The following is a 179,338-nucleotide window of genomic DNA, read 5'->3' on the forward strand; positions in this document are numbered from 1 at the left end:
GATTGGGCGATCTCCTGGCCGCGAAAGGGGTCCCGTGTTTCGGCCCCTCCAGGGCCGCTGCGCAGCTCGAATCCTCCAAAAGCTTCATGAAAGACGTGGCGAGCGCGGCCGGCGCGCCGACAGCGGCCTATGGCCGGTTCACGGACATTGAGCCCGCCAAAGCCTTCCTGCGCGAGCAAACGGCGCCTTATGTGATCAAGGCAGACGGCCTCGCCGCGGGTAAGGGCGTCGTCATCGCTGAAAGCCTGAAAGACGCCGACGCCGCTGTCGAGGAAATGCTCAGCGGACGCTTCGGCGAGGCGAGTGAGGCGATCGTCATCGAGGAGTTCATGCGTGGCGAGGAGGCAAGCTTTTTCGCGATCACCGACGGCGAAAACATTTTGCCCTTGATCGACGCGCAAGATCACAAGCGCGCCTATGACGGTGACAAGGGCCCGAACACCGGCGGCATGGGCGCCTATTCCCCGGCGCCGGTGTTCACCGATAAAGTTCGTGAGCGGACGATGAAAGAGCTCATCGAACCGGTCATTGCGGAAATGAAAAGCCGCGGGACACCCTATGTGGGCGTTCTTTACGCCGGCCTGATGATCGAGGATGAAAAGCCCCGCCTTGTGGAATTCAATGCGCGGTTCGGCGATCCCGAATGCCAGATCCTGATGCGGCGTTTAAAAAGTGATCTCCTGCCCGCGCTTTACAAGGCGGCGACCGGCGGATTAAAGGGCGTGAGCCTTGACTGGTCCGATGACGCCGCCGCCCTCGTCGTCATGGCCGCCGATGGCTATCCCGGGGCCTATAAAAAAGGCTCCGAGATTAAAGGCGTCGAAGCGGCCAACGCGCTTCCCGGCGTTGTCGTCTTTCATGCAGGCACGAAAGAAGAAAACGGCGGGCTCCTCTCCAATGGCGGGCGCGTCCTGAACGTCACCGCCACGGGCGAGGATATTCGCGAGGCCGTTGAGAGAGCCTATGCGGGTGTTGACGCCATCGACTGGCCGGGCGGGTTTTACCGCAAGGATATTGGCTGGCGCGCCCTTGAACGTGACGATGCGGAGCGCGCCAGGTGATCGCGCTTGAAGAGTGGCGCAAGGCGGCGCGCGACTTCATCTGCGCGGGACATCGCATTGTCTATTGGGCGCCCGACCTCCCCGACCCGCAAAAACCATGGCTGCTGCTCATTCATGGATTTCCCACCTCGTCCTGGGACTGGTCGGCGACATGGCTAGCGCTCGAAAAGCATTTCAATCTCGCCGCCCTCGACATGCTTGGCTTCGGCCTATCCGACAAGCCGGCGAATATCCGCTATTCCCTGCTTGATCAGGCGGATTTGCAGGAAGCGCTTCTGGAGCGTCTCGGCGTCGGCGAGGCGCATCTTCTGGCGCATGACTATGGCGACAGCGTGGGACAGGAATTGCTGGCGCGCCATAATGACCGCACACTGAGCTTTTCGCTCAAATCGATCGTCTTCCTCAATGGCGGCCTGTTTCCGGAACAGCATCGCGCGCGGCCCATTCAAAAACTGGGCCTGTCGCCAATCGGCGGCCTGATTGGCATGATGCTGACGCGCGACAAGCTGCGCACAAACTTCGATCAGATTTTCGGACCTGACACCAAAGCCTCCGATGAGGAGATCGACGGCCACTGGTCTCTGATGAGGGAAAACAGGGGCCAGCGGGTCTTTCACAAGCTTTTGCAATATATCCCTGAACGCAAGGTGATGCGCTCACGCTGGGTCGGGGCGCTCAAAGACGCAACGATCCCGTTGCGGCTGATCGATGGCGGCGCGGACCCGGTTTCCGGCGAGCATCTTTATCATTACTACAAAGAAGAGATCCCAAACGCCGACGCGGTTCTGTTCGAGGACATCGGCCATTATCCCCAGACGGAAGCGCCGGAGCGCGTCCTCACCGCCTTCTTCGACTTCCACCGCAAGCTAAGGACCATTTCCGCATGACCGCCTTTCTGTCGATTTTCGTCACTGTTTTCCTCGCCGAGCTTGGCGACAAGACCCAGCTTGCAACGGTCCTGTTTGCGAGCGATGGCGGAAAATCGAAACCGATGGTCTTTGCGGCGGCGGCCCTTGCGCTCGTCGCCTCGACAGGACTGGCCGTGCTCGCCGGCGCGGCGGCCGACAAATGGTTCTCCACGCTGCCATTGAAGCTTATCGCAGGCGCAGGATTTGTTATCATCGGCGGGCTCATGATGCTCGATCATTTCCGGGCCGCATAAAAACTCAAGGAAACGCCCAAAGGATAAATTATGAACAGCGCCGCTGATGACTTCACCGGATTCGCCGATACGCCTGAGCATCTTAAATTCGATGAAGCTGCGCTCGACGCCTATATGCGAGATCATGTCGACGGCTATACAGGCCCGCTGACGGTCAAGAAATTCAAGGGCGGCCAGTCCAATCCCACTTATTTGCTGACGACGCCCGCGAAAAAATACGTCTTACGCCGCAAACCGCCGGGCAAGCTCCTTCCTTCCGCTCATGCGGTCGACCGCGAATACCGGGTGATGACCGCGCTCGGCACAGAAAACTTTCCCGTGCCGAAAACCTACGCGCTCTGTGAAGACGAAAGCGTCGTCGGCACCGCGTTTTTCATTATGGATTTTGTCGACGGGCGCATTTTCTGGGATGCGAGCCTGCCGGAAGTTGAAAAGGAAAAGCGCAAGCCGCTTTATCACGCGCTGATTGACACGCTCGCGGACCTGCACAACATCGATTTTCAGAAAATCGGCCTCAACGATTACGGCAAACCCGGCAATTATTTCGAGCGCCAGATCGGCCGCTGGTCGAAGCAATATGCAGCGGCGGAAACCGGAACCATTGAAGAGATGGATAATCTCATAAAGTGGCTGCCGACCGCGATCCCGTCCGATGACGCGACCTCCATCGTGCATGGCGATTACCGGTTCGATAACGCCATCATGCACCCGACCGAACCGAAAACGCTCGCCATTCTCGACTGGGAATTGTCGACCCTCGGCCATCCCCTCGCCGATTTCACTTATCTCCTGATGGTCTGGCACATGCCGGCGAGCGTACGCGGCGGATTGCTCGGCGCCGACCTTGAAGCGCTCGGCATCCCGACGGTCGATGAAGCGGTCGAGCGCTATTCGAAACGGACAGGCCGCGACGGCGTCCCGGATGTCGATTTCTGTCTCGCCTATAATATGTTCCGCCTCGCCTCGATCATTCAGGGCGTTTACGCGCGCTCGCTGCAAGGCAACGCCTCATCGCCCGCCGCAAAACAGATGGGCGAGAATGTCAAACCCCTCGCCGTGCTGGCGTGGAGCTTTGCGCAGAAGGCGGGGGCTTAGGCGTCAACTCTTTAGAGGGGGTCGAGAAGATGCTTGACAGACGGAATTTTATTCTCGGCGGGCTAGCAGTTAGCGCCTGTTCGACGATGCCGCAAAGCAACAATATCAGCGATGATGAATACGAAATCTTCAATGTAATCTGGAAAGATCTCCCCTGCCGAGCAAAGGATGAATTAGACCTGATAGAATCGATCACCTTTCCGGTAAAGCGATCAGACCGCCTATGGAAAGTCGAACCGTCTATGACGCAGTGGATGCGCCCCGACAGGGGAAAAATTATCAGCATACCGGAAGAAGCAATTGAGAACTTCTTTTCCGTAAATGAAAACTCTTTTCCGATTGAAGCTCAACGAATTAACAACAAATGCGTCACGCTTGTCAGCAAAGAACGAATAGAAGAAGTGTCCCCAACACTCGATGCGGGCGCTTACTATGACCGGCTTCGTGATGAGCGAGTGAAAGTGATAGGTGAGTATATCGAAGCGCAACGAAAAGGAAATGCTTCGGAAATTCCCCCTCCTAAATTCGAAAAGGAACTTCCGGCGCGGACGGTCCACAGCATTTCGAGATTTGGATTCAATTCCGATAGAACCCTCGCCGTCGGCGCTCGGACATATTTCTGCGGGCCGCTCTGCGCAGGTTGGCTTTGTGTTGTCGCCACAAAACAAAACACAGGGTGGCGCATAGATGACGAAATTTATCTCATGATTAGCTAGCCCCCTGAGAGGCTACGGCTTGGATAGAAAGCGAACTGCATTGATACCAATCCTTCAAACTGAACGGCTAACCCTGCGTGCGCCGGTGAATACGGATTTTCCTGTCTATCGCGATTTTTACGCCGATGCTGACGCCTCCGCCGCTTATGGCGGACCGTTGCCCGCGCATCTGGCGTTCAGAAAACTCGCCGCCGATCTCGGGCACTGGCAGTTGCGCGGCTATGGCATGTGGTCGATCGAGGAAAAAACATCTGACGAGATGGTTGGCGGCGCCGGACTTGTCTGGCCGGAGGGGTGGCCGCGTCCGGAACTCACCTGGTGGATCATCCCGTCTGCGCGCCGCAAAGGCTATGCGCTGGAAGCCTCGCGGGCCGTCATCGCCTATGCCTATGAAGACTTGCAATGGACGCAAGTTGAAACGCACATGAATGATGAAAATGAAGCCGCCAGAAACCTCGCCCGGAAGCTCGGCGGTCAAGTTATCGCCCGTCAGAAATTTCCCGATGGGGTGGAGAGAGACGTCTTCAAACTACCCGCTTCCATGTAGCCAGGCGTCGCAACACGCAAACGCAGCCCTTATCGCCGCAATAGCGCCAACAACAACACCGCAATCAACACAGCCCACCCCGTCATGATCGCCAGCGGCGCGGCGATGACGCCGATGGCGGTCAACATCAGAAATAAAAAACCGAGATGCGCGACGGCGGCCGCGACCTGCCCCGAGAGCGCCCAGCCCGCGCGCCCGCGCGCAAGCACCGCAGACTCAAGCCCAAGCGAGGCGATCTGAAAGAGCTGCGCAAAGGCCATCAACGCGATCAGCGGCGCCGCAGCAAGAAACTCTTCCCCGCCAATCCCGACTGCAAGCTGGCGGCGCAACAGGAAATAAAGAAACACAATCGGCGCCGCGATGAGGATCGCCGTGCCGATCGACTGGAACGCCACCTTCGCCATTTTGTGGCGGCCCTCTTCCGCCTCGATCTTCGACAGCTCCGGAAAGCTCGCATGGTTGAACATGGTGATCGGCTGCGCGAGCACATTGGCGAGATTGTAAGCGATGCGGAACAACGCCGCCGCCGCCGGGCCGAGGACGCCGCCCACAATCAACAACGGCACATTGTTGTGCATGAGATCGATGGAGCTCGACAGGTTCGTCTTGATCATGAAGGGCAGCCACGCCTTGTCCGCGTCGCGCGCCGCCTTTCCCAGAATTGCCGGTGTCAGCTTTTTCTTTTCAAGCTCACGCCAGCCGAGAAACCAGAGACTGCTCCCATGCACGAAGACGCTGGCGATCCAGACGATCAGAAAAGCGCCGACGCTCGCCTCTGTCAGCCATAAAATGATGGCGCCGACAAACCGGATCAACGGCATCAGAGTCAATTGCCAGCCGAGCAGCTTGAACTTGTCGTAAAGGCGCAGAACGCCGGTCGGCGTCGCAGCGATGAGAAACGGCGTCGCGAAACAATAAACAGTGATGAGCCCGCGAATGTCATCCGACCATCCAAAAACGCGCGCGGCGAGCGGCGCGAGCGCCAGGGCGATGATCACTGAAGCGACGCCACTGATGAGATCGAGGCGGATTGTGTAGCGCAGGAGATCTTTCAGCCGCGCTTCATCGCCGTCGCGAACCATAGGCGCGCCAAACCGGATCACCGCCTGCCAGGACTGAAAGCGGGCGACGCCGGCGATGACGGTGGCGTAGGCATGGGCGAGGACGAGCGCGCCCATCCCTTCCGGCCCGAGCCCGCGCGCGGCGATGGCGAGATAGGCGAGGCTCAACACGCCGCCCGCGGCCTTGCCCGAAAGCAGCTTGCCGGCGTTCGCCATGATCCGCGCCACGGGCCCAGCCTGTTTTTTCGTTCCGCTGGGCGTCATACCTCTCCCTGACTTCAAAGCCCCCTGAGATAGCGGCTGTTTGGAATGGTTTTCAATCGGCCGCCATCCGCCCCCACCCTGTCTGGCCCGAGCTTCTGACGCCGCTCATTGCTTGTGGGCGCATCATTGCCTATCCGTCTGACCGCAACCAACAAGAAAAAAGAGGCCAACCCCATGAGCGGGGACCATCAAAAACAATATCACTTCGTCATCATGGCGGCGCAACGCGCAGGCGCCGTCAACCCGCTGGCCGCCGCCGCGGGCGTCAGCCACAAATGCCTCGTTGAAATCGACGGCAAATCCCTGATCGAACGCACGCTGACCGAAATCATCGCCAGCGGTCTCGCGCGCCGCGTCAGCGTCTCCATTGAAGACGAAGCGCCCTTGAAGAGCGACAGCTATGTGCGCGGCCTGATGGACGCCGGTTTCGTACGGTTCGTGAAATCCACCGACAATCTTTTTGACAGCGTGGCGGCGGCCTTCACCGCTGACGATGACGCGCCGGCCATTATCACAACGGCGGACAATGCCCTCTTCACGGGCGAGATGTATCGATTTTTCGCACAAGGCGCGGAAAGCTTTGACGCCTCGGCGGCGTTTTGCAGAAAAGAGACTCTTCTCTCCAAATATCCCGAGGGCCAGCCGCGATTTCATCGCTTCAAAAACGGGGAATACACCAACTGCAACACCTTCGCGATTATGAACCGCAAGGCGGTCAGCGCCGCGGCGATGTTCCGTAGCGGCGGGCAGTTCCTCAAAAGCTCGCCCATGCGCGCCATCAGGACATTCGGCCTCTGGAACGCGATTGGGTACAAGAATGGATGGTTCACGCTCGAAGGCGCTTTCCGGGTGCTCAGCCGAAAGTTCGGGGTCAGTATCGGGATTGTCGACATGCCGTATGCGGAAGCGCCTATCGACGTCGACAACGCGCAATCCCTGGAGATGACAACCCGGATCATCGCGGAACGAAAGGCCGCCGCAGAGATCTGAGCAAAGCCGAACGGCAAGCAGCCGTTGTTTTACACTCAACCTTCCAGACACAAAAAAGCCGGCCACGAAGGCCGGCTTTTCCAATTCTATTTAACGCTGTTCGCGTTAGGCCGTTTTACGACGACGCGAGGCGAAGCCAAGACCGGCAAGACCGGAAAGCAGCAGCGGAAGCGCAGCCGGAACCGGAATGTCGCTGACAGTCAACTGAGCGATCGTGAAGCCGTTGCCTTCGGTCAGGGCGATAAGGAGGAAGTCCTTACCGTAGCCGAGGCCCGGGATCACGTCGACGACGCTGCCAAGAACGATGGTGCCCATGTCCACGCCGTCAATAAACAGCTGGAAGGAACCGCAATCGCCTTCATTCGCCGGCGTCGAGCAGTTAGTGTCGCCACCGCGGTTAAATTCGACGTCGTTGACAGAGTAGTAGTCGTCAAAAACGAAGCGGATTGCTTCACGCGAATCAAACTGGGTTTGATCGTCAGAAGTATCGTCTTCCGACCATGCGCCGAGGCCAGAGTCGGCCGGGTTGATGTCCTGGATCAGACGCGCAGCATTGTTCGCATTCGCATCGTCCTGGGTCGTCACGCCAGCATAGGCGTAAACATCAACGACGACTGAGTCTTTGGAGTATTCAAAGCCTTCAGCGTGATTGATGGTGCAAAGGTCGTTGCTTACGCCGCCGGTTGTCGCGCAGCTATCGTCTACGTTAGCAACATTGTCAGGCGTAACATTCAGGCCGTCGCCTTTAAACACGAAAGTAGTGGCATTCGCCGGCGCCGCCATAAAGCCCACAGCCAGTGCAGCGGCTGCAAGATAGCGAAGGGTTTTCATGGTGTAGTCCCCCACTCAAAACTAAATCCGGGAAACGCCGGAAGTCGCATCGTTAAACCTTTTTTAACGACAGGGCCAAATCTCCCAATTTTATTCGAATTGTCAATTGAATTAGAGGGTATTAACTTAAAAAAAGTGCTGCATCGCAACATAACAGAGCAATCGTGGGAGCGGATTCCCCTATAGCGTGTATATTATCGTCATTGTTAACCATAAACGTCTGCTATTGGGGCGTTTTTCACCGGTTGTATAGATTTGCGGGCGCTGCGATTCGTCGGTTGGCGATTGCCGTCTTATAGGGACATGGATAGACCTTTTATGTCGCCGACGCCCTCTCCTTCCTTCCTCGCTCAGGAGCTCTCCAATGGTACGGATTTCCAGCCTGCTTGTCGCACTCAGTGCGTCTTTTCTCGCCGCCTGCGCACGTGAAGGCGCAGCGCCGGCCGCGGACTCTCCTCAGCAGGTGACCGTCTTCACAGGCGGCCCCATCTATACGGGCGCTGACGGAAAGGGCCCGGCGGAGGCGGTCGCCATCTCCGAAGGCGTCATTCTCGCAGTCGGCTCCCATGATCTCGTCATCGCCGGCGCCGGAGACAGTCCTGAAATCGTCGACCTAAAAGGCGCGGCCATGTATCCGGGCTTCACCGACGCCCACGCCCATCTCCTCGGCATCGGAATGCGCGAGCTGACGCTCAATCTTGAAGAGGTGGGATCGATCGCAGAGCTCGTTTCGATCGTCGAGGCGAATGTTCAGCATACCGGCGAGAACGAAACCATTTTCGGCCGCGGCTGGATTGAGACCGGCTGGCCCGAAGGACGGATGCCGACCCGCGACGACCTCGATCCCGTCAGCGCGGACAATCCGGTTCTTTTGTCGCGCGCCGACGGTCATGCGCTGGTCGCCAATTCGGCCGCGCTTGACGCTGCAGGCATCGATGATGAAACGCCGGACCCGGACGGCGGCAAGATCGAACGAGACGAAACAGGCCGTGCGACCGGCATCCTCATCGACCATGCGCAAGGGCTCGTCCGCGGCCTTATCGGCGAGACCACTGACGGGAAAAAGCGCGAGGCCTACGCCAAAGCGTCCGACGTCTACACAAGCTATGGCTGGACCGGCATTCACGCCATGTCCGTCGATCCTGGCAATGTCGACATGATCGAGGCCTTGTCCGGAGACGGCGCGCTTAAATTGCGGGTTTACAATTCCATCGACCAGAGTGGGCTCGACGCGTTGATCGGAAGCGGTCCCCGCGTCACCGACAACGGCCGCGTCATCACCCGCGCCATCAAGCTTTACATGGACGGCGCGCTTGGCTCGCGCGGGGCGGCGCTGATGGAAGCCTATTCCGACCGCCCGGACACAAGCGGCCTCCTGCTCATGAAAAAAGACGAGGCGATGCCGGTTCTTGAAAAAGCCCTCGAAGCCGGGGTGCAGGTCAACACCCATGCGATCGGCGACCGCGGCAACAAGCTTCTGCTTGACTGGTACGAAGAAACCTTCGCCGCCCATCCCGATAAAACCGATATCCGGTGGCGCGACGAGCACACACAAATTCTGCGCACGGAAGATATTCCCCGCTACGCCGAACTTGGCGTCATCCCGTCGATGCAGCCAAGTCACGCCATCGGCGATCTCTTCTTTGCGGTCGACCGATTAGGAACGGACCGGCTCGACGGCGCCTATCCCTGGCGCTCGCTGATCGACGCCGGGTCGATCATCGCCGGCGGTTCTGACGCGCCGGTGGAGCGAGGCGATCCGCGCATCGAGTTTTACGCCGCCGTCGCCCGCCGCGGCGTCAACGGCTACAGCGATGAGAACTGGCGCCCCGATCAGGCGGTGACCCGTGAGGAAGCCTTAAAGATGTTTACGATCTGGCCTGCCTACGCTTCCTTTCAGGAAGAAACGCTCGGCACCATTGAACCCGGCAAGCGCGCCGACTTCACCGTCTTTTCAGAAGACATCATGACGATCCCGGAAGAAGACATCCTCACCGTCGAGCCTGTGATGACCGTCGTCGACGGGGAAATCATTTTCCGGGCGGAGTGAGTTCCGGCTTGGCGATGACAAGCCGCGTCCAGGTCACGCCCGCTTTCTGGTTAGCTTCGGACAACGCGCCATGGCGCGTGCTGAATATTGTGTTCAATCCATAAGGCTCAGCCAGCGCCGCCGTTTCTTCGCCGCTGACATTGAACATGCGCCGCCCGTCCGGGACCGGCCCGTGACGCAGCAAAAAAATGATCTTGGCGCCGGGCGCCGCCAGCCGGGCGAGCACGCCCATGCCTTCCTTGCGCTCAGCCTCATCGAGATGCATCCAGACCGCGGTCAGCATGATGAGGTCATAAACCGCGCTGCGATGTTTTAGCGTTGCGAGAGAAGGCAGGCTGTCGCCGATCCATTCAATCGCTGGGTCAGGATGAAGCGACATGGACGGCATGCGCAATTCAGCGGTCGGCTCCACCGCCGTCACTTTGTGCCCCAGCCTTGCGAAAGCGGCGGCGTCGCGCCCGGTTCCCGCTCCCAGCTCAAGCACCCGCGAAGGCTTCTCCGGCAAAAGATGCAGCACCGGCTCATGCACTTCTTCAAAAGAAAACGCCTCATAGCGCCGGAGCAAATCCTCGGCCTCTTGCGCATATCCGGCATTGCTCGCTTTGGTCTTCACAAAATCGCGCCTTCTCTCTGTCGCCAGCCGAATTCGTTTGTGTGGGGGACCCGTCACCCCCATATTGAGCATTATGACGTTCTGGCAGTTTTTGATCTTTTTCCTGCTGGTTGTCTTCGTACTCTGGAATATTTGGGTTGCGATCCGTTCGCTTGGCGATATCGGAGACGATGACTAACCCTTGGGAATGGCCGACAGGCTCGCACGCGCTTATCCTCATAAGCGCGCTGCGTCAGGCTGCGAACAGCCGGCTCATATCGTCGAAATATTTGAATTCAAGCGCATTGCCCGCCGGGTCCAGAAGGAAGAACGTCCCCTGCTCGCCCGGCTCGCCCTTGAATCTCACATAAGGCTCAATCACGAAATCGACACCTGCCGCCGTCAACCGGTCCGCCAGCACCCGCCACGCTGCGCCATCGAGGATGACGCCGAAATGCTTCACCGGCACATTCTTGCCGTCCACCTCATTCGCCGCCGCGCGCCCGCACTCTTCCGGCGCCAGATGCGTCACCAGCTGATGGCCGAAAAAGTCAAAATCGATCCACGCGTCGGAGCGCCGCCCCCGGGGACAGCCGAACATGTCGCCATAAAAAGCCTCGGCTGCGACAAGATCGTCAACCGGGATCGCAAGGTGGAATAAGGGCGCGTTCATGACTATATCACTCCAGAATTCGCAACGGCTTTTATAGCCTGACGGCACCGACTTTCACACGGGATTAAAGAGCGCTCAATGACCGAAAAATTCATTCCACTCGCCGACCGGTTCCTGGTCACGCAACAGATCGCGCCCAAAGACGCCGCGCTGGCGGCCGCAGAGGGCGTCAGCCTGATCGTTAACAACCGTCCCGACGGCGAGGCGCCGGGCCAGCCGAAAAGCGACGACATCGCGCGCGCCGCCACGGAGGCGGGGATATCTTACGTTCACATTCCCGTGGATGGGCGCGGCATCTCTCAAGGCCATATTTCCGCCCTTAAAAAAGCGTTAGAAGACAATGGCGACGGCAAGGCGCTTGCTTTCTGTCGCACCGGTACGCGCTCCACGATCCTGCAGGCCTATTTGCAGGCGTCTGAGGGACGGGCGCCGGATGAGATTATCGCTGAAGCCGCCGCGGCCGGTTACGATATTTCCGGGCATGCGCCCGCGCTCCAGGCGCTATGCGGCGCATAGATAAAGACGAATAAAGGAAGCCGCCGAAATATGATTGGGTTTGCGTTATTACTGACGATGGCTCTGCAAGGCGCTGAACTAGGCGTTGAACGGGGCGCTGACGCTTACAACGCGCCGCCGGTTTTAAAGAAGTATTCCGACTGCACCTGCCCCGCCGATGTGTCGCCTGACATCACCCTGTCCGGCTATGTCATCGACGCGAAAGTCATCCTCGGCGCCGACCGCCGTTCCGTTGAAGATCGCATGGCGACGATATTCGATGTGAAGACGTCGGATGATTCATCCGTCACCGGCCGCACCGCCGTCTGGCACACGACCAGTGAAGACAGCTGCGGCGTCAGTTTCGACTACGGCAAGAAATATACGGTCTATGCGCGCCGCGATGATGAGGGCGAGCTGGAAACCGACAGCTGCCTTATGGGCGGCTAACCCATTTCGCATTTAATAGTGAATGATGATGCGCGCGCTGGTCGCCGCGGCGGGAATGACAATCGTTTCCGTCAGCGTGACGCCGCAGCGCAACACCGCCATGTCACGGCCGTCATTGTCAGTTGCGCGACCATCTTGCCCCTCGCCGCAATCGAGAAAGCTGCCGCGTTCTTTTTCCACCACATAAAGATAGTTCGGCGGCGCCGCGACAAAGGCGCGATCCGTAACGCCGCCTGACCCGTCGCCGATGGAAACGGCGCCTGCGCTCTCACGCCCGTTTTCCGCCGCCATAGCCGGCAGGGTAAACCCAGCGGCAAAAGCTGCGGCGATGAGATTAACGGTTTGTTTACGAACGGCACACATGCGCGCCCCGTCGCAAAAGCCGCGCCGTTTATCGAAAGATCACGTTTTCCGCGCCTCACAGCCATTTTATTTCCTTGTCATCGTCTGAAAAGCCATGTTCAGTGCCGCGGTTGGGGCGGTTCGGGCGGAGCGCTATGTCCATTTTCGGCGAATTCAAAATTAACGGTAATCAACTGGTCGCCACCGAAACCGGCGCACAGATTCCGCTGAACGCCGATTTCGCCAGAGACGCCCTTCGCATCGCCAGCTTTGTCTGGTTCGTGAACGCCCTGCGCGCGACGCGGATGATGCGCGGGCGCGAGCCGCGGGCGAAAATCTCCTTCTTTCCGAAAAAGCCGCGCTCCTATTACGCGATCTGGCCGGTATGTCAGCTCGCCGACGTCAAGATCGTCGACGACCCGGCGGAGGCCGATCTTCATTTCTATTTCGAGGACAGCGAATTCCTGACCGCGCCGCGCATGACGCCGACGGCGAAGCCCGCCTTTAACGTCAACTGTTTCGACATTCGCAAAAGCGTTGTCGCGCGTATCTTCCAGGAGGTCTTCGGGTACAGTCTTGAGGTCGACCCGACAACGCATCACGGCGTCATGGTCGAAAAGTCCGAGCTTAACGGCAAGCATGACGGCCGCAAAATCGAAGGCCCCATTGCCTCGCCGAAACCGGGCCATGTCTATCAGCGCATTATCGAGAACACTTTTGACGGCAAGGAGCATGTGGACATCAGAACGCCTATCGTCGGCGGTCGCACCACGCCTTATGTGTTTTTGAAAAAGCGCACGCGGGCCCTGCGCTTCACCAATGATAATCACCGCGTCGATCTCGCCCCCATCGACGCCATGCTGTCGCGCGCCGAGCAGGAAAAGATCGCAGCCTTCGCCGCCGCCATGCATCTCGACTATGGCGGGCTCGATATTCTGCGTGACCGCCATGACGGGCGCATTTATATTGTCGACGCCAACAAGACCGATATGGGCCCGCCCGCGGCCATGCGCGGTCAGGACAAACTCACCGCTATGCGGGCGCTGGCCGAAGCCTTCGCCGCCGCCATCGACGCCAAGCTGGCGGAGTGACGAGATAATCCTTTCGCCTTTTCTGAAAGATCGATTAGACAGGCCCTATGGCCGCGATCCCTTTCGTCAAAGACATCCATTTCACGCCGGGCGTCCCCGATATGGTGGCGCCCGGCGTTCGGCGCGTCATCGCCAACAATCCGGGCCCCTACACCTTTACAGGCAGCGGGACCTATATCATCGGCGAAGGCGACGTCGCCGTCATCGATCCGGGCCCCAATGACGACGCGCATCTTGAGGCGCTCTTAAAGACGCTCGACGGCGAGCGCGTCACCCACATCCTCATCACCCACACCCATCTCGATCATTGCGGGCTCGCGCGCAAATTCGCCGACGCCACGGCTGCGCCGCTGATCGGCTTCGGCGCCCATCCGGTGCGTGAAAAAAAAGAAGACGCCCCGGCGCTCGACGAAGGCGCCGACTATTCCTACGCCCCTGACGAGATCATCGGCGACGGCGCCATCATAGAAGGGCCGGATTGGCGCCTCGAAGCCGTGCATACGCCGGGCCATTTGTCGAACCATCTCAGCTTCGCCTTGCCGGAACAGAAGGCGCTTTTCACCGGTGATCACATGATGGGCTGGGCGACCACCGTTGTGGCTCCGCCCGACGGCGATATGAGCGCCTATATTCAAAGCCTCGACAAACTCCTCACCCGAGAAGACGAGATTTATTTCCCGACCCATGGCGCGCCCATTGAAAACCCGAAACGATTCGTGCGCGCGGTGAAAACCCATCGCCTCATGCGCGATGCGCAGATCGTTGAGCAATTGAAAAAAGGCCGCGACAACATCAAGGACATCACCGCCGCCATGTATGCGGACGTAGACAAGCGCCTGCACGGCGCGGCGGCGCTCAATGTGCTCGCGCATCTGATCCGGCTTGTAAGGAACGGCGCCGTCCTCTGCGACGGCGAACCTGGGATGAAGGCGACATACCGGCTGGCGGCGCTGTCATGATCGTTGCGGGGATCGACGCCGGGGGCACAAGCTGGAAGCTGATCGCCGCAAAAAGCCCCGGCGACATTCTCGCGCGGACGACGATCCCGACAACAACGCCGACAGAGACAATTTCAGCCGCAGCCGGCTGGATCCGCAAACTGCGCAGCGAAGGCTGCCCCATTGAGGCGCTCGGGCTTGCAAGCTTCGGCCCCATCGACCGCAACCCGAAATCAAAAACCTATGGCCTGATAGGCGCGACGCCGAAACCGGGCTGGACCGGCGCCAACCCACATCAAATGCTGGAAGACGCTGCCGGTCTTCCCTGCATCCTCGACACGGATGTCAACGGCGCCCTCCTCGCCGAGACTATGTGGGGCGCCGGGAAGGATTTATCGAGCGTCGCCTATATCACCGTCGGCGCAGGGATTGGCGGGGCCGCGACCGTCGCCGGAAATCTTGTCGGCGCGCCGGAACACGCCGAATTCGGTCACATCAAACCCGCACGCACAGATGACGACCGACAGGTTTTCGCCGGAAGCTGTCCCTATCACGGCGATTGCATCGAAGGCCTTGCCTCGGCGACCGCCATCAACGCGCGCTGGGGGTTAAGCCCCGAGCAATTGCCGGATGATCACGAGGCATGGCCCATCGTCGCCGATGCGCTGGCGCAGCTTAGCGTCTCCATCTTCTATCTCATCGCGCCGCAACGGATCATTCTCGGCGGCGGCGTGATGAAACGAGCGGGCCTGATCGACAAAATCCAAGCGCGGTTTGTGGAACGCACAAACGGCTATAGGGTCCGGCCGGAAGCGGATCATGCGGACGCTTACATTGTTGCGCCCGGGCTCGGCGGCGACGCCGGCGTTCTTGGCGGGCTATATCTGGCGCTTAACGCTGCGCGCACGGGACAAACATGATCGCCATTGATCCTCAAGACCGCCTTATCTGCCTGCGCGCCGGCGAGGCGGCGGATGATCATCACGGCGCCGTGCTTCCTCAGATCTCGCAGGCCTCGCTTTATCGCAAACGGACGATGGAAGACCTGCTCGACGGTCTCTCCCGCGAGCACGCGGCGAATGTCTATTCGCGCGGAACCAACCCGACAGTGAAGGTTCTTGAAGACACGCTGGCGAACCTTGAACGCGCGGAAGCCTGTAAATGTTTCGGCTCAGGCATGGGCGCCGTTAGCGCGGTTCTTTTCGGCCTTTTAAAATCCGGCGACCATGTCTTGTTCGTCAACGATATTTACGGACCGACTCTGGAGCTCGCAGCGCGGCTGGAGAATTTCGGCGTTTCCTGGTCGCAGAGTTTCGCGCAGGATGTTGACGTGATTGCAGGTGAAATGCGCGACAACACCCGTCTCATCTATATGGAAAGCCCCGGCTCCATGCTGTTCCGGCTGCTGCCCATCGCCGAAATCCGCGCCATGGCCAAAACGCGCAACGCGCTGACAGTCATCGACAACACCGTTGCAACACCGCTTCTGCAAAAGCCGCTGGCGCTCGGCGCCGATCTCTCCCTTCATTCCTGTTCCAAATATATTGGCGGCCATAGCGACGTTATCGGCGGCGCCGTGATGGGATCGCAGGAGTTCATCGAACGCCTTTTCTATAAAAGCTATATGCTGCTTGGCTCCGTGCTGGCGCCGTTCGACGCCTTTTTGTTGTTGCGCGGATTGATGACGCTGCCCGACCGGATGGCGCGCCATCATGAAGATGCGTTGACCGTCGCGAACTATCTTGAAAATCATCCCCGCATCGGCGCGATCTATCACCCGGCTTTTTGCAAGGAAGACAGCGCGCTGTTCGAACACCAAATGCGCGGCCACTCAGGCCTTTTCTCCGTTGCGCTGAAAGACACCAGCTATTCAGAAACACTCGCGGTCGCCGACCGTCTCAAGCTCTTCGGGCGCGCCGTCAGCTGGGGCGGCGCGGAAAGTCTTGTTCTGTGCGGACATAAAAGCGATCCCGCCGGGCGCGAGACGCGGATCCCGGCGACGCTGTTGCGGTTTTCCATCGGTCTTGAAGGCGCTGACAATCTCATCGCCGATCTTGAACAGGCGCTCGCGTGACGCAATCCGGAAACGACATGCCCCGCCTGCCCCTCTGGCTCGCGCTGTTTCCGCTGCTCATTCTTTTCGGCGCGATTGTCGCCGGCGTTCTCACTATCGGTTTTTCAAGCGATCTGTTGCTGGTCTCGATCCTCATCGCCGCGGCGGCGGGCGGCGCGGTCGTCATCCGTCAGGGCCGCAACTGGACCGACATTCAAAAAGAGGCAGGACGGCGCATCGCCGACGCCCTGCCGGCCATTCTCATTCTTCTTTCCATCGGCGCCCTTCTGTCGAGCTGGATGTTTTCCGGCACGATCCCGCTCATGGTGACGCTTGGCGTCGACCTGATTCATCCAAGCTATATGGCGCTTACCGCCTTCGCCGCCACCGCGCTGATGTCGACGATCTCCGGCACCTCATGGGGATCGGCGGGAACGATCGGCGTCGCCCTGATGGGCGCAGCGGGCGCCATGGGCTTGCCCCTGGCCCCGGTCGCCGGCGCCGTTGTTTCCGGCGCCTATTTCGGCGACAAGCTGTCGCCCCTTTCGGACATGACCAATATCGCCGCCATCGGCGCGGGCGTAAAACTTTATGACCATATCCGCCATATGTTGTGGACGAGCCTGCCCCCGGCGATCATTGCGGCGCTGGTTTTTGCAGCGATTGGATTTTTTGGCGTTCACGCCGATGACACCGCGTTGACCGGCGCCGCGGAGATCAAGGCCGCCCTGCAATCGATCTTCGACCTCCATTTTGTCGCCGCCATTCCGCTCTTTGTCGCCATTGGCGGCATCGCACTGCAACGCCCGCCGGCGCTTGTCATCATGACGTCTTCCGTCATTGCGATTTTTATTGGCGTCTTCGCACAAGGTTTTCCTGTCGAAATGGCGGCGGCGACGCTGGTCAACGGCTTCGATCTGTCGCTTGTTCACCCGGAGGCAAATGGCTTCGCCACTGACAGCCTCAAAAACCTCCTTAATCGCGGCGGCGTCATGTCCATGTCCTACACGCTGATGTTCGTGATCGCGGCATTTCTTCTCGCCGCAACGATGGAGGTTTCCGGCGCCATGAAAACGCTGCTGGACGCGTTGTTGTCGTCGGTGCGGTCGGCCTTCGGCCTGATCGCGGCAACCATGACCGCCGGTTTTGTGATGATCGCGGTCACCAGTCATGGCGGCGTCACGTCACTGATCGTGGGCGGGCTTTTCAAGAAATCTTACGCCGACCGCGACCTTGCGCCGGAAAATCTTTCCCGCGCTATTGAAGACTCCGTCACTGTAACGGAGCCCCTGATGCCTTGGACCGTATCGGGGCTTTTCATGGCCGGAACGCTCGGCGTCGCGACCGTGGATTTATTGCCCTGGGCCGTCTTCTGTTATCTCGGTCCGGTCTTTTCCCTGCTCTTCGCCGCAGCCTATGTCGTCACCGGCCATGGGCTGAAAAAAGCGGCGCCATAAAAAAAGCGCCGCTGCAAAACAACGGCGCTCCTTCATTCAGAATAGTCGTAACCCGCAAGGCGCTATTTGTTCGCCTTATCGTATTTCTTGCTGAACTTCTGCCAGTCCTTGACCATGTCGGTTTCCAGTTCCACGGTCCGGTTAAATTCATCGAGCGCAGCCTGACGCGCATCGACTTCCAGCTCTTCATTGCCGGAAATGGTGTCGAGACAGGCGCGATACTCGCCAAGCGCGGCCTGATAGGCCTTGATCTCTCCAATGGCCGCTGTGCGATCTTCCGCCGTCGCCTCTTTCGGGTCCGGCATCTCCGGCGATTCGCTATACAGCGCGCAATCGCCAAGCGTCGCCACGGGTTCCGGCGGCGGCGCCGCTTCTTCAGCCATGTCGTCAGCCATGTCATCCTGCGCAAAGGCCGCGCTCATCATAAATGCAGCGCTCGCCCCCAAAGTTACAAATGATCTCAGCACGAATTGTCTCCTTCCCAGGTGAGATGTTGATGTCTTTCGTCCGCGCCAACCTAGCCAAAACCAGCAGGAGGAATCAAATTTCCGGATGGAATTTCGGATGAAAGCGCGGAAAGGTTCCGATTTCAGCCCGCAAATTGCGCCGCCGCCTCCGGAAAATCGTCTTCCGCCGGGCGCTCGATCGCGTGGCGATATAGCCGCCAGGTCGCATGGCCGATGATGGGCAGGATGACGAAAAAGCCCACAAATCCGGACAGCACCGAAAGCCCCATCAGGACACCGATGAGCGCGCACCAGATCAGCATGGTCACCGGGCTCGACAAAACGAGCTTCACGCTTGTCACCATCGCCGTCACGAAATCCACGTCCCGGTCATAGAGCATCGGAAATGAAACCACGGAAATCGAGAAGATAGAAAAAGCGATCAGCGCGCCCGACAGATTGCCAAGTACGAGAAAAACCAGTCCCGACGGCGTCGAGAAAAGCTGGTCGAGAAAGCCGGGCCCGACGCCGTGAAAGCCGGTAAAGGCGAAAAACAAAAACGCGGCGATATCCATCCAGATGACAAGCGCAAAGCCGGTGACCAGCGCCATCCACCGCAAGTCACGGCGCACTGCGTCACGCACGCCGCCAAGAACACTGCCCCATGAGAGCGGCTCGCCGCGCTCCAGATGATCGCTGACCGCATAAAACCCGGCGGCCGCGAAGGGCGCCACCAGCGCGAACCCCATGGCCAGCGGATAGGCAAGATAAGGCAGGCCCAAAACCATCAACAATGCGATCAGAAGCCAGCCGCCCGCGGCGAACAGGCCGCCAAAGACAAGCCCGTAAAGTGGCGCGCGCGCAAAGTCGCGCAGACCGGCGGCCACGGCTTCAATGAGGTCGTTGATGGAAACGGGCGTGATCGCCGTTTGTTGTTGTGCTTGCGCCATTCAATCCTCCCTGTTTCGCCGCACCGCTGTTTTTTGTTTCTGGCGCGGTGTTCGGCTTATTCGGTAAGCAACACCCTCCGCGCTTCGGCGATCAGCCGTCGCTGAATATCCGCTGGCGGGCCTTCGATCTCCGCTGTGCGCTCGAGCAACTCCACAAGCTGTTGCTTTTCCGCCGCCGTACAAACCTCGACAACCGGCCGCAGAATTTTGCGCACATTATTGCCGGCGTCATTGATCTCGCCCACCGCCATGCGGCCGAAGGCGTAAAGACCGTGCGCCGTTTCTTCATCAGCCTGAAAAACGTTTTTCATTTCTTCTATAATGCGCGCTTGCTGGCGGTCGGTGACAGCGCCGTCATAGGCCGCCATTTGATAAAGCAGCACCGCCGCCGCTTCGCGCGGATCGGAAAGGTTTTCGATAAGGCGCTGGTCGACGCGCCGGTTCCATTTCCCCCGGCGGATCACGCCTCTCACTTCGCCAACCGCCTCGCGGCCCTGATTGGCGGCGTTCATGAAGTGGGTGAACGCCCAGAAGGCCGCCGCAAGCGCGCCGAGAATGGCGATGATGATGTGCATGGGCATGCTCCCTTAGTCGCTTAGAGATTAAGGGAATTACGTTTTAGTTACAAATGCGGAAAAATGCTTAAGCCCAATGGTTGCCGGGGCTGGGATCGAACCAGCATTGACCGATTCAAAGTCGGCTGTCCTACCAATTAGACGACCCGGCATTACTGCCGAGTGTGAGTGACGGTTTTTTTGATTGGTTTAGCGATCACACACGAGTCATCGGGCACCTAAAAAGATGCCTAAATCTGTCGGAAATTGGTGTTTTCGTTTTTCATAGCGAAAGCGTTTATTTTGCGAGCAAATTAAAGTCAATCTATTTTGCTAATCCAGCGGCTTGATCCTGAAAACGCGCTCGGCGTTTTTGTGCGCCACCTTGGCCTTGGTCTCCTCATCCAGCGGCGCTGAGCGGATGAACTCCACCGCCGGTTTCATGGGCTGATAAGGGTAATCGATGGCCCACAGAACATTGTCGGCGCCGATTTTCTTGATGGAGTAATCGAGCGCCAGATGGTCCTCGACGCCGCTCGTCGTAATGACGAAATTGCGCTTGAAATATTCTTCCATGGTGAGGGACGTTTTCGGCGCACGGTCACCTTCCTGCGCGCGCGAATTCATGAAGGTGATGCGCCAGATCCAGAACGGAATCGCCTCGCCCATATGACCGATGCAGATCTTGAGCTTTGGAAACTTGTCGAACAGACCGGACGTCATCATCCGGACAGCATGCGTGCCGACCTCAACGCCATACCCCCACATGGCCGAGTCCATGCCGTAATCCTGCAACGGTCCTTTAAGGCCGTAAGACGCCGCGCGCGGGTGAATATAAATGCAAGCGTCAAGCGCTTCGGCGGCCTCCAGAAACGGCCAGTATTTCGGATCATCGAGATATTCGTCATTGGTGTGCGAATTCAGAATAAAGCCGTTGAGCTTGAGATCGTTGATCGCCCGCTCCATCTCTTTCGCGGCGCGTTTGGGCGATTGCGGCGCGAAAGCGGCGAGCCCGGAAAACCGCGTCGGATGGCGTTTGCAGATATCGGCGAGGACGTCATTGGCGAGCCCCGCGAGATCGGTCGCCGTGTCTGCGTCGAACATCTGCACGCCCGGCGCCGTCAGCGACAGAAGATGCATATCGATATCAAGATCGTCCATCTGTTTCAGACGACGGTCTTCCACATCGAGCAATCCGTCGAGAAAGTTCAAGGCGTCATAGCCCTTGCCGTCATTGGAATCGTAGATCCCCCTGACAAGGAGCTTGTCGAGGGACTGGCTGGGGCCGCGGGAGACATATTTCAGCGCCTCGGCCACCTCCGGTATGGAAAAGGCTTCTTCGGTTGCAATCGTTCTGAGCTTCCCGGCCATGGCGCATCTCCCTGTTATCTTACGTAACAGAGGCGAGATTACCCTGCGGCGGCGTCATATCGCTCCGGAAGGGGAAGCTAGAAACAGAAATAGGCGCAGTCGCGCTTCAGGCTTTTTCGACGGCGGTTGCATTCATGGTCAACAAGGCGCCGGGCTTGGGCAGCGCCTTTACTTCAACCACCGATCGCGCCGGACCGTTTTCGCCCAGCACTTGCGCATAGACTGCGTTCATTCGCTGGAACAGGGACATATCCGTCAGAAAGACATTGACGTGAAGCATATGCGCCCAGTCGGAGCCTGCCTCTTCAAGGATGGCGTTCATCGCTTTTAGAATTTGCGCTGTCTGGGTCTCAACATCATCACCCGCCATTGCGCCCGTTGCGGGATCAACGCCTGCAATGGCGCTGATGGAAATGAAATCACCCGCCTTGGTAAAGTGCGAATAAGGCCCGATGGGCTTCATCAGATCAGGCAATATGCGGCGTTCAACAGACCGGCTCATAAGACGCCCCCCTAGGGATAGAGATTTTCTTTGGTCCACGCCGACGAAATATCCGCCCGGCGATAACAGAGCCGCTCATGCAGGCGGAAAGGCCGATTAACCCAGAATTCAATCTGCGTCGGTGTTATTCTGTATCCGGACCAATGGGGCGGCCGTGGAATCTCACCGAGGCCGAATTGGGCGGTCTTTTTCGCCACCGCTTTTTCCAGCGCAAAGCGGCTCTCCATAGGCCGCGACTGATCCGACGCCCAGGCGCCGATACGCGAGGCGCGCGCGCGGCTTGCGAAATAGGCGTCAGCCTCCTCGTCGGTCACGCGCTCCACAGGCCCGCGAAACCGCACCTGACGGCGGATCGACTTCCAATGAAAGACGGCCGCCGCTTTTGGATTCTTGGCAAGCTCCTGGCCCTTGGCGCTTTCCAGATTGGTGTAGAAAGTCAGCCCGCAAGCATCGATGTCTTTCAGGAGGACCATCCGCACATCGGGCAAGCCGGTTTCATCCACCGTCGCGAGGGCCATGGCGTTGGCGTCATTGGGCTCTTTCTTGACGGCGAGCGCCAGCCAGTCTGCGAACAGGGCGATAGGATCGCCGATGGTGAAGACATCGCCCTGATCGTGATCGACGGCGTAGGCTTCTTCCGACGGGCTCGGCGGGATAAGATCGGCCATTTTCGCTCCTTTTCCCAGAACAACTCCATTTAGAACAGGGAGTTAGGAAATTCTTGCGGGATTGGCTATAAGCTCATCCCGCGCGGGAAGCGAGTAATACGGATAAGGCATGTCTTTCAACACTTTCGGCAGGATGTTGCGATTCACGACCTGGGGCGAAAGCCACGGGCCCGCACTCGGCGTCGTGATTGACGGCTGCCCGCCGGGGATCATCCTGCGCGCCGAAGACATTCAGACCGCCCTCGACAAGCGCAAGCCCGGCACCTCGAAATTCGTGACCCAGCGCAAGGAGCCGGATGAGGTCAAAATCCTCTCCGGCGTGTTCGAGGACGACCGCACGGACGGCCCGCGCACCACGGGGACGTCGATCAGCCTGATGATCGAAAATGTGGACCAGCGCTCGAAAGACTATTCAGATATTCGCGACAAGTACCGCCCCGGTCACGCCGACTTCACCTATGACGCGAAATATGGCTTTCGCGATTATCGCGGCGGCGGGCGTTCCTCCGCGCGCGAAACGGCGGCGCGGGTCGCCGCCGGCGTTGTCGCCGAAAAAATTCTCGCCCACCTTTATGACAGCGCCATCTGGATTCGCGCTTCGATGGTGCAGATGGGACCCTACAAAATCGATCGTGATAATTTCGACTGGATGAATGTCGACAAGAACCCGTTCTGGTGCGCCGACGCGAAAGCCGCCGACCTCTGGGCGGAAAAACTCGACGAAGCGCGCAAGGACGGGTCGTCGCTCGGCGCCGTCATCGAAGTTGTCGCCTCCGGCGCGCCGGCGGGGCTCGGCGCGCCTGTTTACGGCAAGCTCGACGCGGACCTTGCCTCCGCGATGATGTCCATCAATGCGGTGAAGGGCGTCGAGATCGGCGCCGGGATGGACGCCGCCGCGCTCAGCGGCGAAGAAAACGCCGACGAAATCCGCATGAAGGACGGCGCCCCGCATTTCCTGTCGAACAAGGCTGGCGGCATTCTCGGCGGCATTTCATCGGGACAGGATATTGTCGTGCGTTTCGCCGTGAAGCCGACCTCGTCCATTTTGACGCCGCGGCGGACGATTACGGCGAAAGGCGAAGAAACCACCATTCAGACCAAGGGCCGCCACGACCCTTGCGTCGGCATTCGCGCCATTCCCGTCGGCATTGCGATGATGGCGCTGACGCTCGCCGACCACGCGCTTCTTCACCGCGCGCAGAGCGGGTAAGGATCACCGGCAAGTCTGATCAAGCCAGGCCGTGATTTCATGCGCCAGTTTGATGCGGTCCCATGAGAACGAATGATCCGCATCGAGGCGCCATTCCGTCATGTGAATATCTTTGGCGTCGAGAAATGCGCGCATGTGCCGCTCATGCACGGAAATATCAACCGCCTGATCGCGCTCGCCAGCGATCAGAAAAATATTTTTGCCGGTGAGTTGCGGCGCCAGCAAACGATTGTCGAAACTCACTCCCGCCTCGGCCAGTTCGGCCACCGCCGTGTCGCCATTGAAACCATTCAGCATGATCAGCTGATCTGAATATTGCCTAAACCCTTCTAACGCTTCCGGGTCTGAATTCGCGAGCGCCGCGCGGTCGCCGAAATTCGCCGCGGCAAGTCCGACAATGCACTTAACGCCTTCATCTCGCGCGCCGCCATGCAACGCCATGAAGCCGCCCATGGAATGCCCCACAAGCGCGATGCGTTGAGGGTCGACACGCAAGTTTTCATTCGCCGGATCGCGCAGGAATGAAAGCACGGAAGCGACATCGTCAATCGCGCCGTTGAAGGTGAAGGTTCCTTCAGATCCCCAGGCGCCGCGATAATGGAAGAACAACACATTCCATCCCGCACGCCGAAAAGCCTGCGCCAGATCGAGATTTTTCTCATTCCCCGGAAAGCCATGCAGCAAGACCACCGTCGGATGCGGGCCAGCCCCGTCCGCCAGGTAGATATGACCGTTCATCCGGTCGCCGTGACTATCGATCCCAAGTTCGACAACGCCCGGCGGATAATCCTCATCAATGCTCTTTGGATCTTCAATGACGGCGGGCACGTTCGCGGCGACCGGACCGTCATCGCAAGCGGCAAGCGCCAGCAACAAAAACAACGATAAAATGCGCATCGGCGCCCCCTCCCAAACAAGGAACACCCTGCCAAATGTCGCGGATGCTGTCCACGGACAGCAACGGCGCGTGTTCCTCTCAAAAGTTAGGGAACAACCCCTTCTATTCTCCGTTTTTATATAAAAGCGCGGCGCCTATCACACTGCGCAACACTATTGGTTCGATCCGGCCCGGAAGGTAGAAAACAAGCATGAAAAAACGCTACGCTATACCGCTCATCCTGTTCGCGCTTGTCGCCGGCGCTTTTTTGTATCTGCGCACGCCTTCAACCGATCCGGCGGCGATGGAGGCGAAATATACGAACGAAGCCTCTCAATTCGTTGAGGGCCCAAACGGCCTTCGCGTGCATTATCGCGATCAGGGAAACAAGGCGGGCGTTCCAATTGTGCTGCTGCATGGCAATTCGGCGAGCCTGCACACCTGGGAGCCGCTGGTCCACCGTCTTGGCGATGAATATCGGATGATCACGCTGACGCTGCCCGGTCACGGCCTCACCGGGCCGAACGCCAATCATGACTATTCGGCCAAGGGAATGCATGAGGCGCTGGAATTGGTGCTAACGGCGACCGGCGTTGAGCGTTTCGTTCTGGGCGGCAATTCCATGGGTGGCTGGCTGTCATGGCGCTATGCGCTCGACAATCCGGACAAAGTCGACGCGCTGTTGCTGCTGGATGCATCGGGCATGCCCTTGCGCGAAGGCGAAAAAGCGCCGCCGCTCAATCTTGCTTTCCGGCTGTTGAGCCATCCCGCCGGGCGGTTCTTGCTGCGCCAATACACGCCGCGCATGGCGCTTGAAAAATCCTTGCGGGAAACCGTCTCCATTGAAGACTTTATCGACGACGCGATGGTCGACCGTTATTGGGAGCTTTACCGCCTGCCCGGCAATCGCGAAGCGGCCGGGAAACGGTTCATGGTCGACCGCGAACCGCATTTCGCCGATCGCGTGGGAGAGATTGCCGCGCCCACCCTCATCATCTGGGGCGAGGAAGACCGGCTCATCTATGTCACCGCCGCAACGACCTTTGACGAACGCATGCCAAACGCGGATGTCATCATCTATGACGGCGTCGGTCACATCCCCATGGAGGAAACGCCGGACATGACGGCGGCGGATATCAATGCGTTTCTGGACCGGGTTCTTTAACCGGCTTCTGAAACGAGGTGATCTTGGTGAGAAAAGCCAGCGTTTCCTCGCTTTTCTCCAAGCCCGCTTCGCCAAACAACGCCGGCAAATCCGCCCGGCAATAGCTGTCATAATAAGGCTCATGAAAGCCGCGCGGAAAATTCTCAAGGAGAATATCAAACCCGGGCTCGTCGCCATATTGAATGGTGTCGGTGTGAATATAGACGCCGCCGGGTTTTAAAAGCCTTGCGATTTCCGCCGCAACATCTGCGCGAACCTTCGGCGGCAATTCGTGAAAAAGATAAACGGACGTAATAATATCGAATGACGCGTCGGGAAGGCTCGTGTTCTCCGCTGGCTGTTGAATGAAGGTCACATCCCTGACGCCGCCAAGCGCCGTTCGCGCGCGCCCAAGATAGGCCGGCGACAGATCGAGCGCGGTGAGCCGCAGCATCGGCCAGTTGTCGTGAATTTCAGTGAGGAAACCGCCGCCGCCACAGCCAAGATCGAGGAGCGACGCAGCGCCGGCGTCCTTTCCCTTCAGCGCTTCGCCGACAAAAGGCAGAGCCTGACGGCGCATGGCCGCGGCCGAGCCCGTGAACAATGTCTCCACCTGCATGTCGTAACGCGCGGCGGACGCGTCGGAGAGCCAGCCATCGGTCTGATAATGGAAGTTCTGAAGATAATAACGCGGATATTTTTTGCGCATGGCGTCCGTCAACACTTCAGAATGAGCGCGGGCGTATTTGCGCTGCGCCACCTTGCGCGCATCAAGAAGATAGTCGCGGCTTTCGCGCCAGAGTTTCGAAAGAGACGGTGCGCGCCGAAGCTCGGAAGGCATTTTGTAAAGGCCTTCCTCCACATTCTTCCAGTCGCGCTGGAAAAGCTCCCGAAAAGCAGTCTTTAAACGCTCGCGGTCAAGCGGTCCGAACTCTTCGGCGTAGGGCGCCTCGCCGGGATCGGTGAGCGGGCCCATCAACCGGCGTCCATAGGCGTAATGACCGGTGTACCAGAGCACCCGCGCCGCCTGGCCGGCGCTATAGGCGGCGCGCTTTGCGCCATTGGCGATCATCGCATTGAGCGGCGCCATCTCTCACTCCTTCGTGAAAAGTCCGGCGACTTCAACATGGGCCGAGAACACAAACTGATCAACGGGCAAGACCTGCGACAGGCTGTAGCCGCCGTCGCGCAACAGCCCCGCATCACGTGCGAAACTCGCTGGATTGCAGGAAACGCCAATCACGACCGGGACAGAAGACTGCGCAAGCTGTTCGGCCTGGGCCTTTGCGCCCGCCCGGGGCGGGTCGAACACCACCGCATCGTATGGCTTCAACTCTTCAGCGCTTAAGGGACGCTCGAAAAGATTGCGCCGCTCGGCCCGTAAGGGGTGGCGCAGGCTGGCGCTCCGCGCGCCCGCGTCTAGCGCAGCGATCGCCGGCGGATCGGAATCAAAGGCGTCCACCGCCGCATTGGCTGAAAGCGCAAGCGCGAAAGTTCCGCAACCGGAGAATAGATCTGCGATGCGCTTCGCGCCTTTGGCATGCTCGGCAACGAAACCGGTAAGCGCCGCCTCCCCTTCACCGCTTGCTTGTAAAAACGCACCCGGCGGGATCGCAACCGCTACGCCGCCAAACCGCACGAAAGGCGCTTCGAACATGGCGACAGGCGCACCGTCAGCCGTGATGCGAACGACGCCGGCGTCTTGCGCGGTTTCCGTGAGCGCCATGATCTCAGGACCTGTGAGATCGTCCGACGCATCTCCGCCCAAAAACGCGATATCGAGACCATTGTCGCAAAGCGTTACGTGTAAATCGAATATACGCCAGCGCGCCGGCGCTTTTTCAGCCAGCGCACGCAAGGAAGGAAGCATCGCCGCAAGTTTCGGCGCCAGGACAAGACACTCCTTAATGGCGACGATGCGCGCCGAGGCCCGTTCATGAAACCCGAAGACCACGCCGGAACCCGTCCGGCGTACGGCAAAGCTCGCCCGGCGCCGCGGCGCATGAGCCAATCGAAGAGGCGGCGCGATGATCGTCTCGTCAAAACCTTCGCGCGCAAGCGCCTTGACGACCAATTCCCGTTTCCAGCCGCGATAATAATCTGTGTTCAACTGTTGCAGGGCGCAGCCGCCGCATTCTCCGAAATACGGGCATGGCGCTGAAACTCGCTGTTGGCTTTTTGCAATGAGCGTTTCGATAGCCCCACGTGAACCGCGATAAGCGATGCGCGCCACATCGCCCGGCGCCGAACAGGGAACGAAAATTTTCTCACCGTCGATCAAAGCAACGCCGTCGCCGCGCGCGCCGATTTCCTCGATCTTTGCTTCCGCCGTTTTTAAAGGCGCAGGCGTTTTCGCGCCTGATCTAGTTCTTCTTCGTTGCGCCAAGAAGAAACTCCCTGTTGCCGTCGCCGCCGAGAATAGGGCTGTCGATCAGGCCGCAAGGCGTCCAGCCCAGGCTTTCCACCCATTGAACCATGTCTTGCGCGCAAGGTTCCGCCAGCCCGTCTTTGACGAGACCGCCCTTGCCGACCCCCTCACGCCCGACTTCAAATTGCGGCTTGATGAGCGTCGCCAACATGCATGACGGCGCGGCAAGCGCCAAGGCGAATGGCAGCGATTTTTTCAGGCTGATAAAGCTGACATCGCAGACAATGACTTCAATCGGATCAGGCACAAGGCTGCGCGTCAGCTCTTTTGCATGGGTTTTTTCCAGATTGACGACACGGGCGTCAGCCGCGATTTTTTCGTGTAGCTGTCCCTGTCCCACATCGACGGCGTAGACTTTCGCGGCGCCGGCCCGGAGCAGGACATCGGTGAAGCCGCCGGTCGAGGCGCCAAGGTCGAGACAGGTTTTTTTCACGACATCGAAGCCGAAAGCTTCGAGCGCCGCCTCAAGCTTGATCCCGCCGCGCGACACAAAATCATGCACCGCGCCGATGACGGCGATATCCGCGCCCTCAGCGACTTTCTGCGAGGACTTCGCGGCGACCGCGCCGTTGACGGTCACGAGGCCCGCCGCAATCGCCTCCTGCGCGCGGGCGCGGCTTTCCATTAACCCTGTCTGGACGAGATATTGGTCGAGGCGCATTTTTTTCCGACGGATAAGCAGCGCTCCATCGTATAAAGACGGTCAGGTCCATCGCCAAGGAGAGACGTCATGCGCCCCGCCATTGCCGCCGCCGGTCTCGCCGCCCTCGTTACAATCTCGCCAGCCCGCGCCGACATCAAAGACGCCGCTGACTACAACGCCAGAAAAGGCGGCGTTTCCTTCGTTGTTCTGAAAAACGGCGACCTCCAATACGAGCATTACCCAAATCGCGGCGGCCGCAATAAGGCTTATGAACTCGCCAGCGGGACGAAAAGCTTTTCCGGCGTCATTGCCGCGGCCGCCGTCATGGACGGCCTTTTATCGCTGGACGAGCGCGCCGCCGACACGCTGAGCGAATGGCGTTCGGACCCGCAGAAATCGCGCATCACCATCCGCCAGCTTCTGTCGCTGACGAGCGGGATTGAATCGACCGGCGTTTTTCGCCCGCCGACCTATGAGGACGCCATAGCGCTGCCGGTCGTCACGGCGCCGGGAACGGCGTTCGAATACGGCCCCGTCAATTTCCAGATCTTCGGCGAAATCATGCGCCGCAAGCTTCAAGCGTATCAGGGCGGTGAATATGAAAACGCCGTCGACTATCTGCAGGCGCGCATTCTTGATCCGCTCGACATCCACCCGGCGCAGTGGAATGAGCGCGGCGGGTTTCCCACCCTGCCGTCCGGCGCCGATCTCACCGCGAGAGACTGGGCGCGTTTCGGTCAGTTTGTCTTGCAGGAAGGAAACTGGAAGGGCGCCCAGCTTGTCGACCCATGGGCGCTGGCGGAAAATTTTGTCGGCTCCGGCGTCAACGCCGGTTACGGCCTGACCTGGTGGCTGAATGAGCAACCGAACGAAGAAACACTTGAAGCTTCACGCACCATGACCGTTGCGTCGGATCTGTTCACCCATCCCCGCAGAGACGAAATCCCTGACGATCTGTTCATGGCCGCAGGCGCCGGCGGCCAGCGGCTTTACATCATTCCCTCAATGGACCTTGTCATTGTGCGGCAATATCCGCGGATCATCGAGCGCAAATTCGGCCAGCGCCGGCGCGGCGGGCCATATTCCGACGTCGAGTTTCTGCTCGCATTTCTCAAGCGCTAACAATCGGAAATTTTCTGGAACGGCGCGGCGGCCAACCGTGTTTTCCTCAAACAGCACACGCATAGTGCTGAAACGAAAGGAGATGCGCTATGACCAAACTCCAGAACAAGAAAATCGCCATTATCGCAACAGACGGGTTTGAGGAATCGGAACTTTTCTCACCCCTCGATGCGTTGAAAAAAGAAGGCGCCGCGGTTGATATCATTTCTTTGAAACCCGGTGAGATTCAGGGCTTCAAGCACATGGAGCGCGGCAAAGCGATTGAGGTGACGAAAGACATCACCCATGCTGACGTCAACGACTATGACGGCGTGCTCATCCCGGGCGGCCTGTTCAATCCCGATGCGCTTCGCCGTGATGAAAAAGTAATCGCCTTTATACGCGGCGCTTTTGCGAAAAAACTGCCTGTCGCCGCTATCTGTCACGGGCCTCAGGTCCTCATCACAGCCGACATTGTGAAGGGACGCAAAATGACCGGCTACGCCGCTATCCAGCCGGATTTGAAAAACGCCGGCGCGCAGGTAAGCGACGAAGAAGTCGTCGTAGACGCAGGCCTTGTGACCAGCCGCAATCCCGATGATCTGCCGGCCTTCAACCGGAAAATTGTCGAGGAATTTTGCGAAGGCAAGCATCAAGAACAGAAAAAATCGATCGCTGCGTAACCCCCGTCTGTCGTTCCCCAATACGCAGTGATCCGAAAAGCCCCGCTGGCCCGCGGGGCTTTTCATCTGTGATAGCAGCGCCTCAGGAAGAAGCGCGGCGGAATGGCTGTTCGAGGAAGCCGACGATCACATAGGCGGCGAGCGATACGACGACCGAATAGATGAAATAGCCGTCCATGGGCTCCACATCGCCGGCAAGCACGGCTGAAAGCGCCGGGCCGAACGCCATGCCTTCACTCATCGCGTCCTGCAAAGGCAAGACGAGCAATGTTGCGAGATTGAAGACGACGCAAGTGTAAATGCAGGCAAGCGCAGCCGCCGCGCCGCCAAAGCGCGTGCGCAGCCCGATCAGCGTGGCGACGACGATGGCGCCCTGCCCGAAGACCGAGGTGAGCGCGATCAGCTCATAAATATCCGAACCGCCAAGCGCTACCGCCAGCGCGCCGACGCCGGCGAAGGCGGTGCCGAACCGTGCGATCATGAGCTGACGCCGTTCGCTGGATCGCGCATGCAGCTTTTTGAGAATGTTGATGGAAATCAACGACGAGACCGCAAGCAGATTGGAGTCCACGGTCGACAGGATTGCGGAAAAGAGCGCGCCGATAAAGACAATGGCGAGCAGTGGCGGCAGAAACTCTATCGCCATGGCGGGAATGAAATTGTCGCCCGCCGCGCCCGGCACCTCCAGATGTGCGCCGGACAGCCCGATCAGCACCGGCATCATGCCAATGCCCACATAAAGAAACGCCGCCGAAAACGCGCCGGCCTTGGCGACGGTTGTGGACTTCGCAGCGAGAAAGCGCGTGATAATCTCCTGCGTGACGAGGCTTCCGATGACGGGGATCGCCCAGGCGTCGGCACGCGTGAAGAGGGATTCGCCCGGCGCAATCAGACGAAGCTGATCAGGCTCGATCACCGAGACCATCGCCGCAAAACCGCCGAACTGATGAACGACAGCGATGAACAGGATGGCGACGCCGCCCATCAAGAACAGCCCCTGCACCACATCCGTCACCACGTCGCCGATGAGGCCTGCGAACATGGAATAGAAAATAACGATGCCGGCGGCGAAAAAGAGCGTCAGCACGCCGGGCAAGCCTAGGGTCGTTTCGAGAATGGCGGCGATGGCGAGCAACTGCGCGCCCGCCCAGATGACCGAGATAACCACAAGCACGATGGCGGTCACGAACTCCGCATGCTTGCCGTAACGGTCGCGGAAAAAATCGGCGATGGTGACATAACCATGGCTGCGGATTTTACTCGCCACGAAAAGCGCTGTCGCCACAAGGCAGATTGCATAGCCGAACGGTTCCGCCCTGGCGCCGGACAGCCCGCCTTCGGCGACCGCCGCCGACGAGCCGAGGATCGTCTCCGCCCCGAACCAGGTGGCGAAGAGCGAGAGGGTGATGGGAAAATACCCAAGCCGGCCGCCGGCGATGTAATAATCCGTGTCGCTCTTTGTGCCGCGCGCGAACCACAGGCCGATGGCGATCTGAATGACCACATAGACCGCAATGAAGAGCATCAGCTCCGTGCGTGACAGATCTTCCACTTATCGCCCCTCCGGCTTCGCAACCCGCCTATTGAGCCGCAAATCGAGGCGCTTGAAAAGAGAAAACCTCTTTCCGGGGACGGACGATTGGAAAGTACCGCGACCTTTCTTCAGATCCAGCGACGAACGCGAGCCTTATAGGCGCGGTATTCGTCGCCGAACTGGCGCTCCATCTTGTCCTCTTCGTAGGGGATGGAGATAAAGTTCACGAACAGAAAGAACACGATCGGGGCGGCAAAAGCCGCAACGGTTCCGATAACCAGGGCAAGCCCTAGGGTCGCGACCAGAATGCCGAGATACATGGGATTGCGCGTGTAATGAAACGGCCCTGCGATGACCAGCGCCGAGTTCTTTTTCGACGCCGGGATCACTTCCGTCCCCGCTTTTGCAAAGGCGCGCCGCCCCGAAGCCGAAATCAGAAAGCCGACAACGAAAACAGCCCATCCGAACAGCGGAAACTGCAGCGGCGCCGCCAGCCCCGCCGCACGGCCTGCAAGCCAGGCCGCAAGCACAAAGGCGAGCGCCCAGACAGGCGGCGGAATAATCACGAGAATGGACGGCTTCGGCAGGTCTTGGCTCATTTCGGTCTCCCTTGCGTGAGACGATAGAACCCCCGCCGCCAGCGAAGACTAGCCGCGCAGATTCACGACGTTGGATTCCATGCCGAGCGCTTCGCGCGCGCGCTCAACAATATGAACCGCATTGAGACGCGCCTGATCATACATTTTCGCCGGCGAGTCCTGATCCTGGAAGACATCCGGCAAATGCATGGTGCGAATCTTGACGCCGCTGTCGAGAAGGCCGGCGTCAGACAGGAAATGCAGAACAAAGGCGCCGAAGCCGCCGCGCGATCCCTCTTCAATCGTGATCAGCACTTCATGCTCACGCACAAGGCGCATGATAAGGTCATGATCGAGCGGTTTGGCGAAGCGGGCGTCGGCGACAGTGGTGGAAACGCCTTGCGCCTCCAGCGTGTCGGCGGCCTTTAGCGCCTCCTGCAAACGTCCGCCGAGCGCCAGCAGCGCGACCTTCGTTCCCTCGCGGCAGATGCGGCCCTTGCCGATCTCGAGGATTTTGCCGTTTTCCGGCATGTCGACGCCCACGCCCTCGCCGCGCGGATAACGGAAGGCGATGGGGCCTTCGTCAAAGGCGGCGGCTGTCGCCGTCATATGGACAAGCTCGGCTTCATCGCCGGCCGCCATGATCACCATGTTGGGCAGGCAGCCAAGATAGGCGAGGTCGAACGAGCCCGCATGAGTGGCGCCGTCAGCGCCCACAAGCCCGGCGCGATCCATGGGAAAACGCACTGGCAGGTTCTGGATGGCGACGTCATGCACCACCGAGTCGTATGCGCGCTGAAGGAAGGTCGAATAGATCGCGCAAAACGGGCGCAACCCGTCGCCAGCGAGCCCCGCCGCAAAAGTGACGGCGTGTTGTTCGGCGATGCCCACATCGTAGCAGCGGTCCGGATAGGCCTCGGCGAACATGTCGAGCGACGTGCCCGACGGCATCGCCGCCGTGATGCCGATAATCCGGTCGTCTTTTTCCGCTTCCTTGATCAGGGTCTTGGCGAAGACTTTCTGATAGGCGGGCGCGTTGGGCGTTCCCTTCTGCTGTTTGCCGGAAACAACATCGAATTTGGCGACGCCGTGATATTTGTCGGCCGATTCCTCCGCAGGCGGATAACCGGCGCCTTTGCGGGTCACCACATGAACGAGCACCGGCCCGTCTTTCATGTCGCGCACATTCTCAAGCACCGGCACAAGCTGGTCGAGATTATGCCCGTCAATGGGGCCGACATAGTAAAAGCCGAGCTCTTCGAACAAGGTGCCGCCGGACACCATGCCGCGGCCATATTCCTCGGCCTTGGCGAGTTGCTTATAGATTGCTTTCGGCAGGCGCTTCGCGAGCTGTTTTCCAAAAGTGCGGAAGCCCTGATAAACGCCGGATGACGATGCGCGCGCCAGATAGGCGCTCATGGCGCCGACGGGCGGCGCGATCGACATGTCATTATCGTTGAGGATCACCACCATCTTCGAGCCCAGATGGCCGGCGTTGTTGAGCCCCTCATAGGCCATGCCGCCGGACATGGAGCCGTCGCCGATCACGGCGATTGACGTCGTGTCTTTTTTGAGATGGCGCGACGCCTCCGCAAACCCGGTCGCCGCGGAAATGGAGGTCGCCGCATGGGCGGCGCCAAACGGGTCGTATTCGCTCTCGGCGCGTTTCGTAAAACCGGAAAGCCCGCCAGCCTGCCTCAGCGTGCGGATGCGGTCGCGGCGGCCGGTGAGAATTTTATGGGGATAGCACTGATGGCCGACATCCCAGACGAGGCGATCTTCAGGCGTGTTGAAGACATAATGGATCGCCGTCGTCAGCTCGACGACGCCAAGGCCCGAGCCAAGATGACCGCCTGTCACCGAGACCGCATCGATCATCTCCGCCCGAAGCTCATCCGCAAGCTGGCGCAATTCGCTCTTGTCCAGCTTTCGAAGGTCGGCGGGAAATTTGACGGTATCGAGAAGCGGCGTTTCTACGGCCATGGGGCAACCCCTCTTATTCTTATTAAAACCAGCACCTGACGCCGGCGCTTGCGGGCCCTCCCCCGCTGCACTGCGGCAAGAAGCCTGTTCTAGCGCTTCGCATGGATTTCTCCACCCCTAATCAGGTGAAAAGGCGGCAAGCCCGCGGAGATTTGAAGCCCATTGTTGCTTAATGGGCGCGGCCAGCCTTGCGCCCTTCACCGGCGTTTGTCGAGCCTGCGCCCAGGCGCTAAGGTTTCGGGGGGCCAAGGAGGGGGCGATGGTGGGATTTTTCCTAAAATTGGCGGCGATTGCGGCTGCCGCCGTCATGCTGGCGAGCCCGGCGGCGGCGACCGAGAAGCTCTATCTCGCGGAATACAAGCTTTACACTGAGGCGCTTGGCGCCAGAGACGTCGCGGCAGCCGAAATCCATGGCCACGCCGCATGGCAGGCGGCCGAAGCCGAACTTGGTGAGAACAACCTCACCGGTATCCTCGCTTATAATTATGGAAACCTCGTCCTTTTTTCCGCGCCGGAGAAAGCCGCGTCCGCTCTGCACCGGGCCGAAGAGTTGCGGGCCGCCGGCATTGCGGACTTGTCTGCAGAGGAACTCGCTCTGCGCATCGCGTTTTCGGATTTCGCCGCGGCGGAAAACGCAAAAGACAAGCGCCGCGAGCTGCGCGCCATTCTCATGAGCGACGCTGTACAGGCGCTGCCGCCAAGTGAGGATACAGCCCGGATATGGCTGCGCCTTGCATCTGCAGATGTGGCTAGCGACAACTTTGACGACGCCGTCATCAGCGCTGCCGAAGCCGAAGCGGCTTATAGTGTGTTGGGCGCTCACGAATACCGTCAAAGAGCCCGCGCCTTGCTGCTGCTCGGCATTGCGACGATGTTTAAGGATAAAGCCATCGCCGACGACGTTTTGTTAGCGAACAAAAACTTTGCGAAAGCCGGGCGGCTTTTTCCGCCTCAGGGAAACATAGAGACGTTTGATCCCATACTAGCCACGATATTGGCTTGGAACGACGCCGCTTATGCTCTGCTTGAGTCGAAATATGACTTCCAGAAGAAAAGGCGCGACACCTATACGGGATCTCGAATTAAGCTAAACTTACCTGAAAACGATATTTCCGATCCCTCCAAATTCGCGCCCTTTGACTATGACGCGATCTTTCCCGACAGCAAATCGCCTGAAGATTGCAAAATTGTTTGGGCAAAGCGTGACCCGCCAAAATATCCACTAAACGCTAATTATCGCGGTTATGTCGGCTCGGTGCTTGTCGGCTATTCGCTGGGCTCTGATCTCATTGCGCACAACCCGGTCATTCTTGCCGAAGTTCCCGGAAAGGTATTCGGCGAGGCGACGCTTGCCTCTGTCGCGGAATGGCGACTTGCCTCGCCCCCTTCTAATGACCGCGGGTGCCGAGCAAACCGGCTTACGATTTTCACGTTCGTTCTGAGATCATAAAAGGCCCCGCCCCCGCCAATCCGTCGCAGGGGCCTACGTGAAATCCCTTATTGCAACTCATTCGCAAAAAGGCGACATAGGCGCTCCGAGGAAGCGCCTATGCAACTGAACGAAATGAAAAAAGGGGCCGTCGGCCGGGTGACGGCGATCAGCGCCTCCGATCCGCTGATCGAGGCCAAGCTGCGCGAAATCGGCTTCGCCGAAGATGACGCCGTCGAACTGACCCATATCGGACCGCTGGCGAGGACGCCGATTTGCGTGCGCCTCAACCGGACCCTGATCGCCCTTCGCACAGACGAAGCGAAAGCCATTGAGGTGGAACTCGACCGGTGACTGCGGCCGCCGCCAGTATCGCCCCCACACGTGTCGCCCTGGTAGGCGCGCCCAATTGCGGCAAGTCCACACTCTTCAACGGGCTTACCGGCGGGCGGGCCAAAGTCGCCAACTATCCGGGCGCCACGGTCGAAACCCGCCATGGCCGGTTTACAACGCCCGCAGGACGCAATGTCGACCTCATCGACCTGCCGGGCTTTTACGGCATGTCGCCGCGCTCCCTTGATGAACGGGTTGCGCTTGAGACCGTGCTTGGCAAGAGCGGCGCCGCGCCTGAACTGATCCTCGCGCTGGTCGACGCCGCAACGCTGCGCACGCATCTTCAATCGGTGTTGCAGCTCCGCGCGATCGGCGCGCCCATGATCGTCGTCCTCAACATGTTTGATCTCGCGACCCGCGACGGGCTGGAGATCGATATTGCGCGGCTTGAAAAAGAACTTGGCCTGCCCGTCGTCACCACCAACGCCACGCGCAAGGCCGGCCGGGAAGCCTTGCTCGCGAGGCTCGATGCGGCGCTGGCGCAAAAAGACGTCGCCGCGCCGCCGCCCGGACCATTTCCTGATCCGGAAGACGTTCGCGCGCATCAAATCGAGGCGCGGCGCATTTCCAGCGCCGCCATCACCTATGAGCCACCCTTCAATCGCGCCACCCGCGCCATTGACCGTGTCGTCCTTCATCCGGTTGCGGGGCCGGTCATTCTCGCCGGACTGCTCTTCACCATGTTCCAGATGGTCTACACCTGGTCGGCGGGGCCGGTGGATATGCTCGACGCCGGCGCGGGCGCCCTCGGTGAGTTTGTCGCTGCGCACTTGCCCGCAGGCTGGCTGCGCGATCTCATCGTTGATGGAATCATCGCCGGCGTCGGCAGCGTCGTTGTCTTCCTGCCGCAGATCATCATCCTCTTCACTTTCATCCTGCTGCTCGAAGCATCAGGTTACATGGCGCGCGCGGCGTTCCTGATGGACGAGATCATGCACCGCTTCGGGCTCAATGGACGCGCTTTTATTCCACTATTGTCGAGTTTCGCCTGCGCCATTCCCGGGATCATGGCGTCGCGTGTGATTGAAAATGACCGCGACCGGCTGACCACCATCCTCATCGCGCCGCTGATGACCTGTTCGGCGCGCCTGCCGGTCTATGCGCTTATTATCGGCGCTTTCATTCCAGAAGAGAAAGTTGGCCTGTTCAACTTGCAAGGTCTCGTTCTCTTTGCGCTCTATATCACCGGCATCATCAGCGCCGTTTTGATCGCCTTCATCTTTAAACGGACAATCGCCAAGGCCCGCTCGCAGCCGCTGATCATGGAGCTGCCCACATACAAGCTCCCGAACGCCAAGGATTTCTTCATCAGCTTGTGGATCCGCGCGGCCGCATTTTTGAAACGCGCCGGCACCGTGATCTTGACGACATCCATCATTCTCTGGTTCCTCGCGGCTTACCCCGCGTCGGCGACAAGCCTCAGAGAAAGCTATGCAGGCCGCCTCGGAAGCCTTATCGAACCACTGCTCGCGCCCATCGGTTTTAATCTGGAGATCGCCATTGCGCTGGTGCCGGGCATGGCCGCACGCGAAGTCGCCGTGGGCGCTCTCGGCACGGTGTACGCCATTCATGGCGGGCCGGAAAACGCGCAAGGGCTTTCCGAAACCCTGCAGTCCGCCTGGAGCCTGCCGACGGCGCTAGCGTTTCTCGCCTGGTATGTGTTCGCGCCGCAATGTTTTGCGACACTCGCCACCATTCGCCGGGAAACGGGGTCATGGAAATGGGCGGGTTTTGCGCTCGGCTATCTCTTTACGCTCGCCTATACGGGCGCCGGTCTGACTTACTGGATCAGCCGCGCCGCCGGACTCTGACAAGAGACTTTAGATTATTCGAAGCTGGCTTTTTCGGTCTTTGGCTTGCCGTCGCTTCCCACGACGATCTTTTCGATCTTTTCCTGCGCAGACTTAAGAGTCTTTTCGCAGTGGGCCTTCAACGCCGCGCCGCGTTCGTAAAGCGCAATCGATTCTTCGAGCGCCGCCCCGCCGCCTTCCAGCTTCTGGACGATGTCTTCGAGTTCGGCGAGCGCCTTTTCGAAAGAGAGCGAGGCGATGTCATTAGGTGCTTTAGCCATGGCCGCTGTTTAGCGGGCCTCGCCCACCCGGGCAATAGGGGCAAATGAGACCGGGATGGCGCAGGCCACCCAAAGCCCATAAGAACAGGCCTATGGAAAAGATAGACGTCATCATTATCGGGGCGGGCGCGGCCGGGTTGTTCTGCGCTGTAGAGGCGGGACGCCGCGGCCGGCGCGTGACGCTGCTTGACCATGCGGCAAAGCCAGCGGAGAAAATCCGCATCTCCGGCGGCGGACGATGTAACTTCACCAATGTGCATGCGGCGCCGAAGCACTTCCTCTCGAACAACCCGCATTTCTGCAAATCGGCCCTCAAGCGCTTCACGGCGGCAGACTTCATCGCCCGCGTGGAAAAGCGGGGCATCCAATATCACGAAAAGACCCTGGGCCAGCTTTTCTGCGACGGCTCGTCGAAGGAGATCATCGCCATGCTGGTTGATGATTGCCGCGAGGCCAGCGTGGATTTACGCCTGTCGACCAGCGTTGCGAAAATCGAAAAGACGGCGGACGGCTTCACGCTTGAAACCGATAAGGGGCCGCTCGCCTGTTCCTCCCTCGTCATCGCAACGGGCGGCAAGTCGATCCCGAAAATGGGCACAACGGATTTCGCCTATGGCGTTGCGCGGCAATTCGGCCTCAACATTATCGAACCGCGCCCGGCGCTGGTTCCGCTCACCTTTTCAACCGGCACGCTTGAAGAGACCGCGCCGCTTTCCGGCGTCAGCACGGAAGCAATTGTTTCCTGTAACGGCGCAGCCTTTCGCGAGGCCCTCCTCTTCACCCATCGCGGATTGTCGGGCCCGAGCATTTTGCAAATCTCTTCTTATTGGCGCGAGGGCGATGAGATCGCCGTCAATCTTGCGCCTGATGTCGATGTCTTCGCTCGCTTGCGTGACGCGCGCCAGACAAAAGGAAAACTCGCGCCGCAAACAATTCTCTCGGAATTTCTGCCGAAACGTCTCGCCGACTGGATCGCGCAAAGGGCCGGCGCGTCAGGACGCATCGGCGACTATAGTGACGCGCGCCTCAAAACCCTCGCCGCGGCGGTTTCCGACTGGCGCGTCAAACCGGCGGGTTCTGAAGGCTGGCGCACGGCGGAAGTGACGCTCGGCGGCGTCGACACCGATGCGCTATCGTCGAAAACCATGGAAGTAAAATCGGCGCCCGGTCTATATTTCATTGGCGAAGCGGTCGACGTCACCGGCTGGCTCGGCGGGTATAATTTCCAATGGGCCTGGTCGAGCGGCTGGGCGGCGGGTCAGGTTGTTTAAGCCGCCTTTTGGCGCTTGTCGGCTTGCGTGATCAGCGCGCGGTAATCGTCGAGATCGCCGGCGTAAGGTTCGGCTTTGCCGTCTTTCACCAGCCACAACTGATCGGCCGTCGCCTCGGCGAGAAATACATCGTGCGTAATCAAAAGGACCGCGCCGGAAAAATCGTTGAGCGCATAGATCAGCGCCTCGCGGCTGTCGATATCGAGATGTGAGGTTGGCTCGTCGAGAATGAGGATATGCGGCGCGTCGAGGGACATGAGCCCGAGCAGCAGGCGCACTTTCTCTCCGCCTGAAAGTTTCTCGACTTTCGTGTCGACTTTCTCATGGGAAAAGCCCATTTGCGCAGCTTTCGCGCGCTGCTTGCCCACGGGCGTGTCCTTGTCCATAGCGCGGCGCACATGATCGAGCACCGTATCGCCGAGGGTTAACTCGTCGAGCTGGTCTTGGCTAAAATAGCCGATGCGGATCGAGCGCGGCGCCGTCACCTCCCCGCCCATAAGCTTCAACCGTCCGGCGATGGATTTGACCAGCGTCGTCTTGCCCTGCCCGTTGGCGCCGACAATGGCGATGCGGTCTTCCGGATCGACGCGCAAATCGACATCGGCAAGGATCAGCGCGTCATCGCCATAACCGAGATCGGCGCCGGCGATATGCAGCATCGGCGGCGACAGCGGATCTTTCGGCGCCGGAAAATGAAACGGCGTCGTGCGCTCGGCCAGCGGGATCGACACGTCCTGCATTTTTTCCAGCTTCTTGACGCGCGACTGCGCCTGACGCGCTTTCGACGCCTTGGCGCGGAAGCGGTCCACAAAGGCCTGCAAATGCGCTTTTTCCGCTTCCTGTTTGGAGCGCTGGCTTTCCAGCTGGGCGACTTTCGCGGCGCGCAGTTTGAGCCAGGCGTCATAGCCGCCGGGACAGACGGTGAGCTGTTTGTGCTCCAGCGCCATGGTGTGCGTTACGCATCGGTTCAACAATTCGCGGTCGTGCGAAACGATTAGCACCGTATGCGGATATTTCTTGATATAGCCCTCAAGCCAGGCCGCGCCCTCAAGATCGAGATAGTTGGTCGGCTCGTCGAGGAGCAGCAAATCGGGCTCCGCGAACAACACGCCCGCGAGCGCCGCGCGCATGCGCCAGCCGCCGGAAAATTCCCGCGTCGCACGGTCCAAATCGGCATCGGAAAAGCCGAGGCCTTTCAGGACTTCGGCGGCGCGCGCTTCAGCGGACCAGGCGTCTATGTCGATAAGGCGGGTGTGGATCTCCGCGATGCGCATGGGGTCTTCAGCCGTCTCGGCCTCGGCCATGAGGGCGTGGCGCTCATGATCGGCGGCGAGCACGACTTCCAGAATGGTTTCGTCCGTCGGCGCAACCTCCTGCGCGACCCAGCCGAGCGAGGCCCGGGCCGACATGCGGATAGCGCTGTCAGCGGCGGGATTGGCGATTTCCTCGCGGATCAGGCGCAACAATGTCGACTTGCCCGTGCCGTTGCGCCCGACGAGCCCGACCTTCCAGCCGTCGGAAATCTGGGCGCTCGCGCCTTCAAACAGGGCGCGCGCCTCAACGCGGTAATCGAGATTTGAAATCGTCAACATTGGCGGGTCTTACCGCAATGCAGCAATTAGGCAAGGGCCCGGGAAATAGCCATGCGCCTACTCCGCTGCCGCGGTCGCCCCTACCGCGCGCTTTTCGCCCGCCGGTTCATAGATGCGCCATGACCAGTAGTGATTGCCGCCGTCGCGTTCGATGCGCCGCCAGCCTTCGCGGATGAGGCGCTGGTCGATCATCCAGTTGAGATAGCCATGGGCGCAGAGAAGAACATCGCCCTTCGCGGCGTGGTCGCCGAGACGCGTCGCGATTTCGGCGACGCGCGCCCAGGTCTCGCGCTGATGTTCGACGCCCGGCGGCGCGTAACCGAGACTCCACAAGATGCGCGAGACGACGCCCCACTGGCCGGGGCGCAAGCGAATGAAATCCGGCCAGGGCGGCGGCGGCAGCGGCGCCTCGACAAACATCGGATCGGCCGGCACCTCCCTTGCGCCGCCCGTCGCCTGCGCCGCCGTTTCGATGGCGCGCGGCAAAGTGGAAGAGAGGATCGTCTTCGCTCCCCGGGCGAGCGCGATCAGCCCCTCGGGCGGGCGTTCATCGGGGTGGAGACCGCTTTCGTCGTAACGCGCCCACCATTCGCCATATTCACGCGCCGTGATGGTCACGTCGCGCGACAGATTTGGACGCCCGTGGCGTACGGTGATGATGCGGCCGGTCATGGCGTTACTGCTTTGCCCCGCCATCCTTATGGCGCGGTTTTCATCGGTCCATCAAGACGTTGACATGAGCGGCGGCGCTTTCCGCCAGGGCCTTGAGGTCATAGCCGCCCTCAAGGATGGAGACCAGCCGCCCGCCCGCCTTGTCCCTGGCGACCGCGGCGATCTCGCGCGTCGCCCAGGCGAAATCCTCCTCCGTCAGCTGAAGGCCGCCCAAGGGGTCCGCCGCATGGGCGTCGAAGCCGGCGGAGATGATAATCAGCTCCGGCCCGAAATCGGACATTGCGGGCAACAATGTCTCGCCCCAGGCGCGGCGGAAAGCGAGGCTCCCTTCACCGCCCGCGAGCGGCGCATTGGCGATATTGTCGAAGGCGCCCCTGTCCGTCGCCCGGCCCGTCCCCGGATATTGCGGCCATTCATGGGACGAGGCGTAAAAGGCATCCTCGTCATGCCAGAAGGCGGCTTCCGTTCCGTTGCCGTGATGCACATCGAAATCGACGACGGCGACGCGTTTCGCGCCATGGGCTGCGCGCGCGTGAAGCGCCGCGATGGCTGCGCCGTTGAAAAGGCAAAAGCCCATGGCGCGCTCGGGCTCCGCATGGTGACCGGGCGGCCGCGCGGCGACAAAGGCGTTCGCCGCCTCACCCTTATATAAGGCGTCAATGGCGGCGCAGGCGCCGCCCGCCGCACGCAAGCTCGCATCGACCGAATGCGGCCCCGCGAAGGTGTCGGCATCGAACTGAACCAGCCCTTCGACCGGCGAATTATCTTCGATGAGTTCGCGGAAGGGCCCGGGGTGAACCCGCTCCACCTGTTCGGCGGTCGCACGCGGCGGGATGCGCCGTTCAAGCGAGGCGAAGTCTTCCGACGCCAGCCTCTTTTCAACGGCGGCGTAGCGGCCCGGATGCTCCACATGGCCGGGCGGAACCTCATGGGCGCCGAAAGAAGCGTGGGTGTAGAGGAGTGTTGTCATAAGGCGAATTCTACCGCGCGGCGGCGGCGATGAAAATGCGCCGCTTTCTGTTTTCGGCGTGGATGGTCTATAGCTTCACCAAACACACTTTCCGGAGGCCTCCATGCCGCAATTCGACATGATCGTCATTGACCCCGAACGCGCCAAGGGCGCGACTATAGAAGAACATACCGCCGGCAAGCCCCTGCGCGAGGGCGGCGGCGACGAAACCTATCGCTGCGGCGGCTGCAAGACAAAACTGTTGGTCAAGGTTGGCCATCACGACGCCCATGGCGCCGTCATCAAATGCGGCAAATGCGGCAAGATTAATATCGAACCGCATCACCATTAGGCGCGGTCAAAGGATTTCGACAGGCGCGCCCACGGAAACTTCGCCCAAGATACGCGGGACGGCGTTCATGCCAAAGATAACGCCGTTGATGCGTGGGTCGGTTGAACGGTGAATGCGCGCCAGACTGGCGAGCGGCTCCTTCCCCATGCGCGCCCCGGACTGTTGATCGGTTGTCGTGACGATGCAGCGGTCGGACGGCTTCACCAGATCAAGGACGACGTCGCCGATCTTCAATTTACGCCAATGGTCTTCGGGCCAGTCACCATCGCAGTCGACCACAATGTTCGGACGGAAGCGCGCCATAGGCACTGGCGCCCCGCCATTAGCCTCAATATCGCGATTGAGCGCCGCCAGCGATCCCGTCGTCGTCACCAACACCGGAAATGCGTCAGCGAAACTCACCGGTTCAGGCTTCGGCGTCCAAACGCTATCCTTCATGCGGATCGCATCATCGTCCATGAACACAAGATGGACCTCGCCGCCAAGACGCGCGGACAGAAAATCGGACGCGTCGGCGATGGCGGCGTCAACTTCTGAATCCCAAATGACGACGCGGCGGCGGCTTTTCCTATCCGGGCGGTCTATTGCGATAGCGTTTCCGTTTGAGGACAGTCTCAGGCCCGTTGCCGTGACCGTCGCATCAATGGTCGCAAGCTGCGGATGGCTGCGCTGGGTCAGAAACTTGCCGTCCGCATCGACAACAAGCCAGCGGCGGTCGCCCTTAAGGCCGCGCGCCTCCACTTGCGCACTGTCGACATCGACAGCGCGCATTCCCTTGACAGGATGGATATGCAAGGAGGCGACGCGCAAAAATTACCCAATCATGCTGTCCATCAAGGTTTCCGCGACACCGGGCGGCGGCGTCGAATTATCAGGCACGAAGAAATCCGGCGCCAGTTTTTTCGACGGATCGACGCGGTATTTCTCAAAATCCGTCACACCATTTTCATAGAGGAAGGTGTCGTCGATAATGAAGTTGCCGGAAAAGTTCTTCGCCGATTTGGTGAAGATAAGATGAGCGGCATCTGACAGAATATCGACGCTGCGTGAGGCTTGCATCATGGCGTCGCCGCCAAGCGCGAATTTCACCGCGGCTGTGGCGATCGCTGTACGCGGCCAGAGCGCGTTGAACGCAATACCGTCATTTTTGAATTCAGCCGCCATGCCGAGAACGCACATAGACATGCCGTATTTCGCCATTGTGTAGGCGGTGTGACCGGCGAACCATTTCGGCGACATGTCGAGCGGCGGCGACAACATCAGAACATGCGGGTTCGCCGATTTTTTGAGATGCGGAATGCAGGTTTTCGAGGTCAGAAACGTTCCGCGCGCATTGATGGAATGCATCAGATCCCAGCGCTTCATTTCGGTCGCTTCCGTCCCCGTCAGCGATATCGCCGAAGCGTTGTTCACACAAATATCGATCCCGCCGAATTTTTCGACGGTCGCCGCCACGGCCGCCTGGACCTGATCTTCATGGCGAATATCGCAAACGAGCGGTAACGCCTTGCCGCCCGCCGCTTCGATCTCTTCCGCCGCGGTGTAAATCGTGCCCGGCAGATGTTTATGGGGTTCGGCGGATTTGGCGGCGATGGCGATATTGGCGCCGTCCCTGGCCGCACGCAGCGCGATCGCAAGGCCAATGCCGCGGCTTGCACCCGTAATGAATAATGTCTTGTTTTTCAGGTCTGTCATGGGCTGTCTCCTCAAGAGGCGCAGACTAGCCTTCCGGGCGAAGCATGCAACAGAATTTGGTGCCCGTTAATGAGGCCGCATCATGCAACAGCAGCCAATGACGCAACAGGCTTCATCCAGCGACCTGACGCGCACAATCTTTTGCCCTGTCGCCCCGGGACTGTCGGCGCCGGACGTCTTGTTCGAAAACCCGATAGCAACATGATCTTTGACGATGGCGGATGCGAAACCGTGAGAATCGATGTGATCCTTGATTTCAGCCAACAGCGACATGTCGCGGGACTCTTCGAACATTTTCTTTCCTTTCAACGGAGACTTGCTGGCGGAGTGGCTGCGCCGCAGTTAAGACACTGGCGACATCGCAATGCAACAGACAAATTAGACATCTTTTTGTCAGAGCGATTGATTGTGAAGATAAACTTTTTCAGCGAAACAAAATCACATCTGTGTCACGAGTCTCAAAATGAGTTTCCCGTTTCGGCGCATGCCCGATAGTGAAGGTTCAAGACATCGATGCGCGGCGGTGCGCGAAAGCGCACAGGCAGCATTGACTGGCCAGTTCCCGACGTGACGAAAACGGCGCCGTCTTCCGTCTCCCGATAGCCGTATCTCGCGACGCTGCAAGCAAACTCGATCTGGCATGTGAGGATCGGGAGATTGACCTGCCCGCCATGCGTATGCCCTGCGATAAGGAGGTCGGGCTGGCGGTCCGCAGCAATGACGCCGATCGTTTCCGGGTTATGCGTTAAAACCAGACGCGGTTTTCGCGAGGGCTGGTTGAGGAGGCTGATATTCTGACCGCCCTTCCATAAGTCGGACAGCCCCACCAGCTCGATATTGAAATCCTCTCCTGCAATATCGACAGCGCGATCATCGATCATTGAAACGCCGAGCCGTTCAAGGCTGTCCCGCAGCGGAACCGCGACATCTGGGCCCGGCAGACCGTGATCGTGATTGCCAAGCACCGCATAGACAGGCGCCCCCATGTCGCCGAGCGCGGCGAACGCCTCGTCGAATTTATCGACCGGCAAATAAGAGACATAATCGCCGGCGATGAGAACGAAATCCGGCTTTGCCGCGTTGACGCGCGTCGCGATGCGCTCAACCGGCATTGTGTAGCGATAGGGGCTTAAATGCAGATCCGAGAACACGGCGATGCGCATAACGCCCGCCTCGGGGAAACAACCCTTCAATCTGATGTCGTGCTCTGGCGTAAAAAGCAGCCGCGGCTCAATAAACCGCCCATAAGCAATCAATGTCAGGGCGATGAACAAAAACACCGCCCCAGCGCGCAAAACGCTCCCGCCCTTAACCATAATCCACAGCAACAACGCTGCCGCCGGAAAATAGACAAAGCTTAAATAGGGAATTGTGATCCGGGCGAATTCGAAAAGCTGGTCCATACGGCGGCCTCTAACGATGCTCTAAGGCGCCGATGTGACCGTTTAGGGCGCAAAGCGCGGCGGCGTCACCATTTCCGCTTTTTGCGCGCCTTTTCGACCTCTTCCCAGACCCGGAGAGCATTCGCGCCGAGAATTTTTTCAATCGACGCCTCGTCATACTCGCGCGCAAGAAGACCATCGACGAGAACGGGGTAGGACGAAACATCCTTCAGCCCCACCGGCAGGCTGTCGCCAACGCCGTCATAATCCGTGCCGAGCCCAACGTGATCGATCCCGGCGAGCTCTACGGCCCGGTCAATGTGGTTCAGAACATCTTCAAGCGTCGCATAAGGGTAAGGGTGCGCTTCAAGCCAGGCTTTGCCGAATGCGGACGCCTCTTCCTCCGTCATCGCACGGCCAAGCTTCTTTTCTTCCGCCTCGCGCGCTGCAGTGCGCGGCGCGCTATAGGTGTTGGCGGCTTCGTTCAGGAATGACGAGCCATAATTGATCATGACAACGCCGCCATTGTCAGCGATCTTCTTGACGAGGTCGTCAGACAGATTGCGCTCCCAGTCCGGCGTGAAATGACGCAGTGATGAGTGCGACGCAATCACCGGCGCCCGGCTTGTCGCGAGCGCGTCTTCAATCGCAGCATCCGAAAGATGGCTGACATCGACCATGATCCCGAGATCGTTCATGGCCCGAACAACTTCGAAGCCGAAAGGCGACAGGCCATCCCACTTCTTGTTCTCATCATAGGAAGAGTCAGAGATGTGATTGGCCTTTGAGTGCGCGAGCGTCACATACCGCACGCCGCGATCGTAAAAATGTTTGAGGTTCGCGAGATCGCCTTCAATCGGTGAACCGTTCTCCATGCCAAGCGGCAGGGCGATTTTGCCTTCTGCGAAAATACGGCGCACATCCTTTGGGCTGTAAGCGATTTCATATTTGTCGGGATGCTGGGCGGCGACGCCCTCCATCAGGCCAATGAGAATATCCGCACGCGCTTTGGCGCCGCCTTTTTCTTCATAATCGGCGGCGACATAAATAGACATGAACGGCGCATCGAGCCCGCCTTCTTTCGCCCGGGCATAATCGAAGTCGACGGTTTTTTCGCCGGCTGCGATATCGGCGCCCGCCTCAGCCACGGTCGATGGCGCATCCACGTGACCGTCAACAATCACATATTTATGGGCGATCTCCACAGCTTGCGCCGACGGCGCCGCCAGCGCGGAAACCGGAGCGGCGACGATCAAGGCAGCGCTGGAGAGAAGACAGGCGGCAAGGGTTTTCATGAGAAGAAGCCTTTCGGATGCTGTGCAGGTAAAAATGCTGAAAAAGCATGTTGCCCTGATTTGGCCCCGCAGCACGCGGCAAATCAACCGCAATGCTGCACATGCGAAGCTGAATGGGGAAAATCACGAAGAAATGTTGCCGGAGCGGTCAGGCCAATGGCCGAAACCGCCCCGGCAGGGAGAGATGGCGCCGGGAAATAGCGCTCTCGGGGGAGAGAAAAGCGCGAAAGCCCGAAAACCGGAGCGCAAGATATGCGCGTTGCGTCATAAAAATTGTCGCAAACACGACAAACTACGAAAGAGGGCCGGTGAAAATTCGGTTAGGATGAAAGTCTGGCGCCGGCGCCCATAGCCGCCAGTTGCGAGTGACTCGCATCTGGCGCATGCCCTTGCCTCTCCGCTCGCCGCGCCTTTCGGCGGCGGAAACCGTATTTACTCCTTATACTGATCAATTATCCACTCCGGCGGCTCAGCACCGCGCCACCGGGCTGCGCCAGACGACGCATGGCTGTTCCCTCCTTCCCCTATGGCCGGTTTCGAATTTTGTTACGCTCGCGCCATCGCTGGGAAAACGAGGAACAAGATGAAAAAAACGGCGACTCTTCATCGGCGCGAGTTCATGGCCGCCGCTGCAGCGGCGACGGTTTTGCCGGGCGGTCACGCATTTTCAAAACAGAAAGCGCCTCCCAACTTTCTGTTCATCATGGCGGACGATCTCGGCTGGGCCGATATCGGCTGTTATGGGCGTGACGACATATCAACGCCGAATATCGACAAGCTTGCGCGGCAGGGCATGCGTTTTACTGACGCCTATGCGAATTCCTCCGTATGTTCTCCAACGCGTCTCGGTCTCATCACAGGGCGCTATCAATACCGGCTCCCTCTTGGTGCGGAAGAACCGCTTGGCATCCACAGTAAAAAACGATTGCCTGACGATGCGCTCACAATGCCGGAGCTTTTCGCCGCCGCCGGCTATCAGACATCGCTTGTGGGCAAATGGCACCTTGGAACTGTCGCGGGAGCGGGCCCGCTTCAACATGGCTACCAATCGTTCTGGGGCATTCGTTCCGGCGGCGTCGACTATTTCCGCCATAGCTTCATCATTGGCGAAGAGGAGACGCCGGACCTGTGGGATGGCGATATGCCCGTTCAGGAAACAGGGTATCTGACAGAGCTTCTCGGTCAGCGCGCCAGCGACGAAATCACCCGCATGAGCGCAAACAACGCACCGTTTTTGCTGAGCCTTCATTTCACGGCGCCGCACTGGCCATGGGAAACCGCTGAAGACATCGAGGCGGCGCGGAATTTACGGCAAAGCCTCGATTTTGAAGGCGGGTCCATGGCGATCTATCGCGGCATGGTGGAAAGCCTCGACAAGGCTGTCGGCGACGTTTTGAAAACCCTTAAAAAAGCAGGTCTCGACGATAACACCGTCGTTGTTTTCACCTCAGACAATGGCGGCGAACGGTTCTCAAAAACCTGGCCATTCAACGGCATGAAAGGTGAGCTTCTCGAAGGCGGCATCCGTGTGCCGCTCATCGTGCGCTGGCCGGGACGGGTCAAAAAAGGAAGCGCAACGGCCCAGACCGCAATGAGTATGGACTGGTTGCCCACAATGCTGGACGCCGCCGGCGCCAGTTACGACCCATCTGATTTTGACGGCGTCAGCCTGCTGCCCCAACTGACGGGCGAAGACGGTATATCCGACCGCAAACTCTTCTGGCGATATCAGGCCCATGAACAAAAAGCCATGCGTGAAGGGCCGTGGAAATATCTCTCCATCGAAGGCAATGACTATCTTTTCAATGTCGACGCTGATCCCATGGAACGCGCAAACAAGAAGACCATCGAGCCGTACCGCTTTGCGCGGATGCAGGCTGAGTGGGAGACATGGAATAAAACCATGCTCGCCTACCCCGAAGACAATCCAAGCTGGAGCAATAAATTCGGCGCCTTCATGGCGGATCGGTATTGACGCCGATTTGACTGGCTCAACCGCGCCGGCCTGACTAAACTCAACAGAAAAGGCGCAAAACTGTTGCGCCGCATAACATTATCAGGGAGCGGAGCAAGTGACAGAAACTGTCCTCCACAAGGAAGGCGATTGGCCGGCGCCTGCGCGCGCTTATTGGGGGCTCACCGTACTGACAATCGCCCTCATGGTGGCGACCCTCGACCGCTCCATCATTTCGCTGTTGGTCGAACCGATCAAGGCGGACCTCAATCTTTCCGACACGCAGTTCTCACTCCTCACCGGATTCGCTTTCGTCTTTTTCTATGCTTTTCTCGGGCTTCCTATCGCCCGACTTGCGGATGTCAAAAGCCGACGCGTGATTATCGGCATTGGCGTCGCTTTCTGGAGCTTCGCCACCATGCTGTGCGGCCTCGCCTCTAATTTCTGGCACCTCTTCTGGGCGCGGGTCGGCGTCGGCGCCGGCGAGTCCTCTTTCGCACCGGCAACCTTCTCAATCATCACCGACAGTTTCCCGCCGGAAAAACTCCCTCGCGCCTTCGCCATCAACTCCCTTGGTTTCATCGCCGGCGCCGGCATCTCCAACCTTGCGGGCGGGGCCATCATCGCCGCCATCACCGCCGTGGGCGTCATCAATCTGCCGTTTATCGGCGACCTCAAACCATGGCAGATGACCTTTATCATTGTGGGCCTGCCGGGTTTCGTCGTCGCCGCCATGATGGCGACGGTCGAGGAACCGAAACGTAAAGGCCAGCTCAAACAAAGCGACGGCAAGGCGAAAGCATTGCCAGTCAAAGAGATCTTTTCCTATCTCCATCAGGAGCGTCGAACCTATGCCCCCATGTTCATGTCGCTCGCCGTCAAGGTCCTTCTCAGTTACGGCGCGGTTCTCTGGCTGCCGGCATTGTTTATTCGCACCTATGGCTGGACCGCGCCGCAAATCGCCTATGTGCTCGGCATTCTGTCGCTGATCACGGCGCCGTTAGGACTATGGCTTGGCAGCTTTATTTCCGAACGCTGGGCGAAGGCCGGCCGCAATGACGCCTATATGAGGCTCGTGCTCTACGCCTCTATCGGGCTCATGCCTTTCGCCATCGCCTACCCGCTTGTGGACAACGCCTGGCTCGCCATTGTTCTTTATGGCGTCAACACGTTTATTGCCTCCATCGGCATCGCGCCCGGCAATGCAGCGCTTCAGGTGGTGACGCCGGCGGAAATGCGCGGACAGGTGCGCGCGCTTTATCAATTCGTCTTCAATGTCGTCGGCTATGCTGCGGGTCCACTGATCATCGCGCTGTTTACCGACTATCTCTTCGGCGCCGAAGATCAGCTTCGTTATTCCATGGCCTTGCTTGCGATTATTCTGGCGCCCACGGCCTGTTTCGTCACCTGGATCGGCGTCAAGCCTTATGGCGAAAGCTACGCCCGCGCCATGGCGCGTTACGCCGCCCAGGGATAAACGCGGCTAATCCAGCGCCGGAACATCTTCCTGCTTGTCATAGATCGGGTTGTAGAGAAGTGTGCCGAAAAGTTTCACGACCTCGGCGCGTTCATGATTGGGCGCATCCTTAGGGATCGAACGCAGCAACGCATTATTGCGCGCGACGATGCCATCGCGGAACTCCGGATGCGACATGACGAAAAGGTCATCGCGCTGAACCCCGCGCAGAACGCGCTCGCCAACCTCGTCCGGATCCATGAATACATTCGGGTCAAAAGACGGCATCTGGCGCGGCGGCGCGTCGCTGGCCGGCGCCGGGGCCTCATCGCGCAAATGCGCTGGGCGCACTTCATACGTTGTCTGTCCAAGGCTCGTTTTGACCGGCCCTGGAAAGAAGACAGAAGCGCCGATATTGCTTCCTTGCAGGTCGGTGGCGAGCGATTCCATCATGCCTGCGACAGCGAACTTCGCCGTGCAATAAAGTCCCGCGCCGCCAACAGCGGAAAAGCCGCCTGTCGACGATGTCGCCACCACGTGGCCCGCCTCACCATGGGCGACCATGCGCGGCAAGACCGTTACGAGACCATTCACCACACCGCCCACATTGACGCTGAGATTGAAATCCCAGTCTTTATAGGTGGCGTCCTGTATCGGCTTTCCCGCAACGCCGACCCCCGCGTTGAGGACGAGCAGGTGAATGTTTCCATAGACCTGCTCCGCCTCATCGGCGGCTTTTGCCCACTCATCCCGATCCGTGACATCGAGTTTGATGGCGTGCACCGGAAAATTTGTGTCGCTGAATTCCTTCATGGCTTCGTCAAGAGCGTTTTGGCGAATGTCAGCGATCACAACATTCATGCCGTGTTTGGCGAACGCTTTCGCCATGCCTAGCCCCATGCCGCTGGCGCCGCCCGTGATGAAGGCCGTTTTTCCGCTTACGTCTTTCAGCATAATTTCTCCATATCATTCGCCTCGCGCATTAGTCGTTACGCTCACGCGCCGCGACAACGGCGCGGGCGTAAGGCCGCAAGGCTTTCCAACTCAAAAAGAGACCGATCGGCGCAAGGATCGCTGCAGCCGCCGCCATGGAGCTGCCCAGCATTGCTTCATTTTTAAAAATGTTGTCTGTCATCAGGGCCACGATCAGCGGTCCCGCGCCATAGCCCATGACATTAAAGATCGCGATATAAAGCGCCGACACTGTGCCGCGCATGCGCCCGGGCGTAATCACCTGCATGGCGGCGTTCGCGGGTCCCGCGCCGAGGGACCCTAAAAACAGCGTCGCGCCATAAAGCATAAAAGCGATCCACGCCGTCGGCGCCAGCGGATAGAGAATGGCGAGCGGCGCGAGGATGACAGACACCCATAATACGATCCGCATATTCGCGTCGTCATGCCCTTTGGCGGCGAGCCATGTCGCCGCCTGTCCACCAATCAGCAACCCCAGGGGCGCAACAATCAACCCGATGGCGCCGAGGATGGGGCCAGGTTCACCGGGCGCATAACCGAAGCTGCGCTCGAAAAAGGCAGGCGACCAGACGGCGTTGCCAAAGCTCAGCATGGATTTCACGCCGGCGGCGATGAACATCGGAAAGTAGGCCGGGCTCCACAGCTTCAAAAACTCAAGCACCTTGCCGAAGGATGGCGTCACGGCGCCGGTTCCCTCGTCCTTGCGCGGCGGCTCCGGCACGGTCAGCACCATGAGCAAGGCCCACAACATGCCCGGCAGGCCGACAATGACGAAAGTCATCTGCCATGGTTTCAACGTGCCGACGATAGGAAAGCTTTGCGGGCCCAGTTCCGTGAGCCAGACGATCAGATAGCCGCCGACCAGCAGCGCCATGCCCGAGCCCATAACCATGCCAATATTGATGATGGAGATCGGCCGCGCGAGTTTTTCACGCTCGAACATATCCGCCGTCATGGAATAGGTTGCGGGGCCATTGCAGCTCTCGCCGATGCCGACGCCCATACGCGCAATCGCGAGCTGCCAGAAATTCTGCGCAAGACCGCAAGCCGCCGTCATCAGCGACCAGAACGCGATCCCGGCGCCGATAATCCATTTACGGGGACCGCGATCCACCAGCCGTGAAATCGGAATGCCGACACTGATATAGAAAAGCACGAACATGAAGCCGACAAGGATCGAAATCTGCGTGTCCGACAGATTGAGATCCGCCTTGATGGGCGTGATCAAGAGCGTCAGCAATTGACGGTCAAGAAAGTTGAACATCAGCGCGATGGTGAAGATGAAAATCGCCCACCATGCGCGCAGAGGGCTGACCGGCGGCCTTGCTGCTGGAACTTGCGTCACCGCCTGCGCCTGAACTTCCGCCATGGTCTATTCGGCGCCCTGTTTCAACATATTGTCCGCAGCCACCGCATCCCTCGGGCCCCCGGCGACTGGCGACGCCGGATCTCCCACAGGTATGAGGTTTTTGTCGAAACGGTAGTTCCCCAGGAACCAGTAAAGGAAGAACGTAATCGCCATCAGAACGGACATGATGACAAAGACCAGTTCGTAGTCGCCGTATGCGTCGTAATACATGCCGACCAGCAAGGGCGAGACACCCATGCAGAATGTCTGAAACGGGGTTTGAATCCCCACAAGCGTTCCGAAGGATTTCAATCCGAAAAACCGCAATTGGAACACGGTTCCCATGGGTCGTTTCGCGCCGCCGGAAAAACCGATGAAGATTGTCGCCAGCAACAGGAACGAAAAGCCCGCCGCGCCGCCGCTCAGAAACAGATACAACATAAGGCCGAAAGCCGTCATCGCGCTGAACGGCGCGGCGACTTTAGCCGTGTCCATCTTGTCCATCAGAAAGCCGCCCGCGACCGTCCCTGCAGCCATTGCAAGCTGGGAAATCGACAGCATCCAAACGGCCGTATCCATGCTGATCCCGCGCGAAACGATAAAGGGAATAAGATGCGGCTGCAGCCCCATCGCCGGCGCCATGGCAATGACGCTGGCCAACAATATGAACCAGAAATCTCGCGTCCTCATGGCTTCTTTCGGGGTGAGGCCGGGAACTTCCGTTGGCGCGGCGCCCATAGCCGCTTCGGGTGTTTTGGGCGTTTCCGGCTCTCTCAGCCAGATCAGAAGTATCGGAATAACGGATAGAATAATGAGACCGAGACCAACAAACATCCCTCGCCAGCCATAGCCGTCAATTAAGAACTGGATGAGTTTCGGCGCAAAGACGCCCGCAATACTGGACTCAACGCCAAAAATCGCCAGCGCTTTTCCGCGATGCTTGTTAAAAAGCGCGCCAACAATTTTCGAGTAACCAATCGCCGTCGTGCCAGCAAAACCCAGCACCGCGAACCCGAAATAGAACTGCCAGAGCGATCCATCCTGGCGCGAAAGCGCAATAGTGATCAGCCCAACGACAAAAGTTCCGAAGATAATCATTTTGCGCGCGCCGATTTTATCGACGAGCCTGCCCAAGAACGGCGCCGAAGTCCCGCCGACCAGCATCATGGCTGTTAAACCGCCAGAAAATTGCGTCCGCGTCCAGCCGAACTCTTCGGTCATGGGCAAGGTCAGCAGCATGATGGCCGTGAAAGGAAGGATGGACGACCCGAAAAGAATGCCAATCGTCGCTGCGATGACGATTTTGATCTTTCTTACAGAAAAATCGGACTCTTCTTCCGGCGCCGCTGACTGTACGTCCGTCGTCATAGTTTCCTCCCTAGCGTTTCAATGCGCCGTTTTCCGGCGTCTATTTCTTCCAGACTTCCACAATTCCCTTGTCGCCATCGACGCGAACATGGTCGCCGTCCGCAATGACGGAAAAGGGATCAACCTCAAAATCGGTGACCGTCGGCGCATGCGTGACGACAGCGCCAAGCGCCGCCTTCGCCGTCATGTCGACAAACAGCATCGCCGCCGGGGCGGCGCCGGCGAGACGCGAGAAATGAAAAATGGCCGACCAGCCGGATGAGCCCTTCGCGCCCTGAAACAAGAGCACCTTACCGGCGAAGCTTTGCCCCACCAGTTCATGGCGGGTCTCGATAATCTCTCCCTTCATGGGATTAACGCCGCCCCAGCCGGAAATCGTCTCACGCGTGACGAGCGCTTCCGCTTCCGCCATGCCCGGCACGATGCCGCGCCCGCGAATGACGATCGGTTCGGAAAGCTGGACGGCGCTCATGTAAGCTCTCCCCGCCATTTCCCGGTAAGCGCCGCATTGATGCAGTCTTCGGTCGTGCCGAACCAGGCTTCGATGCCGAGAAAGGCCGGCAGGTAATGAGTCTGTTTGGCGCTGTCGAGGGCGACGACCTTTGTTCCTTTCGGCACACTCTGCGCAATCGCAGAACAGGTGTCGGTCATCACAAGGCCGCCGGCCTTTTTGATAATGTCCACATAGCCTTTCGCCTGGGCCTCTGCCCGCACATAACGCGAGGTGAAGATCCAGAGCGCCGCACCGTCATTCAGTTTCTTGCCATCGAGGAGACGCGCAGCTTCCTCGATCTGGTCGATGGCGGCGTGAGGACAGCCGAGCATGACGTAATCCACGTCTGTCGAACGCCCGCGAATGTTCAGATTTTCATACGTCTTCCGGCGCTCGTCAGCGCCGTAGCGAATGCGGCTCTTGATTTTGTTTCCGCCAAAAGCTTTTTCACGCGCCGGCGCCTCAGGCGTGACGCCCACAAGGTGATACATTTCGACGCCGCCGGAGGATGCGGCGGCTGCGCCGAAATGTTTAAGCTCGATCAGTCCGGCATTGGAAATGGCGCCGTCAATGACAGGGATCTCCTCCTGCACGATCTCCCCGATATAATAACCGAGCATGCCCCATTCGAAGATGTTGTTTACGGGAACATCGACTTCCACGAGATGATCGCCAAGCCGAAACTCGTCGCGATGAAATCCCCAGTCGGGAATACGATGGGTGATCATGGCGGCGCTGGTCGACTCGCGCCCTTCCGTATTCGTGCGTGCGCCAAGGACCGAGTTGCAATAAACAACGGCCGAGCTTTCCATCCAGGCGCAATGCTCGCCGAATCCAGGCTCATTGCCCGCGAGATAGGGCGTGCACGTTTTCAAGTTCCGGATGTTCAGCGCTGCTGTCGCCTTCTCGTCGCTTTGCGCATTGGCGAAAGCTTCCGGCGAATAGCCCTGCTCACGCCAAAGCTCCGGGTCCATGCCGCCCTGTAAATGGCAGGCGTTTCCTGTCATCGCGGGGATGTCGAACACTTCATCGGCATCAAGATCAAACTTGCAGAAGACGGCGCGATAATCGCCGCCGTCATCCTTGTATTGATCCTTCAGCCATTGATGCGCGGAGCCCGGCACGCCAGCGACATTATTGGTTTCCACGAAACGCTCGGCGCCGAGCGCATTGGCATAACGGATCAACAGGTCCATGGCCTTTTCAGCGGCTTTGCCCTGCTTGCCGCTCGCCATCGCCTCTTCCTCAGGCGTTAGCCGGAGCATCCGCGCCTCCGTTTTCCTGTTCACCGGCAGCACCCACAATGGCGGCAATGCCGATGACGCAGAACGCCAGAATGACCGGACCGATCATCATGAACAAAAAGACCTGAATGACCGGCAGGCCGCTCGACAGAAAGACGCCGCCAAGAATGGGGCCGAGGACGCCGCCAAGCTTTGCAACCGAGGACGCCCAGCCGCCGCCATTGGCGCGGATCGCTGTCGGATAATAGATGCTCGTAATGCTCAAGATGCCGTAATGACCGCCGGAAATAAGCGCCACAACAACCACATTGAGAAAAAGAAACAGCGGCGTCGGCAAGGGCGCGAGCCCCATGACTAGGAGAACTGGCAAGCTGGCGATGGGAAAGGCTGCGATGGCGCACGGCCCCAGACGATCGGTAAAACGCATCAGCGACATGCCGGCGGCGGCGCCAGCCAGCGCGGCGGCGGACTGGATCCAGGCGGCGGTCTTTCTCGGCACGTCGAGATTTTCAAGAATGATCGGCCCCCAGCTCGCATGCAAAAAGACCGTAAGCGTCGACATGGCGAAGCCGAGCCAGATCAGCGGCGTAATAAATGCGAGCCGCCCCTCGAAGAGTTGACTCACGCGGAAGGACTTCTTGAGCTCCGGTTCGTCCGTCAGAACGAACTCCGACGACGCACTGACATTGGCGGCGGGCTCAAGCTTGTTGAGGATCGAGGCGATCTGGTCGTTTCCGCGCTTTTTGGCGACAAGAAAGCGAATAGATTCCGGGAGATTAAAGAAAAGCCCCGCCGCGCAGGCAAGCGTCGTCGCGCCGGCGAAAAAATAGACGCCCTGCCAGCCAAAACCCGGCGCAATCCAGTTGGTGATCGGTCCCGCCATGGTGGTTCCGACGGAATAACCGACCATGATCAGGGTGACGACCGTCGCGCGCAGGCGTTTCGGCGCATATTCAATATTGAGCGCCCAGGCGAGCGGCAGCATGCCCCCAAGCGCAAGCCCGTCCAGAAAACGCAGCGCGAGAAGCTGTTCATAGTTTTGCGCAAAACCGGTTGCAAAAGTCAGGACGCCAAAGGCAATAGCGGCGGCGACAATGGAAATGCGCCGTCCGATCAGATCGCCCAGATAGGCAAAACCAAAGGCGCCGAGCATGGTGCCGAGAAGCCCCGCGCTGAACACATTGCCGAGCGCCGTTTGATCAAGCGCCATCCCTTCCGCGATGTAAGGCGCCGTATAGGCGATCATCATCATGTCGAGGCCGTCGCAGAAGGTGATCAGCCACGAAAGAACAATGAGCCGGATATTGAACGATGTCAGCTTGCGTTCGTCCATGAACGCCGAAACATCGAAAGTCTGGGAAGAAGCCGCTTGCATCGCCTACCCTTCGATGTTGTGACAGATGCGTTGTTTCAGGGCGCCGATATCGATCTGGTGAACGCTGCCGGAGCCCGCGAGATCAAGCGCATGCGCAGCCGCCGCGCCCATGGCGATGCAGGGGCCCATGACGCGTACGGAAGAAAGCGCCGCAGAGTCCGCATCGATGCACCGTCCCACGGCGCAAAGATTATCGGCCCCCGCCACCGTGATCGATCCGAGCGGCACTGTATGAACGTGATCCTCGTCAAACACTTCCCAGACATAGCCTTCGCGGTTGTGGTGCTGCTCCAATGGCCATGAACAGCGCGCAATCGCATCGTCGAATTTTTTGCCGGCGCGCACTTCATCGACCGTCAAATGATGAGTCCCGACAATCCAGCGCGTCTGGCGAATGCCGGGCAGGCCATAGGCGCGGATTTTCGCTTTGCCGAACGCCTCCGGAAATTCGTTGCGCAAAAAAACCAGCGTGCGGTCCGCCTGATCCTTGCCGTCGATCTGCTTTTCCGCCGCCTCGAACGGATCAAGCGGCGTTTCGATATGCGTCATATTGACGATGGCGACATCACGGTCCGGATAGCGCAAGGCGAAACCGTCGCGGCGCATCATGCCGTACTCGCCGCCCTTGTCGTGGATACGCTTCGCCATCTCCTCCCAGCCCGGGCGCTTGTCATCGTCAAAGTTTTCGATAACCAGCATTTGCGAACCATAGACCTGACCGTTCTTGTGCGCACGGCAGTCGAAACCAGCTTCCCAAGTGATCGCCGCATCGCCTGTGGCGTCGATAAACGCATCGGCTTTGACGCGCACATCGCCATGACGCGTCGCCGCATCAATGGAGCTGACGCGCCGGCCTTCGCAATTGACGCGGCGAATAATCGCGCCGGTGAGCGGCGTCACGCCGGCGTCGAGAATTTTTCTTTCGACCCAGCGGCCGAGCGCCACCTCGTCATACATGGCCACTTTCATGACGCCGCCGCCGACCACCTTGAGATCGCCGCTGGCGCCCAGTTCCTCCAGCAGTTCATCGGCGACGCCATGGGTCAGCTGGCGGCCATTGTCACCCGGCGTATAGAGCCCGCAGAACATGCCGATGATGGAATTCACCGCCTGTCCGCCAAGCGACGGCAGGCCGTCGATCAGGATGACCTCGCGGCCTGCGCGCGCCGCCTCGATCGCCGCCGACATTCCGGAAGCACCCGACCCCACCACGCAGATGTCGCAGCCGCGCTCGATCACATCCGGGCGCGACGACCGCGACACGATTTTCGTTTCCGGATCAAATGGGCGGTCAAGCGCCATATAGTCTTTCCAATCTGTCAAAGCGCCGCGCAAGCTGATTTTGCAATGCAGCAAGCAACGGCGCCCCGGCCATATTCAAGCATATTTCCACCTTCGCCAGCCGTCGCACCAAGAACGAATTCGTTCCTTTCGGTGAACGCAGGAAGATGGGCGTTTCGATTGCAACGCCATTGCGCCACAAGGTAGCTTTTTCTGCTCAAGGGAAAGACGGCGGAATATGGCGCAAAACAAAATAGTCTCACTCTTCCTGTCTACGATACTTCTATTGGAGGCGTGCGAGCGACAGGCCGAAGACACCACGCTTGCATCAGAAGAAGCAAAAGCCACAGAGGCCGCCCATAAAGACTCACCTCGTTTCGGCGCCGTTGACGAGGCCCGTCTTTCAAACGCCGCCAGCGACCTCGACAACTGGCTTTCCTATGGCCGTACGTACGCAGAACAGCGCTATTCGCCCCTTGATCAGATCAATGATGAAAATATCGATGAGCTGGGTCTCGCCTGGGCGGTTGAACTCGACACGAACCGGGGACAGGAAGCGACCCCGATCATCGTCGACGGCGTCATGTATATTTCAACCGCCTGGTCAAAAGTCATGGCCCTTAACGCCCCGACAGGCGACGTTCTATGGCGCTTCGATCCGGAAAATATCGGCGCCAAGGCCGCTCACGCCTGTTGCGACGTCGTTAATCGCGGCGTGGCCGTCTGGAACGGCAAGGTTTATGTCGGAACGATCGACGGACGCCTGATCGCGCTTGACGCCGCCACGGGCGAAAAAGTCTGGGAAGAAATCACCGTCGATCAGGAAAAGCCCTACACCATCACCATGGCGCCCCGCGCCGTGAAGGGAAAAATCATCATCGGCAATTCCGGCGCTGAACTGGGCGTGAGAGGCTATGTCTCCGCTTACGACGCGGAAACGGGCGATCTTGTCTGGCGCTTTTACACTGTGCCCGGCAATCCGGCGGACGGGCCTGACGGCGCGGCGTCCGATGACGCCCTCACCGAACTCGCCCTTCCCACATGGCATGGCGAATGGTGGACGCTGGGCGGCGGCGGCACCGTGTGGGATTCCGTCGTTTACGATGAAGCGTTCGACCAGCTTCTCGTCGGCGTCGGCAATGGCGCGCCATGGAACCACCGCTACCGCTCCAATGGCGAAGGCGACAACCTGTTCCTCTCGTCGATTCTCGCGCTTGATCCCGACACCGGCGCCTATAAATGGCATTATCAGGCGAGCCCCGGCGACACCTGGGATTACACCAACACGCAACAAATCACCCTCGTCGATCTAAAGATCGACGGTGTAGTTCGCAAGGCGCTGATGCAGGCGCCGAAAAACGGCTTCTTTTACGTGATCGACCGCAAAGATGGAACGCTGATTTCCGCCGAACCCTATGTCTATCAGAACTGGGCGGAGCGCATCGATCTTGAAACCGGCCGACCGGTTGAAACGCCGAATGCGCGCTATCTCGACGGACCGCAAATGGTGTTGCCCGGCGGCATTGGCGGCCATGCCTGGCAGCCCATGAGTTTCAATCCTGAAACCGGCCTCGTTTACATTCCCGCGATGACCGTGCCGCTCGTCTATGCGCACAATGAAGACTACGAAGTTCACCACGGCCGCTGGAACACGGGTGTGACCTTCACCGACCCACCAGCCTCTGAAGACTTGAAAGGAACGCCCGAACAACGCCGCGCGCAAATGAGCGCCATGCAGAAAGGCTATCTCATCGCCTGGGACCCGGTTGCGCAGGCGCCGCGCTGGACCGTTGAGCGCGACTGGCCATGGAACGGCGGCACGCTGACAACCGGCGGCAATCTCATTTTCGAAGGCACGCCCGACGGAGAGTTCGAAGCGCGCAGCGCCGATGACGGCAAGCTTTTATGGTCGTTCCAAAGCCATCGCGGAATCATGGCGGGCCCCGCAACCTATCGCGTCGATGGCGAGCAATATGTGGCTGTGCTGGGCGGTTATGGCGGGTCCATGGGCATGGCGACGCCGGATGAGCGCAACAAGTTCATCCCGCCAAATGGCATTCTCATGGCCTTTAAGCTAAATGGCGCGGCGTCTCTGGCGCCATACGAACCGCTCGAACGGCCGGCGCCGGCGCCCACAAATGAAACTTTCACGGCAGCGCAGCTGGAAACCGGGCGTGAAAAATATTTCACCTATTGTACGATCTGCCATAACGGCCCGACTAACCCTGAGCTCGACCGCACACCCTATATGCAAAACGCCAACGCCTGGCGCGCAATCGTCATCGACGGCGCGCTTGAGGCCAATGGCATGGCGAGCTTTGATGAGTATCTGACGGCTGAGGAAGCAGAGGCCATCCGCGCCTATGTGAACATGCTGGCGCGCGACCTTGCCGGAAAAGAAAAGAGCGCGGAATAGCCGCCTTTACTGCGCCGCATTCGACATCAGCGCGCCGGTAGACGAGGTTTCGGGACCGGATTCATTGATCGTTGCGCGGCGAAGGTCGCGCCTGTCTTTAAAACGGTTGAATGTTGTGCCGCGATGAAGCGTGCAGCGATTGTCCCAGATCAGGAGATCGCCGGGACGCCATTTATGCGAATAGATAAACCGCGGCTCTGTCGCCAGGTCCATCAGTTCGGAAAGCAGCGCGTCGCTTTCTTTTTCATCCATCCCTGTAATGTGAGAAGCATGCTTTCCGATGTAGAGCGCTTTGCGGCCATTGGCGGAAATCCGCACGAGATCATGTTCAACCGGCGGCATCAGGCGTTTCATCTCTTCGGAAACAGCGCCGCCATATTCGTACTTTGCACGCACGCCCCAGAGGTCATGCACCGCCTTCAGGCCTTCAAGGCGCTTTTTCATCTCCTCCGGCAGGGCGTCAAAGACGGCGCGGGTGTCGATGAATTCCGTATTGGCGCCCTCTTCCGGCGTTTCATAGGCCAGCAGAAGCGACCATTTCGACGGCAGCGCGTTGAATGAACTGTCAGTATGAAACCGCTCATTACCGAGATTGAATTTCGTCCTCGGATCGTCCGGGGGAATAATTGTCCCGTCCGCATCGAGATTGGAGATGTCGTAAAGCTCCGGGCTGATGCGGTATTTTAGCGTCGACGGCCGGTCCGACATTTTCGGCGGCAGCTCCAGCGGTCCGAAACTGCGTGCAAAGCGCATATGCCCTTCATCGCTGGGCCTCAACCCCCGCAGGACGAGAACCGCATGCTCAGCCATCAAAGCCTCAACAATATCTACTTGCTCAGGACTTATGGCTGCATCGAGATCAAAACCGAGCATCTCGGCTGCAAATAATGGGTGGAGCTTATTGACCTGATAGTCCGTCATTAGCGCTCTCCATAAAAAACCGCCGCCCCGAAGATACGGGGCGGCGGCTCGGTTCGCAATCAGTTTTCGAAAGTCCTAGAAACGCTTCTTGACCTGGATGTACCACTCACGCGGCGCAGCCGGCTGTGCTTCTGTCGACGGCTGACCGAAAGCGGTCAGGTCGAACACATTGAGATAGTACTCATTGTCAAAGAGGTTCGTAGCGCCGACAGCAACGGTGAAGTCGCCGTCGTCATTCGTATAGGTGATGCGGCCATTGAAGACAGAATAAGATTCAGTGAACGCGATCGCCGAAAGCGAGTTATAGTTGATCTCGCCTGAATAGAACCAGTCGAGGCGCGGTGTGATCGAGCCGCCCAGCGCCGGGGCCGGGATCTCGTAAGCAACGCCAGCCGAACCTGTCCACTCCGGTACATAAACCGGCTTATCGGACACGAACGGACCGGTTTCGAGCTCAGGCGCTGTGAACTTGGTCCAGCCGCCCGTTGCATTGATGGTCAGACCGTCAACCGGACGCCAGTCGAGTTCGGCCTCAACACCTTTGACCGTGCCCGGCGTATTCACATAGTTGGTCTTCGGAATACAGGTGACGCCGATGCCGGCGGCCAGGTTCTGCGGACCATCCGCCGGCGTGATCGGCCGGCAGGTCGATCCATTCTCGCCGGCAGGTTCTTCAACCTGATCCTGAGCGCCCACACCGATACAGTCGCCGGAGACGCCGCTGTCCAGACATTCAGCGCCGCCCGCCGGGATCAACCGCTGTTCGTAGTCGGTGTAGAAGCCGGCGATGTTGACACGCATTGTATTTTCAAAGAGATCGCCTTTGAAGCCGAGTTCATAAGCAATCGCTTCTTCGCCATCCACGCCCACAAGCTGAGACGCCTGGAACGGACGCGGGTTGAAAGCGCCCGGACGGTAACCGGTCGCCGCAGAGCCGTAGACCGTAACGTCATCGGTGAGCTGGAAGTCGAGACCAGCGCGCCAATCGACATTATCCTGGGAAATATCGAATGTCGTGTCGATACCGCCCTGACCGTTGTTGAAGCTCACGTCTTTCTGGTCATCCGAGTAACGCGCGCCGAGCGTGATGCCGAGACGCGGTCCGAACGGACGGAAAACGCCTTGTCCGTAAACGGCCTTAGCTGTTGCATCGAACTGAATCAGCGCGTTCTGTTGCAACGGAATGAACGGGATCGCCACCTGGGATGTCGTGGTCGAATCGCCGCTATAGAAGAAACCGCCAACCGTAACGTCCATAAATTCGGAGTTGTAGGTCAGGCGTGGCTCGACCGTCCACTGCTCATGCTCAATCTGCGTTTTGACAGTCTGAACACCAAGCGGCGAACCATCCGTGTCGTTGATGCCTGTTGTGAAGACGTCACGGAAACCGGCAATCATTGTAAATGACAGATTTTCGGTCAGATCGGCGTTGAACTTGCCGCTAAAGCCCCATTGCTCAATGACAGCCTTGCGCTCAAGCTGAGTGCCGCCGCGATCGCCAGACCCGTTGTAGTAGGTGCAATCCGACGGATCCATGTCGTCTGCGCAACCCGCCGGGAACTGGCTGCCGGCCGGAATCGGGTCGGCGTAAGTTGCATAGGTTTCATATGGCGTGTCCGTGAGGAAGCGTTCATCGTAGCGAATGCCCCAAAGCGGTTCGTAAACCATATCGGACAGGTTTTCTGTCCCGCCCGTCGGAACGATCTGAAGCCAGTCGTCGGCGACCGGAGATGACTGGTCGTCAGTGTAGTCACCCGTCAGCGTGAAGTCCCAGCCTGCGCCTTCATACTTCAACGCAGCGCGGAGCGCCTGAACATCTTCGCCGCCATAGGTGTCGAGGACGCAGTCATCGCCAGCAAAATTGGCGACAAAACCGCCTGACGGATCAAGCGACGGGAAGTCGCCTGCAAGTTCCGGCGTTCCCGCCTGGTGCATCGCACAGCGGAAATCGAGAAGATCCTGATAGCCTTTGCGATGCTTGGAAACACCGGAGACGCGCAGGAAGAGGTTATCCGCAAGCGGATAGTTGAAACCGGCGCGAATGTCCGTGCGGTTATAGGCGCCATAAGTCGCGTCGAGATAGGCTTCCGGCTCCGGCCCCGGCTCTTTCGAGATGATGTTGACCGCGCCGCCAATGGCGCCACGTCCAAAGAGCGTGCCTTGCGGACCACGCAGGACTTCAACGCGCTCAATGTCCAGAAGATCGAACACCGACCCGGCGAGGAGAGCGTAGTATTGGTCGTCCACATACATGGCGACGCCCGGCTCGAAGGCGAGGTTAAAGTCGTTCTGGCCAATGCCCCGGATATAGGCGGTCACAGCGCGGCCATAGGCGACTTGCGCCTGACGGAAACTGGCGTTCGGAACGATTGCGGCGACATCTTCGATGGAGGTGAAGGCGCGCGCCTCTAGAGCCTCCCCGGTCACCGCTGTAATCGCGAGCGGCGTATCCTGGAGGTTGGTTTCGCTGCGAGTGGCCGTAACCGTAATCCGGTCAAGACCACCCTCGTCATCGTCCTGCGCAAGCGCGGGCGCCGTCAACGCCAGCGCCCCGATAGACGCACTGAGCAGCACGGAAGTCCGCCGGCTCAAAGTTTTTTGGAATGTCGCTTTCATATTCCCTTCCCTTCGTTGAGATTAGTTGGTTAACGCCTTTTTGTTGTTTTATCCTTTACAAACCCTTACCTAGGGGCTGACCAGAGGATCCGTACACAGAAGGTCTCCAACGACCCGGCGGCCCTCGCTGAGTACAGAATCTGCAAATTCAACTTCATCGAACCCCGCCTCGCGGCAAAAATCCTTGGCGGCGCCTTTGTCGCCGGCGTCTATCGCCTTGCCATTGAACATCGGGGTCTTGAAGAAATGCGCGCTGTGACCCCGGAGAACGGCCTCGGCGCTGGCGACGGGCTGAACCGGCGCATCATCGGCTGAAGCCGCCGCGGCGATAACCGGCGCGCTAATGATTTCAGGCTGTGTAGGCGCTTCCGCCAAGGCGGCGGCCGGCGCCGCCTCTTCGATCGGCCGTAAGGACCGGACACGGGCGAAAAAACCGAACTCCTTTTTTAGACTAACAATTTCAGTGCCAGCATCAACATCCATGCAGGCGCCCTTGAAATCGTTTCGGGTGCAAATCTCCCAGCGCCCAGACTTGATCGTGGTGCTGTGAAAGGGGTAACGCACGTCAATGTCGGCGACAGGCCCATTGAACGTGACCTGCTTACCGGACATGCCGACTTTTTCATACATGACGAGCACTGGCGGCTCCGAACTCTCACTAGCGCCGGCGGCTGAGCTCGACAAAGCTGCAACAATGGCGCTCACACTAAACGCCCAGGCGCATTTCTTTAGACAGCGCATAACAAATCCCCCCGGACTTATTGCGCATCATGACTTGCTTTCTGTGGGCCTTCAATATTGTTACAACGGCATGACGAGATGCGATTAATCCGCATATGGACGGTTTTTTTTCGTCACCTAAAAACGCACTCGCGCAACATTTTTCACGCTGTAGCGCCGCTACAACAGCCATTACGCAACCGCAAAATTAAGTATCGCAACGCAGCAAAATGGCGGTACCAGAATCAACCCTTTGATAAATCTTGAGAATGGTCGCGCACTACCCCTTTAAAGGTGGCGATGCAGCCTTAAGCGGCGGCGGCGACGTTAAGAGAAGTCATTTGCGATGATTTAAACGCGCAGCACACTCGGCCAAGGACGAACCAAACACCGGCGGTTTTTGCTACGGTTCAGTTCGCCAGACGTTGATAGTCATTTCTCGGTATGTCGGATGCGTAAACATTTTCACGGCGGTTTTTGCGCGGCGACGCCTTAGTCACAAACGCCTTTCTGGCAAAAGGCATGTTGCAACCGTCATTTCAACGGCTGCGTTTGCTTAACCGCGGCTAACGGCGGGAAATATTAACGGCGGACCCAACGCCGCCTGACGGCGCGGCGTCCAGAAGAAACCGGCTCCCTCCCCTAGAAGCGGTAGCGCAAACCGGCATAGACGGAAGCGCCTGCGCCCGGAGAAAAAATGCGCCCCTGCTGCGTCGTCTGATCGAGGACAGGCGTCAGGCCGGCTGCGAAGTTGGCGTCGGTGAGATTCTCGCCTGACGCATAGAGCTCCATATTGTCGCCCATTCGCCAGCCCGCGCTGAACCCCACCACCGTATAGGTAGGCGCAGAGACTTCATTTTCGTGATCAGCGAAATAGTCGCCGCCCGCCATTTGCACATTCACCGCCGCAAACCAGCGATCCGTCGCTTCATAACGCAGCTCGCCGCGATAGACATGGGTTGGTACGCCGGCAAGCTTATTGCCGTCGACGCCCAGAAAGCTCGAATCAACAAAACTGAAGTCGTTGAGATTATAGACATTGCGCAAGGTCAGCGCATGGCCGCTACGTGAAAAGCGTCCCGGAAACAGGCTGATATCGACGCCCGCTTCGATGCCGCGATGGGTGGTCTTGGCGATATTGGCGTAAAGCCCGCCAAAACCGTTTTCCTCCGGCTCATCGATATTGACGATCTCATTTTCAATATCCGTATTGAAATACGTGATATCCCAGCCAATCCAGTCATTCACGCGGCCGCGCAGGCCCGCCTCATAGGAAAAGGTGTCCTGCTCCTCCAGTCCGTTCAGGCCTTCAGGATCGTCCGACGTAAGCTCGTCCATGCTGGGCGGCTCATAGGACCGCACGGCGCTGGCGAAGACCTGAAGCGTCTTCGTCAGATGATAGATGACGCCGCCTTTGGCGGTCACGCCCGTGAACGACCGTTGGTCGGTGACTTCGTCAGCGCCATCCGCCGTCAAAAGCCGCCGCGTGCGCGTGAATTTTGCGCCGATGCTGACGGCCAGCTTTTGAAACGGATTCGCCGCGGCCTCCACAAAACCGGCGAGGCGTTTTGACGTCAGATCTCTCTCGAACAAGAGGTCGCCGGGCGAGCCCTCGATATTTTCAGACCGGTCCGAAGATTTCGACCCTGTCGCGTAGTCGCCGCCGATGCGGATCATGGTGTCCATGCCGAACAGCGCAAAGGCCCGCTCCGCCGACAGGCGCGCCCCCCATTCCGAACCCGCCTCCTCAGTGACGCCGATATAATCGATCTGCGCATCGTCGATATCACGGCGCGCATAGTGAAGGCCTGCGTCGAAGTCGACGCCGAGCACCCTGAACGACGTTGTATTGGCGAGGCGCGCCGACAAGACGGTCCGGCCATGCTCGTCCAGAGCAGCGCCGTCGGCGAGATAAATGATGGGTCCGCCGGGAAAGAGCGGGCCGAGCGTCACATCCGCCAGCGCCTGACTTGGATCATCCGCAGCATCAGCCGGCGTCAGCATGCCCGGAAATTCAACGTCGCTGCGCAGCGCTTCGAAGTAAAACCGCGTCGTCGCCTCCGGGCCGAGCTGAAGACCAATATTGGCGTTGAAATGGCCGTCGATACGCTGGCTATGATCGCGATAGCCGGTTTCATACCGGCCCGTCACGCCCATATAGTAATCAAGATTTCCCGTCGCCGCCGCAACGGAGGCGTGTCCCTGGCCGCCGGGGCTCAGTTCGATGGAGGATCCGCCGTCGAGGCGCAATGTCCGGCGCGGCGCTGTGCGGCCTGTCGGCGACATGAAGTTGACGACGCCGCCGAGATTATCGCCTGCATACATCAGGTCGCCGCCGCCGCCGCGAAACACATCAATGTCGGCAACAGAATAAAGATCGACCTCCACCATATTGGTTTCACCGTGAACATCAGTGATAGGCGCGCCGTCACGCAGGACAACGACGTTGGACCGGTGCTGACTGTTGCCGACGCCGAAGCCACGGATAACGATCCGCGGTTCGTTCAGATCGAGGGCGTTCACCCAGACGCCTGGCGCGAAGAACAGAGCGTCGCCCGCATCATTGGCGTAATTATCTGCATAATCACTCGCATCGATTCGGCTTGCCGCAGAAGGACGGCGCCACTGCGCCAATTCCTCAAGCGGCCGGTCGCGCAGGAGCCCCGGCGCCGGCGTAATGGTCTCAGGCTCGGCCGCAAGCGCGCCGAAAGAAAGGCTGAGACACGTCGCACCCAGCATAAGCGCATTTTTTATGACCATCATGTGCCCCTTAAACTCGCTTTTCGCATCAACCCGCCCGCGCCGGGTCAGACCACGGCGCCGCTGAAGAAGCCGAGATCAGTTGTGCTGAACCCGCCAAGGCCCGGCAGCGCGTCATTGAGCTCGCTGCCATTGAGGCCAAACCAGCGCCCAAAGGTCGCCGCGAACTGATCCACCGATGTTGTCGGGATCAGCCGTCCATTACCGGAATCCTGATTATGCCCAAGAACAGAGGGCGGGAACTGGCCGTACATGCGGTTGCCCTGCACGCCGCCGCCGACGACGAAGTGATGCGCCCCCCAGCCATGATCCGTCCCGTCGCGGTTGACGGTGAGCGTGCGTCCGAAATCGGACGCAGTGAACGAGGAGACATCATTGGCGACGCCCATTTCAACCGTGGCGTCGTAAAAGGCGCGCATGGCGCCGGCGATGCCTGTATGAAGGTTTGGAATGCTGTTCGCCTGGTTCGAATGGGTGTCGAAACCGCCCGTCGCCACAAAGAAGACCTGCCGACGAACGCCGAGCACATCCCGCAGAGCGATGATGCGCGCGACGACCTGAAGCTGCTGCGAAAGGCCGCCGTCAGGAAAAACCGTCGAGAAAGGCGACGGCATGTCGAAGGACTCGCTCAAGGTGCGGTTGGCGTCGATGGAGCGGCCCACCGCGTTTGCATAATCCTGCTGGAGATAATTGACGAGCGTTTCATTCCGCGCCCGCAAATGGGATTCGTAAATATTCGGCAAGGCGTTGGAGCCGAGGAACGACCCGTCGCTGATGGCGCGAATATCCTGCGGCCCGCCTGTTCCCACCTCGAACTGACCGGCCAGCTCCCCCGACAGAAAGACCGTATTGCCCGCGGTCGAAATCACCGTGAAGGTAGAATCCGGATTGGCGCTCGCCCCCAGCATAATGTCGGCGAGCCGGCCGCCCCAGCCGAAGCGTGCGCCTTCGGGCTGAGAGGCCATCCAGGTGGATTGCTGGTCGTTATGGGAAAAGAGCCGCGGCGGCAGCGGCGCCGAACGCGCCTGATATTCCGTGCGCGTCACCGGCGTCACCAGCGGCCCCACATTGGAGACAATCGCCGCGTCGCCGCTATCGACAAGATCATGCAGCGGCCCCAGCTCCGGCGGCAAGGCGAATTGACGGCCGCCGAAATCCGATGCGTTGGCAAGCGTCAGCGGCAAGAGACGGGACCGCTCACGCGTCGAGCCGCCGTCAAGATTGTCGTAACGATCGAAAAGCTCGCTGCGAATATTGGCGTATTGATTGTAGCTGCCGGTGTCGTATGGGATGACCGTATCGTGGCAATCCATACCGCCGAACAAAAAGACGCAGACAATGGCGCGATAACCGCCCGTATCCGCGGCGAAAGCGTTAAAGCGATGGAGATCGCACATGAATCCCGCTGCACTGCCGAGCCCAAGCGCCGCTGAAGTTTTCAAAAACTGCCTTCTGGAAGAGCGCATAATACGTTCCTTGATACTAGCGTTGGGTGATGTAGTCGGCTGAATTCATCATCATTAAAATCGCGAGCCGGACCCGGCGCTGACGCTGTTCCTCGCCGGCGCCGCCGACCGCTTCTACGGCGTCGATGATGCGCCTGCGCGATTCGCCGCGCAGTGAGCCATAGGTGAGAATCTCATCGAGGTGATTGATCAGCGCCGCGGGATTGTTCGCAAGGGACAACTCCTCGGCGTAGTCAGCCACATAATTGGTGTTCTCTTCATCGCGGAAGACGAAACCTTCCATGAAATTGGCGTAGCCGGTGATGCTCGATCCCGTGATGATCTGAAGCTCCGGCGCCACAAGACCCTGATCCGCCGAGACCGTCCCCGGCGCTACAAAACCCGGACGATAGAAATTGAATACTGATGGCGAACGATAGGCCTGTTGATTAAGTGTCGACGGCCGCGATGTATTGCGCAGAATCTCGGCATCTTCAGTGCGCGTATCCTCAACGCCGAAGGCGCGCGCCCAGTGGGTGAAACGCAAGACCGGTTCGCGGATCTTGCCGAAGCTCGGGTCATCAATGTTCGAAAGATCGCGCGCTTCCGGATCGAGAAGGATCGCCGCTGCGACGGCGCGCATATCGCCGCGAGTTCCGTTGCCTGCGCGCGAACCGTCCGGTAATTGAAACCTTCCCGAGCGGAACGCATGAGCGACGCGGCCCACATAAGCGCTGCTCGGATTGCTGGTGACAAGCCGCTGGATCAGCTGTTTGGAAATAAACGGGGCCGTGTTCGGGTGGTTGTAGAGCGCATCCAGCGCCATGGCGATGCTCTCATTGCCCGGCGTATTTGCCGGGATGGTCGTTCCAAGAAAACTCTTCGCCTCAGCCGAATGATGTTCCTCGAACATCACCAACGGGAGATATTCCGAATCCACTGTTTCCGGGCGGCTGAAGAAATAATCAAAGCCCGCCCAGGAAAGACCGGTGAATACTTTTGCGAGCTCCGTGACATCTCCATTGTCATAGGTTTCGATGGGATCGCCCATACCGTCGAGGCGTAACTCTCCATTCGGTTGAAGCTCGAGAAGACCGATAGTGAAAAGCTGCATCACCTCGCGCGCATAATTTTCATCGGGAACAACTTCGCCGTCTTCATCCGCTTTCTGATTTTGCAGATAGGTCAGAAAGATCGACATGGCCGGGCTATAGGTGACGTTTTCAAGCGTCTGTCGAAAATCGCCAAGACCGCCGGCGGACATGATGTCCATATAGTTCGCCATGGCGACAGGCCGTTCAGCGAGGCCGGCGTCGCTGAACGACGCCACGAATATCTGCGAAAGGGCAAAGCCCATGCGCTGACGCAACTGGTCGTCGCTCAGGATCGCGCGCGACCAGAAAGCTTCAGATAGGGCGCCAGGGCCTGTCTCTTCACCCGAACGTTCACTGATCAGGACATCTTGCAGAATCGACTCTTGCGGCTTATCGAATTCCGCCTGAAACCAGGCGGAAACGCCCATGGCGACAAGCTCGTCGATCTCCTCCTGACCGGGGCCGAAGGTCGCCTGCGAGAGAAAACGTGACGCCTCCTCGCTTGTCATAATGTCGCTGACCGCCGTTGGCGGCGTAATCGCCTCGGGCGTTTCTTCCGCGTCATCGCCGCCGCCGAAACATGCCGACATCAGCAGCGCCGAAGACGCCGCCAAAGACGCCTTTACAAACTTTTCCATCGCGTATGAAGAAAGACCACGCATGGCCTGCCCTTTCGCTCAACACACTTCACCCAATGCAATTGCGGAGATAAGCAGTGTGCAGAAAAGAGGCCGTCAATTTGCGGTTTGCAATTTGTCTTAATCTGTATGGCGATTCCGCATGCCGACTGGCTTTTTTTCGCGTCTCGCCAGCATTACAAAAATGTGTATTTACGCTTCTTCGCCCGGAGTAAAAACAATGCGTTCAATAACGCGTCCGCCGTCAATCCGCGCGACATGGATAATTATATCCACAATTGAATTAATGTAGCGGATAGTTTCATCGCGGCTCAACGGAAGGCCAGCTTGCATCGTCATCAACGACAATTGTTCGAGCGCGCCCTCAGGACTGTCCGCATGCACTGTCGTAATCGATCCCGGGTGACCGGTGTTGATGGCGCGCAGCCAGGCGGCCGCCTCAACACCCCTGATCTCGCCCAGAATGATACGGTCGGGCCGCATCCGCAGCGCCGCCTCCAAAAGATCGATCATATTGATGCGCGCTTCGCCCATTTCGCCCTTCACAGCGGAAAGGCTGAGGCGGTTTGGCTGGGACAGGCGCAACTCAGCGGCGTCTTCCACGGTGATGATGCGCTCACTATCATCAATCTCGCCCAGGAGCGCGTTCATGAGGCTTGTCTTGCCCGTAGAAGTGCCGCCGGAAACAAGCATCGTCTTGCGGCCGCGCACAGCGCTGCGCAAAAATTCCTCTATACGCCCTGCATCGAGCAGCGCTTTGAGGCGCCGGTCCGTTTCACTGAGACCGCTGGCGCGCCCGACCGCAACATGTGCAAAATTCTGCTTGCCGCCGAAGTCCGAAAGCGTCAGGTCGCTCGTCACATGACGGCGGATCGCAAGCGCCCAGTGCTCCCCGGCCGCAGGCGGTCCGGCAATCTGGATGCGCTCGCCTGTTGGAAGCGAGGCCGCAAGCAAGGGCTGTTCACGGTTTATCGCCTGATGGCTCACGCGGGCGATCTGCACGGCTAACCGTTGCAGCAAGAGCTCGTTGACGCCCGCATCCTCAAACCGTTCAAAACCGCCTGCCTCCTGACGCTCGATCCAGACTTCGCCCGGGCGATTGACCATGATTTCGGTCACAGCCGGATCATCGAGCCAGCATTCGAAAGGTTTCAGGAATGACTTGAGATAAACGTCACGCTCCCCCGGCGCCGGGATCGGCTCTACATTGCTCATGGCCGCAACCCTCCCGTCTCCGCAAGCGATGGAAAATAAAGATCACGCGCAAGGAAAATCCGGATTTCCGTTCCCTGCTTCACTGTGATCGTCGGGGGGATGTTGATTTGCTGCGACAAGGCTTGCGCCGCAACCGCCTGCGCTTCCGACGTCGACCCGATGACGATGCTTGAGTTGTTGTCATAAATGAGCGCACTGGCGCCCACATCGATCACCGACAAAAGAATCGCCGAGCCGAAGCGCTGGAAGAAATGACGGTTGACCTTGCCGCTAAGACCGGCGCGGCCAAGCGTGTCAGTGGCCGGCGAGGCGAGTTCGATGGAAACGCCGTCTGGCGTCAAAAGCCGCGTCCAGATGACAAAGGCGCGTGACTCCCCCACCGCCAGCCCCGAGCGGTATTGTCCGATCAACCGGCTGCCGCGCGGTATCAGGACCGTACGGTTGTCGAGGCTGCGGATATTTTCCGACACAATCGCGCGCGCGAATCCCGGCAAGTCCGAATTGATTGCCGTTTCAAGAACGCCGGAAACGATCGTCCCCTGGGGCACGACGCGGGACATGTCTTCGATCATGGTGGCGCGCACGGTTTCGGGACCGGCGGCGCCGACGCGCTGGGCAAAGACTTCTGATGCGGTCAAGCCATTTACTGCATTCGCGACAGCGCTTGCGGGATCGCCGGCTTCGCCGCCGCCGCCCGTCCCGGCGCGGCTATTGTCCACCACGAGGGCCGGTGAGCGAAGATTGGCTTGTCCCGGCGCCCCGTCACTGGTCCGCGCAACCGATTGGCGCGGCGGCGTTGTCGTCTTCACGGCTGCACGCTGTTCGGCGCGACGCGCCTGCGCTTGCGCTTGCGCCGCTTCGCGCCGCGCCTGTTCGGCTTCTGATTGCGCGACTGAAAGCTGCGCGCGCGTTTCCGCCATCATCGCGTCAATGGAGGCGGTCTCGCGCCCCTTACTCAACTGATTGAAGACAAACAGGCCCAGCATCAGCAGCACCGTTGCGCCGAGAAAGCCTGTGAGGCGGTCGCTGGTGTTTTCCGCAACGCGCGGCATGGCGTAGGCGTTCGCCGCATCAAGCGCGTTTTTGGGCATGTCGGACCGCGGGTCGCGCCCGCCTTTTGTCCACATCAGCCTGCCTCCCCATTGTCATCATCGGCGTCGCCGCCGAAGACGCGCCCGAAAAAGCCTCGCTTTTTCTCCCGCGCTAGCGGGGCCTCGGGCCCCGGATCAATGGGCGTGTAACCGTCATTGTAAATCAGTGTTTCATAGCCGCCATGTTTCAGGGAAAAGACGCGCGCCACACGGTCAACCACGACAAACCCGTCTTCGAAGCCATGATTGATGACGCTTTCCTTCTCATCCTCATCGACAAGAAAGATCGCCGGCGCCGGCATACCCTCCGCCCAGCGGAAGTAAGTGGCGCGGCCATCGTCGAAAACCTGCGCCGGCAGGATTTCGCGATCGCCTTCATAAGTGTAATGGCGATTAACCGCACGCTCTTCAGGCGACGGCGGCGCTGCGATCAGGCTCGCTTCCTGAGCCTGTAACGCCTCCTGCGCCTGTTGTTCACCGGGATAGGAGAAGCGCAGGACGAAAACCATCTCGCCCGGTTTCGCCTCCGCCGCTTTTTTGACGCGCAATTCAAAAATGTAGTGACGCAGGCTTGTCACCACGGTCATGTTAGTTGGCGGCGCTTCGGCGATGGGTTTGAGGATCATCACATCGCCGCGGCGATTGGGCGTCACCTGCCAAGCGACGGAATCGCCAATGGCCACATTCTCGATGGTCTCATCATCATTGAATTCAATGACTGTCTGAAATCCGAGATGGCCGGTCAGCGCATAGACTCTGTTCTCCGCATAGCTGCGGGTCTTGATGCGCGAATCCGCCTGCGCCGCTGTCGAGAGAACACCGACAAAAACCACCAATATGAAAAGAAAGCGCGTCATGCAAACTTTCCTTTCATCGAAGGAGCCCCAAAGCCGCGATGAAGCTGGCGTGTACGGCGCGGCGCCAAGCCTGACGCCGCCGGCGCCGAACCCTGCGCCGCTTCAATGACAGTCCGCATGCGGGACGCGCCGACGCCTCGCTCCACTGCAACAACCATGTCCGCAACACGGGCGTTGTCATTTGACGGTCTTGAGGATGGCGCAGACGGTTCCGGTTGCGCTTGTGTGGAAGTTTGTTGCATCTGCCCCGCCGGCAACCGCCAGCCTGACGTAAGCCGGCCGCACATGCGCAGAACCTGCGCCATAAGCAGCGCAAAGATAAACGCCGTCACCGCCAGCACGAAGACAGGTTGCGGATCGGCAAGACCTGACCGGCGCATGTCGGAAATCTCGATCACCATGGGTTCGGCGAGCTGCATCAACCCGCCGGCCAGCGCCGTCGCAAACGCCGCGACAAGCGCATACAGCATCAGGGTTTTGAGCCAGCCTTCGAACAGGCCGCGCGTTCCAGAAAAAAGCGCTGACAAAATCAACAGCGGCCCCACAGCCAACAACACGCCGAGCAGGATTTTGGCGATGATGAGGACGCCCGCCGTCGACAAAGCCAGCGTGATTGCGCTGAACCATAAAAGATTTACGGCGCCCGCCGATTTCGGCAGTGACGGTTCCGGCATCGCTTGCTGCGCCGTCGCAGCCGCGCCGAACCCGTCAGGCTGGTTGATGGCGCCCATGTTCCATTCATTGGCGAGGCGGATAATTTCTTTCAGCACCGCATCGAGACGCATGAAGACGCTGTCATGCCCGCCGCCCAGCATCATGGCGGCGATCTCATCCGCGCCGCCATAAAAGAGATTGAGAAAAATCGCCTGATAGGCCCCCCAGCGCGTCGCGAAAGCGAGCACCATCCCGATCAACAGGATTTTCGGCGCAAGGCCGGAGAGGCTGAGCCCCCCGCGCCCCATGATCAGCTGAAAGCCGTAAAAGCCTATATATAAAGTGAGCGCGCCCGTCAGCACCGGCTCGAGGAAACCGAACGGCCCGAATAGGGTCGCGTAGGTCGTCTCCACATAGGAGGCGATCTGGCAGTCCACTTGGTTCAACAGCGGCGCAATCATGCCCTCGGAAGGCGGCGCGCAAATATCACCCGTCATTCCGCCGCCTCCCGATATACATCTTGCTTAAGACCGAAGGCTTTGGCGTCACGCCCGAGAAAAGGCGGCAGCCAGGCGGCGGGATCATCACCATGCTCGCAGCGCAAACGGTCGACAAGGCGCACGCTTTCCTCCCGCCCGGAGAGGATTTTGAGAACGCCCGGCATGTCGGAAAGATCGAGGCGCGCAACAACAGAATGCCCGCCTTTTTTTATAAGAACGCAGCGCGAATGTTCCGGCAATGATTTCACAATATCGAACTCATGTGATGACAGGCCAAAACCACCGCAATATTCTTTTTCCTGCGCCCGCGCATTGGGAAGGAAGAACTGCGCCGCCGTCTGTTCCGTGATGGTCGCCGAAATCTGGCTGTCGAGCGCATCGCGCGCCGACTGCGTCACAAAGCCGACAATACCATTGCGTTTGCGGATCGTTTTGAGCCAGTCCTTAAGGCGGCGGGAAAAGACCTCATCATCAAGAGCTTTCCATCCTTCATCAATGACAATGGCGGTTCTGCTCCCGTCAAGCCGCTGGCCGATGCGATGGAAGAGATACATCATAGCGGGCCCTCGCAGATCCGACGCATCGAGAATGTCGGTCATGTCGAACCCCATGACCGGCGCGTCGATGCGCAAATGGTCTGCGGCATTATCGAAAAGCCAGGCATATTCACCGGCCCCATGCCAGCGCGCCATGCGCGCCGCGAGCCCGCCGGCGGCGCTGCGGCTGGCGCCGCTCAAAAGCTCCACAAAATAACGCAGACGCCGGAAGGAAGGGTCCTGCTCGAAATTGCTGTCGACGGCGTCGGCGATGAGGCTGCGCTCCTCCGGCGTCAGTTCCATGCCCGGCGCACTGACAAGACGCGCGATAAAAGCGCGCAGGAATGCACGGTTTGCCGGCGTATCGGCGATAGCGAGCGGATTGAGACCGGAAGGTTCTCCTTCACGCAGAATATCGTAATGCCCCCCAATGGCGCGTAAAAATATTTCCGCACCGCGATCCTTGTCGAAGAAGATCATCCGCGTATCGAGCTTGCGGCTCTGCGCCAGCAGAAAATTCAGAAAGACCGTCTTCCCCGAACCGGACGGACCGATCATCAGAAAATTCCCGAGATCGCCCTCATGAAAATCGAAATAATAAGGCGTTGACGCCGTCGTTTCGAAAATCGTCACCGGCGCACCCCAGAAATTGTCCTCGCTTGCGCCAATCGGAAAGCCATGCATGGAGCAAAGTCCGGCGAAATTCGCTGTGGATATCATGGCCCGCCTGGCGATATAGGCTTCGTTGCCGGGAAACTGCGCCCAGAAAGCCGGTTCGAGATTCAAGTCCTCACGCACGGCGATAGCGCCGATATCGGCGAGCGCGGCTTGCGTTTGAGCGGCGGCGTGATCAAGCGCTTCCATATCGTCAGCGCGCGCCATCACGGTCATATGATGTTCACCGAAACCCGACGCGCCTGAGGCCGCGTCGTCCTTTGCTGTTTTCAAACCACGTTTCAGCGTGACAGTATCGTCGTCAGCGGCGCGCAGGCGCCGTAACGCAAGATCGATCCTCTCCTGCGCCGCCTGACGGTCGGCGAAGTGAAAGCTTTCGGAAACGACAAGTTCGAAAGGCAGGCGCAGGAGATTGTCGATCACGCCGGGCGTTGTGGCCGACGGATAATCCTTGATGGAGAGAATGGCGGCGAGCGAGGAGGGGCTTTGTCCGGCGCCGCGCTGTTCCAGCGCATCCCCGCCAAAGGAAGTGCGCTTGTAAGGAATATAATTGCCGCAGTCTTCCGCCGGCGCCAGTACCGGCTGCAACTCTCCGTTATAAAGAAGCGACAAAAATGCGAGCGGCTCTGAATAAAGGCGGCCATCTTCTTCATAGCGTTGCAGCACCCGCGCGCCATAAGGCCTGAGGGAAGCCATAAGACTTTCACGCGCGCCGTTGAGCGCCTTCACCGCCTGCCCCAGTTGCGCATTCTGTGTCGCGCGCCGGGCGGAAAGGCGCGTTAAAAGCCCGCGCTTACCCGATTTCGGTCGGTAAACGAGCGTCAGGAAAAGCTCATTGACGAAAAGCCTGCGTCTGCCAAGGCGCGCCTGCCACAAGCGATCGATGCCGCCGCTCACGGGGTCGGGAAAGCCGCCGTCGAGCGATGCAGACACCCGGCGGCGAACAATGTGATGATGCAGGGTAAATTGATGATTGTTGATGCTTCGAAGCATGACATCGCGCACAGCCTGACGATGGTTCAGCTCTTCGCTATCGGACGTTTCAAAAGGAAACCCCGAGATGTGAAGCGTCTGCATCAGCCCGCCATCGCGCAACAATAATGTCACATCGTCCAAATGACGCCGATAGGGCAGCCGCGCGCCTGCTTTCTCCTCGCGGCGCGCAAGGCGCGTGACGGATTTATGTTGCACATGTTTTCCCATTCTGGGGCCTCACGGCGCATAACTGTTGCAGCGCCAGAAGGCGTGATTGCGCACACGCGGGCAGCGGCTCACCTTCGTAATCCACAAGTCAAAAATCCGCGGATCGTAAAGACAGGCGAGATAGCCGCCAGCGTGAATCACTAAGGCGGCGAGAAGCGACCAACCCGAACGGGTAATCAAAAAGATCTCTGTTGTCACAACAAGGTTGATGACAAAGAAACTATAAGTGACGCCCGCAAACATTTGCGGCTGGGTCAGCGCACGAAAAACCGGCGCTGTCTGGAGCGTTTCCATGGCTCACCCTCCCGCCGCAGCACGGATGCCGGCGACAATCGACGTCGCGCCAAAGAGGATGAAACAACCGACGACAACCGTAATGCCGTAACGCCAATTCAGGCGACCGGTGAGCATCATGAAACCGACAGCAGCGACCGCGATCACCGCAGCGGTTGTCGCCACATTGCCAAGAAGGCTCCCCTGCAGCCAGTCAAGCGCGGCGACAATCGGACCGGAGCCTTGCGGGTCGGCGACGGCCGTTTGCGCATAGGCCGCCGACGAAAACAAAGCCGCCAAAACGGTTATGATGGTCAAACCGAATGTCGAATGAAGTTTCATATGTGCGCCCCGTAAACTTTGAGCGGCATTTTATTCAGATGCCACATCAATTTCCGGTATATTCAGCGCGCACTTAAAATCGATTTAAGCGGACAATTGCAATTGTCCGGCTGCGCCTTATGCGGCGACGCCTTGCCGATTAGTAATGATCGGCAAGGCACGAACAAAAGACAGTTGGCGAAAAATTTGAAACAGCTTTTCGGCAAAGTTGAATGAGAACCGCTTCACAAGCGCCAGAAAACGACGCTTGCGGCTCATGCCGCTCAAGAAGCGAGTGATGTCGAAGCGACTTCCGGTCCATATTCGTTGATGGTCGTGCGGCGCATGTCGCGCTTGTATTTCTGATCTTCAAACGCCGTCGCACGGTGCAGGGTGCAACGGTTATCCCAGATCACAAGATCGCCGTCCTGCCACTTATGGGCGTAGATAAAATGCGGTTGAGCTGCAAAGGCATTGATCTCGTCGATAAGAGCCAGTCCTTCTTCAGGGGGCATGCCGACAATATTTGCAGCATGGGCGCCCAGATAAATCGCCTTGCGCCCGTTCGCCGATTTCCGAACCACGGAATGACGCACAGGCGGCATCGCCTTTTTCATTTCGTCCGTGACGGTCGTGAACCCACCGCGGGCGCGCGAATGCCAGAGATTATGTTCGGCTGTAAGGCCGTCTATTTTATTCCGCAGCTCATCGGGTAATGCATCATAAACGGCGCGGGTGTCGATAAACTGTGTATCTCCCCCTTCAGGCGGGACGACATGGGCGAGAAGCAACGACCATTTTGTCGGTAGAGAGTTGAAGGTGCTGTCCGCATGAAAGAGTTCGTTGCCCTTGGAATATTTGTGGCGAGGTGAGTCCTTGATGACAATGTTGCCTTCAACATCGAGATTGGAGGCGTCGTAAAGCCCATGGCCGATGCGCGGTTTGAACCCGCTTTTGATCTTCATGTCCGGCGGCAACTCCAAAGGGCCGAAGGCGCGGCTGAAGGTTATGTGCTCGCCGTCAGTCGCTTTTGAACCGCGAATACAGATGACGGCGTATTCCGCCATCAGGTCTTCAACACACTTCACGGTTTCTTCGGTTGGCGATTTTGAAAGGTCGATGCCGGTGACAATGGCGCCGAATAACGGATGGGCTTTTTCAACTTTCACGTCCATTTTCATTCTCGCTTCCTACTGCGCGCCCGTCAGCTTCAATCCGCCTGTCGTGACGCGCTCCATATATCTGTATTTACCCGGGTAATCGGCAATCGCACTGTGATGCGCCGCCCAGTTATCCCAGATCAGGACTGTATCATTTTCCCAGCGCACCCGGCCCGTAAACGCCATAGACGACACATGCTCCTGCAGAAAATTCAGGATCAGCCGGCTTTCTTTTTCCGAAAAGCCTTTTAAGCGGCGTGTATAGATAAGATTGAAAAAGAGGTGCTTGAGGCCCGTTCGCGGATGTACGCTCACGATGGGATGCTCAACTTCCTGGTCTCCTTCCTCGGCCTTCATATCTTTCATCATCACATTCTTGTCGCCGGCGCCGCTGCCGAAAAGCGCGGTTGCGCTGTTCACGCCTATAAGCGTCTCACAGAATTTCTGCATCGCCGGAGAAAGCGTTTCATAAGCAAGATAAAGATTGGCGAATGCGGTATCGCCGCCAAAATCAGGCACATCAATCGCATGCATGGTGACAGTTGTCGGCGGCGTCGCCATAAATGTTGAATCGTTGTGAAATCCCTCGCCCACAACCCGGCGCTTGTCATCCGCCAGACGCTCTACAATCTGAACATCCGGATAATCATCTACGCTGAAAATGTGAGGGATCTTCTGCAAGGGTCCAAAATGTTGCGCAAAGCTGAGATGGTCTTCGCGAGAAAACCCTTTTTGACCGCGGAAATAGATCACAACGTTTTCCGCAAACGCTCTTTCTATCTCGCTCCACACTTCCACAGGAAGCGGCTTTGTAAGATCAGCGCCTCTCACCTCTGCGGCGACGGCGCCGTTTAGCGGCATGACCTCGATATGACGATAGCCGGCGCTGCGATCAAAATCGCGCCAGCTTTTCTGATTGCGCTCAGCCATATCTGCGTTTTGCTCCCTGACGTGTTCTTGTCTTTGCTAAAAGATTAGAATCCTAATGTTCTTGCAATCAATCGCTCTTTGCGAAAGGATTTGCCTGGCTGGAGAGAAAAAATGGCCGTCAAAGCAACGGCTTGAAAAATACAACATTGAGGGAAGCCAGCCCTGCCCAGGGAGGAAATCATGGCGGACGCTTTGACCGTCGAACCCTATAAGCCGCTTTACCGAAATTATGTGCTGTTCATTCTGTTTCTTGGTTATGTGGTGAATGCACTTGATCGCTCTATTCTCAACATTCTTATGCCCGCCATCCAGGAGGAGTTTTCCCTAAGCTACACACAGCTTGGGTTCCTCGGCGGAATCGCATTCGCGCTTTTTTATGCAACCTGCGGCATTCCTATCGCCAGTCTCGCCGACCGCACGAGCCGCAAATGGATATTGAGCGGATCGATTGCATTCTGGAGCATCATGACCGCCTTTTGCGGTCTTGCGCGAAACTTTCCCATGCTGCTTGCAGCGCGCATCGGCACCGCCATCGGCGAAGCCGGCGGATCGCCCCCCTCTCATTCACTCATCTCCGATTATTTCTCATTGAAAAAGCGCGGCACCGCGCTTTCAATTTATGCGCTCGGCGTTCCGATCGGAGGGATGATCGGACTTTACCTCGGCGGCCACGGCAATGACTGGTGGGGGTGGCGCACGACATTTATCGTCGCGGGCCTGCCGGGACTTATCGTCGCCTTTCTCGTTGCCTTCACGGTCAAGGAGCCCAAGCGCGCCGCGCCGACATCGGGAAAAAATTACAACCCGCTTTCTGCGCTCAAACTTGTAACCAAACGTCCGGCTTTCCTCCATATGGGGCTCGCCGCCGCCATGCACGCCCTCGTCTGGTACGGCGCTGGGAATTTCAATTCCGTGTTTCTCGTTCAAACTCACAGCATGACCACGAGCCAGGTCGGCACATGGTTCGCATCCTTCGCGCTTGTCGGCGCCTTCGGGACGTTCTTTGGCGGGTTTTTGTCGGACCGGCTCTCCCAAAAGTATAATGATGAGCGCTTTTATATGCTGGTCCCGGGGGCGTCGGTTCTCATCGGCGTGCCATTCCAGTTCCTGAGCTACCTTCACCCCGACCCGAATTTCGTCATGGCCGGTTTCGCCATCAACGCATTCTTCGCCTCCGTTTTCTTCGGGCCCTCCTTTGCTATGGCGCAAGCCTTGGTGCCGGCCAGCAACCGGGCCCTCGCCGCCTCGCTTCTTCTGTTTATTCAGACGATGATCGGATTGGGGATCGGGCCCCTCATCGCCGGCATAATATCGGACGCGCTTGTCCCCGCCTTTCAGGAAAACGCACTGCGCTATGCGCTGGTGGCGGTCGCCCTGTTCAACATCTGGTCCGGCGTTCATTACTATCTCGCCTCCCGCACCGTGCGGGAGGATATCGAATCCGCTAAAGCAGAGTCATGATGGAGTTAAAATCATGACGTCGGATCGGCTGCGCGTACTTCTGACGCGCCGGTGGCCTGAAGCTGCGGAAAGCTATCTCGCCGAACGCTATGACGTGACGTTTAATCCCGAAGACACGCTCATGTCAGCGGATGCGCTGGCGCAGGCGTTCGACGCCTATGACGTCATTTGCCCAACAGTCTCCGACAATATCGACACAAGCGTCATCGGCTCATCGCCCAGGCGCACACGCCTTCTCGCCAATTTCGGCGTCGGTTTCGACCATATCCATATCGACGCATGCAAGAAGGCGAAGATCGCAGTGACGAACACGCCGGGCGTTCTGACCGACGCCACCGCCGATCTCGCCATGACGCTGATACTTATGACGGCGCGGCGCGCCGGCGAAGGCGAGCGGGAGCTGCGTGACGGACGCTGGACCGGCTGGCGCCCGACCCATCTGATAGGACGGGAGCTGTCCGGCAAGGCGCTGGGGCTTGTCGGTTTCGGCCGCATCGCGCAAGCCACAGCCCATCGCGCCCATCATGGCTTCGGCATGAAGATTCTTTATTATTCCCGCAGCGCCACTACGGCCGAGACTGAAAAGAATTTGAGCGCCAAACGCATGGAGACGCTGGAAGAGCTTTTGCGCCAGAGCGATGTAATCTCACTGCATGTTCCCGGCGGCGCGGAAACGAAGAATATGATCGGCGCAAAAGAAATCGCCTTCATGAACCCGGGCGCCATCCTCATCAACACGGCGCGCGGCGGCGTCATCGATCACGACGCACTGGCGGCGGCGTTGAAATCGGGCGCGCTCGCCGCGGCGGGGCTCGATGTCTATCCTGCGGAACCGGCGGTTCCGCCATCGTTGCTCGCGCTTGATAATGCAGTGCTCTTGCCCCATCTCGGTAGCGCCACAGTGGAAACCCGCGAAGCCATGGGGCTTCGAGCGGCGGCGAATGTGGACGCCTTTGCATCCGGGTCTCCGCTTCCCGATCGCATCGCCTGACAATGACAGGCGCCGCTACCAGGATTGATGCGCTGATCGCCCGGGAGCGCCTTCCCGCTTCATACAAAAAAATTGTGGAACAGCGCTGGCGTCCGCTCGCTGCGCAGATTGCGAACTGGCGCGCGCAACAGGAAAGCCCCATTGTTGTGGGCGTCAACGGCGCCCAGGGCAGCGGCAAGTCAACCCTTTGCACCTTTCTGGCTGATGCGTTGCTGCCTGAAGAAAATCTTAAAACGGCTGTTTTGTCGCTTGATGATTTCTATCTTCAAAAACACGCACGGTTAAAGCTTGCTGAGGACGTGCATCCCCTATTGGCGACGCGCGGCGTCCCCGGAACACATGATGCGGTGAGCATGGCGGCGGCTATTGATGACTTGCGAGCAGGAGAAAGCGTCACAACTCCGGTCTTTGACAAGGGAAGCGACGATCGCAGCGCGCAAACCCGAAAGATTACAGACCCGGTCGATGTCATTCTGGTTGAAGGCTGGTGCGTGGGCGCAGCCGCACAGGATGATGCGGCGCTGGAAAACCCGATCAATGCTTTGGAGCGCAACGAAGACCCGGACGGCGTCTGGCGGCGTTACGTAAACAAACGTCTCAAGACGGATTACAAGGATCTGTTTTCCCGACTTGATCGTCTAATCATGCTGCGCGTCCACAGCATGGAAAGCGTCTTCGAAAACCGGCTGCGCCAGGAACGAAAACTGCGCGCCGCGCGCCCTGACGCCAGGAACATCATGAGTGACGAAGAAGTCGCCCGTTTCATTCAGCATTACGAACGCATCACGCGCCACTGCCTCGACAGGTTGCCGGCCAGCGCCGATATTGTCATCGATCTTGCCGAACTGCCTCAGACGCCCTGAAGCATTGCGCAAAAGCTAGCCGTTGTCTCTCAGTTGAACCCGTAAGAGAAACAGCGCCCCCAAAGCGGCGGTTGCGCCAATCGCTATCAAAACGGCGCTGGCTTTCATGCCTGCATCAAGAAGCACCCCGCCGAGCACCGGCCCGACAACGCCGCCGCCCCGCCCTATAGCGACAGCGAGCGCACACCCGGTGACGCGTAATCGCGCCGGAAATGCGCGCGCGAGAAAAGCATACAGCCCGACGATGCCGCCCATCATGAAAACGCCAAGAGCGAAGGCGAGAATGCGCAAAATGGCGAGGTCGCCCGTATTCATCGCAAACACCGCCATCAAAATGGACGTCCCCACCATGGACGCCACCGCCAGCCGTTTGAGCCCGAGATAGGCGGACGCCAGTCCCACCAGAACGCCGCCAACAACACCGCCCATCGACGTGATCGCCGATGTGGCGATGGCGGCCGATTGCGTATAGCCCGCATCGGTGAGAATTTTCGGCGTCCAGCCGCTAAAGAAATAAAACGCCATGATGTGCAGGAAATAGGCGCTGATAAGCAGCACGGTCAGCATGCGCAAGCCGGGGCCCAGCAGCTCGCGCGGGTCGGCGCTTTCCTTTTTCAGTTCTGGGCTCCGCGCCTCGTCCACAGGCGGATGACCGAGACGTTTCAAGATGATGTTGATTTTTTGAAGCGCGCCCGGCCCGCCGCGAGACGCGAGATATTCCGGCGACTCCGGCAGCGCAAACCAGACCAGAGGAATGAAAGCGGCGGTCGCAAGCCCGCCCGCAGTAAAGATCGCGCGCCAGCCCGCCGCTTCCACGATATCGGCAGCGACAAAGCCGCCAACAAGACCACCCAACGGAAAACCGATGGTCATGGCGCTGACGGCGAGATCGCGGCGGCGGTTGTTGGAAAACTCCGCCGCCACGGCTGTGATTGACGGTATCATCAAACCAACGCCAAGACCGGTCAAAAGCCGGCAAGCCGTCAGCATCGCAAGTGAGTCGACCCATGCGGTGAGCAACATTCCAATCGTCATGATGACAAGACTGACGAGCACGGTCGGCCGGCGGCCGATCCGGTCCGCCATTGGCGCCAGAAACACCGACGCTCCGGCGCCGATGACATTTGCAGCGATGACCGCGCCCAAAGCCGCCCGGCTGATTGACCAGTCTTCGGAGATTCCCGGCGCCGCAAAGGTAATCGCGAGCACATCAAACCCATCCAGCGCATTGAGCAGCACCAGGAGGATAATAATGAAGACCTGCATCGCGCCCATCGGCGCATCATTGAGAACTTTGGAAACCGAGCCTGTTGAGTGTTCGGGAGTCGCCATGCCGCATCCAGTAAATCTGCGCGCAAAGCGCTTAAAGAAAATGAAAGCCTAGTCTGCGCCGCAGCAGCGCGGCAAGCAAGAATGACTGTGTGTGCATCTGCGAAGCGAGGCCACAAAAAAACGCCGGCGTTTTCGCCGGCGTTTTCTACATTCTGAGTGTCGCAGCGTTTAAAGCTTGCCGCGCCAGCCATCCACATCGGCGTAGCTGGTGCGCGCAACTTCCGAATAAGGAACCGGGCTGACAACCGCCTTGATCGATGTTTGCGAATGCGGTTCGACCGTCGGCTTGGTCGTGCCGCCATTTTCCTCGCCCCATACGAAACGAACTTCGGTGCCCGGCGTCGCATATTTCGGATCGAGAATCGCAAGCGTCAGCATTTTGCGCTCATTGGAAGAGTAGCCGACCCAGGTCGACACGCCCGCCACATCGTCGCCGACCATAACGCGGTCAAACGGATGCATGGAGTAAACCGCAGAGGGGAACTCCATGAATTTCGCGCGCTCGCCTTTTTGCAATTGCGAGCCGATGCACTGAAGCACTTCGTCGCTATCGAGCGCCAGCGTCACTTTAATGCGGTGATCATCGTTCTGCTTCTTCTCGAGCGCTTCGCGGCCGATAAAGTCGTGATCAAACTTGACGAAGCCGCCATAGGAAAGATCCCAAGGCGTAAAGTAATAATCTTCGATCTTGTCAGAGACAAAGCTGCCGCCAATGGAGGCGTTCGCTTCATAGCTCGTACCCGGCAACCACTGGCGATAGTCTTTCAGGCTGTCGCCGGAATAGACAGCCGGCAGCGGCGACGGCACCCAGCCAGATTCCAAGGTGTTGGAAGAATATGCGCGACCGCCCACAAGCTTGAGACCGAATTCTTCGCCCGCTTTGATCAGCGCCTGACGCACGGCTTCGCCATCATCCCACGGACCATAAAGTTCAAAGCCCGGCTGACCGGCCATACCGTGACGCAGCGCGCCGACATCTTTGCCCGCAATCTTCAGCGTCGTCATGTTGAAGAATTTCAGTTCCGGCGGCTTCTGGCCGAGCGCTTTTTCCATGGTAGCCATGGCGTTCGGGCCCTGCACCTGGAAGCGGTAGGCTTTGCGGCGGGACTGATCTTTGCGCATCGCGGTGCGCTCATCAAGATCGACCTTTACGTCCCACTTGCCGGTTTCGGCGTGGAACATGATCCAGTTCAGGGTCGGGATACGGCCCACAAGATTGAACTTGTTTTCTGCAAGATAAAAAAGAATGACGTCGCCAATCACGTAGCCGTCTGGCGTCACCGGAACAAATTGCTTCGCTTTGTTGACGGTGAAGTTCTTGAACGTGTTGATGCCAAGGTAGTTCAGGAAATCAAAAGCGCCCGGCCCTTCCACAGCGAGATCAGCCATGTGATAGGACTGATTGAAGAGAACGCATGTCTCCTGCCAACCGCGCTGTTCATCGCGCCAGTTAGTGTATTCCGGCGGAACGCCAGGATAAACATTTGGACCGGCCTGCGAATTGCGGAGCATGGTGACCGGCCCACCTGCCGCTTTCATGGCTTCTTCAAGGTTTTTCGACGTCATCGAGTACTGCTCCCTTAAGTTTTGACTACTGTCAGTTTGACCCGTGCTATAGGCTATGAAATCCGGAAATACTTTCCGGGGCGCGCTTCCATAAGCAATGAAAAGCGAAAACTGTTATCGGTGCTAACATGTTGATTTGCAGCGCTTGCTGGCTCTTCGCACTCGCAGCGTATGAGACAAAACTTTTGCGTTGAACGCCTGCATGCTCAGACATAACCGAACTCTTTTTTTAATGCGTCCTTGACCTGCGCCAAACGCGTTCTGCTGTCGTCATTTTCCGGCGAGAACAACACCATGCGCTGACCGAGAACGCCTTCAATGGCGTAAGAAGTGTGGTGAAAATCAATCCGGCCAAGACCTTCATATTTCACTGAGTGCGACGCTTCAAAGCTGTCCGTGATTTCAGTGCCCTGCCAGTATTGATCGAAGGCCGGACATTGCGCACGCATCTCAGCAATCAGCTTGTCGAAATAGGTGGGATCTTTTGAGCGGCTGTAATCCCAGCGCAGTTTCGCCGTCAGCCGTTTCACCATCTTTTTGAATTCGTCTTCGTCTTCCTGATAACGCTCCGAGAGCAGGAGAACGCGCAGCATGTTGCGGTCATCGGCTGGCACGGCGCCGTAGTCACGCAGGATATGGGCGTAGAGATTGTTCCATCCGATGACGGACCAGTTTTCATTGATCACGATCGCCGGCACGCCCACTGTGTCGAGTGCGAGCCGGACGCCGGAACTGAGAGTCTCATGAACATCGGGCGCGAGCGGCGGCGGGCGCCCCTGCGCCATATGGAACAGAAAAGCCCGTTCCTTCTCATCCAGCCGCAAGACGACGCTCAGATTGTCGAGCACTTCAGCGGAAGGCCGGATATCACGGCCCTGTTCGAACCATGTGTACCAAGTGAGACTAATGCCAGCGAGTGTCGCCACCTCTTCGCGCCGCAACCCAGGCGTGCGCCGCCGGCCGGTGGCCGCAATGCCAAAATCCGCCGGGTTGAGGCGGTTTCGGGCGCTTCTCAGAAAGCGGGCTAATTCAGAGCGGTTTTGCTGCATATATTATCGTATTACCGGTAATAGTACTCCTCGACCAGATGAATTGAGATTCATATTGCGACCAAGGGCGAAATCGACGCCGAAAAGAAGGGAAAATCCATGAGCGGAAAAGTCATCATCACCTGCGCGCTGACGGGCTCGTCGCCCTTGCCCGACCACCCGAATTTCCCGGTGAAGCCGCGCGAGATTGCGGACGCCGGGCTCGCCGCAGCGGAAGCCGGGGCCTCAATCCTCCATATCCATGTACGCAATCCGGAAACCGGCGGCATTTCGACCGAGCTTGAACATTATCAAGAGGTCGCATCGCTCATCCGCGAGAAGAACAATGAGGTGATTTTCAACATCACCACGGGGCCCGGCTGCACCTGGATGCAGAGCGACGAAGACCCGAAAATGCCGGCGCCGGCGGAAAAAGGAACACTGATGTTCACCGCCGAAAAGCGGCTTGAACATATTCTCGATCTGAAGCCCGACATGTGCACGCTCGATATTTGCACCATGCAGCTCTGGGGCGGCGTCGCCATCAATCTCGATCCCATGATCACCCGCATGGGGCACATGATTCAGGACGCCGGCGTTCTTCCTGAAATCGAATGCTTTGAAGCAGGCGATTTCGTTTTCGCCGATGACCTCATGGAAAAAGGCGCGATCCCGAAAAATTCTCCCTTCTCTTTCGTGCTCGGCACGAAATACGGCCTCCCGGCGACGACAGAAGCGATGACATATTCGAAAAACCAGATCCCGCGCGGCGCGGTGTGGACCGGCTTCGGCGTCAGCCGCCACTCATTCCCCATGGCGGCGCAGGCGGTTCTCCTGGGCGGCAATATGCGAGTCGGTTTCGAAGACACGATTTATCTGCGCCGCGGCCGCAAGGCGGATTCCAACGCGGATCTGGTTCACTGGGGCGCAGAGTTGATCGAGCGTCTTGGCCGCGACGTCGCGAGCGCCGGCGAAGCCCGGAACATGCTTGGCCTCGCAGAATAAGAATAAAAGGAGACAGATGTGACGGACGTAAAAGGCAAAGTCGCTTTCATCACCGGCGGCGGGTCGGGAGTGGGCCTCGGTCAGGCGGAAGTCTTCGGCAAGGCCGGATGCAAGATCGCAATCGCAGACATTCGCGAAGATCATTTGAAAAGCGCCGTTGAAGCGCTCGCGAAAATGGGCGTCGACGCGATGCCCGTCCATCTCGATATCACTGATCCGGAAGCCTATGGGCGCGCGGCGGATGACGTTGAAGCCAAGCTCGGCCCGGTACAGCTGCTTTTCAATACAGCCGGGGTTTCGATCTTCGGACCGTTGCAACAGGCGACGCTTGATGACTGGAAGTGGCAGCTCGACGTCAACCTGATGGGCGTCATCAACGGCGTGCAGACTTTCCTGCCGCGCATGCTGGAGCGCGGCGATGATTGCCACATCACCAACACCGCATCCATGTCGGCTTTCGTCGCCCTGCCCGGCACCGGCATTTACTGTACGGCGAAGATGGCGATCCGGGGTTATTCGGAATGCCTTTCCATGGACCTGAAAGACACAAACATCAAAGTCTCAATGTTGTGTCCCGGCGCGGTCGACACCAACATTCACGAAGCTGTGCTGACGCGGCCGGCCCATTTGCAAAACACCGGCTATTACGGCGCTGACCCCAATGTGATGGCGCATCTCAAAAAAGTCATCGAAGTCGGCATGAAGCCGGCGCGGCTTGCGGAATATGTCCTCAAAGGCGTTGAGAAGAACGATCTTTACATTCTTCCCTATCCGGAATTCCGGCAAACGCTGGAGGAGATTCACGCCCGCGTCATGGCGGCGCTTGCCAAACCCGAGGATGACCCGGAATATGAAAAGCGCATCGCCCATGGCGTGCCAGGCGGCGAGAAGAAGTAGTCAACAGAGGAGACGCCAGATGAGCAGTGTAGCCGACACTTCAAAGACAGCGGCGGAGGCCGGCGAGTTCAAGATCGTCAACGTCCCCGAACCGTTTAAAGATGTCATCAAGCGTTGCGGGATCGAAGGAACCTATGTGGGATCTTCCCTGGAAGAAAGCCCATGGGTTCCCTTCGGCGAGAATGCAGCGATCCGCTATCTCGCATTCGACGTGCGCAACAACTGGGTTGGCAACATTCTCTGGGTGAAGTCTCCCGGCGTTGTATCCACTCACAAACATCGCGGGCAGGTCTTAATGGTATGCCTCGAAGGCTCGTTCCGCTATCTTGAATATGACTGGGTCGCAAAGCCCGGCGCCTTCATTCATGAAATGCCCGGCGAAGCCCACACGCTCGTTACAGACGATCCGAACGGCGTGAAGCTCTTCGGCTGGATGCAGGGCGCAAATGAGTTTTACGACGAACATGGCACACTTCTCGACACAGTCGATGTGTGGTGGTTTCTCGATCACTATGAAAGCTATTGCGAAGAGCAAGGCATCCCCATTAACAAGCAGCTTTATATTTAAGCGGAAAGGAGCTGGATCATGGCGAATATCGGCGGCCTTTCGAAAACCGCAGACAATTACAAAATCATTGAGGTGCCCGAGAACCATAAAAAAGTTCTTGACCGGCACTTGGTTCCCGGCGGCTTTGTGGGACATGAAGAAGTCGACAGCCCATGGGTGCCTTTTGGCGACAACGCCGCCATCCGGCATCTTGCTTTCGACGTGCGCCAGAACTGGTACGGCAATATCCTGTGGATCAAATCGCCGGGCGTTATTGGCACGCACAAACATCGCGGCCAAGTGCTGATGATGTGCCTTGAAGGCAGCGTGCGCTATCTTGAATATGACTGGGTGGCGAAACCGGGCGATTTCATCACCGAAGCGCCGGGACAGGCGCACACCCTCGTCACTGAACACCCAGACGGCGTGAAACTCTTCGGCTGGATGCAGGGCGCGAACGAATTTTATGACGAGAACGGCAATTTTATTGAGACACTCGATGTCTGGTGGTTCATCAACCACTATGAGACCTATTGCCGTGACAACAATCTACCCATCAACAAAGAGCTTTATCGCTAAAACCGTTAGAAACGCCGCCCTTCAAAAGCCGGCGTTTCGCATTTGCCTTAATAGCCGACCGTGAACCGCTCGCCCTGATGTTTCGGCGTCTCAGCTTCATCGATCATCGCCACAGCAAAGTCTTCATAGCTGATGCGGCTGTTTCCTTCCGCATCTTTCAAGACGTCATCCTTGCCAAGGCGGAATTTTCCGGTGCGCTCGCCCGGACCAATAATGATCGAGGGCGACAAAAAGGTCCAATCCGTCGTCCCGGACGCCTTGATCTTGTCCAGCGCCTGACGCGCCGGCTCAGCCTCAACCTTGATTTCTTCAGGAAAACCTGGCGTGTCAATCAAAGCAGGCCCTCCGGGCGCCGCATTAAGCGACGCCGCGCCGCCGACAATGAGCAAGCGTGGCGCGTTTGATGCGCGAAACCCGGCAATCGCCTTGTCAAAATCGAGCCCATTAAAGCGCAAGGAATAAATGACAACGTCATGGCCGCTGAGCATCTTGTCCGCGCGCTCCTCCAATACATCCCCTTTTACGAAAGATAGTTTATTGTTCGCAGGAAGACCGCCTTCCTTACGCGCAATAGCCGTCACCTCATGGCCGCGCGATACCGCTTCCGCGCACAGGCGCCGGCCGACATTTCCCGTAGCGCCCACAATTGCGATTTTCATTCCAGCCTCCTCACCCTTTCTGCTTTTCTATCGTCAAGCATAAGGAATCTAGCCTCCTGCACGCGACCTCATGGGAAACCGTAATGGCGGCGAATGGCAGTGGCCTGTCCTTGCAAGGGCCTAGACGCGGCCATTGAAGGGTGTTCGCGTTCAGTGCCATTCCTATGCGGAATTTGATGCAAAGAGAGCCGGTTTGCCAAGTCAAGCGCCGGTAAACGTCTGGCAAAGCGTCATGGTTCAACTATACTTTCCTGTCGGCGGCGCAGCCGGTCGTACACGGCCCGAGCCATGCGGGGGCGCGAGGCTTGCGGCCGACACGGCTGCCTCGCCGGCGCATAAAAATAACGCGCTGCGCATCAACAGCGCGGACAGAAAGTCAGATCCGGGAAGGGAAACAGGATGGACATCCCAGCAAGCGGCGCCGACGCGCCAAAAGAGGCGCCGGCGGCCCCAATCGTCGACGAAGCTGATTATCCGCCCCCAAAGCACGCCTGGTATTGTGTTTCGATCCTCGCTCTCGCGGTGATGGTGAACTTCCTGGACCGCGGCATCCTCAATCTCCTGATCGAGCCCATCAAAGCTGACCTCGGGCTTTCGGACACTCAGATCAGTCTCATTGTCGGCGCCGCCTTCACGATATTCTATGCGATTTTTGGCTGGCCCGTTGCGGTGATGGTTGACCGCTTCAGCCGCAAGCATCTGATGGCGACAGGCATCGCCATCTTCGGTCTCATGACAATGATGTCGGGCCTCGCCTCGAATTTCTGGCATCTGTTCCTTGCGCGCGTCGGCATCGGCGTCGGCGAGACCACCAGCGGCCCCTCCGCCTATTCGCTTCTGTCGGACTACTTTCCGCCGCACAAATTGCCTCGCGCCATCGCCGTCATGAATCTCGGCTTCGTCGCCGGCGTCGGGTTTTCCATGATCATCGGCGGCGTCATCATCAGTTTTGTCGGCGCGAGCGGAGGTTACGATCTGCCTTTCGGCATACATCTTCGCAGCTGGCAAGTCGTGCTGATTATGGTCGGCTTGCCCGGTCTTCTTGTGTCCGCGCTGATGCTGACAGTGAAAGAACCCAAACGCCGCGGGGTCGTGGAGAAGCAATCGCGCCCAATTGGCGAGGTCTTCGCTTTCGTCGGCTATCACTGGAAAGTCTATATACCGCTATTCGCCGGGCTGGCGTTACGCTCTGTCCAGATGTTCGGCCTGCAAACATGGGGCGCGCCTTTCTATGCCCGCACCTATGGCTGGTCAGGCGTTCAATATGCGTATGTGGCCGGGTTCAGCCTGATGATCGCCATGCCCATCGGCCTTTTCGTTGGCAGCTGGCTCGCAGAGCGCTGGTGGAAGAAGAAAATATATGATGCGAATATTCGCGTTACGGTGATCTCAACGGCCGTCGCCGTTCCGCTGGCGATCATGCAGCCGATCATGCCGAGCCCGTGGCTCGCCGCCTTTGTCGGATTTTTCGCGGCGCTTTGGGGCGGCATGGCGGCGCCCGTAGAAAACGCCGCGCTCCAGAGTGTTACGCCAAACCATCTTCGCGGTCAGGTGACCTTCATGTTCCTGTTCATCATGAACGTCATTGGCATGATGATGGGGCCGCTGATTGTGTCGACATTTACAGATGTCGTTTTCTCCGAAGAAAATATCCGCTACTCCCTCTTCTTGACCGCACTCCTGATGGGGCCGCCCGCGGTTTTCATCTTCTGGGCGGGCATGAAACCCTATGGCCGCGCGATGGCGTCAGGCGGAGTGTTGCAGCCGCCGCCGGCCGCCGCCAAATAGAATTCTATGTCCGCATTCTTCTCACGCACGCTGCGCATCGAATGGGGCTGGTGCGACCCGGCGGGAATCGTCTTTGCGCCGCGCTTTATCGACATGCTGAGCGAGAACACTGTTCAGATGTTCGAATTTGCAGGCCTGCCGAAAAAGCGCGATATGCGCAAAGAAATGAACATCGCCGGTTATCCGCTCGTGGACCTTCAGGCGCAGTTCCTGTTTCCGGCAGCCTATGGCGATGACGTCGTGATCGAAAGCGATGCGCCGGACTTCGGAAAGTCAAGCTTCACGATCCGGCACCGCATCAAGAATGGCGACAAGCTTTGCGTCGAGGGGACTGAAAAACGCGTCTGGACAGTGTTCGACGCCGATTCACCTGGCGGTATTAAAGCAACACCAGTGCCGGAAGATGTGCGCCGGCTGTTCCAGAAATAAAAACCACCGCCAGCGCGTCCAACATTGCCGTACGGCGGTGTTCACTTGGCGTTAAAACGAAGTTCTAGCGTGTTTCGGGAAAACCGCCCAACGCCCGATAGAGACTGATGACGCTTACAGCCTCTTCCAACCGGACAATCACCAACTCCTGCTTCGCCGCATAGTCCGAGCGTTGAGCATCTAGAACAGAAAGATAATTGTCGACGCCGTTGCGAAAACGCGCATCAGCAAGCGTGTATGTCCGCTCGGACGCTGCAGCGAGCTTTTGCGTCGCATCCAGCCGCTCACCGATATTGCGCCGTGTCGCCAGCGCATCCGCAACATCGCGAAACGCCGCCTGAACGGCCTTTTCATAGTCGCTCAAGGCGATATCGCGGTCGATTTTGGCGCCTTTCAGTTGCGCCCGGTTCCGCCCGCCCGTGAAAATCGGCAGCGACACGGATGGCGCAAAAGACCAGACGCCTGTACCGGCTGAAAAAAGATCGGTAAGCTCGGCGCTCGTTGTTCCGGCGCTCGCGGTCAGCTGGATACGAGGGAAGAATGCGGCCCGCGCGGCGCCAATATTGGCGTTGGCTGCGCGCAACCGGCGCTCCGCCGAAAGAACATCAGGACGTTCCAGCAAAATTCCGGAAGACATATCATCAAAGGCGGCGTTCAGTTCAACGTCGTTAAGCTGGCCGCTGAGTTCTGGTAAGTCAGGCTGACCGACAAGAAGCCTCAGCGCGTTTTCGTCCTGCGCCACCTGCGCTTCAAGCGCCGCAGCGTCGGCGCGCGCGCGCTGCACGGATGTATCGGCCCGTTGAACATCAAGATCATTGCCAACGCCGTTGTCCACAAGCTCTTGCGTCAGGGAATACGACGCTTGCTGGCTTTCCACGGTTTCACGCGCAATCGTCAATCGCTCGCGGTCGGCGAGTAATTGCAGATAGGCGCCGGCGACTTCGGCGATCAGCGAAATCTCGGTGGACCGGCGGGCCTCTTCCGTCGCGAAATAAGTCTCCAGCGCTTGCCTGTTGAGGCTTCTCACCCGCCCGAAAAGGTCGAGCTCATAGGCGCTGACGCCCGCTTCTGCGGAATATTGTTCGATTGTAATCGGCTCCGTCCTGGAGCCGCCGCCGGCCGCGCCTGCGGCGCCAATGGAGGCGTTCTCACCGAGGCGCTGACGGAAATATCCTCCCTCAGCGGCGACAGAGGGCAGGCTATCTGCGCGTTGAACGCGATAAAGAGCCCGCGCACGCTCCACATTCAGCATGGCGATACGCAGATCGCGATTATTTTCAAGCGCAGCCTCAATAAGCGCAGTCAGCGTCGGGTCGGCGATGACGCTGCGCCAGTCAGCAAGGCCTGCAGCCTCCTCCATGTTTTCATCAGCACCCGGAAATATTTCCGCCACTGGCGCTTCAGGGCGTTCATATTTCGGCGCCATGGTGAGTGACGTGCAACTGCAAAGAAGCGCTGTCGTCGCCAGCGCTGCAAAACGCTTCAGCTCAATAGGAACCAACATACTCAACCGGCTCCATGCTGCGGCTTCATACCGTCCGTCTCAACCGCTTTCGCTGAACCGAACAGACGGCGGACCAGCACATAAAAGAGCGGCGTAAAGAAAAGCCCCAGAAACGCCGCCGCCAACATCCCGCCGAGCACCGAGGCGCCGATCGCATTGCGGCCCGCCGCGCCAGCGCCGCTCGAAAGCACCAGCGGCGTCACCCCAAGACCAAAGGCGAAAGAGGTCATCAGAATCGGACGCAACCGAACCCGCGCCGACTCGATCGCTGCTTCATAAGCGGATCGGCCCTGTTTTTCCAACAGGCTGGCGAACTCGACAATGAGGATGGCGTTTTTCGCCGAAAGGCCAATGGTCGTCAAAAGACCAACCTGGAAGAAGATATCGTTCGGCAGCCCGCCAAACATTGCCGCCGCCGATGCGCCCATTACGCCAAGCGGCACCACCAGCAGAACAGAGATCGGAATGCTCCAGCTCTCATAAAGAGCGGCAAGGCATAAAAACACAACGAGAATCGACAACGCGTAAAGCGTCGTGGTCTTCGAACCGCTTTCTATCTCTTCCTTTGAAATCCCCGTCCATTCCAAGCCGATCCCCGGCGGCAATTGCTCGGCCAACCGTTCAACCGTCGCCATCGCTTCGCCCGAGCTAACGCCCGGCGCCGCAGAACCAAGGATCTCCACTGAGGATACGCCATTATAGCGCTCAAGTTTTGGCGAACCGCCAATCCATGAAATGTCGGCAAAAGACGAGAAAGGAACCAGATCGCCGCTGGCGTTCGGGATGCGCCATAGCTTCAGATCTTCCGGCGTCCTGCGGTAAGGCCCATCGGCGGCGAGATAAACGCGCTTGACCCGGCCGCGATCGATAAAGTCATTTACATAGACGCCGCCCATAGCGGTTCCGAGCGTGGAATTGACGGCGTCGAGATCGAGCCCCATTGCCTGCGCCCGGCGTTGATCGATTTCAACGTGCAATTGCGGTTCTTCGCTGAGGCCGTTCGGCCGCACCGCCACCAGGGCCGGTTCTTGTGACGCCATGCCGAGAAACTGATTTTGCGCATTGATGAGCGTTTCCCGCCCCACTCCGCTGCGATCCTGGAGATAAAAGTCAAATCCGCCTGACTGACCAAGTCCCGGCACTGAAGGCGGTCCGAAGGCGAATACCTGTGCATCACGGATCTTGGAGAAAGCCGCTTGCGCCCGGCCAACAACTGCACTTTGGCTCTCGCTTTTGCGCTTGCGCTCTTCCCAATCCTTAAGCGGCACAAAACCGATGCCCGTGTTCTGGCCGTTTGCCGCAAAGTTGAAACCGGCGATGGTGAAATAGCCTTTTATGGTGTCCATCTCCTCTTCTTCCTTGCGCAAATGCGCCTTGACCTGATCAAGGACCGCAAGCGTGCGGTCATAAGTGGCGCCCGCAGGAAGCTGAACTTGCAGGATCATCCGCGCCTGATCCTCATTCGGCAAGAAAGAGCCCGGAAGGCGCGCGAACATAAAACCGGTCGCGATAACCATGACGCCAAACACAACGACATAGCGGCCGGAACGGTTGATGACGCCTTTTGCGCCACGCAAATGCTGACGCGCACTCGATGAAAATAGAGCGTTGAAGCCCCGCAAAGGCGCAGACAGCCGATAGGCCAATGACCCCGGCTTCGGGTCTTTCGACGGATCACGCTGCTTCAGGATCGTGGCGCATAACGCGGGGGTTAAAATAACCGCCGTCGCCACTGACAAAGCCATCGCCGTTACGATCGTGATGGAAAACTGGCGGTATATCACACCGGTAGTGCCGCCGAAAAACGCCATGGGAATGAAAACGGCCGAAAGAACAGCGCCAATCCCCATCAGCGCGCCGGTGATTTCCGACATCGCTTTTCTGGTCGCCTCGAGTGGAGGCAGGCCCTCTTCCTCCATGATTCGGTCAACATTTTCGATAACGACAATCGCGTCGTCCACCAGAAGACCGATCGCCAGCACCATCGCCAGCATCGTCAAAGTGTTGATGGAGAAACCGAAAGCGAGCAGCACCGCGAATGTGCCCAATAGAACGACGGGCACCGTAATCATGACGATCGCCGTCGCTCTTATATTTTGCAGGAAAAGAAACATGATCACGGAAACGAAGATCGCCGCTTCAATCAGCGTCTTCACCACTTCCTTGATCGATTCCCGAATGAAGGGGCTTTCATCGACGGGATAAACGATTGACATAGTCGGCGGCAAAAACGCCGACAATTCATTTACCCGAGCCTTGACAGCGTCTGCAGTCCGCAGCGCATTGGCGCCCGGCGCGAGCAAGATCGCCATACCGGAAGCAGGCGTTCCTTTGTATTCCGTAATACGATTATATCTTTCGCTGCCGATTTCGACCCGCGCCACATCGCTAAGCTTGACTTGTGAGCCATCTTCCAGCGTCCGCAACGCGATGCCGCGAAACTCCTCCGGCGTTTGCATCAGCGACTGGATGTTGATCGTCGCATTCAACTGCTGCCCTGGCATGTGCGGCCCGCCCCCAAGCTCACCGCCTGTGACCTGCGTATTCTGGGAACGAATTGCGTTGACCACATCCTGGGTGGACAGTCCGTAATTGGCGAGCTGAAATGGGTCCATCCAGATCCGCATTGCATATTGCGACCCGAAGAGCTGGGTCTGGCCGACGCCGGGAACGCGGCTGATGGGATCCTGCCAGTTTGAGGCAAGATAGTCGGCGATGTCAGCTTCTACGAGCGTTCCCGTATTATCGACTAGCGCAACCGCCATCAAAAATCCGGCGCGCGCCTTGTTGACCGTGACACCCTGACGCTGAACTTCCTGGGGGAGAAGCGGCGTCGCCAGCGCCAGTTTGTTTTGAACCTGGACCTGAGCGATGTCGGGGTCCGTGCCTGACTCGAATGTCAGCGTCATCGACATCGTGCCGTTTGAACTTGAACTGGCGGAAATATAGCGAAGGTTGTCGATGCCCTTCATCTGCTGTTCAATCACCTGTGTGACCGCATCCTCGACCGCCTTCGCTGACGCGCCCTGATAGGTTGCGCTCAGGCTCACGGCAGGCGGCGCAATGTCCGGATATTGCTCAAGCGGCAGATTGAGAAGACTGATGAGACCGGCAAGCATCGCGATAATGGCGATGACGCATGCAAAAATCGGTCTCGATATAAAGAAATTCGCCACGGAAATGTCTCTTGTGAACGCAGAACTAAGGCCGTCTAGAGAAGGCCCGATGAATTGGCGGCGCCGGCGCTTTGCGGCGCGCTTGACCTGTTTTCAACCGGCGTCACTTTTCCGCCGGGGCGGAAGCGCTGAAACCCTTCAATGACAATGCGATCGCCGGGTTTGAGGCCTGAAGCGACGAGCCACTTGTCGCCAATGGCGCGGTCAACGTCGACGCGACGTTCTTCAACCGTTCCGTCACTGGCCACAACATAAGCGATGCCTTCGCCAAGCGCGTTTCGGGTGATCGCCTGCTGCGGGACGAGTATGGCGTCTGTGCGCCTGCCCTCGACAATCTCGGCGCGCACAAACATTCCCGGCAATAAGAGCCCATCGGGGTTGGGGAACACCGCGCGCAAGGTGACGGCGCCTGTCTGGGGTTCGACATTGACTTCTGTAAGCGCGAGTTTACCGGGCTGACTGTAAGCAGCGCCATCCTCCAATGTCAGATTCACACGGAGCTGGTCGCCTTCAACAGTTTCAAGCGCGCCGCTCGCAAGTTTTCGTTTCAAGCGCAACAATTCAGCGCTCGATTGCGCCAGGTCGACATATATAGGGTCGAGGCCATGAATGACCGCCAGCGCTTCCTGCTGGCTTGCGTTGACAAGCGCGCCGCGGGTGACAAGCGTACGGCCGATGCGGCCCTCGATCGGCGCTTTGATCTCTGTGCGTTCAAGGTCAATCTTTGCGCGCTCGAGCGCTGCTCGCGCGAGCGCAACTTCCGCTTTGGCCTGTTTCGCTGTCGCTGACGCGTCATCATAATCCTGTTCGCTGACGCCGCTCATTTTAACGAGCTTTGCAAAACGCGCTTCGCGATTTTTTGCAGCCGCCGCCATGGCAGCCGCCTTGTCGAGCGTTGCAGCGGCGCTGTCGACGGCCGCCTGATAAGGCGCCGGATCAATAAGATAGAGCGGCTGGCCCTCCGTCACCGCGGCGCCCTCTTCAAACTGGCGGTCAAGAATAATGCCGGACACCTGGGGCCGGATTTCCGCCACGCGATAGGCTGCGGTCCGGCCGGGCAAAGTTACAGAAAGCGACGCCGCCTGGGCCGCAACGGTTTGCACGGCGACTTCCGGCGCCGGCGGGGCGCCGCGCACTTCCTCTTTGGCGCCACAAGACGCAAGGGTGACGGCGGCGCAGAGCGCAAGGGTCCGGTTCATGAGTGGTCGCGACGACATAAAATTCGCTTTCAGGCATTGAGGCTTTTCATGCGCCTTCAATCTTTAGGAAATCTGAGGGCTTGATTAGAATGAACGTTTATTCTAAAGGAATAATTACACGGCCAGAGTTAGGATGGCAAGCAAATTGTGCGGCGCATCATAACTAAAATAAAGGTAGTTAATAATGTCCGAGGCCCTGCCGAAAACCACAGACGATCCGCGTGAACGCCTGCTGCGCGCTGCGGAACGGGCCTTTGTAGCCAGCGGTTTTCACGGCGCGCGTATGGCCCAGATCGCCCGCGAAGCAAAAATGAGCCCCGGGCACATCTATCACTATTTCGAGAGCAAGGAGCAGATCATTGCGGAGATCATCCGCGTCCACTTCGAAGACAAGATGATCACCGTGGAGCAATATCGCGAAGCTGGAGACCGGGTTGTCGATTTGATGATCGACAATCTGAAAGACAGTGTCGCCGCGAAAACCGACCCTTTCTGGTCCACGCTGATGCTTGAGATCGCCGCGGAGGCGACGCGAAACCCGGAGATCGCCTCCTCTATCCGCAAAATGGATGCTGATCTGAAAGCACGAGTGGTTAGCTATCTGCAAAACGGCGTTAAAAAGGACGATCTCGAATCGCGTCTCGAAATCTTCGTCGCACTGATGCAGGGCATCGGCATTCGCAATATTCTCAACCCCAATCTCGACAAGGAAGCTGTGACCCACATTCTTCGGGATGTCATCGAGGTCTTATTCCGCCGCGACGCCTGACGCCGTTGGTGTGTGGCGCGGCGACAAATCAGAAATTCGACAACAAAGCAGCGCTCGGCTGATCAAGGGGCTCACCTTTTTCTTGAAGCTCAAGCTCGCGCGCGCGGACGCTGCGTTGCTCTGCTGTCAGGAAAGCGTGGATCGCTTCAACGTCCTCCGGCGACAACAAATCGCCCCAGGCCGGCATGCCATTGTCCACAAGAAGTCCCTCGAGAACGATATCATCGAAGATTTCATGTGTAGACGGCGACATTCGGCGCAGATCCGGTGAGATCGACCGGTGCTGATTGGAATGACAGATCGCGCAATTGCCGTAAAAATGATCTCGTCCCTTTGCGATGAGGTCATCCGATACGTCCGCGAAGAGCCCGTCCGGCGCAGAAGGCGCCGGCTCCAGCGGCGGCAAAATCGGCGGCTTTGACGTTTCAGCGCCGTCCAGTTTGAAAACAAGAATGCGTCCATCATTGCGGCGCTCATAGGCTGCGCCATAGCGCGGCACATAAGGCCATCCGCCGCCGCCCCACCCGGCCATCACGGCGACATACTGCACACCGTCAATCATATAGGTCATGGGCGCCGCCATGATCGTTGTACCGGTATCGATCGACTTCAAAATTTCGCCAGTCGCCGCGTCATAGACATTGAAATGGCCGCCGCCGTCGCCGGCGAAGACGAGACCGGCAACCGTCGACATAACGCCCGAACGGTCCTGCCACCCGGCGTAAGGCGCCGACCAGACGGTCTCACCGGTTATGGGATTGATTGCGCGCAGCTCAGATCTTGCGGGGGCTTCCACTACGCGGTCCCATTCCGGCAGGGCTTTCACCATGTCCTGAACGAAGGGCGGCAGGCTATTGATCACAACCGGAAGGTCGGCGCCAAACATGATTGATGCGTCGCTATTGATCGCGTTTTCTCTGAACGGCTTTTCGCCCGGCGACGTCATCAACAAATTGCCCATGTCGAGAACCGCACCATAATATAATCCCGTCTCAGGATTATACGAAAAAGGGTGCCAGTTGCTGGCGCCCGTGGTCCCGGGAAAAACAATCTTCGGCCCGGTTGAATAGTCGGCGTTTTCCGGCGTCAACAGCGGCCTGCCCGTTTCCAGGTCAACGCCCGACGCCCAGTTCTGAAAGACGAGTGAATGCGCGCGCAGCACTTTACCGTCGCGCCGGTCGATCATGTATAAAAACCCGTTTTTCGGCGCATGCAAAAGAACCGGCGTTTCCGCGCCGTCAATCTCAAGCTTTGTGAGCGTCATGGGCGCCGTTGCAGTGTAATCCCAGCTGTCCCCCGGCGTTTCCTGATAGTGCCATTTCACGCGACCCGTCGCCGGATCGAGCGCGACAATAGACGACAGGTAAAGATTATCGCCGCCTTCCGGAGACCGTTTCGCACGGTGATAGGGCCCGCCATTGCCGGTCCCGATATACACCGTATCGAAGACGGGATCGTAATGGATCGCGTCCCATACCGTGCCGCCAAGACCCACATCCCAGCGGCTGTTGGGGTCCCAGGTGGACAGCGCGTCTTCAAGTTCTGGGTTTTCCTGCGGACCTTCCTTCGGGTCGCGAGGAACAGTGTAAAAGCGCCAACGCTCTTCACCCGTTCTCACATCATATGCCGTTACGAAGCCACGCACATCATACTCTGCGCCGCCATTGCCAATGATGACGACGCCGTCTGCAACTTCCGGCGCGCCAGTGATATTAACGCCGCGACGCGTGCCTGCTGCGGTGTCCGCCTTCCATAGAACGGCGCCAGTCTTGAAATCGAGTGCATAAAGAACGCCGTCGAGAGCGCCGACAAAAACACGACCGTCATCGACGGCGACGCCGCGATTGACCATGTCGCAGCAGACGGTGCGGTTGACCTGCATGTCGACTTCGGGATCAAAGCGCCAGATGAGATCCCCGCTCACCGCATCCAGCGCGACCACGCGTCCGGCGGTGCTGCTCGTCACCATAACGCCGTCAATCACAATCGGCGTCGCCTCCTGTCCGCGGTTCGTGTGAAGCGGATATTCCCAGGCAAGACCCAGAGTCGACACATTGTCTCTGGTGATCCGGTCAAGGCGGGAAAAATAGGAGGCTTCGGCGTCGCCTCCGGACACTGGCCACTCCTCACCAGCGCCAATGACGGCGTCAATGACAGGCGTTACCGGAACATCTTGCGCAGCTGCAGCAATTTCCGACGTTGAAGCGTCAGGCGCGGCGGCATCGTAGCCCTTATCGGAGTCGCTTCGACTGCAGGCGCTCAGAGCAACCGCAGCCGCACAAAATAAAGGCAGTAGCTTTTTCATCGGTCATCCCACGGGCTGGGCATTCTGTAGGGCACCGTTATAAAATTCGCTTCGATCTGACGAATGGCGCCATCCTCAATCTTGAAGAGTTCGAGCAGATAAAAGCTGTGCGGGCGGCGGAACGGCGATGTGAGCTTGGTGCCGTCCGTCAATTCATAGTCTCCCAGCCTACCCGCGTGATCAATAAAGCCGCCAGCAAGCACAAGCCCGCGCTCTTCATCGATCAACGGAAATCTGCGCGCCCTTAAAGCGTCGTCATACAAATACTGGCCCAGCCTGAATTGCTCCTCACAGCCCAGCGCCGCGATGGGGTAATTCACCGCTTTAGCGAATTCCGGATTGTTCGTGCTCTGCACGCCATTCTCAACGCGATTGCAGTCTGGGTGGAACTTCGTAAACAGCTCCCCGTCATTAAGCTGCAAGGTGTCGAAATAGCCATCGGCGATGCTGATCATCCGTTCGCGTTTGACGCGGCGCTCGGGCGGAACGATTTCATTAAGCGCGGGCTTATCCCAGAATCGCTTGCCTGAGAAAATATCGAGGCCGCTGAATGAGAGACGAACAATGAGCGACTCGACTTCGGAAATACGTCCATCGCGATCAACTTTTAGGCGAAAGGCGAATGCAGAGGTTTCATTTGTTTCCTCGACAGCGCCGAAATAGCCGACCTGGCCGGTTTTCACGTCGGCAAAACGCAGTTGGTAATCGCCGAGCCCGGTGATGGTGCCCCAAAGACCATCGCCAACCTCAAGCGCAACATTGTCTTCAGTGTTAAAAACAACATCAGCCCAGGTAACGGCGCCTGGATCGCGGCGCACGAGCGCGTCCAGATAGACGTCAAGTGCGCCATAAAGACTTTCGCGGGTGTGCGGCGAAGGCGCAGCATTTTCGATCTTATTGTTCATGAAGATTTCCGCTTATTGTGCAGAGCGGCGAAAAGGGCGCGCCCCTACGGTCCCGGCCTCGCTCTCAAAGGCCAACTTGTTCACAAATTCCGCCTCCCCAAGGCGCCGTTTTCGCTATGCTGGATTAAGATACCCTATCGCAAGTTTGGCCGCAATTTGACGAAGCCTTTCTGGGAGAAGTGGAATGCCGCGATCAAAGGAAGAACAGCAAAATCTCGACTTTGTCCTGGCCATGTATCGCGATGTCCTGATCGCCATGAACCCGGACGCAGTCGACCGTTACATCGCGCCTGACTATGTGCAGCACTCTTCGCTTGCGCCGCCCGGCGTCGATGCGCTGAAAGATTTCCTCGTCAAGATCCGCACAGAATCGCCCGACGCTGAACAGACGGTAAAACGCGCCTATGCTGACGGCGATCATGTCATCACCCATGTCCATGTGCAGCGCTGGCCCGGCGATCCGGGCCTAGCCGTCGTCGATATTTTCCGCCTCGACGGCGGTATGATTGTTGAGCACTGGGACGTCATTCAGGAAATCCCCGAAAATCCGGTCAATCCGGTTCCGATGGTCTAGCCATGACAAAGAACAGATTTTCCGGAAAGCATGTTTTCATTTTTGGCGGCAATAGCGGCATCGGCCTCTCCGCCGCTGAGGAGTTTGCGGCCGAAGGCGCAACGCTCTCCCTTACGGGCCGCAGTCAGAAAACGCTGGATGAAGCCGCCGAAAAAACCGGCGCGCTCACCCTGCAAAGCGACATGGCCGATCCGGCGGCAAGCGTCGCGGCAATCAAGGCCGCCGTTGAAAAGAACGGTCCCATCGACATTCTTTTTATCAACGCTGGCGTTGGCGGCTTCGCCCATGTGGGCGACGTCACCGAAAGTTTCTGGAATGATGTCAACAATGTGAACCTTAAAGGCGCGTTTTTTGCGGCGCAGGCGGCGCTGCCGCATTTGCGCGATGGCGGGGCTATTGTCTTCACAGGCTCGATCGGCTCGGTGCTCGGCATTCCCGGCAATGTGGCTTACGCCGCCGCAAAAGCGGGCATGCGCGCTGTCGCGCGGATCTACGCCGCCGAGCTTGCGGCGAGAAAAATCCGCGTCAATGTCGTGAGCCCTGGCCCGACGGAAACTCCGCTTTTTTATCGCAACCCCGGCATGACCGAAGAAGCGATCGAAGGTATGCGTGCGCATATGCGTGAGGCGGTGCCTTTGAAACGCATCGGCGAGCCGCGAGAAGTCGCCCGCGCCGTGCTGTTCTTGGCCTCGGATGATGCAAGCTACATCACCGGCGTCGACCTCTTCGTGGACGGCGGGACCGTCGAGCTTTAATTGGCCACGTGCGGCGGCCGGCCATCAAGTAGGATCGTCTTCGTTTCCAGATAAGCGGCGAGTCCTTCCGCGCCGCCTTCCCGTCCAATCCCCGATTGTTTAAAGCCGCCAAAGGGAAGCGCAAAATCAGCGCGCATGCCGTTTTGCGCGACACCGCCAGAACGCATCCGCCGCGCAATCCTGTACGCCGCTTCATGGTCATGCGTCAGCACTGACCCGTTAAGCCCGTAATTCGATTCATTGGCGATACGGATGGCGTCCTCTTCATCGTCACAGGGGATCAGACTCAAGACGGGCCCGAAGATTTCTTCCTGCGCAATGACCGAAGCGTTGTCGACATTGGCGAACAAAGTCGGCTCAATGAAATAACCGCGGTTCAAATGGCTGGGGCGCTGGCCGCCGGTAATAAGATCGGCGGTTTCCTTGCCTTTTTCGATATAGCCTTCCACCCGATCACGCTGGCGCGCCATGGCGAGGGGGCCAAGCTGTGTATCGGGCGCATCGCTGTATCCGATTTTTACTTTTTTCATTTCACCGGCGATCGCGTCCGCCAATTCGTCATGACGTCGGCGTGGAACGATCGCCCGGCTCAACATGGCGCAAACCTGTCCGCTGAAAATAGTAATCGTCGAGGTCAGCAGCTTCGCGGCCTCTTCCGTGCTGAAATCATCGCGCACAATCGCAGCGGATTTGCCGCCAAGCTCCAACGTGCATCGCGCAATACGTTCGCCGCAGACGCTGGCGATGCGTTTGCCGGCGACGGTTGAGCCTGTAAAACTCACCTTGTCGACGCCGTGATTGCAGACAAGATGATCGGAAGCGGCGCGATCGCCGCAAACAAGATTGACGACGCCCGGCGGCAGACCAATGTCTTCCGCGGCCTCAGCGATGATGTAGGCTTCCAGAGGCGTTTCCGGCGACGGTTTCATGATCACCGTGCAGCCGGATGCGAGCGCGGCGACAACCTTGTTCAGCATGATCGTATAAGGCGCATTCCATGGCGCGATCGCCGCCACGACGCCAACCGGCTCGCGCACAACAATAGCGGTGTCGGCGACTGTCGTCTCGGCAGGCTTTTCAAACTCATAACTTTCGGTCACAGCCGCCATGTGCTGAACCGATGCGGCGCCGCCCGCCACGATAAGGGGCGCAGCGGGGCTTAACATACCAACCTGCGCTGTCCACGCTTTTGCAATCTCATCTTCACGCTTTTTCAAGGCGTCAGCGAGACGGTAAAGAACCTTCGCCCGTTCCGCTGGCGGCGTCGCCGCCCACGACCCTTCGTCAAACGCGTTGCGCGCAGCTTCAACCGCGCGGTCCATATCAGCTTCCACCGCCGCAGCAACGCGCCCCGCCGGTTGCTCCGTATTGGGATTGACAAGGGTGAAGGTTTTATCCGTAGAGGGAGAAACCCAGGCGCCGCCAATGAAAACTTTATCCGGATGACGGATCGACACGCCTTCCGGTAAAAGCATTTGAGACATGAAGACCTCCCTGAAATTTCGCTCAAAACAGCCTTGAGGCGCCGCTCTTTTTATACGGCCGGTTTTTCCGGGCGCGCAGGGTTTTGACCATGCGGTTTGCGCGCACCTTGAAATAAGATACTAACGATCGTTACAAATATGGACGCCGTCGTCAATCAACGAAGAAGCCGTAAGTGAATAAAACCCTTCCTCCGTCAAAACGCAAAACCGCCAAGGCCGATCCGCTTGACGTCCTTCACCGTCTGTTGAAGCTCGGCAACCGGCTGGGCGCGCCATTCTCCGAGCATCTGGAGAAACGCTATCACGTCACCATGAATGAGTTCCGGGTGATCATGCTGATCGGCCGTCTCGGAACCGCCGCCTCACATGAACTGGCGGAGATTTCCGGCGTCACCACCATGAGCGTCAGCCGCGCCGTGACATCACTGGAACGAAAGGGATGGGTTGTCGCGAAGACCGATCCTGACAACCGGCGGCGAAAGATCCTGCGTCTGACCAAAGAGGGCGAACGGCTTTACAAGAAAATGCTGCCCACCGCCGATAAGGTGGCCAAATATCTGTTCGAGTCCTTGAAGCCCGCAGACATGCTCGCTTTCGATCGCTCTGTCGCTATTTTGATCGAAAGCCTTGACGCCCGTGACGACGAAGGGCGCTCCATCTTTATCGAAAAGACGAAGCCGGAAAGCTAAGGCTTACTCTTGCGCGGGCTCGTTATTGCGCGTCAGATATTCTGCAATCAACTCCAGCTCTTTATCGCTCACTTCAACACGCGTCAGCGCCGGCATCGTATTAAGGCCATTGCGCACAACCGTTTTCACATAATCCTGCGTCAGGTCGGTGCGATTGGCGAGCAGCGCGTCTTCCGGCCCTAACCGGCGAGATAACGTGATCGTGCCCGGGCCAAGCTGAACATGACAATATTGACACCGCGCAAGAAAGACCGCTTCCGGATCTCCAGCGGCGGCGTGGGCGAAAACGCCTTTCGCCTGCTTTGCCGCCGCGCCTTGCGATGACACCTTGGTTAGTTCTGCGCCATGCGCCGCAACCTCTTCTTCAGCAACGGCGCCCAATTCCGGCGCGGCGTGCGCCTCCGGTGTCGGCGCTTCCTGCTGCGCTTCTGCGGCATCGGAAACGGGCGCCGGATCTTCCTTTTTGCCGCACGCGGCGACCGCCAGCATGGCAAGACCTAAACAGGGAATGAAAGCGTTTCGGGTCATCCCTTCCTCCCATCACGCAGACGCGCCGGCCAAATCCCGTTTCTGCCTGGCGCCAAAATCCCGTTGGGATCAAGCGCATCCTTGACCGTTTCATTGAGGCGCATGAGAGCGTGATTGTTATAATCGTAAGTGTCTGCGACCGAATCCATAAAATCCACATGGGTGCGGTACTCGCCATAGCCCTCTTCGCGCGCATCGCCGATCATCTGTGTGAAGAGCGTGCGCGCACGCGACACCATATCGGCGTCATCGCGATTATAGAGGATCATATTCACATTCGCGATGTGACGGTGCCCTACGGTGAAACTTGAATAATAGTCGAGCCCTGCATCCTCAAACCGGCGCTTGCGCCGGAGGAACGCTTCATAGGCTAACTCACCCGACGGCGGCAGAACCGGCGAAAAGCCGATATGACCGCCGCGTCCACCCATCCAGTTGACGACATTCAGCGGCAACACCATGGGCACGCCGACAGAAATGCTGAACGGCTCGCGCGGCTCTCCCTTGCGCCAATGGCGCCATTCCAGCTTCTTTCCGAGCCGCGGCTCGAAGGCGTCGCTGACGATCTTCTGTTTCGCCTCAACAAGACTTCCCTCGCCAAATAACGACAGGTGGAACGTCCACCAGCCGACATTGTAGGTCTCTTGTATTTTTTCCGCGACGTCATCGGGCAGCGGCCCCTCGCCTTCATACCAGTCCGCGCGCGTCGTAAACGCCGACGCGTCGTGCAGGTAATTCCCGAAAACGACATTGTGTTCAATTATGCCGCGAAGCCTTAAATCCGCGAGGATATCCATCGCCCATTTGATGTCTTCCATCGCCGGCAGATTGACCTGCGTGTGGGCGGTCATCTCCGGCTCCGGCATCATCCAGACATTGGCTTTTGTCACGACGCCGAAATTCGACTGCACGAACATCTGATCCCAGCTTGGTCCGAAACTATAAGGATAATGCGCCCAGGATTTATTGCCTTCCATCGCGCCCATTCCGGTGCGAACGATCTCGCCCGACGGTGTGACCACTTCAAGCCCGCAAAGCTTGGTCGTGTTATCGCCATAAGGCGTATAACCAATGCCGCGCTCAAGCGCGTTGCCGATCACCGATCCCCAGCCATTCGCCGGCACAGACATCCACAAAGGAATATTGTTATTCGTCAAATGCTCATGAAATTGATAAAATCCGACGCCGGGTTCGAGCGTCGCATAGGCGAACCGCTCGTCTACGTCGAGAATCTGGTTCATGCGCGTCATGTCGAGAACGGCGCTTCCCGCAAGCACCGGCGACGCGGCGCCATAGCCAAGATTTTTGCCGCGCGCTACGGGCCAGAGCGGAAGCCCGTGGTCATTGGCGATGCGGATGATCGCCTGCACTTCCTCAACGCTTGTCGGCGCCAGGGCGGCGGACGCCGCATGATCGAGGCCGTCGCCTAGCGCGTAAGGGTCGATATATGTGTTGCGATCAAGCTCCGTGTCGAAGACCTTGCCGTCGCCAAGCTCGCGCTTTAACGCCGATATCGCGCTGTCAAAACCGGCCGCATTAAGACCTGGCGGGAGAATTCGTTCCGTCATGCCCTCACCCACTCTGACGCTCGGAAAGATGCTGCTTTCCCGGCGCCTTGCGTTCATCCCTATTGCATCATCATAACGATCGTTATAATTGAAACAACCGGGATTTTAAGGCTAAACTGAACTTTCCGGACAGGTTTGCGCGGAACTTTCCTGCCATAAGAGAAGTCTGCGAGAGAAAGGGAGATGCGGCGGATGCTGACACTAAAACGCAGAGACATTCTCGCCGGCGGCGCAGCGACGCTTTTGTCGGCAGGCGCCGCAGCCGGAGCCAGCGCTGTTCCAACCGCCCTCTTCTTCACTGTTTATTCTCCAAATATTTTGCAAGCGCGAAGACTTGCACAAAAGGCTGCGCACTCATCAACCGCCGCCATTCCGCTCACCGGTGATCTAGTGGCGTTATGGAAAACCCGGCTCAGCAAAAACCGCGGCGCGCTTCACGGCTTTACGAGCTGGAGCGATTTTGTTCTCCTTCGTGGTCTTGCGGAGGAACAAGGCTTGCGGGTGCGCGCTGAAACCCGGCTTGACGCAGACAAAACGATGTTCCGCTGGGTCATGGCCTAACAGGCAAATAAGCAGGAGCCCATGACCGACCTTCCTAACATTCCCTTTGGCGGCAGCTCGGCCCCTGACGCGCCCAAGCTCGAATTCGTCTTTGAAATCGAGATCAATTTTGCGCGCTATGATTCCATCCCCGACATGCCGAGCGGCGCCGGCCGCGGTTTTGTGTATATCGACAGCGGCGTCGTCAAAGGTCCGAAACTCAACGGCGTTGTCCTGCCCGGCAGCGGCGGCGACTGGGCGCTTTTTCGCCCCGACGACGTCCTCGCCAGCGATGCGCGCTATATGCTGGAGGCTGAGGATGGCGCAAAAATTCTCATGCACAATCGAGGGTTTTTGTGGGGCCGCAAAGCCGACACGTTAAAACGCATGCAGGACTGGATGTTCCGCGACGGACCGGAAGTGCCGTTCGAGGAATTCTATCTGCGCTCCTCGCCAACATTCGAGACGGAAAAAGGCCCTCATGAATGGCTGATGCGTCATGTTTTTGTGGGGATCGGCCGGCGCCGCAAAGACGGCAACACCATTCGTTATTACGCCCTTTTATAGGCGGAGGAGCCGAACCATGACCAGGATCGTGATTACAGGCGCCTCGGGCCAGTATGGTCGCATGGCGACGGACAAGCTGATCGCGAAAGGCTTCGCCGACGATCTTATCCTGATTACCCGCACGCCTGCGAAGCTCGAAGACCGCAAAGCGCAGGGCTGTGACGTGCGCTATGGCGATTTTGACAAACCGGAAACCCTGGCTGACGCCGTGCGCGGCGCAGAAAAAATGCTGCTCATCTCCGGCACGCGTGTCGGCGCACGGGTGCCGCAACACAAAGCGGCGATCGACGCGGCGGCGGCGAACGGCGTCAAGCATATTTTTTATACGAGCTTTGTGAATGTCGATAAAAACAACCCCGCCATCGTCACCATCGACCATCGCGAAACGGAAAATCTAATCAAGAAAAGCGGATGCGCCTGGACGTTTCTGCGCGACGCTCATTACGCCGACGCCATGATCCTGAACGCCGGGCCGGGCTTCATCGCCTCCGGCACATGGCTGACCAGCACCAATGGCGGCCGCGAAGCCATGGTCTGGCGCGAGGACTGTGTTGATTGCGCTGTGGCGGCGCTCACGCAAGACGGGCACGAAAACAAGGCCTATCCCATCACCGGCCCGAACAGTGAAAACTTCGAAGAAATCGCCGCCATGTTGAGCGAGGTTTCCGGCAAGGAAGTGAAGCTGGTCGAAACCGATGACGAAGGCATGTACGCCCATTTCGATGTGCTCGGTATTCCGCGTGAGCCTGTTGACGACCAGACCGTGGCCGGAATCCCGTGGAACTCGGACGATATGGTGAGTTTCGAACGCTCGATCCGCGAAGGGTGTCTCGACATCTGCACCGATGATGTCGAAAAGCTGACCGGCCGCAAGGCGCGTTCCGTTCGCGAGCTGATCGATGCGAACGCTGCTTTTCTCAAGCAAGTCGCGAAAGATAGCCCGCATAAAGCTTAAACGGCACCCGCTTTTTTTATACGTGCGCTGAGCGCGGCCAAAGCCATGCAGACGATCAGCGGCGCGGCGCAGATCATGAGAAAAAACTGCGGCGCGTATTCGCGGGCGACAAGCGCCCCGCCGACCAGCGGACCGGCGATGGCGCCGAGGCGCGCAATCGCCACCGCAAGACCAATCGCCGCCGAATAAACATGCGCCGGATAAAAAGAAGAGCTGAGCGCCATGATGGCGAGCGGCGCGCCGGAAGCGCCGGCGCCGATGAACAACAACAGCCCGGCCCAGATGGCGAAGCTCGCGCCCGCCGCGCCGGCGGCCCAGAATGCCGCTATGGCGAGTCCGTAGACAATGAGAAAGGCTGCGACGCCGCGGCCACGATCGATAAACCATGAGATAAGAAGGCCGCCGACCAGTCCCCCGCCCTGAAAAAAGGCAGTCAGTTGCGACGAGGCGTCGAGGGAAAGCTTTGCGACCGTCAACAAATGCGGCAACCAGCTGGCGATCATATAAAGCACGAAGACATTCAGCGTATAAAAGGCGACGAAGAGCGCAGTCGCGGGTAAATAGCGAGGGCTCAACGGCGCGAGGATAGAGCCACGCGTCGCCGGTGCGTCATCCGATTTACGGGATGTGGCGTCAGTTGCCGGCATCGCCAGAAATAGCGCAACAGCCAGCACAAGAATGAATGCGCCTGCCGCATAAAAAATCAACTCCCAGCCGCCGAGGCGCACAAGCAAGGGCGTAATCAGCCCGGCGGTGATGGCGCCGATTGAAATACCAGCGGAAATGAGCGCGATTGTCGCCGCCCGCCGATCCGGCAATGCGAACTCGGCTGTACAGGCCGTGACGTTAGGCAAACAGGCGCCAAGCGCGAGCCCCGTGAAAAAACGCCAAGCGACAAATTCTGTAATGGTCGACGAAAAGGCTGTGCCGATTGTTGCGGCGGCGATCAGCGTTAAAGACGCAACAATCAACAAGCGCCGCCCGAAACGGTCGCCAAGCGGGCCAATTAGCAGCGCGCCAGCGCCGAGCCCCACCAGCACCGCCGATAAAGCCCCGCTGAAAGCGCTGGGCGCTACGTCCATTTCCTTCACTAGATAAGGCAAGGCCAGCGGCAAAGCCGCAAGATCATAGCCGTCGATCATCATCACCATGAAGAACAAAGGCAGGATTAGGCGCGCTTGGCCCATATTCGCTCTTTCTATGATTGCCGCCCGGCGCCTGGTTAGACAGACCCCTTGTTCGGGCGTCCCGATACGGGGTTGGGATAGTGATAAGGCGGGATAAACACTTCGGGCCAGGCTTCATACTCAACCGTTGGCGGCGTATCGGGCTCGAGCCCTTTGAAGGAGCGAAGAAGTTTGACGCCGCCCTTGTCCCAACCCTTTTCATATTCCGAATAGAACGTGATGAAGCCATGGAGCTTTGCGATGCGCCATTGCCCTTCAACTTTTACATATTCATTTTCGTAAGTCGCCTCCCCCCAGCGCGCCTCAACGCCAAGCGTTGCAATCTGAATAAAGGTGCGCCAGCGCCCTTTTGCAGATCCCGTCTCGGTGTAAATCGTAATGACCGGCTGCAATTGCATGTGATTGAAGAGAACGCCGCGCTGATATTTCGGAAAGTTATTCATATATTGGCGCACGCGCGCCTGCCCCTTATAGACGCCGCGCCCGGCGATTTCGAGCGTGCCGTCCTCTGCAAAAAGATCGGCGGCGTCGTTCCACTGGCCCTTGTCCACATAATAGCCATAAGCGCCCTGAAGATTGCAGATGGCGATATAGTCCTCCGCCATCCCGGCGCGTTTTGAAAGTTCGTCTGTCTTTTGTTTTAAACCTTCTATCTCACGCTGCAATGCAGCGATTGCATCATTGTTCGACATGAGCGGCGCCTTTCTTTCCAGCGGGCCGAGCTTCAATGATATCCCTGCGGCGGGCAAGCGGCGTCCGCGCCGAACTAGATCGATTTCGCTCTCAGTTTTGAATAAAGAGACTTTTGCGCTGAAAATTACGGCCTGCGCATCGCGACAAAGCGCAACAACAAAAAACCTGCGAGACCTGAAATGACCAATACGGACGATATTGCAGCCCTGAAAGAAGAAATGGCGGCGCTGCGCGACGAGGTGGGCCTTCTAAAAGACCGTAATGAGATTTGCGCGCTGCAATACAAATATGGCTATTATCTCGATAAATGCCTTTACGATGAAGTCGCCGACCTTTTCGCCGAAGACGGTGTCGCCACTTTCCTGAACGGTGTTTATCGCGGCAAGGAAAGCATTCGCCGCCTAATGTGCGGCTGGTTTCGAGAACTTTTCACTGGCGGCCATAATGGCCCGGTCTACGGCTTCTTTCTGGATCACCTCCTGCTGCAGGATATCATCACCATTGCCCCCGACCGCCAAAGCGCAAAAGGCCGCTTCCGCTGCCTGATGCTCGCGGGCACGCATGAAAGCCGGCCGCAAGTGCCGGGCATGCCCCGCGCCTGTTGGGAGGCGGGTATCTATGAACACACTTATGTCCGCGAAAACGGCGTCTGGAAAATCGGCGTCTATGATTATTCCCTGCTATGGCAGGCCGATTATGAAAAGGGATGGGCGGTCGGCGGCGCGCTCCTGCCGCCGCTGACAAAAACCTATCCTGAAGACCCGAACGGCCCGGACGAGTTGCTGCCCTCAACACCGCCGGTCTGGCCGGAAACGCGAGTCGTTCCCTTCCATTACCCGCATCCTGTGACGGGCGCCGTGTGGAGCGGCGATCCTGTCGGGAAACGCCCCGAAAACATGGGCGAGAAATAAGACGCATATGCTTCACGGTATAAACAATCTGCGTTATCCTTTAACCGGGTTGCACAACCAATGGATATCATCGTGAAGCTTTTTCCGGCCAATGCGACGTTGAAACTCGCTGCGCCAATAGTGGCGTCTACCGCCTTGCTCGCAGGCTCTCTACTGGCCAGTCAGGCCAGCGCCGGCGATCCCGATTGGGGGCGTGAGCTGTTTGAGGTCTGGTCCTGCAGCGGCTGTCACACACTGGCTGACGCTGGCTCAGTCTCGACGATCGGCCCGGCGCTCGACGGCAACCCCAACCTTTCGCCGGACTATATCATCAGCCGCATCAATAATGGCGGCGGCGCCATGCCGCCTTTCGCCGGCCAATTGAGTGACGATGAAATCGCTGCGCTCGCCGACTATATTATTCAGGTTGCGGAGTAATCAGCCTTAAACCCGGCTACTCTGCATCGTCTCCGCGAACGCCGATCTGTGCAAAATAATTCGTCACACCGTCGGGATCATTAAGCCACACGAACCGCAAATCAAACCCGGGCAGATCGCCGAGCGGCGTTTCAACGGTGATGTTGCGCGTTTTCGCATTGGCGTCGACGGCGTTTACATCACTCACGACATACTGGATGCCGGCGCTGCCCGTATCAGCAGGTAGCCTCTCACCAACAGACCATAGATTGATGGTAGTCGCCCCATGACGATAGGGGAGTTTGGTGACGCCAAGCAAAGCGTCCTCGACCGGCGGCATTTCATCTAGCCCGACGAAGTCACGATAAAAGGCGCGGCTCGCCTCAAGATCAGAAGCATTAACGCCCACATCCACCCGCTCATAGGTCTCTTCTGCGGCGTCAGGCGCAATGACAAGCTCCAGTGAAAAACCGCCCGGATCGCGCACCAGCGCAGCGCGCGCGCCGTCACCAGCGTCGGCGAAATCAGGCGCCGAATAACCGTGCGCGACAAAACGTTCGGCAAGTGCCGCCTCATCCGGAAAATAAAGGGTGAAGACACGAATGCCCGTTCCATCATTGACGCCGCCAAGATGATATTGCCGCCCTTCCTTCAGCCCGGCCGCAAGTTTGATCTGTCCGCCGCCAATGCCGAAAAGGATCATCCGTTGCCCGCCGCCAAGGTCGATAGGCTGCAGGGGCTTCAGCCCCAGCACCTCATGATAGAAGGCGACCATCGCCTCTGTCTGTTCGGGAACAAAACGCCGATAGACATTCATGGAATCCTGGGTGATGAGCGCGCGTACGGAGGGTCCTTCATCGGCGCCCGCTGTTGGCTCCTTGCCGCAGGCGCTGGCCGCCGCCAGGGACGCGCCTGCAATCAGCGCCGTTCTGACCAGTTTTCCCATGGCGTCTCTCCCCAAATGTTTTATCGGCTTTAGTAAAGGTTACCGGGCCGGCCCTGGGCGCGCAAATTCAATCGGCTTGCGGTTCCGAATGGCAACGGAGGCTATTCACCCTGCGACGGGCCGCACGGCGGCGCTCACAAATTCATGATTGCCGCATCTGGCGATTTGACCGCCCCGGGGCCGCAAGGTAGATTTATCCCCAATAGTGAACCCTATGATCAAACGCTTACGCATTGCTGTCCTTCTCGCCGCCGCCCTCCTCTTCGGGTCGGCGCAGGCGGCCTGCGCCTGCGCGCCTTACAAAGAATCGGCGAGCGAAGCCCATCACCTGACCGCCAGCCATGACGGCGAACACGCCGCTCATGCTCAACATGCTGAACACCAGCCGGCGCTCGAACATGAGACGGCTCCGTCTCACGACTGCGGTGACAGCGACCCTTGCGGCTTCCATAATGTTCACCAACTGGTCGCAGATACGCTTGCGCCTCAGGCGCTTGTATCACCGGTCAAGTCTGCCGCTTTCGTGATCCTGCCCGCGGAGCCGGAAGTGAAAGCCCCACGACTGACCGTGGCCAGTGGTTTTCCGCTTGTCAGCCGGGCGCCGCCACCCCGACTTTCTCCTGTCGCCATGAAAATCCGTCTCCTGACTTGAATGCTGATGCGCAGCGCCTTTGCGCCGCGCTTTTGCCTTTCAGCATTCAACAACGGAGATAATCCATGAAACGCTTTTCTATATTGCCGCTCGCCATGGCGGCGTCTTTCCTGACACCCATCAGTTTCGCGCAAGACGCGCACAAAATGGATCATGAAGGCCATGACGGCCACATGATGGAAACCGCCGACAAATGCGCCCTGCCCATGGGCGAAGGCGTCATCAATTCACTCGATGTCAAAAACGCCAGCCTCAATCTCACCCATAAGCCGATCAAGGCGCTCGAATGGGACGAGATGACCATGGACTTCACCGTTGAGAAAATTGTCGACCTCGCCGCTTTCTATGAAGGCGAAAAAGTCCACTTCATGCTGAAGCCCGCCAAGAACGACGCATGGTCCATCGCCATGATGTGTTCGCTGGAGATTGATGACGACGCCCACATGGCCTGCATGAAAGCCATGAGCGAAGAACAGGCGCGGATCACCGCCGAAGCGAATGAAAGCTGCGAAGGCGCCTCGCCTGATGCTGGCCAACATCACGGCCACCATTAAGGGGCGCAACATGTTTACAAGACGACATCTGTTACGCAGCGCAGCAGCGAGCGGCGCTTATGCTGGCGCGGCAAGCCTTCTTCCCGCCTGGGCCCAAAGCACTCATGAATCTCATGGCGCGCCGAAAGGCCCGGCGGCGCTGACAGGACCAAATTTCGATCTGTCTATCGGCCATACGCCCGTCATGATCGGCGGCCGGGAAGGACATGCCGTGACCGTGAACGGCAGCCTGCCGGCGCCGCTGATCCGTTTTCGCGAAGGCGAACATGTCACGCTCAATGTTCGCAACACGCTTGAAGAAGACACTTCCATACATTGGCACGGGCTTTTAGTGCCCTTCTATATGGACGGCGTTCCCGGCGTCTCTTTTCCCGGCATCAAGCCGGGCGAGACCTTCACCTACGACTTCGCTGTCCCGCAAAGCGGCACCTACTGGTACCACTCCCATTCCGGGCTTCAGGAACAAAGCGGGCTTTACGGCCCCATCATTATCGATCCCGCCGGGTCTGATCCGGTTTCCTGTGACCGCGAATATGTGCTGGTGCTGTCGGACTGGCTGTTCGAACACCCGCATAAAGTCTTCGCCAAGCTGAAGAAGAACAACGAAGTCTTCAACATGCAGGAGCGGACGCTTGGCGATTTCATTCGGGACGCAAGCGACAAAGGACTTGGCGCAACTATTGAGGACCGCGCCATGTGGGGCGCCATGCGGATGTCGGCGACAGACATCGCAGACGTAACCGGCGCAGTCTACACCTACCTTATCAACGGCCATTCGACCGAAGACAACTGGACCGCGTTGTTTGAAACAGGGGAGCGCATCCGCCTGCGCATCATCAACGCCGCCGCCATGACAATCTTTAACTTCCGCATCCCGGGTTTGCCGATGACAGTGGTGCAGGCGGACGGTCTTCAGGTCCAGCCTGTGGACACTGATGAGATCCAGATCGGCGTTGCGGAAACTTACGACGTGATTGTCGAACCCAAACGCGCACGCCCTTTCGCCATTGTCGCCGAAGCGATCGACCGCTTCGGCCAGGCGGTTGCGACGCTCGCGCCCCCGCCTGACATGCGCGCCACCGCGCCGCTCCTGCGCGAACGCCCGGTCCTCACTCATAAAGACATGGCCATGGATCACGGGAACATGGCTGGCATGGAACATAGCGGCCATGGCATGGCGAAACAGGCGCACAATCATAAAATGGGCGTCGGCGTCGACATGGTTGCTGACATGCCGACAAACCGCCTCAATGAGCCGGGGCTTGGGTTAGAAAACGTTCCGCATCGCGCCTTGCGATATACACAACTAAAAAGCGCAGATCGTAATCCTGATCTGCGGGCGCCGGAACGGGAAATTGAAATCCATCTCACCGGCAATATGGAACGTTTCATGTGGGGGTTTGACGGCGTCAAATTCTCCGCCATCGAAAAATCCATCACGCTCTACGAAGGCGAACGCGTGCGCTTCACTCTCGTCAATGACACCATGATGACTCATCCTATTCACCTACACGGGATGTTCTTCGACCTCTTCACGGAAGACAGCGATCATCGCCCCCGTAAACACACGGTGAATGTGAAACCCGGAGAGAAACTGTCTTTCGACGTCACTGCCGATCATGTGGGTGACTGGGCGTTCCACTGTCACCTTCTGTTCCACATGCATGCTGGCATGATGCAAGTCGTCTCCGTTCTTCCGAAAGGCGACGGCCGGCCGCCATCGACTATGGAACATGAAGGACATGACACCCCGCCTCCCGCCGCCCATGACGCCCACAAACATGGGGGGCGTTGATCATGAAGATGCAAACGATCTTATCGGCCCTGCTCGCATGGTGTTCCACGGTGACAATGGCTTCGGCCGAAGATCAGGCTGCGCCCTGGTCGCAAGGCGACGCCTATAACGATCCTCAGGAAATGGCCGAAGCGCGCAAGGCGGTGCTTAAAGAACATGGCGCCGGGACGACCTATTATGTTCTCGCCGACCGTTTTGAGGTCCAGACGGGCGAAGGAGACCCGACCTTGATGCTGGAAGGCGCGGCATGGTGGGGCGGCGATCGCAACAAACTCTGGCTTAAAACGGAAACTGAATATTCCTTCGAAGAAAATGAATTCGAGGAAGCCGAAGTTCAGGCGCTGTGGTCGCGCGCTGTCAGCCGCTATTTCGATTTCCAGGCAGGCGTGCGTCATGATTTCAGTCCGGACCCGTCGCGAACCTACGCCGTTCTCGGCGTGCAGGGGCTCGCGCCTTACTGGTTCGAAGTCGATGCGGCTCTTTTTGTCAGCGACAAAGGTGATGTCAGCGCAAGGCTGGAGGCGGAATATGAGCTCATGCTTACGCAACGGCTCATCCTTCAGCCAAGCGCGGAAGCGGATATTTCGTTTCAAACCGTTGATGCGCTCAATATCGGCGAAGGACTTTCAACGATCGAACTGGGCGCGCGTCTGCGCTACGAAATCAAGCGGGAATTCGCTCCCTATATTGGCGTTCACTGGACGCGCGACCTCGGGGATACGGCCGATTTCTCCCGCTCGAATGGCGAGGACCCGTCGGTCGTATCACTCGTCGCAGGCGTCCGGTTCTGGTTCTAACAAGCGCCAAGCACGACGTCGCAAGACAAGAACGGAGCATCCTCTTCAGGCGCGCTCCGGACGTTAAGTATTACCAGAAATACCCGCTCCGCGGCATCTGTAGAGGAATGGAACCAATTTCGTGCGCAATCATGCTAGCGCCGGAAGCGCTGGCGGGTATTCCTATCAGTATATAAGACCTGAAAACCGGGCCGACTGAAGGAATGCGCCTTATGTCCTACGCTGAAATTCACCCCAACTGGGAAACGCTGTCCGACGACCTCCTGGACGGCTATTCGCTGGAAATCACCGCAAAAGATGTGCCGGCGTTGCGCGAAGCCGCTCCCATGATCGCCCCTCAAACGCCGATCGCTGTGACGTTCCTGCCGGGCGAGGAAATGAGCGCGCGCATTGCGGCCGTAAAAGCTGTCCGTGATCTTGGGTTTGAACCCATGCCGCATGTATCGGCGCGGCGCCTGACATCGGTGGACGTTTTCGAGGACATGATCAAACAGGTGACGACCGAATCCGGCGTCAAACGGCTTTTCGTCATCGCAGGCGACCCGCCGACGCCGGAAGGGCCTTTCGAAGATTCACTTCAGGTCATCAAAACCGGCGTCCTTGAGCAGAACGGCATCAAGGCGATCGGCATCGCCGGCCATCCCGAAGGCCACCCCAATGTCTCGAACGACGATCTGTGGGTCTGGATGGAAAACAAGATCGCAGAAATTCGCGAACGCAACATGCTGCCCATCATTGTGACGCAATTCGGATTTTCCGCCGAGCCCTTCCTGGAATGGCTGGAAGAAATGCGCGCGCGCGGCATCGACTCTCCGGTGCGCATCGGCGTGCCGGGCCCGGCTGGCATTAAACGGCTTCTCGGCTTTGCGGCGCGCTGCGGCGTTGGCGCCTCAGCCTCCGTGATGGCGAAGTATGGCGTGTCGCTCACGCAACTCATGGGCACCGCCGGCCCGAACAAACTTGTCGGCGCGCTCAATGACGGTCTCGACTTTGAAAAACATGGCCGCGTACGGCTTCACTTCTATCCATTTGGCGGCCTTTCCAAGACCGTGGAATGGATCAACGAGCAACGCGGCTAGGCAAACTCTGCGCTGATCTAGGCGGCGTATTTATAACGGCAGGCCGACATAGTTCTCGGCCACCGTCTCGTCTTTTGCGCCGCTTCGGAAGAGGCGATGTAGCCAAGCTCTGCAATCTGCACACGCCGGTCGAAATCGCCATCAGTCGGAAAACGGCGCATCAGCATGCTGAGCTGCCAGGAAAAGCGCTCGGACTTCCAGACGCGCGAAAGTGCTTTTTCAGAATAGCCCGCCACAGCGTCATTATCGTTCCGCTCGAACCAGGCGATCAGCGCGCGAGATAAATAACGCACGTCAGATGCGGCGAGGTTCAGGCCTTTTGCCCCTGTGGGCGGCACGATATGAGCGGCGTCACCCGCAAGAAAAAGCGACCCATACCGCATCGGTTCAAAAACAAAGGACCGCAGCGGCGCGATCGATTTCTCGAGCGCTGCGCCTCTGGTGACATTGGCCGCCGCTTCAGGCGGCAGACGCACACACAACTCATCCCACAAGCGCTTGTCAGGCCAGTCTTCAACTTTATCCGCTAGAGGGACCTGAATGTAATAGCGGCTGCGCGTCGGCGAACGCATAGACGCAAGTGCAAATCCGTTTTCGTGAATGGCGTAAATGAGTTCATGATTGCAGGGCGGCACATCGGACAGGATGCCGAGCCAACCGAAAGGATAGACCTTCTCAAAGCTCTTGCCTTTTGACGCCGGAACCGCCTGGCGTGACGGGCCATGAAAACCATCGCACCCCGCGATAAACCGCGCATCAATGCGCTGCGTGGCGCCATTTTTCGTATAGGTGACATAAGGATTATCGCTGGCGACGTCATGAAGCGCGACGTCGGCCGCCGCCCAGATAATTTCCAGATCCCTCTCCGGCGCTGCGTCAATGAGATCCTTGGTCAATTCGGTTTGCCCATAAACCATGACGTCTGCGCCGGTGAGCGCGCGCATGTTGATCCGGATCAGCCTTTCACCACAGGCGAGGTTGAACCCGGCAGGCAATCCTTCAGCGCGCATGCGTGTCGCAATATCAAGATCTTCAAGAAGATCGGTTGTCACCGTTTCGAGAACACCTGCGCGAATACGCGATAACACATGCGCCTGCGACTGACGTTCGATGATGACTGCGCCTATGCCCGCCTGCCGGAGCAAATGGCCCAGCATCAGGCCGGTGGGACCGGATCCGATAATGGCGACCTAGGTTTTCATCATTCAGCGCTTTTTAAAACCGCAAAAGCAGCACAGAAGCGGCAAGAATTATTCTTTACAACGAGAAAAGGCTGAGATTGAAATATCGTGGGACTTTACTTCGCTTTCTGACGATTGCCGGCGGAGTACGCCAGCCCATCAGGAGGGCCGCGGCGCTCGATCCGAAAAACTTCAAACAAAGCTTTCATCTTCAATTCAGAGCGCCGCGAGCCACAGAATTTCGCTTCCTATATCAAGGAACCGGTGAGGCCAAATGCGCTAATTGATTTCCGGAAAACACTGAACGCCAATATTTTTCAGTTCATCGGACGCATCGCTGTCCCAATCGGAGATGGCGAGATATTCTTCCGCCTGCTCATCCGTCATCGCATCCACAAAGCATGTGCACTGCCCCTCGGGATCGGGCGAGCCAAGCGGCTCAACAGCGGCCATGCATTTATCCATGACGTCGCCTGCGAAAGCGTTCGTTGAAAACATAATAGCGCCAGCCACAATGGCGATTCTTCTCTTCATCAGATTTCTCCCTGCTCTATCGCCATTTCTTCGGCCGCATTGTTCTCAACGAAGAAAAAGCTTTTTGCCTTTGATTGATTTGAAGACGCAACAAATTTCGATATTCGAATTTTATTTCGGGTGGAACAATCGTATTCTGCGCTATCCCTACTGTCAAACAAACGAAGTCACCTGCGTTGGTTCAGATGATGAATTATCTGTATAGAAACCAACATCAGTGGTACACCTCGTCGAGAAACGCATTAAAGACGGCGTTATAGCCTTCCGCGTTGCATAGATTGCAAACATGTCCGGCTTTTTCGACCACCGCCCGCCGCCCTTTCGGAACGCCATAGGCGATCGCATCCGCCACTAACTGACGCCATGGCGTTTCCTGATCGCCCGTCACCGCCAGAACCGGCGGTTTGACCTGGTCAAGCGCTTCCGGGCCGACGCCAAAAGGCTGCGGCGGCGGGGAGAGCAAGTCGCGCCCGTCATAAGACTGCAAGATGCCGCCCATATACCTGACGGCTTCGGCATTGGGGCTTTGCATCAACGGATGCTCACGCCACTTTTTGCGCATCTTCTCAATATCGCCCGCCTCAACAAGCGAGCGATATAAGGCAAGTGGTATTTGTTCTTCTTTTTTCGGCGGCGGCATGAAACCGGCGAGACCGGCGCCTTCCAGAACCAGGGCGGCTGTGCGCTCTGGATGCCGGACTGCAAATTCAAGGGCAATCCGTCCGGCTTGAGACATGCCGACAATGACGCTGCTGCGAAATGACAACGCATCCTGGATTGCGATGATGTCATCAGGCTCAAGGTGGAGCCCTGCGGGCGCCGTTGACTGACCAAAGCCGCGCCGATCGATTGCGATGACAGGCTGGCGCGAGGACAGCGCGTCCAGTTGCGGCGCCCACATCCGGCGATCAAGCGTCCAGCCATGCAGAAAAAGTATCGGTGCGCGCGCTTTTGTGGAACCGCGCCCCCGCAACTCGGCTTCCAGAATTCCTCCGGCTACAGGGATCTTCACAATGTCGGTCGATGCGCCGGTCATGAATGAATGTCACGCACTCAGGACATAAGAAGGCCGCAAGCGGCGCGTTTGTCAGCGATACTCATTATTGTTGGAGTAATCGCCTTCCAGCCAACGCTTCAATTCCGAATGCGCTCTGCCGCGCCATTCTTCGGCGCGCTCCACCGCTTCGGGCAAGTCCAGAACAAACTCGACAATCATGCCGTTCGGATCGACGACATAAACGGACCGGCAGTAACCGTGCTCAAGCACATAAGTTTCAGGCTCCTTGTAGCCTGCAGCCGCAATTCGTTCTTCCATAGCTTGTTGCGTCGCTGCATCAACATCCAGCGCAATATGGTGAAACGGGGACGCCGGCATTTTGGGCCCGAACTCTTTCTGGTCTTCCGGGTCAGCAAACTGGAAAAAGGCCAAGGCGCTGCCGTCTGCGATTCCGAAAAAACAGTGGATGTAGGTGCGCTCTTTTCCGAAAAGCAGGTCCTTTTCACACCAGGTCGCAATAAGCGGAAATCCGAGAACATCCTCATAAAATTTCCGCGTCGCCTCCATGTCAGCGGTCACATAGGCTGTATGGTGCAGACGATTGGGTAAGTGAGCGCTAGCCATGATATTCTCCTTTATCCGTAGCCCTAGATTTTGACCTTATTTCGCCAACCGCGCGGCGATTTCCGCCACATGCCGGCCCTGAAATCTGGCGCCTTCAAGCTCGTTGGCGCTAGGCATGCGAGCGCCATCACCGCCGGTGATGGTCGTCGCGCCATAAGGTGTGCCGCCGCTCAGCTCACTCATGATCGACGCGCCTTCCCAGGTATAAGGCAGGCCCACGATCACCATGCCATGATGCAAAAGCGTCGTGTGGAAAGACGTAATCGTCGTTTCCTGTCCGCCATGCTGGCTTGCCGTGGACGTAAACACGCTCCCCACTTTTCCCACCAGCGCGCGCGACATCCAAAGTCCGCCGGTTTGATCCAGAAAGTTTCGCATCTGCGCAGCCATGTTGCCGAACCGCGTCGGCGTGCCGAAAATGATGGCGTCGTAGTTTCCCAGCTTCGCCGGATCGGCGATGGGGGCGTCCTGATCGGTTTTCATCCCGGACTCGGCGGCGACTTTTTCGGGCACCAGCTCTGGCGTGCGCTTTATATCGACAGACACGCCGGAAACCGACGCCGCGCCTTCTGCAACGGCTTTGGCCATTTGTTCGATATGGCCATAGCTCGAGTAATAAAGCACCAGAACTTTCGTCACCTTTGCCTCCTTATCCAATCATCACAAATGCTATCGCATTTCACGCGCAGGCCGGCGCACACAAGCGCCGGCCAATTCGGGCAAGGGAGGACGAATTGGCCCGCCCTTTCGTTATCAGGCCGCGCTAGAAGCGCACCGTCAGATCGACGCCCCACCGCATGGGTTGCGCCTTGAACAGGAACCCGCCCGGAGAATATTCTGTATTATACTCTTCGTCGAACAAGTTTCTTGACCAGAACATCAACGACCACTGATCAGTCGTTATGCCTGCGCGAAGATTGACGAGATCAACCGGATCGCGTTCAACCGGGAAAGCATCCAGCGCAAGCTCGGGCGCGCTGAACGGAATTGTAAATGTGGTGTCGCCAAGACGGTTGTAGTCTACGCGCACAAGCGCATCCACATCACCCCATATTGGCGCGCGGTATTCAGCGCCGACATTGATCGTATATTCCGACACCAGCGGCGCAGCGGCGCCGATCGCGACGGGATCCGGGAACTCGGTGATTTCGCTATCTGTGTAGCCAAAACCGGCGTTGAACATGAGATTGTCGGTCACATTGGCGTTCAACTCGACGTCAAAGCCTTTGTACTCCACCTCGTCGATATTGCCGAGATTTTGCGTTGAGTTCGCGGCTATGAAGACAAAGAAATAGGTGCCTTCCGCCTTGGTGAAATAGCCGCTGGCGTTGAGATTGACGCGGCCGTCCATGAAGCTCGACTTGAAGCCGGCCTCGTAGGTGTTGGCCGTTTCCTGGTCGAAGAGATCACCGACATTGAAAAAGCCGCTGGCGTCTGCCAGCCCGCCAACGCCGGTCTGGTTGAAGCCGCCGCTGCGGAAACCGCGACCATAGCTGGCAAAGAGCGTCAGGTCGTCTGTCGGCGTGTAGCGCAGGATCGCCTGGGGCTGCCAGTCATCCCAGGTGTTCTCACGAACAAGACCGCTGCTGCAGGTCGGGCCCGGCGTGCAAGGCAGAAACGCCGACGGTGTGAGCGTCGTATTCTCCCGCTTGTCGTGGTCGTAGCGAAGGTTCAGCGACAATTCGAGGTCATCCATAATGTCAAAGGATGTGTTGAGATAAACCGCCCATGCGAATTGGTCCTGACTATCGGCGAGGAACGTAAGCTGTGGGTGCGCCGGGTCTGTGCTTGGCGTGCGATAGACGGGGATCACGCCGGCGCCGGTGTCGATCTGGTTGCCCGTCGAGATGTACCGGTCTGTGACATAGATTTGCCCGCCCGCCATCCAGCGGAAGCGATTGTCAGAAGGCGAGGTAAAGCGCAGCTCCTGCGTGAAGGTCTCGACATCGAGAAACTGGGTCTGGCTGAAATTGAAGCCGACCCGGTTAACGGGGAAAGGCCCAAAGGGATCGAACGGGTAACCGTCGCCAGTCAGCAATTCCTCGACACTGTTGTAGCCTGTGATCGATGTGAACTCGCCGTAACCGGTCCCATAAGTCAATTTAAGCGACGCGTCATAGATATCGCGTTCATTGACGCCTGAATTGTTCAGATCAATCGGACGGTCGGTGAAGTTCGGGTTGTTGAAATTCGGATCAGCGAAATCAGGAATGACGTAATACAGCGCGCGCGTATCGAGAATGTCCGCGGACAGGCGCAGATCAGCGCTGAAATTTTCCGTTGGTTCAAACAGGAAAGACAGCCGCGCATTGAGGTCTTCGACAGGATCGACGTTTTCTTCAGCGCTGGCGTCAACTGTATTGACGTTTGTGAGATGCCCTTCGGTGTCGAAATAGGAAATCGCCCCGCGCATATAGAAATTTTCGGCGAGCGGCACATTGAGCGCGCCCTGTAATTTGTAGCCAGGTCCCGATTCATACCCTGCGGTGAATTTTCCTTCGAATTCATCGCTCGGTTTTTTCGTTGTGATGACAATAGCGCCGCCAATCGCGTTGCGACCGTAAAGCGCGCCCTGCGGACCCTTCAGGACTTCGATTTGTTCAATGTCGATCAGCGCCTGGTTGAACTGCGCCGGCTGGGTCATCGGCACACCGTCGACGACAATGGCGGCGGACGGCTCGCTGTTGCGCGCCTGTGAGATGCCGCGAATGACGAGAAAGCTTGTCCCTGCGTTTTGCGTTTCGACGAACGTGACGTTCGGCACCTGCTCGATGAAATCTGCAGGCCTTTCGATGCCGCGGTTTTGAATTGCAGTCGAATTCAAAACCGTCACCTGCGCCGGCACGTCCTGAATTGATTCATCGCGCCGCCGCGCGGTGACAACAATCCGGTCGCCTGACGCCGCGGCGCTCGCTGTGTCTTCGCCGGCGCCCGGCTGTGCGAAAGCCAATGTCGGCGCGCATAAAGTCGCCAAGGCTGTGGCGCGCAACAGCGTGCGCGCATGTCTCGATGCAATGCCCATCCCAATTCCTCCCGTAAATCATCGTTCTTCGCCGGGCGGTTTTCCGCCTCTTCCAGCCAACGATTCTTAATGGCGGCATGGTAAAACTTCGTAGATCGAAGTCAAGTTCGATATACGAAAACTGAAAATCGACCAAAATGGCCCCGGGGCGAGTGTTCGCCCTGAGTCAAAGCGGGATCGAGGATGGTCAATCGCTGCTGAGGGAGCGGGTAATATAAGGGTGGCGAGACAGGGCCGTCTGGATTTCCGAGGCGGCGCGGCGCAGGACCGGCACATGAGCGCTGATCAGCTCTTCGACCGAGATGCGCGTCGTCGATGTGGAGCAGTTGATCGCCGCAACGATCCGCCGCTCGCGGTCGAACACCGGGGTGGCGACGGAAACAATGCCATAATCGAGCTCATCAAGAGCGGCGGCATAGCCATCTTCCCGAACCCGCTCCAGAACCGCGCGTAACTCATCCGAGGATGTAATTGTACGCTCGGTGAACCGCGGCAGCGCCTCAGTCGCGAAATAGTCTTCAAGCGCCGCATCGTCCTGAAAGGCCAGCAACACCTTGCCCAGCGACGTCGCATGCGCCGGGAACCGCGTGCCGACATTGGCGCTGAGGCGGATCGGACGCAAGGTCGAGACATGCGCCACATAGAGAACATCATGCCCTGACAGCACCGCCATGGAAGAGCTGTCGCCCGTTTCATCCCTCACAGCCTGAAGATAGGGAAGCGCGACCGTTTCGAGATTCATGGATGAAATATAGGACCATCCAAAGGCCAGCACTTCCGGACGCAACAAAAACCGGCGTCCGTGCTTGGCCACATAGCCCAACTTCACCAGCGTATTGAGGCAACGGCGCGCCACCGCAGGGCTCAAATTCGTGACCGCCGCCACTTCGCTGAGCTGCATTTCCGGCCGGCTCTGGTCGAACGCGCGCAGAACGGAAAGCCCCCGCTCAAGCGTTGAAAGATATTCCGGCTCCTTGTCGGAGTTTTTGGCCCTGGCCATCGTCGGCGCCTCAAAGACTTGCGCCGTGGCTTATCGTGCTCCGGCCGCGAAATCCAGCATTGTGCGCTTTTTGGCTGGCTACTCCGCAGCGTCCTTGGCGGAATGGCGGCCGAGAATTTCGCCGTTATGTTCGCCAAGCGTCGGCGGCGCTTTCACATCGCGCGCGCGTTCGCCGTCAAAGGACAATGGCGAACGCACTGTACGAAACTCACCCATTTCCTCATGCGTGTCTTGCAGCTCCAGCTGGAGGTGCTTGGCCTGCGCGCTCTCCAGAACCTCAGGCGGATTGCGCAAGGGTGAGTGCGGCACTTCTCCTTCCGACAGGCGCGCGCACCATTCATCCAGTGAACGGGTTTTGAAGATCGGCGCCAGAAAATCATTCACCGCATCATAATTTTCAATGCGGGCGGCACGGTCACAAAATTCCGGCCGCTGAAGCATGTCCGGCTGATCGACGGCCTTCGCCAGATTTTCCCAGAATTTCGGCGGCGACGACATGTGCAGCGCCAGCCAGCAACCGTCGCTACATTCGAAGACATAGGACTGGGAAACATGAGGGCGGCTGTAAGGGCCCATAATCTCGCCGGCGGAAAGATAATGCGTGAAGTCATCGAGATTGAAGTGACACATCGCTTCAAACATTGATGTTTCGACAAGCCGCCCTTTGCCGGTCTGTCCGCGCTCGGTCAGGGCCGCAAGCGCGCCAAGAGCAGCATAAAAGCCGGTTACGGAATCAGCAATCGCCGGTCCGACAACGCGGGGATGTTCCGGATTGACGAGCAGGCGCAAAAAGCCGCTGGCCGCCTGCGCAACGCTGTCAAAAGCGGGACGCTCCTTATCCGGACCATCGGCGCCAAAACCGGAAATTGAGCAATAAACAAGACGCGGATTGATTTCCTGTAGGCGCTCGAACCCGACATTCAGCCGGTCGGCAACGCCGGGGCGAAAATTCTGGATGAACACATCAGCGCCGGCGACAAGCTCGTCCAGCGCCGCAAGATCATCGGCGTTTTTAGTATTCAACGTGATGCTGCGCTTGTTGCGGTTGTAGGTCTGAAAATGCGGACTGTAGAGCTCACCTTTAAAGGCGCGAAACGGATCGCCCGTTCCCGGCTGCTCGATCTTGATCACATTGGCGCCGAGATCAGCCAGCAACATGCCGGCGGCAGGCCCGGTGATGAACGTACCCATTTCAAGTACGGTGATGTCTTTGAGCACTTTGACCATAAGGACGCTCCTAAAGGCTTCGGCGTTTGAGGCGCCGCGCCGCAACAAAGCATGCGTAACGGTGCTTTGCGCGCTTCAGGAAGGGCTTGGTCCTCAAAATCCGGCGTTATCCTTGACATCGCTATAGAAAATTCGAATAACGAAGACAAGTTCGGAATGCGAAATAATTTGCGCTAATCACATTGCGCATGGCAGGACGACGTAAACATGCGATTTCACCTGAGGGGCGGCCGCGCTCGGCTCAGATGAAAGGACCAAATTATGCGCATCGGAAAACAGGATAATCCCTACAGCGCGATTTCCACGTCAACGTCGGAACGGATTTACGTCAGAGGGCGCGATCTTTGCGATGACATCATCGGCAAGCTCGATTTCACGAGCTATTTCTGGCTGCTCGTAACCGGACAAGAACCGACTCCAAAACAAAAAAAGTTCGCCGATGCGGTCCTCGCCGCCATTGCTGAACACGGCCTGGTGCCGAGCGTCGTCGCTGCACGAATGACCTACGCCGCGGCGCCCGAAGCCTTCCAGGGCGCTGTCGCCTCTGGCTTGTTGGGATGCGGCTCCGTTGTGCTGGGCAGCGCCGAAATCGCCGGACGTTTTCTTGCTGATATTGTCGCCGACGGCGACGATGTGGACGCCGCCGCCGAGCGCGCCGTAAAAAAATTGCGCGAGACCAAGACGCCGGTGCCGGGCTTCGGCCACCCCTTGCATGCCGATGGCGATCCGCGCGCGCATCGTCTTCTCGCCATGGCGCGCGAGGAAGACGCCGCCGGCGCTCACATCCGTGCGCTCGAAGCCGTCAACAACGCTATCCCGAAGGTCATCAACCGGTCCCTGCCCATCAATGTGAACGGCGCCATTCCGGCGGTCATGCTCGATGTTGGCTTTCCCCTCGGCGCGCTGAAAGGCATTTCACTGCTCGCGCGCACGGCGAGCCTGATCGGCCACCTTCAGGAAGAGACGGAACGGCCCATCGGCTTCATCCTTTCAGGGAAAGCCGCAGAGGCGATCAGCTATGACGGGCCGGACGTGAAATAAAAAATAAAGGAGACGCCCATGACGTTGCTGCCAACATCACTTGTCGGATCTTACCCCCAGCCGGACTGGCTGATCGACAGGGAAAAACTGGCCGGGCGCTTTCCCCCACGCGTGCGTGTCAATGAGTTATGGCGCGTCGCCCCGGAATGGCTGGATCAAGCGCAGGACGATGCGACGCTCCTCGCCATCCGCGATCAGGAGCGCGCCGGCCTCGACATTCTCACCGACGGCGAAATGCGCCGTGAAAGTTATTCCAACCGCTTCGCCACGGCGCTGAACGGCGTTGACCTCGACAATCATGGCGAAGCCCTCGACCGCAGCGGCCACCCCAACCCTGTCCCGCGCATCGTTGGCAAAATCAAACGGCGGCACTCCGTGCAAGTGCGCGATGTCAAATTCCTGCGCGCCAACACGGACAGGCAGATAAAAATCACCGTCCCCGGCCCGTTCACCATGTCGCAACAGGCGCAGAATGATTTCTATGAGTCCGAAGCGGAAATGGCGCTGGATTACGCCGCCGCGGTCAACGAAGAAATCAAGGACCTGTTCGACGCCGGCGCAGACTATGTGCAGATCGACGAGCCTTATATGCAGGCGCGACCGGAAAAGGCGCGCGAATACGGTCTCGACGCGCTCAACGCTGCACTCGACGGCGTGAAAGGCAAGACAGCGGTTCACATCTGCTTCGGCTACGCCGCAATCATTCATGAAAGGCCTGAAGGATATTCCTTCCTGCCGGAATTGTCGGAATGCTGCGTCAATCAGGTTTCCATCGAAACAGCGCAATCAAATCTCGATACATCGGTGCTGGAGAGTCTGCGCGGTAAAACCGTTATTCTCGGTGTGATCGACCTGTCGACAAATGAAATTGAAACGCCCGAAACGGTGGCGAGCAGAATCCGGCGCGCCCTTCCTCATGTCGACGCTGACAAGGTCATCGTCGCTCCCGACTGCGGCATGAAATATTTGCCGCGAGAAGTTGCGTTTGGAAAAATGAAAGCAATGGCTGACGGCGCCAAACTCGTCAGAGCAGAATTATAATTGAGGCAGACGCAGCGCGCTGACATAGCCAACGCCTGCCCTGTCCCACTGTCGGCATTTTGCTTCAGGAAACGAAGGAAACGCCCATGCAGCCAACGACAAACAATCCGCAAACATTGCTGGAAAGCATCTATGCGTTTTGCCAGCAGAACTCGATGGCGGAATCGACTTTCGGCCGACGCGCCGTCAATGACGGCAAGTTTGTCTCGCGCCTGAAGGACGGATCGCGCCTTCGGCCAGAGACATGGCGCCGGGTCGCCAAGTTCATCGCCAAACATGGCGGCGATGCGCCTCCCGTCCCCGAACCGGGGCTGCTTCATACCCTGCCGGGCGGAAAGCCCGCATCCGCAACCGATACATCTTCTGAAAAAAATTTCCGGTTCTTCGATAACCGCCAGAAATATCTGATGTTCGTCAACACTTGCAGTGAAAAAGACATCGTCGCCAAACGCGCCGGGATGGAGTTATCTTTTATCCAGCCGGCGCCACCCGCCATCCGAATGTTCGACGGCGGGATCGGCGACGGAACGGTGCTGGCGAAACTCCTGCGCGAGATGCATGGCCGCTTTCCGACCATGCCGTTTTATGTCTCCGGCAAGGAGATCAGCCTTGAAGATATTCGTCTTGCGCTGGGAAAAATGGCCGACCGGCTCTTTGAACATCCCGCGACCGTGCTTGTGTTCACCAACATGTTTTATTCCGAGGCGCCATGGCTGACGCCAAAAAAACCGGCGGCGAAGAAAGCGATGGTCTGGAAAGAACTCGCCCTCAAAGGCGCCACCGCGCATGATTTTGACCGCCAGATCGCCGAGCTCGATAATTTTTTGACGGACAACTGGCAAGCGCGCCATAGCCCCAAAACCGGCAATCCGATTTACGAACACCCGACTGTGCTCGTGCTTTATCGCGAGGATTACCGCTTTTTGTTGAATGACGTCATTCCCAAACCGGAGACAGCGAAAGCGGATTTCGACCTCATCCTGGCGTCACAGCCCTACCGCCTGCGCGTGCCGGCGAATTTCAAAGCGAAGAACGTTATTGCGCCGCTCGCCCGCGCCCTCAGACCCAGCGGGCGGCTCCTCGGCATTCACTCTTATGGTCGCGATCCGGGCATGGAAGTCATCAACAAGATCTGGCCCGACGACAATCCATTCAAGTCTGACCGGCATGACATTCTTCGCGCGCTGAAAGACGAACTTGGCGACGAAGTGGACGAATTTGACTTCAACGCCTTTTCAGATGACCGCTCCATCTTTCAATACAAGATGCACACGCTGCCGACAGAAGTGGATTCCAGCATCGGCACATCCACGCTCTACGCCGCCTGGAATGACGCCGTTTATGTCGCCCAGATCGAAGACGACCGGCTGGAAGAGATTCCCGAAGGCGTCGATTACCTTCAGTCGACAAGGGAGGTGTTGAGAAAATATGGCGGCCTCTGGTTCAATGACGAATCCTATGTCGTATCAAGAACAAAACGCGCATAAAAATTTGACGAGGGCGGCCTCAAGGAGAAGATGATGACTACAGCCGGACGTTTCCTGACGACTCATGTGGGCAGCTTGCCGCGACCGGAAAGGCTAATAGAGTTCATTTTCGCGCGTGAGGACGGCCTGCCGCTTGAACCGGAAGCGGTCGAACGTGAAGTCGAAAAGGCCGTGCGCGACGTGGTTGAAAAGCAGGCCAAAGCCGGCGTCGACATCGTCAATGACGGTGAAATGTCGAAACCGAGCTACGCCACCTATATCAAGGACCGCCTCGCCGGCTTTGGCGGCGCCGGGAATTCCTACGTCTTTCAGGATATCGAAGACTTTCCTTCTCTTAAAAAGCGCATCTTCGATGACCCCGGCCGCAAGCACCGCAAGACGCCCGCCTGTAACGGCCCGATCAGCGTGAAGGACATGGAAGCGCCAGCGAAAGATGCGTCTCGCCTCAAGGCCGCCACAGCCGAACATCGCGACGTTAAACCCTTCATGAGCGCCGCTTCTCCCGGCGTCACGACCCTCTTCTTCGGCAATGAATATTATGACAGCCACGAAGATTATCTCTTCGCCGTCGCCGAAGGGTTGCGTCATGAGTATGAAACAATCGCTGCGGCGGGCATCACGCTGCAAATCGACTGCCCGGATCTCGCCATGGGCCGGCACACGCATTACGCCCATCTCGACCTGAAAGGCTTTCGTGACCGTATGGCTCTGCATGTCGAGGCGCTAAATCGGGCTGTCGTAAATATTCCCGCCGAACAACTGCGCATGCATATGTGCTGGGGCAACTATCCGGGGCCCCATCATTGCGATGTGCCGTTCAAGGATATTATCGACATCGTCTGGCAGGCCAAACCGCACGCCATTCTCTTTGAAGCGGCCAACCCCCGGCATGCGCATGAGTACGAATTATTCGAAAGCGTGAAGCTGCCAGAAGGTAAAATCTTGATTCCCGGCGTGATTGAATGCCAGTCAAATTACATCGAACATCCCGAACTCGTGGCGCAGCGCATCGCACGCTATGCACATCTCGTGGGGCGCGAAAATGTCATGGCCGGCGTTGATTGCGGATTTTCAATTCATGCGGGATCAGGCGGCGTAGATCCCAGTGTCGCCTTTGCAAAACTCGGCGCTTTGGCGGAAGGCGCTGCGCTCGCGACGAAACAATTCTGGCCTTAGCCTAACAAAAAAGCCGCCGCGCTATTTTCATAGCGCGGCGGCGACTAAGACAACGATTTGTCGTCGCTTTATTAGTCGTCCATCTTGGTCTTGGCTTCGTGGTGACGGGCCGAATAGACAGACTTCAGCACGGGAGCGCTTTCGATTTGCTCCTCGGTCGCATTGATAACAATGCCGCCGTCGCCTTCTTCAATACCAAGCAGATCATAATTCACTGCATATTTTTTACCGGCGCCGATTGAACCGACAACGCTCTCTTGCAGAACGACAAAAGGAATGTCGCCTTCAGCGGTGAGAATCAGGTCGTTGACCACTGCGTCATCATCATCGTCTTCCGTGCTGACAAGGTCAGCTTTCGCGCCGATGACTTCTGAAGCAAGACGGTAATCGTTGAAACCTTCCTGCTTGAATTCAACAGCCGTTGAGGCGCTCTCTTCTGTAATGGCCGCCGAAACATAGGCTTCATCGCGGTCTTTATAGGAAAGCGATACCTGATCGAACGGGATAAGCCCTTTCGCGCCACCCCAGCCGAAAACACCGCCCGTCAGGTAAACGACATGGCTGGCTTTGCCGTCAGGGCCAATAAGAATGTCATCGACACGCGCAACGCGCTCGCCGCTAACACCCATAATGCCTTCACCAAGGATCTCTTTCACGCTCATATCGGACGCCGTAAGCGTAAGCTCTTGCGTCATGGCCGCTTCGGTTGTGGCCTTTGCGCTCTTTTCCATTTTTTCGCCGGCAAAAGCGCCTGTCGACGCCGCCAGGGAGATCGCTGCAGTCGTGATCATTAGTTTCTTCATGATAATGCCTCCGTATTCAGAGTTTGCAACAGGGTATGCTTTGCCAACATGCGCACGCGAATATCGTTCCTCATGGTTAACCGCATTTCATTTGGAGCCAGGGTTAAAAACAAAACGCGCCCGGTCCGGCGCGTTTTGTTGTTAAATCAAAATGCAGCTGGCGTGCTTAAACCGTATTCGGTGATCCGTCCCGGCTCAGGATCACCCAAAGCGCATGAATGATGCCCGGTATATACCCAAACAAGGTGAGAATGATGTTGATCCAGAACTGGGTTGTGATGCCCACCTGCATGGCGACGCCGGCGGGGGGCAGAAGAATGGCGATGATGATTCGAAGAATATCCATGAGAAGCTCCTCAGTTATTTCGAGTCTGTATCGATAAGAGTGGCGCTGGCGCCAAGCATCGACATAAAGCTGATAAAGACAAGCAAGATCGTTTCGATGATCATTGGTCAGTCTCCCTTTGCTTTAGAAACACCGCCCTGCGCCTTACGTTCCCCACATTCCCGCCATAATGAAAACGGCCCTTAAAAAAGGGCCATTTTTAAAACGCGCTAAACTTATCGCTATGACTGGCTTTAAGAACCATCAAGTTCATCAGCAGCATCTTCGATATCGTCACCCATATCATCTGCTGCATCTTCAACGGATTCAGCCGCATTTTCCAAGGGGCCGTCATTTTGATCTTCAATAAAGGCGAAAATCAGAATGCCGACGACCGCGGCGCCGACCAATGCGAGAATAGAGTTGCGAGTCATAACGTTTCTCCTTGAGAGTTCGGCATACATACACACACCGGACCACAAGGTTCCCTTCTCTTACAAATGAGCGCGGGAAAGAGACAGGTAGATAAAAGCGGAATAGGCCGCCGTGAAAATCAATATCGCCCCCGCCCCGAGAAGAGCACGCGCCCTTATGATGCGAATGCTGGCCGCCTTCGCTACATCGGTGACTGCATTCGCGATTTCTTCCGATAAAACTTCCTTCTTGAAGGATGACAGGGCAATTGCGTGACGGGTCCCAGGCTGAGACGTCGCTTCAATCGCTTTTTCATAGGCGCGCTCGAACACAATGCCGGCGATAAATTCCTTCAGAGCTTCTGTCGGTTTCCATTTATGGCTCCGAACAAGCATGACGCCGCGCCACAGGAGCGGCGCAAAAAGCCACGCATCGCGCACAGCGAAACCCGCCGTCACAACGATGACAATGGCTCGAAACCCTCTTCCTGTCAGCTCGCCCATTGCATGCAGTGCAAATAACCCGGCAACGATGCTGGTTTTCCAGAGCAGTGAGGCCATCACGCGCTGCACACGCTGCCACACGACAGCTGTCGTCTCCCGACTAAGATCGTCGATAGCGCTGAGCTTCGCAATTTCGATTGCCTGATCGACCTTGCTTTTGACAGCCCTGTTCATCACGGAGCGCCCGACCTTTACGCCGCCGATGACAGCCGTCGCCGCAAAGAGGGCCGCCCTCAACCACACGGATGACTCTCCATGGGACTAACAGAATGGGAAGATCGGGACGAAGAGGCCATAAACATCTTGGATTGTTTAAATTTTCGAAGCGACGAGAAGACATTACATATAAGAAAACGCAAGCCGGAACCAAGTTCCGTTCTGCCTGTTCTTACAGCGCAATCGTTAAAATTGGAGGTTGTCATGCTTGGTTGGGCTTTGACTTTTCTTGTTGTTGCGCTGATTGCCGCTTTTCTGGGCTTCAGCGGCGTTGCGGCGGCTTCTGCCGGGATCGCAAAAATTCTTTTTGTCGTTTTCCTCGTGCTTTTCGTTGCGGCGATGGTGTTCCGCGCCTTGAGAGGCAGATCGCCTGTATAGCGCAACAGCTTGTTTATAAGCTGAAAAAAGCCGCCGCAGGAGATGCGGCGGTTTTTTTATTCCCTGGGAACTATTGGCTCTTTCTGTTGTTTCCATGGCGGTTGCGGATTTCGGCTCGCCCCGTCCCGAAGGCTCGCAATCTTATGACGCCCAAACGGCCCGCATCGCGATACACTTGCCCCAGTGCACGCGGTACGGGCCGTTTTTCGTTGTAAACCGGAACTTCCGGTTAAAAAGCTGTGTTGGTGAAATAGTTCATTGGAGCATTTTTTCATGGGAAAAATCCCCTCAGCCGATGCCTATGGGCGCGTTATCGTCACCTATGGCCGCAGCTTGATGTCGCTGGTGGCGGCGCAAAGCCTCGCCAAGCATGGGCTTGATGTTATCGGTTGTGACAGCGTTGACATGACAGCGCTTCATTTCTCCAGATATTGCCGAACCTATTTCACGCATCCGGCGCCGGAAGACGATGAAGATGCCTATATTGCGTATATGTGCGACATGCTGGAGCGGCACAGGCCGGACAATGGCAAACCTTACATTTTGATGCCGCTGTTCGACAATGCGCGCATTCTGGCCCGCCGCAAAAGCGAGCTTCCGGATTTTGTGACGCTGGCGGCGCCGGACACGGCCTCAATCGGCTGCGTTTACCCAAAAGACAACCTTGTCAGAACCATGAAGGATTTTCCGGAGATTGCGCCGGACAGCGCCGTCATTTCGAGCATGGATGAATTGCGCAGCGCCGCCGATAAATTGGAATTTCCGCTGGTGCTGAAACCGGCAGAAGGCGTCGGCGGCCGCGGCGTGAGTTTCGTCGACAATCTCGCCGAACTTGAAGACGCCGCATCGTCGCTGGGCCCGACACAAGATAAGCCGCTCATCCTGCAGGAAACCGCGCCCGGCGAGGATTTTTGCATGACGGCCCTCGCGGATAACGGCGAAATCCGCGCCGCGATGGCGTATCGGAACCTGGAGACCTTTCCCCAAAAGTCTGGCGCCGGAACTGTGAGGGAAACAGTCGATCACGCTCCCTTTATGGAAGCGACTCAAAAAATTCTGGCGGCGGCAAAGTGGAACGGCGTGGCGGAAATTGATTTCCGCTGGGATGGGGATCCGAACACGCCCGCCCAGCTGATTGAAGTGAATGCGCGTTTCTGGGCCGGCCTTTATCATTCAATGGCGTCCGGCGTCGATTACCCGTGGCTGCTATATCAACTGGCGGCTTATGGCGAGATCAGCGAATCGAGAGCCCCGGAGATCGGAAAAATTACAAAAACCCCTGTCCTGTCTACATTATCGGCCATTACGGCGACCCTGTCCCGCACTTTTCGCTTTCCGCTGGCCAAACGGATTATGGGCCATGGATGGCGCGAGTTGAAAGCCGGCAACTGGCGCGAAGGCGCCGTTTCGATATGGCGCGGCCTTGGCGCCGCTGTCGCTTTTGACAGGGCCGCATTCACCGCACTCGAAAAATTCGACGAAACACGATCCGCTTCCGGTGAATTCGATCACGCTCATGACCCTTATGCAGGTCTTGGTGTTTTGTTTATTGTGAGCTCACTGATGCGCCACGGCCGCCTACCCGACGAAGTCAAATATTAGGAGCGCAAGAGTGACAGCTGAAAAGCCCGTCATCGGTGTCACGAAACCAAGTCAGGGAGATAACGGCGCCTATGCGCTGGTTGCGCTCGGCGTCAGTCTCGCCGGCGGCCGTCCCGTCGCGATTACTACGGAAAGCAAGGAGCCGGATCTCGCCATTAGCGGCGTCCTTCTCGGCGGCGGTGACGATGTTTTTCCGATGCTTTTCGATGACACGCCCAAACAGGGATATGTGTATGACCGGGCGCGCGATGATATGGAAATCAGACTGGCCCAGGCGGCGCTTGAGCAAGACGTTCCTGTGCTTGGAATTTGTCGAGGCGCGCAATTACTGAATGTCGCCTATGGCGGCAGTCTTCATCTCGACATGGCTGACGCTTATGAAGACGCGCATTATCCGGATTCCCTGCTGGCGAAAGCGTTGTACCGGAAAACCATTACAACAAGCGCCGGATCTCTTATTCAAAAGGCTCTGGGCGCTGAAAAAGTCCGAGTGAACTCACTCCACAAGCAATCCGTCAAGGAGCTTGGCGATGGCCTGAAAACAACGGCAAAGGAAAAGAACGGCGTTGTCCAGGCAATTGAAGACCCAAACCGGCGGTTTGTTCTCGGCGTCCAGTTCCATCCGGAATTCATGCTTTACCGCAGTAAATTCCGCCACATTTTTGAAATGCTGGTAAACGCAGGAAGAACGTCGCAAGCGCTTACGCCCTTACAGCTTGCGATGATGTCGGAAGATGCGACCGAAGGAAAAGAAGAAACAAGGCCTGATGCGCGCCGCGCAAGCTAGCTCGCCCTTAAACGAACGGGACTAACTCTTAGCTCTTTTTTCCGCCGTCAGCGCCACGAAGGCGGCTCACCTCGCGCGCCAGCGAGAGATCGCGATAAAGATGGAGTTGAGACTTGCGCAACGCTGCATTCATGCGTGCAACATCGAACATTCTGGATAGCGCCTTAGCTTCAGTATGAAACTGTCGATCAAGCGCTTTAGCGCGGTCATCAGAAAGATAACCGTCCGCCAGTGCTTCAGCCTCTATCAATAAGGAGTCTTTTTGTTCGCTGGTCATTTTACCCCCTCCCCCCTGGGAATTACAGCTTAGCCCTGATCGTCATCAAACATATCAAGTGCGGCCACAGCCAATCCCGCCGCCGCCGCGATCGCCAGAACGCTCGCCGGTTTTGTTTTCACTTTATCAAGCAGCATATTCTGGGTGACACGGTCCATCACCCCGCCCGTCAGTAGACCGGGGGCGAAGCTTGAAGCCGCAGGCGTTTTAACCGAAGACGGCTCTGTGTCTTCTTTGTCGGCGAAATACGCACACACCATGCCAATAGCCAGCACGCCGATCGCGCTGATCAACAATGCGGCTGGAACCGGCATCGTGTGGCTCATAACAATAGCTGCAGCAGCAGCCGCAAAACCAACCGCCGAGAGCATAAGAACGGCCGCGCACACAAGCCATACCGACCTGCGCACAGCGTCTTCGCCTTCTTCTTTCAACACTCTAAACAGCCTGAACATCTCAGCACCCCTGAACGTTGTGGGTTACTTCCGCAGAACGGTGCGGCCGAGGAGAAAGCCGAAGGCCACCGCTGCACTCAGCGAAGCGACAGGGTTCTCACGTACATTCTTCTGAACCGCTTCAGCAGCTGCACGCGTTTCCTGGTCGGCGGCTTCGAAAAAGCCTGAGGCGCGCTCACGCGCTTCTGACACACGCTGGTCAAGTTTCTCACTAGCATGCTCCGCTTTTGTGGCGCCAATCTTCATGATGTCATCGCGTAAGGCCGCGAAATCTTTTTTCAGTGCGTCAATATCTTCATGCAGAGCGGATTGTGCATCGCTTTCTGCTGCAGAATTGGAGACAGACATGGTTTTTTCTCCGTACATTTGGCTCTCCTTTCGAAGGCTCTTTCACTAGAGATAACAGCGGCGCGCGGCTTTCGTTCCGTTGCGCAAGAACATTTAGATTTAAAAAAGTCATTCGAAAACAGGTCTTTAATGCCTGTGGGGCGATATTCGCTACCAGCCGCCCAAAACTCTTATGCGAGCCATCTTTACTCAGCTGCACCGGAACTATCAGCGGACGCTAAATTCAGGGCTATTTTATCCTTAGCCCCGGCGTAAACAGGCTGAAACGGTTCTGGCTCCACTTCATGACACGAAATCGCTTCATTAGCGAAAGATGGAGGTTTTAATAGCCCTGCATGAACACAAGGGGCCGACATAGCGAACGCCGCCGCTTCAACGTTAGAAGCCGCCGGGTTAGAAGTCACAGGCTCGTTCATATCGGTGGCAACAAGGCGAAGCGAAGCAACCTCCAGCGAGTAGTAGCCCGCAGACTGAGAATGCGCGAAAGGTTGCAGCCATAAGGCTAAAACAGCAGGCCTTTCTACTGCCTCGCCAGCAGGCGCCGGCGTCAACTGTTGGGCTGCGACAGGCGAAGCGAACAAAAGGCCGGAACTAATAGCAGCGGCGAACCAAGCCGGCTTGAATAAAGTCGTCGTCATATTGCCTCTCTCCTGTAAACCCAATGCGCCGCCGGTTTGCAGATATCTACTTTCGTAGATCCCCTTGCAGCCGTACAGGTCGTACACATGGGCTTGTGCGCGGTTCCTGGGAGACGAAATGGTTCGCAGGTGACGGTTACCGATTATGAGTAAGTTCATGAAGAGCGGATGCGGTTTCTGATCCGATCGGGAACCTCGCGCCAGTTGAGCGTGTCTGCCTAGGCGAATGTCAGTTTAGAAGCGGAAAAGGAGGCTATTATGCTCGGTTGGGCAATTACATTTTTGATTGTGGCTTTGGTGGCTGCATTTCTGGGCTTCAGTGGAATCGCTGCAGCGTCAACCGGAATCGCACAACTTCTGTTCTTCGTATTTCTGATCCTGTTCATTGTGGCCATGGTGGCCCGCGCCGTTCGCGGCCGTCCGCCGGTGTAAGAACTGGATTATAAACTATCGCAAAAACGCCCGCTTCATGCGGGCGTTTTTGTTATGCGGCCTTTGGCATTCGAATTGATACGCAAGCGCCCTTTTCCGTCATATCCCTCTTAATCTCGCCGGACAGGAACCCATCCACCAGTCGCTGAACAATATTCTCCCCAAAGCCGCTTGTTTCACCTGCAACCTCAGTGACCGGACTTTGGTTTTCCTCCCGCCACTCAAAGACAAACTGATCATCGTCTTCACGCCAGTCGATTGTCAGCCTCCCGCCGGCTTCACGAAGACAACCATATTTCGCTGCATTGGACGCAAGCTCATGCGCAATCAAAGCCCAGGCAGTCGCAGCGCCCGCATCAAACGTCTTTTCTCCGCCATTGATGAAAATTCGTTGCGGCGTCATTCGCCATGGCCTTAAGGTCACTTCAAGAATTTCACGCAAATCCGCATTGCGTTTCTTCAGATCCACCGCACCGATATTGTGGGCTGCATGAAGCGCAAACAGCCGGCGGCGGGTTGCATCAGCAAACTCCTCAACAGTCCCTGCATACCTTGCGCTCAGGCTGATGAGCGCATTTGTCACCGAGAACAAATTCTTGATCCGGTGATTAAGTTCCTGAACCAGTAAGGCATTGCTTTCTTCCGCCGCCTTGCGCTTTGAGATATCGACCGCGCACAGGCATAGATGAAGCGGCTCCCCATAATCAGACAATATCGGCGTCACCGTGATAAAGGCCCAGCCTTTTTCACCGTCCTCATCCCAGAAGGGCGCTTCGCCGCTAACCTGGCCCTCTTCCTCGCCGGCGCGCGTGATGAGACTCTGCACCGTGGCGCGCGTATCTTCAGACCGCCCCCACATCTGCAGCTCCCAGAATTCCTTGCCCTTCCATTCTTCTAAAGTTTTGCCGCTGATCGTTTCTCCATATTCGTTGAGGTCAAGGATCTCTCCTTCCGGAGTCATGATGGAGAAAAGCGCGCCGATCCCGTCGATCAATTTACTGACGAGGCTTTCCCGTTCCTTCAGATCAGTAATGTCATAATTGACGCCGGCAAGGCTTGGAGCCCCCGACCTCGGATCGAAAATCACCCTTCCCCTGGCGCTGATCCAGCGATAGCGGCCATGATCGTCGCGCACACGAAATTCCGAACGGAAAACACTGGCGCCTGTGCGCGCGCCTTCAATATCACGGCGCACATGGTCCAGATCCTCTTGGTGAATCTTTTGGAACACATCCGTGCTGTAGATAGGGCCGCCGGCAGGAAGGAAAAGCAGCTCGCGCAATTGCGGGCTGGCATGGAGCCTATCGGATGCAAAATCCCAGCGAAAAACGCCTAAATCGGCCGCCTCTGCGGAAAGTTCCGCCTGCCAGCTAAATTCAAACGCCCGCTCTTCGAGCACGCGCACATAAAAGGTGATCGCCGCCGTCGCGATAACGAGGACGATCGCAGCGGAAAGCCATTGCAACCCGTTATTCGTAAGATCGCCAGGTCCCGCCCAAACGACAACAGCAGCAATTAACGCAACCAGCGCAAGCCAGAGAACCGTTCGCCGCAGCGGCGCCAGATAGCCGGAGGCCGTGGCGCCAAGCAACGACACCAAGGTCAGAAGCGGATACGTCGAGTTCGGAATAAGGACCGCAAGGGCTGTCAGCAAAATGCCGGCGGCAAGCCAGAGCCGCCCCGCCCTTCGTGACTGCAATACCTGGCGGAAAATGCGCGTGGTCGGCTTAGACGTTGTTGTCATGAGTGATCGCCGTCAAGCGCGGTCAAGCTGCTCTAGCAACTTACCGACTTGCTCGGGGTTCGATTTCGTCAATTCGAGGCCAAGATAGATCAGCGACCGTATCGCCGCCGAACGGCTCGCCGCCCGGTTTTCAAATCGCCAATCGTCAATCATGGAAAGCTCGGAATCAGCCACCATGATTTGTAATTTCTCTACGCGTTTTTCCGGCGCGGCCGGTTTGTCCTGACTCATAGGTCACCAGCCGTTGCATCAGCGTCGACGGCAGCATAGCGCGCCGCATCAAGGCAATGGGCGACAGCCGCCTGAACCGCCTCCGGGCGGTATGGCTTAACGATGACAAAATCGGGCTCCACTTCGTCCCCCTTGAGAACCTCATCCGGATAGCCGGTGATGAATATGACAGGACAATGATGCGCATCGTGAAATGCGGCAACGGCATCAACGCCTGTTTTTTGACCATCGAGATTGTAATCAGCAAGAACTATGTCGGGCGAATTTTTCAGCGCCTGGCGAGCACCCTGCTCGGCCGTGCGCGCCAAGCCCACCACGGTGACGCCCATATCCTCAAGAACGTCCTTGAGATCCGCGGCAATCAGCGGCTCATCTTCGACAATCAGCGCGCTTCGTTCTCCGCGATCTGTTCTAACCAAAGAGCGTCCTTCCGTCAGCAACACTTCATAGGGCCGCGATAAAGGCTCCAGAATTTCCTCAACCTCACGCGCCGAAAACCCGCAAACATCGCTGAGCAACAGGACAAGCCTCGCCTCCGACGGCATTGGCCCCATACTTCTGATGAACGCAGAATTAGAGAAGGGTTTGGGAGCGGCTTCTTCCGCCATCACTTCCCGCCAGCGTAGGATAAAGCGGCGAAACCACTCAACACGGCTCGCGGGCGGGGCCCCATTTTTATTTTTCTGATTAGCCTCGGCAGAGACAGCAAGGGCCAGCTCGTCGCCAACCATACGGTCGGCTGTCACGGCGCGGGCGAACTGCCTGATAGAGGCGCTAACCGGCAAAAACACATCAACTCCGTCAGTAATACCTTGATTTAAACATCACGCCCCCGGCAGGGTTCCATAAACTAATGGATTTTAATGCCTATTTGCGAACTTTTTCCAGTTTTTCGTGTATAAAAGCCGTGGTCAAGATCGCACACATCTCCGACCTTCATTTCGGACGCGCAAACGGGGCCGCTATTGACGCGCTAACACTCGCGCTCAACGGCGAGCGGCCGGATTTGGTCGCCATTACGGGCGACTTCACCCAAAATGGAGCGAGACGGGAATTTGCGCAAGCCAGCGCGTTTCTGGCGTCGCTTACCAGTCCGGTGCTTACCGTGCCGGGAAATCACGACACACCCGTTTACAACCTTCCACTTCGCTTTCTTAAGCCCTGGGCGCGCTTCGAAAAACATATCGGCGCCGCGCAGCTTCAGTTCGCAACGGCTGGGAACGTGGTGGTCATTGGCCTGAATTCCGCCCGGCGCGCCCGGATGCGCCTCAACTGGTCCTACGGCAAGCTCTCCCACAAAATAATTGAGGCCGCATCCGGCATTGCAGAACGCGAAAGCAATGAGGGAAAGACTGTCATTGTCGCCGCGCACCACCCCTTCCAGAAAGGGCCTAATCGCGCCGGCGCAGAGATTGTCGGAAACGGGGCTTACGCGCTCCAGCGCTTCGCCGAGAGCGGCGTCAGCGTTGTCATGACGGGTCATGTGCATCTCAGCGCCGCCAGTCCGCTCGCCGTCACAGAAGATCAAATCCTGTCAATCCAGTGCGGCGCCAGCGGCGGTGCGCGCGAACGCGGCGAAGCGTCCGGCTTCGGCTTGATCGACATTGGAAACGGCGAAATTTCCATAGAGTATCGGCACTTTGACCATCACTCTTATAAACTGGAGCGCCGCTTCGCCTTCTCTCGTCAGGCGCATCGCTGGACCTACCCAAGGCGATCTTAATAATACGCCTGCTTTGTCGCCGCCCGACGTTTCCGGCGCAACTCAGTCAGGCGACCCTATGATTGCCTTTCGTCCGGCCCGCGCAGAGCCGCCGAACAATCCCGTGCAGCTCTTTATCCTTATAAATCCTCGCCTTAGCGGCGAGAAGGTCTGCATTCAGGTTCGCGACCTCCATGACATGACAAAAAGCGCCGTCATCTTCAGACAAACGCTGAAGAATAACGGCGCTGCGTGCGTTCGCCGACGGATAGTCGACGAACGCATCAAAATCCTGGCGGGTGATAAGGTGCTCTACTTTAGCCATATCCCCCTTACATTACGGCCGCTGCTTTGGTTCCCTCAGCTTTCGAATTTTCTTCACCGACCATGGACAGCAGGCGGCTGCGGGCGCGAGAGAGTCGTGAGCGGACCGTGCCGACGGGAATATCCAGCATCTCGGCCGCTTCCTCATATTTCATGCCCTCGATGACAATCAGCGACAAGATAACCTTGTCGTTCAAGGGAAGGTGTTCGAAAGCCTCGACAACATCATTGTAATGCATGGTCTGCTCCTGGGTTTGCGCAGTCGCAAGACGCGATTGCGGCGCATCGTCAAGTTCAACGGCGACGCCACGAACTTTCTCGCTGCGAATCTGGTTCAAAAAAACGCGGCGGCAAATTGTGAAAAGCCATGACCGCAAATTAGAGCCGTCAAAAAGATGGGCTTTGCGAAGAGCGCGCTCAACACTGTCCTGGACGAGGTCGCTAGCGCGATCGCTGTTCTTTGTGAGATGCAGCGCAAAACGGTTCAGCGCTGGAAGGCAATCATTAAGCTCCGCTGGCGAAATCTGTGTTTGCATGTCGTCCTCCTGTAATTCGATGACGACAAGCTGGCCCGGCCCGAAATTAAAATCAAACAAATCTGCGTCTGTATGATGTATAGGACTACGTTTTTATAGAACATCAAAACATTGATTAACTTACACACTATACGTAACTGATCATTATGATGGCTTTACTTAATTTCCGTAACATCCGTGACTCACTCCAAAACCTGCTCAACCCGCTGTTTTTAGCCTGTTTTCGCCAGCCGCCGTGCGCATCAAAAAACTATCAAGCGCCCCTCTCAACTGTTTGTTGCGTGCGTAAAGGCGGAAAAAATCGACAAAGAGACGAGCCTGATTTTGCAAAATGAAAATTTATTCAGGCGTTGAGAAGGCCGCATTTGTCACATGAAAGCGCGTCAAAACTTTCCGGCGCCCGACGCGAGAAGCCTATTCAAAGCTTCTCAATCGTAAAAAAGATGCTGAAAGCGCGGCGTCAGCACGCGCTTTGCGGCATCCATATGACTTTGGAGGAGATTACAGGTTTCAGTTTTATGCGCCTCACGCCGCAATAGCTTCATACGGCGCTTGGCTTAAAAAGCCATCAAAAGTTGAACCCGAGCCGTCGCGGATTCGCGTCAAGATGCAGGTAATCGTCACTAAAATCGCACAGGTCAGCCAGATGCTGTCGACGTTCCAGTGTAATCCATCCCTTTTCCCGCGAGATGGCCCCCGCCTTTTCCAATTCACGCAAGACGCGGTTGATATGAACAAAACTAAGCCCGAGCGCGTCGGCAAGCATCGCTTGACTGACCGGCATATGAAAGCTGTCGCCGGCCCCCTCGCCCGAGATCACGGCCCGCCTGTGAAGCTCTATCAGAAGATGCGCCACACGCTCACGCGCTGACCGCCTGCCGTTCCTGACAATCTGTTCGCGCAGAATCGCCTCTTCCTGCAACGCACACCACCAGAAAGCCGCGCCGGCGCGGCCTTTTTTCTCAAAGATAGAGAGAATTTCGCGTCGCTTTATCTCGAGCACTTTGACTTGATTGAGCGCCAGCACGGAATGGTCCGCCCCAGTACTGACAAAAACTTGCAAGTCATATACGTCGCCAGGCAGCATGAAATTCAGGATTTGGGAGCGGCCATCCTCCAAAGAGATATAACGCGCCGCCCAGCCTGACGAGACGATGAACGCGTCACCCGGATCGTCGCCGCGGGTTACGATTTCTTCGCCGGATTCATAAATTTCCGTGCGATATCGCATCCCCTCCAGGGTCGCACGGTCGTCCTCATTCAAATCGGCGTAATAATTCAGTCGCCGAAAAAGGGCGTCCATGTTCACCTCCATGTGATAGTTTGTAGACTTTGAAACACGCAAATCGCAACATGGTGCGCAAAATCGCAGAAGAACAATGCCTGAGAGCCAACAACACGACCATATCCTAAGGCGTGCCCGGGGCATCCCCGGACGCCCTATCACAAATGGGGAACCAACCTCCTGACGCGACCATTCTCTAACAGACGACATTTTTCGCCGACGTCAAAATGAACGGCTGCAAGGCAGCGCTATAGAAAAGACAAAGAAACGGCTCAATGAGAAAATCCAAACCGTTCATAATTGATCCCAGCTTTGAGAAACTGAGCTGCTATCTCGACGGTGAATTACCGTATGAACAGTTAAGGGCGATTGATGAATGGCTCGCCAGGCATCCAAAGGCGCTCCAGGAGCTTTTAAAGCTCCGTCGTCTGGAAGGCGAACTGAAAGACGCGATTAAAGAGAAATAGCGATTCCGGGCAACCGCAAGGCGAAATATGGGGTGAACCTTCTTGATCGCGAAATCGCGATCAAGCGCCTGGGCCACAAGCCGGGAACTCAAAACACCGCCAATCTGTTCCCGAATGAGCAGATATTAAGGGTCGCAAATGTGCGTATATACTTTTATCAACGTAAATTCAGGCGGCGTGCAATCCATCGGCCCTGAGCGGGCTTCGTCAATACTATTCCATGAACTTAAAGAAGCCGGGCTCGATTGCAGCATGACGCTTGGCGGGCCAGCAGACTTTGATGCCTTCGCCCAAAAGGCGAAAAACGCCGACGACTCTTCAATGGTTGCAATCGCGGGTGGTGACGGCACGCTCGCCATGGCCGCAGCCGCTTTTCTGAACACACAGATCCCAGTGCTATTGCTGCCAGGCGGCACAATGAACCTCATTGCGCATGATCTGGGCATTGGTGGGGATCTGGAAATGGCGGTGCGCAATGTCGCCGCGTGCCGCCCGCGCCGGATCGACGTCGCGACGATCAATGATCGCGCCTTTTTGAACAATGTCGTCTTCGGAGACTACGCTGAAATGGCGGAGGCCAGAGAAACGATCAGGGATGCAGAGAGCATGGACGAACGGCTCGGCGCCATCTCCGAAGCGACGCATACTTTCATGAACTCGACGCCCCGAAATTTTCGGATTGAATATCCCGGCGGCGTACGCGAAATCGGCTCAAATGTGTTGATGGTCTCCAATAACCCATATACGCACGCGATGGATATGCGCCCACGCCGAAAGCGTCTTGATTCCGGAAAACTCACAATCTACCTGGCGGAAAGCCAAGACGGCATCGACCTTATCGCTCGACTGGTTGAAGTGATGCGCGGAGAACTGGGTCAATCGTCTGCTATTGAGCATGTTGATGCGGAATATTGCGTCATTCACGCCGACAGTGACACAATTTTGGCGGCCGTCGACGGCGAACCCATGGAAATGAAGACCCCCGTTCACATATCCATTAAGCCGCGCGCGCTGACTATTCTGCGCCCTGATTGATTAAAAGCACAGAGATCGGAAGCTTTACGCTCTGGCGGGCGCGCGGCTTGCAAGACCTTGTCGAACGCCGCGGTCCACCCGCTCCAGCTCTCCGATGAGAACGCCAACCGGGCCAAGCGCCGGCGTCGCATCACACACAGCCTTAAAGATAAGCAGGAGCGGAATTGCGAGAACGCCCCCGACAGCTCCCCAAAGAAATGTCAGCAATGACACGGATACAATGATCGCGATGGGCGTGATCTTCATTTTGACCCCCATAATCATGGGGGTCAGAAAATTTGATTCGATAAAGTTGAGCAGAATGAAAATACCGGCTGGCGCAAGCGCCATTAAGCTGTCGTCATAATGAACAATGCCTGACAGGCCAAGCAACACGGTCAAGATTGCCGGACCGATATAAGGAATAAAATTCAAGACAGCGGCGAGCAGCCCCCAAACATGGGGCGAAGGCATTCCAACGGCCCATAAAGCGGCGGCGAGGGACAGGCCGAGAAAGGCGTTGATGGCCGCCATCGTCAACATATAAGAGCCTATCCTCTGTTCGATATTCGCGAACATGCGCATGGCGCGAAGTTTAGCGCCAACTGACGGATTGGCTGCGGCCAGTTTCCGGCGAAACTCATTTCGCTCGGAAAGAAAAAAGAATACGAGCACCCAGGTAAACAGAAACTGGATGATCGCCCCGGGCGCGGCTTTCGTAACGCCCTTGGCCCCTTCCCTGTCCTTGATGGAGACAACCTCAGCTTCGCCTTCATCAGCGCCGACATTCGCCATTTCCTCAACTTTTTCCGACACCTCCTTCATGGTCGTCACAGCTTTTTCAATACCCGACAGCTTCTCCCGCGCCTCCACAACAAGCTCCGGCGCGCGCTCCACCCAGGCCATGGCTGGACGGCCTGTGAAGACAAGCAGAGAAATAATGGCGGCAAAGGCGCAAGCAGTCACGGCGCCCGCTGCAATCTGTTGCGAAAAACCAACCTTCACCAGCCGCCCCGTCAGAGGCGCCAACATAACACTGATGATGAAAGCCCCAGCGAGGGGGAGCATGATTGGTTTTGCAAAATAGAGAACGACAGCAATGGCTATCACGCTCAAAAACAGGCTCGCAGCAGCGATGATGCTCAACGAGCGGCGCATCGTAAAGAACTGAGGGCAAACGTCCCGTGTGAACTGCTTGGTTTCCAAGATAAGACTCCGGCTACTGCCATAAGCGGCGCTAGAGGGACAGCGCCAGGCGCGGCATGGTTCCAAAGCCGGGAAAATGCAGGGAACTTATTCTCACAGGAGTTGTTGTTAGGAGGATTAAAGTCCGCCTGCTGGGGTATTACGGCGACTGCCTACGCCAATGGAAAGGAAATTTCGATAATAAGGCGTGGCTTTTCGAATTTCCTATTGAAGACGCCTTCCAGCTGCCCCTCAACCATCAGCTTCGCAAGTTTTGAACCAAAACCTTCCCGGTCAAGAACCGGATCTTCATGGTCAAAACCTTCCTCCATCCACACAATGTGGACCTCATCACAGCCAGCCGGATTTTTGGCGCACCGCCAGGAAATATCGAGTCTGCTTTCCTTTTTGAACGCCCCGTATTTCGCCGAATTCGTCGCCAGCTCATGAATGACAAGGCCAAGCGACTGCACTTGCATTTCCGTGAGCGCCACCTCCGGCCCTGAAAGAGAAAGAATTTTATCACTCGTCTCGCACATCAGATCGATCTCGTCGCGCAAGAGATCAGACAAGGAAGCCTTCCTGCGCGCCGAAGCGGCAAGCAGATCCTGTGTGCGCGACATGGCCTCAAGGCGCCGCGAAAAATCACGAAGATAATCGTCGAGATTGGATGCAGAGCGCGAAGACAATCTGGCTATTGAAAGAATACGCGCAAGCAGATTTTTAAAACGATGGTTGGTTTCTTTAAGATATAAATCTTTCATATCAGCGCGGGCTTTGCGTTCGTCCGCCAGCGCCTGCAATGCCTGAATACGCGCTTCATTTTCACGAAAGAGCCGCCAGAAAAACAGCGTCGCCATGATGCCGGCGATAATCGACAAAAGCGATGCGGCGCGCCATGCGCTGAAACGTTCCTGTTTGGGCTTCAGGTATATAGTCCAGTCGCGGCCACCCACTTTAATTACAAAATCATGCGCTCCCCGCGCCTGATCGCCGCCGCCATACAAGACCACATCTTCGTTCACGCCCTCCGAATATGCGGCGGTGACATCAATGTCCGGCAATGTTGATAAAACCGCACGGAAAAGGTCATGCGCGCGGAAGGGCGCATAGACATAGCCGTCCGGGGCGCCGCCAATATTCTCCTCAACAAACAACGGCAGGTAGATCAGAAAACCGGCCTGCACTTCCTCGTCTATTTCCTGAACGAGTTTTACCGGCCGGGAAGCTGTCGCCTGTCCGCTCTGCGAAGCGGCCATCATGGCTTCCCGGCGAACCGCCTCGCTGAACATATCGAAGCCCAGAGCCGCGTGATTTCTTTCATCATCTGGCTCTAAAAGCACAATAGGATAGCGCAGATTCTGATCCGTTTCCGGCCAGACCGCGCGATCAAGACCATAGTCTCGACTTAAGCGAGCCTCGATATCCGCTTCCTCTCCCGGCCGCAGCCTTTTCGCATACCCAACCCCTTGCATACCAGGCACACGCCGGCGGACATCGCTTGCCTCGAGATAGTCTTTGAACAAGTTTCTATCGACGTCGCCAACCGTCAGAAAAAGGCCCTTCGCAGCATGGAGAACGGAAATTTGCTCCTCAATCCGCTGTTCAATCTCAAGCGCCGCCTGCTGAAGATAACTTTCAACCGCGAGGTAATCATTACGGCTAAACGCCCACGCACCGATGACGCTAAGGATGGTGACCAGCAACATGGCCAACAAGGCGGCGTTGATCTTCATGACGGTGTATCGACTTTCTCTGCTTCAGGACGAGTACAGGACATTTTTTGCTCACCCGGCCGAAGTCATTACAGCGAAACGATAGACGTATTCCAATGGAAAGTGGCGTCAGGAAGCCCCGAGGCGGCGTAAATTGTTCAGATATTGCCGTTTGACCACAGACGCCGCAGCACGCTCAGGGCCGCCAAGCACAAGGTTAACACTCACCCGTCACAGGCCTTCTACGGAAAGCTTCCTGAAGCTAGTCAGGCAACGCAAAGACAACCAGGGATTCATTGTTAAGCGGTCTTCCGTCAGGCCCTCTGGGCGTGGCGCCGAAATTTGCAGCCATGACGGCGACATATTGGCGGCCATCCTCGCCGCGATAAGTGATCGGCACAGCCTGCGCATGATAATCAAGCTCGGCGCTCCAAAGCTCCTCACCCGTTTCCACATCAAAAGCGCGGAATTGATGATCGTTTGTGGCGCCAATAAAAACAAGACCGCCCGCCGTCACGATCGGCCCACCGAACGTGTTTAGCGTTCCGGTGTCCTGCTTGTCTTCCGGCAGCGCCTCACTCACACCGAGCCGAGTTTCCCAGGCGATCTCTCCTGTATTGGCGTCAATGGCGAAAAGCCGGCCCCAGGGCGGCTTGATGCAAGGCAAGGTGACTTTCTGCCCTTTTTCATCCTCAAAGCTGGCGCTAAAGGATGAGTAGGCGCCGGGACCGGAAAGACTGCCCCGATCATAAAGTTGCGTTGAGTCTTGCGTGCCGCGGCCATAATCGCCGCCGGCTTTTCGTTTTTCGATCCAGCCGATGCTGCCGCCTTCGCTGGTGTTGACGAACACATATCCGGTGTTTGGGTCCGCCGCACTGCCGCCCCAATTGGAGCCGCCATTATGCGGCATGTTGATGGACGCTTTAACCGGCTTTCCTTCTTCGTGCAGAAAGAAAGGAGTGAAGGAACCCGCATTGAAAAAGGCGCCGCCATAACTGTCGAGAAGCGCATGACATGCGGCGACATGATCTTCATTCGTGTCGTCAGCTGTCACGACATCGTCGGGCGTCCAGTGGCCGCGCGATAATTGCGGCGGCTTCACAGGAAAAGGCTGGGTCGGCGAATACCATTCGCCTGGCACATCCGCCGCAACAACAGCTTTTTCTTCAACACCGAAAACAGGCTCGCCCGTTTCACGGTTTAAAATATACATCAGTCCGTTTTTGCCGGTTTCCGCCAGAGCAGGAATCTCTTTTCCCTCAACCTTGATGTCGACGAGAACCGGCGGCGGCGGCAGATCCCAGTCCCACAGATCGTGATGGATCGTTTGAAAATACCATTTGAGCGCCCCTGTCTGCGCATCAACAGCAACGACCGAATTGCCGAACAGATTGGCGCCCGGACGGTCGCCACCATAATAATTAGCTGAGGGTCCGCCGACAGGCATGTAGAGCATGCCATTTTCCTCATCGACGGTCATATACCAGACCCACACATTGGTTCCGGAACGATCTTTCCAGCCTTCGTCCAGCCATGTTTCATGGCCCGGTTCGCCGGGGCGCGGCACGGTGTGAAACTCCCAGAGCTTATCACCGGTACGCGCATCAAAGGCGCGTGTATCGCCGGGATCGCCGCGCTGCATTTCCGCGGTGTTGGCGCCGGCTATCAGCACATTTTTGTAGACGGTCGGCGGCGCGTTGTAGGGAACCTTCAGCTCCACCGCCCCCTTCTCACCGAAAGTTTCATCAATTTTTCCAGTTTCAGCATTAAGCGCAACGATAGCGGCGCCGTTCGAATAAAAAATCCGCGCCTCATAGTCGCCATCACCCGGCCAGTAAGAAACAGTGCGGCGGGCGAGCCCATTCGTCACTTTATGACGCCAGATTTCAACGCCCGTATGCGCTTCAAGCGCGACGACTGCATTGCCAATCGGAAGAAAAAGAACGCCGTCAATGACAATAGGCGTTGCAGAGCTTACAAGCGCGCCGCCGCCTTTGGGCCGCACACGAAAGGACCATGCCGGCGCAAGCGACGAAACATTCTGCCGATTTATGTCTTTCAGGGGTGAGTAACGTGTTCCGGCAAGATCACGCGCATAACGCGGCCAGTCTCCGGCATCAGGATCCGACTTGCCAAAATGTCCACATCCAGCCAGCAAAAGCGTGACCGCGAGAAAACCCAACGCTTTCTGAATCTTCACCGAAAGCCTCCCCTGATCGGACATTCGTGTATGACAATTATTTTAAGTCGGCGTCATTGTTCTCCAAAGACTATCGGTGATCTCACGCCATATCAAATCATTCGGAACCCAATTGCCTATATGCATATTGCGACTTCTCTTTTAGGCGTTTCCCGACAAGGGTCATCTGTCGCGAAAAACACGGATCATGATTTATATCGTCCGTACATGGTGCTTTTTGCGACTCATTCTGGACGAGCATCTCCCAGAATGCATTACGGATGAACCATCATCTGCGAATTACGGGCGCGGCTATTGGAAGGGATTCCCGCTGCCGAAATTGGCGCGGCCAATAAACTGCTAGAGCTTATTCAGGGCCGCCCGGGGAACGGAACCGCCGCCGCGCTCAGCCACTCTGACATAAGCTAGAAACGCGATGTCATTTCCAGACGCAACGCACCCACCGGGCCGTTTTCGCGATATTGTCCCTTGCCAACGAAGGAGAGATCAACGCGGTCCGACACCGCCCATTTCGCGCCCCACCGCGCCTGTAGCGCATTCGAAGAACGAAGATTACGACCGATTACAAAGCTCTGCTCCGGCGCATCATCAAAGACAACCCGGCTGCCGCCAGCATTATAATCAACATCATGAGTATACTCGATATTGAGTGACGCCGTCACTGCGCCGAAACGATCGCTTTTAAAGGCGCCGTCGAAACGCATGCCCAATCCAGCTTCCACCGCAGACTGATCAACGCTGCTGACCGTTTGTTCCAAGCCAAGGGTGTTGGTGCGATCCGCATGGTCGAAATCGAACCCGTTATATCCGGCGCGCGCATAGAGCTCGACAAACATGTCGCCCTCTGATGCGAGGATTTTGCCAAGCCGCACATCCCCGGTCAGATTTCGCGCCTTGCCTTCGGCAAGATCCACTTGCGCCGCAGAAAGGCCCTGATCATAACGCCGCGCATCGACGATTGCATAGCCACCGACGGCTTCGACAAAAACGCCGTCGCCAAACATATGCATCCCATAGAGGGAAGCGAATTTATCTTCGTCAGCCTCTTGATACCCGTTGCGGCGTTCCGTTGAAACGCTGTTGACGCCATAGCTGAAGCCCAAAAGACTATTGTCGCTGACAGCGATGTTCACGCCGTTGATGAATGACGTATATTCTGTTTCCTGGAAGCTCTCCGCATTGGTCGGGTTGACGCCAAGATCGCCGCTCAAATTGGCGCTCCAGGCTTTGCCGCCAGCATAGTCCGCGAAATCAACGCCGGTAAATCCAAGGCGTGACGTTTCAGCGTCGCTGGCCATCAAGCTCATACGTGCAAAGCCGAGCGTATCCTCAACCGCATCTGCCGCGCCAGCAGTAACAGCCGCAGCAGCCGGCATGTCGGGCGCAGCAATAGTCGGCATGAGCGCATCATAGGCCGCCTGTATTTCAGCGGCGGCGCCAAGCTTTTGGATCGAGCCCATCGTATAGGCGAGATTGGTGTCATAAAAACTTGCATCAGCGGCAGCGAGCGTGTCGTCAAAGGACTGTGCAAGCGCAGCTTGATCGGCTGTCGCGGCTGCGGAGGTGAACGCCTCAACGCTGGCGACAACATCAGCGGCGTTCGCACCAACATCCATGTTAAAGCTCAACAGCGGCGTTGCAGCCGGAAGGCTTTCTGTCATCGGCGCATAGGTAAGCCCATTCGCATTGATAATCCGCCCTCTCTGACCATCGGAAAACGGATTGGGGCCGGTGTTCAAGGTAAAGGCGCCGCCAAGCGTATACCCCGCCGCCGTTTCAAATGTGCCGATGCGTCCGCTGCCATCAAAGAAACTCGTCAGGCTGGCCGTTGATAGCGGGCGCACTGTCGCGGTCAGCGTGCCTTCATTGATGACCACATCCTGCCAGGCAACCGGGCTGGTGACGCGGAAATGCCCGGCGCCGCTTTTTTCAAGATTCTCCCAGTCGCGAATGTCGGATATGGAAAATGTCCCTGCGCCGACAACTTCAAGCGTATCAACGCCACTTTCGCCGATCACGCCGCCGCCGATCACGGCGCCGGCATGATAGATCAGGCGGTCGTCTCCTGCCCCGAGCTTGATATGCGGGCTTGTTGACGACGTCGCCGAAAGTTCAACTATATCGTTGCCATTGCTGGTTTCGATGCCGAGAATATTGCCGCTGCCGCGCGTGCGCGTTGCAGTAATCGACCCGTTATTCAAGACGTAGTCATCGCCGCTGCCGGAGTTGATGCCGTATGAGTAGATTCCTGTGGCGCTTTCTGTCGTGCGGACTACAGCTTCTCCATTATTGAGCGGGTGTTTGCCAGGGCTTGCGCTTGCATTGGCGTCCAGCACCGGCGCCAAACGCACCGAAATGGCGCCGTTATTGATTATTGTATCCGCACCGCCGCCGGTCAGCACGCCATAGCCAATAGCGTTTTTAACACTCGCTGTCGACAGCGCCGTCGCATCACCATCATATGCTCGACCGGTCGCCGATGTACTTGCTTCAACCAATGGCGAGACCAAAACATCGATATCGCCATTATTTACGACAGTATTGTTTCCACCATCATCACGTATCCCGTAACCGTAAACGCCGCTTGCAGATGCAATGGCTTCCGCTTCGGCGTCTATGGACTCAATGCCCTGCCCCGGTCCCGATACAGCCCGGGCGCGATTGGCGTAAACTAAATTTTCAACCGTAATTGAACCGTTGTTTATGACCCTATCCTCGCCTGAACCAACATGAACGCCATGGACGTAATTGTTGTTCAGATCGATCCTTACATATGTTTTTGAATCCGGCTCCGATCCGATATTGATCCCGTCAGCGTCGGCGGTTGCGCTTGACCCGGAGCCAGGATGTAACCTGGCGTAAATCGTTCCATCATTGGTGACGATCTTGTCACCCGTTCCCGTCGCTTCAATCCCGGATATGTAGCCGCCCGACACCCCAACTTTCGATGTCGCCGACCCGTCTGCGCCGGATAGACCGTTCGGGTTCGTATCCGCGTAGGACGTCGCTTTGGTTTCGACAGCAACATTTATGTCGCCGCTATTGTAAACTTCGCCCTTTCCTGAACCCATTATTACGCCGAAAGCGCGTAAATTATTCATCGACGCCACGGCATAGGCGCCCGCGTCTGAATTGATGCTGATGGGAGAGCCATTCCCGGAATAGCTCTCCGCCCGTGTGCGTTCGTTGGCGCTGCCCGACGTCAGGTCGACCTGTATGGTCCCTTCATTGATGACCATGTCGTCATCGCTTGCGTCCGCATCGATGCCGATCGCCGTCATGTAACTGAATACATGGGAATTCGTCTGTGACTTGACCCAGACCCCGCCATTGGACGAGGAATTTAAAATAAAGGATCCGGCCCTCGCTTCGACATCAACCAATCCGGAATTGACGATTACATCACGATCATTGCCCCCGGAAATGCCGATCGCCGTCGAACTTGATTTCGTGTCGGCGCCTGATTTCGCCGTCGTGCTGGCGCTGCCGCCCTGAATGGAGGCGCCTCTGCCGACAGCGCGCGATTTAGCGATCACAAAAATGTCGCCGCTATTGGCGATATCATTCACATCGGCGCCGCCATCAACGCCAATGGCGATGGAGTCGGCGCCGGCGTTCAAATTAGCGCGGCTTCCGCCATATTGAACATAACTGCTCGATCGAGCGGTCGAACCAGTGTCGGCGTTCACGATGAGTAGTCCCGCTGTGCGGATGACATCATTTCCGTCATCGCCTTGAACGCCATAAGCCGTCGCTACTGCCCCTGATCCGCTATTGGAGCTGGCGGAGCCGTAGCCGATGAGGGCGCCGTTTTCCGCAACCACGCCGGCGCGAGCGAAGACATTCTGCTCACTGCCTGGCTCGAAGCTGATCAAGTCGCCGCCAGCGCCGCCGGTCGCCCCAAAAGCAAGACTGTCAGCGGTAACGCCCCCGTCAATAACGGTCCCGCCAATATAGGTGAACGATCCGCCGTTAAGATGAACATCGGCATGCGCATCCACATCTGACACGGTTCTGAGAACAAGCGTATCTGATCCGTCATCGCCGAAAAGACCGCCCGCTATGCTTTCTCCAGTCAGTATCGATCCGACATTGCTGGCGCCGACCCATGAATTCGTGAATGAATTTGAGCTTATCGATACGTCTGAATAGGCTTTCAGCAGGTTTCCATCAAAAACGATTATATCGTTCCCGGCGCCGCCATCGGCGCCAGATGCATTTGCCTCCGCGCCAAAGACGAAATCCGAGGTTGCATAACCGGCCAGCGTCAAATTCATCGATGAGGGTTCAAGATTTGAAAACGCCCTGGCGTAAACCTCTCCTGCGAGATTGATGTTATCACGCCCGTTTCCGCCAAGAACGCCTTTTGCTGTTGCGCTTGCTGCACTGTCCGACGCCTCGCCCGAATATCCAAGGCCGGTTACCGCAAGCGAGCTGCTGCGCACATCCGTTGTTGCGGAGGCGAAAATGTCCGCATAACTCACAAGCTCATCGGCGCCGCCGCCCAACATGACGCCGTATGAAACCGCGCTATGCACAAGATCGCTATCAGACGCTTTCGCGCCGACCACATTTATATCGACGGTGTTGGAACCGCCGGCGCGGCAAGCGCCTGTCGCCGAATCGTAAACAGCCGCAGCGCAGGAGATTGCGTCAACGGAAGATCCTTCGGCGATTAGGACCGAATCATTTCCTGATCCCGCGTCAACGCCAATCGCCGTCGCGCGTGTGTTAAGCGAACTCATGGAAACGCCGCCGCCGCCGATATTCACAGAGACAGCCTTGTTGGAAAGCGTTGCGTCGGCAATTGCTTTTATGGAACCCGTATTTTCAATATAGTCGCTCCCGCCGCCGCCGCTGACGCCTGTTGCGTTCGACCAGGAAAACCGGGTTGAATCGAGAACGCCGACATCGACAATGCTTACCGAGGTGTTGCTTGTGGTCGTACGCGTTTGTGCGAGCGCCTGTATTTCGCCATGGTTATAAAGGAAGTCATTTCCTCCATCGCCATCAACACCATAAGCTTTAGCAAATGCAGTCGAGTTCGACCTGCCGGTTCCGCCACCCAAAAGGCGTATATTCACCCCATTGTTGGATATGGTCGCATAGGCTCGCGAATGAATAGAATTATTATTCGTGACGACATCGCCGCCGCCGCCAGCCAAAATCCCGACAGCATTTGCGTCAGCCAGAAGACTGGCCATATCGGAGTCAAAACCGATTCCCTGGAACGAAACGGAGCCGGTCGAAGCATGCGCTTCGGCATCGCTGGTCAATATTGTGTCGTTGACGACAGAATCGTCGCCGCCGCCGGCGTCAATGCCAATGCTGCCAGCGTCAGCGGTCATGCCGAGACTGCCGGCGGTGACGCCCACGAGCTGCACCGACACGCCTGCATCTTTCACAATTGCATCCGATTTCGCATCAAGGCTTTGCGCGCCGATATAAATAATGTCTGCGCCGCCTGCAGTCGTCACGCCTTTCGCCAGGGCCGTTGCAGAAAGATCTGCGCCGTCCACAGCGAAACCGCCGCCCTGAATATTGATGGACATCCCATCGCTGAGGGCGTCAGCCCCTGCATTCAAAATGCCACCGATGATGTTGATGTTGTCAACACCGCTGGCCCCTTCAACAATTGCAGCAGAGGCATCGGCGAAAATCAGCGAAGACGACAGCTCGCTGCCGGCGCCGTTTAAAGCAAAAGAGAAACTATCCAAATTCGCCTTTGCGTAGGCGTCCATGGTCGCAGCTGAACTCAACTGGTTCACGCCATGCCCCAGCGCAACGCCGACCGCATCCGCCTTGCTGGTAAAATCAGCAAGATAGGCGGAGCCGCCGGCAAGCGTAATCGAAATAATGTCCGCCTGATAATTGGCGACAGCATTCACATCTATGGCCGCTGTATCCAACAACTCAACGATGTCATTGTCAGCGCCGGCGTCGATGCCTGTCGCGACGGCAGCGAAATCAGCGCCCATTTCCGCATAAGCCGCCCCGCCGAGCGATACATTGAGATTGAGGGCGCCGCCGTTCACGGCATCAGCAAGGTCATCTTCATCCAGGCTAGAATGAACCTGCGCAACCGCTTCGGTGAAAACCAGCTCAGATACGCGAAGCATATCGCCGCCTGCGCCGGCAAAGACACCCACCGCGTTCGCTTCGGCGGAAGTTTTTGTTTTCGATCCAGCAAGACCAATGCCCGTCGCAGCGATTGACTGCGAACCGGTGGTCGCCTTGCTGCGCGTCTCAAGCGCACCTTCAACATGAATTTCGTCGCTACCTGCGCCCGTATCAATGCCGCGCGCTGTTGAGATGGAGGTGGATGACACATCGCCAAGCCCCGCGCCGGCAAGCGCGACGCTGAGATTGAAGCCGCTCGCCGTTGACCGGCCATATGTAACAACCTGCCCCTGATTGGTGATGATATCGTCACCGCCGCTGCCGGCCATGCCTTTAGCAAACGCAACCGCCGTGGACCCAGCCTCGGCCAGAGAGAAACTGATGGGGACAAAAGCTACGTCGCCACGGATGCTGATCGCATCGGATTTTGCGACACTGACAGCATTGGTTTCGACCGCTCCGGTGTTGAGCAAAAAGTCAGTGTCTGCGCCGCCGGTGGAGAAGGTATGCCCCGCCATACCAACTGCGTTCGATTTGGACATCGTCGTAAGGTCCGTTACCGACACGCCTAAAGACGCGCCGGAAAGCGTCACCCCGCCGCCGACAGAAACGCCGACGCCGCGTACATCGGAAAGTGCGTTTGTAATAACGGTCGCCTGATTTTCCAGATAGTCGCCGCCTGCGCCGCCGCGCAGACCTTCTGCGCGCGCGTCCGCCCCCTGCTGCAAATCCACCCAGGAAACACCGCCCGAAGCGCCAACACCAGCGCCAGCAAGAGCCACATTGACCGCTGCGCCGCTTATTTTGGCGTCTGCACGAATAGTCGTGTCGCCTTTTACGATGATATTGTCAGCGCCACTCCCCGCGTCATAACCGATTGCATCCGCATCGGCAGATGATCGCGCTGTCGCGATTGCATTGCTGACCGCAGCGCCTGCGCCAACAAAGTCAATATCAATGCCCACCGCGGTCATATTCACGTTGGCCGCTGCGGTAATGTCAGCCATCACCGGCACGGGGAGATCATCCGGAGCCGGACCGCCTGACGGGTCTTCCGTCGAAGCCGGAGCGCCAGCAAGACTTTCCGCCGGCGGTTGGGCAAACTCAATGAGATCGTTCCCACGGCCGCTATACATTCCCGCGGCGTATGCTTTGGCGTTGCTGTCAGCTTCAACCACACCGGCGCCGATGGAAACGCCGGTCGGAGCGACATTTACACTCGTCGAAATACTGTCGGAATCCGCAAGCGCATCTGCGACCACCGTTAGCGCCGCCATATTGCGCAGCGTATCGTTTCCGAGATCGGTATTCTGTGCGTGCGCGCTATGCATTCCGTAGGCGCGCGCATCCGCCTTGCTGTTTGCGTCCACCGCCGCGACGTCAATGATAAGCCCTGTCCCGACAAAACCCGCCGAAACATTGACTGCATCAGCGTTCGAGTGCGCCGTGGACATGACGGAAAGATCGCCGCCATTGATTTGCTCGCCGTTATCGCCAATCGTCCGCATGCCAAAGGCTGTCGTCTTCGCGGTCGTGGATGCGTCAGCCAAGGCTCCGGAGAGCACAAGCCCGGCCGAAGGCACAACCGAAAGACCGGACGCGACGCTGGTTGCATCGGCGTCGGCCGTGGCTTCAACAGTAAGCGTTCCTGCGTTTTCAACGCTGAAGCCAGCGCCTTTGCCGCCAAGTCCCGTGCCCGTCGCCATGGCTTTCGTCGCCGCATCGATAACGGCGCCGTCAAATGCAAGGCCAATTGTCGTCGCCTGTACGTCAACGTCAACGGCGAGCGCGTCTGCTTTCGCCAGGGCCGTTGTTTTTACGGATCCCGTATTTTGCACTATCCCTAAATCATTGACGCCCCACATGCCGTAACCGACAGCGACAGCATCGACTTTCGACGTTTGCAGGCTGGCGCCGCCGGCGAGGCCGACTTCTTTGGATATCGCAATCGTTGCATCGACGCTTGTGGATGTCGCTGTTGAATTAGCCATCGCAGTTAGCGCGCCGCTGTTGAGCAATGGCGCAGCGCTTTGTGATTTCACGCCAAAAACCGACGCATACCCATATATATCGGTCTGCATGGCGGCGGCATTTATCGAACCACCCGCCGTCACAAAGTCGATGCTGGTCTGTATTCCGAGATTTTCAGCCAGTGCAATCGATTCAGTTGTCAGAACGCCGCGATTTTCCGCGCCTAAAGCGCCAACCAAAGCGTCGATGCCGATCGCTGTCGCCCGCGCCTTGCCGCGTGTGTCGTAAATGACAACGCCCGTGCTGACGCTGGGATCAGCGGGGCCGCTATAGTTCAAGGCGGCGCTCACATCTTCGAGGACGCCATGCGCGTCCGCCGTTGTCGTAAGGCTGCCAACATTGAGCAGTGAGTCATCGCCGCCGCCGCCCGCCATGCCTCTGGCCGTCGCACGGGAATCTACGAGGTTGAACATTTTTATAGCGTCGAATTGGATTCCATCCGATTGCGGACGGGCGCCGCCATGATATGAACCGCTTTTCGCCATGGAGACGGCGTCAACCGTCATAGACCCGAAATTGGAAATAATGTCGTCTCCGGCGCCCCCATTAAATCCCCAGGCGTTGCTGACGCTGGTCGCCCTTGTGTCAAAGCCGCTGAGATTAACGCCGAAAGAGAGTGGGCCGCCTTCCGTAGGGTCGAGATCGAGGCCCATCTCCACCGTTACCGCCGTATTTTCTGCTGCTGCATCGGCAAGAACTTTAGCAACGGCGCCCGCCTCCAGAAAAATGTCATCATTGCCGGCGCCGCCAAAGAACCCATCCGCCTTCGCTGAAGCGACCGCAGTTGATTTCAGTAATGAAAATTCCAGCGCAGGCAAATTGATCGGGGATGGGAAAACATCAACCTCCGCATCAAGGAAAACGAGCGTCGATTGCGCCTCAGCAAAACTGCTGACATCCATGTTGAGGCCGCTATATGTCAGGACATCATCATCATTGCCGCCGTCAAAACCCTGCGCCGTTGACCGGGCCTCAGATCCGGCGGACAGGAAAACAGTTGCGGCCCCTGCGGCGCCAAATCCCGGCACAGGAACGCCAACCGGGAAACTAACACTAACGACATCGATTTGCGACTTCGCGGTTGAACTCGAAAACAACTCCCCGGACGCTGACATAGTGTCGATACCGCCGCCGCCCGCAAGCCCATCAGCAGCGGCGATCGCAACCATGTCTGAATCTGCATATGCGTCATATCCGCTAAGTTTTGGCGCCGCCTCAACGGTCATCGCAACGCCAAGAGAATTTATATCGGAAAGCGCACTGACGTTGATATTGCCGATCGCATCCACGGAATCATTTCCGCCATCAAGGGAAATGCCGCTCGCGATGGCGCGTATTTTATTCTTCTCGCCAGCGGGCCCCGATGGCAGGACTGGAGAGACATCAATGACTGTCAATGTAGTTTCATCAATATTGCGATATGCGGTTGCCGAAACGTCCAGCAAGGCGGTCTCGCCAAGCTCAACACTGTCGTCGTCGCCGCCTGCGGAAACGCCCGTGGCGCTCGCCTTGCCGGAGAATGAAATATCGCTCTGATTGGCGCCGGAAACAGCAAGTGTGAAAGATGTTGAGTTGAGATCAACAAGAGAGGAGATCATGTTTAGGCCGGCGCCGATGACGATGTGATCATCTCCGTTCCCTGAGAGAACGCCGAATGACGTTGCGTTCCCGACGCCTTGCCCCATGAAAGTCACGGCCTCAGCCAGGGAAACCGCACTATTGGTCTGCTCAAGAAAAGCCGTGCTGCGGATGTCCATGCCGCCGGTGGAAAAAATAACGTCTCTTGCGCCGCCGCCTTGAATGCCAGTCGACCGGGCCTTGGAAGTAATATCTCCAAGGCCCGTGCTCGCGCTCAATAACCCGATATCTGTGTTGCTCAACAGTGAACGCGCCGTGGACACCGCCGTGATTTCACCCGTCGAGAGAAATGTATTGGCGTCATTGCCGCCAAGCAGCCCCGTAGCCGTGGCGTCAACTGTCATCTTCGAGGAGAAATCGACGATATCGAGGCCGATCAGATTGACATTGTCGCGACGGCCTTCAGAAAACGCCTCCACTCTCAGGGGACCATTGAGCTCGAGATGATCCAGGCCAGCGGCGCCATTAAGACCAATTGAACGCGACTGGAGAAGCGATTCAATGTTCAGCGTTGACAACGCTTCCGGGTTTTCCTGAATAATTGCAAAATCGATAATGCCGCCAGTGGCCGTGGAAAAAACACCGCCGCCGTCGCTGAACAACATATCATCGCCAGAACCGCCCTGCACGCCATTCGCAAAGGCCTGCACCTTCAACGCCGGCGATGCGAGATCCACGGAAAACGCATCCAACACCGTGTCGGCGGTTGTCGCGCTGATCGTGATGAGCTCAACATCAACCGTATCGTTCCCGCCGCGCCCGTTCACGCCTGTCGCAGTGACCTTCTCATCCCCTGTCAGCGTCAGTTCAACCGAAGGCTCGGTGATCATGTCATCAGCGTTCGTGCCGGATATAGCCGTTTCAGCGACCGGCGCCGCCATGACGGCTCCGGAGACGCCAAGCACTGCGCCAAGCGACGTCGTCGACATGATAATTGCGCGCAAGCTTGCAACTTGCCGCCTGGAAATGCTGGTCATTGGCCCCGTCCCAATTCCATCGGCAAACGCCCATCGCGCCTGCCCCAGTCACCTGATTTTTTTCAGGTTCAAGACGGCTGCGCCATGGGGCGATCACACCATATCGGCGGCCCAAACCCGCATGATTACTGGGGTTCAACTCTTTTTCAGGATGCCGCGGTCAGGTATGCCGGGATATCTCAAGCAAGCCTTCGCGATGGGCGAGCGCCATCAACTCGCCGGCCGAATGAACGCCGAGCTTGCGCATGATGCTTGTCCGATGCTTGTCGGCCGTGTTGGCGCTGATGCCGAGCCGGTCAGCAATGAGCGCAATCGTGTCGCCGCGCGCGAGCGCCTGCAACACCTGGCGCTCTCTGGGCGTCAGATCTGCCCCCAGCGCCGGCCGGTCGAGCGCTTCACGCACTCTGGGCGAAAACACTTCCCGCCCTGCCATGATGTCACGTGCAGCCCCCAAAAGCGCATCTATGTCATCAGATTTAAGAAAAACACCGTCGGCGCCCGCTTGGCGCGCCTGCCGCAACACGCCGCCGGTTGTCAGCCCCGTGAGAACCAGAATTTTGGTTTCAGGGCTCCACCGGTGAACCTCGTCAATCACTTCAATCCCATTCGAATGCGGCATCGCGATATCAAGAACCAGAAGATCAGGCCGGTGTTTTTTGACCTGAATAATCGCCTGAATGCCATCGGCGGCTTCAGCCGCGACCTCAAAATCCTCACCGGCTTCAATTGCGCCTTTCACCCCTTGCCTGACAAGGGCATGATCATCCGCCACTATAACGCTATACGCCATCGTCGCACCGGTCTGTTTCAGGACATCAGACATGAAAACCATAAACGCCCTCAAACGCAAATGGATATTTTTATCCTTATGCTGTGCATTGCTTGGACTTATGTCTTCCGTAGCGGCGGCGGAGAACGCAATCACCCTGGAAGAAAACCAGCCGGTCCGCGATTTGCGTCCAAATATTACGGCATTCTTCGACCCTTCTCATAAAATGACGCTTGGAGAGATCGAGGGGGTTCCTATCAGCGACTTCACTCCCGTCACAACAAAAGAGCCATCGTTTTCTCATTCAACGGATGCGATATGGCTGCGTATCCCCATCCTGAACGGGTCGAGCAGCAGCGCCCAAAGAGTTCTGGTGCTGGAAACCAACTTCATGTTTGAGATCGATGTATTTCTTGCGAATGAAGCGCGCGAGGAACAGCTTTTATCGCAATCGATCAACAGTCCCTTTTCCAGCCGCACTATTCCGCATCCAAATCTTGTCTCTCAGTTTTCATTAGGACCGAACGAGGCGGCGACGATTTGGATCCGCTACAGATCGCACGGCGACACATCGCTGCCCATTCGGATAGAAACCGAAAACAGCTTCATCACAAACACCCACGCCAACACGGCGAAATTTTTCATCTTCTACGCCGTTATTGCGGTCTTTTTGACGATGAGCGTGATCGCATTTCTATTGCAAAAACGCTTTATTTTTATCGCCTATTTCTTCTACGCCGCATCCGTTTTTCTCTATGTTTTGCACCGTGACGGATACACATTTCAATATCTTTGGCCGGATCACCCGGCGTTCAATAACTTCGCCAGTCTGCCTCTGGCCTGCGCTCTGACATTCTTCGCCGCCTTGTTCACCCGCGCCTATCTTTTGACGTGGAAGAAATATCCCTTCAACGATAAACTTCTTCTCGCGATCATGCTGGGTGGCTTTAGCCTTGTCGCCGGTGTCGCTTTCATTGCGGAAAGCAAACTTAAACTATACGCATATTTTTATGTAATGTTCGCTTCCGCCTGCTTTCTGGGCATTGGTCTTTACGCCTGGAAACGCGAAGGAAGCCGCATCCGCTACTTCGTCGCCGGATGGTTCGGCATTGTCCTGAGTTCGATTGCCGTCACTTGCATCACGCTGTTTGGCTTCGACGTATCACGCAGCACGATGCTTGATCTCATACGCCTCGCCATGGTGTTCGACGCCTCAATGATGGGAATGGCCGTACTGGAAGGCATCAACGTCATCCGCAGACAACGAGACGCGTCATTACGCGAACAGTTGAGCATGGCGCAGATCAATCTCGGTCTGCACAGCCGGCTCGACGGCCTCGAGAAACGCTATCGGGAAACACAACGTGTCGCCGAAGACCGGGGCCGTATCTTAGCGGACGCCACGCATGATATTCGCCAGCCGTTGTTCTCGCTCAGGGCTTCCATTCAGGAAAGCATAAACAACAACACCATTTCAGCGGCGCGGCTAAAAGATATCGACGCGAGCTTCACTTATCTGGAAGGCTTGGTCGATGAATATATGGAATCGGCGCTGGCAGGGACCGAAAACAGCTCCCACCCGCTTGCAGGCGAAGAACCGGAAACGTCGCTTTCCATGATTATTTCATCCATGAATGAGATGTTCGCCGAGGAAGCTCTTTCAAAGAAACTGGAGCTGCGCACCGTCGACAGCAGCCGGACAATGCCAATTGGCGCCATGACGTTGCTGCGCATCGTCGCTAACCTCACATCGAATGCGATTAAATACACAACATCAGGCGCTGTTCTGATTGGCTGCCGGCTGCGTAATGGACATCCAAGCATCGAAATCTACGATACCGGACCCGGCATGTCGGCGTTGGAAATCGAACACATTATCCAGCGAAAGACGCGCGGTGTGAGTCATGAAACCCATAAAGACGGCAAAGGTCTCGGCCTCGACATCGTTATAAGGCTTGCCGATGAAAACAATCTTGCCTTGACGATTACAAGCCACCCCGGCAAAGGGTCCTGCTTTCGACTTGCGCCGAAGGTCCGCAACACTGACAGCACGGAACGCCAATCCTGAGATTGGTTATAGGTTACAATAATTCGGCGCTACATTTTATTGAGAAGATAATGTCCGCTGCTGGAAAATCAGAAGACTATGAACAATAGGCGTCATAGAGAATTCTGATCACCGCACCCGCAGCCTCATTTGCGATGCTGTAGTAAATCGTCTGCGCCTCCCGTCTTGTGTTGACGAGCCCTTCCTGACGGAGACGGGCGAGGTGTTGGGATACTGTCGCCTGACGCAAGCCAAGCTCTTCGGTTAATTCACTCACCGACCGCTCCCCATCCGCCATCAGGCATAACAGCATCAGCCGGTGCGGGGACGCCATAGCCTTCAGGAGATCGGCCGCCTCGCCGGCGTTTTCTTCCATTTCTGCGAATTTCGCCATTTTTAACTCTTTACATTCGTATATTCGAATATATATATTAGCCAGAGCCGCGGATCAAGTCCAGCCGCTCCAGGCAACAGGCCATCACCCCGAAGAAGGGAGATTCCACCGTGAATATCGACCGCACCGTCTTTGCATTCGCCGGATTTGTGACGCTTTTGGGTCTGGTCCTTGGGCTCTTCGTCCATCCCTATTGGTTCGCGCTCAATGCGTTTGTCGGCCTTAATATGTTCCAGGCCGCATTTACCGGTTTTTGCCCGCTGGCAATGATTCTGAAGCGGCTGGGCCTTCAGCCGGGCGCAGCCTTCGCCTGATCCACGTTCAAGCGTTCACAACAAAACCAAAAACATTGCGGGAGCACACAATATGAATCCCTTGCCGTTGAGCGCTTCAAACAAGCCGGGGCTGTACCTTTGGGGTTCAGCCTTGTTCAGCCTGATCCTGATACTGCTGGTCGCGGCCCCGACCTTTGCGCCGCAAAGCTTTTCTTTCCTGGAGCCGCTGAAGGTCGACACCGATCCGGAGAACATGCTCTCCGAGAACGAACCAGTTCGCGTCTTTCACAACCGGATGAAACAGGAATTCACGCTTTATGACCTTGTTGTTGTCGGCGTCGTCAATGAGCGCGATCAAAACGGCGTTTTCAACACCGATACGCTTGGCGACGTTTACGCCCTGACAAAATTTGCGGAAACAATTCGCTGGACCGAGGGTGTCGGGGATCATGCGATGCGTAGAGGCGTTATCGCCGTCGACCTTATCGCCCCTTCAACGGTCGATTCCATCGAGCAGGCCGGGCTTGGCTCAGTGAGTTTTGACTGGTTGATGCCCGAGCCGCCGCAAACACAGGAACAGGCGCTCGCCGTGCGCGACCGCGCGCAGCGTATTCCGACCCTCCATGACACGCTTGTTTCCGGCGATGGCAAGGCGCTGGCGATCTATATTCCAATCACATCAAAAGATGTGAGTTTCCGCGTCGCGAACCAGCTCCGAGAAAAAATTGCGACTTTCGATGGCGACGCCGTATTTCACATCACCGGCCTGCCCATCGCACAGGATCAGTTCGGCGTTGAAATGTTCAAACAGATGGCGATTTCAGCGCCGCTCGCCATGGCGCTGATCTTCGCGCTGATGTGGTTTTTCTTCCGTCGTCTCAACCTGATCATTTCCCCCATGATTGTCGCCATGGTCTCCGTGATCGGCGCCATGGGACTTCTCGTTGTCACCGGCAACACCGTTCACATCATGAGTTCCATGATTCCGATTTTCGTGATGCCGATCGCCGTGCTTGACGCCGTTCATATCCTCTCCGATTTTTATGATCGTTATCCGGCGATCAAGGACCGCCGTAAAACGCTGGAGCATGTCATGAAAGAGTTGTGGCAGCCCATGCTGTTTACGACGCTCACGACCTGCACCGGCTTCGCTTCGCTTGCTTTCACACCCATCCCGCCGGTTCAGGTGTTTGGCGTGTTTGTCGCCATTGGCGTCTTCTTCGCCTGGTTCTTCACGGTTACGCTGGTTCCCGCCTACATTATGGTGATGCCGGAAAAGGCTTTCACCGGTTTTGGCATGGGCGCCGGCGGAGAAGACTCCGACCATGAGGCAACGCCGCTCGCCAGGTTCCTGCATGGCGTTGGTGATTTCGCCGTTGGCCAAGCAAAACTGATCGTCGCCGGTTTCCTGATTGCGCTCGCCATCGCCGCTTATGGCGTCACGCAAATCCGCATCAATGATAACCCGGTCAAATGGTTCCATGCGGATCATGAAATCCGGGTGGCCGACCGCGCCCTTAATGAGCGCTTCGGCGGCACTTACATGGCGTATCTCACCCTATCGGCCGAAGACGGCGACGCACTCGCGGACGTCGCTGACGATGCGCAAAAGCGCTTGGCCGCGCTCGGCACGCCGCAGGCGCAGGAACTGGCAAACCAAGCGCAAGCGCTGCGCGGATCAGCCGAAAGCGTGGATGCATTCCTCGCCGCCCTGCGCGGCAAAGGCGAAGCCGCCCGCGATGCAACGGAAGACGACGATGAATGGTACGCCTGGGACGATGCAGTTCTCGCCGTCGACGCCGCATCGCAAGCCGGCGAAGTCTTCAAACAGCCTGACATGCTCGCCTATATGGAAAAACTTCAGGCGCATCTCGCCTCGACCGGGCTGGTGGGCAAGTCGAACGCCGTGACCGACATTGTGAAAACGGTTCACCGCGACCTGTTTCTTGGTGAAGAAGAAGCTTACCGCATTCCCGATACGCCGGAAGCCGTCGCTCAAACGCTGATCACCTATCAGAACAGCCACCGGCCCCAGGACCTCTTCAAACTCGTGACGCCCGACTTCAAGAAAGCGGTCCTGTGGCTGCAATTGAAGAGCGGCGATAATGTCGACATGAGCGCGGTGATCAAATCCGTGGATGATTTCATCGCCCAGAACCCGCCGCCCATGACGGTAAGCCATGACTGGTTCGGCCTCACCTATATCAATGTGGCGTGGCAGCAGAAAATGGTGTCGGGCATGGCGAAAGCGTTTCTCGGCAGCTTCATCATGGTGCTGATCCTGATGACGGTCCTCTTCCGCTCTTTCGCTTGGGGCCTTCTTTCCATGGCGCCGCTGACGGTGACCATCGGCGTCATCTATGGCGTGATCGGCCTTATCGGTAAAGACTACGACATGCCGGTGGCTGTCTTGTCTTCGCTCAGTCTTGGTCTCGCCATTGACTACGCCATCCATTTCAACGCTCGCGCGCGTCAACTCTATCAAGGCATTGGCGACTGGGTTCAGACAGCGAAACAGGCCTTCGGCGAACCGGCGCGCGCAATCTTCCGTAATGTGATCGTGATCGGCGTCGGCTTCCTGCCGCTGCTGTTAGCGCCTCTGGTTCCTTATCAGACGGTTGGCGTCTTTATCTCGGCGATCCTGTTCCTCGCCGGCGTCGCCACCCTCTTGGGGCTGCCCGCGCTCATCACCATATTCAAGAAAGTACTGTTCCCGGAAAGGAGAGCATCATGATTTTCAAAAAACTCATCGCGACTGCCGCGATCGCCACCCTGTCAATCTCGACGGCTTTTGCGCAGGACGTTCAGGAGATCGTCAACAAAGCGAGCGCCGCCGCTTATTATCAGGGCGAAGACGGTCGCGCCAAAGTGCACATGTCCATCAAGGACTCCCAGGGGCGCGAGCGCACCCGCGATTTCGTCATCCTGCGCAAGGATATCGACAATGTCGATAATGGCGAGCAGCGTTTCTATGTGTTCTTTGAACGCCCCGCGGACGTGAACAAAACGTCTTTCCTCGTCTGGAAACACGCGGCCGCCGATGATGACCGCTGGCTTTATCTGCCCGCTCTTGACCTCGTCAAACGCATCGCGCCTTCAGACGAACGCACAAGTTTTGTGGGCTCGCATTTTTTCTATGAAGACGTGTCAGGCCGCGGTCCCGAAGAAGACAATCATGTTCTGGAAGAAGAAACGGATGACTATTACGTGATTCGCTCCACACCGAAGGACGCCTCTGGCGTTGAATTCGCCAGCTACAAGAACTGGGTCCACAAGGCGACCTTTATTCCGGTGAAGACGGAGTATTACGACGAAAACGGCGAAGCTTATCGCACCTATACAGCGCTCGGCGTTGAAACCATCGACGACAAGCCCACCGTCGTGAAGTCATCCATGGCGGACACGCGCATCGGCGGCGCGACGGAAATGCATTATTCCGAAGTCGCTTATGACACCGGCCTCCCGGAGGATATCTTCTCCGAACGCTATCTGCGCAATCCGCCGCGGCGCGAACTGCGCTAAGAGAAGGAAGGCGGCGCGCAATGAAACTGAAAGCGATCCTGACTGCCGCATTGCTGGGCGCAACGCCTGCAATCGCGCAGGATGCGCCGCCGCTTCCGGCCGGCCTTTCGGGCGGTGACGCTCAAGAGAACGCCAGCAAAAAAGAAACCTCCCCCGAAGCGCCGGCGTTGCCAGCCGGTTTAGGCGATGACGCGACGCCGGCGCTTCCCTCCGGTCTCGGCGAGCCGAAAGGCCCCGCCTTGCCGCCGGGCCTTGCCGAAAATAATGATGAAACTGAGGAAACAACGCTTTCCGGGTCTGACGAGCCTTTTACTGCGCCCTTCGGCCTCACCGGCTTTGTCGAGGCGCGCGCAGGCATGCGCATCGTCAGTGATCCCACGCAAAAGACGCTATCGATTGGCGAAGTGCGCGCGCAACTCGGGCGCGACATAGAAACCCGTCACGCCACGTTCCGCCTGGTCGGTGATTTTTTCTATGACCAAGTGGAAGATGTCAGCGACGTCAATCTCGAAACAGGCCGCGGTTTTTTCGATTTGCGCGAGGCGAATGTTCTCGTGCGCCCGCTTGATTTCCTAGACATCAAGGCGGGCCGTCAGATCCTGACCTGGGGCGTTGGCGACCTCGTCTTCATCAACGATTTGTTCCCGAAAGATTTTCGGTCTTTCTTTATCGGAAGGGACGATGAATATCTGAAAGCGCCTTCTGATGCGATCCGCATCTCTGCTTTCAACGACATCGCCAATCTTGAATTCGTATACACGCCGCGTTTCGACGCAGACCGGTTTATCACTGGCGACCGGATTTCCTATTACAATCCCGTTCTCGGCCGCATCGCAGGGCGCGACGCCGTCATTGTCCCCGAGGCACGGGACACCTGGTTTTCCGAGGACGAGTTCGCCGCTCGCGCCTATCGCAATATCGCCGGGTTCGAGGCGGCGCTCTACGGCTACGCTGGGTACTGGAAAACACCGGAAGGTCAGACCCTCACAGGACGACCGTTTCATCCCCGTCTCGCCGTGGTCGGCGGCAGTCTGCGCGGCCCGGTGCAAGGCGGCATCCTGACCGCCGAAGCCGGTCACTATTTCAGCCGTGACGACCTTTCCGGCGCAGACCCTTTCATTCGCAACAGCGAAACCCGTTTTCTGGTTGGGTATGAGCGGGAAATCGCCAGCGAACTTACGGCCTCCGTTCAGTATGTCGGAGAAGTTCTTTCCGACTACGCCGCGCTCATCAGCTCTCTCCCCCCCGGAGCGTCGGCGCCTAACCGGATGCGCCATGTCGTGACGCTGCGATTGACCAAGCTCATGCTCAACCAGAATCTCACTCTTTCAGGCTTCAACTTCTGGAGCCCGAACGAAAAGGACGGATATTTCCGCTTCCGCGCCTCATACAAACTCAACGATGCATGGCTCACCGAGGTCGGCGGCAATATTTTTTACGGCGCTGATAACGACACGTTTTTCGGACAGCTTCAGGACAACACCAATCTATTTGTCGGCGTGAGACGAAATTTTTAAGCGCGCAGCGTAACTGACGCGGTATTCTAGGAGGAAAATCATGGCTCATATCGTAGTGCTGGGAGGCGGCCTTGGCGGCGTCGTGATGGCGTATGAAGTGCGCGCAACCGCTCGTAAGGAAGATAAGGTCACGGTCATTTCCGACAAGCCGACCTTCGACTTTACGCCGTCAAACCCATGGGTTGCTGTCGGCTGGCGCACGCCAGACCAGATCAGTGTCGAGCTTGAAAAGCCGCTGGCGAAAAAGGACATCGATTTCATTCCGGTCGCCGCGACGAAATTGCGCCCGGAGGCAAGCGCCATTGAACTGGCCGATGGACGCACCATCAACTACGACTATTTAGTCATTGCAACCGGCCCCGAACTCGCCTTCGACGAGATCGAAGGCCTCGGACCTCATGGCGGCCATACGCAATCAATCTGCACAACACCACATGCAAAAACGGCGCATGTCGCTTTTGAAGAGTTCGTTAAGAACCCGGGACCGATTGTTGTCGGCGCCGTTCAGGGCGCCTCCTGCTTCGGCCCCGCTTATGAATTCGCCTTCATTCTCGACGCGGAACTTCGCAAACGGAAAATCCGCGACAAGGTGCCCATGACTTTTGTCACCTCCGAGCCTTATATCGGCCATCTGGGCCTCGACGGCGTCGGCGACACAAAGACCCTGCTTGAGTCGCAGCTGCGCGATCACCACATCAAATGGATCACCAATGCGAAAATCAAGAATGTCGGCGCCGACAAGATCCAGGTCGAAGAACTCGACGAAAATGGAAGCCTGAAAAAAGAACATGAGGTCGCCGCCTCTTACTCAATGCTCCTGCCGGCATTTCGCGGCATTCCGGCCGTTCGCGACATTGACGGGCTCGTCAATCCGCGTGGATTCATCATCGTCGACAAGAACCAGCGCAACCCGACCTACAAGAACATCTTCTCGGTAGGCGTCTGCGTCGCTATCCCGCCAATCGGACCGACGCCGGTTCCCGTCGGTGTGCCGAAAACCGGTTTCATGATCGAATCCATGACGGCTGCGACGGCGGAAAATATCGGCGAAATTCTGCGCGGCGAGGAGCCCACCTATGAGGCGACCTGGAACGCCATGTGCCTCGCTGATTTCGGTGATGGCGGTGTCGCCTTCGTCGCGATGCCGCAAATTCCGCCGCGCAATGTCAATTGGGCGTCGAGCGGGAAATGGGTCCATCTCGCCAAGGTCGCTTTCGAAAAATATTTCATCGGAAAAGTCAAAAGCGGCAAGACCGAACCCTACTACGAAAAGGCCGCCTTGAAGCTTCTCGGACTTGAAAAGCTCAAGAGCTAAACGCCGTTTGCACTAAATCCGCGCCTTAAAGCCGATAGATTTTCCTTCTCCCGGCCTGCGCTTCATTCAGCGCCAAGCTTTTCAAACAGGCTCTGCCCGCGTTTGAACACAAAATGACCCGCATATGGCCGCCATTCGGGACAACGGATTCCCGCACCTGAGACGTTTATCTATGGAATTCGTCGGCGCGCCTTCGCGCGCAAACCGCGACCACCCGGGGTATGTGCATGAAAAAGCTTGGAATTTGGAAATTTGGCCCGGCGTCGCTTGGAGTCATGGCGCTGATCGTCGCAAGCGGCGTTTATTTCGCGGCCGCCAACCGCACCAAAGCGCCGGAGTACCAAACCGCCGAGGTCATGCGCGGCGATATTGAAATCGCCATATCCGCCGCCGGCAAGCTCCAGCCTAAAAATTATGTGGATGTCGGCGCGCAGGTCTCCGGCCAGCTGGAGGAAGTCTTTTTCGAAGTCGGCGACAAAGTCGAAAAAGGCGATCTTCTTGCCCGCATCGACGAAACACTGGCGGCCGCGGATGTGGAAGCCGATCGCGCGCAGATGAAAGAATCCAAAGCTTCTTACGCCCAGCAGGAAGCAACATTGGAACTCGCTGTGGCGGAGGCCAAACGCGCCGACACGCTATACAAAGCTGATGCGATTTCACAGGCGGAATATCAGGCCGCTATCGCAGCGCGCAAAGTCGCGAATGCGCGGTTGACGCAGCTTGAAGCGCAGATCGAACGCCAGAACTCTACGCTCGAAGCCGATCTCGCTACGCTTGAATTCACCAAAATCTACGCCCCCATGTCCGGCACAGTCGTCTCACAGGCCGCCCTTGTGGGCCAGACGCTGAATGCGAACCAGACGACGCCGACTATTCTCCAGATCGCCGACCTGTCCGTCATGACGGTTGAGGCTGAAGTTTCAGAAGCGGATGTTCTGCGTATACAAAAGCAACAGGACGCCTATTTCACGACGCTCGGCGGCGGCGGCGAAAGATGGACGACGACGGTGCGTCAGGTTTTGCCGGAGCCGGAAGTGCTCAACGATGTCGTCTTATACAAAGCGCTGCTGGATGTCGAAAATGACGATGAACGCCTGAAAACGGAAATGACGGCGCAAGTTTTTTTCATCACGGGCGCCGCTGAAGATGCGATCCTCGTTCCTGTGGCCGCGCTGCGCAATATCCGGGAGCGTCCTGCAGGTTCCGAAAGGCGAAAAACGAATGACAGGCCGAGCCTCATGGCGGCGCAGGCGCGTGACCTTCAAAACGGGGACAATCCCGAAAAAACCGCCCGCACCGGGATGCGCGAAATCATCGCCGCCAATCCCGATGCGGAGCGCAAAATGGTGCTCGTCATGGAAAACGGCGCCCCTCGCCCAACGCCGGTCCTGATCGGCCTTCAAAACCGCACGCAAGCGGAAGTGCTGTACGGTCTTGAGCCGGGCGATATTGTCGTGACAGGCAGCGCCGCCATCACGCCGCCAAAACGTGACAATAATAATCGTGAGAACAGGCCGCGCGGCTTCCGCAGGCTAGGCTAAACGCAAAGGCGACACGCCATGAAGCCCCTCATTGAATTGACGGACGTTTGCCGGGTTTTCGGAGAAGGCGAAGCGCAAGTGCGCGCCCTTGACGGTGTCAGCCTGACCATCGAGGCGGGTGAATTTGTAGCGATTATCGGCCAGTCCGGCTCCGGCAAATCCACCCTGATGAATATACTTGGCTGCCTCGACAGGCCGACCGGTGGAACCTATCGGGTGCGCGGCCAGAATATCGCGTCGTTAGAGCCAGACGATCTCGCCGCGCTCCGCCGTGACACGTTTGGCTTTGTCTTCCAGCGTTACAATTTGCTGACAAACGCGACGGCTCTGGAAAATGTCGAAATGCCGGCGATCTATGCCGGCGGAAAGCGCGAAGAGCGTCAGGCCCGCGCCCAGGAATTGCTCGATAAACTTGGCATCGGCGATCGCGCCCTACACCAGCCGAATGAAATGTCCGGGGGACAGCAACAGCGCGTCGCCGTCGCACGTGCGCTGATGAACGACGCCGAAGTCATTCTTGCTGATGAACCGACGGGCGCGCTCGATTCGAACTCAAGCGCTGAACTTTTGTCCCTTCTCGAAGAACTGCATGCTTCGGGACGAACCATTCTCCTCATTACACACGATCCCAACGTCGCCGCCCGCGCCCATCGCATCGTCGAGCTGACCGATGGAAAGATTGTTTCAGACACCGGCGCCGTCGAGACGGCGAATGGCGCGACGGCGTTTGAAAAAACCGTCAACGCCCCGTCTTTTCTTTTACAGGCGAGCGAAGCCGTAAAAATGGCGTTTCGCTCGCTCCATGCCAACCTTTTCCGCACGTCATTGACCTTGCTTGGTGTGGTCATTGGCGTCGCGGCAGTGGTCGCCATGCTTGCTATCGGCGAGGGCAGCCAGAAACAGGTTGTCTCCAGCATCGAGACCATGGGCTCCAATCTCCTGTTCGTACGCCCCGGCGCACCCGGCACACGCATGCGTGGCTCAGCCATTGCAACCCTTACGATAGAAGACGCCGAACGCCTTAGCGAACTCGACAACATCATCGCCGCAGTGCCGAGCAGATCGAGCAACGAAACCCTTCGCGTCGGAGAAAACGATTACCGAACAAATGTGGAAGGCGCTTCCGCAGCCTGGCCGGAAGCGCGCAACTGGCAAATCGCCTATGGAACGTTTTTTTCCGACGAAGACCAGTCTCGCCGCGCTTCGGTTGTCGTCATCGGCTATACTGTGGCCGAGAATCTGTTTGGCGATGATATCTCGGCTGCGGTCGGCCAGTACATATTTATTGGGGGCGCTCCTTTTGAAGTCGCAGGCGTTTTGACGCCGCGCGGCGCCACGGCATGGGGGCAGGATATGGATGATGTGGCGCTCGTCCCTATCACCACGGGCATGATGCGTCTTTTCGGACAGAATTATCTTTCCTCCATCACAATCGCTGTTCAGGACACACGCAAGATGGATGAAACGGAAGCGGCGGCGCAGACATTATTGCTCGCGCGGCACGGCATCGAAGACTTCCAACTGCGCAATACGGCCTCTCTGCTCGAGTCGATTGAAGAGACTCAACAGGCTTTCTCGGTCCTGCTCGGGTCGGTCGCGGCAATCTCGCTTGTTGTCGGCGGCATTGGCGTCATGAACATCATGCTTGTCAGCGTTACGGAGCGCACACGCGAAATCGGCGTGCGCATGGCGACCGGCGCGCGCCGTTCTGACATTATGATGCAGTTCAATACCGAAGCGCTGGTGGTCGGCGCACTGGGAGGGATGATCGGCGTCCTAATCGGTCTTGGCGTATCGCTTGGCCTCGGCGCAACAGGCGTTACGTCGATTTCTATTTCCCCGACGCCCGCGATTCTTGCCTTCAGCTCCGCCCTCGCCATCGGCCTTCTGTTCGGGTTCATGCCGGCGCGGCAAGCCTCCCGCCTCGATCCTGTCGTCGCCCTCGCCTCGGAGTAAAGCAGATGAAGAACCTGCTCCTTTCCACCGCCGCCCTGTCTCTTGCCGCCTGCGCCACCGCCTCGCCGCCGGTCAGCGAACTCACGGCAATGCCCGAAGCCTACGACTATGCGGACAAGCTTGCCGAGGCGGAGAAGATCGATGTCTTATGGTGGAAAACGTTTGACGATCCAGCGCTCAACGCGCTGATCGATGAAGCCCTCACCGCCAATCAGGATATCGCCGCCGGGCTCGCCGCCCTGCGCTCAGCGCGCGCTTCGGTGCGCATCGCCAATGCGTCGCTATTTCCGCAGCTCAGCGCTGGCGCATCGGCGTCGTCAAACACCGAAGGCGAAGGGCTTGACGACATCTCCGCTTCCGCACGTGGCTCCGCTTCTTATCAACTCGACCTTTTTGGACAGAACGCAGCCAGTCGCCGCGCAACGCGCGCCAGCTATGACGCCCAGGCTTTTGACCAGCGTGCGCTCGAACTCACCATCGCTTCGGATGTCGCTTTCACCTATTTTTCCGTCCTTGCAGCGCGCGAACGTCTTGAAGTCGCCCAGTCCAATCTCGAGATTTCCGAGCGCATCTTCAAGATCGTTGAAACGCGCTATGACGCCGGGGACGTTTCACGCTTCGATTTGACAAGTCAGGAAGCATCGCTCGCCAATGCGCGCGCGCGCGTGCCGCAAATCGAGCAGCAGCTTGTCAGTCTTGAAACCGCCCTCTCCGTTCTCCTCGGCCGCACACCCCAAGGCTATGACGCGCCCGAGGGCGATATTCTCGCCATGACGCCGCCGCCCATCAATCCCGGCATGCCGTCAGAGCTTCTTTTGCGCAGGCCCGACCTGTTGAGCGCCGAGGCGCAGTTGCGCGCCGCAGACGCCAATGTCGCCGCCGCCGAACGCGCTTTCTTTCCCTCAATTGACTTGAACGCTGGAGCCAATGCAGGTCTTACAGGCGGGACGAGCGTCATTGGATCGCTTGCGGCGTCGCTCGCCGCGCCAATCTTCACCGGCGGGCGACTTGAAGGCCAGCTTGATTCAGCAAAAGCGCGAGTCGAGCAACAGATCGCCAACTACCGGAAGTCAACACTGAACGCCTTGCGAGACGTCGATGTCAGTCTCAGCGCGCTCACCACCGCAGAGCAACGCGAAGAACAGCTTGTTGTCGCCCATGACGCCACGCAAACATCCTTATCGCTTGCAGAAATCCGGTATCGTTCCGGCGCCGATGACCTGACGAGCCTTCTCAACGCTCAATCATCCTATTTCAGCGCCTCGGATAGCCTTGTTCAGGGACGGCTTGACCGCCTGTCTGCGGCTATTGATCTCTATGCTGCAATCGGCGGCGGATGGAGCGGTCAATAGTTTCGGGCGAAGTCCTTGGTCTGCCTCCGGGAAAGTGGTCCGATGAATCTGTTAGTTTCGGCTTTGAAAGAGGAGCTGAGACATGGCGAAACGAGCCAAGCCGGAAGAAATTATTGCAAAGCTGCGTGAGGTTGAGGTCCGCC

162 protein-coding genes, 1 tRNA gene and 1 pseudogene (1 of these 164 running past the window's edge) are annotated in these 179,338 nt (G+C 57.7%); 70 read left to right on the forward strand and 94 right to left on the reverse strand.

What is annotated here, in order from left to right; translation table 11 throughout:
• The 6 genes in view from purD to ACFC5L_RS15650 are tightly spaced (at most 40 nt apart) and all read left to right on the forward strand, a layout consistent with a single transcriptional unit that may run on beyond the window.
• A protein-coding gene (purD, locus tag ACFC5L_RS15625) for a phosphoribosylamine--glycine ligase (RefSeq protein ID WP_375203449.1) crosses the window boundary here: on the forward strand, positions 1-1,061 show its 3' portion. It extends 229 nt beyond the left edge of the window; 1,061 of the gene's 1,290 nt are visible here — the last part of the coding sequence; its start codon lies beyond the left edge, outside the window; the stop codon is at positions 1,059-1,061.
• Complete coding sequence (locus ACFC5L_RS15630; RefSeq protein WP_375203768.1) at positions 1,061-1,948, forward strand: alpha/beta fold hydrolase; 888 nt, start codon at positions 1,061-1,063, stop codon at positions 1,946-1,948. The genes purD and ACFC5L_RS15630 overlap by 1 nt, the downstream gene beginning before the upstream one ends.
• A complete protein-coding gene (locus tag ACFC5L_RS15635) occupies positions 1,945-2,223 on the forward strand; it encodes a TMEM165/GDT1 family protein (RefSeq protein ID WP_375203448.1) in 279 nt (92 codons plus the stop codon). Before ACFC5L_RS15630 ends, ACFC5L_RS15635 begins: the two co-directional genes overlap by 4 nt.
• A 30-nt stretch (positions 2,224-2,253) precedes the next feature.
• Complete coding sequence (locus ACFC5L_RS15640) at positions 2,254-3,318, forward strand: phosphotransferase family protein (protein ID WP_375203447.1); 1,065 nt, start codon at positions 2,254-2,256, stop codon at positions 3,316-3,318.
• 29 nt (positions 3,319-3,347) lie between these two features.
• Complete coding sequence (locus tag ACFC5L_RS15645; protein ID WP_375203446.1) at positions 3,348-4,034, forward strand: hypothetical protein; 687 nt, start codon at positions 3,348-3,350, stop codon at positions 4,032-4,034.
• A gap of 40 nt (positions 4,035-4,074) precedes the next feature.
• Positions 4,075-4,581 (forward strand): GNAT family N-acetyltransferase, encoded by a 507-nt coding sequence (locus tag ACFC5L_RS15650; protein ID WP_375203445.1) that lies wholly within the window; start codon positions 4,075-4,077, stop codon positions 4,579-4,581.
• A gap of 29 nt (positions 4,582-4,610) precedes the next feature.
• On the opposite strand, the gene ACFC5L_RS15655 is transcribed toward ACFC5L_RS15650, so the two are convergent.
• Positions 4,611-5,906 (reverse strand): lipopolysaccharide biosynthesis protein, encoded by a 1,296-nt coding sequence (locus tag ACFC5L_RS15655; RefSeq protein WP_375203444.1) that lies wholly within the window; start codon positions 5,904-5,906, stop codon positions 4,611-4,613.
• Positions 5,907-6,080: 174 nt separating this feature from the next.
• On the opposite strand from ACFC5L_RS15655, the gene ACFC5L_RS15660 reads away from it, so the two are divergent.
• Positions 6,081-6,896, forward strand: a complete 816-nt coding sequence (locus ACFC5L_RS15660) for an NTP transferase domain-containing protein (RefSeq protein ID WP_375203443.1) — start codon at positions 6,081-6,083, stop codon at positions 6,894-6,896.
• A 105-nt stretch (positions 6,897-7,001) separates the two neighbouring features.
• Here ACFC5L_RS15660 and ACFC5L_RS15665 read toward each other — a convergent pair whose 3' ends face one another.
• Positions 7,002-7,727, reverse strand: coding sequence for a VPLPA-CTERM sorting domain-containing protein (locus ACFC5L_RS15665; RefSeq protein ID WP_375203442.1), 726 nt, complete (start codon positions 7,725-7,727; stop codon positions 7,002-7,004).
• Positions 7,728-8,091: 364 nt separating this feature from the next.
• Here ACFC5L_RS15665 and ACFC5L_RS15670 point away from each other — a divergent pair, with 364 nt between their 5' ends.
• Complete coding sequence (locus ACFC5L_RS15670; protein ID WP_375203441.1) at positions 8,092-9,777, forward strand: amidohydrolase; 1,686 nt, start codon at positions 8,092-8,094, stop codon at positions 9,775-9,777.
• Here ACFC5L_RS15670 and ACFC5L_RS15675 read toward each other — a convergent pair.
• Both ACFC5L_RS15675 and ACFC5L_RS15680 read right to left on the reverse strand, forming a co-directional pair.
• A complete protein-coding gene (locus ACFC5L_RS15675) occupies positions 9,758-10,390 on the reverse strand; it encodes a class I SAM-dependent methyltransferase (protein WP_375203440.1) in 633 nt (210 codons plus the stop codon). The genes ACFC5L_RS15670 and ACFC5L_RS15675 overlap by 20 nt on opposite strands.
• 232 nt (positions 10,391-10,622) lie before the next feature.
• Entirely contained in the window at positions 10,623-11,042 is a 420-nt protein-coding gene (locus tag ACFC5L_RS15680) for a VOC family protein (RefSeq protein ID WP_375203439.1), read from the reverse strand.
• A 78-nt stretch (positions 11,043-11,120) separates the two neighbouring features.
• Between ACFC5L_RS15680 and ACFC5L_RS15685 the strand changes: the two genes are divergently transcribed.
• A complete protein-coding gene (locus ACFC5L_RS15685; protein WP_375203438.1) occupies positions 11,121-11,558 on the forward strand; it encodes a TIGR01244 family sulfur transferase in 438 nt (145 codons plus the stop codon).
• A gap of 30 nt (positions 11,559-11,588) precedes the next feature.
• Positions 11,589-11,987, forward strand: coding sequence for a hypothetical protein (locus tag ACFC5L_RS15690; protein WP_375203437.1), 399 nt, complete (start codon positions 11,589-11,591; stop codon positions 11,985-11,987).
• 12 nt (positions 11,988-11,999) lie between these two features.
• Here the strand turns inward: ACFC5L_RS15690 and ACFC5L_RS15695 are convergent, their stop codons facing one another.
• Positions 12,000-12,350 (reverse strand): hypothetical protein, encoded by a 351-nt coding sequence (locus tag ACFC5L_RS15695; RefSeq protein ID WP_375203436.1) that lies wholly within the window; start codon positions 12,348-12,350, stop codon positions 12,000-12,002.
• 134 nt (positions 12,351-12,484) lie between these two features.
• On the opposite strand from ACFC5L_RS15695, the gene ACFC5L_RS15700 reads away from it, so the two are divergent.
• From ACFC5L_RS15700 to nhaC, 5 genes are read left to right on the forward strand one after another with little or no spacing between them, the layout of a single operon-like run.
• Positions 12,485-13,420: a hypothetical protein gene (locus ACFC5L_RS15700; protein ID WP_375203435.1), complete on the forward strand. Its 936-nt coding sequence runs from the start codon at positions 12,485-12,487 to the stop codon at positions 13,418-13,420.
• A 47-nt stretch (positions 13,421-13,467) separates the two neighbouring features.
• Positions 13,468-14,379 carry an MBL fold metallo-hydrolase gene (locus ACFC5L_RS15705; protein WP_375203434.1) on the forward strand — a complete coding sequence of 304 codons (912 nt, stop codon included), beginning with the start codon at positions 13,468-13,470 and terminating at the stop codon, positions 14,377-14,379.
• On the forward strand, positions 14,376-15,278 hold the full coding sequence (locus ACFC5L_RS15710) for an ROK family protein (RefSeq protein WP_375203433.1): 903 nt from the start codon (positions 14,376-14,378) through the stop codon (positions 15,276-15,278). Before ACFC5L_RS15705 ends, ACFC5L_RS15710 begins: the two co-directional genes overlap by 4 nt.
• Positions 15,275-16,432 carry a trans-sulfuration enzyme family protein gene (locus ACFC5L_RS15715; protein ID WP_375203432.1) on the forward strand — a complete coding sequence of 386 codons (1,158 nt, stop codon included), beginning with the start codon at positions 15,275-15,277 and terminating at the stop codon, positions 16,430-16,432. Before ACFC5L_RS15710 ends, ACFC5L_RS15715 begins: the two co-directional genes overlap by 4 nt.
• Positions 16,429-17,868 carry a Na+/H+ antiporter NhaC gene (nhaC, locus tag ACFC5L_RS15720; RefSeq protein ID WP_375203431.1) on the forward strand — a complete coding sequence of 480 codons (1,440 nt, stop codon included), beginning with the start codon at positions 16,429-16,431 and terminating at the stop codon, positions 17,866-17,868. Before ACFC5L_RS15715 ends, nhaC begins: the two co-directional genes overlap by 4 nt.
• A 62-nt stretch (positions 17,869-17,930) precedes the next feature.
• Here the strand turns inward: nhaC and ACFC5L_RS15725 are convergent, their stop codons facing one another.
• From ACFC5L_RS15725 to pdxH, 7 genes are all read right to left on the reverse strand, one after another.
• Positions 17,931-18,335 (reverse strand): hypothetical protein, encoded by a 405-nt coding sequence (locus ACFC5L_RS15725; protein ID WP_375203430.1) that lies wholly within the window; start codon positions 18,333-18,335, stop codon positions 17,931-17,933.
• Positions 18,336-18,457: 122 nt separating this feature from the next.
• On the reverse strand, positions 18,458-19,264 hold the full coding sequence (locus ACFC5L_RS15730; RefSeq protein WP_375203429.1) for a DUF2189 domain-containing protein: 807 nt from the start codon (positions 19,262-19,264) through the stop codon (positions 18,458-18,460).
• A gap of 56 nt (positions 19,265-19,320) precedes the next feature.
• The gene (locus ACFC5L_RS15735; RefSeq protein ID WP_375203428.1) at positions 19,321-19,839 is read right to left on the reverse strand and encodes a TerB family tellurite resistance protein; all 519 of its coding nucleotides are present in this window, start codon (positions 19,837-19,839) and stop codon (positions 19,321-19,323) included.
• 77 nt (positions 19,840-19,916) lie between these two features.
• Positions 19,917-19,991, reverse strand: a tRNA-Gln gene (locus ACFC5L_RS15740).
• A 160-nt stretch (positions 19,992-20,151) separates the two neighbouring features.
• Positions 20,152-21,189, reverse strand: a complete 1,038-nt coding sequence (locus ACFC5L_RS15745; protein ID WP_375203427.1) for an amidohydrolase family protein — start codon at positions 21,187-21,189, stop codon at positions 20,152-20,154.
• 106 nt (positions 21,190-21,295) lie between these two features.
• Positions 21,296-21,691 carry a RidA family protein gene (locus tag ACFC5L_RS15750; RefSeq protein WP_375203426.1) on the reverse strand — a complete coding sequence of 132 codons (396 nt, stop codon included), beginning with the start codon at positions 21,689-21,691 and terminating at the stop codon, positions 21,296-21,298.
• A gap of 11 nt (positions 21,692-21,702) precedes the next feature.
• Positions 21,703-22,359, reverse strand: a complete 657-nt coding sequence (pdxH, locus tag ACFC5L_RS15755; protein ID WP_375203425.1) for a pyridoxamine 5'-phosphate oxidase — start codon at positions 22,357-22,359, stop codon at positions 21,703-21,705.
• Between the two features lie 109 nt (positions 22,360-22,468).
• On the opposite strand from pdxH, the gene aroC reads away from it, so the two are divergent.
• Positions 22,469-23,569, forward strand: a complete 1,101-nt coding sequence (aroC, locus tag ACFC5L_RS15760) for a chorismate synthase (protein ID WP_375203424.1) — start codon at positions 22,469-22,471, stop codon at positions 23,567-23,569.
• Between the two features lie 3 nt (positions 23,570-23,572).
• On the opposite strand, the gene ACFC5L_RS15765 is transcribed toward aroC, so the two are convergent.
• Entirely contained in the window at positions 23,573-24,466 is an 894-nt protein-coding gene (locus ACFC5L_RS15765) for an alpha/beta hydrolase family protein (protein WP_375203423.1), read from the reverse strand.
• A gap of 191 nt (positions 24,467-24,657) precedes the next feature.
• Between ACFC5L_RS15765 and ACFC5L_RS15770 the strand changes: the two genes are divergently transcribed.
• Positions 24,658-25,611, forward strand: a complete 954-nt coding sequence (locus ACFC5L_RS15770) for an alpha/beta fold hydrolase (RefSeq protein WP_375203422.1) — start codon at positions 24,658-24,660, stop codon at positions 25,609-25,611.
• Here ACFC5L_RS15770 and ACFC5L_RS15775 read toward each other — a convergent pair.
• The 3 genes from ACFC5L_RS15775 to ACFC5L_RS15785 are packed head-to-tail and all read right to left on the reverse strand — an operon-like array spanning position 25,583 to position 28,679.
• On the reverse strand, positions 25,583-26,680 hold the full coding sequence (locus ACFC5L_RS15775) for a class I SAM-dependent methyltransferase (protein WP_375203421.1): 1,098 nt from the start codon (positions 26,678-26,680) through the stop codon (positions 25,583-25,585). The two genes, ACFC5L_RS15770 and ACFC5L_RS15775, sit on opposite strands and share 29 nt — an antisense overlap.
• A gap of 3 nt (positions 26,681-26,683) precedes the next feature.
• Positions 26,684-27,976, reverse strand: a complete 1,293-nt coding sequence (locus ACFC5L_RS15780) for a class I SAM-dependent RNA methyltransferase (RefSeq protein ID WP_375203420.1) — start codon at positions 27,974-27,976, stop codon at positions 26,684-26,686.
• The gene (locus ACFC5L_RS15785) at positions 27,954-28,679 is read right to left on the reverse strand and encodes a TlyA family RNA methyltransferase (RefSeq protein WP_375203419.1); all 726 of its coding nucleotides are present in this window, start codon (positions 28,677-28,679) and stop codon (positions 27,954-27,956) included. Before ACFC5L_RS15785 ends, ACFC5L_RS15780 begins: the two co-directional genes overlap by 23 nt.
• A 69-nt stretch (positions 28,680-28,748) precedes the next feature.
• Here ACFC5L_RS15785 and ACFC5L_RS15790 point away from each other — a divergent pair, with 69 nt between their 5' ends.
• Both ACFC5L_RS15790 and ACFC5L_RS15795 read left to right on the forward strand, forming a co-directional pair.
• Positions 28,749-29,783: a serine hydrolase domain-containing protein gene (locus ACFC5L_RS15790; protein ID WP_375203418.1), complete on the forward strand. Its 1,035-nt coding sequence runs from the start codon at positions 28,749-28,751 to the stop codon at positions 29,781-29,783.
• A gap of 89 nt (positions 29,784-29,872) precedes the next feature.
• A complete protein-coding gene (locus ACFC5L_RS15795) occupies positions 29,873-30,445 on the forward strand; it encodes a type 1 glutamine amidotransferase domain-containing protein (RefSeq protein WP_375203417.1) in 573 nt (190 codons plus the stop codon).
• An 82-nt stretch (positions 30,446-30,527) separates the two neighbouring features.
• On the opposite strand, the gene ACFC5L_RS15800 is transcribed toward ACFC5L_RS15795, so the two are convergent.
• The 3 genes from ACFC5L_RS15800 to dxs all read right to left on the reverse strand — a co-directional run bounded on the left by ACFC5L_RS15800 (position 30,528) and on the right by dxs (position 34,540).
• A complete protein-coding gene (locus ACFC5L_RS15800; protein WP_375203416.1) occupies positions 30,528-31,997 on the reverse strand; it encodes a sodium:solute symporter family transporter in 1,470 nt (489 codons plus the stop codon).
• A gap of 110 nt (positions 31,998-32,107) precedes the next feature.
• A complete protein-coding gene (locus ACFC5L_RS15805; protein WP_375203415.1) occupies positions 32,108-32,578 on the reverse strand; it encodes a methyltransferase family protein in 471 nt (156 codons plus the stop codon).
• A gap of 48 nt (positions 32,579-32,626) precedes the next feature.
• Positions 32,627-34,540 (reverse strand): 1-deoxy-D-xylulose-5-phosphate synthase, encoded by a 1,914-nt coding sequence (gene dxs / locus ACFC5L_RS15810; RefSeq protein ID WP_375203414.1) that lies wholly within the window; start codon positions 34,538-34,540, stop codon positions 32,627-32,629.
• 259 nt (positions 34,541-34,799) lie between these two features.
• On the opposite strand from dxs, the gene ACFC5L_RS15815 reads away from it, so the two are divergent.
• The 3 genes from ACFC5L_RS15815 (at position 34,800) to feoB (ending at position 38,173) form a co-directional block, all read left to right on the forward strand.
• Entirely contained in the window at positions 34,800-35,990 is a 1,191-nt protein-coding gene (locus tag ACFC5L_RS15815; RefSeq protein ID WP_375203413.1) for an energy transducer TonB, read from the forward strand.
• Positions 35,991-36,089: 99 nt separating this feature from the next.
• On the forward strand, positions 36,090-36,323 hold the full coding sequence (locus ACFC5L_RS15820) for a FeoA family protein (protein WP_375203412.1): 234 nt from the start codon (positions 36,090-36,092) through the stop codon (positions 36,321-36,323).
• On the forward strand, positions 36,320-38,173 hold the full coding sequence (feoB, locus tag ACFC5L_RS15825; protein ID WP_375203411.1) for a ferrous iron transport protein B: 1,854 nt from the start codon (positions 36,320-36,322) through the stop codon (positions 38,171-38,173). The genes ACFC5L_RS15820 and feoB overlap by 4 nt, the downstream gene beginning before the upstream one ends.
• A gap of 14 nt (positions 38,174-38,187) precedes the next feature.
• Here the strand turns inward: feoB and ACFC5L_RS15830 are convergent, their stop codons facing one another.
• Complete coding sequence (locus ACFC5L_RS15830; protein ID WP_375203410.1) at positions 38,188-38,433, reverse strand: exodeoxyribonuclease VII small subunit; 246 nt, start codon at positions 38,431-38,433, stop codon at positions 38,188-38,190.
• Positions 38,434-38,525: 92 nt separating this feature from the next.
• Between ACFC5L_RS15830 and ACFC5L_RS15835 the strand changes: the two genes are divergently transcribed.
• Complete coding sequence (locus ACFC5L_RS15835) at positions 38,526-39,704, forward strand: BaiN/RdsA family NAD(P)/FAD-dependent oxidoreductase (protein ID WP_375203409.1); 1,179 nt, start codon at positions 38,526-38,528, stop codon at positions 39,702-39,704.
• Here the strand turns inward: ACFC5L_RS15835 and ACFC5L_RS15840 are convergent.
• Genes ACFC5L_RS15840 through ACFC5L_RS15850 form a run of 3 tightly spaced genes read right to left on the reverse strand, consistent with a single transcriptional unit; the run spans position 39,701 to position 42,938 of the window.
• A complete protein-coding gene (locus tag ACFC5L_RS15840; protein ID WP_375203408.1) occupies positions 39,701-41,296 on the reverse strand; it encodes an ABC-F family ATP-binding cassette domain-containing protein in 1,596 nt (531 codons plus the stop codon). The genes ACFC5L_RS15835 and ACFC5L_RS15840 overlap by 4 nt on opposite strands.
• A gap of 57 nt (positions 41,297-41,353) precedes the next feature.
• Complete coding sequence (locus ACFC5L_RS15845) at positions 41,354-41,968, reverse strand: histidine phosphatase family protein (protein ID WP_375203407.1); 615 nt, start codon at positions 41,966-41,968, stop codon at positions 41,354-41,356.
• 40 nt (positions 41,969-42,008) lie between these two features.
• The gene (locus tag ACFC5L_RS15850) at positions 42,009-42,938 is read right to left on the reverse strand and encodes a histone deacetylase family protein (RefSeq protein ID WP_375203406.1); all 930 of its coding nucleotides are present in this window, start codon (positions 42,936-42,938) and stop codon (positions 42,009-42,011) included.
• A gap of 103 nt (positions 42,939-43,041) precedes the next feature.
• Between ACFC5L_RS15850 and ACFC5L_RS15855 the strand changes: the two genes are divergently transcribed.
• Positions 43,042-43,269 (forward strand): hypothetical protein, encoded by a 228-nt coding sequence (locus ACFC5L_RS15855; protein WP_375203405.1) that lies wholly within the window; start codon positions 43,042-43,044, stop codon positions 43,267-43,269.
• A 6-nt stretch (positions 43,270-43,275) separates the two neighbouring features.
• Here ACFC5L_RS15855 and ACFC5L_RS15860 read toward each other — a convergent pair whose 3' ends face one another.
• From ACFC5L_RS15860 to ACFC5L_RS15880, 5 genes are all read right to left on the reverse strand, one after another.
• On the reverse strand, positions 43,276-44,079 hold the full coding sequence (locus ACFC5L_RS15860; RefSeq protein ID WP_375210776.1) for an MOSC domain-containing protein: 804 nt from the start codon (positions 44,077-44,079) through the stop codon (positions 43,276-43,278).
• A gap of 3 nt (positions 44,080-44,082) precedes the next feature.
• Positions 44,083-44,964 carry an SDR family oxidoreductase gene (locus ACFC5L_RS15865; protein WP_375203404.1) on the reverse strand — a complete coding sequence of 294 codons (882 nt, stop codon included), beginning with the start codon at positions 44,962-44,964 and terminating at the stop codon, positions 44,083-44,085.
• A gap of 66 nt (positions 44,965-45,030) precedes the next feature.
• A complete protein-coding gene (locus tag ACFC5L_RS15870) occupies positions 45,031-45,258 on the reverse strand; it encodes a hypothetical protein (protein WP_375203403.1) in 228 nt (75 codons plus the stop codon).
• Between the two features lie 164 nt (positions 45,259-45,422).
• Positions 45,423-46,367 (reverse strand): metallophosphoesterase, encoded by a 945-nt coding sequence (locus tag ACFC5L_RS15875; protein WP_375203402.1) that lies wholly within the window; start codon positions 46,365-46,367, stop codon positions 45,423-45,425.
• 65 nt (positions 46,368-46,432) lie between these two features.
• A complete protein-coding gene (locus ACFC5L_RS15880) occupies positions 46,433-47,641 on the reverse strand; it encodes a dipeptidase (RefSeq protein ID WP_375203401.1) in 1,209 nt (402 codons plus the stop codon).
• 583 nt (positions 47,642-48,224) lie between these two features.
• Here ACFC5L_RS15880 and ACFC5L_RS15885 point away from each other — a divergent pair.
• Positions 48,225-49,616 carry a sulfatase family protein gene (locus ACFC5L_RS15885; RefSeq protein ID WP_375203400.1) on the forward strand — a complete coding sequence of 464 codons (1,392 nt, stop codon included), beginning with the start codon at positions 48,225-48,227 and terminating at the stop codon, positions 49,614-49,616.
• Between the two features lie 97 nt (positions 49,617-49,713).
• Positions 49,714-51,072 carry a spinster family MFS transporter gene (locus ACFC5L_RS15890; protein WP_375203399.1) on the forward strand — a complete coding sequence of 453 codons (1,359 nt, stop codon included), beginning with the start codon at positions 49,714-49,716 and terminating at the stop codon, positions 51,070-51,072.
• Positions 51,073-51,078: 6 nt separating this feature from the next.
• On the opposite strand, the gene ACFC5L_RS15895 is transcribed toward ACFC5L_RS15890, so the two are convergent.
• Genes ACFC5L_RS15895 through ACFC5L_RS15925 form a run of 7 tightly spaced genes read right to left on the reverse strand, consistent with a single transcriptional unit; the run spans position 51,079 to position 59,153 of the window.
• Complete coding sequence (locus ACFC5L_RS15895; protein WP_375203398.1) at positions 51,079-52,005, reverse strand: SDR family oxidoreductase; 927 nt, start codon at positions 52,003-52,005, stop codon at positions 51,079-51,081.
• A 28-nt stretch (positions 52,006-52,033) separates the two neighbouring features.
• Complete coding sequence (locus ACFC5L_RS15900) at positions 52,034-53,392, reverse strand: spinster family MFS transporter (protein ID WP_375203397.1); 1,359 nt, start codon at positions 53,390-53,392, stop codon at positions 52,034-52,036.
• Positions 53,393-53,395: 3 nt separating this feature from the next.
• Positions 53,396-54,739, reverse strand: a complete 1,344-nt coding sequence (locus tag ACFC5L_RS15905) for an MFS transporter (protein WP_375203396.1) — start codon at positions 54,737-54,739, stop codon at positions 53,396-53,398.
• Between the two features lie 40 nt (positions 54,740-54,779).
• Positions 54,780-55,211, reverse strand: coding sequence for an aconitase X swivel domain-containing protein (locus ACFC5L_RS15910; RefSeq protein WP_375203395.1), 432 nt, complete (start codon positions 55,209-55,211; stop codon positions 54,780-54,782).
• A complete protein-coding gene (locus tag ACFC5L_RS15915; protein ID WP_375203394.1) occupies positions 55,208-56,497 on the reverse strand; it encodes an aconitase X in 1,290 nt (429 codons plus the stop codon). Before ACFC5L_RS15915 ends, ACFC5L_RS15910 begins: the two co-directional genes overlap by 4 nt.
• A complete protein-coding gene (locus ACFC5L_RS15920) occupies positions 56,478-57,851 on the reverse strand; it encodes an MFS transporter (RefSeq protein WP_375203393.1) in 1,374 nt (457 codons plus the stop codon). The genes ACFC5L_RS15915 and ACFC5L_RS15920 overlap by 20 nt, the downstream gene beginning before the upstream one ends.
• 3 nt (positions 57,852-57,854) lie before the next feature.
• Positions 57,855-59,153 carry an FAD-dependent oxidoreductase gene (locus tag ACFC5L_RS15925; protein ID WP_375203392.1) on the reverse strand — a complete coding sequence of 433 codons (1,299 nt, stop codon included), beginning with the start codon at positions 59,151-59,153 and terminating at the stop codon, positions 57,855-57,857.
• Between the two features lie 217 nt (positions 59,154-59,370).
• Here ACFC5L_RS15925 and ACFC5L_RS15930 point away from each other — a divergent pair, with 217 nt between their 5' ends.
• A complete protein-coding gene (locus ACFC5L_RS15930; protein ID WP_375203391.1) occupies positions 59,371-61,548 on the forward strand; it encodes a PQQ-dependent dehydrogenase, methanol/ethanol family in 2,178 nt (725 codons plus the stop codon).
• Between the two features lie 6 nt (positions 61,549-61,554).
• Here ACFC5L_RS15930 and ACFC5L_RS15935 read toward each other — a convergent pair whose 3' ends face one another.
• The 16 genes from ACFC5L_RS15935 to ACFC5L_RS16010 all read right to left on the reverse strand — a co-directional run bounded on the left by ACFC5L_RS15935 (position 61,555) and on the right by ACFC5L_RS16010 (position 81,157).
• Positions 61,555-62,469 carry a TauD/TfdA dioxygenase family protein gene (locus tag ACFC5L_RS15935; RefSeq protein ID WP_375203390.1) on the reverse strand — a complete coding sequence of 305 codons (915 nt, stop codon included), beginning with the start codon at positions 62,467-62,469 and terminating at the stop codon, positions 61,555-61,557.
• 75 nt (positions 62,470-62,544) lie between these two features.
• A complete protein-coding gene (locus ACFC5L_RS15940) occupies positions 62,545-65,085 on the reverse strand; it encodes a TonB-dependent receptor (protein WP_375203389.1) in 2,541 nt (846 codons plus the stop codon).
• A 69-nt stretch (positions 65,086-65,154) separates the two neighbouring features.
• Positions 65,155-65,790, reverse strand: coding sequence for a beta/gamma crystallin-related protein (locus tag ACFC5L_RS15945; RefSeq protein ID WP_375203388.1), 636 nt, complete (start codon positions 65,788-65,790; stop codon positions 65,155-65,157).
• Positions 65,791-66,447: 657 nt separating this feature from the next.
• A complete protein-coding gene (locus tag ACFC5L_RS15950; RefSeq protein ID WP_375203387.1) occupies positions 66,448-68,568 on the reverse strand; it encodes a TonB-dependent receptor family protein in 2,121 nt (706 codons plus the stop codon).
• Positions 68,569-68,612: 44 nt separating this feature from the next.
• Positions 68,613-70,031: a DUF1501 domain-containing protein gene (locus ACFC5L_RS15955; RefSeq protein WP_375203386.1), complete on the reverse strand. Its 1,419-nt coding sequence runs from the start codon at positions 70,029-70,031 to the stop codon at positions 68,613-68,615.
• 16 nt (positions 70,032-70,047) lie between these two features.
• Positions 70,048-71,766, reverse strand: a complete 1,719-nt coding sequence (locus ACFC5L_RS15960; protein ID WP_375203385.1) for a DUF1800 domain-containing protein — start codon at positions 71,764-71,766, stop codon at positions 70,048-70,050.
• Positions 71,767-71,934: 168 nt separating this feature from the next.
• Positions 71,935-72,957 (reverse strand): P-type DNA transfer ATPase VirB11, encoded by a 1,023-nt coding sequence (virB11, locus tag ACFC5L_RS15965; protein WP_375203384.1) that lies wholly within the window; start codon positions 72,955-72,957, stop codon positions 71,935-71,937.
• Positions 72,954-74,084: a type IV secretion system protein VirB10 gene (gene virB10, locus ACFC5L_RS15970; protein ID WP_375203383.1), complete on the reverse strand. Its 1,131-nt coding sequence runs from the start codon at positions 74,082-74,084 to the stop codon at positions 72,954-72,956. Before virB10 ends, virB11 begins: the two co-directional genes overlap by 4 nt.
• Positions 74,084-74,905: a TrbG/VirB9 family P-type conjugative transfer protein gene (locus ACFC5L_RS15975; RefSeq protein WP_375203382.1), complete on the reverse strand. Its 822-nt coding sequence runs from the start codon at positions 74,903-74,905 to the stop codon at positions 74,084-74,086. The genes virB10 and ACFC5L_RS15975 overlap by 1 nt, the downstream gene beginning before the upstream one ends.
• Complete coding sequence (locus tag ACFC5L_RS15980) at positions 74,902-76,056, reverse strand: type IV secretion system protein (RefSeq protein WP_375203381.1); 1,155 nt, start codon at positions 76,054-76,056, stop codon at positions 74,902-74,904. Before ACFC5L_RS15980 ends, ACFC5L_RS15975 begins: the two co-directional genes overlap by 4 nt.
• Positions 76,053-78,473, reverse strand: a complete 2,421-nt coding sequence (locus ACFC5L_RS15985; RefSeq protein WP_375203380.1) for a VirB4 family type IV secretion/conjugal transfer ATPase — start codon at positions 78,471-78,473, stop codon at positions 76,053-76,055. Before ACFC5L_RS15985 ends, ACFC5L_RS15980 begins: the two co-directional genes overlap by 4 nt.
• A 9-nt stretch (positions 78,474-78,482) precedes the next feature.
• Positions 78,483-78,767, reverse strand: a complete 285-nt coding sequence (locus ACFC5L_RS15990) for a type IV secretion system protein VirB3 (protein ID WP_375203379.1) — start codon at positions 78,765-78,767, stop codon at positions 78,483-78,485.
• A 3-nt stretch (positions 78,768-78,770) separates the two neighbouring features.
• Positions 78,771-79,088, reverse strand: a complete 318-nt coding sequence (locus tag ACFC5L_RS15995; RefSeq protein ID WP_375203378.1) for a TrbC/VirB2 family protein — start codon at positions 79,086-79,088, stop codon at positions 78,771-78,773.
• 117 nt (positions 79,089-79,205) lie between these two features.
• Positions 79,206-79,346, reverse strand: coding sequence for a hypothetical protein (locus tag ACFC5L_RS16000; protein WP_375210777.1), 141 nt, complete (start codon positions 79,344-79,346; stop codon positions 79,206-79,208).
• A 5-nt stretch (positions 79,347-79,351) separates the two neighbouring features.
• Complete coding sequence (locus ACFC5L_RS16005; RefSeq protein WP_375203377.1) at positions 79,352-80,248, reverse strand: TauD/TfdA dioxygenase family protein; 897 nt, start codon at positions 80,246-80,248, stop codon at positions 79,352-79,354.
• 9 nt (positions 80,249-80,257) lie between these two features.
• The gene (locus tag ACFC5L_RS16010) at positions 80,258-81,157 is read right to left on the reverse strand and encodes a TauD/TfdA dioxygenase family protein (RefSeq protein WP_375203376.1); all 900 of its coding nucleotides are present in this window, start codon (positions 81,155-81,157) and stop codon (positions 80,258-80,260) included.
• Positions 81,158-81,337: 180 nt separating this feature from the next.
• Here ACFC5L_RS16010 and ACFC5L_RS16015 point away from each other — a divergent pair, with 180 nt between their 5' ends.
• Genes ACFC5L_RS16015 through ACFC5L_RS16025 form a run of 3 tightly spaced genes read left to right on the forward strand, consistent with a single transcriptional unit; the run spans position 81,338 to position 84,472 of the window.
• Positions 81,338-82,618 carry a spinster family MFS transporter gene (locus tag ACFC5L_RS16015; protein ID WP_375203375.1) on the forward strand — a complete coding sequence of 427 codons (1,281 nt, stop codon included), beginning with the start codon at positions 81,338-81,340 and terminating at the stop codon, positions 82,616-82,618.
• 13 nt (positions 82,619-82,631) lie between these two features.
• Positions 82,632-83,609: a 2-hydroxyacid dehydrogenase gene (locus tag ACFC5L_RS16020; protein ID WP_375203374.1), complete on the forward strand. Its 978-nt coding sequence runs from the start codon at positions 82,632-82,634 to the stop codon at positions 83,607-83,609.
• 2 nt (positions 83,610-83,611) lie between these two features.
• Positions 83,612-84,472 (forward strand): kinase, encoded by an 861-nt coding sequence (locus ACFC5L_RS16025; protein ID WP_375203373.1) that lies wholly within the window; start codon positions 83,612-83,614, stop codon positions 84,470-84,472.
• A 15-nt stretch (positions 84,473-84,487) separates the two neighbouring features.
• On the opposite strand, the gene ACFC5L_RS16030 is transcribed toward ACFC5L_RS16025, so the two are convergent.
• From ACFC5L_RS16030 to ACFC5L_RS16040, 3 genes are all read right to left on the reverse strand, one after another.
• On the reverse strand, positions 84,488-85,804 hold the full coding sequence (locus ACFC5L_RS16030) for an MFS transporter (protein ID WP_375203372.1): 1,317 nt from the start codon (positions 85,802-85,804) through the stop codon (positions 84,488-84,490).
• Positions 85,805-85,972: 168 nt separating this feature from the next.
• The gene (gene desA / locus ACFC5L_RS16035; RefSeq protein ID WP_375203371.1) at positions 85,973-87,370 is read right to left on the reverse strand and encodes a syringate O-demethylase; all 1,398 of its coding nucleotides are present in this window, start codon (positions 87,368-87,370) and stop codon (positions 85,973-85,975) included.
• A gap of 206 nt (positions 87,371-87,576) precedes the next feature.
• A complete protein-coding gene (locus ACFC5L_RS16040; protein ID WP_375203370.1) occupies positions 87,577-88,419 on the reverse strand; it encodes a helix-turn-helix transcriptional regulator in 843 nt (280 codons plus the stop codon).
• Between the two features lie 99 nt (positions 88,420-88,518).
• Between ACFC5L_RS16040 and ACFC5L_RS16045 the strand changes: the two genes are divergently transcribed.
• Genes ACFC5L_RS16045 through ACFC5L_RS16060 form a run of 4 tightly spaced genes read left to right on the forward strand, consistent with a single transcriptional unit; the run spans position 88,519 to position 91,426 of the window.
• Positions 88,519-89,403, forward strand: coding sequence for a BKACE family enzyme (locus ACFC5L_RS16045; protein WP_375203369.1), 885 nt, complete (start codon positions 88,519-88,521; stop codon positions 89,401-89,403).
• An 18-nt stretch (positions 89,404-89,421) separates the two neighbouring features.
• Positions 89,422-90,300, forward strand: a complete 879-nt coding sequence (locus ACFC5L_RS16050; protein ID WP_375203368.1) for an SDR family NAD(P)-dependent oxidoreductase — start codon at positions 89,422-89,424, stop codon at positions 90,298-90,300.
• Between the two features lie 19 nt (positions 90,301-90,319).
• On the forward strand, positions 90,320-90,868 hold the full coding sequence (locus ACFC5L_RS16055) for a 2,4'-dihydroxyacetophenone dioxygenase family protein (RefSeq protein ID WP_375203367.1): 549 nt from the start codon (positions 90,320-90,322) through the stop codon (positions 90,866-90,868).
• A gap of 18 nt (positions 90,869-90,886) precedes the next feature.
• Positions 90,887-91,426: a 2,4'-dihydroxyacetophenone dioxygenase family protein gene (locus ACFC5L_RS16060; protein WP_375203366.1), complete on the forward strand. Its 540-nt coding sequence runs from the start codon at positions 90,887-90,889 to the stop codon at positions 91,424-91,426.
• 47 nt (positions 91,427-91,473) lie between these two features.
• Here the strand turns inward: ACFC5L_RS16060 and ACFC5L_RS16065 are convergent, their stop codons facing one another.
• Positions 91,474-92,085 carry an NAD(P)-dependent oxidoreductase gene (locus tag ACFC5L_RS16065; protein WP_375203365.1) on the reverse strand — a complete coding sequence of 204 codons (612 nt, stop codon included), beginning with the start codon at positions 92,083-92,085 and terminating at the stop codon, positions 91,474-91,476.
• Between the two features lie 399 nt (positions 92,086-92,484).
• Between ACFC5L_RS16065 and ACFC5L_RS16070 the strand changes: the two genes are divergently transcribed.
• Positions 92,485-93,873, forward strand: a complete 1,389-nt coding sequence (locus ACFC5L_RS16070) for an MFS transporter (protein ID WP_375203364.1) — start codon at positions 92,485-92,487, stop codon at positions 93,871-93,873.
• A 6-nt stretch (positions 93,874-93,879) separates the two neighbouring features.
• Complete coding sequence (locus tag ACFC5L_RS16075; RefSeq protein WP_375203363.1) at positions 93,880-94,302, forward strand: acyl-CoA thioesterase; 423 nt, start codon at positions 93,880-93,882, stop codon at positions 94,300-94,302.
• 64 nt (positions 94,303-94,366) lie between these two features.
• On the opposite strand, the gene ACFC5L_RS16080 is transcribed toward ACFC5L_RS16075, so the two are convergent.
• Genes ACFC5L_RS16080 through ACFC5L_RS16090 form a run of 3 tightly spaced genes read right to left on the reverse strand, consistent with a single transcriptional unit; the run spans position 94,367 to position 100,199 of the window.
• On the reverse strand, positions 94,367-95,806 hold the full coding sequence (locus ACFC5L_RS16080; protein ID WP_375203362.1) for an efflux transporter outer membrane subunit: 1,440 nt from the start codon (positions 95,804-95,806) through the stop codon (positions 94,367-94,369).
• A 2-nt stretch (positions 95,807-95,808) separates the two neighbouring features.
• Positions 95,809-98,982: an efflux RND transporter permease subunit gene (locus ACFC5L_RS16085; RefSeq protein ID WP_375203361.1), complete on the reverse strand. Its 3,174-nt coding sequence runs from the start codon at positions 98,980-98,982 to the stop codon at positions 95,809-95,811.
• Positions 98,983-99,017: 35 nt separating this feature from the next.
• A complete protein-coding gene (locus tag ACFC5L_RS16090) occupies positions 99,018-100,199 on the reverse strand; it encodes an efflux RND transporter periplasmic adaptor subunit (RefSeq protein ID WP_375203360.1) in 1,182 nt (393 codons plus the stop codon).
• A gap of 166 nt (positions 100,200-100,365) precedes the next feature.
• Here ACFC5L_RS16090 and ACFC5L_RS16095 point away from each other — a divergent pair, with 166 nt between their 5' ends.
• Positions 100,366-100,950: a TetR/AcrR family transcriptional regulator gene (locus tag ACFC5L_RS16095; protein ID WP_375203359.1), complete on the forward strand. Its 585-nt coding sequence runs from the start codon at positions 100,366-100,368 to the stop codon at positions 100,948-100,950.
• Positions 100,951-100,978: 28 nt separating this feature from the next.
• Here ACFC5L_RS16095 and ACFC5L_RS16100 read toward each other — a convergent pair whose 3' ends face one another.
• Both ACFC5L_RS16100 and ACFC5L_RS16105 read right to left on the reverse strand, forming a co-directional pair.
• The gene (locus ACFC5L_RS16100) at positions 100,979-103,255 is read right to left on the reverse strand and encodes a PQQ-dependent dehydrogenase, methanol/ethanol family (RefSeq protein ID WP_375203358.1); all 2,277 of its coding nucleotides are present in this window, start codon (positions 103,253-103,255) and stop codon (positions 100,979-100,981) included.
• Entirely contained in the window at positions 103,252-104,160 is a 909-nt protein-coding gene (locus ACFC5L_RS16105) for a hypothetical protein (protein ID WP_375203357.1), read from the reverse strand. The genes ACFC5L_RS16100 and ACFC5L_RS16105 overlap by 4 nt, the downstream gene beginning before the upstream one ends.
• Positions 104,161-104,344: 184 nt before the next feature.
• Between ACFC5L_RS16105 and ACFC5L_RS16110 the strand changes: the two genes are divergently transcribed.
• Together ACFC5L_RS16110 and ACFC5L_RS16115 are read left to right on the forward strand one after the other, a co-directional pair.
• Positions 104,345-104,734, forward strand: a complete 390-nt coding sequence (locus tag ACFC5L_RS16110; protein ID WP_375203356.1) for a nuclear transport factor 2 family protein — start codon at positions 104,345-104,347, stop codon at positions 104,732-104,734.
• Positions 104,735-104,736: 2 nt separating this feature from the next.
• Positions 104,737-105,489, forward strand: coding sequence for an SDR family oxidoreductase (locus ACFC5L_RS16115; protein WP_375203355.1), 753 nt, complete (start codon positions 104,737-104,739; stop codon positions 105,487-105,489).
• Here the strand turns inward: ACFC5L_RS16115 and ACFC5L_RS16120 are convergent.
• Complete coding sequence (locus ACFC5L_RS16120; RefSeq protein ID WP_375203354.1) at positions 105,486-106,973, reverse strand: aldehyde dehydrogenase; 1,488 nt, start codon at positions 106,971-106,973, stop codon at positions 105,486-105,488. The two genes, ACFC5L_RS16115 and ACFC5L_RS16120, sit on opposite strands and share 4 nt — an antisense overlap.
• Positions 106,974-107,146: 173 nt before the next feature.
• Between ACFC5L_RS16120 and ACFC5L_RS16125 the strand changes: the two genes are divergently transcribed.
• A complete protein-coding gene (locus ACFC5L_RS16125) occupies positions 107,147-107,662 on the forward strand; it encodes a MarR family winged helix-turn-helix transcriptional regulator (protein WP_375203353.1) in 516 nt (171 codons plus the stop codon).
• 3 nt (positions 107,663-107,665) lie between these two features.
• Here the strand turns inward: ACFC5L_RS16125 and ACFC5L_RS16130 are convergent, their stop codons facing one another.
• Both ACFC5L_RS16130 and ACFC5L_RS16135 read right to left on the reverse strand, forming a co-directional pair.
• The gene (locus tag ACFC5L_RS16130; RefSeq protein ID WP_375203352.1) at positions 107,666-108,190 is read right to left on the reverse strand and encodes a c-type cytochrome; all 525 of its coding nucleotides are present in this window, start codon (positions 108,188-108,190) and stop codon (positions 107,666-107,668) included.
• On the reverse strand, positions 108,187-109,758 hold the full coding sequence (locus ACFC5L_RS16135) for an FAD-binding oxidoreductase (RefSeq protein ID WP_375203351.1): 1,572 nt from the start codon (positions 109,756-109,758) through the stop codon (positions 108,187-108,189). The genes ACFC5L_RS16130 and ACFC5L_RS16135 overlap by 4 nt, the downstream gene beginning before the upstream one ends.
• A gap of 192 nt (positions 109,759-109,950) precedes the next feature.
• Here ACFC5L_RS16135 and ACFC5L_RS16140 point away from each other — a divergent pair, with 192 nt between their 5' ends.
• From ACFC5L_RS16140 to ACFC5L_RS16150, 3 genes are read left to right on the forward strand one after another with little or no spacing between them, the layout of a single operon-like run.
• Positions 109,951-110,319 (forward strand): hypothetical protein, encoded by a 369-nt coding sequence (locus tag ACFC5L_RS16140; RefSeq protein WP_375203350.1) that lies wholly within the window; start codon positions 109,951-109,953, stop codon positions 110,317-110,319.
• Between the two features lie 21 nt (positions 110,320-110,340).
• Positions 110,341-110,865, forward strand: coding sequence for a DUF3237 domain-containing protein (locus ACFC5L_RS16145; RefSeq protein WP_375203349.1), 525 nt, complete (start codon positions 110,341-110,343; stop codon positions 110,863-110,865).
• Positions 110,866-110,881: 16 nt separating this feature from the next.
• Positions 110,882-111,820 (forward strand): SDR family oxidoreductase, encoded by a 939-nt coding sequence (locus ACFC5L_RS16150; RefSeq protein WP_375203348.1) that lies wholly within the window; start codon positions 110,882-110,884, stop codon positions 111,818-111,820.
• On the opposite strand, the gene ACFC5L_RS16155 is transcribed toward ACFC5L_RS16150, so the two are convergent.
• Positions 111,817-113,007 carry an MFS transporter gene (locus tag ACFC5L_RS16155; protein ID WP_375203347.1) on the reverse strand — a complete coding sequence of 397 codons (1,191 nt, stop codon included), beginning with the start codon at positions 113,005-113,007 and terminating at the stop codon, positions 111,817-111,819. The two genes, ACFC5L_RS16150 and ACFC5L_RS16155, sit on opposite strands and share 4 nt — an antisense overlap.
• A 35-nt stretch (positions 113,008-113,042) precedes the next feature.
• The gene (locus ACFC5L_RS16160; protein ID WP_375203346.1) at positions 113,043-113,699 is read right to left on the reverse strand and encodes a nuclear transport factor 2 family protein; all 657 of its coding nucleotides are present in this window, start codon (positions 113,697-113,699) and stop codon (positions 113,043-113,045) included.
• Between the two features lie 180 nt (positions 113,700-113,879).
• Here ACFC5L_RS16160 and ACFC5L_RS16165 point away from each other — a divergent pair, with 180 nt between their 5' ends.
• Together ACFC5L_RS16165 and ACFC5L_RS16170 are read left to right on the forward strand one after the other, a co-directional pair.
• Positions 113,880-114,611 carry a nuclear transport factor 2 family protein gene (locus tag ACFC5L_RS16165; protein WP_375203345.1) on the forward strand — a complete coding sequence of 244 codons (732 nt, stop codon included), beginning with the start codon at positions 113,880-113,882 and terminating at the stop codon, positions 114,609-114,611.
• Positions 114,612-114,683: 72 nt separating this feature from the next.
• Positions 114,684-115,028, forward strand: coding sequence for a c-type cytochrome (locus ACFC5L_RS16170; protein ID WP_375203344.1), 345 nt, complete (start codon positions 114,684-114,686; stop codon positions 115,026-115,028).
• Between the two features lie 16 nt (positions 115,029-115,044).
• On the opposite strand, the gene ACFC5L_RS16175 is transcribed toward ACFC5L_RS16170, so the two are convergent.
• Entirely contained in the window at positions 115,045-115,953 is a 909-nt protein-coding gene (locus ACFC5L_RS16175) for a VOC family protein (RefSeq protein ID WP_375203343.1), read from the reverse strand.
• A gap of 214 nt (positions 115,954-116,167) precedes the next feature.
• On the opposite strand from ACFC5L_RS16175, the gene ACFC5L_RS16180 reads away from it, so the two are divergent.
• From ACFC5L_RS16180 to ACFC5L_RS16200, 5 genes are all read left to right on the forward strand, one after another.
• Entirely contained in the window at positions 116,168-116,605 is a 438-nt protein-coding gene (locus ACFC5L_RS16180; RefSeq protein ID WP_375203342.1) for a hypothetical protein, read from the forward strand.
• 65 nt (positions 116,606-116,670) lie between these two features.
• Complete coding sequence (locus tag ACFC5L_RS16185) at positions 116,671-117,159, forward strand: copper-binding protein (protein ID WP_375203341.1); 489 nt, start codon at positions 116,671-116,673, stop codon at positions 117,157-117,159.
• Between the two features lie 10 nt (positions 117,160-117,169).
• On the forward strand, positions 117,170-118,954 hold the full coding sequence (locus ACFC5L_RS16190; protein WP_375203340.1) for a copper resistance system multicopper oxidase: 1,785 nt from the start codon (positions 117,170-117,172) through the stop codon (positions 118,952-118,954).
• A 2-nt stretch (positions 118,955-118,956) separates the two neighbouring features.
• Positions 118,957-119,751, forward strand: a complete 795-nt coding sequence (locus ACFC5L_RS16195; protein ID WP_375203339.1) for a copper resistance protein B — start codon at positions 118,957-118,959, stop codon at positions 119,749-119,751.
• Between the two features lie 212 nt (positions 119,752-119,963).
• Positions 119,964-120,830, forward strand: a complete 867-nt coding sequence (locus tag ACFC5L_RS16200) for a methylenetetrahydrofolate reductase (protein WP_375203338.1) — start codon at positions 119,964-119,966, stop codon at positions 120,828-120,830.
• Positions 120,831-120,860: 30 nt separating this feature from the next.
• On the opposite strand, the pseudogene pobA reads toward ACFC5L_RS16200, so the two are convergent.
• The 8 genes and pseudogenes from pobA to ACFC5L_RS16240 all read right to left on the reverse strand — a co-directional run bounded on the left by pobA (position 120,861) and on the right by ACFC5L_RS16240 (position 129,415).
• A pseudogene (gene pobA, locus ACFC5L_RS16205) lies at positions 120,861-121,987 on the reverse strand (4-hydroxybenzoate 3-monooxygenase).
• Between the two features lie 303 nt (positions 121,988-122,290).
• Positions 122,291-122,545 (reverse strand): hypothetical protein, encoded by a 255-nt coding sequence (locus tag ACFC5L_RS16210; RefSeq protein ID WP_375203337.1) that lies wholly within the window; start codon positions 122,543-122,545, stop codon positions 122,291-122,293.
• A 214-nt stretch (positions 122,546-122,759) separates the two neighbouring features.
• Positions 122,760-123,581 carry an alpha/beta fold hydrolase gene (locus tag ACFC5L_RS16215; protein ID WP_375203336.1) on the reverse strand — a complete coding sequence of 274 codons (822 nt, stop codon included), beginning with the start codon at positions 123,579-123,581 and terminating at the stop codon, positions 122,760-122,762.
• A 51-nt stretch (positions 123,582-123,632) separates the two neighbouring features.
• Entirely contained in the window at positions 123,633-124,166 is a 534-nt protein-coding gene (locus tag ACFC5L_RS16220; protein ID WP_375203335.1) for a VOC family protein, read from the reverse strand.
• Between the two features lie 36 nt (positions 124,167-124,202).
• Complete coding sequence (gene wrbA / locus ACFC5L_RS16225; RefSeq protein ID WP_375203334.1) at positions 124,203-124,805, reverse strand: NAD(P)H:quinone oxidoreductase; 603 nt, start codon at positions 124,803-124,805, stop codon at positions 124,203-124,205.
• 124 nt (positions 124,806-124,929) lie between these two features.
• Positions 124,930-127,188, reverse strand: a complete 2,259-nt coding sequence (locus ACFC5L_RS16230) for a TonB-dependent receptor (protein ID WP_375203333.1) — start codon at positions 127,186-127,188, stop codon at positions 124,930-124,932.
• Between the two features lie 187 nt (positions 127,189-127,375).
• Complete coding sequence (locus ACFC5L_RS16235; protein ID WP_375203332.1) at positions 127,376-128,188, reverse strand: IclR family transcriptional regulator domain-containing protein; 813 nt, start codon at positions 128,186-128,188, stop codon at positions 127,376-127,378.
• A 78-nt stretch (positions 128,189-128,266) separates the two neighbouring features.
• Positions 128,267-129,415: a CaiB/BaiF CoA transferase family protein gene (locus ACFC5L_RS16240; protein ID WP_375203331.1), complete on the reverse strand. Its 1,149-nt coding sequence runs from the start codon at positions 129,413-129,415 to the stop codon at positions 128,267-128,269.
• Positions 129,416-129,676: 261 nt separating this feature from the next.
• Between ACFC5L_RS16240 and ACFC5L_RS16245 the strand changes: the two genes are divergently transcribed.
• From ACFC5L_RS16245 to ACFC5L_RS16260, 4 genes are all read left to right on the forward strand, one after another.
• Positions 129,677-130,456 (forward strand): citryl-CoA lyase, encoded by a 780-nt coding sequence (locus tag ACFC5L_RS16245; protein ID WP_375203330.1) that lies wholly within the window; start codon positions 129,677-129,679, stop codon positions 130,454-130,456.
• Positions 130,457-130,474: 18 nt separating this feature from the next.
• Entirely contained in the window at positions 130,475-131,497 is a 1,023-nt protein-coding gene (locus tag ACFC5L_RS16250; protein WP_375203329.1) for a uroporphyrinogen decarboxylase family protein, read from the forward strand.
• Between the two features lie 86 nt (positions 131,498-131,583).
• Positions 131,584-132,984 carry a hypothetical protein gene (locus tag ACFC5L_RS16255; protein WP_375203328.1) on the forward strand — a complete coding sequence of 467 codons (1,401 nt, stop codon included), beginning with the start codon at positions 131,584-131,586 and terminating at the stop codon, positions 132,982-132,984.
• 30 nt (positions 132,985-133,014) lie between these two features.
• Positions 133,015-134,160, forward strand: coding sequence for a cobalamin-independent methionine synthase II family protein (locus tag ACFC5L_RS16260; RefSeq protein ID WP_375203327.1), 1,146 nt, complete (start codon positions 133,015-133,017; stop codon positions 134,158-134,160).
• 71 nt (positions 134,161-134,231) lie between these two features.
• Here the strand turns inward: ACFC5L_RS16260 and ACFC5L_RS16265 are convergent, their stop codons facing one another.
• The 4 genes from ACFC5L_RS16265 to ACFC5L_RS16280 all read right to left on the reverse strand — a co-directional run bounded on the left by ACFC5L_RS16265 (position 134,232) and on the right by ACFC5L_RS16280 (position 136,448).
• Positions 134,232-134,963 (reverse strand): PRC-barrel domain-containing protein, encoded by a 732-nt coding sequence (locus tag ACFC5L_RS16265; RefSeq protein WP_375203326.1) that lies wholly within the window; start codon positions 134,961-134,963, stop codon positions 134,232-134,234.
• 166 nt (positions 134,964-135,129) lie between these two features.
• Positions 135,130-135,309, reverse strand: a complete 180-nt coding sequence (locus ACFC5L_RS16270) for a YqaE/Pmp3 family membrane protein (protein ID WP_375203325.1) — start codon at positions 135,307-135,309, stop codon at positions 135,130-135,132.
• 233 nt (positions 135,310-135,542) lie between these two features.
• Entirely contained in the window at positions 135,543-135,722 is a 180-nt protein-coding gene (locus ACFC5L_RS16275; protein WP_375203324.1) for a hypothetical protein, read from the reverse strand.
• A 60-nt stretch (positions 135,723-135,782) separates the two neighbouring features.
• Positions 135,783-136,448, reverse strand: a complete 666-nt coding sequence (locus ACFC5L_RS16280) for a hypothetical protein (RefSeq protein WP_375203323.1) — start codon at positions 136,446-136,448, stop codon at positions 135,783-135,785.
• 177 nt (positions 136,449-136,625) lie between these two features.
• On the opposite strand from ACFC5L_RS16280, the gene ACFC5L_RS16285 reads away from it, so the two are divergent.
• The 3 genes from ACFC5L_RS16285 (at position 136,626) to ACFC5L_RS16295 (ending at position 139,188) form a co-directional block, all read left to right on the forward strand.
• Complete coding sequence (locus ACFC5L_RS16285) at positions 136,626-136,799, forward strand: DUF1328 domain-containing protein (protein WP_375203766.1); 174 nt, start codon at positions 136,626-136,628, stop codon at positions 136,797-136,799.
• Between the two features lie 273 nt (positions 136,800-137,072).
• A complete protein-coding gene (locus ACFC5L_RS16290; RefSeq protein WP_375203322.1) occupies positions 137,073-138,401 on the forward strand; it encodes a carboxylate--amine ligase in 1,329 nt (442 codons plus the stop codon).
• Between the two features lie 10 nt (positions 138,402-138,411).
• Positions 138,412-139,188, forward strand: a complete 777-nt coding sequence (locus ACFC5L_RS16295; protein ID WP_375203321.1) for a gamma-glutamyl-gamma-aminobutyrate hydrolase family protein — start codon at positions 138,412-138,414, stop codon at positions 139,186-139,188.
• A gap of 28 nt (positions 139,189-139,216) precedes the next feature.
• Here ACFC5L_RS16295 and ACFC5L_RS16300 read toward each other — a convergent pair whose 3' ends face one another.
• The 4 genes from ACFC5L_RS16300 to ACFC5L_RS16315 form a co-directional block, all read right to left on the reverse strand.
• Positions 139,217-139,465 (reverse strand): hypothetical protein, encoded by a 249-nt coding sequence (locus ACFC5L_RS16300; protein ID WP_375203320.1) that lies wholly within the window; start codon positions 139,463-139,465, stop codon positions 139,217-139,219.
• 29 nt (positions 139,466-139,494) lie between these two features.
• Positions 139,495-139,920, reverse strand: a complete 426-nt coding sequence (locus ACFC5L_RS16305; protein ID WP_375203319.1) for a phage holin family protein — start codon at positions 139,918-139,920, stop codon at positions 139,495-139,497.
• Positions 139,921-139,944: 24 nt separating this feature from the next.
• Positions 139,945-140,286 carry a DUF883 family protein gene (locus tag ACFC5L_RS16310; RefSeq protein WP_375203318.1) on the reverse strand — a complete coding sequence of 114 codons (342 nt, stop codon included), beginning with the start codon at positions 140,284-140,286 and terminating at the stop codon, positions 139,945-139,947.
• Between the two features lie 167 nt (positions 140,287-140,453).
• Positions 140,454-140,906 carry a hypothetical protein gene (locus tag ACFC5L_RS16315; protein WP_375203317.1) on the reverse strand — a complete coding sequence of 151 codons (453 nt, stop codon included), beginning with the start codon at positions 140,904-140,906 and terminating at the stop codon, positions 140,454-140,456.
• A 258-nt stretch (positions 140,907-141,164) separates the two neighbouring features.
• On the opposite strand from ACFC5L_RS16315, the gene ACFC5L_RS16320 reads away from it, so the two are divergent.
• Positions 141,165-141,338 carry a DUF1328 domain-containing protein gene (locus tag ACFC5L_RS16320; protein ID WP_375203316.1) on the forward strand — a complete coding sequence of 58 codons (174 nt, stop codon included), beginning with the start codon at positions 141,165-141,167 and terminating at the stop codon, positions 141,336-141,338.
• 52 nt (positions 141,339-141,390) lie between these two features.
• Here the strand turns inward: ACFC5L_RS16320 and ACFC5L_RS16325 are convergent, their stop codons facing one another.
• The 3 genes from ACFC5L_RS16325 to ACFC5L_RS16335 are packed head-to-tail and all read right to left on the reverse strand — an operon-like array spanning position 141,391 to position 143,858.
• A complete protein-coding gene (locus ACFC5L_RS16325; RefSeq protein WP_375203315.1) occupies positions 141,391-143,082 on the reverse strand; it encodes a sensor histidine kinase in 1,692 nt (563 codons plus the stop codon).
• A 12-nt stretch (positions 143,083-143,094) separates the two neighbouring features.
• Positions 143,095-143,313: a hypothetical protein gene (locus ACFC5L_RS16330; RefSeq protein WP_375203314.1), complete on the reverse strand. Its 219-nt coding sequence runs from the start codon at positions 143,311-143,313 to the stop codon at positions 143,095-143,097.
• Positions 143,310-143,858, reverse strand: a complete 549-nt coding sequence (locus tag ACFC5L_RS16335) for a response regulator (RefSeq protein WP_375203313.1) — start codon at positions 143,856-143,858, stop codon at positions 143,310-143,312. Before ACFC5L_RS16335 ends, ACFC5L_RS16330 begins: the two co-directional genes overlap by 4 nt.
• A 362-nt stretch (positions 143,859-144,220) precedes the next feature.
• Here ACFC5L_RS16335 and ACFC5L_RS16340 point away from each other — a divergent pair, with 362 nt between their 5' ends.
• Positions 144,221-145,036, forward strand: coding sequence for a metallophosphoesterase family protein (locus ACFC5L_RS16340; protein WP_375203312.1), 816 nt, complete (start codon positions 144,221-144,223; stop codon positions 145,034-145,036).
• A gap of 46 nt (positions 145,037-145,082) precedes the next feature.
• Here the strand turns inward: ACFC5L_RS16340 and ACFC5L_RS16345 are convergent, their stop codons facing one another.
• From ACFC5L_RS16345 to ACFC5L_RS16355, 3 genes are all read right to left on the reverse strand, one after another.
• Positions 145,083-145,340, reverse strand: a complete 258-nt coding sequence (locus tag ACFC5L_RS16345) for a hypothetical protein (protein WP_375203311.1) — start codon at positions 145,338-145,340, stop codon at positions 145,083-145,085.
• Between the two features lie 7 nt (positions 145,341-145,347).
• Positions 145,348-145,935, reverse strand: a complete 588-nt coding sequence (locus tag ACFC5L_RS16350) for an RNA polymerase sigma factor (RefSeq protein WP_375203310.1) — start codon at positions 145,933-145,935, stop codon at positions 145,348-145,350.
• Positions 145,936-146,443: 508 nt separating this feature from the next.
• The gene (locus tag ACFC5L_RS16355) at positions 146,444-147,139 is read right to left on the reverse strand and encodes a Crp/Fnr family transcriptional regulator (protein ID WP_375203309.1); all 696 of its coding nucleotides are present in this window, start codon (positions 147,137-147,139) and stop codon (positions 146,444-146,446) included.
• Between the two features lie 296 nt (positions 147,140-147,435).
• Between ACFC5L_RS16355 and ACFC5L_RS16360 the strand changes: the two genes are divergently transcribed.
• Complete coding sequence (locus ACFC5L_RS16360; protein WP_375203308.1) at positions 147,436-147,627, forward strand: anti-sigma factor family protein; 192 nt, start codon at positions 147,436-147,438, stop codon at positions 147,625-147,627.
• Between the two features lie 138 nt (positions 147,628-147,765).
• Positions 147,766-148,662, forward strand: coding sequence for a diacylglycerol/lipid kinase family protein (locus tag ACFC5L_RS16365; RefSeq protein ID WP_375203307.1), 897 nt, complete (start codon positions 147,766-147,768; stop codon positions 148,660-148,662).
• A 24-nt stretch (positions 148,663-148,686) separates the two neighbouring features.
• Here the strand turns inward: ACFC5L_RS16365 and ACFC5L_RS16370 are convergent, their stop codons facing one another.
• The 5 genes from ACFC5L_RS16370 to ACFC5L_RS16390 form a co-directional block, all read right to left on the reverse strand.
• Positions 148,687-149,847, reverse strand: a complete 1,161-nt coding sequence (locus tag ACFC5L_RS16370) for an AI-2E family transporter (protein ID WP_375203306.1) — start codon at positions 149,845-149,847, stop codon at positions 148,687-148,689.
• Positions 149,848-149,999: 152 nt separating this feature from the next.
• The gene (locus ACFC5L_RS16375; RefSeq protein ID WP_375203305.1) at positions 150,000-151,562 is read right to left on the reverse strand and encodes a CHASE domain-containing protein; all 1,563 of its coding nucleotides are present in this window, start codon (positions 151,560-151,562) and stop codon (positions 150,000-150,002) included.
• Between the two features lie 241 nt (positions 151,563-151,803).
• Positions 151,804-153,741, reverse strand: coding sequence for an outer membrane protein assembly factor BamB family protein (locus ACFC5L_RS16380; RefSeq protein WP_375203304.1), 1,938 nt, complete (start codon positions 153,739-153,741; stop codon positions 151,804-151,806).
• A 404-nt stretch (positions 153,742-154,145) separates the two neighbouring features.
• Complete coding sequence (locus ACFC5L_RS16385) at positions 154,146-164,507, reverse strand: hypothetical protein (RefSeq protein ID WP_375203303.1); 10,362 nt, start codon at positions 164,505-164,507, stop codon at positions 154,146-154,148.
• A gap of 160 nt (positions 164,508-164,667) precedes the next feature.
• The gene (locus tag ACFC5L_RS16390; protein ID WP_375203302.1) at positions 164,668-165,330 is read right to left on the reverse strand and encodes a response regulator; all 663 of its coding nucleotides are present in this window, start codon (positions 165,328-165,330) and stop codon (positions 164,668-164,670) included.
• Between ACFC5L_RS16390 and ACFC5L_RS16395 the strand changes: the two genes are divergently transcribed.
• A complete protein-coding gene (locus ACFC5L_RS16395) occupies positions 165,329-167,344 on the forward strand; it encodes a sensor histidine kinase (RefSeq protein WP_375203301.1) in 2,016 nt (671 codons plus the stop codon). The genes ACFC5L_RS16390 and ACFC5L_RS16395 overlap by 2 nt on opposite strands.
• Before the next feature lie 76 nt (positions 167,345-167,420).
• On the opposite strand, the gene ACFC5L_RS16400 is transcribed toward ACFC5L_RS16395, so the two are convergent.
• The gene (locus ACFC5L_RS16400; protein WP_375203300.1) at positions 167,421-167,717 is read right to left on the reverse strand and encodes an ArsR/SmtB family transcription factor; all 297 of its coding nucleotides are present in this window, start codon (positions 167,715-167,717) and stop codon (positions 167,421-167,423) included.
• Between the two features lie 110 nt (positions 167,718-167,827).
• Here ACFC5L_RS16400 and ACFC5L_RS16405 point away from each other — a divergent pair, with 110 nt between their 5' ends.
• From ACFC5L_RS16405 to ACFC5L_RS16440, 8 genes are all read left to right on the forward strand, one after another.
• Positions 167,828-168,031, forward strand: a complete 204-nt coding sequence (locus ACFC5L_RS16405) for a YgaP family membrane protein (protein WP_375203299.1) — start codon at positions 167,828-167,830, stop codon at positions 168,029-168,031.
• A gap of 112 nt (positions 168,032-168,143) precedes the next feature.
• Complete coding sequence (locus ACFC5L_RS16410) at positions 168,144-170,726, forward strand: efflux RND transporter permease subunit (RefSeq protein ID WP_375203298.1); 2,583 nt, start codon at positions 168,144-168,146, stop codon at positions 170,724-170,726.
• Positions 170,723-171,514, forward strand: coding sequence for an outer membrane lipoprotein-sorting protein (locus ACFC5L_RS16415; RefSeq protein ID WP_375203297.1), 792 nt, complete (start codon positions 170,723-170,725; stop codon positions 171,512-171,514). The genes ACFC5L_RS16410 and ACFC5L_RS16415 overlap by 4 nt, the downstream gene beginning before the upstream one ends.
• Before the next feature lie 20 nt (positions 171,515-171,534).
• The gene (locus ACFC5L_RS16420; protein WP_375203296.1) at positions 171,535-173,031 is read left to right on the forward strand and encodes a hypothetical protein; all 1,497 of its coding nucleotides are present in this window, start codon (positions 171,535-171,537) and stop codon (positions 173,029-173,031) included.
• A 40-nt stretch (positions 173,032-173,071) separates the two neighbouring features.
• The gene (locus tag ACFC5L_RS16425; RefSeq protein ID WP_375203295.1) at positions 173,072-174,346 is read left to right on the forward strand and encodes an NAD(P)/FAD-dependent oxidoreductase; all 1,275 of its coding nucleotides are present in this window, start codon (positions 173,072-173,074) and stop codon (positions 174,344-174,346) included.
• A gap of 227 nt (positions 174,347-174,573) precedes the next feature.
• Positions 174,574-175,887, forward strand: coding sequence for an efflux RND transporter periplasmic adaptor subunit (locus ACFC5L_RS16430; protein ID WP_375203294.1), 1,314 nt, complete (start codon positions 174,574-174,576; stop codon positions 175,885-175,887).
• Between the two features lie 18 nt (positions 175,888-175,905).
• The gene (locus ACFC5L_RS16435; RefSeq protein ID WP_375203293.1) at positions 175,906-177,843 is read left to right on the forward strand and encodes a MacB family efflux pump subunit; all 1,938 of its coding nucleotides are present in this window, start codon (positions 175,906-175,908) and stop codon (positions 177,841-177,843) included.
• 5 nt (positions 177,844-177,848) lie between these two features.
• Positions 177,849-179,195 carry an efflux transporter outer membrane subunit gene (locus tag ACFC5L_RS16440; protein WP_375203292.1) on the forward strand — a complete coding sequence of 449 codons (1,347 nt, stop codon included), beginning with the start codon at positions 177,849-177,851 and terminating at the stop codon, positions 179,193-179,195.
• The last annotated feature ends 143 nt before the right edge of the window (positions 179,196-179,338 follow it).

The sequence above is a fragment of the Hyphococcus sp. genome (genome assembly GCF_041986965.1).
In the GTDB taxonomy this organism is placed as follows: Bacteria; Pseudomonadota; Alphaproteobacteria; order Caulobacterales; family Parvularculaceae; genus Hyphococcus.

What these genes read in the sequence shown, in the direction of transcription:
- ACFC5L_RS16260 (WP_375203327.1), top strand. Translation starts at nt 133,015, where the DNA reads ATGATGACTACAGCCGGACGTTTCCTGACGACTCATGTGGGCAGCTTG.
- ACFC5L_RS15920 (WP_375203393.1), bottom strand. Translation starts at nt 57,851, where the DNA reads ATGCAAGCGGCTTCTTCCCAGACTTTCGATGTTTCGGCGTTCATGGAC.
- ACFC5L_RS15940 (WP_375203389.1), bottom strand. Translation starts at nt 65,085, where the DNA reads ATGAAAGCGACATTCCAAAAAACTTTGAGCCGGCGGACTTCCGTGCTG.
- ACFC5L_RS16335 (WP_375203313.1), bottom strand. Translation starts at nt 143,858, where the DNA reads ATGCCGTCGGAGGCGAGGCTTGTCCTGTTGCTCAGCGATGTTTGCGGG.
- ACFC5L_RS16430 (WP_375203294.1), top strand. Translation starts at nt 174,574, where the DNA reads ATGAAAAAGCTTGGAATTTGGAAATTTGGCCCGGCGTCGCTTGGAGTC.
- ACFC5L_RS16255 (WP_375203328.1), top strand. Translation starts at nt 131,584, where the DNA reads ATGCAGCCAACGACAAACAATCCGCAAACATTGCTGGAAAGCATCTAT.
- ACFC5L_RS15830 (WP_375203410.1), bottom strand. Translation starts at nt 38,433, where the DNA reads ATGGCTAAAGCACCTAATGACATCGCCTCGCTCTCTTTCGAAAAGGCG.
- ACFC5L_RS15775 (WP_375203421.1), bottom strand. Translation starts at nt 26,680, where the DNA reads ATGGCGCCGCTCAATGCGATGATCGCCAATGGCGCAAAGCGCGCCGCC.
- ACFC5L_RS16300 (WP_375203320.1), bottom strand. Translation starts at nt 139,465, where the DNA reads ATGACCAGCGAACAAAAAGACTCCTTATTGATAGAGGCTGAAGCACTG.
- ACFC5L_RS15805 (WP_375203415.1), bottom strand. Translation starts at nt 32,578, where the DNA reads ATGAGCCAAGACCTGCCGAAGCCGTCCATTCTCGTGATTATTCCGCCG.
- ACFC5L_RS16080 (WP_375203362.1), bottom strand. Translation starts at nt 95,806, where the DNA reads ATGTTGGTTCCTATTGAGCTGAAGCGTTTTGCAGCGCTGGCGACGACA.
- ACFC5L_RS16190 (WP_375203340.1), top strand. Translation starts at nt 117,170, where the DNA reads ATGTTTACAAGACGACATCTGTTACGCAGCGCAGCAGCGAGCGGCGCT.
- ACFC5L_RS16075 (WP_375203363.1), top strand. Translation starts at nt 93,880, where the DNA reads ATGTCCGCATTCTTCTCACGCACGCTGCGCATCGAATGGGGCTGGTGC.
- ACFC5L_RS16395 (WP_375203301.1), top strand. Translation starts at nt 165,329, where the DNA reads ATGAAAACCATAAACGCCCTCAAACGCAAATGGATATTTTTATCCTTA.
- ACFC5L_RS15930 (WP_375203391.1), top strand. Translation starts at nt 59,371, where the DNA reads ATGGCGCAAAACAAAATAGTCTCACTCTTCCTGTCTACGATACTTCTA.
- ACFC5L_RS16150 (WP_375203348.1), top strand. Translation starts at nt 110,882, where the DNA reads ATGACCAGGATCGTGATTACAGGCGCCTCGGGCCAGTATGGTCGCATG.
- ACFC5L_RS16105 (WP_375203357.1), bottom strand. Translation starts at nt 104,160, where the DNA reads ATGAACAATAAGATCGAAAATGCTGCGCCTTCGCCGCACACCCGCGAA.
- ACFC5L_RS16065 (WP_375203365.1), bottom strand. Translation starts at nt 92,085, where the DNA reads ATGAAAATCGCAATTGTGGGCGCTACGGGAAATGTCGGCCGGCGCCTG.
- ACFC5L_RS16025 (WP_375203373.1), top strand. Translation starts at nt 83,612, where the DNA reads ATGACAGGCGCCGCTACCAGGATTGATGCGCTGATCGCCCGGGAGCGC.
- ACFC5L_RS15995 (WP_375203378.1), bottom strand. Translation starts at nt 79,088, where the DNA reads ATGAAACTTCATTCGACATTCGGTTTGACCATCATAACCGTTTTGGCG.
- ACFC5L_RS16140 (WP_375203350.1), top strand. Translation starts at nt 109,951, where the DNA reads ATGCTGACACTAAAACGCAGAGACATTCTCGCCGGCGGCGCAGCGACG.
- ACFC5L_RS15730 (WP_375203429.1), bottom strand. Translation starts at nt 19,264, where the DNA reads ATGGCGCAAGCACAACAACAAACGGCGATCACGCCCGTTTCCATCAAC.
- ACFC5L_RS15710 (WP_375203433.1), top strand. Translation starts at nt 14,376, where the DNA reads ATGATCGTTGCGGGGATCGACGCCGGGGGCACAAGCTGGAAGCTGATC.
- pdxH (WP_375203425.1), bottom strand. Translation starts at nt 22,359, where the DNA reads ATGGCCGATCTTATCCCGCCGAGCCCGTCGGAAGAAGCCTACGCCGTC.
- ACFC5L_RS16245 (WP_375203330.1), top strand. Translation starts at nt 129,677, where the DNA reads ATGCGCATCGGAAAACAGGATAATCCCTACAGCGCGATTTCCACGTCA.
- ACFC5L_RS16285 (WP_375203766.1), top strand. Translation starts at nt 136,626, where the DNA reads ATGCTTGGTTGGGCTTTGACTTTTCTTGTTGTTGCGCTGATTGCCGCT.
- ACFC5L_RS15695 (WP_375203436.1), bottom strand. Translation starts at nt 12,350, where the DNA reads ATGTGTGCCGTTCGTAAACAAACCGTTAATCTCATCGCCGCAGCTTTT.
- ACFC5L_RS15900 (WP_375203397.1), bottom strand. Translation starts at nt 53,392, where the DNA reads ATGGCGGAAGTTCAGGCGCAGGCGGTGACGCAAGTTCCAGCAGCAAGG.
- ACFC5L_RS16315 (WP_375203317.1), bottom strand. Translation starts at nt 140,906, where the DNA reads ATGACGACGACTTTATTCAAGCCGGCTTGGTTCGCCGCTGCTATTAGT.
- ACFC5L_RS15665 (WP_375203442.1), bottom strand. Translation starts at nt 7,727, where the DNA reads ATGAAAACCCTTCGCTATCTTGCAGCCGCTGCACTGGCTGTGGGCTTT.
- ACFC5L_RS16360 (WP_375203308.1), top strand. Translation starts at nt 147,436, where the DNA reads ATGAGAAAATCCAAACCGTTCATAATTGATCCCAGCTTTGAGAAACTG.
- ACFC5L_RS16435 (WP_375203293.1), top strand. Translation starts at nt 175,906, where the DNA reads ATGAAGCCCCTCATTGAATTGACGGACGTTTGCCGGGTTTTCGGAGAA.
- ACFC5L_RS16045 (WP_375203369.1), top strand. Translation starts at nt 88,519, where the DNA reads ATGAGCGGAAAAGTCATCATCACCTGCGCGCTGACGGGCTCGTCGCCC.
- ACFC5L_RS15870 (WP_375203403.1), bottom strand. Translation starts at nt 45,258, where the DNA reads ATGTTCGAAGAGTCCCGCGACATGTCGCTGTTGGCTGAAATCAAGGAT.
- ACFC5L_RS16070 (WP_375203364.1), top strand. Translation starts at nt 92,485, where the DNA reads ATGGACATCCCAGCAAGCGGCGCCGACGCGCCAAAAGAGGCGCCGGCG.
- ACFC5L_RS16155 (WP_375203347.1), bottom strand. Translation starts at nt 113,007, where the DNA reads ATGGGCCAAGCGCGCCTAATCCTGCCTTTGTTCTTCATGGTGATGATG.
- ACFC5L_RS16415 (WP_375203297.1), top strand. Translation starts at nt 170,723, where the DNA reads ATGATTTTCAAAAAACTCATCGCGACTGCCGCGATCGCCACCCTGTCA.
- ACFC5L_RS16390 (WP_375203302.1), bottom strand. Translation starts at nt 165,330, where the DNA reads ATGTCTGATGTCCTGAAACAGACCGGTGCGACGATGGCGTATAGCGTT.
- ACFC5L_RS16145 (WP_375203349.1), top strand. Translation starts at nt 110,341, where the DNA reads ATGACCGACCTTCCTAACATTCCCTTTGGCGGCAGCTCGGCCCCTGAC.
- ACFC5L_RS16325 (WP_375203315.1), bottom strand. Translation starts at nt 143,082, where the DNA reads ATGACAACAACGTCTAAGCCGACCACGCGCATTTTCCGCCAGGTATTG.
- ACFC5L_RS16160 (WP_375203346.1), bottom strand. Translation starts at nt 113,699, where the DNA reads ATGTCGAACAATGATGCAATCGCTGCATTGCAGCGTGAGATAGAAGGT.
- ACFC5L_RS16275 (WP_375203324.1), bottom strand. Translation starts at nt 135,722, where the DNA reads ATGACTCGCAACTCTATTCTCGCATTGGTCGGCGCCGCGGTCGTCGGC.
- ACFC5L_RS16425 (WP_375203295.1), top strand. Translation starts at nt 173,072, where the DNA reads ATGGCTCATATCGTAGTGCTGGGAGGCGGCCTTGGCGGCGTCGTGATG.
- ACFC5L_RS15905 (WP_375203396.1), bottom strand. Translation starts at nt 54,739, where the DNA reads ATGACGACGGACGTACAGTCAGCGGCGCCGGAAGAAGAGTCCGATTTT.
- ACFC5L_RS15785 (WP_375203419.1), bottom strand. Translation starts at nt 28,679, where the DNA reads ATGCGCCTCGACCAATATCTCGTCCAGACAGGGTTAATGGAAAGCCGC.
- ACFC5L_RS16385 (WP_375203303.1), bottom strand. Translation starts at nt 164,507, where the DNA reads ATGACCAGCATTTCCAGGCGGCAAGTTGCAAGCTTGCGCGCAATTATC.
- ACFC5L_RS15975 (WP_375203382.1), bottom strand. Translation starts at nt 74,905, where the DNA reads ATGACGCGCTTTCTTTTCATATTGGTGGTTTTTGTCGGTGTTCTCTCG.
- ACFC5L_RS16215 (WP_375203336.1), bottom strand. Translation starts at nt 123,581, where the DNA reads ATGACCGGCGCATCGACCGACATTGTGAAGATCCCTGTAGCCGGAGGA.
- ACFC5L_RS16060 (WP_375203366.1), top strand. Translation starts at nt 90,887, where the DNA reads ATGGCGAATATCGGCGGCCTTTCGAAAACCGCAGACAATTACAAAATC.
- ACFC5L_RS16420 (WP_375203296.1), top strand. Translation starts at nt 171,535, where the DNA reads ATGAAACTGAAAGCGATCCTGACTGCCGCATTGCTGGGCGCAACGCCT.
- ACFC5L_RS16290 (WP_375203322.1), top strand. Translation starts at nt 137,073, where the DNA reads ATGGGAAAAATCCCCTCAGCCGATGCCTATGGGCGCGTTATCGTCACC.
- ACFC5L_RS16210 (WP_375203337.1), bottom strand. Translation starts at nt 122,545, where the DNA reads ATGAAGAGAAGAATCGCCATTGTGGCTGGCGCTATTATGTTTTCAACG.
- ACFC5L_RS16270 (WP_375203325.1), bottom strand. Translation starts at nt 135,309, where the DNA reads ATGGATATTCTTCGAATCATCATCGCCATTCTTCTGCCCCCCGCCGGC.
- ACFC5L_RS15840 (WP_375203408.1), bottom strand. Translation starts at nt 41,296, where the DNA reads ATGTTGACGATTTCAAATCTCGATTACCGCGTTGAGGCGCGCGCCCTG.
- ACFC5L_RS16135 (WP_375203351.1), bottom strand. Translation starts at nt 109,758, where the DNA reads ATGACGGAACGAATTCTCCCGCCAGGTCTTAATGCGGCCGGTTTTGAC.
- ACFC5L_RS15895 (WP_375203398.1), bottom strand. Translation starts at nt 52,005, where the DNA reads ATGCTGAAAGACGTAAGCGGAAAAACGGCCTTCATCACGGGCGGCGCC.
- ACFC5L_RS16320 (WP_375203316.1), top strand. Translation starts at nt 141,165, where the DNA reads ATGCTCGGTTGGGCAATTACATTTTTGATTGTGGCTTTGGTGGCTGCA.
- ACFC5L_RS15690 (WP_375203437.1), top strand. Translation starts at nt 11,589, where the DNA reads ATGATTGGGTTTGCGTTATTACTGACGATGGCTCTGCAAGGCGCTGAA.
- ACFC5L_RS15875 (WP_375203402.1), bottom strand. Translation starts at nt 46,367, where the DNA reads ATGGACCAGCTTTTCGAATTCGCCCGGATCACAATTCCCTATTTAAGC.
- ACFC5L_RS15915 (WP_375203394.1), bottom strand. Translation starts at nt 56,497, where the DNA reads ATGCTCCGGCTAACGCCTGAGGAAGAGGCGATGGCGAGCGGCAAGCAG.
- ACFC5L_RS15885 (WP_375203400.1), top strand. Translation starts at nt 48,225, where the DNA reads ATGAAAAAAACGGCGACTCTTCATCGGCGCGAGTTCATGGCCGCCGCT.
- ACFC5L_RS15865 (WP_375203404.1), bottom strand. Translation starts at nt 44,964, where the DNA reads ATGACAGACCTGAAAAACAAGACATTATTCATTACGGGTGCAAGCCGC.
- ACFC5L_RS15850 (WP_375203406.1), bottom strand. Translation starts at nt 42,938, where the DNA reads ATGACAACACTCCTCTACACCCACGCTTCTTTCGGCGCCCATGAGGTT.
- ACFC5L_RS15980 (WP_375203381.1), bottom strand. Translation starts at nt 76,056, where the DNA reads ATGACGGGTGATATTTGCGCGCCGCCTTCCGAGGGCATGATTGCGCCG.
- ACFC5L_RS16195 (WP_375203339.1), top strand. Translation starts at nt 118,957, where the DNA reads ATGAAGATGCAAACGATCTTATCGGCCCTGCTCGCATGGTGTTCCACG.
- ACFC5L_RS16240 (WP_375203331.1), bottom strand. Translation starts at nt 129,415, where the DNA reads ATGGTCAAAGTGCTCAAAGACATCACCGTACTTGAAATGGGTACGTTC.
- ACFC5L_RS15745 (WP_375203427.1), bottom strand. Translation starts at nt 21,189, where the DNA reads ATGGCCGGGAAGCTCAGAACGATTGCAACCGAAGAAGCCTTTTCCATA.
- ACFC5L_RS15635 (WP_375203448.1), top strand. Translation starts at nt 1,945, where the DNA reads ATGACCGCCTTTCTGTCGATTTTCGTCACTGTTTTCCTCGCCGAGCTT.
- ACFC5L_RS16095 (WP_375203359.1), top strand. Translation starts at nt 100,366, where the DNA reads ATGTCCGAGGCCCTGCCGAAAACCACAGACGATCCGCGTGAACGCCTG.
- ACFC5L_RS15765 (WP_375203423.1), bottom strand. Translation starts at nt 24,466, where the DNA reads ATGCGCATTTTATCGTTGTTTTTGTTGCTGGCGCTTGCCGCTTGCGAT.
- ACFC5L_RS16230 (WP_375203333.1), bottom strand. Translation starts at nt 127,188, where the DNA reads ATGGGCATTGCATCGAGACATGCGCGCACGCTGTTGCGCGCCACAGCC.
- ACFC5L_RS15790 (WP_375203418.1), top strand. Translation starts at nt 28,749, where the DNA reads ATGCGCCCCGCCATTGCCGCCGCCGGTCTCGCCGCCCTCGTTACAATC.
- ACFC5L_RS16115 (WP_375203355.1), top strand. Translation starts at nt 104,737, where the DNA reads ATGACAAAGAACAGATTTTCCGGAAAGCATGTTTTCATTTTTGGCGGC.
- ACFC5L_RS15910 (WP_375203395.1), bottom strand. Translation starts at nt 55,211, where the DNA reads ATGAGCGCCGTCCAGCTTTCCGAACCGATCGTCATTCGCGGGCGCGGC.
- ACFC5L_RS15685 (WP_375203438.1), top strand. Translation starts at nt 11,121, where the DNA reads ATGACCGAAAAATTCATTCCACTCGCCGACCGGTTCCTGGTCACGCAA.
- ACFC5L_RS15770 (WP_375203422.1), top strand. Translation starts at nt 24,658, where the DNA reads ATGAAAAAACGCTACGCTATACCGCTCATCCTGTTCGCGCTTGTCGCC.
- ACFC5L_RS16040 (WP_375203370.1), bottom strand. Translation starts at nt 88,419, where the DNA reads ATGCAGCAAAACCGCTCTGAATTAGCCCGCTTTCTGAGAAGCGCCCGA.
- ACFC5L_RS15750 (WP_375203426.1), bottom strand. Translation starts at nt 21,691, where the DNA reads ATGAGCCGGTCTGTTGAACGCCGCATATTGCCTGATCTGATGAAGCCC.
- ACFC5L_RS16015 (WP_375203375.1), top strand. Translation starts at nt 81,338, where the DNA reads ATGGCGGACGCTTTGACCGTCGAACCCTATAAGCCGCTTTACCGAAAT.
- ACFC5L_RS15680 (WP_375203439.1), bottom strand. Translation starts at nt 11,042, where the DNA reads ATGAACGCGCCCTTATTCCACCTTGCGATCCCGGTTGACGATCTTGTC.
- ACFC5L_RS15950 (WP_375203387.1), bottom strand. Translation starts at nt 68,568, where the DNA reads ATGATGGTCATAAAAAATGCGCTTATGCTGGGTGCGACGTGTCTCAGC.
- ACFC5L_RS15645 (WP_375203446.1), top strand. Translation starts at nt 3,348, where the DNA reads ATGCTTGACAGACGGAATTTTATTCTCGGCGGGCTAGCAGTTAGCGCC.
- ACFC5L_RS16375 (WP_375203305.1), bottom strand. Translation starts at nt 151,562, where the DNA reads ATGAAGATCAACGCCGCCTTGTTGGCCATGTTGCTGGTCACCATCCTT.
- ACFC5L_RS15700 (WP_375203435.1), top strand. Translation starts at nt 12,485, where the DNA reads ATGTCCATTTTCGGCGAATTCAAAATTAACGGTAATCAACTGGTCGCC.
- ACFC5L_RS16110 (WP_375203356.1), top strand. Translation starts at nt 104,345, where the DNA reads ATGCCGCGATCAAAGGAAGAACAGCAAAATCTCGACTTTGTCCTGGCC.
- aroC (WP_375203424.1), top strand. Translation starts at nt 22,469, where the DNA reads ATGTCTTTCAACACTTTCGGCAGGATGTTGCGATTCACGACCTGGGGC.
- ACFC5L_RS16330 (WP_375203314.1), bottom strand. Translation starts at nt 143,313, where the DNA reads ATGAGTCAGGACAAACCGGCCGCGCCGGAAAAACGCGTAGAGAAATTA.
- ACFC5L_RS16200 (WP_375203338.1), top strand. Translation starts at nt 119,964, where the DNA reads ATGTCCTACGCTGAAATTCACCCCAACTGGGAAACGCTGTCCGACGAC.
- ACFC5L_RS15935 (WP_375203390.1), bottom strand. Translation starts at nt 62,469, where the DNA reads ATGACGGACTATCAGGTCAATAAGCTCCACCCATTATTTGCAGCCGAG.
- ACFC5L_RS16400 (WP_375203300.1), bottom strand. Translation starts at nt 167,717, where the DNA reads ATGGCGAAATTCGCAGAAATGGAAGAAAACGCCGGCGAGGCGGCCGAT.
- ACFC5L_RS15795 (WP_375203417.1), top strand. Translation starts at nt 29,873, where the DNA reads ATGACCAAACTCCAGAACAAGAAAATCGCCATTATCGCAACAGACGGG.
- ACFC5L_RS16440 (WP_375203292.1), top strand. Translation starts at nt 177,849, where the DNA reads ATGAAGAACCTGCTCCTTTCCACCGCCGCCCTGTCTCTTGCCGCCTGC.
- ACFC5L_RS15660 (WP_375203443.1), top strand. Translation starts at nt 6,081, where the DNA reads ATGAGCGGGGACCATCAAAAACAATATCACTTCGTCATCATGGCGGCG.
- ACFC5L_RS15835 (WP_375203409.1), top strand. Translation starts at nt 38,526, where the DNA reads ATGGAAAAGATAGACGTCATCATTATCGGGGCGGGCGCGGCCGGGTTG.
- ACFC5L_RS16165 (WP_375203345.1), top strand. Translation starts at nt 113,880, where the DNA reads ATGACCAATACGGACGATATTGCAGCCCTGAAAGAAGAAATGGCGGCG.
- ACFC5L_RS15655 (WP_375203444.1), bottom strand. Translation starts at nt 5,906, where the DNA reads ATGACGCCCAGCGGAACGAAAAAACAGGCTGGGCCCGTGGCGCGGATC.
- ACFC5L_RS15845 (WP_375203407.1), bottom strand. Translation starts at nt 41,968, where the DNA reads ATGACCGGCCGCATCATCACCGTACGCCACGGGCGTCCAAATCTGTCG.
- ACFC5L_RS16265 (WP_375203326.1), bottom strand. Translation starts at nt 134,963, where the DNA reads ATGAAGAAACTAATGATCACGACTGCAGCGATCTCCCTGGCGGCGTCG.
- ACFC5L_RS16130 (WP_375203352.1), bottom strand. Translation starts at nt 108,190, where the DNA reads ATGACCCGAAACGCTTTCATTCCCTGTTTAGGTCTTGCCATGCTGGCG.
- dxs (WP_375203414.1), bottom strand. Translation starts at nt 34,540, where the DNA reads ATGGCCGTAGAAACGCCGCTTCTCGATACCGTCAAATTTCCCGCCGAC.
- ACFC5L_RS16250 (WP_375203329.1), top strand. Translation starts at nt 130,475, where the DNA reads ATGACGTTGCTGCCAACATCACTTGTCGGATCTTACCCCCAGCCGGAC.
- ACFC5L_RS15640 (WP_375203447.1), top strand. Translation starts at nt 2,254, where the DNA reads ATGAACAGCGCCGCTGATGACTTCACCGGATTCGCCGATACGCCTGAG.
- ACFC5L_RS15990 (WP_375203379.1), bottom strand. Translation starts at nt 78,767, where the DNA reads ATGGAAACGCTCCAGACAGCGCCGGTTTTTCGTGCGCTGACCCAGCCG.
- ACFC5L_RS15855 (WP_375203405.1), top strand. Translation starts at nt 43,042, where the DNA reads ATGCCGCAATTCGACATGATCGTCATTGACCCCGAACGCGCCAAGGGC.
- ACFC5L_RS16235 (WP_375203332.1), bottom strand. Translation starts at nt 128,188, where the DNA reads ATGGCCAGGGCCAAAAACTCCGACAAGGAGCCGGAATATCTTTCAACG.
- ACFC5L_RS15670 (WP_375203441.1), top strand. Translation starts at nt 8,092, where the DNA reads ATGGTACGGATTTCCAGCCTGCTTGTCGCACTCAGTGCGTCTTTTCTC.
- ACFC5L_RS15955 (WP_375203386.1), bottom strand. Translation starts at nt 70,031, where the DNA reads ATGCGCTCTTCCAGAAGGCAGTTTTTGAAAACTTCAGCGGCGCTTGGG.
- virB11 (WP_375203384.1), bottom strand. Translation starts at nt 72,957, where the DNA reads ATGAGCAATGTAGAGCCGATCCCGGCGCCGGGGGAGCGTGACGTTTAT.
- ACFC5L_RS15820 (WP_375203412.1), top strand. Translation starts at nt 36,090, where the DNA reads ATGCAACTGAACGAAATGAAAAAAGGGGCCGTCGGCCGGGTGACGGCG.
- ACFC5L_RS16345 (WP_375203311.1), bottom strand. Translation starts at nt 145,340, where the DNA reads ATGGCTAAAGTAGAGCACCTTATCACCCGCCAGGATTTTGATGCGTTC.
- ACFC5L_RS16180 (WP_375203342.1), top strand. Translation starts at nt 116,168, where the DNA reads ATGATCAAACGCTTACGCATTGCTGTCCTTCTCGCCGCCGCCCTCCTC.
- ACFC5L_RS15925 (WP_375203392.1), bottom strand. Translation starts at nt 59,153, where the DNA reads ATGGCGCTTGACCGCCCATTTGATCCGGAAACGAAAATCGTGTCGCGG.
- ACFC5L_RS15715 (WP_375203432.1), top strand. Translation starts at nt 15,275, where the DNA reads ATGATCGCCATTGATCCTCAAGACCGCCTTATCTGCCTGCGCGCCGGC.
- ACFC5L_RS15985 (WP_375203380.1), bottom strand. Translation starts at nt 78,473, where the DNA reads ATGGGAAAACATGTGCAACATAAATCCGTCACGCGCCTTGCGCGCCGC.
- ACFC5L_RS16090 (WP_375203360.1), bottom strand. Translation starts at nt 100,199, where the DNA reads ATGTCGTCGCGACCACTCATGAACCGGACCCTTGCGCTCTGCGCCGCC.
- ACFC5L_RS16220 (WP_375203335.1), bottom strand. Translation starts at nt 124,166, where the DNA reads ATGGCTAGCGCTCACTTACCCAATCGTCTGCACCATACAGCCTATGTG.
- ACFC5L_RS15880 (WP_375203401.1), bottom strand. Translation starts at nt 47,641, where the DNA reads ATGAAAACCCTTGCCGCCTGTCTTCTCTCCAGCGCTGCCTTGATCGTC.
- ACFC5L_RS16100 (WP_375203358.1), bottom strand. Translation starts at nt 103,255, where the DNA reads ATGAAAAAGCTACTGCCTTTATTTTGTGCGGCTGCGGTTGCTCTGAGC.
- ACFC5L_RS16020 (WP_375203374.1), top strand. Translation starts at nt 82,632, where the DNA reads ATGACGTCGGATCGGCTGCGCGTACTTCTGACGCGCCGGTGGCCTGAA.
- ACFC5L_RS16120 (WP_375203354.1), bottom strand. Translation starts at nt 106,973, where the DNA reads ATGTCTCAAATGCTTTTACCGGAAGGCGTGTCGATCCGTCATCCGGAT.
- ACFC5L_RS16010 (WP_375203376.1), bottom strand. Translation starts at nt 81,157, where the DNA reads ATGGCTGAGCGCAATCAGAAAAGCTGGCGCGATTTTGATCGCAGCGCC.
- ACFC5L_RS16055 (WP_375203367.1), top strand. Translation starts at nt 90,320, where the DNA reads ATGAGCAGTGTAGCCGACACTTCAAAGACAGCGGCGGAGGCCGGCGAG.
- desA (WP_375203371.1), bottom strand. Translation starts at nt 87,370, where the DNA reads ATGACGTCGAAAAACCTTGAAGAAGCCATGAAAGCGGCAGGTGGGCCG.
- ACFC5L_RS16000 (WP_375210777.1), bottom strand. Translation starts at nt 79,346, where the DNA reads ATGAGCCGCAAGCGTCGTTTTCTGGCGCTTGTGAAGCGGTTCTCATTC.
- ACFC5L_RS15815 (WP_375203413.1), top strand. Translation starts at nt 34,800, where the DNA reads ATGGTGGGATTTTTCCTAAAATTGGCGGCGATTGCGGCTGCCGCCGTC.
- ACFC5L_RS15705 (WP_375203434.1), top strand. Translation starts at nt 13,468, where the DNA reads ATGGCCGCGATCCCTTTCGTCAAAGACATCCATTTCACGCCGGGCGTC.
- ACFC5L_RS16005 (WP_375203377.1), bottom strand. Translation starts at nt 80,248, where the DNA reads ATGAAAATGGACGTGAAAGTTGAAAAAGCCCATCCGTTATTCGGCGCC.
- ACFC5L_RS16175 (WP_375203343.1), bottom strand. Translation starts at nt 115,953, where the DNA reads ATGGGAAAACTGGTCAGAACGGCGCTGATTGCAGGCGCGTCCCTGGCG.
- ACFC5L_RS16305 (WP_375203319.1), bottom strand. Translation starts at nt 139,920, where the DNA reads ATGTTCAGGCTGTTTAGAGTGTTGAAAGAAGAAGGCGAAGACGCTGTG.
- ACFC5L_RS16030 (WP_375203372.1), bottom strand. Translation starts at nt 85,804, where the DNA reads ATGGCGACTCCCGAACACTCAACAGGCTCGGTTTCCAAAGTTCTCAAT.
- ACFC5L_RS16365 (WP_375203307.1), top strand. Translation starts at nt 147,766, where the DNA reads ATGTGCGTATATACTTTTATCAACGTAAATTCAGGCGGCGTGCAATCC.
- virB10 (WP_375203383.1), bottom strand. Translation starts at nt 74,084, where the DNA reads ATGTGGACAAAAGGCGGGCGCGACCCGCGGTCCGACATGCCCAAAAAC.
- ACFC5L_RS16185 (WP_375203341.1), top strand. Translation starts at nt 116,671, where the DNA reads ATGAAACGCTTTTCTATATTGCCGCTCGCCATGGCGGCGTCTTTCCTG.
- ACFC5L_RS15960 (WP_375203385.1), bottom strand. Translation starts at nt 71,766, where the DNA reads ATGCGTGGTCTTTCTTCATACGCGATGGAAAAGTTTGTAAAGGCGTCT.
- ACFC5L_RS15735 (WP_375203428.1), bottom strand. Translation starts at nt 19,839, where the DNA reads ATGCACATCATCATCGCCATTCTCGGCGCGCTTGCGGCGGCCTTCTGG.
- ACFC5L_RS16310 (WP_375203318.1), bottom strand. Translation starts at nt 140,286, where the DNA reads ATGTACGGAGAAAAAACCATGTCTGTCTCCAATTCTGCAGCAGAAAGC.